General features: G+C 61.2%; 153 protein-coding genes, 1 tRNA gene and 3 pseudogenes (1 of these 157 running past the window's edge). 72 read left to right on the top strand and 85 right to left on the bottom strand.

Annotated elements, in window-relative coordinates:
- Nucleotides 1-18: 18 nt before the first annotated feature.
- Complete coding sequence (locus FJ979_RS13265) at nucleotides 19-387, bottom strand: four helix bundle protein (protein WP_140561378.1); 369 nt, start codon at nucleotides 385-387, stop codon at nucleotides 19-21.
- Between the two features lie 14 nt (nucleotides 388-401).
- Entirely contained in the window at nucleotides 402-1,838 is a 1,437-nt protein-coding gene (locus FJ979_RS13260; protein WP_181168616.1) for a glutamine synthetase family protein, read from the bottom strand.
- Between the two features lie 140 nt (nucleotides 1,839-1,978).
- On the opposite strand from FJ979_RS13260, the gene FJ979_RS13255 reads away from it, so the two are divergent.
- Entirely contained in the window at nucleotides 1,979-2,689 is a 711-nt protein-coding gene (locus FJ979_RS13255; protein WP_140561376.1) for an HAD family hydrolase, read from the top strand.
- 15 nt (nucleotides 2,690-2,704) lie between these two features.
- Here FJ979_RS13255 and FJ979_RS13250 read toward each other — a convergent pair whose 3' ends face one another.
- From FJ979_RS13250 to aceA, 3 genes are all read right to left on the bottom strand, one after another.
- Nucleotides 2,705-3,148 carry a response regulator gene (locus tag FJ979_RS13250; RefSeq protein ID WP_140581337.1) on the bottom strand — a complete coding sequence of 148 codons (444 nt, stop codon included), beginning with the start codon at nucleotides 3,146-3,148 and terminating at the stop codon, nucleotides 2,705-2,707.
- A 239-nt stretch (nucleotides 3,149-3,387) separates the two neighbouring features.
- Nucleotides 3,388-3,630, bottom strand: coding sequence for a hypothetical protein (locus FJ979_RS13245; RefSeq protein WP_140498529.1), 243 nt, complete (start codon nucleotides 3,628-3,630; stop codon nucleotides 3,388-3,390).
- A gap of 52 nt (nucleotides 3,631-3,682) precedes the next feature.
- Nucleotides 3,683-4,972, bottom strand: coding sequence for an isocitrate lyase (gene aceA / locus FJ979_RS13240; protein ID WP_140498528.1), 1,290 nt, complete (start codon nucleotides 4,970-4,972; stop codon nucleotides 3,683-3,685).
- 236 nt (nucleotides 4,973-5,208) lie between these two features.
- On the opposite strand from aceA, the gene FJ979_RS13235 reads away from it, so the two are divergent.
- The 6 genes from FJ979_RS13235 (at nucleotide 5,209) to FJ979_RS13210 (ending at nucleotide 12,194) form a co-directional block, all read left to right on the top strand.
- Nucleotides 5,209-6,654 (top strand): XRE family transcriptional regulator, encoded by a 1,446-nt coding sequence (locus FJ979_RS13235; protein ID WP_140561374.1) that lies wholly within the window; start codon nucleotides 5,209-5,211, stop codon nucleotides 6,652-6,654.
- Between the two features lie 140 nt (nucleotides 6,655-6,794).
- Entirely contained in the window at nucleotides 6,795-7,748 is a 954-nt protein-coding gene (locus tag FJ979_RS13230; protein WP_140525264.1) for a DMT family transporter, read from the top strand.
- Between the two features lie 338 nt (nucleotides 7,749-8,086).
- Nucleotides 8,087-9,184: a polyamine ABC transporter substrate-binding protein gene (locus FJ979_RS13225; RefSeq protein ID WP_140558069.1), complete on the top strand. Its 1,098-nt coding sequence runs from the start codon at nucleotides 8,087-8,089 to the stop codon at nucleotides 9,182-9,184.
- A 77-nt stretch (nucleotides 9,185-9,261) separates the two neighbouring features.
- Nucleotides 9,262-10,404, top strand: a complete 1,143-nt coding sequence (locus tag FJ979_RS13220) for an ABC transporter ATP-binding protein (RefSeq protein WP_140513400.1) — start codon at nucleotides 9,262-9,264, stop codon at nucleotides 10,402-10,404.
- 9 nt (nucleotides 10,405-10,413) lie between these two features.
- Nucleotides 10,414-11,379, top strand: coding sequence for an ABC transporter permease subunit (locus tag FJ979_RS13215; protein ID WP_140498523.1), 966 nt, complete (start codon nucleotides 10,414-10,416; stop codon nucleotides 11,377-11,379).
- Entirely contained in the window at nucleotides 11,376-12,194 is an 819-nt protein-coding gene (locus FJ979_RS13210) for an ABC transporter permease subunit (RefSeq protein ID WP_140513402.1), read from the top strand. Before FJ979_RS13215 ends, FJ979_RS13210 begins: the two co-directional genes overlap by 4 nt.
- A gap of 149 nt (nucleotides 12,195-12,343) precedes the next feature.
- On the opposite strand, the gene FJ979_RS13205 is transcribed toward FJ979_RS13210, so the two are convergent.
- Nucleotides 12,344-14,197, bottom strand: coding sequence for an AsmA family protein (locus FJ979_RS13205; protein ID WP_140498521.1), 1,854 nt, complete (start codon nucleotides 14,195-14,197; stop codon nucleotides 12,344-12,346).
- A gap of 239 nt (nucleotides 14,198-14,436) precedes the next feature.
- Between FJ979_RS13205 and FJ979_RS13200 the strand changes: the two genes are divergently transcribed.
- Nucleotides 14,437-16,407 (top strand): acetoacetate--CoA ligase, encoded by a 1,971-nt coding sequence (locus FJ979_RS13200; protein WP_140581335.1) that lies wholly within the window; start codon nucleotides 14,437-14,439, stop codon nucleotides 16,405-16,407.
- Between the two features lie 272 nt (nucleotides 16,408-16,679).
- Here FJ979_RS13200 and FJ979_RS13195 read toward each other — a convergent pair whose 3' ends face one another.
- The gene (locus FJ979_RS13195; protein WP_140581334.1) at nucleotides 16,680-20,468 is read right to left on the bottom strand and encodes a PAS domain S-box protein; all 3,789 of its coding nucleotides are present in this window, start codon (nucleotides 20,466-20,468) and stop codon (nucleotides 16,680-16,682) included.
- A 251-nt stretch (nucleotides 20,469-20,719) separates the two neighbouring features.
- Here FJ979_RS13195 and FJ979_RS13190 point away from each other — a divergent pair, with 251 nt between their 5' ends.
- Together FJ979_RS13190 and FJ979_RS13185 are read left to right on the top strand one after the other, a co-directional pair.
- Nucleotides 20,720-21,178 (top strand): phasin, encoded by a 459-nt coding sequence (locus tag FJ979_RS13190; RefSeq protein WP_140498518.1) that lies wholly within the window; start codon nucleotides 20,720-20,722, stop codon nucleotides 21,176-21,178.
- A 338-nt stretch (nucleotides 21,179-21,516) separates the two neighbouring features.
- Nucleotides 21,517-21,593 (top strand) — tRNA-His (locus FJ979_RS13185).
- A gap of 90 nt (nucleotides 21,594-21,683) precedes the next feature.
- On the opposite strand, the pseudogene FJ979_RS33325 reads toward FJ979_RS13185, so the two are convergent.
- Nucleotides 21,684-21,854 (bottom strand): annotated as a pseudogene (locus FJ979_RS33325) (MBL fold metallo-hydrolase); the annotation flags it as partial.
- 63 nt (nucleotides 21,855-21,917) lie between these two features.
- Complete coding sequence (locus FJ979_RS13175) at nucleotides 21,918-22,562, bottom strand: redoxin domain-containing protein (RefSeq protein WP_140498517.1); 645 nt, start codon at nucleotides 22,560-22,562, stop codon at nucleotides 21,918-21,920.
- Nucleotides 22,563-23,309: 747 nt separating this feature from the next.
- Here FJ979_RS13175 and FJ979_RS13165 point away from each other — a divergent pair.
- Nucleotides 23,310-25,256 (top strand): annotated as a pseudogene (locus tag FJ979_RS13165) (AI-2E family transporter); the annotation flags it as partial.
- A gap of 301 nt (nucleotides 25,257-25,557) precedes the next feature.
- On the opposite strand, the gene FJ979_RS13160 reads toward FJ979_RS13165, so the two are convergent.
- The 8 genes from FJ979_RS13160 to FJ979_RS13125 all read right to left on the bottom strand — a co-directional run bounded on the left by FJ979_RS13160 (nucleotide 25,558) and on the right by FJ979_RS13125 (nucleotide 33,256).
- Complete coding sequence (locus FJ979_RS13160; RefSeq protein WP_140498514.1) at nucleotides 25,558-26,238, bottom strand: HAD family phosphatase; 681 nt, start codon at nucleotides 26,236-26,238, stop codon at nucleotides 25,558-25,560.
- Between the two features lie 26 nt (nucleotides 26,239-26,264).
- Complete coding sequence (locus FJ979_RS13155) at nucleotides 26,265-27,050, bottom strand: inositol monophosphatase (RefSeq protein ID WP_140513412.1); 786 nt, start codon at nucleotides 27,048-27,050, stop codon at nucleotides 26,265-26,267.
- Nucleotides 27,047-27,880 carry a phosphodiesterase gene (locus FJ979_RS13150; protein WP_140513414.1) on the bottom strand — a complete coding sequence of 278 codons (834 nt, stop codon included), beginning with the start codon at nucleotides 27,878-27,880 and terminating at the stop codon, nucleotides 27,047-27,049. Before FJ979_RS13150 ends, FJ979_RS13155 begins: the two co-directional genes overlap by 4 nt.
- Nucleotides 27,881-27,991: 111 nt before the next feature.
- Complete coding sequence (locus FJ979_RS13145; protein WP_140513416.1) at nucleotides 27,992-29,266, bottom strand: ABC transporter substrate-binding protein; 1,275 nt, start codon at nucleotides 29,264-29,266, stop codon at nucleotides 27,992-27,994.
- Between the two features lie 120 nt (nucleotides 29,267-29,386).
- Entirely contained in the window at nucleotides 29,387-30,247 is an 861-nt protein-coding gene (locus tag FJ979_RS13140; protein ID WP_140498557.1) for a carbohydrate ABC transporter permease, read from the bottom strand.
- Between the two features lie 29 nt (nucleotides 30,248-30,276).
- Nucleotides 30,277-31,197 carry a sugar ABC transporter permease gene (locus FJ979_RS13135; RefSeq protein ID WP_140498510.1) on the bottom strand — a complete coding sequence of 307 codons (921 nt, stop codon included), beginning with the start codon at nucleotides 31,195-31,197 and terminating at the stop codon, nucleotides 30,277-30,279.
- Complete coding sequence (locus FJ979_RS13130; RefSeq protein WP_140525274.1) at nucleotides 31,194-32,399, bottom strand: ABC transporter ATP-binding protein; 1,206 nt, start codon at nucleotides 32,397-32,399, stop codon at nucleotides 31,194-31,196. The genes FJ979_RS13135 and FJ979_RS13130 overlap by 4 nt, the downstream gene beginning before the upstream one ends.
- 38 nt (nucleotides 32,400-32,437) lie before the next feature.
- The gene (locus FJ979_RS13125) at nucleotides 32,438-33,256 is read right to left on the bottom strand and encodes a metallophosphoesterase (protein WP_140513420.1); all 819 of its coding nucleotides are present in this window, start codon (nucleotides 33,254-33,256) and stop codon (nucleotides 32,438-32,440) included.
- Between the two features lie 346 nt (nucleotides 33,257-33,602).
- Between FJ979_RS13125 and FJ979_RS32980 the strand changes: the two are divergent.
- A pseudogene (locus FJ979_RS32980) lies at nucleotides 33,603-34,147 on the top strand (glycerol-3-phosphate dehydrogenase); the annotation flags it as partial.
- A 92-nt stretch (nucleotides 34,148-34,239) separates the two neighbouring features.
- On the opposite strand, the gene FJ979_RS13115 reads toward FJ979_RS32980, so the two are convergent.
- From FJ979_RS13115 to FJ979_RS32510, 4 genes are all read right to left on the bottom strand, one after another.
- Nucleotides 34,240-35,133 carry an alpha/beta hydrolase gene (locus tag FJ979_RS13115; RefSeq protein WP_181181778.1) on the bottom strand — a complete coding sequence of 298 codons (894 nt, stop codon included), beginning with the start codon at nucleotides 35,131-35,133 and terminating at the stop codon, nucleotides 34,240-34,242.
- A gap of 10 nt (nucleotides 35,134-35,143) precedes the next feature.
- Nucleotides 35,144-35,824, bottom strand: coding sequence for a GntR family transcriptional regulator (locus FJ979_RS13110; protein WP_140513426.1), 681 nt, complete (start codon nucleotides 35,822-35,824; stop codon nucleotides 35,144-35,146).
- An 81-nt stretch (nucleotides 35,825-35,905) separates the two neighbouring features.
- Nucleotides 35,906-36,886: an aldo/keto reductase gene (locus FJ979_RS13105; protein ID WP_140513428.1), complete on the bottom strand. Its 981-nt coding sequence runs from the start codon at nucleotides 36,884-36,886 to the stop codon at nucleotides 35,906-35,908.
- Entirely contained in the window at nucleotides 36,883-37,761 is an 879-nt protein-coding gene (locus FJ979_RS32510; RefSeq protein WP_224684663.1) for a GntR family transcriptional regulator, read from the bottom strand. The genes FJ979_RS13105 and FJ979_RS32510 overlap by 4 nt, the downstream gene beginning before the upstream one ends.
- Between FJ979_RS32510 and FJ979_RS13095 the strand changes: the two genes are divergently transcribed.
- The 15 genes from FJ979_RS13095 (at nucleotide 37,754) to FJ979_RS13025 (ending at nucleotide 55,051) form a co-directional block, all read left to right on the top strand.
- The gene (locus FJ979_RS13095) at nucleotides 37,754-38,533 is read left to right on the top strand and encodes an alpha/beta hydrolase (protein WP_181168613.1); all 780 of its coding nucleotides are present in this window, start codon (nucleotides 37,754-37,756) and stop codon (nucleotides 38,531-38,533) included. The genes FJ979_RS32510 and FJ979_RS13095 overlap by 8 nt on opposite strands.
- A 17-nt stretch (nucleotides 38,534-38,550) precedes the next feature.
- The gene (locus FJ979_RS13090) at nucleotides 38,551-38,943 is read left to right on the top strand and encodes a carboxymuconolactone decarboxylase family protein (protein WP_140498501.1); all 393 of its coding nucleotides are present in this window, start codon (nucleotides 38,551-38,553) and stop codon (nucleotides 38,941-38,943) included.
- On the top strand, nucleotides 38,940-39,563 hold the full coding sequence (locus FJ979_RS13085; protein ID WP_140498500.1) for an amino acid synthesis family protein: 624 nt from the start codon (nucleotides 38,940-38,942) through the stop codon (nucleotides 39,561-39,563). Before FJ979_RS13090 ends, FJ979_RS13085 begins: the two co-directional genes overlap by 4 nt.
- Before the next feature lie 101 nt (nucleotides 39,564-39,664).
- Nucleotides 39,665-41,176 (top strand): ABC transporter substrate-binding protein, encoded by a 1,512-nt coding sequence (locus FJ979_RS13080; RefSeq protein WP_181168612.1) that lies wholly within the window; start codon nucleotides 39,665-39,667, stop codon nucleotides 41,174-41,176.
- 195 nt (nucleotides 41,177-41,371) lie between these two features.
- On the top strand, nucleotides 41,372-42,313 hold the full coding sequence (locus tag FJ979_RS13075; protein WP_140513435.1) for an ABC transporter permease: 942 nt from the start codon (nucleotides 41,372-41,374) through the stop codon (nucleotides 42,311-42,313).
- 72 nt (nucleotides 42,314-42,385) lie between these two features.
- The gene (locus tag FJ979_RS13070; RefSeq protein ID WP_224619722.1) at nucleotides 42,386-43,126 is read left to right on the top strand and encodes an ABC transporter permease; all 741 of its coding nucleotides are present in this window, start codon (nucleotides 42,386-42,388) and stop codon (nucleotides 43,124-43,126) included.
- Nucleotides 43,127-43,139: 13 nt separating this feature from the next.
- Entirely contained in the window at nucleotides 43,140-44,897 is a 1,758-nt protein-coding gene (locus FJ979_RS13065) for a hypothetical protein (protein ID WP_140513437.1), read from the top strand.
- A gap of 8 nt (nucleotides 44,898-44,905) precedes the next feature.
- Entirely contained in the window at nucleotides 44,906-45,664 is a 759-nt protein-coding gene (locus FJ979_RS13060; protein ID WP_140525285.1) for a hypothetical protein, read from the top strand.
- The gene (locus FJ979_RS13055) at nucleotides 45,661-47,409 is read left to right on the top strand and encodes an ABC transporter ATP-binding protein (RefSeq protein WP_140513441.1); all 1,749 of its coding nucleotides are present in this window, start codon (nucleotides 45,661-45,663) and stop codon (nucleotides 47,407-47,409) included. Before FJ979_RS13060 ends, FJ979_RS13055 begins: the two co-directional genes overlap by 4 nt.
- An 81-nt stretch (nucleotides 47,410-47,490) precedes the next feature.
- The gene (locus FJ979_RS13050) at nucleotides 47,491-48,990 is read left to right on the top strand and encodes an aldehyde dehydrogenase family protein (RefSeq protein ID WP_140513567.1); all 1,500 of its coding nucleotides are present in this window, start codon (nucleotides 47,491-47,493) and stop codon (nucleotides 48,988-48,990) included.
- A gap of 88 nt (nucleotides 48,991-49,078) precedes the next feature.
- On the top strand, nucleotides 49,079-50,953 hold the full coding sequence (locus FJ979_RS13045; RefSeq protein WP_140498493.1) for a helix-turn-helix domain-containing protein: 1,875 nt from the start codon (nucleotides 49,079-49,081) through the stop codon (nucleotides 50,951-50,953).
- Between the two features lie 112 nt (nucleotides 50,954-51,065).
- Nucleotides 51,066-52,079 (top strand): flavin reductase, encoded by a 1,014-nt coding sequence (locus FJ979_RS13040; protein ID WP_140498492.1) that lies wholly within the window; start codon nucleotides 51,066-51,068, stop codon nucleotides 52,077-52,079.
- A 4-nt stretch (nucleotides 52,080-52,083) separates the two neighbouring features.
- Nucleotides 52,084-53,595, top strand: coding sequence for an aldehyde dehydrogenase (locus FJ979_RS13035; protein WP_140581327.1), 1,512 nt, complete (start codon nucleotides 52,084-52,086; stop codon nucleotides 53,593-53,595).
- 42 nt (nucleotides 53,596-53,637) lie between these two features.
- The gene (locus FJ979_RS13030) at nucleotides 53,638-54,720 is read left to right on the top strand and encodes an LLM class flavin-dependent oxidoreductase (protein WP_140498491.1); all 1,083 of its coding nucleotides are present in this window, start codon (nucleotides 53,638-53,640) and stop codon (nucleotides 54,718-54,720) included.
- A 16-nt stretch (nucleotides 54,721-54,736) separates the two neighbouring features.
- On the top strand, nucleotides 54,737-55,051 hold the full coding sequence (locus FJ979_RS13025) for an NIPSNAP family protein (RefSeq protein ID WP_140498490.1): 315 nt from the start codon (nucleotides 54,737-54,739) through the stop codon (nucleotides 55,049-55,051).
- On the opposite strand, the gene FJ979_RS13020 is transcribed toward FJ979_RS13025, so the two are convergent.
- Entirely contained in the window at nucleotides 55,037-55,699 is a 663-nt protein-coding gene (locus FJ979_RS13020) for a cysteine hydrolase (protein WP_140581325.1), read from the bottom strand. The genes FJ979_RS13025 and FJ979_RS13020 overlap by 15 nt on opposite strands.
- A gap of 221 nt (nucleotides 55,700-55,920) precedes the next feature.
- On the opposite strand from FJ979_RS13020, the gene FJ979_RS13015 reads away from it, so the two are divergent.
- Genes FJ979_RS13015 through proX form a run of 3 tightly spaced genes read left to right on the top strand, consistent with a single transcriptional unit; the run spans nucleotide 55,921 to nucleotide 59,164 of the window.
- Nucleotides 55,921-57,114 carry a glycine betaine/L-proline ABC transporter ATP-binding protein gene (locus tag FJ979_RS13015; RefSeq protein ID WP_140525291.1) on the top strand — a complete coding sequence of 398 codons (1,194 nt, stop codon included), beginning with the start codon at nucleotides 55,921-55,923 and terminating at the stop codon, nucleotides 57,112-57,114.
- A gap of 2 nt (nucleotides 57,115-57,116) precedes the next feature.
- Entirely contained in the window at nucleotides 57,117-58,055 is a 939-nt protein-coding gene (locus tag FJ979_RS13010; protein ID WP_140498487.1) for a proline/glycine betaine ABC transporter permease, read from the top strand.
- A gap of 56 nt (nucleotides 58,056-58,111) precedes the next feature.
- Entirely contained in the window at nucleotides 58,112-59,164 is a 1,053-nt protein-coding gene (proX, locus tag FJ979_RS13005) for a glycine betaine/L-proline ABC transporter substrate-binding protein ProX (RefSeq protein ID WP_224519139.1), read from the top strand.
- A gap of 285 nt (nucleotides 59,165-59,449) precedes the next feature.
- Here the strand turns inward: proX and FJ979_RS13000 are convergent, their stop codons facing one another.
- Both FJ979_RS13000 and FJ979_RS12995 read right to left on the bottom strand, forming a co-directional pair.
- Nucleotides 59,450-61,159 carry an alkaline phosphatase D family protein gene (locus tag FJ979_RS13000; RefSeq protein ID WP_140567233.1) on the bottom strand — a complete coding sequence of 570 codons (1,710 nt, stop codon included), beginning with the start codon at nucleotides 61,157-61,159 and terminating at the stop codon, nucleotides 59,450-59,452.
- A complete protein-coding gene (locus FJ979_RS12995) occupies nucleotides 61,156-65,283 on the bottom strand; it encodes a GMC oxidoreductase (protein WP_140581324.1) in 4,128 nt (1,375 codons plus the stop codon). Before FJ979_RS12995 ends, FJ979_RS13000 begins: the two co-directional genes overlap by 4 nt.
- 416 nt (nucleotides 65,284-65,699) lie before the next feature.
- On the opposite strand from FJ979_RS12995, the gene FJ979_RS12990 reads away from it, so the two are divergent.
- Nucleotides 65,700-69,452: an adenylate/guanylate cyclase domain-containing protein gene (locus FJ979_RS12990; RefSeq protein WP_181168611.1), complete on the top strand. Its 3,753-nt coding sequence runs from the start codon at nucleotides 65,700-65,702 to the stop codon at nucleotides 69,450-69,452.
- Between the two features lie 47 nt (nucleotides 69,453-69,499).
- A complete protein-coding gene (locus tag FJ979_RS12985; protein ID WP_140498483.1) occupies nucleotides 69,500-70,186 on the top strand; it encodes a Crp/Fnr family transcriptional regulator in 687 nt (228 codons plus the stop codon).
- A 264-nt stretch (nucleotides 70,187-70,450) separates the two neighbouring features.
- Here the strand turns inward: FJ979_RS12985 and FJ979_RS12980 are convergent, their stop codons facing one another.
- Both FJ979_RS12980 and FJ979_RS12975 read right to left on the bottom strand, forming a co-directional pair.
- Complete coding sequence (locus tag FJ979_RS12980) at nucleotides 70,451-70,723, bottom strand: hypothetical protein (protein ID WP_140498482.1); 273 nt, start codon at nucleotides 70,721-70,723, stop codon at nucleotides 70,451-70,453.
- A gap of 224 nt (nucleotides 70,724-70,947) precedes the next feature.
- The gene (locus FJ979_RS12975; protein WP_140498481.1) at nucleotides 70,948-71,685 is read right to left on the bottom strand and encodes a Crp/Fnr family transcriptional regulator; all 738 of its coding nucleotides are present in this window, start codon (nucleotides 71,683-71,685) and stop codon (nucleotides 70,948-70,950) included.
- 223 nt (nucleotides 71,686-71,908) lie between these two features.
- On the opposite strand from FJ979_RS12975, the gene FJ979_RS12970 reads away from it, so the two are divergent.
- The 6 genes from FJ979_RS12970 (at nucleotide 71,909) to FJ979_RS12945 (ending at nucleotide 77,743) form a co-directional block, all read left to right on the top strand.
- Complete coding sequence (locus FJ979_RS12970) at nucleotides 71,909-73,261, top strand: substrate-binding protein (RefSeq protein ID WP_140498480.1); 1,353 nt, start codon at nucleotides 71,909-71,911, stop codon at nucleotides 73,259-73,261.
- A gap of 185 nt (nucleotides 73,262-73,446) precedes the next feature.
- Nucleotides 73,447-74,322 (top strand): branched-chain amino acid ABC transporter permease, encoded by an 876-nt coding sequence (locus tag FJ979_RS12965; RefSeq protein WP_140498479.1) that lies wholly within the window; start codon nucleotides 73,447-73,449, stop codon nucleotides 74,320-74,322.
- Between the two features lie 11 nt (nucleotides 74,323-74,333).
- Nucleotides 74,334-76,169 (top strand): branched-chain amino acid ABC transporter ATP-binding protein/permease, encoded by a 1,836-nt coding sequence (locus FJ979_RS12960; protein ID WP_140581320.1) that lies wholly within the window; start codon nucleotides 74,334-74,336, stop codon nucleotides 76,167-76,169.
- Nucleotides 76,166-76,864 (top strand): ABC transporter ATP-binding protein, encoded by a 699-nt coding sequence (locus FJ979_RS12955; protein WP_140567251.1) that lies wholly within the window; start codon nucleotides 76,166-76,168, stop codon nucleotides 76,862-76,864. Before FJ979_RS12960 ends, FJ979_RS12955 begins: the two co-directional genes overlap by 4 nt.
- Nucleotides 76,865-76,947: 83 nt before the next feature.
- Nucleotides 76,948-77,226, top strand: a complete 279-nt coding sequence (locus FJ979_RS12950) for a hypothetical protein (RefSeq protein ID WP_140567254.1) — start codon at nucleotides 76,948-76,950, stop codon at nucleotides 77,224-77,226.
- A 64-nt stretch (nucleotides 77,227-77,290) separates the two neighbouring features.
- Nucleotides 77,291-77,743 carry a VOC family protein gene (locus FJ979_RS12945; protein WP_140581319.1) on the top strand — a complete coding sequence of 151 codons (453 nt, stop codon included), beginning with the start codon at nucleotides 77,291-77,293 and terminating at the stop codon, nucleotides 77,741-77,743.
- 201 nt (nucleotides 77,744-77,944) lie between these two features.
- On the opposite strand, the gene FJ979_RS12940 is transcribed toward FJ979_RS12945, so the two are convergent.
- On the bottom strand, nucleotides 77,945-79,186 hold the full coding sequence (locus FJ979_RS12940; protein ID WP_181165372.1) for an ROK family transcriptional regulator: 1,242 nt from the start codon (nucleotides 79,184-79,186) through the stop codon (nucleotides 77,945-77,947).
- A 111-nt stretch (nucleotides 79,187-79,297) separates the two neighbouring features.
- Between FJ979_RS12940 and FJ979_RS12935 the strand changes: the two genes are divergently transcribed.
- The 5 genes from FJ979_RS12935 (at nucleotide 79,298) to FJ979_RS12915 (ending at nucleotide 84,992) form a co-directional block, all read left to right on the top strand.
- Nucleotides 79,298-80,350 carry an N-acetylglucosamine-6-phosphate deacetylase gene (locus FJ979_RS12935; RefSeq protein WP_140498473.1) on the top strand — a complete coding sequence of 351 codons (1,053 nt, stop codon included), beginning with the start codon at nucleotides 79,298-79,300 and terminating at the stop codon, nucleotides 80,348-80,350.
- Entirely contained in the window at nucleotides 80,347-81,540 is a 1,194-nt protein-coding gene (locus FJ979_RS12930; protein ID WP_140581317.1) for an extracellular solute-binding protein, read from the top strand. Before FJ979_RS12935 ends, FJ979_RS12930 begins: the two co-directional genes overlap by 4 nt.
- Before the next feature lie 224 nt (nucleotides 81,541-81,764).
- Nucleotides 81,765-82,949, top strand: a complete 1,185-nt coding sequence (locus tag FJ979_RS12925) for an extracellular solute-binding protein (RefSeq protein ID WP_140513467.1) — start codon at nucleotides 81,765-81,767, stop codon at nucleotides 82,947-82,949.
- A gap of 7 nt (nucleotides 82,950-82,956) precedes the next feature.
- Entirely contained in the window at nucleotides 82,957-83,979 is a 1,023-nt protein-coding gene (locus tag FJ979_RS12920) for a Gfo/Idh/MocA family oxidoreductase (RefSeq protein WP_140558027.1), read from the top strand.
- A complete protein-coding gene (locus tag FJ979_RS12915) occupies nucleotides 83,976-84,992 on the top strand; it encodes a Gfo/Idh/MocA family oxidoreductase (protein WP_140581315.1) in 1,017 nt (338 codons plus the stop codon). The genes FJ979_RS12920 and FJ979_RS12915 overlap by 4 nt, the downstream gene beginning before the upstream one ends.
- 88 nt (nucleotides 84,993-85,080) lie before the next feature.
- Here FJ979_RS12915 and FJ979_RS12910 read toward each other — a convergent pair whose 3' ends face one another.
- The 6 genes from FJ979_RS12910 to uxaC form a co-directional block, all read right to left on the bottom strand.
- On the bottom strand, nucleotides 85,081-85,926 hold the full coding sequence (locus FJ979_RS12910) for an ABC transporter permease subunit (RefSeq protein WP_140581314.1): 846 nt from the start codon (nucleotides 85,924-85,926) through the stop codon (nucleotides 85,081-85,083).
- Between the two features lies 1 nt (nucleotide 85,927).
- Complete coding sequence (locus FJ979_RS12905; RefSeq protein WP_140581312.1) at nucleotides 85,928-86,824, bottom strand: sugar ABC transporter permease; 897 nt, start codon at nucleotides 86,822-86,824, stop codon at nucleotides 85,928-85,930.
- A gap of 8 nt (nucleotides 86,825-86,832) precedes the next feature.
- Nucleotides 86,833-87,900, bottom strand: coding sequence for an ABC transporter ATP-binding protein (locus tag FJ979_RS12900; protein WP_140581311.1), 1,068 nt, complete (start codon nucleotides 87,898-87,900; stop codon nucleotides 86,833-86,835).
- 77 nt (nucleotides 87,901-87,977) lie between these two features.
- Nucleotides 87,978-89,153 (bottom strand): extracellular solute-binding protein, encoded by a 1,176-nt coding sequence (locus tag FJ979_RS12895; RefSeq protein WP_140513571.1) that lies wholly within the window; start codon nucleotides 89,151-89,153, stop codon nucleotides 87,978-87,980.
- Nucleotides 89,154-89,272: 119 nt separating this feature from the next.
- Complete coding sequence (locus tag FJ979_RS12890; RefSeq protein WP_140561309.1) at nucleotides 89,273-89,488, bottom strand: hypothetical protein; 216 nt, start codon at nucleotides 89,486-89,488, stop codon at nucleotides 89,273-89,275.
- Nucleotides 89,489-89,490: 2 nt separating this feature from the next.
- Entirely contained in the window at nucleotides 89,491-90,891 is a 1,401-nt protein-coding gene (uxaC, locus tag FJ979_RS12885; protein ID WP_140581309.1) for a glucuronate isomerase, read from the bottom strand.
- Between the two features lie 229 nt (nucleotides 90,892-91,120).
- On the opposite strand from uxaC, the gene FJ979_RS12880 reads away from it, so the two are divergent.
- From FJ979_RS12880 to FJ979_RS12845, 8 genes are all read left to right on the top strand, one after another.
- On the top strand, nucleotides 91,121-91,795 hold the full coding sequence (locus FJ979_RS12880; protein ID WP_140513573.1) for a GntR family transcriptional regulator: 675 nt from the start codon (nucleotides 91,121-91,123) through the stop codon (nucleotides 91,793-91,795).
- A 35-nt stretch (nucleotides 91,796-91,830) separates the two neighbouring features.
- Nucleotides 91,831-93,015, top strand: a complete 1,185-nt coding sequence (gene uxuA / locus FJ979_RS12875) for a mannonate dehydratase (protein ID WP_140525307.1) — start codon at nucleotides 91,831-91,833, stop codon at nucleotides 93,013-93,015.
- Nucleotides 93,016-93,227: 212 nt separating this feature from the next.
- Nucleotides 93,228-94,280 (top strand): LacI family DNA-binding transcriptional regulator, encoded by a 1,053-nt coding sequence (locus FJ979_RS12870; protein ID WP_140581308.1) that lies wholly within the window; start codon nucleotides 93,228-93,230, stop codon nucleotides 94,278-94,280.
- Between the two features lie 2 nt (nucleotides 94,281-94,282).
- A complete protein-coding gene (locus FJ979_RS12865) occupies nucleotides 94,283-95,044 on the top strand; it encodes a glucosamine-6-phosphate deaminase (RefSeq protein WP_140581306.1) in 762 nt (253 codons plus the stop codon).
- Nucleotides 95,045-95,078: 34 nt separating this feature from the next.
- Nucleotides 95,079-96,266: an extracellular solute-binding protein gene (locus FJ979_RS12860; protein WP_140525310.1), complete on the top strand. Its 1,188-nt coding sequence runs from the start codon at nucleotides 95,079-95,081 to the stop codon at nucleotides 96,264-96,266.
- A gap of 455 nt (nucleotides 96,267-96,721) precedes the next feature.
- Nucleotides 96,722-97,807, top strand: coding sequence for a type III polyketide synthase (locus FJ979_RS12855; RefSeq protein WP_140581305.1), 1,086 nt, complete (start codon nucleotides 96,722-96,724; stop codon nucleotides 97,805-97,807).
- Nucleotides 97,808-98,530: a class I SAM-dependent methyltransferase gene (locus FJ979_RS12850; RefSeq protein WP_140581303.1), complete on the top strand. Its 723-nt coding sequence runs from the start codon at nucleotides 97,808-97,810 to the stop codon at nucleotides 98,528-98,530. It abuts the gene before it with no gap.
- On the top strand, nucleotides 98,527-99,711 hold the full coding sequence (locus FJ979_RS12845; protein WP_140581301.1) for an NAD(P)/FAD-dependent oxidoreductase: 1,185 nt from the start codon (nucleotides 98,527-98,529) through the stop codon (nucleotides 99,709-99,711). Before FJ979_RS12850 ends, FJ979_RS12845 begins: the two co-directional genes overlap by 4 nt.
- Before the next feature lie 133 nt (nucleotides 99,712-99,844).
- Here FJ979_RS12845 and FJ979_RS12840 read toward each other — a convergent pair whose 3' ends face one another.
- The 4 genes from FJ979_RS12840 to FJ979_RS12825 form a co-directional block, all read right to left on the bottom strand.
- Nucleotides 99,845-100,150 carry a hypothetical protein gene (locus tag FJ979_RS12840; RefSeq protein ID WP_140498458.1) on the bottom strand — a complete coding sequence of 102 codons (306 nt, stop codon included), beginning with the start codon at nucleotides 100,148-100,150 and terminating at the stop codon, nucleotides 99,845-99,847.
- A 178-nt stretch (nucleotides 100,151-100,328) separates the two neighbouring features.
- Nucleotides 100,329-100,829 (bottom strand): metallophosphoesterase family protein, encoded by a 501-nt coding sequence (locus tag FJ979_RS12835; protein ID WP_140498549.1) that lies wholly within the window; start codon nucleotides 100,827-100,829, stop codon nucleotides 100,329-100,331.
- Between the two features lie 79 nt (nucleotides 100,830-100,908).
- Nucleotides 100,909-101,238: a DUF768 domain-containing protein gene (locus FJ979_RS12830; RefSeq protein WP_140498457.1), complete on the bottom strand. Its 330-nt coding sequence runs from the start codon at nucleotides 101,236-101,238 to the stop codon at nucleotides 100,909-100,911.
- Between the two features lie 758 nt (nucleotides 101,239-101,996).
- Nucleotides 101,997-104,003: a DUF4838 domain-containing protein gene (locus tag FJ979_RS12825; protein ID WP_140498456.1), complete on the bottom strand. Its 2,007-nt coding sequence runs from the start codon at nucleotides 104,001-104,003 to the stop codon at nucleotides 101,997-101,999.
- Between the two features lie 688 nt (nucleotides 104,004-104,691).
- Here FJ979_RS12825 and FJ979_RS12820 point away from each other — a divergent pair.
- The 5 genes from FJ979_RS12820 to FJ979_RS12800 all read left to right on the top strand — a co-directional run bounded on the left by FJ979_RS12820 (nucleotide 104,692) and on the right by FJ979_RS12800 (nucleotide 109,761).
- Entirely contained in the window at nucleotides 104,692-104,886 is a 195-nt protein-coding gene (locus FJ979_RS12820) for a hypothetical protein (protein ID WP_140498455.1), read from the top strand.
- 485 nt (nucleotides 104,887-105,371) lie between these two features.
- A complete protein-coding gene (locus tag FJ979_RS12815; protein ID WP_318012505.1) occupies nucleotides 105,372-105,851 on the top strand; it encodes a MucR family transcriptional regulator in 480 nt (159 codons plus the stop codon).
- Between the two features lie 144 nt (nucleotides 105,852-105,995).
- Nucleotides 105,996-107,648 carry a GMC family oxidoreductase gene (locus FJ979_RS12810; RefSeq protein WP_140558006.1) on the top strand — a complete coding sequence of 551 codons (1,653 nt, stop codon included), beginning with the start codon at nucleotides 105,996-105,998 and terminating at the stop codon, nucleotides 107,646-107,648.
- A gap of 440 nt (nucleotides 107,649-108,088) precedes the next feature.
- Nucleotides 108,089-108,868 carry a response regulator transcription factor gene (locus FJ979_RS12805; protein WP_140498453.1) on the top strand — a complete coding sequence of 260 codons (780 nt, stop codon included), beginning with the start codon at nucleotides 108,089-108,091 and terminating at the stop codon, nucleotides 108,866-108,868.
- A gap of 131 nt (nucleotides 108,869-108,999) precedes the next feature.
- Nucleotides 109,000-109,761, top strand: coding sequence for a Crp/Fnr family transcriptional regulator (locus FJ979_RS12800; protein WP_140498452.1), 762 nt, complete (start codon nucleotides 109,000-109,002; stop codon nucleotides 109,759-109,761).
- A 161-nt stretch (nucleotides 109,762-109,922) separates the two neighbouring features.
- Here FJ979_RS12800 and FJ979_RS12795 read toward each other — a convergent pair whose 3' ends face one another.
- The 9 genes from FJ979_RS12795 to FJ979_RS12755 form a co-directional block, all read right to left on the bottom strand.
- Nucleotides 109,923-110,654 (bottom strand): cysteine hydrolase, encoded by a 732-nt coding sequence (locus tag FJ979_RS12795; protein WP_140558005.1) that lies wholly within the window; start codon nucleotides 110,652-110,654, stop codon nucleotides 109,923-109,925.
- A 97-nt stretch (nucleotides 110,655-110,751) separates the two neighbouring features.
- Nucleotides 110,752-111,936, bottom strand: a complete 1,185-nt coding sequence (locus FJ979_RS12790; RefSeq protein ID WP_140498450.1) for an acyltransferase — start codon at nucleotides 111,934-111,936, stop codon at nucleotides 110,752-110,754.
- A gap of 325 nt (nucleotides 111,937-112,261) precedes the next feature.
- Nucleotides 112,262-113,356, bottom strand: coding sequence for a NeuD/PglB/VioB family sugar acetyltransferase (locus FJ979_RS12785; RefSeq protein WP_140581300.1), 1,095 nt, complete (start codon nucleotides 113,354-113,356; stop codon nucleotides 112,262-112,264).
- Between the two features lie 6 nt (nucleotides 113,357-113,362).
- Complete coding sequence (locus FJ979_RS12780) at nucleotides 113,363-114,295, bottom strand: transketolase C-terminal domain-containing protein (RefSeq protein ID WP_140498448.1); 933 nt, start codon at nucleotides 114,293-114,295, stop codon at nucleotides 113,363-113,365.
- A gap of 3 nt (nucleotides 114,296-114,298) precedes the next feature.
- Nucleotides 114,299-115,309, bottom strand: a complete 1,011-nt coding sequence (locus tag FJ979_RS12775; RefSeq protein WP_140498447.1) for a thiamine pyrophosphate-dependent dehydrogenase E1 component subunit alpha — start codon at nucleotides 115,307-115,309, stop codon at nucleotides 114,299-114,301.
- Nucleotides 115,306-116,481, bottom strand: a complete 1,176-nt coding sequence (locus tag FJ979_RS12770) for a DegT/DnrJ/EryC1/StrS aminotransferase family protein (RefSeq protein WP_140498446.1) — start codon at nucleotides 116,479-116,481, stop codon at nucleotides 115,306-115,308. The genes FJ979_RS12775 and FJ979_RS12770 overlap by 4 nt, the downstream gene beginning before the upstream one ends.
- A 22-nt stretch (nucleotides 116,482-116,503) precedes the next feature.
- Nucleotides 116,504-117,181: a PIG-L deacetylase family protein gene (locus FJ979_RS12765; RefSeq protein ID WP_140498445.1), complete on the bottom strand. Its 678-nt coding sequence runs from the start codon at nucleotides 117,179-117,181 to the stop codon at nucleotides 116,504-116,506.
- Nucleotides 117,178-117,840 carry a sugar transferase gene (locus tag FJ979_RS12760; RefSeq protein ID WP_140558001.1) on the bottom strand — a complete coding sequence of 221 codons (663 nt, stop codon included), beginning with the start codon at nucleotides 117,838-117,840 and terminating at the stop codon, nucleotides 117,178-117,180. Before FJ979_RS12760 ends, FJ979_RS12765 begins: the two co-directional genes overlap by 4 nt.
- On the bottom strand, nucleotides 117,837-119,198 hold the full coding sequence (locus FJ979_RS12755) for a polysaccharide biosynthesis/export family protein (protein ID WP_140558000.1): 1,362 nt from the start codon (nucleotides 119,196-119,198) through the stop codon (nucleotides 117,837-117,839). Before FJ979_RS12755 ends, FJ979_RS12760 begins: the two co-directional genes overlap by 4 nt.
- 218 nt (nucleotides 119,199-119,416) lie before the next feature.
- On the opposite strand from FJ979_RS12755, the gene FJ979_RS12750 reads away from it, so the two are divergent.
- Together FJ979_RS12750 and FJ979_RS12745 are read left to right on the top strand one after the other, a co-directional pair.
- Entirely contained in the window at nucleotides 119,417-120,562 is a 1,146-nt protein-coding gene (locus FJ979_RS12750) for a glycosyltransferase (RefSeq protein WP_181181777.1), read from the top strand.
- Nucleotides 120,563-120,628: 66 nt separating this feature from the next.
- Nucleotides 120,629-121,759 carry a glycosyltransferase family 4 protein gene (locus FJ979_RS12745; RefSeq protein WP_140498441.1) on the top strand — a complete coding sequence of 377 codons (1,131 nt, stop codon included), beginning with the start codon at nucleotides 120,629-120,631 and terminating at the stop codon, nucleotides 121,757-121,759.
- Between the two features lie 36 nt (nucleotides 121,760-121,795).
- Here FJ979_RS12745 and FJ979_RS12740 read toward each other — a convergent pair whose 3' ends face one another.
- On the bottom strand, nucleotides 121,796-124,093 hold the full coding sequence (locus FJ979_RS12740) for a polysaccharide biosynthesis tyrosine autokinase (RefSeq protein WP_140581298.1): 2,298 nt from the start codon (nucleotides 124,091-124,093) through the stop codon (nucleotides 121,796-121,798).
- Between the two features lie 281 nt (nucleotides 124,094-124,374).
- Between FJ979_RS12740 and FJ979_RS12735 the strand changes: the two genes are divergently transcribed.
- On the top strand, nucleotides 124,375-125,715 hold the full coding sequence (locus tag FJ979_RS12735; RefSeq protein WP_181165376.1) for an O-antigen ligase family protein: 1,341 nt from the start codon (nucleotides 124,375-124,377) through the stop codon (nucleotides 125,713-125,715).
- A gap of 105 nt (nucleotides 125,716-125,820) precedes the next feature.
- On the opposite strand, the gene FJ979_RS12730 is transcribed toward FJ979_RS12735, so the two are convergent.
- Together FJ979_RS12730 and FJ979_RS12725 are read right to left on the bottom strand one after the other, a co-directional pair.
- Nucleotides 125,821-127,275, bottom strand: coding sequence for a pectate lyase (locus FJ979_RS12730; RefSeq protein ID WP_140581296.1), 1,455 nt, complete (start codon nucleotides 127,273-127,275; stop codon nucleotides 125,821-125,823).
- 20 nt (nucleotides 127,276-127,295) lie between these two features.
- Entirely contained in the window at nucleotides 127,296-129,452 is a 2,157-nt protein-coding gene (locus FJ979_RS12725) for a nucleoside-diphosphate sugar epimerase/dehydratase (protein ID WP_140581293.1), read from the bottom strand.
- Nucleotides 129,453-129,887: 435 nt separating this feature from the next.
- Here FJ979_RS12725 and FJ979_RS12720 point away from each other — a divergent pair, with 435 nt between their 5' ends.
- Nucleotides 129,888-130,766 carry a sulfotransferase domain-containing protein gene (locus FJ979_RS12720; protein ID WP_140581290.1) on the top strand — a complete coding sequence of 293 codons (879 nt, stop codon included), beginning with the start codon at nucleotides 129,888-129,890 and terminating at the stop codon, nucleotides 130,764-130,766.
- A gap of 98 nt (nucleotides 130,767-130,864) precedes the next feature.
- Here FJ979_RS12720 and FJ979_RS12715 read toward each other — a convergent pair whose 3' ends face one another.
- The 8 genes from FJ979_RS12715 to FJ979_RS12675 form a co-directional block, all read right to left on the bottom strand.
- Nucleotides 130,865-133,063 carry an acyltransferase family protein gene (locus tag FJ979_RS12715; RefSeq protein ID WP_140581287.1) on the bottom strand — a complete coding sequence of 733 codons (2,199 nt, stop codon included), beginning with the start codon at nucleotides 133,061-133,063 and terminating at the stop codon, nucleotides 130,865-130,867.
- 154 nt (nucleotides 133,064-133,217) lie between these two features.
- Nucleotides 133,218-134,435 carry a glycosyltransferase family 4 protein gene (locus FJ979_RS12705; protein ID WP_140498434.1) on the bottom strand — a complete coding sequence of 406 codons (1,218 nt, stop codon included), beginning with the start codon at nucleotides 134,433-134,435 and terminating at the stop codon, nucleotides 133,218-133,220.
- 6 nt (nucleotides 134,436-134,441) lie between these two features.
- Nucleotides 134,442-136,373, bottom strand: coding sequence for a sulfate adenylyltransferase subunit CysN (cysN, locus tag FJ979_RS12700; protein WP_140513523.1), 1,932 nt, complete (start codon nucleotides 136,371-136,373; stop codon nucleotides 134,442-134,444).
- Nucleotides 136,373-137,368 (bottom strand): sulfate adenylyltransferase subunit CysD, encoded by a 996-nt coding sequence (gene cysD / locus FJ979_RS12695; RefSeq protein ID WP_224519137.1) that lies wholly within the window; start codon nucleotides 137,366-137,368, stop codon nucleotides 136,373-136,375. The genes cysN and cysD overlap by 1 nt, the downstream gene beginning before the upstream one ends.
- Nucleotides 137,369-138,772, bottom strand: a complete 1,404-nt coding sequence (locus FJ979_RS12690; protein ID WP_224519136.1) for a lipopolysaccharide biosynthesis protein — start codon at nucleotides 138,770-138,772, stop codon at nucleotides 137,369-137,371.
- Between the two features lie 288 nt (nucleotides 138,773-139,060).
- A complete protein-coding gene (locus FJ979_RS33445; protein ID WP_140513525.1) occupies nucleotides 139,061-140,881 on the bottom strand; it encodes a sugar transferase in 1,821 nt (606 codons plus the stop codon).
- Between the two features lie 371 nt (nucleotides 140,882-141,252).
- Complete coding sequence (locus FJ979_RS12680) at nucleotides 141,253-142,356, bottom strand: glycosyltransferase family 4 protein (RefSeq protein ID WP_140525323.1); 1,104 nt, start codon at nucleotides 142,354-142,356, stop codon at nucleotides 141,253-141,255.
- 17 nt (nucleotides 142,357-142,373) lie between these two features.
- The gene (locus FJ979_RS12675) at nucleotides 142,374-143,357 is read right to left on the bottom strand and encodes a sulfotransferase domain-containing protein (RefSeq protein WP_140513529.1); all 984 of its coding nucleotides are present in this window, start codon (nucleotides 143,355-143,357) and stop codon (nucleotides 142,374-142,376) included.
- Nucleotides 143,358-143,790: 433 nt separating this feature from the next.
- Here FJ979_RS12675 and FJ979_RS12670 point away from each other — a divergent pair, with 433 nt between their 5' ends.
- The gene (locus FJ979_RS12670) at nucleotides 143,791-144,690 is read left to right on the top strand and encodes a formyltransferase family protein (RefSeq protein WP_140498428.1); all 900 of its coding nucleotides are present in this window, start codon (nucleotides 143,791-143,793) and stop codon (nucleotides 144,688-144,690) included.
- A 57-nt stretch (nucleotides 144,691-144,747) separates the two neighbouring features.
- Here FJ979_RS12670 and FJ979_RS12665 read toward each other — a convergent pair whose 3' ends face one another.
- From FJ979_RS12665 to FJ979_RS12655, 3 genes are all read right to left on the bottom strand, one after another.
- Nucleotides 144,748-145,776 carry an NAD-dependent epimerase/dehydratase family protein gene (locus FJ979_RS12665; RefSeq protein WP_140581285.1) on the bottom strand — a complete coding sequence of 343 codons (1,029 nt, stop codon included), beginning with the start codon at nucleotides 145,774-145,776 and terminating at the stop codon, nucleotides 144,748-144,750.
- Nucleotides 145,773-147,122 (bottom strand): UDP-glucose/GDP-mannose dehydrogenase family protein, encoded by a 1,350-nt coding sequence (locus FJ979_RS12660; protein ID WP_140581349.1) that lies wholly within the window; start codon nucleotides 147,120-147,122, stop codon nucleotides 145,773-145,775. The genes FJ979_RS12665 and FJ979_RS12660 overlap by 4 nt, the downstream gene beginning before the upstream one ends.
- A gap of 538 nt (nucleotides 147,123-147,660) precedes the next feature.
- A complete protein-coding gene (locus FJ979_RS12655) occupies nucleotides 147,661-148,335 on the bottom strand; it encodes a hypothetical protein (protein ID WP_140498426.1) in 675 nt (224 codons plus the stop codon).
- Nucleotides 148,336-148,941: 606 nt separating this feature from the next.
- On the opposite strand from FJ979_RS12655, the gene cysT reads away from it, so the two are divergent.
- Genes cysT through FJ979_RS12640 form a run of 3 tightly spaced genes read left to right on the top strand, consistent with a single transcriptional unit; the run spans nucleotide 148,942 to nucleotide 151,843 of the window.
- On the top strand, nucleotides 148,942-149,805 hold the full coding sequence (gene cysT / locus FJ979_RS12650; RefSeq protein ID WP_140581282.1) for a sulfate ABC transporter permease subunit CysT: 864 nt from the start codon (nucleotides 148,942-148,944) through the stop codon (nucleotides 149,803-149,805).
- On the top strand, nucleotides 149,798-150,682 hold the full coding sequence (gene cysW / locus FJ979_RS12645) for a sulfate ABC transporter permease subunit CysW (RefSeq protein ID WP_140552357.1): 885 nt from the start codon (nucleotides 149,798-149,800) through the stop codon (nucleotides 150,680-150,682). Before cysT ends, cysW begins: the two co-directional genes overlap by 8 nt.
- 12 nt (nucleotides 150,683-150,694) lie before the next feature.
- Nucleotides 150,695-151,843: a sulfate/molybdate ABC transporter ATP-binding protein gene (locus FJ979_RS12640; protein ID WP_140581280.1), complete on the top strand. Its 1,149-nt coding sequence runs from the start codon at nucleotides 150,695-150,697 to the stop codon at nucleotides 151,841-151,843.
- A 311-nt stretch (nucleotides 151,844-152,154) separates the two neighbouring features.
- Here the strand turns inward: FJ979_RS12640 and FJ979_RS12635 are convergent, their stop codons facing one another.
- The 10 genes from FJ979_RS12635 to FJ979_RS12590 all read right to left on the bottom strand — a co-directional run bounded on the left by FJ979_RS12635 (nucleotide 152,155) and on the right by FJ979_RS12590 (nucleotide 160,223).
- Nucleotides 152,155-153,390: a UxaA family hydrolase gene (locus FJ979_RS12635; protein ID WP_140581277.1), complete on the bottom strand. Its 1,236-nt coding sequence runs from the start codon at nucleotides 153,388-153,390 to the stop codon at nucleotides 152,155-152,157.
- A complete protein-coding gene (locus FJ979_RS12630) occupies nucleotides 153,387-153,683 on the bottom strand; it encodes a UxaA family hydrolase (RefSeq protein ID WP_140498421.1) in 297 nt (98 codons plus the stop codon). Before FJ979_RS12630 ends, FJ979_RS12635 begins: the two co-directional genes overlap by 4 nt.
- A gap of 7 nt (nucleotides 153,684-153,690) precedes the next feature.
- Nucleotides 153,691-154,380 (bottom strand): RraA family protein, encoded by a 690-nt coding sequence (locus FJ979_RS12625; protein WP_140581274.1) that lies wholly within the window; start codon nucleotides 154,378-154,380, stop codon nucleotides 153,691-153,693.
- Between the two features lie 28 nt (nucleotides 154,381-154,408).
- A complete protein-coding gene (locus FJ979_RS12620) occupies nucleotides 154,409-155,170 on the bottom strand; it encodes an SDR family oxidoreductase (RefSeq protein ID WP_140581271.1) in 762 nt (253 codons plus the stop codon).
- Nucleotides 155,167-156,201 (bottom strand): zinc-binding alcohol dehydrogenase family protein, encoded by a 1,035-nt coding sequence (locus FJ979_RS12615; RefSeq protein WP_140581268.1) that lies wholly within the window; start codon nucleotides 156,199-156,201, stop codon nucleotides 155,167-155,169. Before FJ979_RS12615 ends, FJ979_RS12620 begins: the two co-directional genes overlap by 4 nt.
- Nucleotides 156,202-156,206: 5 nt before the next feature.
- On the bottom strand, nucleotides 156,207-157,316 hold the full coding sequence (locus tag FJ979_RS12610) for an enolase C-terminal domain-like protein (RefSeq protein ID WP_140514980.1): 1,110 nt from the start codon (nucleotides 157,314-157,316) through the stop codon (nucleotides 156,207-156,209).
- A 69-nt stretch (nucleotides 157,317-157,385) separates the two neighbouring features.
- Entirely contained in the window at nucleotides 157,386-158,162 is a 777-nt protein-coding gene (locus FJ979_RS12605) for a transporter substrate-binding domain-containing protein (RefSeq protein WP_181165309.1), read from the bottom strand.
- A gap of 34 nt (nucleotides 158,163-158,196) precedes the next feature.
- Nucleotides 158,197-158,850, bottom strand: a complete 654-nt coding sequence (locus FJ979_RS12600) for an amino acid ABC transporter permease (RefSeq protein WP_140581266.1) — start codon at nucleotides 158,848-158,850, stop codon at nucleotides 158,197-158,199.
- Nucleotides 158,851-158,852: 2 nt separating this feature from the next.
- On the bottom strand, nucleotides 158,853-159,524 hold the full coding sequence (locus tag FJ979_RS12595; RefSeq protein ID WP_140581263.1) for an amino acid ABC transporter permease: 672 nt from the start codon (nucleotides 159,522-159,524) through the stop codon (nucleotides 158,853-158,855).
- A gap of 15 nt (nucleotides 159,525-159,539) precedes the next feature.
- Nucleotides 159,540-160,223, bottom strand: a complete 684-nt coding sequence (locus tag FJ979_RS12590) for a GntR family transcriptional regulator (protein ID WP_140581261.1) — start codon at nucleotides 160,221-160,223, stop codon at nucleotides 159,540-159,542.
- A 119-nt stretch (nucleotides 160,224-160,342) separates the two neighbouring features.
- Between FJ979_RS12590 and FJ979_RS12585 the strand changes: the two genes are divergently transcribed.
- Both FJ979_RS12585 and FJ979_RS12580 read left to right on the top strand, forming a co-directional pair.
- Entirely contained in the window at nucleotides 160,343-161,089 is a 747-nt protein-coding gene (locus tag FJ979_RS12585; protein ID WP_140581258.1) for an amino acid ABC transporter ATP-binding protein, read from the top strand.
- A gap of 27 nt (nucleotides 161,090-161,116) precedes the next feature.
- Nucleotides 161,117-162,235 (top strand): mandelate racemase/muconate lactonizing enzyme family protein, encoded by a 1,119-nt coding sequence (locus FJ979_RS12580; RefSeq protein ID WP_140524819.1) that lies wholly within the window; start codon nucleotides 161,117-161,119, stop codon nucleotides 162,233-162,235.
- Between the two features lie 38 nt (nucleotides 162,236-162,273).
- Here the strand turns inward: FJ979_RS12580 and FJ979_RS12575 are convergent, their stop codons facing one another.
- The 13 genes from FJ979_RS12575 to FJ979_RS12515 all read right to left on the bottom strand — a co-directional run bounded on the left by FJ979_RS12575 (nucleotide 162,274) and on the right by FJ979_RS12515 (nucleotide 176,991).
- The gene (locus FJ979_RS12575; protein WP_140581255.1) at nucleotides 162,274-163,167 is read right to left on the bottom strand and encodes a carbohydrate ABC transporter permease; all 894 of its coding nucleotides are present in this window, start codon (nucleotides 163,165-163,167) and stop codon (nucleotides 162,274-162,276) included.
- Nucleotide 163,168: 1 nt separating this feature from the next.
- A complete protein-coding gene (locus FJ979_RS12570; protein ID WP_140498409.1) occupies nucleotides 163,169-164,107 on the bottom strand; it encodes a sugar ABC transporter permease in 939 nt (312 codons plus the stop codon).
- Nucleotides 164,108-164,213: 106 nt separating this feature from the next.
- On the bottom strand, nucleotides 164,214-165,539 hold the full coding sequence (locus FJ979_RS12565; protein WP_140498408.1) for an ABC transporter substrate-binding protein: 1,326 nt from the start codon (nucleotides 165,537-165,539) through the stop codon (nucleotides 164,214-164,216).
- A gap of 36 nt (nucleotides 165,540-165,575) precedes the next feature.
- Nucleotides 165,576-166,658 (bottom strand): sn-glycerol-3-phosphate ABC transporter ATP-binding protein UgpC, encoded by a 1,083-nt coding sequence (ugpC, locus tag FJ979_RS12560; protein ID WP_140581252.1) that lies wholly within the window; start codon nucleotides 166,656-166,658, stop codon nucleotides 165,576-165,578.
- 231 nt (nucleotides 166,659-166,889) lie between these two features.
- Nucleotides 166,890-167,867: a branched-chain amino acid ABC transporter permease gene (locus tag FJ979_RS12555; protein WP_140566408.1), complete on the bottom strand. Its 978-nt coding sequence runs from the start codon at nucleotides 167,865-167,867 to the stop codon at nucleotides 166,890-166,892.
- 1 nt (nucleotide 167,868) lies between these two features.
- Nucleotides 167,869-168,756, bottom strand: coding sequence for a branched-chain amino acid ABC transporter permease (locus tag FJ979_RS12550; RefSeq protein ID WP_140581249.1), 888 nt, complete (start codon nucleotides 168,754-168,756; stop codon nucleotides 167,869-167,871).
- Between the two features lie 7 nt (nucleotides 168,757-168,763).
- Complete coding sequence (locus FJ979_RS12545; protein WP_140552372.1) at nucleotides 168,764-169,468, bottom strand: ABC transporter ATP-binding protein; 705 nt, start codon at nucleotides 169,466-169,468, stop codon at nucleotides 168,764-168,766.
- Nucleotides 169,461-170,261 carry an ABC transporter ATP-binding protein gene (locus FJ979_RS12540; protein WP_181167435.1) on the bottom strand — a complete coding sequence of 267 codons (801 nt, stop codon included), beginning with the start codon at nucleotides 170,259-170,261 and terminating at the stop codon, nucleotides 169,461-169,463. Before FJ979_RS12540 ends, FJ979_RS12545 begins: the two co-directional genes overlap by 8 nt.
- Entirely contained in the window at nucleotides 170,258-171,466 is a 1,209-nt protein-coding gene (locus FJ979_RS12535) for an ABC transporter substrate-binding protein (RefSeq protein WP_140498402.1), read from the bottom strand. Before FJ979_RS12535 ends, FJ979_RS12540 begins: the two co-directional genes overlap by 4 nt.
- Before the next feature lie 231 nt (nucleotides 171,467-171,697).
- Nucleotides 171,698-172,807, bottom strand: a complete 1,110-nt coding sequence (locus FJ979_RS12530; protein ID WP_140560386.1) for an ABC transporter ATP-binding protein — start codon at nucleotides 172,805-172,807, stop codon at nucleotides 171,698-171,700.
- Nucleotides 172,808-172,820: 13 nt separating this feature from the next.
- Nucleotides 172,821-175,031, bottom strand: a complete 2,211-nt coding sequence (locus tag FJ979_RS12525) for an iron ABC transporter permease (protein WP_224619160.1) — start codon at nucleotides 175,029-175,031, stop codon at nucleotides 172,821-172,823.
- 78 nt (nucleotides 175,032-175,109) lie between these two features.
- Nucleotides 175,110-176,156: an ABC transporter substrate-binding protein gene (locus tag FJ979_RS12520; protein WP_140581246.1), complete on the bottom strand. Its 1,047-nt coding sequence runs from the start codon at nucleotides 176,154-176,156 to the stop codon at nucleotides 175,110-175,112.
- Between the two features lie 34 nt (nucleotides 176,157-176,190).
- Complete coding sequence (locus tag FJ979_RS12515) at nucleotides 176,191-176,991, bottom strand: inositol monophosphatase family protein (protein WP_181172228.1); 801 nt, start codon at nucleotides 176,989-176,991, stop codon at nucleotides 176,191-176,193.
- A gap of 236 nt (nucleotides 176,992-177,227) precedes the next feature.
- Between FJ979_RS12515 and FJ979_RS12510 the strand changes: the two genes are divergently transcribed.
- On the top strand, nucleotides 177,228-178,253 hold the full coding sequence (locus FJ979_RS12510) for a substrate-binding domain-containing protein (RefSeq protein WP_140581243.1): 1,026 nt from the start codon (nucleotides 177,228-177,230) through the stop codon (nucleotides 178,251-178,253).
- Between the two features lie 42 nt (nucleotides 178,254-178,295).
- Here the strand turns inward: FJ979_RS12510 and FJ979_RS12505 are convergent, their stop codons facing one another.
- Complete coding sequence (locus FJ979_RS12505) at nucleotides 178,296-179,627, bottom strand: aspartate aminotransferase family protein (RefSeq protein WP_140581240.1); 1,332 nt, start codon at nucleotides 179,625-179,627, stop codon at nucleotides 178,296-178,298.
- Complete coding sequence (locus FJ979_RS12500) at nucleotides 179,624-180,508, bottom strand: MurR/RpiR family transcriptional regulator (protein ID WP_140581238.1); 885 nt, start codon at nucleotides 180,506-180,508, stop codon at nucleotides 179,624-179,626. Before FJ979_RS12500 ends, FJ979_RS12505 begins: the two co-directional genes overlap by 4 nt.
- Before the next feature lie 107 nt (nucleotides 180,509-180,615).
- On the opposite strand from FJ979_RS12500, the gene FJ979_RS12495 reads away from it, so the two are divergent.
- From FJ979_RS12495 to FJ979_RS12475, 5 genes are all read left to right on the top strand, one after another.
- Nucleotides 180,616-181,845: an ABC transporter substrate-binding protein gene (locus tag FJ979_RS12495; protein WP_140524814.1), complete on the top strand. Its 1,230-nt coding sequence runs from the start codon at nucleotides 180,616-180,618 to the stop codon at nucleotides 181,843-181,845.
- A 77-nt stretch (nucleotides 181,846-181,922) separates the two neighbouring features.
- Nucleotides 181,923-182,822: a branched-chain amino acid ABC transporter permease gene (locus tag FJ979_RS12490; RefSeq protein WP_140524813.1), complete on the top strand. Its 900-nt coding sequence runs from the start codon at nucleotides 181,923-181,925 to the stop codon at nucleotides 182,820-182,822.
- A gap of 10 nt (nucleotides 182,823-182,832) precedes the next feature.
- Nucleotides 182,833-183,813 carry a branched-chain amino acid ABC transporter permease gene (locus FJ979_RS12485; RefSeq protein ID WP_140566420.1) on the top strand — a complete coding sequence of 327 codons (981 nt, stop codon included), beginning with the start codon at nucleotides 182,833-182,835 and terminating at the stop codon, nucleotides 183,811-183,813.
- The gene (locus FJ979_RS12480) at nucleotides 183,803-184,558 is read left to right on the top strand and encodes an ATP-binding cassette domain-containing protein (protein WP_140498393.1); all 756 of its coding nucleotides are present in this window, start codon (nucleotides 183,803-183,805) and stop codon (nucleotides 184,556-184,558) included. Before FJ979_RS12485 ends, FJ979_RS12480 begins: the two co-directional genes overlap by 11 nt.
- Nucleotides 184,558-184,939, top strand: the 5' portion of a protein-coding gene (locus tag FJ979_RS12475) for an ABC transporter ATP-binding protein (protein WP_140498392.1). 377 nt of this gene lie beyond the right edge of the window; 382 of the gene's 759 nt are visible here — the first part of the coding sequence; it begins with the start codon at nucleotides 184,558-184,560; the stop codon falls past the right edge of the window. The genes FJ979_RS12480 and FJ979_RS12475 overlap by 1 nt, the downstream gene beginning before the upstream one ends.

The raw sequence follows: 184,939 nt of genomic DNA, 5'->3' as shown, positions 1-184,939 counted from the left end.
GTAGGGGAGTAGGGTAGGCTATTCCGGGGACAATTTGCGGATCAAAAGCCGCAAGAGCTTCCCCACACTTTCGGTGCTGGCCAACAACGACGCTGTCGCCGCCTGCGAGGCGATGCCAGTCCGCTCAGCGATCAGAAGTTGAGTTTCCAGCTCCTTCAATGATCCCTGGGCGATGCGAAGAAACTGTTGGTAGGATCCTCGAATTTCTCTACCATACCCCTCAGCTATATTTGCCGGCACCGAGCTTGCGGAACGGCGGACTTGGCTGGTCAATCCATAAAGTTCCTCCTTGGGCCATGATTTTGTGGAGCTGTAAACTGCCACAGCAAGATCCATTGCCTGCTGCCAAACAAGCAAGTCCTTGTAAGAGCCTGTCTTTTCGGCCATTCATCCCTACTCCCCTACACATTCAGCAACAAATACTCCCTCTCCCAAGGACTGATCACTTCCATGAACGTCTCGAATTCCGCCCGCTTGATCGCCGCATAGGTCGCGGCGAAGGACTTGCCCAAAAGCGCGCAGAGTTCCTCGTCGCCCTCGAACAGGTCGACGGCTTCGAGCAGGCTGCGCGGCAGGTCGATCTCGTCGGCATTGGCGGTGGTCAGCACCGGAGGTTCGGCCTTGATCTTGTTGGTGATGCCGATCAGCCCGCAGGCGAGCGAAGCGGCCATTGCCAGATAGGGATTGGCGTCGGAGGAGGGGATGCGGTTTTCGACGCGGCGCGCCGCCGGATCCGAGCGCGGCACGCGGAATGCCGTTGTGCGATTATCGTAGCCCCATTTGTTGTTGACCGGAGCCGAGGCGGACTGCGTCAGCCGGCGGTAGGAATTGACGTAGGGCGCAAACATGACCAGCGCGTTCGGCACATGCTTCTGCATGCCCCCGATGAAATGGAAGAAGTCCTCGGTTTCCGAGCCGTCCTCGGCCGAGAAGATGTTCTTGCCCGTCTTCTTGTCGATGATCGACTGATGGATGTGCATGGCGGAGCCCGGCTGACCCTGGATCGGCTTGGCCATGAAGGTGGCGTAGATTTCGTGTTTCAGCGCCGCCTCGCGAATAGTGCGCTTGAACATGAACACCTGGTCGGCGAGTTCGACGGGATCGCCGTGGCGCAAATTGATCTCGAGCTGGCCGGCGCCCTCTTCATGGATGAGCGTGTCGATCTCCAGGCCCTGGCTTTCGGAAAAATGATAGATGTCGTCGATCAGCTCGTCGAACTCGTTGACGCCGGCGATCGAATAACCGGCGCCGCCGCCGATCGCCCGCCCCGAACGGCCGACGGGCGGCGTCAGCGGATAATCCGGATCCGGGTTCTTGCGCACCAGATAGAACTCGATCTCGGGCGCCACCACCGGTTTCAGCCCGCGCCTGTCATAGGCGGCCAGAACACGCTTCAAGACGTTGCGCGGCGTGAATTCCACCGAGCGGCCATCCTGGTGGACGAGGTCGCAGATAACGGCGGCCGTCGGGTCTTCCTCCCAGGGCACCACCGTCAGCGTCGACAGGTCCGGCATGAGTTTGAGGTCGCCGTCGTCCTCGGGATAATGAAAGCCGTTGCCGTCCTCGGGATAGCCGCCTGAGATGGTGGTCATGAACACGGCTGAAGGCAGCGCCAGCGAGGTGTTGGAGGTGAATTTCTTCGACGGCATCATCTTGCCGCGGGCAACGCCGGCCTGGTCAGGCGTAATGCATTCGATGTCTTCGATGCCGCGCCATTGCAGCCATTCGCTGACTTCCTTCCAGTTCTTCACACCACGCAGGTTTTTCACGAAGGCAGGCGTGCGGGCGCGCCCTCCGCGGCTCGACGGACGGACTTCCTTTTTTGCAGGCGGCATCATTCACCAGATTGGGTTGCGGATTTGGGAGTATAGCTGTGCCCGGCGACCGAAGGGAAGGGGAGCAGCCGGCATTGGCCGTTGCGGTTGAAAATCGCGGCTGCGAGATTAGGTTCAGCCTCGTTCACATATGAGATGCGTCGATGCAGAAGACCGGCGAACTGACCACCATAGGCTTCGATGCCGACGATACGCTGTGGCAGAACGAACAGTTCTTCCGAATAACCGAGAAGCGCTTTGCCGCCATGCTTGCCGATCACGGCGAAGAGGAACATATCTCGGCACGGCTGCTGGAGGCGGAGAGACGCAATCTTGCCGTCTACGGTTTCGGCATCAAGGGCTTCACGCTGTCGATGATCGAGACGGCGATCGAGGTCACGCAAGCCCGCGTCCCGGCTTCGGTCATATCGGAGATCCTCGGCGCCGGCCGCGAGATGCTGAGCCACCCGATCGAGGTCTTGCCGCATGCGCGCGAGACGGTGGAACGGCTCGCCGGCGCCTATCGCCTCGTGCTGATCACCAAGGGTGATTTGTTCGACCAGGAACGCAAGCTGGCCGGGTCCGGCCTCGGCGATCTGTTCGACGCGATCGAGATCGTCAGCGACAAGAACGCGGCTACTTATGCGCGCGTTTTCAGTCGCCATGGCGACGGCCCGGCCAGGAGCATGATGGTCGGCAATTCGCTGAAGTCCGATGTGGTGCCGGCCATCGAGGCCGGCGGCTGGGGCGTTCATGTGCCGCATGAATTGACCTGGGTGCTTGAACATGTCGAAGCGCCCATTGCCGAACCGCGCTTCCGGCAGATCTCCGATCTCGGACAACTGCCCGAACTGATTGAAAGCCTCGCCGGATAGGCTTGCTTGCCGCCTTCAGCGGTTGACCAGCCGATCAATCACCGGCTGCAAGCGCTCGGGCGTAATCGGTTTGGCCACCACCGCGTCGACGACGTTTGAAAGGCCAAGGCTCTCCGGCGTGCCGTTCTTGGTTGAAAGCAGTACCACCGGAGGGAGCGATTTACCCGAAGCCCGCCGCAACATCTCGATGCCGGGCATCAGAGTGTCGCAGTCCCTGTTATCGGCGCCGCCGTCCAGGACAATCACGGCCAGGACCAGCAAGCGCAAGGTCTTCGCCGCCATCTCGGGTGATTCCGAGATCGGCTTGAGCCCGGACCGCTCGACGATCTTGGAAATCACCACCCGATTGATCGGGGACTTGCCGACAACGAGCACCTGCGAGGTCTGGCGGATCGTCTCCGTGGCTGAATCCCGGCTCACCAGATTCGGATGTCTCGCGCTTTCGTCGTCACGCTTCACTGGGCACCCAAGTCAGCCAAGAAACTCGTCCCATTTCAATGCAGAGTTGAAATCAGGCGACAATTGGCGTGAGATCGCGGTCCCTGTCAAGCCGAAATAAAAAGCTGGGGAAAGCATTCCCGCAGCAGTCAATTCAAGCAACAGTACTGTACTGCTCTGTCCATTCCCTGGTTGCATGAAAATAGAATTCACCTGCGCATACACGGCGCAGGTGAGAGGCGGGCCTGCGCGATCTTCGATCAGCCATGGCTTTGCTGCGTGACGATGACCGGGATCAACAGGTCCCCCCAATTGCCGTCGCCGCCATGGTGTCGTGCCGAGCGCACCAGCTCGACCGAGACGCCGGCTTCCACCGCCTTCATCACCGACTGGTTGAGCCGGTGCAGATCGTTGGCCAGCATGCGGATCGTCGCTTGCTGGTCGATGCTCATCGTGGTCGACTGCTCTTCGGCCCGTTCCTTGACGCGGCTTATCGATGCCATTGGTCTTCTCCTTGCTGTATGCCCTTGGGCGTTTGCCGAGATCCCTGGTTTGCTATTCCGCAGCCGGTTTGAACTGGGCGTGCTCGGTCGATTCATGCATGGCCGTGGTCGATGACCGTCCGCCGGTGATCGCCATCGACACGGCATCGAAATAGCCGGTGCCGACCTCGCGTTGGTGCTTGGTCGCGGTGTAGCCGTTGGCCTCCGCCGCGAACTCGGCTTCCTGCAACTCCGAATAGGCTGCCATCTGCCGCTCCTTGTAGCCGCGGGCGAGTTCGAACATGCCGTAATTGAGCTGGTGGAAACCGGCCAGCGTGATGAACTGGAACTTGTAGCCCATGGCGCCGAGCTCTTTCTGGAACCTGGCGATCGTGGCGTCGTCGAGGTTCTTCTTCCAGTTGAACGAAGGCGAGCAATTATAGGCCAGCAGCTTGCCGGGGTGATGCCTGTGCACGCCCTCGGCAAATCTCCTCGCCTGCGCCAGGTCGGGCTTCGAGGTTTCGCACCAGATCAGGTCGGCGTGGGGAGCGTAGGCGACGGCGCGCGCGATGCAGGGCTCGATACCGTTCCTCACCTGGTAGAAGCCTTCCACCGTGCGGCCGGCGTCGTAGTCGACGAAGGGCTGGTCGCGCTCGTCGATGTCGGAGGTGAGCAGCTTTGCCGCTTCCGCGTCCGTGCGCGCCACGACCAGGGTGGGCGTGCCCATCACGTCGGCTGCCAGGCGTGCGGCATTGAGGTTGCGGATGTGGGCCGCGGTAGGGATCAGCACCTTGCCGCCGAGATGGCCGCACTTCTTTTCCGACGCCAATTGATCCTCGTAATGGACGCCGGCGGCACCTGCCTCGATGAACGCCTTCATGATCTCGAAAGCGTTGAGCGGCCCACCGAAACCGGCTTCGGCATCGGCGACAACAGGCGCGAACCAGGTATCGACCGAAAGCCCCTTGCCTTCGGAGGTCTCGATCTGGTCGGCGCGCTGCAAGGTGCGGTTGATGCGCTTGACGAGTTCGGGCGCCGCATTGGCCGGGTAGAGCGACTGGTCCGGATACATCGCCGAGGCGGTGTTGGCGTCGGCGGCGACCTGCCAGCCAGACAGGTAGATCGCCTTCAGCCCGGCGCGCACCTGCTGCATGGCCTGGTTGCCGGACATGGCGCCGAGCGCGTTGACGAAGTCCTCCTCGTGGATGAGCTTCCACAGCCGGTTGGCGCCCATTTCCGCCAGGCTCTGGCGGATCTGCACCGAGCCGCGCAGTCGCGTCACATCCTCCGGCGAATAGGGGCGTTCGATGCCATCGAAGCGGCCCTCGGGGGCCGAGGGGACGAGGTTGTAAAAATCAGTCATGCTCTACTCCGGAGGATTGTTTCTTTGCGGCTCCACGGCATTCCTCGCCGCGTTCGAATGTGACTGAATTTACAGTGCGAGGCGAAAAGAACCATGGAAATCGAAGAATCAGGCCATCAATAAGGGAAAATCTGTATTGTGTTTGACAGATGGGCGAGGTAAATTTGTAATTGTTGTAAAAAAATCGCATGGAAGCGTAGCAGCGACGGCAATGTAAATTCCTGTTAAGGAGCCCTATGGCCGACCAGAAGATATTTGCCGGGCCGCGTATCCGCCGCATCCGCAACGCCAAGGGCCTGACCCAGACGGCAATGGCCGAAGGCCTCGGCATCTCGCCATCCTATCTCAACCTGATCGAGCGCAACCAGCGGCCGCTGACGGTGCAGTTGATCCTGAAGCTGGCGTCCGTCTACAAGGTCGATCCGCATGAGCTGCAGGGCGAAGCGGGCGGCTCTGTCGCGGCCTTGAGGGAAGTGTTTGCCGATCCGCTGCTGGCTGGCGAATTGCCGGGAGACCAGGAACTGATCGAGCTTGCCGAAGCCGCGCCCAATGCCTCCGCGGCCGTGATAAAACTGTTCCGTGCCTATCGCGAACAGGCCGAGCGCCTGTCCGATCTCAACGAGCTTCTTGCGCGCGAGGGGCGGGCGACGGCGCTTTCTAGCGCCCGCCTGCCGATCGACGAGGTGCATGAGATTTTCGAGCGTCGGCCGAACCATTTTGCGCATATCGAAGAAGAGGCGGAAGCATTCACTTCGGTGCTCGATCCCGGCGATGATTTGTCTGCTGCGCTGAAGGGCTGGCTGAAGCGCGAATACGGCATCGTCGTCAAGGTGCTGCCGGTCGCCACCATGCCGAACTGGCGCCGCCGCTACGATCGCCATTCGCAGCGCCTGTTCCTGTCCGAGCGCCTGTCGCCGTTCGACCAGTTACGCGAAACGGCGATGGAGGCATGCCTGATCCGCATGACCGTCGCGATAGCCGGCGAGATCCAGGCGTTGAAACTGTCCACAGATGAGGCCCGCCGCCTCGCCCGGTTCGAACTCGGGCGCTACGCGGCGCATGCGCTGATGATGCCTTACCAGGCTTTCCACGCGGCGGCCGTTCGTGCCCGCTACGATATCGACGTGCTGCGCTCGCGCTTCGGTGTTTCCTTCGAGCAGGCGGCCAACCGGCTGACCACGCTGCAGCGGCAAGGCGCCTCGGCCGTGCCGTTCTTCATGCTGGAGATCGACAATGCCGGCAATCGCTTCCGCAAAGCCGGCAGCCTGGGCTTTCCGCAAAGCCGCTTCGGTGGCGCTTGTCCCAAGCTTCCCGTGCACGTCGCCTTCAGCCAGCCCGGCCAGATTTTCGTGGAAGCGGTGGAAATGCCCGACGGCGCCGAGTTCCTCTGCATCGCCCGCACGCTGGAGGGGCCGCAAGGCGCGTTCTCCGAGCGGCCGCGCCGTACTGCGCTGCTGCTGGGGTGCGACATCGGCTTTCGCGACGACATCGTCTACGGTGCGGCACTTCCCGGCCCGACGGCCGGAAAAGGCGGAGCTGGCGCGGTAGCGGCGACGCCGGTCGGGCCCGCCTGCCGGCTTTGCGAGCGCGTCGGCTGCCTGACGCGCGCCGAGCCGCCGGTGACGCGCCCGCTTGGCCTCGACGAGATGGTGACAGGCCTGAGCGCCTTCGATTTCCAGTGACGCTTCGCAAGGCGGACTTGCCACAATCGCCGCCGGTCTCTGGATCACGCCGGACCCGCGCCTTTGCGTTACGCGAATAAGGTACGTTTTTGTCGTCCCCTGCGCATTGTGCCGTTCTCAAAACCTCGACAGTCGTACCCATGACCGACACAGCATCATCGCCGATCGCTCGTTCATCGACCGTCCCGCAGCGGGAGGAGCGCATCGGCTTCCTGCTCGTGTTCCTGTCGGCATTGATGTGGAGTTTCGGCGGCACGATCGCCCGCTTCATCACCGCCGGCGACAGCTGGACGGTGGTGTTCTGGCGTTCCGTGTGGGCGGCCGCCTTCCTGCTCTGCTTCATGGTCTGGCGTGACGGCTGGCGCGGCATGCTGAGGTCGTTTCGCGGCATGGGCCTGCCTGGCCTTGCCGTGGGCTTCTGCTTCGCCACCGCGTCGACCTCTTTTGTCGTGGCGCTTGCCTACACCACCGTCGCCAACATCCTGTTGATGCAGGCCGGCGTGCCGCTGCTTGCGGCGCTGTTTGCCTGGGCGCTCTTTCGCGAAAGAGTGGCGGTCGCGACCTGGCTGGCGATTGCCGCCGTCATCGCCGGTGTCGCCATCATGGTGTCGGAATCGCTCGATGGCGCCGTTTCGCCCATGGGCGACGGGCTGGCGCTGCTGATCGCCGTCATGTTCTCGATCGCCACGGTCATCACCCGGCGCTTCTCCAGCGTGCGCATGACGCCGGCGACCTGCCTCGGCACGATCCTGGCGGCGGGTTTTGCCGCCTCGCAGGCTTCGACCTTCGCCGTATCGGGCATCGACATGGGTTTTCTCTTCGTGTTCGGGGTGGTCAATCTGGGTCTTGGCCTCGCTTTCTTCGCCACCGGCGCGCGGCTGATCCCGGCCGCCGTTGCCGCGCTGCTAGGCACCTTTGAGCCGATCCTCGGGCCGATATGGGTGTGGCTGATCCACTCCGAGGTCCCGTCGGGCCGCACCATCGTCGGCGGCGCGGTGGTGGTCACGGCGCTGCTCGTCCATATCGGACTGGAGTTCAAGCGACAGACGCGGCCAGTCAGGGCAGGGGTCACCGGCGTGCCGTCGCCGAATTGATGCGGCGCCCTAGCTTTGCCATTGACAAGTTCGCTGCCGCGCGGGCAGGCTGGGACCACGGCAACAACAAGACAGGCTTATCTTGCCAAGTCTCCCCGGCGACCCGATCGAGACCGGATCATATTCCAGTATTTCTGCCTGCGCGGCGGCGAAAGCTTCTGACGATGCGGCGACTCCTTCCAGCCCAGGACAGTGGCGCGCGAGCATCGCTTGCGACAGCCGGCGGCGCGGCAATTGGCGCTTGTCGCCTCCTGGAAAGCTCAATAGTCTGAAGCAAATGCCCGGCCGCGCGGATACCGCGACGCGCCGGCGATGGAACACTCACAAAGGAGAATAACATGATCCGCAAAGCGCTCTGGCTTTCGGCGACTTCGGCATTTCTGGCGCTCTTTACGCTCGGCGGCCACGCCGAGGACCGCGTCGTCAATGTCTTCAACTGGTCGGACTATATCGACCCCTCGGTCATCGACGATTTCACCAAGCAGACCGGCATCAAGGTGGTCTACGACACGTTCGATTCCAATGAGATCCTGGAAACCAAATTGCTTGCCGGCGGCAGCGGCTATGACGTCGTCGTCCCGAGCGGCAATTTCCTTGCCCGCCAGATCCAGGCCGGCGTGTTCCAGAAGCTCGACAAGTCGAAACTGCCGAACCTCTCCAACATGTGGGACACGGTTTCGGAACGGACCGCCAAATACGATCCGGGCAATGAATATTCGATCAATTACATGTGGGGCACGGTCGGCCTCGGCTACAACATCAAGAAAGTGCAGGCAGCGCTCGGCACCGACAAGATCGACAGCTGGGACGTGTTCTTCAATCCGGAAAAGCTGGCCAAGCTGAAGGATTGCGGCGTCTATGTCCTGGATTCGCCGACCGACATCTTCCCGACCGCCTTCAAATATCTCGGCATCAATCCTGAGACCACGTCGCCGGACGATTTTGCCAAGGCCGAGGAATTGATGATGAAGATCAGGCCCTACATCAGGAAGTTCCATTCCTCCGAATACATCAACGCTCTGGCCAATGGCGATATCTGTCTGGCGGTTGGCTGGTCGGGCGACGTGTTCCAGGCGCGCAACCGCGCCGAGGAGGCCAAGCAGGGCGTCGAGATCGGCTACGCCGTGCCGAAGGAAGGCGCCGAAATGTGGTTCGACCAGATGGCAATCCCTGCCGATGCGCCGCATGTCGCCGAGGCGCATGAGTTCCTGAACTATATGATGAAGCCGGAGGTGATCGCCAAATCGTCGAACGCCGTGCTCTATGCCAACGGCAACAAGGCTTCCCAGCAATTCGTCGACAAGGCGCTTCTGGAGGATCCCGCTGTCTACCCGGACGCCGCGACCTTGCAGAAGCTCTTTACGATCTCGCCCTACGATCCCAAGACCCAGCGCGTCATCACGCGCACCTGGACCAAAATCGTCACCGGTCAGTAGTCAGTCCGAGGAGGCCCGGCAGTCACCCTGCCGGGTCTCCTTCTTTTCGATGGGGCAAAACAGCAGCGGAGTGGCACATGAAATCGCTTGGCAGCATCCGCAGGGATTTCGCGCCTTGGAACGATCCGAACGCCAAGCCATACATTCAGTTCGACAATGTCTCCAAGAAGTTCGGCGACTTCACCGCCGTGAACAATCTCTCGCTGACCATATTCGAGCGCGAGTTCTTCGCCCTGCTCGGCGCCTCCGGTTGCGGAAAATCGACGCTGCTCAGGATGCTCGCCGGCTTCGAGGAGCCGACGGCCGGCCGCATCCTGCTCGACGGCCAGGATCTGCGCGGCATCCCGCCTTATCGCCGGCCGGTCAACATGATGTTCCAGTCCTATGCCCTGTTTCCGCATATGACTGTGGAGAACAACATCGCCTTCGGCCTCAAGCAGGAAGGGATGGCCAAGCCAGACGTCGAAAAGCGCGTCGCCGAGATGCTCAAGCTGGTCAAGCTCGAGCAGTTCGCCAAGCGCAAGCCGCACCAGCTCTCCGGCGGCCAGCGCCAACGTGTCGCGCTCGCCCGTTCGGTCGCCAAGCGGCCGAAGGTGCTGCTGCTCGACGAGCCGCTCGGCGCGCTCGACAAGAAGCTGCGCGAGGAGACGCAGTTCGAACTGATGGACCTTCAGCAGGAACTCGGCCTCACCTTCGTCGTTGTCACCCACGACCAGGAAGAGGCCATGACCATGGCCGACCGTATCGCCATCATGGACAAGGGCGAGGTCATGCAGGTCGCGACGCCGGCGGAAGTCTACGAGGCCCCGGCGTCGCGCTTCGTCGCGCATTTCGTCGGCAACGTGAACATGTTCGAGGGCAAGGTTGCCGAACGGACGGACAAGACGGCGCGCATCACCGGAGCGACCGGCGCCCAGATCCTCGTCGAGAATGCCGGCAATGCCGCCGCCGCGGGCGCCGATATCGTCTTCGCGATTAGGCCGGAGAAGATCAAGGTGTCGTCCAAGAAGCCGGCCGATGGCGTCAATGCGCTGGAGGGCGAGGTTTACGACATCGCCTATCTCGGCGACATGACCGTCTATCACGTCCGGCTGGACGACGGGCAACTCGTGCGGGCAAGCGCCTTGAACGCGGCGCGCATCACCGAGGACCCGCTGACCTGGAACGACCGCGCCTGGGTCTCTTTTCGGCCGGATGCCGGCGTCGTACTGACGCGGTAGGGGGCTGACATGTCCGACATCGCCGCCACCGACGCCGCCCTACCGGCCGCGGCAAAACCGTTGCTGGCGCGGCTGGGCGCCGGCTTCGTCAACCGTCTCGTCATCTTCATTCCCTATCTCTGGCTGCTGTTCTTCTTCCTCGTCCCCTTCATCATCGTCTTCAAGATCTCGTTGTCGCAGACGGCGATCGCCATGCCGCCCTATACGCCGGTGCTTGATTTCAGCGATGGCGTCTCCGGCTTCTTCGCGGGCTTTCGCGATCTCAACTTCGACAACTATGCCTGGCTGACGCAGGACGCGCTCTACTTCAACGCCTATGTCACCAGCTTGATCATCGCGGCGATCTCGACCGTGCTGACGCTGATCGTCGGCTATCCCATAGCCTACGGCATGGCCCGCGCGCCGGCGACGATCCGCCCGACCTTGCTGATGCTGGTCATCCTGCCGTTCTGGACCTCGTTCCTGATCCGGGTCTATGCCTGGATCGGCATCCTGAAGCCCGAGGGGCTGCTCAATCAGTTGCTTCTGTCGCTGCATCTGATCAACCAGCCGCTGGTCATCCTCAACACCTATACGGCGATTTTCATCGGCATCGTCTACTCCTACCTGCCGTTCATGGTGCTGCCGCTCTATTCGTCGCTGGAAAAAATGGATTATTCGCTGATCGAGGCGGCCAAGGACCTTGGTTGTCCGCCGACCAGTGCATTCTGGAAGATCACGTTCCCGCTGTCATTGCCCGGCGTCATCGCCGGCTGCCTGCTGGTGTTCATTCCGGCGGTCGGCGAATTCGTTATTCCCGATCTGCTTGGCGGTTCGCAGACGCTGATGATCGGCAAGACGTTGTGGAACGAGTTCTTCGCCAATCGCGACTGGCCGGTCTCTTCAGCTGTCGCCGTCATCCTGCTGCTGTTGCTGACGGTCCCGATCATGATCTTCCAGCAGGCCCAGGCGAAGGCGCAGGAGCAGGACAAATGAACAGCAGCTGGAGCCGCTTCAACATCACCTCGATCGTGCTCGGTTTCGCCTTCCTCTATCTGCCGATCGTGCTGCTCATCGTGTTCTCCTTCAACGAATCCAAGCTGGTCACCGTCTGGGGCGGCTTTTCGACCAAATGGTACGTGTCGCTGTTCCACAATCAGGGCCTCATGGACGCCACCTGGGTGACGGCGCGCGTCGGCGTCATTTCGGCCACGGCGGCGACCGTGCTCGGCACGTTGGCGGCGCTGACGCTGACACGCTACACGCGTTTCCGGGGCAGGGTACTGTTCTCCGGCATGGTGTTCGCGCCTTTGGTCATGCCCGAAGTCATCACCGGCCTGTCGCTGTTGCTGCTCTTCGTCGCTGTCGGCCTCGACCGGGGCTTCCTCACCGTCACACTCGCACACACCACCTTGACGATGTGCTTCGTCGCCGTCGTCGTGCAGTCGCGCCTCGTATCTTTCGACCGCTCGCTCGAGGAGGCGGCGATGGATCTCGGCGCGCCGCCGGTCAAGACATTCTTCCAGATCACGCTGCCCGTCATCCTGCCCGCGATCGTGTCGGGGTGGATGCTTGCCTTCACGCTCTCGCTCGATGACCTGGTCATCGCCAGCTTCACCTCGGGGCCGGGTGCGACCACGCTGCCGATGAAGATCTACAGCCAGGTTCGTCTCGGCGTGACGCCGGAGATCAACGCCGCCTGCACCATTCTGATCGCGGTCGTCGCGGTCGGCGTCATCGTCGCTTCGCTTGCCAATAAGCGTCGCGAGGTCCAGCGCCAGCGCGACGAGCAGGCCGCCCAACGCGGCTGAGCATGATCCCGAAAAGTGGGCACCGGTTTTCGGGCGAGATCATGCCCGAATAGGCTGAGCATGATCCCGAAAAGTGGGAACCGGTTTTCGCGGACAAACGGTTCCGTTTGTCCAGAGATCATGCTTGAACAACGAGGCCGAAAGGCTGCTTATTCGCCCGACACGCCGCGGTTGATCGGCGAAATGAACGGCGTGCTCCATGTCCCCCCAACGAAGAAGGACGATTGCTTGGGGCCTTGTTGGCCGTTTGCCTGCGTGGCGACCTGGTCCGGCTGGATGACACCGCCTGACAGCGCCAGCCCCCGTCCGGCATAGGAGGCGATGCCGGAAAGCCAGATCTTGTACTTCGCCGAATTGGCTTCGGCCTTGTCCAGCCTCGCCACGCCTTTCGAGATGGTGGCCTTCAGTTCGGCGCCATCGATCGGCAGTGTCCCGTCCGAGACGTCGTCAAGTGCGAAGAAGCCGCCCTGTTCGGTATGCTTGAGAAAGGCCGGCAGGTTGAATTTGCTGAGCGCGCCTGGCCCGAAGGTCGCCGAAACCGAGCCGTCGGCGGTTTCGAAGATCGAGTCCCAGGTCCTGCCGGGCCCTTTGAGGATGACGGACACGGTCCCCGTGCCGACCGGCACCAGCCGCGTCATCCCGGCCGCCGTGCCGAAAGCGCCGCCATCGATATCGGAAGCCAGCAGCCGGATCTCGACCTGGCTGCCCTCGGGCTTGCGGTCGAAGCGAAGGCTGCTCTGGATGTTGCCGCCAAAGGCCGAGGCATCGGAAATGTCGAAAACGGACAGGCCATCCTTGACCTGCGCCGTGGCGGCGACGTCGGCAAGCTGGATGGAGCCTGCCGTGGCGTGCGCCGCCGACAGCCTGAGGTCGAGATTGACCCGGTCGGCGAAATTCGTGTCGACTTCGCTTGGACCTGCCCCGCTTGCCGGCCCGAGCGGCGTGAAGGCGGACAGGAACGACCTCAGATCGAGCGTGTCGAAGGCGAGCGTGCCGGAGATCACCGGCTGTGCGTCGCCAAGCGACAGGTCCAGCGCACCCATGCCTGGGTTATTGTCGAGGGAGAGTGCGGTGTTCTCGAATTTGACGCGCCCCGCCGTCGCGGTCACCTTGCTCGAGATGCTGACGGAGCCGATCGCGGCGCCCGGCGCGATATCGGCCTGCGACCATTCGAGCACACGCCGCAACGAGGGCGCTGAAAACTTGGCCTGGCCGTCGAAATAGGCGTTTTCGGACATGCTGGCCGTGCCGTCGAAGGAGAAGGTGGCGGGCGCCGCCTTGAACGACAGGGTGAGCGGCGCCATGCCGCCGGCAAACAACACCAGCGGCTTCGGCGATGCGGCATCCACGGCGACGCTTTCGCCGCGCCAGATGCCGGTCGCCGAGAGCGTCGCATTGCTGTTCATCGCCGCCCATGTCGCCTGGCCGCTCAGGCTACTCAGCACCTCTTCGTCCTTGCCGTTGACGGACGCCACCATGCGGCCGTCCCTGAACTCCACCGTGCCGAAAGTGTCGGCCGGTAGCTTGTCAAGATCGGGTTTGGCGGGGTCCGCACCGACCACGCCGCGCGCCACGTCGATGGCGCGTGCGATGCGGCCGCCGGTCGGAGCGGTGGGCAGGAACAGGCCGCTCGCCGTGCGCTGGACCCTGATCGTCGGCCGCACCAGCCGCGCCGTGGAAAACACCACGTCGCCGCGCAGCGCCGCCATGGCCGAGAGGTCGACCTCGACCCGTTCGGCCTCGACGACCGGCGGTGCGTCGACGTCGGTCCACTTCGAAAGCGTCACATCCGTCAGGATCGCCCGGAAGTTCGGCCAGACCTCGATGCGCGGCGAGCCTTCGATGGCAACCCGGAAACCGCTCCAGGCACTCAATTCCCAGGCGATACGATCGCGCACGATACGCGTCGAAGCGATCAGCGGCAGGGCGGCGACCACCAGCGCGATGACGATCACGGCAGCGCCGATCGCCCATGTTCCGCGTCGGATCAAAGATGATGGCATATCGCCCCGTATGCTTTCGTTCCGACAAAAATCGTCCGGCGGGTGTAAACCCGGTCGTCACCACGACTTCCAGTCGTCACTACGACTTCTAGTCGTCACTACGACTTAGGGTCGAGGCATTTCAAGTCTTTATGGCCCGGCGATGGCATTTGCGCACATCTGGACGCCTCGGCCGAACAAAATCTTGCTCTGCTGCGGCGCAATATGCATAAGCGGTGGCGATCCTGGGAGGACCCATCATGGCTGCCGAAGTACCACTCTGGACCCCGACGCAGGACCAGATTGACGCTGCGCCGCTGACCGCCTTCATGAAGGCCGCCGCTGCAAAAAGCGGCATGCCTCTGAGCTCCTATGCCGACCTTCACCGTTGGTCGGTGGCGGACCGCGAAGCGTTCTGGAGCCTGGTCTGGGATTTTTGCGGCATCGTCGGCGACAAGGCCAGCGCCGGAAGCGAGCGTGTGCTCGTCGATGGCGAGAAGATGCCGGGAGCGGCCTTCTTTCCCGACGCGATGGTGAATTTCGCCGAGAACCTCCTGAAGAAGACCGGAGCAGGAGAGGCGATCGTGTTTCGCGGCGAGGACAAGGTCGAGCGCCGGCTGTCCTGGAACGAATTGCATGCGCTCACCTCGTGCTTCCAGCAGCTCTTCCTGTCGCTCAAGGTCAAGAAGGGCGATCGTATCGCTGCGATGATGCCCAACATGCCGGAAACGGTCGCCGCCATGCTCGCGACCGCCTCTATCGGCGCGGTGTGGTCGTCCTGCTCACCGGATTTCGGCGAGCAGGGCGTTCTCGACCGGTTCGGGCAGATCGAACCCGTCGTCTTCATCGTCCCCGATGGTTACTGGTACAACGGCAAGGCGATCGAGGTCGCCGACAAGATCGCCGCGGTGGCCGCAAAGCTGGGCACTGTCCGCAAGGTGGTGGTCGTTGACTATCTCGGCACCTCGGCCGATGTCGCTGATACGATCGAAAAGGCCGTGGCGATGGAAGAGGCGCTGTCGCCCTTCGCGGTCAGGCAGGTCACCTTCGAGCGGCTGCCGTTCGCGCATCCGCTCTACATCCTGTTCTCGTCCGGAACGACCGGTATTCCCAAATGCATCGTCCATTCGGCCGGCGGAACGCTGATCCAGCACCTCAAGGAACATCGCCTGCACGCAGGCCTGCTCGACGGCGACCGCTTCTTCTACTTCACCACCTGCGGCTGGATGATGTGGAACTGGCTGGTGTCGGGCCTCGCTTCGGGCGCGACGCTGCTGCTCTATGACGGCTCGCCCTTCTACCCCAACGGCAATGCGCTGTTCGACTTCGCCGACGCCGAGAAGATGACCTTCTTCGGCACCTCGGCGAAATTCATCGATTCGGTACGCAAGGCCGGCCTCAAGCCGATCCAAAGCCATGATCTGTCAACCGTGCGCGCCATCTCCTCGACGGGCTCGCCGCTGTCGCCCGAGGATTTCCGCTTCGTCTACGACGGGATCAAGAAGAACGTGCATCTGGCATCGGTCTCCGGCGGCACCGACATCGTTTCCTGCTTCGTCCTCGGCGTCCCGACTGAACCGGTATGGACCGGCGAGATCCAGGGACCAGGCCTCGGCCTTGCTGTCGACGTCTGGGACGACGACGGCAAGCCGGTCAGGCAGGAGAAAGGCGAACTGGTCTGCACCAAGGCGTTCCCGGCAATGCCGATCGGCTTCTGGAACGACCCCGAGGGCAAGAAATACCGGGCTGCCTATTTCGAGCGTTTCGACAATGTCTGGTGCCATGGCGACTTCGCCGAGTGGACCGCTCATGGCGGCATGATCATCCATGGCCGCTCCGACGCGACGCTCAATCCGGGTGGTGTGCGCATTGGTACGGCGGAGATCTACAATCAGGTCGAGCAGATGCCGGAAATCCTGGAGGCGCTCTGTATCGGTCAGGATTTCGACAATGACGTGCGCGTGGTGCTGTTCGTGCGGCTGGCCGCCGGCGTTCAGCTCGACGAGGATCTGGAGAAGCGCATCCGGGCGAAAATCCGCGCCGGCGCCAGCCCGCGCCACGTGCCGGCCAGGATCATCGCCGTGTCAGACATTCCTCGCACCAAATCGGGCAAGATCACCGAGCTTGCGGTGCGCGACGTCGTGCATGGCCGCGCCATCAAGAACAAGGAGGCGCTTGCCAATCCCGAGGCGCTCGAGCTGTTCAGAAACCTGCCGCAATTGGCCGAGTGACCGCCCCGCCCGGCATGGTTAATCAAATCTGCCGCGCGAATTTACCTAGATTTCACGAGTGGTACACATTCGTAAATTTTTTCGGGACCTGGTAAGGACTTGTTAAGGCCCGGCGTCGATAGTCGCACGTAACTTGAGGGAGAAATCCCGTTCCTCAGCCCCCGGAGGATCTGAATTCGCTCAAGCCCCCGTTGTGACAGCAAATCCCATCTTTCAAGGCGTCCTGTTGGGCGCCTTTTCTTTTTCAGGCGGTTGGGTCGACGGGAGCTTGCCTATTCCGCAAGCACGCGCGTCGACGGGAACGCGATCTCGACCAGGGTTCCTTCGCCGGGCGTCGAGGTGATGATAAAACGGGCGCGGTTCGCTTCAACCATCGCCTTGGTCAACGGCAGGCCGAGACCGGTGCCGTCGCCGCGCCCCCGTTTCAATGCATTGATCTGTTTGAACGGCTTCAACGCCTGCTCGATCTCGGCTTGGCTCATACCGATGCCGGTGTCGCGCACGCGCATGACGACATCGCCTGATGTCTCATAGGCGGTCGAGACGATCACCTGGCCGCCGGCCTGGGTATAACGGATGGCGTTCGACAGGATGTTGAGGGCAATCTGGCGCACGCTGCGCAGGTCCGCCACCACTTCCGGCAGTCGCGACGCGAAGCTGGAGCGAATGATGACGCGCTCGCGGTTGGCCTGCGGCTGCATCATCGCCACCGTCTCGGCCAGTGTGTCGTTGAGCGACACCGCTTCATAGGCCATTTCCTGCTGGCCGGCCTCGATCTTGGAGATGTCGAGAAGGTCGTTGACGAGATCGAGCACATGATTGCCCGATCGGTTGATGTCGCGCAGGTAATCGCGGTAGCGGTCATTGGCCACCGGCCCGAATTTCTCGTCCACCATCAGTTCGGAAAAGCCGATGATGGCATTGAGCGGCGTGCGGATCTCGTGGCTGATGCGGGCGAGGAAATCCGTCTTCTGCGAGGAGGCGCGCTCGGCCACCGCACGCGCCTGGGTCAGGTCCTCCTCGGCCCGCTTCCACTGCGTGATGTCGCGCACCACCGCGCAAAAGCCGCTGTCGTTGGGCAGCCGGCCGATGGTCATGAACAGGGGAATGAAGCGGCCCTGCGCCTCGCGGCCGATGACTTCGCGGCCGTCGTTCAGGACGCTCGCCACGCCGGGCTCGGACAGGCCGTCGAGATAATCGCGCGCCGCGCGCTGGCTTTCGATGGCGAACAGCGAGGCGAACGGCTTGCCGGTCACGTCGTCGCTGTCGAAGCCGAACAGCGCCTCGGCTGGACGGCTTATGGAACGAATCGCGCCGTCACGGCCGATCAGCACGACGCCGTCGGTGGCGGTATCGATGATGGTGCGCATCTCGGCGATGCGCGCCTTGAGCTCGGAAATATCGGGCTGCGTCTGCTCGTCGCCGGCCGCATGCAGTGCCGCCGGTGCCTCATCCTCGCCCGAACGGCGCACCACCAGCATCAGCGCCTTGCCGTCGCGCCACGGAACCGAACGCAGGATAGCCTCGATTGGAAATTCCTGCCCGCCATGCGTCTTCAGCCGCAACGCCCGGTCCGCGCCCTCGGCGGCGCCGTCATGGCCATAGGGATCGGCAAACAGCGCGCCCAGCCCGCCGGCGTCCGCCAGTTCATCGAGCGTCTCATAGCCTGTCAGGACGAGAAACTCCTCGTTGGCGTAATGAAGTTCATCCCCGGAATGGATGAGCAGCGGCACGGGCAGCTTGCTCAGGAGCGAGGTGTCGGGAGCCTTGCTCTCGTCTCCGACCGCAAAGGCCGACGGCACGAACCCTTCGAGCTTGAGCGGAGGCACTTTGAGGCGTGGCCGCTCGACCGGAGCCTCCACCGCGTCGCTGGTGCCGGCGGCCCCCTCGGCGGTCGCGGCCTGCTCATCGGACGCGGACGCTTCCTCGTCCCCGACCCAGTCCTCACTGTCCTCGGCATCGCGAAAATCGGCCGATGTCATGCTCTCGTCGTCGGCAATGTCATCGTTGGTGCCGGCGACGGCCGGTTCGCCTGCCGCCGCGACGGGCTCTTCGCTCTCCCGTTCCGTCCGCGCCGCCGCCGGTTCGGAAGCCGGGGTCTCGTCATTGTTGTCGGCGATCGGCGCTGGTTCCTCGCTCCGCTCGGCATAGTCGAGCAGCGAACCCGTCACTCCGGCCACCGTGTCGGCGGGCTCCTCGTCAGCCGTTTTGTCCGGCCGTTCGCCATCAAGCCGGGCGAGATCCTCTGCATCCTCGGCATCGACATCGGTTTCGGACGGCTCAGCCGGTGCGGCTTCGCCCTTTGGCGCAAGGTTTTTGCGGGCGTCCGCTGGTTTCTCGGATGGCCCCGCCGGCGTTGCCGCCTCCGGTTGCCCGGCATCGTCCGGACCCGGTCTTTCGGCCTCCGGCTCGGCCGGGCTGCTTTCCTTCTTCAGCCGCTCGCCGATCTCGCGGAAGGCGCTGCGTTCCAGGGTCGACAGACCCTTGTCGTTAGCCGGCTGGCGATGTTCGGCCAGACGGATCACCTTGTCGGCAAAGCGGCGTTCAGGCTTCGGCACGATGGTCAGCGCCGGCACCTCGCCCCGGAACGGGTCCGATGGCTTCAACTCCTCGGTCTTCGGTTCCTCAGGTGCGGGTTCGACCGGTTCCGACGCCGGGGGTGCCTCGCTGTTGGGCACCAGCGCCATGCCGATCGCTTCAGGGTCGACGACGGCGTCGCCGGCGCGGGCGACGCCGAAACCGCGGAAGCCCTCGAAGGCACGGCTGCGGCCATAGACGGGCAGGGCCGCCAGGTCGACGGGGATCTTCAGGTCCGTGCCGACGACCGGCCACAGCACGGAACGGCCGGACCAGGTGTCGCGCCGCTCCAGGAGGCCGGCGATCTCGCCGGACGCATCGAGCCCGAAGGCCGCCGCGACGTCCCTGAAGCGCCTGCCGATGACGTCCGCTGCCGGCTTGCCGACGACGTCGGCGAATTCCGGCGACAGCGCGCTGAACCTGCCCTCGGCGTCGGTTCGCCAGACGAAACGCATCGGCGCCGCCGTGCGGTCCACGGTCCTGGCGGCCGGGGCTGCCGGAACAACTGGAGCCTGGGCATCGTGCTTCGCGTCCTCGGCTGGACCTTCGGCGGCAGCCGGCGAAAGTGCAGCTTCGGCGTCCGGCGCGGCTGGGCCGCGCGCATGCCTCCCGTCCTCGCCGGCATTGAAATACCAATGGTCGTGCTGTGCCCGCGTACCGTTTGCCGCCGGTTGTCCGGGTTCTGCCGCCGCCGGTTCCTGCACGGCCGCTTCGGCAGCGGCTTGTGCCTTCGGTTCCGAGATATCCTTGGCGACGGCCTGTGAGCGGTTACGTCCTTCCGAACGCTCGGCCGCTGGAGTCCCCTCCGCCAGCGCACGGTCGTCGAGCCTGTTTTCGTCGATCACCACCAGCAAATGTCGCTCAGGCGTCAGTCGGGCGAGGCCCGCCGGATAGGATGTGCCGCCGCCCGGAACCAGGCGCTTGACGATGCGGTCGCTCTCATTCGCGACGTCGGCCACCAGCGCGGCCAGCGTCGGGGGCTCGATGCCGAGCTGCGAAAAGCTCTCCGATGCCGCTTCGACATTGCCGCTGGCGTCGATGAAGGCGATGAAATGACCATCTTCCGTGAAGCCGCTGATGGCCCTGCCGGCGATTTCGGCCGCACTGCGCGAGCCGGTCTGGGCCGCCGGCACCGCCAGCATGATGGCGTTCTCGCCGTCGGGCAGCGTCACAGCGCTTGCAAGGAAGCCGATGGCGCGGCTGGTCATGCCGGTCGCCAGCCTGACCGTGATGCTTCGGTCGCTGCCGATGTCGGGAAATCCACTAGTTGCCATGATCTGGCGGCGGGCGATCAGCGGCAGCCGTGCCTCGGCGCCGATGATGCTTTCGATGTCGGGATAGCCGAACACTGCGGCACCCGGTCCATTGGCCCAGATCACTTGCTCCAGATTCGCCGACAGGATCGCGATCGCGTCGCCGGCGGCGAAGCGCTGGCGGACCGCGTCGAGCACGGCGACGTCAAGAAAGGAATATTCGGACGGCATGCGCTGGCGAAATCCTCATGCAGCGGGCATTTTTGCAGTTAACGCTTTGTTAATAAAAGCCGGCGGCGCGAAGGTCCACAAGCCAGAACGTGCATAGGCCTGAATTTCGGCTCTTGGTTAACGGCCGAGACGGGAATCTATGGTGCAGTGCAACAAAGATATTGCAATGCACAAAAATTGCCTTTATATTGCCATCATACATGAACGAGACGGCTTTCCGTCAAAGCCGCTACCGCTGAAAAGGATGGAAAATGTCCAGGACCAAGACTGCCGAGACCATCGAAAACGTTGAATTCCCGAGCTTTGACGCTTCCAAAGCCACCGACCAGATCCGCGCTTTCGCCGAGAAGGGCGTTGAGCAGTCGAAGGAGGCTTACGCCAAGCTCAAGACTGGCGCCGAGGAGACCCAGAAGGCCCTGGAATCCACATACGAGTCCGCCAAGACCGTTTCCAGCGACCTGTCGCTCAAGACCGTTGCCGCACTGCGCGCCAATGCCGAAGCGGGCTTTTCGCATCTCGAGGCGCTGATCGGCGCCAAATCGCTGTCGGAAGTCGTGGAGCTGCAGACCGCGTTCCTGCGCAAGCGCGTCGAAATGACCGTCGAGCAAGCCAAGGAGTTCCAGACCGTCGCCTCCAAGGCGGCCGAGGATGTCTCCAAGCCGATCAAGACCGTTTTCGAGAAGGCGATGAAGGACATCAAGGCCGCCTAATATTTGCGCATGATCAGAAGATGTAACAAAAGGTCGCATTTTCTTCGAAATGATCGTGTGTATGATGGCAGCCATCAACGAATACCCGGTCGGCGGAACCTCCTCCCTCCGCCTCCGGGGTGACCAGCCAGCACCTCCTCCCGCTGGCTCGTAACAGGAAAAGGCCGGCACCTCCTCCCGCCGGCCTTTTTCTTGTCGGCAGATCCGCTTCCATGTGGGCAAGTGACCTTTGCTTTGCAAAAGCCTTGAATTAAAATCCATAAGCCCGTAAGGACGCATCGCCGAACGACAGAGCACTCGAGGGGACTACGTTCCGCCGATCCCGCTCAGGCAAACGTGCCGTTGTAGCTCAGCTGGTTAGAGCGCCGGATTGTGGATCCGGAGGTCGCTGGTTCGATCCCAGCCAACGGTACCATCGGCTTTCCTCTAAACAACTGGTTTGCTCAATAAAATTTTGACTGTGGACTTCCGGGCTTGCTCTGTAAAGCGACAGCCTGCTCAGGCTGTCGAAACCGCCGAAGTGATCCATGTGCATATGCGTCACGAAGACGTGCGAGATTCGCAGGATTTCGCGCAGCGAAAGCGTCGAAAGCTCTCCGAGATAGAAAAGGATGGCCCTGTTGCGGAAGCGGAAATCCAGTAGCAGGCCCGGATCGGAAAAAGGTTCGTTTACCAAGCGCGGCTGGACAAAAAGCGTGACTGGGAGAAGACCGCCGCGAGCGATGCTGGCTTCCTCCGTTCAGCTTCTCTTTGCCCGACCGGCATATTGGTCGACCGCGCCGGCCATCTGGAGCATGAGTGTGTCCATGGAGATGGAATTCCCGCCATAGGGGTAGAAGTCGGATTTATCGCCTTTCTTCCATTTCTCCCGCAGCTCGGGTTCGGTGATGTCCCAGTCGCGATAGGTCCTTTGCGCCAGTTCGCGCAGTTCTGCGTGCAATTCGGCGGTGGAGGGGCGGCCCCAGTAATAGTAACCGTTGTAGACCTTGAAGACTTCGAGGTCCCGCCCGAGCACGATCGTGTGCGGGATCATCACGTCGTGCGTGGTGTCGGTGTATTCCTTGATGTCCAGGTCCTTCTGCACGAGCCGTTCCTCGTCATAAAGAAAGGGCCAGGGCGCGGAGGTCTGCTGGCGGTAATTGTTGGTCGTATGCCAATCATCCGTGGTGATCGTGACGAGCTGTGTGTAGCCGACGACCAATTGCGAGTGAAACCGCACCAGTTCGAGCATTTGCTGCCGGTCTTTCGGACAGAAGAACCCACGCGTCAGCATCACGATCATCAGCTGGTCGCCCTGCAGGTCCGACAGCCGCCGTGGTGTCTTGGTGTGGTCGGGAAGAACGTAGTCGGGGAACTTCGCGCCAGCCACAATGTCTTGTCTCATTTTCAGTCGCTCCCATCGATCCGGTTCTGTAACTCCCGAACAAAAGACTCCCCCCCATGTTCCTTTTTTCCAGGCAAGCCGATATGACGGCCGTCTGCCGTCGAACCGGCGACCCCATCGAGAGCGCATCCAAGTCGAGTTCGCCATCGACGATCGGCTTGCCGCCCTTTTCCAAACTCGAGCTTCGACCGGTTTTCGGTGCCTGCTTTTGAGTTCGTCAATCACTCCCTTGATCATCGCTAAACGGATTTCCGCGTAACCGCCGTGTAGTGCGTGATGGCACCCTCGTCGGGATCCTGAAAATGCACGGTAGCGTCGGCTGTGGCCGAGAATCCGCCGCTTTCAAAGTGTCGGCTCGGGAGAACGTGTTGTAGCCCGGCAAAACCGCAGCGCTGATCCGTTCAGCGAATTCCGCTGGCCAGTCACCTGGCCGAAATACGGACGCGCCGGTCACGCCATGCGTGATGACCTTGGTCATTGCCAGCCGGGTAGGAAGCACGCCGCCAAAGAAATCTTTTGGGCCTGCGAGGGACGCTGCGGATGTTCCGATGATCCACACCTTTGGGCTACATGCCCTGCAAAAGTTCGAGATCATCACACATGCGGTGTAACGAACCAGGTCATTGGCCAGAAGCTGAGGAGGTGCCAGTATATGGACCAGCGCACGCTTTGCGCGGTTAGGCCATGGCCGTCCTCTAAATCGCGAGATTGCAGATAGGTCCCATCATGCCCCCTGCTTTTATGACATCGAAGTTGGCAACCGTCGTGGCGATGATTGCTACCGTCGCCATTCTTTACGTCGCCAAGGAGGTCCTGCTGCCATTGGCAATAGCGGTCCTTCTCACATTTGCGTTGGCGCCGATTGTTTCTTTGCTCCGAAAGTTGAAGCTGCCGCGAATGATCGCTGTGCTTGGCGCGGTTGCATCGGCCTTCGTCCTCGTGTCGCTGTTCAGCCTGATCGTTGCCACGCAGGTGAGCCAGGTCGCGCAGGACATTCCGACATACCAATCCAACATCCTCGAGAAGATTCGGACTTTGAAAGAAACAGGATCCGAAGACGGCCTTATCAGCCGGCTCGGCAAGGTGTTCGAGCGCGTCAACACTGAGATAAACAAATCCCAATCCAGCGGGCAGGCAGATGTGGAGCAAACCACGAAGCAGCAGGATCCGCTTCTGGTTCAGATATTCTCGCCCCAGCGTCCGATAGAGACGCTGAGGAACATCATCGAGCCGCTGATCGGACCACTCGCCACGACCGGCCTTGTCATCATCGTGGTGATTTTCATGCTGCTCGAGCGTGAAGAATTGCGGGATCGATTCATCCGCCTTGTGGGCTACAGCGATCTCCATCGCACGACCCAGGCATTGCAGGATGCAGGCAGTCGCGTCGGACAATATCTGCTCATGCAATTGGTCGTGAACATCGTCTACGGCGTGCCCCTTGCGATAGGTCTTTGGTTTCTTGGCATTCCCAATGCCCTGCTATGGGGCATGTTGGCCGTTGTCTTGCGTTTCGTGCCCTTTATCGGTCCGGTTATCGCGGCGGTGATACCTTTGTTTCTTGCCTTCGCAGTGGCTCCCGGCTGGAGCTTACTGGTATGGACTGGCGCTCTCTTCATCTTGGCAGAGCTCGTAATCAGCAACATCGTCGAGCCCTGGCTTTACGGCTCGCACACGGGCCTCTCGCCGCTGGCGATCATCGTAGCCGCCGTTTTCTGGGCTTGGCTATGGGGCCCGGTCGGCTTGGTGCTGTCGACGCCGTTGACCGTCTGCCTTGTCGTGCTTGGACGGCACGTGCCCCAGTTCGAATTCCTGCAGATCCTGTTTGGCGATGAGCCGGTGCTTGACCCGAAGGAGCGTCTGTACCAGCGGCTTCTTGCCGACGATATCGACGAAGCCACCGACAACGCGGAAGAAATGCTCGAGGAGAAATACCTGATCGAGTTCCACAGCACGGTTGCGATTCCGGCGTTGCTGCTTGGTGAACAGGACCGGGCTCGGGGCGCACTGACGGCAAGTCAGTTGGCGAACCTTGCCGAAAACGCCCGCACCCTGGTGGCCAACCTCAACGAGATCGCCGCGGAGGAAGAAGAAGAGGAAGAAGACGAGCACGCGGAAAAAGAAGGCGCGAGCGCGGATCCGGGCGAAGAGGATGAGGATCAAGCCGAGTTTGCGCCTGATCTCCCGGATGGTGCTGGGAAGTCAGTGCTGTGTATCGGCGGGCGCGGAGACCTCGACGATGTGGCCGCTGCGATGCTCGCGCAGGTCATTTCGATCGAGGGTGCGGATTGCGTGGCCGCGAGCCACCGTGACCTCCTCCCCGCGCGGATCCGGAAACTTCCGCTTGAAGCTCGCGACGCAGTCGTCGTGGGCTTCCTCAACCGCGATTCGTTCAAACACGCGGTGTTCGTCGTGAGGCGCTTGAGGCGACTCGCACCGCGTGCACGCATCGGAATCGCGCTCTGGCACGACACCCATGACAAGCCCAGGGAGGATGCGGCGGGCCTCGCCGAGCAATTGGAAGCGGACTTTGTTGCGTTCAACGTGGTCGACTGCGTGACGGGTGCGCTTTCAAACGAAGAACCGCGTCAAGTGAAAAAGAGAAAGCAAAGAAATCTAAGGCGGCCTCGCGCTCGTCAGGGCGTGGCGGCGACGGTGCAATTGGACGATTCGTTGGCTCAGCCGGTGCGGTGATCGTCAACGGCACGGCCCCTTTTGGACCAACTTCGGCTACCTGATAATGATCATGTGAGCGGTACCTCTGGCACCGGCAGGTAGTTTCGAAAGTTCGCTGGCAATCGCGCATCCACAGCGAACATCCGGGTGTTCGCTCTCCGTTCGACCTTAAGCAGATTCTGAAACAGCTCTTGTTCCGGCCCCAATTACGGAATCCTACCTATCTGTTACATTCGGCGACGCGGCGCTTTCGACGGTGTTTGAGCAGGAAAGGGCGGTGCCGGATTATCTGCTGCCCGGCTTTCGCTGGGCCTGAAATCTACACGGAGACGGGTGCGATCAACTCCAGAGAAACGAGTTCGCGCGCGACTTCGTCCCAGTCGGCGCAGATGGTTCGGGCGCCGGCCACGCGCAGTTTCTCGGCATGCCCCGGATAGGTGTGGCCGCCGCCGATGAAGCCGATCGCCGTCATGCCGGCGGCGACTGCGCCCTGCACGCCGAAAGGCGAGTCCTCGACAACCGCGCAGTGCTTCGGTTCGATGCTCATCTGATCCGCGGCGAACAGGAAGATGTCGGGGGCGGGCTTCCCGCGCGCGACCATTGACGATGAGAATATGTTCTCGCCGAAGAATCTCGCGAGCCCTGTGACCGAAAGGCTGTGATGTATCCGCTCCAGCGAGGAGGATGAGGCGACGCAGCGGGGATTGGACAGCCGTTCAAGGAAGGGCTTCAGGCCCGCCATCGGCTGCAGACTTTCGGTGAAGAGCGCTTTCACCTCGTCCCACAAATCCGCGGTCTGGTGCTCCTCAAGGCGATGGCCGGTCGTGAGCCTGATGCGCTCCAGGATATCGGTCTGCTTCATGCCGACGCATTGCAGGACCGCCTGCGGGTCGAGTTCCATGCCGTGTTTCGAATAGACCCGCCCGTAGGCAAGCGCCGCCAGCGGTTCGCTGTCGACCAGCACGCCGTCGCAGTCGAATATGATCAATGTGTCTTGCATGCTCGCTCCGGTTTGCGCGCCAGGTGTCACAGGCCGCGTAGCGCTTCAAGAAGTTCGTCGTGAATGAGCCCGTTCGAGCCGACCTTCTGCGTGTCCTCGTCTGCGGAATCGGCACCTGAAAGCGTGGTGACCTTGCCTCCTGCTGCGCGTAGCAGCGGCATGGCAGCCGCGTAGGACACGACGTCGGCCTTGATCGAAACCGCCGCATCGAGCTGGCCGGCGGCGACCATCGAATGTTCAAAGGCCCCTGAGACGATAACGCGCACGCCGCGCGCGCCGACGCCGAGCCGCCGCACGATCTCTGCGGTGCGCGCCACCTCCTCGGCCGAAAAGTGCGACGTCAGCACGACGGCAATGACCGCATCGGCCAGTCTTGCAGTTGTCGACACATTGGCCGTCTTGCCGTTGACGGTCGCGATCCCCTCGCAGGTGTAGTGCGCCTCGAAGCCGGCGGCGGGCGCGACGGTCAGGCCGACCTTCGTCGCACCCTGCTCCTGATAGGCCATGGTGACGGAGAACCACGGCAGGCCGGACGCGTAGTTTATCGTGCCGTCGAGCGGGTCGACGATCCAGCGGCTTTCGCCCAAGATTCCCGTCGTGCCGGCTTCTTCCGACAGGATGGAAGCTTGCGGCGTAAGCGCGCGCAGCCCGTCGATGACAATGCGCTCCGAAGCGAGATCGGCGGCGGTGACAATGTCCAGCCCTTCCTTGCGAGTGACGTCGAGGCGCTCCTCGCGCATCGACATCAACGTCGCGGCTGCCTTGCGTGCGACGGCATCGGCGTCTTTCAGGATTTGACGGTAGTCGCTCATGTTTCGTTTTTCCCGGGGTAGTCGACATCGGTGATGAAATCGTGGGCGGGGCCAAAATCGCCGATCGGGACGACGTGCGAAACGATACCGGTCTGCGGCGACCAGGCGTGCAGGGCGAAAGCCGGCGGTTCGAAGATGAAGCGATTGGGCTCGCCCGGACGAAGATCGAGCGCGACCTGGTGCGCGACGCCCGGCGCGACGAAGCCGACCGTGCCGGCAAAGCGCGTGGTGATGGGTCGGTGATAGTGCCCGCAGGCCACACGCTCGATTTCGGCGTGGGACCTGATCATGTCGCGGAAGCCGTCGCCGACGACGCACATCATGATGTCCATGCCGTGCACGCCGACGGGAAAGGGCGGATGGTGCATGAAGACGAAGGTCGGGCGGCCGTCGCCCTCGGCGAGCCGCTCACCGAGCCAGGCTTCGCGCCGCTCGCAGATCGCACCACCGTCCTCTCCCGGCTGCACCGTGTCCAGCCCGATGAGGCGGACCGGAAGGTCCTCGATCGTATAATGCAGGAAATCCGGCGACTGGCTCAGATAGGGGAATTTCGGCGCCATCACCTCGCGCATTGTCTCACGCCGGTCGTGGTTGCCAGGGATGATGAAGACGGGCATGGGCAGGGCCGACAGCATGTCGGCGACCAGCGCATACTCTTCCGGGCGACCGCAATCGGCGAGATCGCCGCTGACGAGGACGCAATCGGGTGCCGGATCGAGCGCGGCGACGGTCGCGATGGCGCGACGAGTCATGGTGTTGGTCTCGAGACCCTCATAAGCCATCTGGCCATCGGGTCGGATGTGAAAATCGCTGATCTGTGCAATGAGCATCGGGAGGTCCGGCAGTGTGAAGGGAGGGCTGACACAAGAAGGGCGCCACATCGGCGCCACCTTAAAAAGGGCGCGCCAGCCGAAGCCGGCCGGCGCGCGTGGCATGGCGACTTATTTCATGAGTGCCTGTGTTTCGGAGACGAGGCTGTCGAGCCCGTCCTTGATGGATACGTCGCCGCTCATGACCTTGCTGATGATCTCGCGCTGGGTGCGCCAGATGCGGACCGTGTTGCCCGCCGAATAGCCGGGCCACGGGCGCGACAGTGCCATCTGCTTGGCAACGGTGGCGTAATTCGGGTTCGCTTCGTAGAACGGGCCGAGATAGTCGGTCCCGGTGGCGGCCTTGTTGGTCGGGAGGTAGCCGCTCATCTTCACGACCTGCTCCTGCGCCTTGGGGCCGGTGACGAATTTAAGGAATTCCCAGGCCGCCTTCTGCTTTGCCGGGTCGGAGGCAGTGATCACCGCCGCGTTGCCGCCTGTGGGCAGGCCACCCTTTTCCTTGTCGTCGACCGGGAAGACCGCGGTACGCAGCTTGAATCGGTCGCCGATCAGTTCGGTATCCTGGCTGAGACGGGCAGGCGTATCGAAGAAGATGCCAATCTGGCCGGCGATAAAGGCCTGGCGCGACTGATCCCAGTCGATCAACGGCATGCCGGCATCGGTGACGAAGCTGCGGAAATATTCCAGCGCCTTCAGGCCGTGCTCGTCGCCGAAGGCCACCTTGCCGTCCTTGGTCAGCTCGCCGCCGCCCTGCATCAACATGGCGTCCCAGAGCCATTCGTCGGGCCAGTCATGAATATTGTAGGCGAGGCCGGCGATGCCGGAACCGGTGGCCTTGATCTTCTTGGCGAGTTCCATGATGCCCGGCCAGTCGGTAGGCATGTTGTCGGGATCGCCACCGGCCTTTTTAACCAGGTCGGCATTGTAGAACATGATCGGCATGGAAGCGTTGAAGGCCAGTCCGTAGAGCTTGCCGTCCACCCGGCCGAGGTCGAGAATGTTGTCGGCGTAGTTGGCGTCGCGCCATTCCTTCGACTCGGCGTCCATCATCGTGCCGAGGTCCAATATCTGGTTGCGCGCCTTCAGCTTGCCGACCAATTCATGCAGGACGTGATAGCCCGAATAATAGACGTCGGGCAGGTTGTTGGTGATGGAGGCCCGCAGCATGGCCTGGTGGCCTTCGTCGTAGCTGGCCGCCGGCGCGCGGAACTGGATCTTGATGTCGGGATGTTCCTTCATGAATTCCGCGGCCAGCGGCTCATGGAACTTCGCGAAGGCCGGGAATGCGTAGTAGACGTCGAGCGTCACGGGAGACTGGGCCAGCGCTGTCGACGCCGCTCCCAGCAATACGGCCGAGGCCGCGATGATCTTTGACAGGAATTTCATTAAGGCTTTCCTCCGGTTATGCGATTTGCCCGATGCTCTTGAGGCGATGATGCCGCCTTGCCCCGCGAAAGGTGTGGGGGAACGGCGCGACCGGGCTTCTAGCCGCGCCAGTTGTCAGTTTTATTTCACGCCAGTCATCGTGACGCCCTCGATGAAGCGGCGGCGTGCGAACAGGAACGCGAGCAGCAGAGGCGCGGTCAGGATGGTCGCGGCGGCCGTCAGTGCGCCGTAGTTGGTGCCGGCTTCGGCGTCCGAGAAGAACATCATGCCGAGCGGCGGCGGCGCCAGGTTGACGTCGGATATGACGATTAGCGGCCAGTAGAGGTCGTTCCAGTGCGCGACGAAGGAAAACACCGCGAAGGCGGCGATCGCCGGCATGGCGCTGGGCGTGACGATGCGCCACACGATCTCGAACTCGCTCATCCCGTCGAGCCGCGCGGCATGAATGATGTCGTCGGGGAAGGAACGGAAAAACTGCCTGAACAGGAAGATCGCGAAGACTGAGAGGAAGAAGGGCACCATCATGGCGAAATAGGTATTCAGCAGGTCCATCTTCGCCAGCGCGATGTAGATCGGCAGCGCCGGCACCTGTTCGGGCACGCATAGGCCGAGCAGGACGAGGACGAAAAGCAGGTTGCGGCCCGGGAACTTCAGCTTGGCCAACGCGTAGGCGCATGGGATGGCGACCAGAAGCTGGATGATGAGGATGCCGCCGCACACTATGACGCCGTTGAGAGCGAAGCGCAGCAGCGGCGCGCTGGTCAGCGCCATCGCATAATTCTCGAAGCCGTAGAAATGCTTCGGCCAGATCCTGAGCTGGGCGTTGAACACCTCTTCCGGCGGCTTGATCGAGGTCACCAGCATCCACAGGAAAGGCAGGAGAATGAACGCCGCGCCGGTGATCAGGATGCCGTGAGTGATGAACAGAGAGGCGAAGCGTCGGCCGGCGGAGCCAGCTGGTGTGGTTGTTGTGCCCCCCATCGCGGGAGCGGTGATGGTTGTGTCGGTCATCAGTAATGCACCCTGCGGTCCATGACGACGGTCTGGAGGATCGAGAAGACCAGAATGAAAATGAGGAAGATGAAGGTGAGGACCGACGCATACGCCATGCGGAAGTACTGGAAGCCTTCGAGGTAGACTTTGTAGAGCAGGACCTCGGTCGATCCCACCGGACCGCCATGGGTCAGCACCGCCACCGTGTCGAACACCTTGAAGGCGGTGATCGAACTGGTGACGATGACGAACATAGTCGTCGGTCCCAGCAGCGGCCACGTGATCGTCAGGAAGCGGTCGATTTCGCCGCCGCAGCCGTCGATCTCGGCGGCTTCGTAGAGGTCCTTTGGAATGGTCGAGAGGCCGGCCAGAAACAGGATCATATTGAAGCCGACCAGTTGCCAGATGCCGATCACGGCAAGCGTCGGCAGCGCCAGCGAGGGATTGCTCAGGAAGGCGACCTCGCCGATGCCGAGCCAGCGCAGCACCGCGCTCACCGGGCCGAGGCTGGGGTGCAGCAGGAACTGCCACACCGTCGCCATGGCGATGAAGGTCGAGGTCACAGGCAGGAAGTAGATGATTTCGTAGAGCGAGCGGGTGCGCTTGCGGCGGTGAACGAGGACGGCGACGAGCAGCGACAGGATCACCGAGCCGGGCAGGACGATCGCGACGTAGACGAGCGTGTTCTTGAGTGCGCGGCGGAATTCCGGATCGGTCAGCGCGTCGGTGATGTTTTGCAGGCCGACATAATGGACATCGACCTCGCCGAGCTCGTAGTCGGTGAAACTGAGATAACCGAGCACGCCGAGCGGCACGAGAATCGTCAGCACCAGCAAAAGCAGGGCAGGCAGCGCGAAGCCGCCGGCGACCAGCCTCTCGATGAAGGCCTGCCGGGCACCGGGCCGGGCGGGCGGAGCGGGGACCGCGGTCAGGCTCATGATGCGCGCGCTCCCTCTGCGAGGCGCAGCTTTCCCTTGGCGGCGGTGGCCGCGTCTTGGGAAACTTGGGGTTCCACGCGGTTTCCGGCGGCATCGAAGACATGGCAGGCCGAGGGATGGAACAAGAGTTCGGTGTTCTCGACCTCACCGTCCGGCACGCCCGCGCCTATGCGCGAGGTCACCAAAATCCCAGGGAGCGAGGGAACATCGAAATGCAGGATCTTCTCGGAGCCGAGATGCTCGCTGCGCCGCAGCTTCGCCGGAAGCGGGACCTGGTCCGCCGACTGGCCCGAGACCGCGCCGGGCAGGATCATTTCCGGGCGGACGCCGATCGTCGCTTTCTCTCCGGCGGGGAGGGCGGTGCCGATCGGCAGAGGCTTTCCGAGCAATTCCAGCCGCCCACCGACCCCCACCGTCACGGGAATCAGGTTGATCGTCGGGCTGCCGATGAACTGGGCGACCTGGACGTTGGCCGGCCTGTCGTAGAGTTCGTCGGGCGTGCCGAGTTGAAGGATGTCTCCGCCTTCCATCATGGCGACCCGGCTTGACATGGTCATCGCCTCGACCTGGTCGTGCGTGACGTAGACGAATGTCGCGCCGAGTCTCTGGTGAAGCTCGGCCAGCTCGCTACGCATGTGGACGCGCAGCTTGGCGTCGAGGTTAGAAAGTGGCTCGTCCATCAGGAAAGCGGCGGGCTGGCGCACCATGGCGCGACCGAGCGCGACGCGCTGACGCTGGCCGCCGGAGAGCTGGGCGGGCTTGCGCTCTAAAAGAGGTTCAATCTGAAGTTGCGCCGCGATGCCCCTGACCTGCTTGCCGATCTCCTGCATCACCTTGCGGCGCCGGGACGAGAGTAGCCGGACGAGCGGCAGGCGCTCGTAGAGGCTAAGCCCGGTCATCGTCAGGGGCAGGGCCATGTTGTTGAAGACGGACATGTGCGGGTAGAGCGCGTAGCTCTGGAACACCATGGCGATGCGCCGCTCATGCGGCCTCAGATGATCGATCGGCGCGCCATCGACGAGGATCGAGCCCGAGGTTTGCGGCTCGAGGCCGGCGATGATGCGGATGAGCGTCGATTTTCCGCAGCCGGAGGGGCCGACAAGCGTCAGGAACTCGCCATCGTTGATGGACAGGTTGATGTCTTTGAGAACCCGGTGGGGCCCGAAGGACTTCGAAAGGTTCTTTATTTCCACTGCAGCCACTGGGGTTGCTCCGTTTCGCGAACAATTGGGTAGAGGCGCTATCTCGGTGGATAGACCTCATGCACGACATCACCGATGAAAAAGGGTGTGAGGCCCGGAATTTCATGAGGCCGCACGGTGAAATCGGACCCGGAAAAGTCGTAGACGAGCACGCCCAAGGTGGCTTCTCCGGCCATCCCTTCCGGCTGCAAGTGCGCCTCGACGAGGAAGCCGGACGACGGCCCCCACAGGTACCGGACGCCGCCGAGTTGACGATCGTAGAGTTTGTGCAGGTGGCCGCTGGCCACGAAGGCCACGTCGTAGCGGCGCACCATGTCGAGCAGTTGCGCGCGAGGCTCGGGAGTGGGCGCCCAGTATCCAACGTCGCCTTCGGTCGGCTCGCCGATGAAGAGCGGGCGATGGGTGAACCAGCCGATCCGGCGCCCGGACGCTTCGCGCATGGCGTTTTCCAGCCACGCGATCTGCTCCGTTTCGGCCGGCTCGTCGCTGCCGAACAGCATCGAATCGAGTCCGATCAGGCGCCAGCCCTCGATGTCGCGATGCCACCAGTCCGGCCCGAAATGACGTCGCCAGCGGGCCAGGCGTTCTGCGTTGACTGGCTGATAGAGATGCTTGGGCTCGCCCACGTCGTGATTGCCCGGCACGGCGAGATAGGGCAGTCCGATGGAGTCCATCATCTCGGCGCAATAGCGCATGTCCTCCTCGACATCGGCGCCATCCACGGTGACGTCGCCTGTATGGATAACGAGGTCGGCATCGCTTTCCTTCAGCCAGTCGAGGAGCGGCTGGCTGTTGGCATGGAAGTGTCGCTTGCCAGGGCTGAGATGGGTATCGGAAATCTGCACTATTCGCGTCATCGGACGTTCTGGAACCTTTGCCCCGTCTCGCGGCGTTGATCTCGTCGTTTTGAAAAAAGCGCCTGAAGCCGGATGCACTCTTTCCCCTGCCTGTGAAGGTGTGACGACGACGCCGGATTTTTAGGTCCAGGACGCGGCGTCTCCCGCAGGAAAGGCTCACTCGGTTGAAACGGCTTGGACCGGCATATTGAACCTCCCATCGTGTTCTCCGTCCGATGCCCATTGTCAGGGCATTCTGAGGTGCGGAAAACTTCCTCCAGCATTTAATTGAAAAAAATTTCACAGCTTGATAAAAATATCAAGACAAAAATCGCGACCGTAGCCGCACCTCGAACTGCGGCGCCTAGAGGGTGCTGCCGAAGCGGTGCAGATCGACCAGACCGAGATCGAATGTTTGAGCGCGGCCGTGAACCGCTACTTCAAAGAGAAGCTGCGCCCCCAGGACTTGCTGTATGCGTTCTGGGGCGTGCGGCTGTTGTTCGACGACGGCAATGGGAACCCTTCGGCGGTTACGCGCGACTACGTCTTCGACCTTGACGAGACCGGGGACACGCCACTGTTCAATCTCTTCGGCGGCAAGATCACGACCTTCCGGAAATTGGCCTAGCGCGGCCCATCGCCTCGAACATATCTTTCCGCAGATGGGGGGCGACTGGACCGCGAGTGTGCCGCTGCCGGGCGGCAACATGCCGAACGCGGACTTTGAGCCTTCCGTCAACGGATTATGCGAAACATGGCCGTGGATGCCGCGCGCCCTCGTTCATCATTACCGGCGGCTCTACGGCACGCGGTCAGGAGGTGGTGGGCGCCACGGCTGGCATGTCCGACCTCGGGCAGCACTATGGCGGGCTGCTCTACGACTCGGAAGCGCGTTACCTGGTGGCGAGGGAGTGAGGGCGCACGCCCGAGGACATCCTCCCGCGGCATGGCGGGCCCCTTGGGACGACTTGCTGTGGGTCATAAGCTGGACGGTTTGACCGGCGCTAGCTGCCAAGCCAGTCCCGGACAACTCCATTGAATTCGCGTGGGCGATCGATCATGACCATGTGAGCGGCATTGGCGAAAATGTGCATGTCGGCTTGCGGCGCGCGTTCCAGCAGCTTGATGCCGCGCGCCACCGGCACGGTTTCGTCGCAGCCTGACCAGGCTATGAACAGCTTGGCCTGCATGGTGGGCAAATGCGGAAGGAGATGGTCCTCCTGGATCTGGGTATATTCGGTGTCGTCCTTTTTCCGGGCAGCCTGCTTGAAGCGCTCCAACTGACCGGACTCGCAGGCCAGGCGGTAGTTCTTTTTTAGCAGCTCCACGAACTCCGGCGGATTCTTCGTGCTTAGCCTCGCATTGGTTCGCAGAAAGTCTTCCTCGGTGTCGCATCCCTCGAGCACATTATACGCTGCTGCCGCTGCTGCCTGCCAAGCGTGGTCCTCATTTCCGCCGAGGCGCGGGGAGGTCGCACCGCTGCTCACGACGACCACCTTATCGACCAGACCCGGCTTTTCAACGGCGAGCATTGCCGCGATGAAACCGCCTTCGGAATGGCCGACGAGCGCGCATCGGGTAATGCCGAGCGCTTCGATGAAGGCTGAAACGTGATGCCGCCTTTCGAGGCGGGGAACGTGTTTCCCGTCCACCGGCGCATCCGAGAGACCGAAGCCGACCAGATCGGGCGCCAGCACCCGGAAGTCATGCGCGAGTGCCGGGATGGTGTTGTGCCAGGTGGACCAGGCATCGATCGCCAGTGACGAGCCGTGCAGAAGGATCACGGCCGGTCCGCTGCCAGCTTCGAAATAGCGCGTACGGATGCCGCCCGCCACGACATAATTCTCCTTCACCGTCGCCGCGGGTAGCGGCGGACGGGCGGCGTCTCGCGCTTTCAAGCGCCGCCGATCAGCTGACGGATTGGTTTTCAAGCTGTTCGATCATCCCGAGCGCGAACTGGGCGGCTTTGCGTACATGCTTTTTTGCAAGCCGCTCGGCATCCGATGCCCTGCGATTCACAAGGGCGTCGAGCAGGGCTGCCAGCTCTTCCTGAGATGCCTTTCGCCGCTCTGCATCGGAAAGAGAAATCATGCGCAACTGTGAGGCCCGCATATGGATGCTGCGAAGCATCCGTTCCGCCTCGGAATTGTTCGCGCCCGCTACCAAGACGTCGTAGAATCTAGTCTTTGCAGCTATCATTTCGCGCGCCACACCGACGCGATAGGTTTCCATCAACTCGTCATACACGCCCCGACAACGCGTGATATGATCGTCAGTCGCATTCTCGCAAAACAACCTGCATACAAGCGCCTCCAGCGCCTCGCGAAGATCAAAAATGTCCTTCGCGATCTTGGGATCGACGACAGAGACGATAAGCCCCCGGTTGGGCAGGTTCGTGACAAGGCCCTCGTTCTCGAGCTCGCGCATCGCTTCCCTGAGCGACGTCCGCGAAACGCCCATGCGCTCGCAAAGCGTGCGCTCCACCAGCCGCTCTCCCGGCGCCAGTTCTCCGACGACGATGGCGTTGCGGATGGTATCGGCCACCTGCGTGTACAGGCGCGGCGGAGCATGGACTCGCAGATCATACACGGCGGATTTGCTCCTTTGAAACGTGCGCGAACGAGTGCAATTTCACAAGCATATCAGCTTACCGCAAGCATTGTGCTTCATTCAGTGGCCTGAGGCGTTCAGCGGCCGTGGCTCGTAGGCCCCGTCGATGCGGTCGATATGTTCGGAGGTAAGCACTATGTCCAATGCCGCGACTGCCTCGTCGACATGGTCTGTCGAGGTCGCTCCGAAGATGGGCGCGGTAATGCCGGGGCGCGCCAATGTCCAGGCGAGAGCCACCTGCGCCGGTGTCTTTCCGATGTCGGCGGCAACGGCAGCGACGGCTTCGCGCACGGCGTGGTCGCCGTCGCGGTGGTAATATTTCTGCGTATAGTCGTCGCTTTTCGTGCGCGCCGTCTGCTGGCCGGGATTGCGGCGATCCGCGGCAAGGAAGCCGCGCGCGATCGGGCTGAACGGTATCAGGGCAACATCATCGTGGCGGCAGTAGGCAAGCAGTTCCCGCTCGCACTCCCGGTGAGCGGGATTGTATTCGCATTGCATCGAGATGAATGCCGGAAGGTCGCGTGCGCTGGCAGCCGCACGGCATTTTGCGAGTGTCCAGCCGGGCATCGTCGTGACGCCTACATAGAGCGCCTTTCCGGCGCGCACGATATCCGCCATGGCATCGACCAGTTCGTCGAGGTCGGTGTCCTTGTCCCAGATATGCGTCTGGAAGAGGTCCACGTGATCGGTTCCAAGGCGGACCAACGAATCGTCGATTGCCTTGAACAGGTGCTTTCTGGAGTAGCCGCGGCCGTTGCAATGCGCGGCCATCGGGTTTCCCGCCTTGGTGGCGATGACGAAGCTGTCGCGCGGCTGCTTGAGAACGAGTATCTGGCCGAGAATGCGTTCACTCTCGCCAGCCGAATAGAAGTCGCAGGTGTCGAAGAAGTTGATGCCGTGGTCGAGGGCGCGCGCAACGATCGGCGCCGACGCCTTCTCATCGAGCACCCAGGCCCGCCATCCCGCGGATCCGAATCCCATCGCGCCGAGGCATAGCCGGGATACCTTCAGATTGCTCTTGCCGAGCCTGACATAGTTCATGTGTCGATCCGTTGCTTGCGTGATGAGGATTTGGCGTTCTGCCCAGAGTCCCGCAGCAGCGACAGCGCGAAAGCCGCGGATCTTTCGACATACCCGCGCGTGAGCTTTTCGGCGAGGTCGGCATCGCGCGCGCGCAGCGCGTCGAAAATGCCGTGGAGCAAGGCCATCGTATTCCTGCGCCGTTCAGCCGAGGCGACGCGGGTGGTGACGGTGCGCAGATAGGTGACGCGGCCATGCAGGAGAAAGGTCATTTGCCTGGTGATGTCGTTGCCTGCGCCTTGCATGATGATGTCCCACACCGCGTCGAGCTTCTCGGCATGCTGCCTGGCAAGCTCGGAGGTGTCGGTTTCGCCTGCTTCCGAAATACGCCGCGCCAATTCGTCCATTTGTTCCTGGCTGGCCCGTTCGACAAACAGGCGCGCCATGGCCGATTCCAGGATTGCGCGGGCCTCGTAGATCTGCCGGACTTCCCGTTCCGACAAGCGGGTCACGAACATGCCCTTGCCGGCTACCCGAGTCACAAGCCCTTCGGACTCAAGCTGGCTCAGCGCTTCCCGAATGCTTGTGCGGCTTACGCCGGTCTGCTCGGCAAGCTTCCGTTCCACCAGCTTGTCACCCGGCTTGAACACTTCGTTGAACAACGCCTCGCGCAGCGTGACAACGGTCTGCTCGCGCAATGTCGGCGAATCCGCAATCGACCAGTCCGTCCATTCATGCATCGCGGCGTCCTCTCCCGTCGTTCCTTCCATGACAGCTACGCGTTCGACTCTTTCATCACAAGTAGCCGATTCAAATACGGTTGACCATCTGCCTGTCTGTCGGTATACCAAAAAATCGAGTTCGAACGAGGGGCCTGGGATGGCGCCGATGCGCACCAAAGACGATCTCATCGCCTATGAGAGAAGCGGTAAGGGCCATCCTCTCGTGCTGGTGCACGGTGTCGGCGCTAACCTGCAAAGCTGGGAGGACGTCAGCCTCCAATTGGAGGGCAGCTTCGACATTATTCGCTCCGACCTGCGCGGTCATGGTCAGTCCGCGCACATCGATTCGGAATATTCCGTCGAGAAGTTTGCCGCCGATATCGTTCGGGTGATGGACGACGCCGGCGTGCCCAAAGCCCATCTGGTCGGCTTTTCATTGGGGGGCTTGATCGCGCAAGAACTGGCCTGTTCCTATTCGGACCGGTTTGAGCGCGTCGTGCTTCTTTCCGCAGTTGCGGGGCGCACCCCCGCCGAACGTGAGAAGGTTGTGGCGCGCCTGCAGATGATCCGCGACGGCGGTATGGACGCAGTCGTTGGTGCTGCGCACGACCGCTGGTTCACCAAGGAATTCGCCGAGCGCCATCCCGATGTGATCGAGCGGCGAATTGCCGAGCTCAAGGCTGTCCACGTGCCGTCTTACCTGGAGGCGTATCGGGTGTTCGGCCTTACCGAACTGGTGGATCGGCTTCCCGAGATCAGACAGCCAACGCTGGTGATGACGGGCGAATTCGATCAGGGGTCGAATGTCCGGATGGCCGAGACGATGCACCGGCTGATCCCCGATTCGGAATTACGCATTCTGGCCGGCCTGAAGCACAGCGTCCTGGTCGAGGCATCCAAGCTGGTGTCCGACCATGTCCGCGAGTTCCTTTTGCGTCCACGCTGAAAATGAAGGGAAGACGAATGAACGAGACGCTATTTGAGCGTGGGCTGGAGCGGCGCAAGGCGACGCTCGGCAGCGAATATGTTGAAAATTCGCTGAGCAAGGCAACCGAGTTTTCCAAGGGTTTTCAGTCATTTATCACAGAATATTGCTGGGGAACGGCCTGGGGTGACGACAGGCTGGATGCCAGGACCCGCAGCATGCTGAACATCGTCATGATTGCCGCGCTCAACCGCATGCATGAGTGGGAACTGCATTTTCGCGGCGCCCTTCGCAACGGGGTCACCCGTGACGAGCTGGACGCGTTGATAACCCATCTCACGATTTATTGCGGCGTTCCTGTCGGCGTCGAATGCCATCGCATCGCCAACCGCGTGCTTGCCGAACTCGCAGCCGGCGGAGTGGAAAAATGACTGGGGTCCTGATCCGCAAGATCGTCGATTTCGTCGAGGACACGCTTATCGAAGGGGGGCGCGTCGCGCCGGTTCCGCTTCGCATGGCCGCCTGCGCGGCGGTAATCCGTAATCCCTGGGCAGGATCGGCATTCGTCGAGGACCTGCAGCCGCACATCATGGAGCACGCCAAGGCTCTCACGGATGCCCTCGTGCCTCGCCTGGTGGCGATCATGGGCGGTCCGGACAGGATAGAAGCGTTTGGAAAGTGCGCGGTGACCGGGACGGACGGCGAAGTCGAACACGCGGCCGGCCTGATCCACACGCTGCATTTCGGCAATGTCTTCCGCATCGCCGCTGGTGGCGATTCCTTTCTCCCGTTCACGAACAAGCGTGCCGGCGCCGGCACCGCGCTCACCGTTCCCTTGACCCACAAGGACGCTGAGAAGAAGGGAAGCCGCGCTCATTTTCTGACCGTGGAATTCACCATTCCCGACGCGCCTGCGCATGACGAGATCGTCATCGCCTTGGGCGCCGCGAGCGGCGGGCGTCCGCACCATCGCATCGGCGATCGGTTCAACGACATGCGGATCATGGGAGTCGATCAGGCCGGCCGGCCGCTGCCAGCCGAGAGCAAATAACGCGCAAGCCTCCGGGTCCTTGCCCGGAGGCCAATAACGGCAATGCCGATAATATCGGGAACTGAACCAACGGAGGATTTGTCATGGATAGAAGGCAATTTATGGCCGCCGTCAGCGGCTTCGCAATCGTGGCCTCTTTGCCGGCGGTAGCGCTGGCTCAAGATACCCAGCCGGTCACCGGCGGCACGCTCAACGTCGGCTTCATCAGCGACGTCCGCACGCTCGACCCGCTTCAGTCGTCGCAATGGACCGAGCGGCAGATCCTTTTCCTGATATTCGATACGCTTCTCGAGACCGAGGCGGACTTCTCCCTGAAGCCTGCCCTGGCGAAAAGCTGGGAGTTTTCGGACGACGGCAAGCGCGTGGTCCTGAAGCTGCAGGAAGGCGTGAAGTTCCATGACGGCACACCGTTCAACGCCGAGGCCGTGAAATGGAACCTTGATGCACGTCTCGATCCGAAAGGCAACTCATCGCAGCTCAAGTTGCTGGAAGGCGTCAAGAATGTCGAAGTGCTGGACGAATTCACCGTCGCCATCGACATGAAGGAACCTTATCCGCCGCTGCTGGCGCTGTTTGCCGACCGCGCAGGGCTGATGGCTTCGCCAGCTGCGGCCAAGAAATACGGCAGCGACGTCGGTTCCAATCCTGTCGGGACCGGTCCGTTCGTTTTCGGCGAATGGGTCCGCGGGTCGCGCATCGCGCTCACCAAGAACGACAGCTATTGGCAGAAGGGAATGCCATATCTCGACGGCATTACCTTCCATGACATTCCGACGAACGTCGTCGGCATTCAGCGCATGGCCATCGGTGAACTGGATTTCATAAGCCAGCTTGATCCGTTGGATACGCGCCTTTCCAAGGCCAGCCCGGACATCGAGCTTGTGCCGTCGAAGGGTGGCGTCTGGTATTCCTACCAGTGGCGGTGGGACGCCGAGCCATATAACAAGCCGGAACTGCGCCAGGCCATCGCGCATGGCCTCAACCGCGACCGCATCAACCAGATCATATGGGCGGGGCAAGGCAAGATTTCCGACAGCTTCACGCCAGACGGCCTGTGGTGGACCCCAACCGATCTGGTGCACTACGAATACGATCCGGAAAAGGCGCGCAAGATCCTGGCTGATTCCGGCCTGAAGGGCACCACCATCAAGCTTGCGGCGCCAAGCGGCGATACGCTGCGACGCTTTGCCGAACTTGCCAAGGAAGACCTCGACGCGATCGGCCTCAACATTGAGCTCGAGCCGGTCCCCCAAAGCGACTACTACGCAAAGGCGGTCTCAGGCGAGATACGCTTCACGCCGATGCGCTGGACGCAACGGGCGGATCCCGACGGCCTGATCCACTATCTCTTCTCCAGCAAAGGCACCGCGAACTCCACGGGGTACAAGAATGACCAAGTGGACAAATGGATCGATGAAGCGCGGGTAATTTCCGATCAGGCGCGCCGCAAGGAATTGTACGAAAAGATCCAGCGTCAGATTTCTGCCGATCTGCCTTACATGCCCGTCGGGTTCAGCGTCGAATTCAACGCCATGCGCAACACCGTCAAAGGGTTCGCTCCGATGCCGGACGAGATCCCGCGGTTCCGTTACGTCTGGAAAACGCAGGCCTGATCTTCATGCTTTGCCGCGGCGCGGCGCGGCGCGCCGCGGCCTCTGGCGCGGGTGGGACCTGGTCCCGCCTGCAACCGGTAGAGGAACTTGATCGCCATTATGACCGCCGCCCATCGGATGTGCCCAACCGCCCGCTTTGCGGGACGGGCGCCCCGGAGGCGTTTCTTCAATCCTTCGCGATGAACTGAGGCCGGCATGCTTGCGCTTGTACTTTCCCGCATAGCGATCATGGTTCCGAACGTTATCGTTCTGACGTTTCTGCTGTTCACGTCGGTGACGTCCTTTCTGGGGACGCCGGCGGCGATCATGCTGGGCGAGAACGCATCCCCCCAATCGATCGCCGAACTCAACGCGAAGCTAGGCTTCGACCAGCCCATTCTGTCGCGTTACTGGAACTGGATCAGCGCCGCATTGTCGGGCGACCTGGGCCGGTCTTATTCCACCCAACAGCCTGTCGCGCAAATGATCGCGGATGCCCTTCCTCTAACGCTTGAGCTGGCATCCTGGGCAATCCTCATCGCTTTCCTGGGCGCCACGCTGATCAATTCGGCGACGTTCATGAAAAAGCTGGTGGACCGGCTCACCGCCGCCGTCAGCATCGTCGGCATCACCGTACCGAATTTCTTTCTCGGACTGCTGCTGATCTACCTGTTTTCGGTTCAACTCCGCTGGCTACCGACGACCGGATGGTCGCCGTGGTCACGGGGCGCCGGGCAGCATCTCATCCACATGATCTTGCCCGTCATCACGCTTACGACCTTTTATTTTAGCTCCTTCACGCTCGTCTACAAAGCCGAATACCAGTCGGTGAAAGGCAGCCTCTACATCCAGGCCGCGCGTTCGAAGGGGCTGTCCGAGGCGCGCATTTCCTACCGGCACATTCTGCCCAACAGCATATTGCCCTTGATCACCTATGCCGGTCTTTCGCTTGGACAACTGGTTGGCGGCGCGGTCGTCACCGAAACCGTCTTTTCGATGCCGGGCATGGGCCGGCTTCTGGTGGAAGCGATCTCGTCCCGGGATTTTCCTGTCATGCTGTCGGTTGGAATGGTGATCATCGTCGGCGTGATGATCCTCAACCTTGTGGCGGACGTGACCTACAGCCTCGTCAATCCGCTCGTGCGAACATCGGCTTAGCATCCAATGAGAAAACTTCCATTCCGATTGGTCCTTGGCCTGACGCTTCTGGTGATCATCACTTTGATCGCGGTGTTCGCGCCCTTGATCGCGCCCCTGCACCCGACCGCCACGACGGTAAACGTCCTCGGCCCGCCTTCGGCTGAAAACATCCTTGGCACGGATCAACTTGGCCGGGACGTGCTGTCGCGCGTCATCTACGGAACAAGGGTTTCACTGCAGGTGGGCGCTTCGGCGGCCATAGTGGCTGTGCTGATCGGCGCCCCCATTGGCCTGATCGCCGGATTTTTCCGTGGCTGGATCGATTTTGTCCTCGTCCAGATCATCGACATTTTCATCGCCTTGCCGGGACTCGTTCTCGCATTGATCATCACCGCGATGCTCGGGCCATCGGTGGTCAACCTGGCGGTCACGCTGGGTGTCGTCACCGCGCCGACGGTCGCCCGGCTGGTTCGTGGTCAGGTCTTCGTCGTCCGGGAAATGGTCTTCGTGGAAGCTGCGCGCGCCACGGGCGCAAGCTCTTTCTGGATCATCCGCCATCATATCATGCCAAACACGATGCGCGTGGTGTGGGCGCAGTTCGCAATCAATGTGGCCTTCGCGATCTTCACCTCCGCAAGCCTCAGCTTCCTGGGGCTGGGCGTTCCTCCGCCGGCTCCGGATTGGGGCGGCATGGTACGCGACGGTTCGATGTTCCTGCCGATCCTGCCGCTGCTCAGCCTGGGGCCGGGCGCTGCCGTCGCCCTTACAGTTTTCACATTTTATCTTGTCGGGTCGAGCATGAACGAGGCCGCGTCCCGCAATGATCGCTGATTGGAACAGGGAAATGACGTCTAACCAGATCGAGCCGCCGCTGCCGGCATTCATAGAACAACGCCTGCAGGAGTTTGCCGGCCGGGAAGGTGCCCTGAAAGCGCGGCGATGGATGCGGCCGGCGGATGTTCTGATGCGTGTGGAGAACCTTCGCTGCTTCAAGGCTTCGCGCGTCAGTTTTGCCGACATGTTGTTGCGCAGGATCGTTCGCGAACGCTGGCAGATAAGGATGATCTCGGCGGAATGCGGCGATGACGGCGCGGCGAGATTCGTCTACCGGATCGACGCGGAAGGCCATTCCTTCTCCTATATTGCCCGAGCATATCCATGGGACGGAATCGAAAAAGTCGGACGCCGCTCCGATGGCGCGGACCGTGACATGTTCGGCGCGCTCTTCGTCAATCTTGCCAGCCAACAGCGTATCGAGCGGGAATTTGAAACGTTCGACATCAAGGCTGAAGGCCAGATGCGTACGGATTCGGATGTGGTCGGCTGGACCCCGGCCAATCGCAGCAGCCGGCATTTCGACGCCGTAGTCGAAGCACTGTCCCGCGGCGAACAGCCCGCCCCCGAGCTGGGCATCGCCTATCTCATGCGGAACGGTGGCTTTCAAAGCAGCGGCCGGAATGGCACGGTTTCCTATCCGGGCATTCCCGAGGGGCATCCGCTGGCGCACCCGTTCTTTGCGGATATCTTCGCCATCTACCTGGTGCGGCTCGTCTCCATCGATCTCGTCAATGCCGTGGCGCGGCGGCGCAATCCGGACGCAGCGCAGCTCGACATTTCGATCGCGCGCGGGCTTGGAATAGGCAACTCCTCAGGCCAGGGCATGTGCGTTGCCCTCCAGCGCTGGCCGCATTGGGTCGCCACATGGGTGACCGTACGCGAGGCGGCTCTTGGCTACGCAAAAAGCCTGCCGGTCGATGCGGGAAGCATTTCAGTTGTCCGCGGCTCGATAGAGAGCACCATCCGCATCTATGCGCAGACCGACCCACAGACGCAGGACTACGTGGTGGCCAACGAAACCATCATCGAGAACCTGACACGCATATCGGCAAGCCTGCGCGAAGGACAGTTTCGGTGCTGGGGCGACGTTGCTGCGCACGTCGCAGAAGTCATGGATGGCGAGACCAGTGAGCAGTTCCACAGCGTACTTCTCGACGTGGTACCGGACTTTTGTGACGCCATCGCGCCCTATTTCCAGATCGGCGCAGCCCGCAAGCGGCAATTGCAGCCAGCAATGACGGTCGCTGAATTGCGCGAGATCCTGCGCAGGAACTACGTCTGGGCTCTCACCGCCGACCGCACGCTTGCCGAAACCCATCAGCACTTCTGGTACCATTCGATCGACAATGGCGAACAAAGGCGCGGCGAGCGGGTCATCGACCCGCACGAGCGTTTCGAATCCTTCATCGATCATATCGGATTGATCCAGAGGCTGGCGGCGGTGCTGGTCAGCCGTGGTGACAAGGAGCGCGCCGGCGACGTCGTCCTCGACCATCCGGACTTGCATTACGCCATTTCGCGGGTGCAATATCTGGATGGCCTGCTCTATGCGGAAATACGCGATCCGCTCGCGCATCGCGATTTCGTCCCCGCCGATCTCATACGGTTTTTCCTTGCGTCGCTGGGCATTCGCGGCTCGACGCCGCTCAGCATCCGCTATGTGCGGGGGACTTTCTTCCAAGACCAGCCGCTGCCTTCGGAATTCCTCGAGCCTGGCAGGCCGGGTTCCCGGGTTCGCAAGCATGAGAATGAGGTCGCCCTGTGAGCACGAGCATGTTTGTTGCCTATTCCGAACTGACTCGCGTCCTGCCGTGGTCGCTCAGGGCGCTGGGCTACGCGTTCGGAACCGCTGACCGGGGCGCTCATCTCGTTGCAACAGGTGCGGCGCTCGATCCGGCTATTCTGGATGAAATTCGCCAGGCGGGACCGCGGCCCTCCCATGGCTTCCGCTACCGGAAATCGAACGGGCTCACGATGCTGGACGCCGCCGGCGTTTCATTTCTGGAAACGGGACCTGCCGCGATCGATGCTCTCGCCGCGCATGCAGGCGGCGCCAAATGGGAAATGTGCCGGATATTGGCGGCGACCGAGCTGTCGCTTGTTCCGGCCACGCTGGTCGGTGCGATGGACTACAATCTCTCCTCTATCGGCATCATCGCCAGGGATGGAACCTTCGACTGGCTGTTGGCTGACCCCGACGCACGGGGTGTGCTTTATTCGGGCCGGGGCCGGGATGCCCTGGCGGCGCTCCTCGGTGAGGACACGGCGGTTCTGGGATCGATCGACGCCGCCGGGCTGACGCCGGGCTGCGCGCTTCTCATGGTCAGCGCCCGCAGGCCTGAACTGAAGGCGTCCGGGCACGTTGCCGTTCGGCCTCGGGAAAAGATCGCCATGGCGCACCAGAAGGGCATTCCCCTGTCGCGCGAGACGCTGGATGCGCTGTACGCGCTCGAAATGCTCACCTGGGCTCCAACTTCGGAGCGCTCTCGCTCGCAGGCGGGCTTCACTGTTGCACCGGCGCCAAACTCATGAGTGAACGGAAATCCGATCCAGTGGTCGAGGTAAAAGGCCTCAACGTCGCTTTCGGCAAGCATCAGGTGGTGCATGATGTCGATCTGGCCATCCATGCTGGCGAGACGCTGGCGCTTGTCGGCGAGTCGGGGTCCGGCAAGAGCGTCACCTCCATGACGATCATGGGACTGCTTTCCGGCAATACCCAAGTGACCGGTTCGGTCATCGTGGATGGCCAGCAAGTGGTGGGGGCGTCGACATCGACATTGCGGCGGGTGCGTGGCGGCATTGCCAGCATGATCTTCCAAGAACCGATGATGAGCCTGAACCCGGTTCTGCAGGTCAGCACCCAAATCAAGGAAATGCTGCGCCAGCATCGACCCTTAAGCGATGCCGAGGCGCGGGAGGAGGGCATCCGGCTTTTCGACCGCGTTCGCATTCCTGACGCGCGGCGGCGGTTCAATGACTATCCTCACATGTTCTCCGGGGGGATGCGGCAGCGGATCATGATCGCCATCGCATTGGCGTGCTCGCCGAAGCTGCTTATCGCCGACGAGCCGACAACAGCGCTCGACGTGACGATACAGGCGCAAATCCTCGATCTCCTGAACGAGGTCCAGCGCGATACCGGCACTGCGATCCTGTTCATCACGCATGACATGGGCGTAGTGGCCAACATCGCCGACCGCGTCATGGTCATGCACAAGGGACGCGTGGTGGAGACGGGAGCAGTAAAGGACGTTTTCGAGCGTCCGCGCGAGGACTATACGAGGATGCTGATCGACGCGGTCCCCCGCCTGGGGCAAGGCGTCGCCCGCTCCTACCGCGCGCCCGCCAAGGATGCTGTGCCGAAGCCGGTTTTGAGCGTGCGCAAGCTGGTGACCCGGTTCGACGTGCGTGGCGGGGCGATGCGTCGCAAGGTGGGGCGTCTCCATGCCGTCGAGGGTCTGAGCTTCGACATCATGCCTGGAGAAACGCTGTCGCTGGTTGGCGAATCCGGCTGCGGCAAGTCGACGACCGGACGCAGCATCCTGTTTCTCAATCCTCCGGATTCCGGCGAGGTGGTCTTCGACGGACGCACGGTGCGGCGCGACAACAGGTCCGATCTTTCGGATCTCCGGCGCAATGTGCAGATGATCTTCCAGGATCCTTTCAGTTCCCTGGACCCGAAGCAAAACGTCGGTGCGATCCTGGCGGAGCCCCTGCTATGCCATGGGTTGGCGACCAGGGCCAAGGCCCTGGACAAGGCGAAACATCTTCTGGAGCGTGTCGGCCTCGAACCGTCGATGATCACCCGTCTTCCGCACGAGTTTTCCGGCGGACAGCGTCAGCGAATCTGCATTGCGCGGACCCTGATGCTCGACCCGAAGGTCATTATAGCCGACGAGGCCGTCTCGGCGCTCGACGTTTCGGTAAAGGCGCAGGTGATCGACCTGCTGCTTGAGTTGCAGGAGGACCTGCGGTTGTCCTACCTCTTCATCAGTCACGACATGGCCATTGTCGAACGTGTCAGCCACCGCGTGGCGGTCATGTATCTTGGCGAGATCGTGGAGATCGGGCCCAGCCGCGAGGTGATAGGGAATCCGAAACATCCCTATACCCAGAAGCTGATGGCAGCGGTGCCGAACCCGGAGCCGGCCGCGGACAGGCACCGCTTGATCGGCAAGCCAGTGACGGAATTGCCGTCTCCCGTGCGGCCGCTCGATTTCATTCCGCCGAACCGGCAGCCTCGCGCGGTCGGACCCGACCACTTCGTGATCGAGTGACAAGCTTTAACGAGGGCGCTTCAGATGGACGCCCTTGAACGAATCCGGGCAAGGCGCTTCCCGATACCTATGGAGAATTCGATGAACACACATGCTGATCAGTTCCGAATTGGAGAGAAGGCGGCGTCCTTTTTACGCCAGGAGAAAAAACTCCTTATCGATGGAAAATGGGTGCCGGCTCAGTCCGGGAAGATTTTCGACACATATGATCCGGGCACGGGACGCATAATTGCACAGGTTCCGGAGGGCGACGCCGCCGATATCGACAATGCCGTCAAAGCTGCGCGGCAGGCCTTTGAAGAAGGCCCATGGAGCCGCATCACGCCCAGCGAACGTGGACGTCTCATCTGGAAACTGGCGGATCTGCTGGAACAGAACGCCGATGAACTGGCCGAACTGGAGGTTCTCAACAATGGCAAGCCGCTTGCCAATGCCCGGAATTCCGACGTCACGCTCAGCGTGGATATGTTCCGCTACATGGCGGGCTGGGCGACCAAGATCACAGGCGAAACCATTTCGATCTCTGCGCCGGACAAGTACCATGCCTTCACGGTGCGCGAGCCGGTCGGCGTCGTCGGGCAGATCATTCCGTGGAATGCGCCACTGCTCATGCTGGCCTGGAAGGTAGCTCCGGCGCTGGCCACCGGCTGCACGATCGTGCTCAAGCCGGCGGAGCAGACGCCGCTGACGGCGCTGCGCTTCGGTGAACTGGTCCAGGAGGCCGGCATTCCCGCCGGCGTGATCAATATCGTGACCGGTTTTGGACCTACGGCGGGCGCAGCGATAGCCTCGCACCCCCAGATCGACAAGGTTGCCTTTACGGGTTCCAGCGAGATCGGCCGCGTCATCGTCAAGGCTGCCGCGGGCAATTTGAAGAAAGTGTCGCTCGAATTGGGAGGGAAGTCGCCCGTCATCGTCTTTCCCGATGCTGACATGTCGGTTGCCATTCCCGGTGTCACGCAGGGCATTTTTGCCAATAGCGGCCAGGTCTGCACCGCAGGATCGCGGCTGTTCGCCCACAAGAAGGTGTTCGACCAGATCGTGGATGGGATCGGCCAGCGGGCGGGGAACATCCGCGTTGGTCATGGCCTCAGCGAAGGCGTCCAGATGGGGCCGGTCATTTCCCCGGTCCAGTGCGACCGCGTCATGAGCTATATCGAGCAGGGCAGGAGCGCCGGTGCAACGGTGGCGTTTGGCGGCACGCGGATAGGCAATGAAGGCAACTTCATTGCGCCGACGGTGCTGACCGATACCCGACCCGACATGGCGGTGGTGCAGGAAGAGATTTTCGGTCCTGTCCTGTGCGCCATGAGCTTCGATGACGACGACCTGGAACAGATCGCGCGGCAGGCGAATGACAGCATCTTCGGACTAGCTGGCAGCGTCTGGACGCGGGACCTAAGCGTCGCCCACAAGATGGTACGGCGAATTCGCGCGGGCCGGATCGGGGTCAACGTACACGGCTCGGTGGACGCGGCGATACCCACCGGCGGCTTCAAGCAATCCGGCTGGGGCAGGGAACGGGGACAGGAAGGGCTGAACCTTTATACGGAGACCAAGTCGGTCATCATGTCGCTTTGAAGGCCTGCCAAACCTTTCGCGAACAGCCGGCAAGGTCGATCCTATCCATGCCGGCCATATGGCGGCGGCATGACCCCCGGTAACGAATATGACTGTGGCGCGCCATCGACCAGGAAGGCTATGTAACGATCGAGTACCGGCAAGCAGCGAGGTTCTGTTGAGCGCTTTGGATCGCCCGCTGTCACGCGTCCTGCGCGACGTGACCAGCCTCATCAATTCCAGCGTCGACCTCGAGACAACGCTGCAGCACCTTGTCGATGCGGCATGCCAGCACGATGCCTGGTCGATGGCGGCGGTGATGAGCATCGATCAGGCGGATGGCAATGCTGTGGTCGTGACCCGGCATGATCCTAGCCAGTTGACGAAGTCCTATCGCAACCGCTGGACGCTGGCGACAAGTCCATCCCTCATCGCGTTGACCCGCAATGATCCGGTGATCATTCGCGATGCCCAGGAGAGCATCGAATTTCCGGGCTATCGGGAAGAGGCAATCCAGCGCGGTTATCGCACTGTCGTGGTTTTGCCTCTGGGCTGCCGGGACATGGAAGACCGCGCGATGGTCTTGTCGGTGCAGTCGCGCGACGTTGTCGATCTGTCAGCGGCCGATCTCGCATTCCTGCAGACGATCGTCCATCTGGGCGCCATAGCCGTGGACAAGGCCCACAGGCTAAGGGCGGAACATGCTGCCGCCGCGCAACTCCAAAACGCACTTGCCGCGCATTCCTCCCTGATGCACCAGGTCCTGTCGGACGGTTCCGTCGCATCCGCGGCTTCCATGGTCGAAACCTTCCTGCCGAACGCAATCGTCGTGGTGGATCTGACTGCCAACCTGGTCGTTGCCGGACGTTCGCCCAAGCCGGACCTCATCGACACCGACCGCTGGCGCGAGGAGATGGACGATTGCATGAGCCGCCAGTTTCTCCGTCTTGCTCGCGATATCTCGGACCAGGCCGGGCTTGAAATGCGCAAGCTGTACCTGAACTGCGGCGGCCATCACCTCAACCTGCCGGCGGCGGTGGAGCCGTTGGTCGTGGATGGCAAGACGGTAGGGGCGCTGATCGTGTTTTCGCTCGACGCCAATTTCGGCGACCTCGATCATCTTCTTCTTCAGAGCGCTCGGTTCGCGCTCAGCGTCCAGTTGATGCGCAGCCATTTACGGTTCCAGACGGAATCGCAGACTTCCAGCGAATTGTTCATGGAAATCGTTTCCGGCAACTGGCGCAACGTGGACGATTTGACGGCGCGGGCGCGCCGGCTCGGCATTGACGTAAACGCCACCGCCAGGCTGGTCGCGATCGGCCTCCCGGAAACTGTGCCGGAAAAGGGCAAGACCATACCCGAACTGCACCGCTCCATCATGCGGCTCGCCGGCCAATTGGCGCCGCAGGCGACCGCCGCCGCATTGGGCGAGATCATTCTGTGCCGCATTCCCGACGCGCCCCGCGACGCGGACACGGTGGTCAAGACGTTTGTGCGCAAGCTGATCGAGGAAACGCAGTGGCTGATCGGCACCAAGCCGATCATCGTGGCGGGTAAGACCTGTTCGAGCATTCACGACTATCCCCAGGCATGGCTTGAATGCGAGCGCATGATCCGTCTTGCCGTCCGCTTCAACCGTACCGGGTTGCTTGCGCCCCAGGACTTCGGTCCTTTTCCGCTGCTGCTTTCGGCGGCCGACAGCAAGGAAGTGAGGTCGTTCGTGGATATCGCCATTGGCGCGGTCGTGCGTCACGACGAGGCGCATGCAACGGACTATATCAGGACCCTGACCGTCTTTCTGGAGCACGGTTGCCGCAGCCAGGCCTGCGCGGACGCGATGGAATTGCATGTTACTACGCTTCGTTATCGCCTGAACCGTATCCAGGAACTGTTTGGCATCGAGATCGATTCACCCGAACGTCGGTTCGCGCTTGAACTGGCAATACGCCTCAACGAGACCATTGCCCGGGAGCAACCTGTCTGATGCGGTCTCTGCTTCGTGTCCTAGGAGTCTGACTGCCGCCTCTCCTGCGTAGAGCAGGAAGACCCTCTCTCACGTCCCTTTATCCTTCCACCCTCCTGGAGAGGCAGGACGCATGACGGACAAGAGGGAAAAAGAGCTGAGCACGATCGATCCAGTGGAACTGCGGCGAACGTTCGGCACCTTCGTCACGGGCATCACGGTGGTGACGACGCGGGACGAAGATGGTTCGCCGCGCGGCATGACTGCGAATTCCTTCACCTCAGTCTCCCTTGAGCCGCCGCTGCTGCTCGTCTGCATAGGAAAGAGCGCCAGCAGCTTTCCGGCATTCAACACGGCCGAAGGCTTCGCCGTCAACGTACTGCACGAGCGCCAGAAGGAGGTGGCGAGCCTCTTCGCCTCGAAGTCACTCTCCAAGTTCGAGACGATAGCCCATACTACCGTGCATACGGGCTCGCCGGTGCTCACCGACAGCCTTACCTGGTTCGACTGCACGGTGCATGACCGTATCGAGGCGGGAGACCATGTGATCCTGATCGGCCGGGTGCGTGCTTTCGGCACCAGCCCTGCCGCTCCGCTAGGGTTTTGCCGGGGGCGCTATGTCTGCGTGGAAGACCCGATGCCGCCTGGCTGGACGCCTTCCCATCGCATGATCATCGGCTACCTGGTCGAGCATGACGGCCGCATCCTGCTGCGCGACGATGGCGCCGGAGGCTGGGAACTGCCGACGGCAACGCACCGTAAGCCGGGCGACATGCTCAGCTTCGAAGGCGGCGGCGTGGTTGCGCCGCTCACCAGCGATGCGTTTCTCTATTCGGTCTTCGATGTGGCCGACCAGCAGCCCGGTTATGTCGTTTACCGTGGCGCGCTCGCGGGCCCGCCCGGCGAAATTCCGGATTTGTCGCCGTCGCTGAGGTTCTTTGCCCATGAAGAGCTGCCTTGGGACAGCATTCCGATCAGGCAGATACGCGCAACGCTGCGCCGTTACCTGCATGAGCGCGCGGACTCTCGCTTCGGGATCTACGTCGATTCCAGCGATGGCGGCCGGGTGGCGATGATAGACGGCGCCCCGCGTCCGTGGCGGTCGCTTAACGGCTTGGCCGGCGACCGAGAAACCGCGAAGGGATGAGATGATGGACCTGACGCTGAAAATGATCGAAGGATCGCGCCAGGATCTTTTGATTGCCGGGGAGCGCGTCGCGCCGCGGTCCGGCCGCTACATGCCGAGCTACGATCCGACGAACGCGGCGCCTTGGTATGAGGTTGCCGACGCCGGGGCGGATGATGTCGACGCCGCCGTGCAGGCAGCCAAAAGAGCGTTTCACGATCCGGCCTGGCGCAGGCTGACGCAGACGGATCGCGGCAAGCTGCTGCGCCGGTTGGCCGATCTCATCGCGGAACACGCCGATGAACTCGCGGCCATCGAGACGCGTGACAACGGCAAGCTTCTGAAAGAGATGCGTGTGCAACTGCGCGCGGCGCCGGACAGCTATCTCTATTTCGCCGGAATGGCCGACAAGCTGCATGGCGAGACCATACCGGTCAATAAGCTCGATATGCTGAACTTCACGCTGCGCGAGCCCATCGGCGTGGTGGGCATGATCTCGCCGTGGAATTCACCGCTGATGCTGCTGACCGGCACGCTCGCACCCTGCCTGGCAATTGGCAATACGGTCGTGGTCAAGCCATCAGAGCATACTTCCGCGTCCACCCTTGCCCTCGCCGAACTGATTGCAAAAGCGGGCTTCCCGGCTGGCGTTTTCAATGTCGTTACCGGCAAGGGCGCCACGGCGGGCGAAGCGCTGACCTTGCATCCCGATGTCGCCAAGATCGCCTTCACAGGCAGTACGGCAACCGGCCGCCGCATCGCCGCCAACGCTGCCAGCCGACTTGTTTCGTGTCAGATGGAACTGGGCGGCAAGTCGCCTCATGTCGTATTCGCCGATACCGACATCGAGCGCGCGGTGAACGGCGTGGTTGCCGGCGTGTTCGCCGCTGCCGGGCAGACCTGTATCGCAGGCTCGCGCTGTTTCGTCGAAAAATCCATCTATGCCGCATTCGTAGAAAAGCTGGCGGATCGTACCAGGCGCGTGCGTATCGGCCATCCGACCGATGAGGCCACGGAAATCGGTCCGCTGGCGCTCGCTGCCCAACTCGACAAGGTCGAGCAGTATGTGGACTACGGCGTCGCCGATGGCGCGCGGCTGGTTGCCGGAGGCCACCGGCCGCGGCGGGACGACCTCCCCGGCGGCTGGTATTACGAGCCCACGGTTCTGGCGGATGCGCGCAACGACATGCGCTTCATGCGCGACGAAATTTTCGGGCCCGTCGTGGGCGTCGTGTCGTTCGACAATGAAAGCGAGCTGATTGGGCTTGCCAACGACACCCAGTATGGGCTGGCGGCGGGTGTCTGGACCCGCGACATCGACCGGGCGCTGCGCTTTGCGCGCAACGTTGATGCCGGCACGGTCTGGGTCAATACGTATCGCTCTGCTGCTTACATGTCGCCCTCCGGCGGGTTCAAGGAGAGCGGTTACGGCAAGCGCGGGGGCTTCGAGGTTATGCGCGAGTTCTCCCGCCTGAAGAATGTCGTCATCGACTACTCCGGCGCCACGCAGGACCCGTTCGTAATCCGTTTGCGCTGACGCTCATCCGACGGTTCCCTAATATTCGAAAAGGTCATTGCCATGAAATTTTCCGTTTCCCTGAACATGGAGAGGTTCAGTCCCGACAAGGATATGCGCCAGGTGGCGGCTGAGACGCTGGAACTGGTCCGTATGGCCGATGCCGGCGGCTTCGAGACCGCCTGGTCGCCCGAGCATCACACGATTGAATTCACGATCGCGCCCGGCCCGTTCCAGTTGCTGGTCTGGTGGGGAGCTCATACCGAACAGATCCGGCTTGGCACCGCCACCATCGTCGCGCCGTACTGGACCCCGATCCGTCTCGCGGGAGAGGCCGCACTTTGCGATCACCTGACGGGAGGGCGGCTGGAATTCGGCATCGCCCGCGGCGCCTATCAGTATGAATTTGACCGTATGGCGGGAGGCATCCCGCAACAGGAAGGCGGCGCCTACATGCAGGAACTGCTGCCGGCAGTCCAGAAATTATGGGCAGGCGACTACGCCCACGAGGGTAAGTATTACCACTTCCCGCTGGCAACCTCGGTGCCGAAGCCCTTGCAGCAACCCAACCCGCCCATCTGGGTGGCGGCGCGTGACCCCGGCACATTCGATTGGGCGGTGCGCAATGGCCACAACATCCTCTCCACGCCGTTGTCGCGGCCGGTCGCGGAAATCGGCATTCTCGGCGACAAGTTCAAGAAGGCGGTCCAGGATCATCCCGAAGTGCCGAGACCGCGGTTCATGATGCTGCGCCGCACTTGCGTGTATGAACGTCCCGAGGACTGGGAACTGCCGGTTCGCTACAGCTATCAATATGGGCGCAGCTTCGAGAACCTGTTCCAGAACATCGGCACGGTGAAGAACGGCTTTCCTGAAGCGGTTTCTTACGACACCGTTGGCAACAGCGGCGACTACGATCCGCGGTCGATCCGCGACAATCTCCTTTTCGGCACCCCGGACGAGGTGGTCGAAAAGCTGATGGTCTATGAAGCGGCGGGCGTAGACCAGTTCTGCCTCGGCCTCGCCTTCGACCTGCCGTTTGAGGTGCAGAAGAAATCGCTGGCGCTGTTCATCAAGGAAGTGATGCCCGTATTTGCGATGCGCGAGAAGGAAGCGGGCAGGGAAAAGTCGCGGGTGATCGCCTGATGGGAGCTGTCACGCCATGATTGTCGAGGAACGCATCTACAAGATAAGGGCCGGCCGTCTCGCCAGGTACATGCAGCTTATCAGCGAGGAAGGCCTTGCCATCCAGCAGCCGATCTTGGGGAACCTGATCGGCTATTTCCGCACCGAGATCGGACCTCTCAACCATGTCGTGCATCTATGGGGCTATAGCGACCTGAACGACCGCGCCGAGCGGCGTCAGCGGCTGGCCGAAGATCCCGCGTGGCGGGCGTTTACCGTCAAGCTCACCGAGAATATCGAAACGATGGAAAACCGAATCCTGATCCCGACCGATTTTTCACCGCTGCGGTAGGTTCAAGACCTCGCTTCCCGCTTGCCCGACCGCGAAAGAATTCAGGAGCCGGTCCGTGGTCATGACCCAGCCGTAGTTGCGTGCGAAAGCATCGAGCATGGCCTGCCGGCTGGGCGGATGGTTGGAAGAAACAGCATCCTCCACCACAATCGTGGGATAACCGAAATGCACGGCGTGACGGCAGCTATCTTCGACGCACATCTCCGCTACCGTGCCGACGAATACCAGACCGTCCACCGCAAGCAGCTTGAGCGTCTTGGCAAGATCCGTGGCATGAAAGGCGCTGAAATAGACCTTGTCCAGCACGATATCGCCATCCTGTGGCGCAAGCTCGTCAATCACCTCCGCGGCATCCCGCATGCCCTCGACATCGCCGTAGGAGCGCATGAAGCCTGGTACGCACGCATGGGTCGGCGCATCGGTCAGCTTGATCCAGGTCAGCTTGCCGGCGAGGGCCTGATACAGGGAGTCGGCAACGTATCGCGTGAATACCACCGGCTTGCCGTTGCCGCGAAACGCCGCAATGAGTCTGCCGATCGAAGGTATGGTTTCGCGCGCGGATGCAACCTCCATCGGCGCATGCCTGCGCACGAAATCGTTCTGCATGTCCACGACCATGAGGGCAGGGTTTTTAAGCGAAGCCAGCACGCCGTTTCTCCATACGGGCGCCCCGGATTATACCTATCCGGGTAGCGGAGAGCCTATACCATCGAACCCGCGAGCCGTATGCTTTCCTTCGTAGCACTGGGCTACGCGGGTATCCTGCCGAACGGGGGAAGACGGCGGGTGCAGTTCTATCTTCATTAATCGGGATCGTGGCTCTGGAATGTGCTGACTATCGTCCGCCAGGCCAGGAGTGGAGGACAGGTGTGACGGATCGCATAACGGTCGAGGGCGTGTACAAGATTTTCGGCAGATCGCCGGAATCGGCTTTGGCCATGCTGAAGTCTGGCGAGACAAAGGAAGCTGTGCTCCAGAAGACCGGGCAGGTCGTCGGCTTGAGCGACGTGTCGCTGTCCGTTCCCGTCGGTTCGATTTACATGATCATGGGCTTGTCCGGCTCCGGTAAGTCGACGCTTGCGCGATGCATCAATCGCCTCATCGAGCCGAATGCAGGGCGCATCCTTATCGATGGCGAGGAGATCACCGGCGCCAGCGAAGCGCGGCTGCGCGAAATCCGCCGGACGCGTATCTCCATGGTGTTCCAGCACTTCGGCCTGTTGCCGAACAGAACTGTGTTGGAGAATGCCGAGTTCGGCCTGAAACTGCGCGGTGTGCCAGCCGCCGCGCGCAGGAAGAAGGTGATGGAGGTGCTGGAGGTCGTCGGGCTGGCTTCGTGGGCAAATCATCTTCCCGGTACGCTGAGCGGCGGCATGCGTCAGCGCGTCGGATTGGCCCGCGCACTCGCCACGGATGCCGATGTCCTGATCATGGACGAGGCTTTCAGCGCGCTGGACCCACTCATCCGCAGCGAAATGCAGGACGAACTGCTGCGCCTGCACAGGACTTTCCACAAGACCATCCTATTCATCACGCATGATTTCCAGGAGGCGCTGAAGCTCGGAAGCAGGGTCGCCATTATGGCGGATGGAATGGTGATGCGCGAAGGCGTTCCGCAGGACATCGTGACCAAGCCCGGCAATGACTACGTCGCAGCCTTCACCCGCGACGTCAACCGGGCCCATCTGTTCGATGCGAGTTCCGTGATGGTGGAAAGCAGCCCGCTCCGGCTAGACGGACGTGCGTCCGGCGGCCGCGATGCCGATGGCGAACCGGTGTTCATCGTCGACGATTCGATGCAGGTCGTGGGTGTCGTCGGACCACGCCAGTTGCCACGCCTCGCCGATGGTTCGGCGATCCAATCATTGATGAGCAAGGACTATGAGACGGTATGCGGCACGGAAAAGCTGTCGGTGGTGGCCAGCCTGTGCCATCGAGACCGGCCGATAGCCGTTGTTGACGAGGGCGGCCGATATTTGGGGCGTGTCGATCCACTCCAGATCCTGTCCCGCATTGGCGCTCCGGCGGCGGCTTCCTCGCAATCCCGGGGAGCGGAGGCCTGATCATGCTGGATGTCGATAATCTCTATGTCATCCCGCTGGACCAGTGGATCCAGGTCGGCGTCCGCTGGCTGGCAATGCATTTCCGGCCGCTTTTCCAGACCATCAAGTGGCCCGTCGAGACCCTTCTGACCGCGATCGACCATGGACTCCATGCCATTCCGTTTCCAATCCTGATCGGGATCTTTGCCCTCATCGCATGGCGCTCCGCATCGCGTGGCGTGGCTATATTCACGCTGCTTTCGCTGACCCTGATTGCCTTCATGGGCCTGTGGGCGGAAGCGATTACCACCCTGTCGCTCATCGCCACGGCAATCGTGGTGTGCGTCATTCTTGGCATTCCAATCGGAATCCTGTGCGCGCGCCACGATCGCGCCTGGACCATCGTGCGGCCGGTGCTCGATGTCATGCAGACGACGCCCAGCTTCGTCTACCTGGTCCCGGTGGTCATGCTGTTCGGCGTCGGAACGGTGCCTGGGGCAGTCGCGGTCATCGTGGCGGCGATATCGCCGCTGATCCGCTTCACCAATCTCGGGATTCGTCTTGTCGACAAGGAGATGGTCGAGGCGGGGCGGGCCTTCGGTGCCACCGATCGCCAACTTCTCTGGGAAGTCCAACTTCCATTGGCCTTGCCAACCATTCTGGGCGGCCTCAACCAGACAGTACTGATGGCTATGGTCATGTCGGTGATCGTATCCATGATCGGGGCCGAAGGGCTCGGACTTGTGGTCCTGCAGGGGCTGGGACGTCTCGATGTCGGCATGGCTGCCGTCGGCGGCATCGCCATCGTCCTGCTAGCCATGATCCTCGATCGCATCACGCAGGGCCTGGCCAACCAGGACAAGGCCGGACCAACCCGGGGCATCCGGGCCGCCCTGGCTCAGTTGCTGCGTCCCAGAAATGAGGAAGCGGGGAGTTTCGAAACGAACCACCAGCAGGTTTGAACACCGTCTCGATCAGGCGGAACGACGCAACAAATATCACAACAAGGGGAGAATACATGTCGGCGAATTATCGATACCGCAAAGGGCTGAGACTGGCCTGCGCCATGGCTGTTGCAGCAACCATGATGGGTGGGCAGAGTTTTGCGCAGGATAAGCCTGGCGAAGGCAAGACCATTCGTTTCACGTCCTCCGACAGCCTGGGCGCCAACTATATTCAGGACCAGGTCCTGATAGCGGGCCTCGAGAAACTCGGTTACGACGTAAAGTTGTCGACCATGAACATGTCGGCGATCCTGCAGGCCATTTCGCAGGACGACCTCGACATGACCGGCGACATCAACTGGCCGCAGGCCGAGCCCGCCATCGCACAGATCTCGGATACGGTCGAACTGATCAATGAAGGCACGATCGCGGGCGGCGGCATCAACGGCTACATGATCGACAAGAAGACAGCCGAAGCCAACAACATCACCAATGTCTCGCAACTGAAGGACCCGAAGATCGCCGCCTTGTTCGACACCGACGGTGACGGAAAAGCCAATCTGGTGAATTGCGATCCCGCTTGGAAGTGCGGTGACGTCGTCGATTTCCAGGTCAAGGAGTTCGGCTTGAGCGATACGGTGCGCTCCATCCGCGCCAAATACGAGCCGCTGATCGGCGAGGTCTTTGCACGGGCCGACCGAGGAGAGCCGATCCTTCTTTACACCTGGAGCCCATCCTGGATCGTCTATCGGCTGAAGCCCGGCAAGGACGTGGTGTGGCTGCCGATCCCGTATGACGCTCTTCCCGAGGGCGTATCGAAACCGAAGACGCACGAGGTCAAGGACGTGGTTGGCTGTGCGGGGGGGCAGAACCCATGCCGCATGGCGGTTGGCCCATGGAACTGGCGCACGCTCGCCAACAAGAAGTTCCTGGCTGACAATCCGGCGGCCAAGAAATTCATCGAACAAGCGAAATGGTCGCTGGACATCTGGAGCCAGTGGGAAGGCGATCTGGGGGCCGGCAACAAGACCGACGCCGAGATCAAGAAGATCGCCAACGACTGGATTGCCGCAAATCAGTCGGAGTTCGATGGCTGGGTAAAGAATGCGGCTGCCGCCGGGAAATAATCCGGGCAGGCCTCTATCGTGGCCTGTTATCACAATGGTGGCGGACCCTGTCCGCCACCATTGTCGATTGAGGAGACCGATTGCCGGCCAAGCGTTTTCGCTTCATGGCGACGTTTCCTTATGGGGAGCGGCTACACAGGCTCATGCAAAGGGCAGGCGATCGTTTGGACATGCGGCCTCAGAGACGATTATCTCGGGATAAATAGCTGCCGCCGCGCCTGATCGAGCGCGGGCCGCTTGGTATAGTGAGAAAAACTGAGTGAAGCCTTATTTCACGCGCAGCTATTACTCTAGGTCGCGCGTGAAGGTTCCGTTCTCCTTGAGCCCCCCGCTGTCGTGGAACTTGACATCCAGACGCCAATGCGAACGGCGGCGGCATGTCGTTACAAGCGCGAAACCGTCGCCAGGGGCGAAACTTGTCTGCACCTCGCAACAATACGGCCCCTGCTCAGGATCGGGATCGGGAAAGCAAAAAGTCTCATTGGCCTGGAAATTGTCGGCAGTTCCGTTCGCAAACGGATATGGCGCGTACAGCGCCGAACTGTGGATACAATGCAGGATGCTCTGCTTGCCGGTTTTGCTGTTTGTTACACGAGCGGTGACCAGGCTGCTCACGTGCTCGTCACCAGACAGGAATACCAGTCCCTTTATTTCCTTGTTGCACACGAACCTGAGCAGTTTATGTAAGGAAAACGGGTATCCATCCCACGCGTCCGAACGCAAGGCACAAGTGGGGGCCTCGGCCACCTCCCGCCGCCGCGGCAGCACTGCCGAGGATGTGAGAACAAATTTGGGCATTTCGGTGTGTTCAGGCTTGGTAAGCCATTCACAAAGTTTGGCGAATTGCGTTGAACCCATGATCCGCGCTTCGCACCAGTTCGAAACCGTCCGTCCTTGACGTTCGGTGCGCGTGTCGCAAAGGAAGAATGGCATACCGTTGTGGGTTAAATCGTCTCGCCAGATGTGTGCCGGCAGGCGCTTTTCCAGCACCTCGGTCTTGCCACGTTCGTACCTGAAGTAAGCCAGCTTCCCAGGCTTTATGACGATATCATTCTTGCGCATCGCCGGGTCGGGGTCTTTTGCCCAATTGTCGCGAATCTCATGATCGTCCAGCATCATTTCAACCGCCATGTCCAAGCGCTGCATCACCGCCTTCACACCGCGGCTCTGGCCCCGGCGTTCGTAGGGTATTCGGAATCGGTCGTTGACTACCTTAGGGTCGAAAAGCCCTGCCGTAGCGTCGATATATACCTGATCGCCGGCCAGCAGCAGCAACGTTGGGGCGCCGGGTTTGCCCAGTAGATCGCCGAGCGCGAGCAGAGACGCATCCGCGGGCCCTCGTGTCGCATGCTGACCGTCGGGCATGTGGTCGAGGAAATCACTGGGGTATTGGCAACTTGCGAGAGCGAATGAAAGGTTCGATACCGCGCGGGCATCGCTCTTGTGCCGATGGCTTCTGTGCGACCTTCCAGGCCTGCCGACGATCAGGCCACCTCGCAAATCATCCAATGTGTCAGTCTCGAGCGCATACCGAATAGCCTCGGCGGCCCTCTTCACCGCGTTCTTGGCATGCGAACCTGTGTCGAGGATTTCAGGTGGTGATCCCGCCGCGTCGGGCAGTTTCGGTAACCGAGCCAAGCCGCCAATACCCTGCGCCTGAACGTACAGGAGCAAGACCAGTACCTGCTGCGCTTCAGGCCACTCATGGAGCGGAACTTCAAATACGTAAGGAGATGCGGGTTGCTTAATATAGTAATGCGGAAGACTATTATAGAGGCTATCGTCCCTCTGTCCTTTCTCGTCGCCGCGGCTCGTAACCGGCGGACCGATCATGTGCAGGCGGTCGCCCTTTGCGTAGACGGGAACAATGAAAGCTGCATGAGGCAAGCCCCGCCCTCCGCTATCGGCCGCTTGCACCAGGATCTTGCCCGCCTCGACCTCTACGCGCACCCCGAAGGCGGGCGCCCTGGCTTCAGAGGGGAGAGAATGCGTCATGGCTTGTCCTCCAAGGGGCCCGGCATATCGGAGATATCCGGCATTCCGAGGTATTTCGCTATAACGCCGCAGATCGACGAGGCGTCTTTGCCGATCAGGCAATCCTGATGACCGTGGCCGGCAATGCACCAGGTCAGGTAGGACGGTTGGCCGAGCGCCAGGAACTGGCCGCTTTTGTCAATAAGATCCCTGATTTCTTCCTCCGATTGCACCGCCTCGACCGCATGCAGAGATGAGTTCAAATGCGGCACGCCGGCCCCTTTGAGCATATTTCGCATCAGTCTTAGCGTTGAGGGGGCGACCAAACCGTTTTCCGCTCCATGGATCGACATCATCGGGAACTTCAGTCGATCCCTCACCCGGTCCGGCAGCACATAGCGATTTATGCCGGCGCGATCGGTCACGGTGTTGAAGCCAGCAAAATGTATGACCTGCGAGACTGTCTCGACGCTGAGCGGGCCGAAGAAATCGTCGATGTGGTCGAGTACGAGGTCAGAGAGATTGTTGAGCGAGAAGGTGCGTGCATAGAGCGCGTCCATCCGATGTCTTGTGCCGACCCAAGGCGTCGCTTTGCCTGGGGGCCAGAGGGGATTCTCGCGCCGATACTCGTCGGACGGCAGCCACATTGCCGAGAGCGCTCTGTCGAGCAATTGACCGGCGAGCGAGATATCGCCATGCGGACTAAACACATAGTCTTCAAGTTGAAGAAAATAACGTACATATCGCATCACATATGCGGCGAGCACATTTGCCGAACTCAACAGCATTGCCGGGCCGACTTGCGAAAACACCACGCGCCCGATCTTATTGTGCAAATTCCTTCGATCATGCTCGCCAAGCACTGCCATGCTGAACATTGCCGCGCCCATGCAATGGCAGACGACATCGAGCCTTTCCTGCCCTGTCGCAGCCAGCACGTGTTGGACGGCGATCGGAATGTCATTCTCCGCCATCTCCTCAAAAGACCAACCGCCTGTGGCGGTAGTCAGGCCTGAACTCGATCGCATATCGAGCACCCAGACATCGCGCCCAGCATCACACAGCGATTGAGCGAGGTTGCCGGGTACGGCAGCATGAGCAAATGTGGTGCCGCTCGCACTGTAACCATGGATGAGCAAGACGGGGCGTTTCGGGACGCCCTTCTCGATACTGCCGTCATAGCGGGCCAGGCGAATGCGGATCGGCGGGCTGAGCTGACCTTTCAAGGTCAACCAGTCGATTTGGGGCGCAGGTAAGCCCGGCACCGCCCCGGGCAGCCGTTGTGGTTCACGCGCAGATGGCGGGTCGGGGCGGCGAAAACTCAGTGCATGTATCTGAAGCACGACGCGAAAACCGTAGAGTATGAAAGAGGCCAGATCTGCCAGTGCCGCGACACGGTCTTGCTGCCCCACTATCCGCAGCAGAGGCACCGATTGCCGCGCCAGGTATCGTTTGTTTAGCTCCAGCGACGGTAGCTTCTTGCTAATGACGGTCTTGCTCATCTGCGGGAAAACTTCGACCGACATCTCCATCAATTGCTGCCAAGGGCTGGCGCCGCGCGCATAGGTGAGGCGCTTAACCGCTCTGATTTTCTTCTGCGTGAACAGAGAGCTTTCGAACCTCGCGCCCGTGCCGAGATCTTCCGGCTCGACAACCTTGTCGATGTGCAAATCGTATTCGATCAGGCGGACCCCGCCCGCACGCGAGCACAGGTGCAGAATGTCGAGCAGTCTGAGATGGGATGCCCCTCCGCTAGGCGGCGTGAAACGCAACCATTCCTGGCCCTGGCGGACCAAGCGGTAAGCAAAGTCGCGCATCCCGCGGTTGAGCGCCCACGCAAGGATAGCGCGCAGCATTCGGGGCACGGGGCGCGATTTTTCCAGATCGAACAGGTGGAGCGATCCCGAGATCTCCGCCTCGAGCGCAACATGGCTTTCATAGGCCTGATCTGCAATGGGGTCGAACTCCTTTCCTGCACGCAGAATGCGCAGCCGACCATGGGCAATCGGCAAACACCGTCCACGGGGCGTTTGCAGCGCGTAGAGATCGGTGAGCACCACCGGCTTGGTGGTTAGCGTCAGTTCGACCATGTGTGGTTTCACACCGTTGCCGCGCATAGCCAGAGGGACCTTGCCGCGCACCTGTTCGGTCAGTTCGATGCTGGTAGGCGTAGGCGCAGGGTTCGTCCGCGGCGTGGAATATATCGGCCGCGTTTCGCCACGAGAGTTCCCAGGCAAGGGTGCATTGATCAAACGGCCGCCACTGAGTTGCCATTCCTCCTTGAGCTCGGTGATCGCTCGCAATGCCAGAACGGCTATGGTCAAGGCGGGATTGATGCCCAGCGACGTGGGCACGACCGAGCCATCGAGCACGATCAACCCTTCGTGAGTGCGTCTGAGGCCGACCGCGGCGGCATCGAACACGCGGCCGCAATGATCGGTCACGCCTTGGCGAACGTCGTCACCCATGGCGCAGCCCCCAAGGGGATGCACCGTCAGCAGCGGCCCGCGTTGGCGACCGAACACGGCTTCGAGCCTGTCGGACAAAGGTCGCCACAACAGGTTGTTCACCAGCCGTCCGCCCAATCCAGACTCTCGAAGCAACTTGCCAAGGCGCGCATGATGGTTCTCCAGCCGGGGGTCCAGTCGCAACTCCGGCCAGCGCACCGTGAGCATCCCGTCGGCGAGCATTTTTTCAGGATCGTCTTGCTTCTCATCGGCGCTGTTTTGCATCGAGGGCCCTAGCGCCAGTGCTCCCTCCGCGTCGTCGCGGCCGATCATAGCCAACACCAGGGAGTTGGTGATGGCGGCTGGATTGACGGCTGCATCGTCTGCCCGTGAAGGATTCGGCTCATGCTTCGCCCAGTCGCCATCGGCGACGCGATTGAGCACATCGAATGTGGTGGCGCTTTCCTCAAATAAGCGGCGCAGCGGTCCCGGTACGGCAAGATCCTGGATCACCAGGTCAGTAGCCGCGTTGCCGTCGCGCAGATCGATCATTGCGGTTATTGTCGGGCCGACCGCGCGACCGCAATCCTCGCTTTTGGTGTTTGGGGCCGGATCCTCGGTTTCATCAGCGACGCCATTCACCCTTGCCGCCAAATCATGGGCAACGACGAGCATGTCACCATTGGCGGAGAACTTGCCTCCCAGCTGATCGGAGAACTTTATCCCGCGGATTTGCGAGCGCATCAAAATTTCCGTCGAGCCGAATGTGCCTGCTGCAAGGATCACGCGCCTCGCCAGCAGCGCGAACGGGTTCCGCTGGTTGTCGCGTAGATGGCCATCGGTGTGATTGACGTCCAACTGCCATCCTTCGCCCGCGCGCAAAACGCGCAAGACGGTGGCGCCAGTGACGATTCGTACTCCGCTTTGTCGAGCCAGCCGCAACAAATTCAGGTCGAGGGATTCTTTGGCATTGTAGTTGCAACCAGTGGCGCAGTCGCCGCAACGGCGACATTCGCTCATCGCGACCCCGGCGTGGTTGGTGTGGCAATCGGAAGCGACGGTTATGTGAGCGGGTCGTGCTTTGCCACCAGCCAAATTTCTAATTGCTTCGGACTTGGCCAGGAAAGGCTTGGTGACACGTATCGGCTTGGCTCCCAGCCAATCGCCCAGCCGTTTAGCCGTCTCTGTGAGCGTCGTATCTCTGCGGATTTTGGTGGGCCAGCGTGCTTCCCGGAAAATCTCCGGCAGCGGCATCTCCATCACGCCGGCGTTGATTAATGAGCCTCCACCCAAGCCACACGCGACGAGAGCTACCGCGTCGTCGCTGCAGCGCAAGTCGTAAAGACCATCGAACACGCCGCGTTGGCGTTTCGCAAAGGGGGTGGCAAAGCGGACGTGGCCACCCAGATCGGCCAATCGCGAAGGGAACATTCCGGCCAGGTACTCCTTGCCGCGTTCCAGTACGCAGATTTTTAAAGATTGGCCTTGCACATCCTTGCAGGCGCTCAATTCGGCGGCAGCCACCGAGCCGCCATAGCCGCTGCCAACGATGGCAACATCAAAGTCATATCCGCCCTTGACGGTTGTCCTTTCCCTATCGGCGATCTGCGGAAAATCGTGGACCAATGTCTCGAGTCGGTGCGAGAGCCAAGCCGTCGCACGTGGCGGCTCCGGCGCTGCCTTGATGTGTACAGGCAATGCGTCCTCCCTAATTTAGATATCAATCATATACGAAATTTGGTGTAACGTCAGGAAGTCACGCAATCTATCGGGGCGATATTCATTCCCTTTAGGAAGTGCGCGGTCGGCGGTGCTTTTCTCTGCCCTGAAACCATGGGCACGGCTGCGGGAAGGAACCCATGGAGGGTACTTGCGAGCTACTTGAGAGTTTTCTGCCGCTGGAATTACTCGGTAGAATTCACGCACTTCGAGCGGATGGCCCAGTAGCCGTCGAATTCCCGGCTGCAGTGGTGTTTGTCGATGTGTCCAGATACACGGCCTTGGTCGAGCAACTAGCACGACGGGGGCAAGAAGGACTTGAAAGAATCCCGAGCCTGCTTAGTCACTCCTACGCGCGATGCGTGGAGCAAGTATACAATCGTGGAGGCGAGATTTTGTACCTCGCTGGCGACGAACTGCTAGCCTACTGGTCGGCGGATGTCCGCGGACTTGAAAGCGCGGTGCGAGCGGCGACAGCCTGTGCCAAGGCAATCTGCGGCGGCCAGAACGAGCGTTTGGAGAACGGAACAGCTGAAATCGCACCCGCGCTGCATGTTGGAGTAGGGGCGGGGCCCCTCTGGGCGGCGGCTTTGGGCGGCCAGCCGGTCTGGACGCTCTTTGCAGGGGGAGATGCCATCATGCAGGCCGCTCAGTCCCAAGCGGCTGCGCGCCGATGGGAATATGTACTTTCCGACAAAGCCAACTTGGCCCTTGCGCAGCCGTCTCAATCGCGGCGCAGTCGGCCTACGCTGGCTTCTCCGCCTCCGGACTGGCTGGCAAGGTTTTTGCCTTTGCAGCTCAGGGACCTGCTGTCCGAAGCCGACTTGCGCTCAGTTGCCGCGGACAGCGCCGTTGCCATCCGTTCCGAAGAAGATCGTCCAACGACCGCCCGCTTAGACGCCCTGGCGGAGATTAGGCCGATCACCGCCCTTTTCGCGCGAATTGCCGGACTTGACCATCGTCAACCTCAGGCGCTTGCGCGCTATCAATTGCTATGCGCGACCCTCCAGGAGGATCTGCGTTCGCGCGGTGGGCCGGCCGGCGAGTTGCTCTTCGACGACAAAGGTCTGATTTTCTTTGCGACGTTCGGAGCGCGAGGCAGTTTCCACCGCGACGATCCTTGCCGTGCCGTCGATGCTGCTCGCGCGATCCGTCTGACGGCCCAACGCTTGGGCCTCTCCGCGTCGATGGGCGTGGCTACCGGCGATGCGCTTTTTAGTGTTGTCGGAAGCGCACGCCGGCGCCAGCTGATGGTGATCGGCGCGCCCGTGAATCGGGCGGCGCGGCTTATGACGGCGGCATCGGCAAACGTTCTCTGCGATGCACCAACAGAGCGAGCCAGCCGGACGGCGTTTTGGTTCGAAGAACACGGCACGTTGCAACTGGACGGACTTGGGGACATGGCAACGGTATTTTGTCCCATGGATCCGCGCGCCCCGGTCCAACCTCTTAGTCCGCTGATTGGTCGGCAGAGCGAGCTGGAGTTCCTGAAACGTACGTTCGAGGAGACCCGCCGTGGAGGCAGGCGTTTGCTCGTTGTCTTGGGTGAGTCGGGCATTGGAAAAACCGCTTTGATCAGAGCTTTCACGGACGAACTGCGCTCAACCGCAATCGAGGTTTTGACCGCGCGCGCCGAACGTGACGATCGCCGGACATCGCTCCTGCCATGGCGGCGGGTGCTTGTGTCCCTTCTCGGCCTACCGTCCGACAGCGATGGATTTGCGGTGCTTGATGTCGTCACACAACGGGTTCAAGGCAACTCGCCGCTCGTTGGGCGACTGCCCTTGCTAGGTGATGTTCTGAGCATCGAAATTCCCCAAAACGACGGGACGCGACATCTGGAGGGACCTCATCGCGCTGATGCCACCATGCGTCTTTTGGGTGATCTCATGGATAACTTGGCACCGCGCCCGTTGGCATTGGTCCTGGAGGACAGTCAGTGGCTGGATTCGGCATCGTGGCGCCTCGTCGAGTGGGTTCTCTCATCTCTGTCCTCGTTGCTTCTGGTCCTGTGCGTACGCTCGGACGAAGTTCCGGAGGAGTTAAAAAACCTACGAAGGCGAGCCGAGGCCACAAGAAGGAATACATCCGGAACGGAACCTGACGATCCCGCGCGCCTGTGTCGTATCCTGGATCTTGAGGAACTCAGCGAGGCGTCGATTTGCGAACTGGTCGCCCGCACGCTCGGGGATGTGCCCCCACATGGCGAACTGGCGCGCCGGGTCTCGGCCTTAGCCGGTGGCAATCCGTTTTTCGCCGAGGAGATAGCGCTGACATTAAAGAGCCAGGGGCTCATCGCCATACGCGATGGTTTGTGGTGTCCGATCCGCCCGCTCGAGAGCCTTCGATATTTCGAAGGTGTCGATCGGGTCATTCGGGAGCGCGTTGATCGATTGGAGACCTCAGTCCAGCACGTTCTCAGGGCTGCGGCCGTGATCGGGCGTTCATTTACCGGCGAGGCCCTGGCGACGTTGCTCGAGGGCGAGTTGGATCACGACGGTGTGGGTGCAGCTGTCGAGTCGCTCGTGGCGGCGCATCTCGTGCGTCAGGGCACTGGATCAGGGAACTACGAGTTCCGTCATGATCAAATCCGAGACGTCGTTTATGGCTCAATTCCCAGTGAAGTGCGACAGCGACTTCATGCAGCTCTGGCCGCTTGGATCGAGTCGAGCCAGTCGGCCGCCATGGGCGCGGATGTCGCGGCCCTCGTTCAGCATTTTGAGGCCGCCGGAAACAATTTCAAGGCAGTTGGATATGCCAATTTGGCAGCAATCAAGGCGCTGCAGGTCGGTGCGTTTCGAGAGGTCGAGGCGTTTCTGGAAATCTGCTTGAGATACGAGTCGAAGCAGCCTTGGAGTGCTGAGCAAAGACTTCAGTCGGTGCGTTGGCGCAGGCAGCTCGGCGAGGCCCATTACAGTCGTGGCGACCTCCATGCTCAGGGCATTTCGGTGAGGCGCGCCCTCACCTTGGCGGGCACGCCGGTTCCACGTTCCTCGGCAGCCCTTTTGATGCGGCTGCTTGGGGGTGGAATGCGGCTCGCGTTCCAACAAGTGTTCCCTCCTTCGCTATGGTCAACTCAGGGTGGTGTGCTGGACTCCTGGGAGCGAGAACTAGCTCGCTGCTTTAACCAGGCGGCGGTCGTGGACTATTTCGAGCTTCGCTTTTCGCGAGCGTTTTCCCACACCGTCGCGGCTGTCGCCCATGCGGAGCGCACGGGGCTCACCATGGAGATGGTGATCGCGTCCGCCCAACTGGCATGCGGGCTGGGAATTCTGGGGCGCCGGCGCGCTTGCAACTACTTCATGGCAAGGGCAGAACGGGTGGTGACTGCGCTCGCCGATCCAGCGGTCCATGCCCACCTGTGTAATCTCGATGCGCTCTGGCGCATCGGCCGCTGCGACTGGCTGATGGTAGATCGTCGTCTGGATCAGTCTCAAGAGCTGTGTCTAAAGGCGGGCGATCAACTAAGTTGGTGCAACGCCCAGGCCATGCGCTTCTGGTCAATGTACTACCGCGGTGAATCGGGTGCGCTGGAGTACACCGCCCAAGCGCTGCTCTCCCGCGCACAGAACAGCGGAAACCTCCAGCAAGAGATTTGGGCGCTCCGATGCAAGTCGTTGTGTGTGCTCCACACGGATAGCCCCCGTGAAGCGGTCGACATCCTTCGGCTGACCACGTCCGCTATGGCCGGATCCGCTGATCTCGCCGACTTGGTCTCCGCCAAAGGGTCGCTTGCGCTCGCGCTTGCACGGGTCGGGCTCCATGCTGAGAGCCTTCGGGCTGTGGTCGAGACGCTACGCCTGCTGCGCGAGATGCGTCGGCCGACTGTGCACAGCACACTGCCCGGCATTGCCGGCGTGTGCGAAGTGCTTCTGCGCGGCAGGGAGGCAGGCCTCTCGCGCGAGTACGACCAGTGGCGCCACTGGGAGCGCCAAGCGCTGCATGAGCTCAAGCGCTACCGCCGCGCGTTTCCTGTCGGCACCGCCCAATATGGGCTGTGGGTCGGCGTGGCCCATTGGCTGGACGGACGCGGTGACCGCGCCGTCTCTACTTGGCGGCAAGCACTCGCGGCTGCGCGGCGCCTCTCGTTACGCAGGGATCAGTCGATCATTGCGGCCGAGCTGAGGCGCCGGCAAGACAAGACCTAAGATACTCTCCTGCGTTGGAGTTATCCGATCGGCAACTTGGGGGCGACATGGCTTTTGGCGGCGCGAACGAAAGAAATGATCTGCCGCGCCTTGCACGGATCGATCCGCGCCTGTTCGATCTTCTTTTCGGCGGCTGCAAGGTTGAACGCCACGCGGCGGGCCAGATTCTCTTCGTCCAGGAAGATCCATCCGATCGTATTTACGGGGTTATGAGCGGGACGGTGGAGATCTCGATGTATTCGCCGGGAGGCCGGAAGCTGGTGGCCAATATCGAGCTTTCGCACAGCTTGGTCGGAGAGATCGGCGCGCTCGACGGGCGCTCGCGCACCGCAACCGCTACTTGCCTGACCGTTTGCGATCTGGCCTCGCTCGGTCGGAAGCAGCTCTTCGATCGGATCGAAAAAACCCCACCTCTGGCACGCGCCATGATTGAGCTTTTGTGCGCACGGCTGCGTTGGGTCAGCGGCGAACTTGGCGATCAGGCTTTCTTCGGCATTGAGGCCAGGCTGGCAAAGCGACTGGCCTTTTTGGCCGGCGTTATGGCGGATGGCTCAGGTTGGATACCGATCTCCCAGTCCGAACTGGGGGAGTTCCTGGGCGCCACGCGCGAGTCCGTCAACAAGACGCTTAACGATTGGCGCAACCGTTCGATTATCGCAATCAAGCGTGGTGGCCTGCGCATAACGAATGCCGGTGCGCTTCGTCACATTGCCGAGTCACAGGACGATGACTGATGTCGCCATTCGCAATCGGCGCGCGCATCAGAGCCGCGAATCAGATTGCGCAACGAAGACCGGATCGGCATGAAGGGATAGTCCTCCACCTGTCGTGGTGACGAACTGGGAACCTCCGTTCAGCATCCTGACGCCGTCCCAGGCGATTGGACCTGCCACGGCTGTCGCGCGATCTATGGTGGGGCTTTTCTCAATAGTCCGTCGGTCAGTCGGTACCCGCTCAAGGAGGCAGAGCGGTGGCGCTAGCCACCGCTCTTATCTGGATCAATTCCGGCAGTCCGGGCTGACAGGATCGTACTGGTGTGGGCTGACCCCCATGCACTTGGAGTTCGAAGCGCCACCAGGCAATCCGATCGACCCGGTCGGGAAGCCATACACCGCTTCTTCTGAAGCCAATGAATGTTGACCCTTCAAGTCACCCGGGGCTTCGAAGTCACCATTGTCGGCTCGCAGACTGTGGACGAAGGTCGAGTCGATCGCGAACGAAGGCACCGTGAGGATGAAGAATGCAGACGCAGCTGTAATGATCTTATACATGTTTCTCTCCCTTTGGTTGATGGCATCACAAAATTCGTGATGAGAACGAAATTGGCTTAGTTTAAAAACCAACTTCCTCTTCGGGCTTGATCTTTGCTATTTTCTTTATGATCTGTCCGAAAGAGAGACTAAATTGCCTGCTCTGTCATCTCTTGTACGCCGCGGGTGAGATTTGTATGTGAAGGAATTCACGCAGGGTGCTAATATGATCGACGGGACGCTTTTCATTCCCGCTGCTTCAGCACCGGGATCGGAACGAGGGACATCGGCTGGTACTGAGCCAGTCTTCGAAGGCCCGCAAGATCAGTCAAGTCGATGAAGCGCGCGTTGCTGGTGATAAGCTGTTCGGCGCGCAATTGCTGAATGATGCGATTGAGATGGGGCACGCTCAACCCGAGCGCGTCCGCCATGATTTCCTGTGAAAACGGCAGATCGAAACTTGCTTCGTCGGCGCGTTCGACTTCCAGGAGACGCGCGTGAATCTCCAGCAAAAGGTGCGCCAACCTTTCAATCGGAGTGCGCCGACCTAGATTGACGATGTGTTCCGCATAAGTCGCTGCCTCTTGGGCGGCGAGCCAACTTAACACCAGACCGAATTGGGGCTGCTCGTAGCAGAGACGAATGTACGCGTCGAACGAGCAGACGGCGTAGGTCAGTTCGCTCACGGCAACGACCGAACAAGTGGATCGATCGAAAAAGCTGACCGGGAATCCAATGACATCACCGGGCAGGATGAGCTTCAGGATTTGCCGCCTGCCGCTGCGCAGCAACCTGTAGCGGATCGCGTAGCCGTCTTTAACAAAGCACAGGTTTCGGAACTCGGAGCCGTGAACGACGAGTTCCTCCCGTTTCCGAATGGTAAGATCGCGCTCGAAGATTGCCTCAAGACGTTTGATGTCTAGCGAATCCAGCTTCATTGCACGTGTCAGTCGGGTCACGATCGGGTGGCCGGTCAGCGGCATGCCATGCTCCAAATGTTCATGACCTTCAACGAAACTTTCCTATGCTTATTAATCCAGATCAATGAACAGAATTATCAAACGAAAGTTGTATTGACTGGCAGGCCTACGCCACTGCGAATGCCCATGCAAATAGTCCATTTTCAGCGTTTCGCTGGAAAAAACCGGTTTGCGGGAACAACAAATGAGAGCCGTCCGACGGCTCCACGCTAAGGAGGAACAGCTGATGCCGCTCGACGATCAAAATACTTCCAATATATCCCGCCGCACCATGCTGCACGCGGGCGCAGGTCTTCTCAGTAGTGCCGTTCTGCCCTTATCCAGCTTTGCGGCTTTTGCAGCCGACGACAAGCCCGCGATAGGCACCTGGCCGGCCGGGTCGGCGGGCGACACCGTCCACATCGGAGCCGCGGTGCCCCTTACCGGTGCCTATGCCGTGCAGGGTGCTGATGAACTTAAGGGCTGGCAGCTGGCGGTCGACCACATCAACAACGGCCATGAGTTGATGAAGGCGTTGGCGCCGAAAGTCGACAAGGGGTTGCTCGGCAAGAAGGTCGAGCTGTTGTCCGCCGACAGCGCGGCCAAGCCAAATCAGGCCGTCGAGCTCGAGCAGAATTTCATCCACCAAAACAACATCATCCTGATGACCGGCTCGACTTCATCAGCGGTCGCGGTTGCGCTCAACAAATTCGCGCAGCGCGAGAAGATCCTCTACGTCGCGGGCATCTCCGGCTCAAACGACACGACAGGCAAGGACTGTGTCCGCTACGGCTTCCGCCAGAACTTCTACGGCCAGACCGCAGCCAACGCGATCGGCCCGATCCTTCTGAAGACCTACGGAAAGGGAAAGAAGGCGGCATTCATGACGCCGGACTACACTTACGGTCACACCGTCACCAAGTCGGTGAACGACTACCTGACCTCTCAGGGCGGATGGGAGATGGTGACGGACCAGGTCTCGCCGTTGGGCACCCAGGATTTCAGCCAGTATCTCACCAACATCGCCAATTCAGGCGCCGAATTCATTGTCAACGTCAACTGGGGCCGCGACGCAGTGCTGTCGATCCAGCAGGCCAAGCAGTTCGGCCTGACTCCGAGCATGAAGATGGTCATCCCCTACCAGATACCCTTCCTTGCCAAGGAAGTGGGCCCCGAACTGACAGCCGGGGTTTTTGCCGCTACCGATTTCTGGTGGACCCTGCAGGACAAGTATCCGCTCGCCAAGCAGTTCGTGGACGCGTTCCAGCAAAAGTTCGGCTATCGGCCGGAATGGGGCGCCGAAAATGCCTATGTCAGCTTCGCTCATTGGGCCCGCATGGTGTCGCAGGCCGGTAGCTTCTATCCGCCGGACGTCATCAAGCAATACGAGAAGAGTGAGACCATCCCTTCACTCGTCGGCGACGTTCATTATCGGCCGGAAGACCATCAGTGCGTGCGACCGGTCGTACTCGTCCAGGGTAAGGACCCCAAGGACATGAAGAGCGACGACGACTACTGGAACGTGGTCGAGGTGGTCGATGGCGCGCCGCTGATGCAGAAGCCTGACGAGTTCGGCTGCAACCTGGGCAGCTACACCTGATATCCCGCAGCGCCTTCTCCGCCCGCCACGGGTGGAGAAGGCGCTCGCACCGGGACTGGCTCTGGCTGGACGCAGACGGTTCGTCTCCCGGCGGTCGGTGGAATGTCGATTGTTCGCGACTTATCAACCAAACCCTTGCTGGCGCGAGGGCAGGGCATATTTTTCATGATTAAGGTGGGCGCAGAGTGATCAACTGGGCAAATTTCATCTCGCAGTGCTTCAATGGGCTCGTGCTCGGCGCGCTTCTGGCGCTGATCTCCTCCGGGCTGACCATCATCTACGGGACGCTCGGCGTCCTGAACCTTGCCCATGGCGCGATGTTCATGCTCGGAGGCTATGCCGGCTGGCTCGCCTACACCTACACAGGTTCATTCCTCGCCGCGGTGGCGGCCGGATCGCTGTTCGTGATGATCGTCGGGGTGTTGATCGAGCGGCTGATCATTCGCCATTTCTACACGCGGCCGCTCGAGGACCAGCTTCTCGTCACGTTCGGGCTCGGCATCGTCTTCGTCGAGACGGTCCGCTTCTTCTTCGGCAGCCTCTCGCGCACGGTGCCGCCGCCCGCCTCGCTGGTCGGCATCACCCATCTGGGCTTCATGGTCTATCCCACCTACCGATTGGCGCTCCTCGGCATCGTCGCCCTGGCGCTGCTGATGCTCTATGTCGTGCTCTATCGCACCCGCATCGGGATGATCGTGCGAGCAGGCATCGAGGATTCGGTAATGGTCGATTCGCTTGGAATCGACGTCTACAAGATCTTCATGCTCGTCTTCGGCATCGGAGCCATGGCGGCCGGCTTCGCCGGCATTGTCAATGCACCCGTGGTGTCGATCGCGCCCGATGTCGGGGAAGCCATACTGGTCCAGACCTTCGTGGTCGTGGTGATCGGCGGCGTCGGTTCCTTTCCGGGCGCGATCCTCGGCGGCCTCATCGCCGGCGAAATCATCAGCATCACCTCGATGTTCAATCCCGGTTATTCCTATGTCATGCTGTTCGTGGCGATGACTCTGGTGCTGGTGCTTCGCCCGCACGGGCTGCTCGGCACGGCAGGGCGCGAGTAGATGCGGTCGCCATGAACATCAAACATCCCTTCCTTGTCGAGCTTCTGACGGCGCTGGCGCTCGTCCTGGCGCCGTTCGTGCTGCCCCATCTCGGCTTTTCGCCCAGCACGATCAATCGTATCCTTATATGGGGCCTGTTCGGGATCGGCTTCGACATCCTGTTCGGCTACACGGGATTGCTGTCCTTCGGCCAGTCGGCCTTCTACGGTACTGGCGGGATGTTCGCCGCCTATCTCCTGACTGAAACCGGCTTCTCCTATGTCATGGCTGCCATCGTCATGGGCGCCGTCGTGTCGGGTGTCGTCGGCTATGTGATCGGCCTGATCGCCCTGAGACGCACCGGCATCTATTTCGCCATGATCACGGTGGCGATCGCCGAAGTCTTCTTCTTTGTCGAGTTCAATCCGCTCTCGGCATTCACAGGCGGCGAGAACGGCTTGCCTGGCGTGCCAACCCCGGTCGTCAACCTCGGCTTCACGGTACTCGAATTCAACACCGACTGGACGATGTATACCTTCCTGGCGTTCTGGTATTTCGTGGGCATTGTCGTCGCACTTCGCATCGTACGCTCGCCGGTTGGCGCGATCCTTTCGGCAATCCGCGACAATCCGCTCCGCGCCGCGGCGCTCGGCCACGACATACACGGCTACAAGCTCACGGCCTTCGTGATTGCGGCGATCTATGCCGGCTTTGCCGGCGGCCTGTTGGGCGTCATGCAGGGCTTCATGCCGCCGGACGCTTTCATGTTCGACACGTCCGGCCAGGTCGTGATGCAGACGGCGATCGGCGGTGCCGGCACACTGTTCGGGCCGCTGGTGGGCGCGACGGTGTGGCTGTATCTGAGCGACTTTTTCCAGAACACATTGCATCTCGGCGCCACATGGAAGTTGGTGCTCGGCATCGTTTTCGTGCTGCTGGTCTGTTTCCTGCGGCGCGGCATCGTCGGTGCGATCGTCGATCTCTATGGGTTGACCGGCGGCCGCAAGCGCATCGAACGGGCCAATACTGCGGTCGAGAGTGCGCCGCACGTCGTGACCGTCGTCGAACCGATGCCGGCGCGCCGGCATGGCACTGCGCCAGCATCCGGACCGATCCTGCAGGTGCAGGGCCTAACCAAACGCTATGGCGGTATCACAGCCAACAGCGACATCGACTTCAGCGTCGATCATGGGGAGATACGGGGCATCATTGGACCCAACGGCGCGGGCAAGACGACGTTCTTCAAGATGCTCACCTGCGAGATCGCGCCGACCTCCGGCCGCATCATGCTGGCCGGCCGCGACATTACGGGCATGGGTGTGTCCGAGGTGTGCCAGCTCGGGCTCACCAAGAGCTACCAGATCAACCAGCTGTTCGACCGCCTGACGGTGCGGCGGAACCTGATGATTGCCGCGCTGGGCGAGGCGCGTGGAAAGTTCCGGCTTGACCTGTTCAAGAGTATCCACAGCGTTCCCGGTCTCAATGAGCAAGTCGAGCGAACGGCGGCGCTGGTGAACCTTACGGCGCGGCTCGATCGGCCCGTTTCGGAACTGCCTTATGGCGAGAAGCGGCGGCTGGAAATCGGGCTTGCGCTGGCGACGTCGCCGAGCCTGCTCCTGCTTGACGAGCCGCTTGCCGGCATGAGCCCGCGCGAGCGCGTCGAGACCGTGGCGCTGCTCAAGTCAATCGCGCGTGGACGCACGATGATCATCATCGACCACGACATGGATTCGCTCTTCGAGCTGGTCGAGAAAGTGACCGTCCTGCAGGAGGGCAGGGTACTGGTCGAAGGTATGCCCGGTGCGATCAAGACCAACGCAAAGGTGCAGGAAGCCTACCTCGGCGGGGTACATGGAGAGGTGGCATGAGCCTGCTCGAAGTCAGGGCGTTGAACAGCTATTATGGCGACAGTCACATTCTGTTCGACGTTGCATTGAGGGTCGAGAAAAACGAGGTCGTGGCGCTGCTCGGGCGCAACGGCGCGGGCAAGTCGACGACGCTGAAGAGCCTGATGGGCGTGGTGATACCCCGTGCCGGCTCGGTTGAGCTCGACGGAGTTGAGCTGGTGGGCAAGAAGGCGCACAGCATCGCTCGGGAAGGCATGCAGCTCGTGCACGAGAATCGGCGCATCTTCGGCAGCCTGAGCGTCGAGGAAAACATCATTCTGGCCGGATTGACCGCCGACGACCGGTGGCCGCTGGAACGCATCTACACGATGTTCCCACGGCTGAAGGAACGGCGCACCAGCCGTGGCACGGATCTCTCGGGTGGCGAACAGCAGATGTTGGCCATAGCCCGTGCATTGGTGCGCAACCCGAAGATCCTTCTGCTTGATGAACCCTTCGAAGGACTTGCTCCAGTCATTGTGCACGATCTGGTGCGCGCCTGCCGCGAACTGGCCCAGGCAGGGCAGACAATCGTGCTGGTGGAACAGAACATCGCCGCGACGCTGGCGCTCGCGAGCCGCGTTTATATCATCAATAACGGCCATATCGCCCACGAGGGCCCGGCCGCCGAGCTCAAGACACAGCCGGGGCTGCTGCAGCATCATCTCGGCGTCTAGGGGCGAGCAGCCGCGGATGGCGTTCGACTTCCGACCGCCTTCGGCCATCCGTGCTTCATGCCGGCGACTATCCAGGCCATCGCTTGCAGGACCGTATCGCCTTCTGGCGCCAGCCGCTGATCGCCGGAAATATCAGGACAGTCTCCAGGTTGGAGTCGGCCTGGATGATTGCCGACCTGCCATGTTGGAAAAGAGAGGTACCGTTCGATTTTCGAGGAATTTCAAGTCGAGCCGGCGGCGGCTTCGGCGGCAGTCGAGCAGATGATCGCGTGGAACCCGGAACGGATCGTGTCGACGCACGGTTGATGGTCTCCGGCGGTGCGGTGGCCGAACTGAGGCGGGCTTTCCGCCGGGTCCTGTAAAGAGCGTTTCGCCGGCTTGTGCACCGCAAGCGAGCGCTCTGATATTTGGCGCGAGGACACCGAGATGACTGAACGACCAGAGAGATATCGAAACGCGATTGTCCCTCACATCTATGTCAACGGGGCGTCGGATGGGATCGCGTTCTATGAGCGGGCATTCGGAGCGATGGAACTGTTCCGAATTGCCCACCCAGACGGCAAAATCATGCACGCCGAGATTTTGATCTGCGGAGCCGTGATCATGATCGGGGATCCGGACGAGAGACTATACGGCGAGCCGCGGACACTTGGTCGCTGCACAGCTGGCCTTCACATCTTCACTGATGATAACGCGACCTTGCTGCGGCGCGCGGTCAAGGCTGGCGCGGAAGAGATTCAGCCACCCACGAATATGTTCTATGGCGCCAGTTCCGCCACCGTGCGCGATCCCTTCGGCCACGTCTGGGTGCTCCTGTCGTGGAGGGAGGACCTCGATCCGGCAGAGATGGAACGGCGCGGGAATGCGCTCCTGGCCTAAAGAAGAAAACGCTGGCGACATGCTAAATGCGGCTGTTCGCTGTGCGGCTCGCTAGTGAGAACCGGCTCGAAAACCTCCGCGAGGCAGTGAGCTTCGCCCGAGCGGCGTCGCAGCATTCTCCACAGGACGTGAGAGGTGTGGGGCATCGAGATTGCTCCCGGATCTCTGAACCCGCAGCGTCAATCATTCAGATGCTTCGCGTCAGGGCATCGGCCTTTGCCGCTTTCCATTCCGCCGGCTCCGCCCTGCGCCATTCGGTTTCCCCTGCGGCGTGCCGAGCAGCACGCAAACGGCGATTTCATGAAGCGGTTGCGCGGCGCCTTGGACGACGTAGTCCAGGCTGGAGCGATCGGAGATCAGGGTCGGCAGGCGCAAGGTGCCGATCAATCCTTCCGCCTCGAAGCGGGAGCGTAGAAGTTCGTAGAGTCCGGCATTGCAGGTAAACGGGCCGGTGATGAACACCTTCTCGGGGAAAAGTAGCCTGCAGGCGTTCCCCAGCGCGCGCGCCATAAGATCGACGGCGACCCGGATTTCGGGAATATCCGTCAGCTCCATCGTCTCGATTTGGCTGGAGAGGAGTTCCTCCTCCCCTGAAGCCCACGGATATATCTCCCGTATGACCGGCAACAGGGCTGACAGCGAAGCTGCTGTTTCGAGACAGCCCCGGTTGCCGCATCCGCAGGGGCGATCCTTGAGCACGTTGAAACGCCAATGGCCGATTTCGCCGAAGGGACCGCCCTGGCGCATCGGCGCATCGTCGCTGCCGCGATAGGCCAGGCCGATGCCCCAACCCCAATGAAGAATGAAGGCGCCTTCCAGCCTTTCCATGCCCGGCACGGCGTATCGGGCGCTCAATTCGACATCCAGTTGGCGAAACAGGAACACGCGCGGCGTGATGCCGTCGAGCGCCTTGCCGACGTCGAAATCGCGAACGTTCGGCCATCGCGAGGTCAATATCCACGTCCGGGTCTTCACGTCCACGATGCCGGAAACGGCAACGGACGTTCCGACATGACGCATGCCAGACGGGCAGCTGCCGAGCAGACCGGCGACAAGGTCACGCATCGTCGCGGTCATGCGGGCCGAATCGGCGTCGGACGGAACATGGGCGGTTTGCCGGGCGAGGACACTTCCGCGGAAATCGACAAGGACGCCAACCAGTTCCTGGCTGGAAACAAGAAGGACGGTCGCGCCCGCGCAACCGGGGTTCAAAACGATTTGCGCCGGTGGGCGGCCACGGCCGCTCACCTGGCCGACGCTTTGCTCGATGATGCCCCTGCCGACGAGGTCGGCGATGGCGCGCGAGATCGCCATCGAGGTCATGTCCAACTCGGCGGCAAGTGCGGCGCGGGATTTGCCGCCGCCTTCGTGCAGGCTGGCGATGACGCGTGCGCAGTCGCGTTGGCGGGCGTCCTCGAAATCCGCGGTGTAGAGCGTCAACATGCCCGGATTCTTTTCCTTTCGCATTTCTGGATAACATTATTCAAAAATGGCTTGCAAGCGGTATCAAGCCGTGTACTCTCCGCGTAAGGAATCTTGGCGATCGGCCGCAACATGATTACTCCCGGTCTGGTCGACATGCAGGTCAATGGCTTCGCCGGCGTCGATTTCAACTCGGGGACCCTGACGGCGGCGGAACTCGACGAAGCGCTGGAGGCCCTCCTGGCGTGCGGCGTGACAGCGTGCCTGCCGACGATCATCACGGCAAGGCCGGACGAATTGTCGGCGCGGTTCAGCGCTCTCGACAAGGCTGTCTCCGAAAGCCGCCTCGGTCCCCTCATGTGCCCCGGCTATCATCTGGAAGGTCCGTTCCTCAATCCCGCCCCGGGTTATTCCGGATGCCATCCCGCCTCGGCGATGACCGCTGCGGATCCTGCGCTCATTGAGCGCCTGCAGTCGCTGCTCAAGCGCCCGATCCTTTTGACGACGCTGGCACCCGAAGTGGAAGGTGGCATTGCTTTCATTAGGGCCATGAACCGGCACAACATCCTTGTTTCGATCGGCCACTCGGCTTGCGGTTTTGAGCTCGTAGCGCAGGCCGCGGCGGCTGGCGCTGTCCTTTCCACCCATCTCGGCAACGGGCTGCCGCAAACCTTGCCGAAACTGGACAATACCCTGTTTGCCCAACTGGCCGAAGACCGTCTCGCCGCGACATTCATCGCCGACGGGATTCACGTTCCGCCAGGCGCGTTGAAATCGCTGGTCCGGGCAAAAGGGCTGGACCGGTCGGTCCTGGTTACCGATGCCGTTTCGGCGGCCGGTGCGCCGCACGGATCTTACGAATTTGCCGGAATGCGGGTCGAGAGCCGCGCCGATGGCTCGGTCCGCGTTCCTGGCGGCATCGGGCTCGCCGGGTCGGCGCTGCGACTGGACGACGCCGTGCGCAACCTGGTGCGCTGGGGCATTGCCGGTTTCGCACAGGCTGTCGATATGGCCTCGGCAAATGTGATGGCGCTGCTGCAGCCGGTGCTGGACGCGCATGGCCTTCGCGTGCCCGCCAGCGAGATCGAGTGGGCGCCGGACATGACCATCACCCGTGCGCGCGTCGGAGAAGAAGAACGCGAATACGACCGGCAAACGACAAAATGGGAAGGAAGACAACCATGACTGCTCGTGAACTCAAGGTGAATCGCCGCACCATCCTTGGCGGCATTGGCGGTACATTCCTCGCCGGCACGACGCGGGCCTGGGCGCAGTCACCCAAACTGCCGGCATCGCCGGTCGTCATTTCGGTGATGGACGTGGGCGGCGCGCTGGCGCTTTCGCAGCCGGCCTTCGAAAACTACGCCAAGAAATATCCCGAGCGCACCGAACGGATCGTCTTCACCAAGGCGCCGGTGACCGAGCTTGCCGGAAAGCTGCGCGCGCAGCAAGAAGCCAACCGCGTCGATATCGACATGGTGCTGACCGGCTCCGACGGTCTGGCGGCAGGCCTAGCCAACGGCACGTGGATCAAGATTCTGCCGGATTTCAACGACAAGTTCCCCAAAATCGAGGACAATTACGAACCCGCCGCACTGGCCCTGCACAAGAAGCAGGGCGCGGGATATGGCGTTGTCGTCAACTACTATCCTTCCGGCCCGCTGATCGAATACGCGCCTGAGCGGGTGAAGGAGGTTCCCGGCTCGGTCGAGGAGCTGCTAGCCTGGGCCAAGGCCAATCCGGGCCGCTTCATGTATGCGCGGCCCACCAATTCCGGCCCTGGCCGTACATTCGTGATGGGTCTCCCCTACCTGCTCGGCGACAAGGATCCGCAGGATCCCGTCGACGGCTGGGAGAAGACCTGGGCCTATCTGGCAGAGATCGGCCAGTATATCGACTATTATCCCGCGGGCACCGGCGTCACCATGAAGGAGTTCGGGGAAGGCAGCCGCGACATCATCATTTCGACCACGGGATGGGACATCAATCCGCGCGCCCTCGGCATCGTGCCGGAATCGGCAAGGATCGGCACGCTCAAGGGCTTCCATTGGGTTTCGGACGCCTTTTTCATGTGCGTTCCGAAAGGCATTTCCGACGACAAGCTCGCCGTGGTGCTTGATCTGATGGCATTTTTGCTTACGCCCGAAGCGCAGGCTTATTCCTACGATGAGGGCTATCTCTACCCCGGCCCGGCGGTGAAGAACGTGCCTGTCTCCATGGCGCCGCAGCACAGCCAGGACATCGTCAAACGTTTCGGCAGGGACGAGTATGCCAGCCTCATCGCCGATAACCCGATCGAACTGCCGCTGCCGCCGGAAAAGATGATCGCCGCCTTCCGAAAGTGGGACGAATTGGTCGGCGCAAAGAAATCCTGATGCTTCGCCAAAGGCCGGCCGCGTCGAGGGGCTGGCGCTAGGATAGTGCAGCATGCCAGGCGCGGCCTGACGCGGCCTGTCCGCGACGGGACCTTCAGCGCAGCGGGGCGTCATTTGCGTTGCATTCGATACTGATAGACTAATATATCATTCGTCTGGGAGAGCCGGGATGAAAGTGTGGAGATGCCGCTCTTTCAAGGAGATAAATGAGGAGGACGACGACGATGTTCACGATTTCACGCCGCCAGGCGCTCGGCGGATTGGCCGGGTTTGCAGCGCTGCCCTTTGGCAGGTCATTCGCCGACGAGCTTGCCCTGCCCACTTCGCCGGTGGCGCTCAACATCATTGATGTCGCGGGCAATCTGCAGCTTACCCAGGCGGCAATCGAGAAATTCGGCAAGGAAAATCCGGGGCTCGTCTCCAAGATCACGTTCTCGCGCGCGCCGTCCCCCGAACTGCCGGCCAAGCTCGCCGCGCAGCAGGCGGCCAACCGGGTCGACATCGACCTGGTGCTGACGGGGCCGGGTGCCATGTCGGACGGCATCACCCAGGGCCTGTGGATCGACGTGTGGACGAAATACCCCACTGTGCTGCCCAAGGCTGAGGACGTCTATCTCGACAGCGCCTTGATGATGCAGAAGAACTTCGGCCAGAACGAAGGCGTCGCCGTCGTCTATTCGCCGTCGGGCCCACTCTTCGAATATGCGCCGGACAGGGTCAAGACCATCCCCAGGAACACCGACGAACTGCTGGCGTGGGTGAAGGCCAATCCCGGCAAATTCTGCTATGCGCGGCCGGTCAATTCGGGACCGGGCTGGACCTTCCTGATGGCCATGCCCTACATCCTCGGCGACAAGAATCCTTCCGATCCCATCAATGGCTGGGAGAAGACCTGGGCCTATCTGAAGGCGCTGGATGAAGGCATCGATTACTATCCCTCCGGCACCACGGTGACGATGAAGGAGCTGGCCGAGGGCACCCGCGACATGATCGTTTCCACCTTCGGCTGGGACATCAACCCGCGTGTGTTGGGCATCGTGCCGAAGGAGATCGAGACGTTTGCGCTCGAAGGCACGCATTGGGTGCCCGATACGCAGTTCATGTGCATTCCCAAGGGCGTCGCGGAGGAAAAGGTCGCGGTTCTGGTCAAGCTCATGGCCTTCATGCTCGAACCCGCGCAGCAGGCCTATACCTACGACAAGGGCTATTTCTATCCCGGTCCAGCGGTCAAGGGGGTACCACTCAGCGCCGCGCCGCAGGAAAGCCAGGACGCCATCGCAGAGTTCGGCCGCCCACAATATGAAGAGCTGATCAGGAAGTTCCCGGTCGAAGCGCCGTTAAAGCCGGAAGCACTGGTCGCCGCCTTCGAGAAATGGGACCGCGAGGTCGGTGCCAACAAGATGAAATAGCGGACCAATGCGATTTGCCGTGATCGGCATCGATCATCGTCACGTCTATGACCTGATCGGTGGGCTTCTGGATGCCGGCGCCGAGTGCGCCGGCTACGATCCCGCGACGACCGATCCCAAGGTTGCCGCCGGCATCGCCGAGCGTTTTCCACGGATCGCGCCGGTCGAACGACGGCGCCTGATCGAGGATCCCGCCATCGACCTCGTCGTTACCGCGGCTGTCCCCTCCGACCGGGCCGCCATTGCCGTCGAGGCCATGCGGCATGGCAAGGACGTGCTTGCGGACAAGCCCGGCCTGACCACGTTCGAGCAGCTTGCCGCCGTGCGGCAGACCGTGCGTGAGACGGGACGCATCTTTTCGATCTGCTTTTCGGAGCGCCTCCTGACCCGAGCCTCGACGCTGGCGACGCAGCTGGCGATGGAGGGCGCCATCGGCGAAGTCATCCATGTGACGGGCCTGGGGCCGCACCGGCTCAACCGTGCGCTACGCCCGGCGTGGTTTTTCGATCCCGTGAATTACGGCGGCATCCTGGTCGATATCGCCTCGCACCAAATTGATCAGTTCCTGTTCTATACTGGCTGCGCCGACGCGAATGTCGTTTCAAGTGCGGTCGGCCATTTTGGCGCTCCTGACATTCCAGCATTCCAGGATTTCGGCGACATCCTCCTGCGGGGAGACAAAGCGAGCGGCTATATCCGCGTCGACTGGTTCACCGCCGACGGGCTGCCGACCTGGGGGGATGGACGGCTCATCCTGCTCGGCACCAAGGGCACGATCGAACTTAGGAAATATGTCGACATAGCCGGCAAACCTGGCACGGACCACGTATTCCTCGTCGATGGCCAGGGCACGCGCCATTTCGATGCGTCGGGCGAAAAGATATCCTATTTCGAGCGCCTGCTTGCCGACATGTGCGAGCGTACCGAAACGGCGATGACGCAGGAGCATGTCTTCACGGTCTGCCGGCTGGCGCTCGAGGCGCAGGCGGCGGCGGTCGTCGTGACGGGGCAGGAAAGGAACGCGCGATGAGCAGGCTACGTGTCGCCATGATCGGCTTGGGTCCGGCGGCGTTGCCGCATGCGAAGAGCCTCGTCGATCTTGCCGGCAGGATCGAGGTGAAATGGGCGGCCAGCCGCAGCCAGGCGACGGCAGAAGCCTTTGCCGACCAGTTTTCCTTTCCCGTGACGACCGATATTGCGGCCGCGATTGCCGATCCCGAAGTTCAGGCGGTGCTGGTGCTGACGCCGGCCAACGCACATCTGGCGGTGGCCGAGCTGGCCCTTGCCGCCGGCAAGCACGTGCTTGTCGAAAAGCCGCTCGAAACGACGCTGGCGCGCGCCGAGAAGCTGGTCACGCTGGCCCGCGGGGCCGGCCTGCGCCTCGGCGTCGTCCTGCAGCACCGTTTCCGGCCGGCCAGCCTGCGGCTGCGCCAGGTGCTGGCTTCCGGCGCCATCGGCACGGTGGAGGCGGCCAGCCTTCGGGTTCCGTGGTGGCGGCCGCAGGCCTACTACGACACCGGCGGCCGCGGCAGCTTCGCGCGGGACGGGGGCGGCGTGCTGTTGTCGCAGGCCATCCACGCCATCGACCTTTTCCGCTCTCTGCTGGGAGAGATCGAGGTGGTGGCTTCGCAGGTGCGGACGACCGGCCTGCACCGCATGGAGGCTGAGGATTACGTCACCGCCCTGATGCGGCTCGGCAACGGCTCGCCGGCCTCGCTGCTCGCCACGACGGCGGCCTATCCGGGCTCGCCTGAAACCATGGAGCTTGTCGGCTCGCTCGGCACGGCCACGCTGACTGGCGGTGCGCTGAGCGTCGGCTGGCTCGACGGGCGCGAAGAGCGCGTCGAGGCGGAGGGGAAGACAGGCAGCGGCGCAGCCATCATGGACTTCCCCCATGACGCGCATCGTGCGCTGATAGACGATTTCGCCGATGCGATTTCGCAAGACCGCGATCCGGTCGTGACGGGTGAGGAGGCGCTCCAGACACAGCGCTTGATCGCAGCTCTCATCCGTGCGGATCCGGCCAGCAACCAACCCGTATAAGAGCGCTTCCTTCGAACCTCGAACGCTCCAGGATTCCTGGAGAGAGTGGCTTTCCGCCGCCATCATGCGGCGGAAAGAAAAGCCTGTTTCAGGCGGAGGCGGGCTGCTGCTTTGCCCGCGCTACAATCTGCGTCGGATTGACGAAGCGCAATGCGATCAGCAGCCAGACCAGCGTCGTTATCATATACACCACCGCCATCGCGTCGATCGACTGCACCGCGCGAACGCCCGAGGCGAAGACCGAATAGTACAGCGCCACGACGAGCGTCTGGCTGGTCGGCCCGGCTGTCAGGAAGGTCAGTTCGAACATGCCGATGGTACGCACCAGCACCAGCAGCAGCGCCGCCAAGATGCCCGGCATCAGCATCGGCAGCAGAACATGGAGAAAGAGCTGGAACGTGTTGGCGCCGAAGACACGCGCGGCCGCCTCGATCTTGGGATCGATCTGCTCGATGAAGGGGATCATCACCAGGATGACGAAAGGAACCGTCGGCACGAGATTGGCCAGCACCACGCCCCAGAAGGTGCCACCGACCCCCGATTGGTAGAGCACGGTAGCCAGCGGAATGCCGAAGGTGATCGGCGGGACCAGAAGCGGCAGCAGGAACAGAAGCATGACCAGCTTCTTGCCGGGAAAATCGCGCCGCGCCAGCGCATAGGCCGCCGTCACGCCGAGCAGGCCTGAAAGCGCGACCACGGTGAAGGCGATCTGGAAGGTTACGATCAGGATATCGTGGAGCTGGAATTCCGCCCAGGCGGCGAAATACCAGCGGGTGGTGAAGCCGGCAGGAATCCATGTGCCCAGCCAGCGCGTGCCGAAGGACGACAGGATGACCGTGGCAATCATCGCCGCGAGGTTGAGTACGAAGAAACCCACCACCACCCAGATGGCGGTGGTCCAGAGCTTGGCGGCGATGGTTGTGTCGCGGATCATGTCAGCCCTTTCCGCCTGCGGTGCTGCCACGATAGAACAGGTTGCGCAGCATCAGGATGGCGACGACGATGACCAACTGCACACCGGCCATGATCATCGCGATTGCCGAGGCCATCGAGTAGTCATATTGCTCGAAGGCGGCCTGGTAGGCTGCAATCGAGATGACCCGGGTCGGCCCGGCCGGCGCACCGAGCAGAACCGCCGACGGAAAGACGGCGAAGGCCTGTACGAATGAAAGCAGGAAGGCGATGGCCAGGCCGGGGATCAGCAGCGGCAGGAACACATAGCGGAACCGCTGCCAGGAGCGCGCGCCGTGGGTCGCCGCTGCCTGTTCCAGTGCCGGATCGATGCCTGTCACATAGGAAAGCGTCAAAAGGAACGTGAACGGGAAACCGGTGATGATCAGCGACGCGAAAACACCCCAGTAATTGTTGGTGAGTTTCACGGGACTGCTGATGACGCCGAACAACATCAGCGTGCGGCTGAACCAGCCCTGCGGTCCCAGATAGTTGAGCAGGCCTTCCGCTACCAGCACCGTGCCGAGCGTTACCGGCAGCACGAGGATGGTGGTCAGCATGCGCTGGTGCGTCATCAGGCGAACGCGAAATGCGATGGGCAGCGCCAGCGCCAGGCTGATAACGGTGACCGGCACCGCCAGCCACAGCGTGGTGGCAATGGTGTTGTAGAGGAACGGGTCGGTGAAGAAACGCTGGTAGTTGGCGAGGAGCCCCCCTTCCTTCGGCTGGAAGGACAGGAGCAGGCCGTAGACAAAGGGATAGACGAAGATCGCCAGCGTAAACAAGGCGGCCGGAAGCACCAGAAGGGTGACGCCGTCGATCCCGTGCAAGGCCAGCCGCTGGCGCAGAGAAGGAGAGGGCGTATGATCGAGCGTCGACATCGCCATCCTCAGGCAGCGTAGATCAGGGCATGGGCAGAATCGATCGAGAGCGAAACCGTGTTCCCGACCGACGCGGCCTGGCTGGCATGGAAAATCAGCTCGAGGCCGCCCTCGGTGCGTGCCGTGCCGACGAATTCCCGGCCGCGATACTCGATGGTTTCGACCTTCGCATCGAGCGTCCCGACGCCCTTGTCGCTCACGGTGACATCGTCCGGCCTGGCGGCGATCACGGCGTGCGCGCCAACCGCGAGATCGTCGCGCACTCTGCCCGAAAGGCTGACGCCGCCGACTTCGACCGTGGCAATGTCGCCGTCGCGCCGGGTGACCTTGCCGGTTAGCCGGTTGCGGTAGCCCATGAATTCGGCGACGTCGAGATGGTCCGGGCTCTCATAGAGGTCCCGCGGAGCGCCGACCTGCCGGATTCGGCCATCGCGCAGCACGACTATGCGGTCGGCAAGCGACAAGGCCTCATCCTGGTCATGCGTCACATAAAGGGTGGTGGCCCCGAGCTGGTTGTGGATGCGCCGGATTTCCGCACGCATCTCGATGCGCAATTTCGCGTCGAGGTTGGAGAGCGGCTCGTCCATCAGCACCAGCGGCGGCTCGATGACGATGGCGCGGGCGATGGCGACCCGCTGCTGCTGACCGCCTGACAGTTGACCCGGCAGCTTGTGGCCCTGCGTTTCCAGCCGCACCAGTCCCAGCGCCTCGTCGACGCGTTGCGTGATCTCGGTCTTGGGCGTGCCGCGCATCTTCAGGCCGAAGCCGATATTGGCTTTGACGGTCATATGCGGGAACAGCGCATAGTTCTGGAAGACCATGCCGAAGCCGCGGTCTTCCGGCTTAAGCTGGTCGATACGCTTGTCGTCGAGATAGATGCTGCCGCCCGTGGTGGAAAGCAGTCCGGCGATGCAGTTCAGGGCGGTCGACTTGCCGCAGCCCGAAGGTCCGAGCAGGGCGATGAATTCCCCCTTGCGCACGGTCAGCGAAACGTCACTCAGCGCGCTCATACTGCCGAATTTTCGACTCATATGATCGAGGCGGAGTTCGTCGAATTTCGACGAGGCGAGCAGCATCCGTTCGTAGCCCCATTGTTGTAGGCGAACCGGGCGGCATGCCCGGTTCCTATTATGCGCTGAAACTCAAAGGTTTGTCATTTCGCGGCGGCGGCGACCTGTTCGTCCCAGGTTCGGAATGCCGTGACCATCGAAGCTGGCTCCAGCGGCAGTTCGATCGGATTGTTGGCGATCAGGTCGGCATATTCGGTGCGGCCGAATTCGGCGATCGCATCCTGGCTTTCCTGCGGCGCCATGTCGAGGGTGACATCCTTGACCGCCGGGCCCGGATAGAAATAGCCCTCGTCATAGGTATAGGCCTGCTGCTTAGGCGTCAGCAGGAATGCCATCAGGTCCTTGAGCACGGCCAGTTTTTCGTCGCTGACCCCTTTCGGCACGCACATGTAATGGGCGTCGGCGACCCAATGGAAGCCTTTCAGCGCCCCAACCTTGGCTTCCTTCGGCACGACGCCGAGAACGCGCGGGTTGATGTCCCAGCCAGTCGTCGACACAGTCATGTCGCGCGTGCCTTCGCCGAGTTCCTTCATCAGCGCACCGGTGCCGGTCGGATAATATTCGATGTATTTGTGCAGTTCCTTAAGATAGGCCCAGGTCTTGTCCCAGCCCTTGACCGGATCCTTCGGATCGCTGTCGCCGAGCAGATAGGGAAGACCCATCAGGAAGGTGCGGCCGGGGCCGGAATTGGCCGGGCGCGCATAGAGGAACCGGTTCGGGTTCTCCTTGGCCCACGCCAGAAGCTCCTCCGCCGTGGTCGGCACCGTCTTGACCTTGTCGGGCATGTATTCGAGCAGCGGCCCGGACGGGTAGTAGGTGACGACGACGCCGTGGTCCTTGGCCAGCGTCTGCATCCGCGCTGCCGGCTCCTGATAGATATCGGCCAGCTTCGGCAAGGCGCCCGAATCGTCAGGAAGCAGCTTGACCCACAGGTCCATCTCGAGGCCTGCCGACAGCGCATCCGTTCCGGTAAGCACGAGGTCGATATCGACGCGGTTCGCCGCTTGCTGCGCCTTGATCTTGCCCGGAAGCTCCGGGGCCGGCGCCTTGGTGAAGACGATGTTCGAGATCAGTTCCGGCTTGGCCGTCTTGTAATTCTCGATCGCCTTCTGGGTTAGCGCCAGATTGCCGGCGACATCGACGATATTGATGGTGACGGGCGCGGTCGGCAGCTTGGCGGTCTGGGCAAACGCGCGCGCAACCGGAAGCGCCGCCATGCCGGCTAGTCCGCCGACCGCCTGTCGCCGAGTGATCTTGATCATCTTCATCTCCTCCGCTGGGGTCCTGTCTTGTCCGGCAGGATTTCAATTTTGATATATTAATCTACCAGTCCTCAAAAACAACCGCTTTCTGCTTCGTGCGTGAACCGCTGCGCCAATCATGCCACGGTGGTTGCGGCGCCGTCGTTCAAAAGATCGGTCAATGCGGTTCCTAGCCTTGCGAGATGGGGGCTGGCCGAGAGATCGGTGCCGAGGACCTGCTTCAGCCGCAGGAAGACGGCGGCCAGTTCGGCAGCCGAGCCGACCTCTGCGGTCCGCGCGCCCGATCCCGGCCGGCAGGTCACCCAGGTCCGATTGGAAAGCCGCTGCGCCATGGTCAGAGCCTATAGGCTTTCTTGGCCAGGCGGTAGGCGAGATCGTGCGCCACTTCCTGCGCCTCGTCCTCGTCGAGCCGGTGGTCAGCCACCAATTCCGCGAGAAAATTGCAGTCGACGCGGCGCGCCATGTCGTGCCGCGCGGGGATCGAACAGAAGGCACGGGTGTCGTCGTTGAAGCCCACCGTGTTATAGAAGCCAGCTGTCTCCGTGGTAAGTTTGCGAAACCGGTACATGCCTTCGGGGCTGTCGAAAAACCACCAGGGCGGGCCGAGGCGCAGCGCCGGATAATGCCCGGCAAGCGGCGCAAGCTCGCGCCCATAGGCCGTCTCGTCCAGTGTGAACAGGATCAATGTCAGGCGCGTGTCGTTGCCGAACGCGTCGAGGAGCGGCTTGAGGTCGTGGACATAATCGGTGCCGGTGGGAATGTCTGCGCCCTTGTCGAAGCCGAACTCGGTGAAAATCTGCGGGTTGTGGTTGCGGAAAGAGCCGGGATGGATTTGCATGACCAGGCCGTCCTCGACGCTCATGCGCGCCATTTCGGTCAGCATTTGTGCGCGGAACAGGTCCGCATCCTCGGGCGAGACATCGGCCTTCAGCACCCGGTCGAACAGAGCCGTTGCTTCCGCCTTCGACAGGTCGGCGGTGCGGGCATTCGGATGGCCGTGGTCGGTGGACGTCGCGCCGCGCTGCTTGAAGTAGGCACGGCGGATGCGGTGCGCCTCAAGATAGCCGGGATAGCTGGTCGGCGTTCCGGCCAACGCCAGGAACCGCTCCACCTCGGCATGGAAACCCTTGCGCGAAGGGTCGACGACGGCGTCTGGCCGGTAGGCTGGCACAACCTGGCCGTCCCAGCCGGAAGCCTTGATCGCATCATGCGCGGCAAGCGCATCGGTGGCGGCGTCCGTCGTTGAGATGGCTTCGATGTTGAAACGCTTGTAGAGCGCGCGCGGGCGCATCTCCGGCCGTTCGAGCTGTTCGGCGATGCGATCATAAAGAAGGTCGGCATTCTTCGCGCCGAGCCGCTCTTCGATTCCGAAGACCGTTGCCAGCGAATGCTCGAACCACAGCCGTGTCGGCGTGCCGCGGAAAAGGGCGTAGTTCTCGGCGAAGCGGCGCCAGATCTTGCGGGGATCGGTTTCGATCGGGCCCCCATCCAGTCGTGGGACGCCGAAATCTTCCATGCGCATTCCCTGGGAATAGAACATGCGCAAAATGTAGTGGTCGGGCTTGACGAACAGCGTGGCCGGATCCGGGAACGGCAGGTCATACGCATACCAATCCGGCTCGGTATGGCCGTGCGGGGAGATGATCGGCAAGGCACGCACGCCTTCATAGAGGCGCCTGGCGATGGAACGGACGGTAGGATCAGGCGAAAAAAGCCTGTCGGGATGGAGCGGCATTGCAAAATCCTTGCGGTCGAGCCGCGAAAGCGGCGTTCGGAAGGGAGGGGCGATTGAATGCGCGCGATCATAATTTGGGATGAAGCGGCGTTCCGATATTGGCGAACAGTAAGGAATAATATATTAATATGTCAACTGATTGAAGATCGGGGATCGAGAAATGACATCAGCAAAGGCGCATGCGGGCATTGCGGGCTCCGACCGCGACGCCGTCTCCGTTCGAACGAAGATGCGTCGGCCGGGCATCGTGCGTACGACGGCTGCGTCCGCAGTGTACCGCGAACTGCACGAGGCGATCGTATCCATGCAGCTTAAGCCCGGCAACGCCTTGAATGAAAAGGTGCTGACCGAGCGTTTCGGTGTCAGCCGCACGCCGGTGCGCGAGGCGTTGATTCGCCTAGTCGAAGACGGGCTGGTCAATATCTATCCTCAGTCGGGAACCTTCGTCGCGCCGATACCGATCTCGCTCATTCCCGAAGCCGTCGTCATCCGTAAGGCGCTGGAAGGCGCCACGGTCGAAAAGGCCGCGCAATGCGCAAACGGCGACGATGTGGGAAAGCTCGACGACATATTGGCGCGGCAGCGGTTCCTTGCCGAACGACAGGACATGAACGGATTTCACGAGGCCGACGAGGCCTTTCACGAGGCGATTGCCCGAATAGCCAGCTATTCCGGCATCTGGAACTATCTGAAGCCGGTCAAGGTGCAGATCGACCGGGCGCGACGCATGACGCTGCCGGCGCTTGGCCGCATGGACCATGTGATCGGCGAGCATACGGTCATCCGCAACGCCATAGCGGCGCATGACGTGAAGGCTGCCTGTGAGGCCATGCGAATCCATCTGGGCGCTGTCATTCCCGATGTCGAGCAACTGCGCGACGCCTACCCCGACTGGTTTATTTGAGCCGACCAGCCCTGAAATAGTTGGAGAAATGACGAATGCGCGAGGCATGGAGATGGTTTGGGCCGGACGCGGGGGTTCCGCTTGATGCGGTGCGTCAGGCCGGCGCCACCGATATCGTATCGGCGTTGCACGAAGTCCCGATCGGGCGTGCCTGGACGAAGGCGGAGGTGGCGACGCGCAAGGCGACGATCGAGGATACGCCGTCCGACCGCTCGCCGCTTGTCTGGTCGGTCGTTGAAAGCATACCGGTCCCCGACGCTGTCAAGCGTCACGGGGGCGAGGCGAAAGTCGAGATCGAGGCCTGGATCGCCAGCATGGAAGCGGTTGCGGCCAACGGCATCCATATCATCTGTTTCAATTTCATGCCCCTGGTGGACTGGACCCGCACCGATCTCGATTACGAACTGCCAAGCGGCGCGACCGCGATGCGTTTCGACCAGGACCGGTTCGCAGCCTTCGACCTGCACATCCTGCAGCGCAGGGGAGCCGAAGCCGATTATTCGAACGAGGACCGCGAGCGGGCGAAAGCTGTTTTCGAGGCGATGAGCGAAGAGGAGGCCGCGACCCTCGTCGCCAACATCGCCAGTGCGCTGCCGGGCTCGACCACGGAGCCGTTGACGGTCCCGCAATTTCGCGACCGGCTGGAGCGTTATGCGGGCATCGATGCCGCCCGGCTGCGCCACCATCTCACCGAATTCCTGGCGGCGATCGCGCCCGCCGCAGAGAGCAGCGGCGTCCGGCTTGCGCTGCATCCGGACGATCCGCCCCGCTCGCTCTTTGGTCTGCCGCGGGTGGCCTCGACCGCCGCCGACTACAACGCGCTCTTCGAGGCAGTTCCGTCGCCGGCCGTCGGCATGTGCTTTTGCACCGGAAGCCTTGGCGTGCGCGCCGACAACGATCTTCCGGCGATGGCGAAGCACTTCGCGTCGCGCATCCCCTTCGCACATTTGCGGGCGACCAAGCGCGAAGGCGATGGCCGCACCTTCCATGAAGCGGCGCATCTGGACGGCGACGTGGACATGGTTGCGGTACTGCGCGAATTGTTGGCCGAAGACGGCAAACGGGAACCGCACGACACCATCGTCTTCCGCTCCGACCACGGCCACCGCATGCTGGATGATCTCACAAAAACGGTGAATCCGGGCTATCCGGCGATAGGTCGCCTGCGCGGTTTGGCGGAACTGCGCGGCGTGATCCACGCGCTCCAGTCGAAGGGTTGACAGCGCGGCAATGCCTACCGTGATCGGCGCGGCTTCGGTCGGCCTGCGCCGATTCTGCCCTATCCCTGACGTCGATCGGCATTAGGTCGGTTTCCGCCTGTGGAGGACTGCCTCGGGGGACAGTCCGATTATCCGACCTGTTCTAGGCCAATCAATCCTTGACACGACTTCGTGCAAGCGCTTTCATGCAAGCGCTTGCATTAGGGGCGCGCATGCCTGACCGAAGGCGGAACAATTCATCTTCAGCACCGACGCTGAGCGAGGTGGCGGACGCAGCCAACGTCTCTTCGGCTACGGTTTCGCGTGCTTTCAGCCGGCCGGAGCTTCTCAGTCGCGAGACGGTCGCGCGGGTTCACTCGGTCGCCGCAAGACTCGGCTATGTCCCCAACCATGCCGCGCGCGCACTAAGCACCGGCCGGATGGGCAATATCGCGCTGATCGTGCCCGACATCACCAACCCGTTCTTCGCGGCGTTGATGCGTGGGGGGCAGGCGACGGCCCGCGACTGTGGCTATGCGACGTTTATCGGCGATTCTGACGAGACGCCGGAAGTGGAAGACATTCTCCTGACCAAGCTGTCGGCGCAGGTAGAAGGTTTCATCATCGCCTCTTCGCGCCTGCACACGAAACAGATCCTTGAACATGCGCGGAGGCGGCCTTGCGTCCTCGTCAACCGCGACATTCCCGGCATGGTACGGCTTCTGGTCGATAGCGGGCCAAGCTATGGGCAGGCGCTGGAGCATCTGGTTTCGCTGGGCCATAGATCGATCGCCTATGTTTCCGGGCCGGCATTCTCCTGGTCGAACAGCCAGCGCTACGGCACCGTGACCAGGAGGGCCGCCGAGCTTGGGGTTGAGATTGTACGGGTTCCGACCTCGCGGCCAAGCTTCGAGGCCGGCCAGGCCTGCGTCGATGAACTCGTCCTGACGGCCGCGACCGCCGTACTCGCATTCGACGATGTCATGGCGCAAGGCATCATGGCCGGGCTTGCCGCGCGCGGCCTGTCGGTGCCGGGCGACTACAGCGTGATCGGCTGCGACGGCATACTGGCGCCGACCCTTTTCCCGCCCCTGACGTCCATCGCAACCCATTGCGCGGAGGCCGGCAGGCAGGCGGTCGAGCTTCTCGTCGCTATGCTGCAAGGCAAGCCGCTCGCTCACAAGCGCATCAATCTCGTCACCGAATTCGTCATCAGGGCGACAACCCAGGCCCCGTGCTCGCAGCGAGAAACGGCGGGGCTCGATCGACTTACAACCACGGAGTGATCATGCGAATTTACGTGAAACCGGACAAAAAGCTGCTGGGCGCCGCTGCCGCTGAACTGGGGGCGCAGTCGATCCGCGCCGCGATCGAGGCGCGCGGGGCGGCCAATATCGTCTTCGCCACCGGAGCCAGCCAGTTCGAGGTACTTGCCGCGCTGGTGGAGCGGGATGACATCGACTGGTCGCGCGTCACCGGCTTTCACCTCGATGAATATGTCGCCATGCCGGATACGCATCCGGCCAGTTTTCGGCGCTATCTCAAGGAGCGCTTCACCGCGTTGCTGCCGTCGCTCGGGGCCTTTCATTTCATCGACGGGGACGTGCCGGATCCAGGTGCCGAGGTGGCGCGCATCAATGCGTTGATTGAGCGTCACCCCATCGATGTGACATTCGCGGGCATTGGCGAGAACGGCCACCTCGCCTTCAACGATCCGCCCGCGGACTTCGAGACGACCGCACCGTTCCACCTGGTAACGCTGGACGACCGCTGCCGCCGCCAGCAGTTCGGCGAAGGCTGGTTTCCGACGCTGGAAGACGTTCCGCACAGGGCGATCTCCATGACCGTCAACCAGATCATGAAAAGCGGTCTGATCGTGCTGGCGGTGCCGGACCGCCGCAAGGCCGAGGCGGTGCGCGATACGGTCGAAGCGCCGATCTCGCCGATGGTGCCGGCCGGTATCTTGCGCAGGCATGCCGACTGCCACCTGTTTCTCGATCCGCAATCGGCTGCTCTGCTTCGCGAAGTGCCGGACACCGTGGGCGAATAACCGTCCACGCAACCTAGAAAGGGAGGAGACACCAATGACAACCCGACGCAATGCCCTTCTAACGATCCTGGGTGCTGGCGTTGCCGCGGCGGCAAGGCCGGTTTTCGTGCTTGCCAAGGAGTTCCCGAAGCCGAAGGAGCCGCTGGTCATCAATGTGGTCGACGTTGCCGGCGACCTGCAACTCAGCCAGCGGGCGCTTGAAAAGTTCGCCGAGACCCATCCGGAACTGATTTCGAAGTTCGTTTACACGCAGGCGCCCGCGCCCGAACTTGCCGCCAAGCTCAAGGCCCAGCAGGCGGCAGGCCGGTTGGACATCGATTTCGTGCTCACCGGTAACGACGCCCTTGCCGCGGGCATCGACCAGGGATTGTGGACCCAGATCCTGCCTGACTATGCCGATATGTTTCCCAAGCTCGACGAGCGCTACCTACCGGGCGCCTATGCCATGCAGCAGATGGCGAAGGGCCAAGCCTTCGTCGATAGCTGGTATCCGTCAGGCCCGCTCCTGGAATATGCGCCGGATCGGGTCAAGGACCTTCCTGGGACCGCTGAAGAGTTGCTTGCCTGGTGCAAGGCGCATCCGGGAAAGTTCATGTATGCGCGCCCGGCGAATTCCGGCCCCGGCCGAACCTTCGTCATGGGCCTTCCCTACCTGCTCGGCGACAAGGATCCGCTGGATCCTATCGACGGCTGGGAGAAGACCTGGGCCTATCTCAAGGAACTGAACGACTGCATCGACTATTATCCCTCCGGCACGACCGTCACCATGAAGGAACTGGGTGACGGCACGCGCGATATCATCGCCACGACCACCGGATGGGACATCAATCCGCGCTATCTCGGCATCGTTCCCGAAGACTACAAGATTGCGACCCTGAAGGGCTTCCACTGGGTCAGCGACGCCAACTATGTGGCTATCCCAAAGGGCGTTTCCGACGAAAAGCTCGGCGTTCTCCTGCAACTGATCGCCTTCATCCTTGAGCCCGAGCAGCAGGCATTCATGTACGATCACGGCTACATGTACCCCGGCCCGTCGATCAGGGACGTGCCGATAGAGATGGCGCCGCAGGACAGCCAGGACACGATCAAGCGTTTCGGCCGGCCCGAATATGCCGCGATGATCGCCGACAACCCGATCGAACCGCCGCTCGACGCCAAACCGCTGGTTGCCATGTTCGAGAAGTGGGACAAGGAGATCGGCGGGGCCAAAAACGCCAAATAGGGTATCTCCGCGCACGGCCATTCGACAGCGGTTTGTCCCCGCTGCCATGATAGCTAAGCCGCCTCGACAATACCCCTGGTGGTCCGGGGAACCGGCCGGTCCGACCGAGATCGCGGTCGACTGGCCAAGGCCTTGGCCAGTCAAGGAATGGATGACTCGTCTGGCTACATGGCGGCCGCGATGCCACCCATCCTGATGCGAATGCGGCATCCGTTGCGGTACGGTGCCACATTCGACGCTCGCCCGCCTGCGCCGCCGACAGCGAGGAGGCCTCCAATTGCGCTTGGTGCCGCCATTGGCCGGCACCTTGGAAATCGTCGAGGACGAGGGAAGCTTTCATCTGTCCCGAACGTTTATGAGAGTGTTTACCACCTCTCAGGGGCTGGTCCCGACCCGGTCGGGTTCGTAGTCACCGCCCGCGGTACACCAGCCTAAAGCTGTAGGCCGAGGAAAAGATGCCCGCTCAAGCTTTCATCAACCGGATTGCGGCAGCCGTTCCGGAGAATGGCGTTCACCGCTTCTTTCTTCAATTTGCCGGTTCCCAGTTGACGGCAGATCCCCGTCGCCGGGCGATCTTTGATCGCATGGCGGACAGATGCGGAATAGAGCATCGTTATTCGTGCTTTGCGCCCGCCGATGATCCTGAAGGCCCAAGTGTCGATTTGGAGGGTGTTTTCAAACGCGGCGCGTTTCCAGGCACGGCAAAGCGCATGGAGATGTTCGCGGCCACAGCGCCCGCTCTGGCTGAACAGGCCGTGGAGAAGCTCCTTCATGGTCAGGACAGGAGCCGTATCACACATTTGATCGTCACCACCTGCACGGGGTTTTCCGCCCCCGGCCTGGATCTGGAAATAATTGCCCGGTGCAACCTGCCGACCTCCATCGAGCGCACAATCCTCGGCTTCATGGGTTGCTATGCAGCGATCAACGCACTCAAGCAGGCACGACACATCATCCGGTCGGAACCCGAGGCCCGGGTTCTGGTGGTCAGCATCGAACTCTGTACGCTTCACCTCAAGGAGACCTCCGATCTTGAAAAGCTGCTCTCGTTCTGCCTGTGGGGCGATGGCTGCTCGGCTGCGTCGGTAAGCGCCAGTCCTTTTGGCATAGGACTGGATAGTTTTCACGCGCTCGTCGATGGCGGCAGCCGCGACCTCATGACCTGGAACATACATGACGACGGTTTCGACATGGTGTTGTCGGGAGAGGTTCCCGCCGCAATCCACCATGCACTCGGCACAGACATAGGCAGCATTCTGGGAAACAGGAGCGTTTCAGACGTCGACCTTTGGGCCGTCCACCCGGGCGGCCGCTCCGTTCTCGACGCAGTGGAGCGAGCGCTGAATCTCCGTTCCGATGCGTTGTCGACCTCCCGCGAGGTCCTTCGTGAAAACGGAAATATGTCCTCTGCTACCGTCATGTTCGTACTCGAGCGAATGCTGCGCGAGGCCACAAAGGAAGACCGTGTGGGTTGTGCCATGGCATTCGGACCTGGCCTGACGACCGAGACGATGATGTTCCACACAGCCGGCGATACCTGAATGGCCAATGATCTCGACCATCGTCGGATCGAGCGGGAACTGCTCGACAATTTGCCTCCCGACGATCCAAGGGCCGTCGGTTCGCGGCGTGATCTCGCCTGGATAAACGCACTGATGTTTCAGAGCGCGATCATGGCCAGCCTGTTGAAGGCAAGCGTGCGCAAAAGCCCGACCAGATTTTTGGAAATTGGTTCCGGCGATGGAGCATTCATGCTTTCCGTCGCAAAGCGCCTCGCCCGGCGCTGGACAGATGTCGACCTGGTCATGCTTGACCAGTTCAACCTCATTTCAGACAGGCGGTTCGCTGATTTCTACGCACTTGGTTGGCGGGTCGAAACCATCATCGATGATGTCTTCGAATGGATCGAAAGCCCCCGAGCAGGCGCCTTCGATGTGGTATCGGCCAACTTGTTTCTGCACCATTTTCCGGACGCAGCCCTGAAACGCCTGTTTTTGGCGATTCGCCCTCTGGCGCCAGTGTTTCTCGCCACCGAGCCGAGCCGAAACGCCATTGCCTTAAGAGCCTGTTCGCTTCTGCATGTCATCGGCGCGAACGAGGTGACTTTGCACGATGCGGCGGCAAGCGTCCGCGCGGGTTTTGCGGGTCATGAGCTTTCCAGCCTATGGCCCCCGGATTTCAGACGCCAGTGTGCAGAACGCAGAATTGGACCGTTTACCCACGCCTTCCTTGCCGTCGACCGCGCTTCGGAAGGTTTGCCATGATGTACGACGCCATCGTCATAGGCGCCGGGCCAAGTGGTTCTTCGGTGGCCTTGGCTTTGAGCGGCCAGGGGCGCGCTGTTGCCATCGTCGAGCGAAGTGAATTCCCGCGCCGCAAAGTTTGCGGGGAATTCATGTCCGCGGTCAATCTGGATCTGTTGGATAGATTGGGCGGAGGCGCCGCGGTTCGCGCCAAAGCCGGTCCGGAGGTCAAGCGGGTTGCACTTTTTGCATCGGGTCCCGGCACGGATGCGGGCATGCCGCGGGCCGCGGGAGATGCATTTGGACGCGCGCTCGGGCGCGACGTTCTGGATGGCATACTTTTGGATGCGGCTCGCGATGCCGGGGCCGACGTGTTCCAGCCTTGGCGGGCGGCGGAGATCAGCACCGATGGTGACAACGCTACGGTTCGGATCGAAAGCAAGCACGATCAGGGAGTTCTCGTTGCGCCGGTCGTGATTGCCGCGCATGGCTCATGGGAACAAGGAAAGCTTTCGACGAACCTGCCGAAAACCAACGCGCCGCACGATCTTTTCGGATTCAAGGCTCATTTCACCGGCGCTGAGCTCGACCGCGACCTCATGCCCCTGCTGGCATTTCCCGGCGGCTATGGCGGCATGGTCTGGGCCGACCGGAACAGGATGTCGCTGTCGTGCTGCATGCGCCGCGACGTCTTGATCAGGCTACGCGAAAAAGGCAACGTCTCGTCGGCAGCCCAAGCTGTTCATGCCCATATCCTTGCTTCGTGTCCCCGTGTCGCCTCCACGATCGTGAATGCCACGCTCGATGGCGAATGGCTCGCCGCAGGGCCCATACGGCCTGGCATTCGTTCACGTTTTGCCGACGACATATTTCGGGTGGGCAACCTCGCCGGTGAGTCCCATCCCATCATCGCTGAAGGCATTTCGATGGCCCTGCAGTCAGGCTGGTTGCTAGCCAACGAACTGGCCAGGTTCGGCCGTTGGGACCGGGCGGCGAGGATTGCTGTTGGCCGCCGCTATTCGAAGGTCTGGAACAGCCAATTTGCAACCCGCATTCGCGTGGCTGCCTTGTTGGCACGCCTTGCCTCCCATCCCATGTCCGCTGCCGCGATGAACACGTTCGTGAGCGGCTTCCCGAACAGCCTGACGCTGGGAGCCAGATTGACCGGCAAAACGAAACCGCTGCCGATCGGGTGCGACTGAGAGGCTCAAGACTTTGTGCTCCAAGACGCTATAGCGGTCATGCACTCCGTCTTTCGATAGCCCCAGCCTTGCGATTCGACATGATGTCTCAGGCCCGTCATCGCCAGGCCTGAGCTGAATTCTGCTGGCGGAACTATTTGTTACAATTTTGGGACGGCGAGGTGGCAGTGCCGCTGGCGGTATTGGTGTCGACGTCATTGCCCGCAGTGTCCTTGCAACGGTCATTCATGCCGTTTGGTGTTGTCGTGGTCGAGTTCGTCGCATTCGGATCAGTTGTGACGGTCCCCGTGGTGCTGCCGGAGCCGTTGACGCTCGTGCCGCTGTTGTTCATGCCGCCGCCTGCGGTACCGCCGGCATTGCCCGAGCCGCTCGTTTGGGCCAGGGCGGATGTGGCAAGCGCTAAGGACAGGGCGGATGCGACCAAGATCGTTTTCATCATAAGTGCCTCCATTGGTTAAATCGCTTGTTGCGATCACTTTCCCAACGGAGCGCCGTCCTTGTTGTTCCTGTAACGGAAAATCGTGATCGATCTTCATTCTTGTCCGGCTTTGATGCTGAGCGAAGCATATCCAGAACTGTATAAAGGACGACTGCCGGTCAGTGGCGACGGGCCACGCTCAGCCTGATCGACGGTTGTGCTTGCTGAGCAGGATCGGCAGGGAAACCGGCCGGAAATTCCACACGTCAACGCCGACATCACGCTGGCGAGTAAGCGGCTTCAGCTTGCCATGCGAATGGCCGTGCAAATTCACCGATCCCTTGCCCATCTGATTCCAGGTCCGAAACGGATAATGGCACAGGACGAGGAGGGTACCGTCCACCACCAGTTCCGCATAGTGCTGGATGCTGGCCCAGCCAGATGCGAGCGTTGCATCGCTTCCGTCATTGTTGCCGATGATCAGGTGCTTGCGCCCATTGAGCTGCGACAGGATGTTTTCGATGCCGGCCTTCGGGCGGGCAAAATCACCCAGATGCCAGATCTCGTCGTCCGAGCCGACGGTCTCGTTCCAGAGGCTCATCAGCGCCGCGTCATGCGTTGCCAGCGAGCCGAACGGCCGCCGGTCAATTCGCAGGATGCGTGGATCGTTGAAATGAGTATCGCTCGTGAAGAAGATCATCCTGTGCGCGACTTCCCTCGCTGATCGACCCAGCCCGATACGCCGGACTAACGATCCGGTATTCGGCTGTACGCGCTCGTCAGCTTCCTTCCTTACGGCCATCACCGGCGGCAGACGCTGAGTGTTCAGGCTCCGCAGCCTCAAGACCTTCGATAATCGGCGTAAGCGAGCCATCTTCCTCCGGAACTGGTTGCCGGCCGTTGGCTGCGTTCGCCTTGTCGAGGGCCTGCTGGATGGCGTCTTCTATGTTGCCGATATCTTCTTCGCGAACCTCGCGCCCGTATCCTGCGGCGTCCGCATCCTGCTCGAATTGCTGGGCCAACACCGCGACGCTGACTTGCGTGTCGGTCGCCAGGTTTCCGACATTCTCCTGCAGCCAGGTTCGAAAGAACTCGATCGTCGCGCTCATATTGCCTCCTGAACCGGACAACTGCTGCTGAGAGCGGTTGTTCCATGTTCCTGGCTACACTTTGCGGACTCTTGTGACGTTGACCTTGGGTACCGGGGATCCGATGAACGCGCCGGTTGAGCATGGCCATTGCCGCTGCCATCGGTGCCGCGGCCCTTGCCGTCGGCAACACACGGTATCCGAACGGAGTAGCCCCAAACTGTCAGCTTACAATTTGCAGTCATAGGTTACAGACTTCCCGTGTTCTATAAAGGGAGGTGGGAAGTACCTGGGCCTAACAATACTCTAGGGCGCGGTTGAAGGTTCGCCTTCGAATCGCGAAATGCCCAGGTGGTTCACAGCTCCCAAAACAATGGGAGGTGTCAGCCAAACAGGATGAAAATCGGGTTTCGGACCCTAGTCCCCTCGGTCCGATCCACCGGTTCAAGGGCAACGTTAACACAGCTCAAAGCCGACAGGAAAAATGCAGTCCGGCAAGTCTCGGCCTCACATCGGGAAACCAGAGCCAGGCACCGACTTCCGCGCAGCACGACGTGTCCTCTCCGGCGATTGAGGAAAAATTGCGAGGTGATTGTCGTGTCTGTCGCCTGTCTTGACGCAGTCCCCCCGTTCATGGACAGAAGCGCTCCCGCAACTGCACCGAGCACAGTCGGCAGTGCCTGGCACAACGCCGACCACCTCTCCCTAGCTGGCCAGGGCGCGATATCGCGCGGCTTGGCCAGCTAGCTTCCCGCAAATCTTCTTTCAAAATAGATGGATCATTCCGGATCAAGGTCCGGAGATTGAATCGCAAAGCCCGGCAGGATCCAACTCTGGCTCTCCACCCACGCGCAGTGATTCATGTTGGATATCCACATATGCTCATATGATCGCCGAAATTGCAGCAACGCTTCCAGTTCCGGCTTTCCGCGCTCATAGGCGGATTGCGGATCGCCGAGCGTGAGCTTGCTGGCCGCTCGCGAGCACAGCTTCGCATGCTGCAATCCCAGCTCAAGAAACTTCACCCGCATCGAGGCTTCCGGATCTTGGATTGCGGAGGCTGCCGCCCTGTCAAGCAAGGCTTCCGCCGGCGCGAAACTCTCCTCTGGATAGACAGCGTGCGCCGCCTTCGCCCAGCTTCGCCAACGAGATGCTCCAAGAGCCTCGAACCCCTCCCGCAGCTGGGCGCGAGCGTTCGAAGTATACGCCTGCCAATAATCAAAATAGCTTTTGACGTCGTCGGCCGCAGGTCCGAAGGCTGAATAATATTCCGACAACAATGACTCCACGGCAGTCTCAGGATGTGTCTGCAGGCGCATCAACAAATAGAGATTTGGACCTTGCGTCGCCCAATGGCCTGTCAGCGAGTCAAAATCGGTTCCGACCATCCCGTTTCGCGCCGCGTTCTGAAACTCGTCGGCGAACTGGCCGGCGAATATGTGCGGCATGCAGTAGCCATCCAGGAAATAGTTGGTGCGCATGAACACCTGGGCAGTCGTTGCCGCCCATCCGCGCCACTGGTCTTTTATCCAGTCCTGCTCTTCGCCGCTGCGTGGATAGTACCAGGCCGATGGGCAAAACCCGATCAGGATATTCGGGTTCAACTTGATTCCCGATGTCGGTGCCGCGAAGTAATTCATATAGGCGTATCCCACCACGACCGCGTTAGGGTCGTCTTTCGCGGCTATCCGCTGAATGGCTTGCCATGAACGCGCATAGCGGTCCGATACGAAAGGCTTGCTGGCGATCTTCGACTTCGACGGAATGAACTTTCGATAGTCAGGCGGCTCTGGGCCATCCAGCGCTTTGCATATTTCGCACTCGCACTGCCCCGGGATGTCGTTCTCGACCGCATTGACGAAAGTTGGCTGTCCCGCAGAGGCGCTCCGATGCTCACGCCATTGCGAGACGATCTCTTCTCGCAAGCCCGGATTGGAAATGCACATCGAGAAGCGAGCGCCCAGCCTCACCGGGCCCCGTTTGCCTCTGACCAATTGAAACCATTCGGGATGCTCGGTGCCATACCGCTGCCACCAGTCGACGAAAGCGTGACCGTAGTTCGTGGGTACTCTGCGGCCCATTCGGTGGCGACGCAGGAACGTGGCCTGGGCTTTCATATATTCTTTCGCCGCTGCTGCGGTGAAACCCATTTCGGGATGTTCTTCGCTCGTGAAGCCAGCCCCAGCGCGCACGCGACGCTGCATGAACCGGGGCGTAACGACGTAATCAAGCGCGGGGATCACCAAGGACTGTGCCTTTGGGACAAACGTTCCCAGTTCACCTGGCCATAGCCATCGGACACCGAAATAGCGATCAAGGAGCTCGTACACGCCGAAGAGGGTGCCCGCGGACGTGTTTTGGTCGAGTGCACTGCCGGGATGATCGAGGCCGGCGATGCACAGATGGTTGCCGACGGTTCGGATGATACAGGTTTCACGCGCCAATGCGCCGAATGTGATTCCGGCTGCCCGGGCGAACCGGGTGTCGCCCAGAAAAATATGGGCGGCGTTACGCAAGCCAGCCGGCGAGACATGGTTTTCAGTTGTGATGGTAGGTTGGATGCCGGTCGCTTTTTCTATGTGCCAGCCGAGTTCCGTGGCGGCGTAGTGAACAGAGCCACTCGGCTGATCCGAAATAACGAGCGTTGCCGCAGGTCTGCCGCCGGCGATAAGCGTTACGCCAGCTGAAGATTGAGTGGCCGCATTGCCAGGGTTGGTAAAGCCAAGCCAGTGTAACAGGCCCAGAACCGTTCCCTGTGCAAACGTCCTTCGCGATAACGGTCCCATGCCAAAGACCTCACTTATGCGCGCGCATCCAAGAATGTAGACCCTTTTTACGAGGACGGGCGTTCACAACAATTTGTATCAAGTAAGCTTTGCATGCTTCAGCCGTCACGTTTCCCTTGCCCGCATGCCGATCCATTGCTCGCCAGTCTGCAGTTCGGGGCCAAGGCGAAGATCAGTGTGTAAGGGTTCTCTTTGTATAGTAGGTACGTGCACACAGAGTCCTATCTCATTTAAAGGGTTCAAAGAATTAATCGAGATATCCGCGATTTTTCTCGAAAAAACTATCCATCTCCACGGGACAAGCAATGCCCTCTTTTGGAGGCTTATCATGATCGAACACATTCTTTTGACAGTCTCACTGAGTGCTTCAGTGGCTTCTTCATCTCGTCGTTTTGCCGATTCCGGACAAAGGTCGGGTCGTCCGAGGCCGGCCCGATCGGATGGCACCTGCGGATCTGGTGAAAAACCGCTGGCAAGTCTGGTGGGTGCGGAGAGGACGGCAAAGGCGGCCAAATAGCTCCAGCCTGGGGATATCGCCCAATTCAATACTCCGCTGGCGTAGCCAGCGGAGGCAGTTTTCACCGCTGTGCGACCCATTTGCGCAAACCAATGGTGAAGTCCTCACGATCTGGGAACTCTCATCCGCCATGTTCGTTACTGCTCCACATTATGGAGAGATGGGGGTCGGATGGATTTTTCGAGACGCAGGGACTGGGAAGCTCTAGCCAGCGCCCTCGACATCAACATCTATCAGCGTTCAAAGACAGTGTGGATTGCGGCTGGAAAGTACCGCGGCAAAGACATTGAAGTGAAAGGCCGCTCGCCAAGCATCGCACTCGCATTGTGGAAGGAAGCTGCGGGCTATACCGGCTCGGAGTGGTAGAAAGAGCGGTTCGTCAAGCCGCGCCGCTCAGGTCCAAGCGCACATGCGCAGTGCAAGGCGCAAGCATTGTTCAAGGCTTACGGGCTTGGAGATGTCTTGCGCTGTCCGCGTGGACAATCGTGACTTTAAGCGCGCCATGAAGCTCCAGACACGACAGCCTTGAACAAGTCGAGCCGTCGCGAACAAGTCGAGCCGTCGCAGCGAGGCGGCGCTGGATATCGATTTGACGGTCGATACCGGTACGCGACATGTGCGCGCCGGCATCGGATCAGTGCGGTCTTGCCGGCTTAGCTGTGCCGCCGGTGTTGCCGGTTTCGCCGCTGCCATCACGGGATCGGGATTGCCAAGCGGTACCACTTTTGGATGGATCGGCTGCCGCCAAGGGACAATTGACACAAACGGCACCTGGGGATGGCATTGGGCCATGCAAGGAGCGGGGCATCAGGAGCATTCTCCTGTGACGGTGGGCAATCCTTCAATGAGCGATGCAGAACGTGCTCCGCGCCTCGGCCACGGAAGATAGCCTTCTTCAGGCAATGAGCGGACTCATGGACTCTGACCCCGCCGACCACATTGAGCTAACCGCTGATATTGTTTCGGCCTATGTCAGGAAAAACCGGACGTCGCCTTCCGATCTGGTTGACCTGATCCAGAATGTCGGCCGTGCTTTGCAAAAGCTTGCCGTGGGCGATCACCAGCCCGAACCGAAACCTGTTCCAGCCGTGCCGATCCGCAAGTCGGTGACCCCTGACTTCATCGTCAACCTGGAGGACGGGCGCCGCATGAAATCCTTGAAGCGGTACCTTACATCCATCGGCATGACGCCAGCGCAATATCGCCAGAAATGGGGCTTGCCGCCGGATTATCCGATTGTGGCGCCAAATTTAACTGCGTTGCGCTCGGAGGCAGCCAAGAGGATCAGGCTTGGACAACGGAATGCCAGTGGCCGAACTTCCAGAGGCTAACCGAATGGAGCACAGGGCGAGGCTCCGGCAGTCCTCGCGCCGTTGCTCGTATCGTGACATTTGTTTTCTTCGGATCACAAATTTGACGTGCCCGCCCGATGCCAGCGGGACCAACAGCCAAATGGGGCTGGGGGCAAGGCGCAAATGGCCACGCTATTCTCACAGGCGTGCAATTGCTGGTCCCGATCGACATCATGCCCGATCGACGCCATGATTGAAGATTGCAACGCCTTTCCGCAAGGCATGCGCCTGGAGGCGGATGTGTGCATCGTGGGAGCGGGTGCCGCAGGCCTGGCGATAGCATCACAACTAGAAGGCACGCGGCATCGCATATGCGTCATCGAAAGCGGTGGCATGACGTACGAGCACTGGCGCCAACGGCTGTCGCGCGGGCTGTCCGTGGGCCAACCTTACGAAGCTCTTGACCTTTGCCGCCTCCGTCAGTTCGGCGGGAGCACAGGCAAGGCTGGTTGGGGCGGATGGTGCAAGATGTTGGATCATGGCGATTTCGAGCATCGGCCCTGGATACCCCTGAGTGGTTGGCCCGTCGACCATAAATCATTACTACCCCATTATGAGACCGCAGCCCGCCTGCTCGGAATCGACGACCTGCTGACCGATTGGCCGACTTCCGCGGTCATGCCTGAAAACGGGCCGCTCTTTTCGGAACGCTGCTTTCTCAGTCCCACTCCGGATCTCGGAGCAACGCTTCGCAAGAAGCTTAAGGACGCAAAAAACGTCCAGGTCGTGCTGCATGCCACGGCGCTGCGGCTCGACACCGACGACTGCGGAAGGCGGGTTCGCTCCATCGAGGTAGCGAGTACGCCGAACAAACGATTCCAGATTGGTGCGCGATTTTTCGTGCTGGCCTGCGGCGGTATCGAAAACGCGCGCCTGCTCCTTGTTTCAAACCGACAGGCGCCGAATGGCATAGGAAACCAGTATGACCTGGTTGGCCGCTATTTCATGGAGCATCCCCGGGTAAAATGGGGAAGCCTGCAAGTCAGCCAGCCCGACAACATGATAGACCTCCACGTGCCCTGGACCCGCACGACCGGATTGTCGCCTGAAAACCGCGGCACCAATGATGCATTCGGACTGGCGCTGCGGCCCGAAATACGTGCAAGCGAGCGCCTCCTCGATTCCCGCACATGGATCAAGCCTGGGCCTTGCGTCAATCACATGGATGGTTCCGAAGCTTTGCAGTATCTTGCCTTCTGGCTGCGGAGAGGCCGGCTGCATCGCGACCTTATCAAATGCGGCCGAACTATCCTGATGCATCCGGCGGGAGCAATATCGGCAGGTTTCGAACGGATCTGGCACTCACGTCGGCGTGCAAGGCATTTTCATTTTGACACGATACTGGAACAAGAACCGGATCCGGCAAGCCGCGTCACGCTCGATACAAGGCTCGACGAGTTCAGTCTGCCCCGTGTGAAGCTGCAATGGAACGTGGGGCCTCTCGTCCGACGGACGCTTGAGCGTGTCCAGGCGATCATCACTGAAGAGATGAAGCGGCTGGGGCATAGAAGCGCCATTCATCCAGGCCAGGACAAAAACCCGGCGGGGGAGCGAGACATTCCATATCACTGGGTTCGACACCACATGGGCACGACGAGGATGAGCGACGACCCGCGAACCGGCGTGGTCGATAGTTCGTGCCAGGTGCACGGCCTCGCAAATCTGTTCGTCGCCGGCAGCTCGGTCTTCCCGACCGGAGGCAACGACATGCCCACCCTCACCATTGTCGCGCTCGCTATCAGACTGGGCCAGCACTTGCGGCAAAGCCTCGAATAAGCTCGCCTCCACCTTCGCCAAAGCGGTCAATCGACGAGGAAAGGGAGCAGGCTGCGACGTCTCATGCCGCAGGTCCGCCATATGGAATATGCCGGCTCCTGAATGTAATTTTACGCTTTGCCGAGAAAGTGTGCGCGTTTTGAGCGAAGGTCTGACCAACGGCTCACATAGCCACCCCTGTTCAGCTCTTTGTCGTAACGATTCTGGATGACCGCTACTTCCGTAGCTACCCCCTATTGGTAAGCGCATGGACTTCGAAGCCAACTATAATACTGCAACCACGACTTTTTCACTTTGATTGCTTGGGGAAACCGAAATTTTGGCCGCGCTGTGCGTTTTGTCACACCACCACCTCCGGTCCACAAGCTATTACTAAAGTGTTAAGGTATGGGTTTAAAAGCGAAATCTCCGTTGGGGCGAGATTTGCGCGGGGGTGAGTCATGACAAGTTTTTTGCCTGCGAATGATCGGACGGACAAAACTGATCTTGATCAATATCCATCTATTCTCGACGTCAATCGTCTCTCACCGTCCTCGGGAGAGGGAATCGAGATTGCAATCATCGATGGCCGGCCTTTGATGTGTGACTGCTTCAGCAGAAGCCTCGAAATCATCGAGCCATCATTTCATATCCAGCATTACGCGTCGGTCGAAGCGTTCGACATGGCGGATCCCGAAGAAACGCAGAGAGTTTCGACGGTCCTGATGTGTGTGATGTGGTCGAACTCCCAGGCGGACTATCATCTTTCCCAGATAGGCCATCTGAAAGCGACCAGGCCCGAGGTAGGGGTGGTCATCCTATCGGATATCGAGAACTTTGAGGACATTCTCAAAGTGGTCGAAAACGGCGCGCGTGGCTATATTCCTACCAGCGTCAGGTTGCAGGTGGCCGCCAAGGCCATCCAGCTTGTCGCGGCGGGCGGAACTTTCGTCCCGCCCAGTGTTCTCTTTCATTCAGGACGCGCCGTCACCGACGGTCAGTCCGCGACCAAGCAGCAGCCGCACGGAGACAACACTTTTACCTCGCGTCAGATGTCTGTCATCGAGGCATTGCGTCGAGGAAAGGCGAACAAGGTCATCGCGTACGAGCTCAACATGTGTGAAAGTACGGTCAAGGTACACATTCGGAATGTCATGAAAAAACTTCGTGCGAGAAACCGTACCGAAGTCGCCTACATACTCAACACAACGCCGTATGAAGGGATTGCCATACGGAATTGAAATATGGGTGCCGCCTCACTCAACGAGTAATGGTTCTTGACGGACCGTTTTAGTAGATGTGATTTGCTTGAGTTTGGGGAGCAGCCGCAACGGAAGCGGCTGCGAACCTTTGCAAGGGGGCGCTACCCAGGATGAAACAACCGCCCGTTCGATATCCAGGCCCGCAGACTGACGGGGAGATCACCTCCGTAGCTGATGCCAACCATATGCACGGGCCGGATTTGAAAAATATCGAGCATTTCAGCAATGTTAAGTCGTCCACGCTGATCGAGATAGACCGCCGCTGTCGTTGGTTGCATCTCAATGAAGGGGACGTCCTGGTCCCGGCCGGCGAAAGTGTCGACCGGCTTTTTTTTCTGCTCGAGGGCGAGCTTCGAGCGCTCGTTTATACCCGCAATGGCAAGATTGTGTCGCTCCCCCCTGCGCATCGTGGCTCGCTTGTTAACGGAATTGCCTTGAGCGGCGACATCCAGATGCCATATTCGGTCGAAGCGGCGGGACCATGCACTATCGCTTCGATCGGCAGTCGTGCCTTTCTGGACATAGTCAAGCAGGATCCTGAAGCCCTGCATGCGGTTGTACAATTGTTGGTGGAACGTCAGCAGGTGCTTGTCGAGCACATCGTTGAGCTTTCGACGCTCAACGTTCGGTCCCGGGTGCATAAGGAGTTGCTGCGCTTATGCGCTGAAGACATCGGAGCCGACGGTTCGGCGAGGATTTCTCCTATCCCGACCCATACGGATCTGGCCCACCGCATTGGCACCCACCGCGAGGCGGTGGCACGCGAGCTGAGCTACCTGCAAAACATCGGACTCGTGCTGCGCCACGCCAAAGAGCTTTACGTGCCTGATGTATCCCGTATCGCCGATCTTGTGGCAAAGTCGGACGACTAAATCGTAGGCGATGCGTCGGGGCACCTTTCGAGAGTGGTCGCGATCTCTGAGATTGCTGGGTTGCATTGGGACCGGACGTCGGTTGTGTTTGGGCTTGATCTACGCTGGCCCTGAGCGGCAGCCGCGGTGCTCCAAGGTGACTGATAGGCAGCTTCGCCTGCTCATTCGGCTAGTTCAAGACGACCGTGAACTCGCTCTGCGACCGACTTCAGGAATTGGTCGGACGTCGATGTCCATCCAAAGAGTATCTGAACGAGCGTGATCGAGGCATCATGATTGCTCCTTGGGGCGTCCCAAGCGATGGGCTCGCTGGTGCAATCCGTCAGCAGTATGCAGCGATAGTCCCTGAAGAAGGCATCCCGAATTGTCGATTCCACACACACGCTGGTCGTGCATCCTGTCACGATGAGGTGTTTGACGCCTGCGGATTTCAGAACAGAATCGAGTTCGGTTTCGTAGAAACCGCTGAATCGCGTTTTATAGAGGACGAAATCCCCTGCCTGTGGCTTGAGGCCGTTGACGACCTCTGTTCCCCAGGTGTCGCGGATCAGAATCCGGCTCTCGCTGCCATCCGGGGCTGTCATGTTCGCGCCCACCCCGAAGATCTGGAGATGTCGAATACGGTTGGGGGCGTCCGACGTTCCAAGGTCCGAGAGGTCGCGATGATATCCCATCTTCAGGTAGACGATGGGCATGCTCAATTCGCGAGCGGCAGCTATTACGCTGGCAGTAGGGCCTACAGCCCGTTGAATCCCGGAGATATCGATTCCGGCTCTGTCGAACATTCCACCGTTGGAGCCGAAGTCATTCTGCATGTCCACGACGAGTACGGCGGCGTCAGCGGGATCAATTGAAATAGGTTGAGGCTTGGCGTCGATGACAAATGGATGCATTTCGTCCTCATCCCTGCTTGCAGCCTAACAACAGTGGTTACGACCAGTCTGCTATCTATCCGCCTCAAAAGCCGCAGGCCGCCGCGCAACGGCGATCCTACCCCCTTAGCCATGCCGCACGTTTGGCATTTGACGCCAGCCAAAGCCGCATCGCGCTTGGCTGCGAGGCCGAGCGATAGATCTTCTGATGATAGACAAACTCATAGGGCCACAGCTCAAGCGTTCGGTTCGCGAAATGCGTCAGCACCCAGGTGATCGCCGCCGCCGCCAAAATGAAGGCGCTCATCGATAGGACAACATTGCCGGAAAAAAGATGGGCGCGGGAAAACAGCGAGCGTGTCAGAAGATACGTGTAGGGATGCACCAGATACAGGCTGTAGCTCACCGTTCCGAAGTATCGAAGCAGCCGATTGCCAAGGAGTAGTGCCGTCAAGCTGTTCCGCGACACTGCAAGGCAGAAGTAGAGCCCCGTCGCGACCATGAGCAAGGGAAGCTCGGCATTTTGGAAATCGGACCAGTGATAGTCGTAATGGCCGCGGCTGGCGAGAAAGACGCAAGCTGCCAGCGCCCCGCTCTCGGCAAGCCGATGGCGGCCCCGGTTTACCCATTCAAATCGGTCGTAGGCAAGGCGGATCAGCCCGCCGGCAAGAAAATACAAGGCGATCGGGTACCGGGCGATAAAGAGCGCCGCGAGAAGACCGAGCGCAATTGTGCCGAGTCTGGTTGGGCGACGAACCGTCAGGAAAACGAACGCTGCCGTAAACACATAGAACCAGACCTCGAAGGTCAGGCTCCACGCGTTCGGCGTCAATTGCTCGGTATGGGTTGCAAGGTTCAGGAATGTCAGTCCTGCCAGAACCGCTGTGAGATTGTTGGTTTCGGGATAAAAGTTGGTGGTTGCGTTCAGCAAGATGAAAAGCAGGCTTAGCGCGAAAAACAGAGGGTAGAGGCGCAGGAACCGTCGGGCAGCAAACTGAGCGGGACTATAGCGTATCGCACTGGGCAGGATGACGAAGCCACTGATTACGAAGAAAAGGCAGACTCCGAAGGTGCCGAAATTCCAGAAGGGCGTAATGCGGTCGACATAGGCCGAATTGGAGGCGTAGACGTGCTCCGCCGTGCCGCCCAGGAGGTGAGCGAAGAAGACCATAAGAGAAGCAATGCCGCGCAACCCATGCGCGGCTACATTGAACGAATTGTCGCCAGCCGGCTTCGCTGACGCTTCGACGGGAAAATGCTGCGGACCCGATGAGTTCTGAGGATGGAGATGTGCAACGGTCATCTGAGCCTTCAAGTTGGATCCCGCAGACCATTTCACCGTACACCATCCCAGGTCTCGCAATGCTCGGGAATTCGAAGGACACCCCCGCCCAAAAGTAGTGGGCTGCCGCAGAAAAACTCCACCGGATGACTAACAGCCGCATTGCGGGACTGATTTAACCCAGGCCCGATGCTGATTGCGGGCGATCGCTGGACCGCAACCGAAGTACGGCTTGACTGACACCGATCGGAATTGGCGAACCCTCGGCCGCAGCCACGAGAGCCGCCCCGTCGAACGCCCCGCTATGTCGCTTTCTCGAGCCGGAGATCGCCTTGGGCGACATGCATTAGCGGAGATGGCGGCGGCCCTGCGCGTCGACGATGGTGTTGTCTGCGACATTGGCGCTGATGTGCGCGCCGTTGTGGATCAGGCAGTCGGCGCCGATCTGGACGCCCAGGAGCACCGTTGCGCCCATTCCCACGACGGTCAAGGCTCCGATGCCCACTCCGCCGGCTATGATAGCGCCTGGTGTCAGGTGCGCATTGTCCTGAACGACGCTGTCGTGGCAGACTATAGTCCCCTGATTGACGATGACGTTGTTACCGATCGTACAGCGCGGACCGATGCTCGCGCCGGCCAGAATATGGCAGCCATGTCCAATCCTGGTCGCCTTGGAGACGATCGCGGAAGGATGGATCACAGGCGGCAGAACGAAGCCCATTGCGGTGGCGCGTTCATACATTGCCCGCCTCACCTGGCTTGACTGGGCGCCTCCGATGCCGATGAAAGCATAGCGCGTGCCCTCGGCAAACAAACGCTCCAGGCAGTCTTCCGTGCCGATCACCGAAATACCGCCGCAGACGTGGTGGCCGGCGGGCAACGCTTGATCGGTGCAGCCCACGATATCGTATCCGGCACCATCGAGAGCATCGATCAAACAGGCGGCGTGGCCGCCGCCGCCGATGATGACGGCCCGCCTGGAGAAAGCGACGGAACTCGGCTCGCCCGGTTCGGCTCTCTTGGCGGCGGATCGGCGACCGGCAGCAGCGCGCACCTCGGCTTCGCCAATGCGGCCATTGGACGGAATGACGTCCGCAAGGTTGACCCCGAGCTCGGATGCGGCCTTGCGGGCTTTAGCCGTTATCGCGACTTCGCTGGCCCCGACATCGGCCGCGCTGGTCTCCCCGACAACGACATTCGAATTTTCGTCGATGATTTTGCAAAGCGTTGCGCCGACAGGAACGAAGTCACCGACCTTGATGTCCAGCAGGCCGACAGTTCCTGCCTCCGGAGCATCTACCTCGACTGCGGCCTTGGTGGTCTCAAGCACGAAAAGAATGGTGCCTTGTTCGACCCTTTCACCTTGTGCGACCCGAATCTCGATGAGCTGGAGATTGTCCTCGTTGGCGTTAACCCGCGGGGCTTCGACAAGCACGGTCATGTACGCTTAGCCTTTCTGGAACAGCTCGATGCAGGCCGCCTGGATGGCGTTCACACCCGGCAGCAGATCGTCCTCCCAGTCGCGGCTTGAGGGAATGGGGTGATCGGGCCCGGTCAATGCGCTGAAGTGCCTGACCCGGCCGATCAGCGCGCGCGCACACTCCGACGCGAAGCCCCAGCCGGGAGAGCCTTCCTCCACCGCGACCACACGCGTGCAGTTGCCGACCTGGCTTCGGACCTCATCGCCAGGGAAGGGCGACAGCTGTTCGACGGCCACCACGGTGGTCGCGATTTCCTCCTCTTGCGCGAGTTTCTTTGCGGCCGCGACAGCGTGCTCGACGCAACCCCCATATGTCAGGATCACGACATCTGCATCCGCCGGGCGTGGAAGCGCGTCGGGTCCGAGCACGGGCCTGGAATACATCACCTTGTTTTCGATGATCAGGTGAGGGGATCGCGACGCGAAGGCCCGATGCAGAAGCGTGCCAGGATCGGCATACTCGTGAGTGGCAAGCACCGTCAGCCCGGGCACGCCGCAAAAATGCTTTTCCAGACTTTGCGAGTGCGTCGGCCCATAGCCGCGCCGTCCGCCCATGGGAGCGCGGATGATGACGGGGACCTCAACCTGATCGTTGTACATCCAGCGGAACTTGGCGACGTGATTGATGATCTGGTCGGCAGCAAGGGCTATGAAGTCTCCGAACATGAGTTCGACGATCACAGGCCGGCCTTTGATGGCCATGCCTGCCGCCATGCCAACAATGCCGCCTTCGCTGATCGGCGTGGTCCAGACACGGTCCTTATAGGCTGACGAAAGACCCTTGGTGACTTTGAAGGCGCCACCGTAGGGGTCAAGAACATCCTCACCCAAAATCACCAGACGGAGATCGGCTCCCATGAGATCGTGTAGCGCGCGATTGATAGATTCGACGACACGCATGGATCAACCCCGCGCCAAGGCGGCCGCGGCGGCGGATTCGACCGCGCGGTCCACGACATTCAGGCAGTAGGCGTCGATCTCATCGGCGTTGGCAACGCGCCGGCGCATCGGGGGTATGGGATCTCTGGCTCGAGCTTGCTCAAGACGCTCCGCCGGCCTCGTATCATCTCCCTTGCTGTGGGGGCCGATCCGCTCGGTTCGCAAGTAGAGCCAGCAAGGGCGGGATTCGGCGCGTACATAGCCTACGGCTTCTTGGGCGAGCTCATATATCGCGATCGGATCGTTGCCGTCATAGGCGAATGTGCGGACGCCGAACGGCTCGGCCCTGGCGACGATCGAACCGGAGACGGTCAGATGCTTGGGCGTCGTCTGCGCGATCTCGTTGTCCTCGATCACAAAGACCACCGGGGCGGCGAAAACAGACGCAAGGTTCAGGCTCTCGTATACGGCTCCCTCGCCCATCGTGCCGTCGCCGAGGAACACCACTGCGACGGCGCCCTCGTCCTTTCGCGCCAGCGCACTACCAACTGCGACGGGTGCGATGCCTCCTTGGATGCCATTGGAGTGGAAGTTGCGGAAGCACAGGTGCTGGCTGCCGCCGCGTCCGCCGCAAATGCCGGTTACACGCCCCATGATCTCGGCTATCAGGCCCTCGACTTCGCCCGAATAGGCAATGAAATGACCGTGGCAGCGGTGGTTGCTCCAGACAATGTCGCGGTCCCGGTCAAGAGCGTTTATCACGCCAACCGCATTGGCTTCCTGTCCAATGGACGTGTGCGTCGTGCCGAACAGGAGACCTTGGGAAAAAAGATCGAGCAAGCGCTCCTCCACGAGCCGGATGAGCATCATCTGCTGATAAAATCGAACCGCGGCTGGCAGTTCGAATCCGAGCAAACCACGCTCTGTAGGGGCAAGGGTGAGGTTCCGCGCTGCTGACGACGTCACTATCTGCAGCTCTGCCAGAGAAGACGCTAGAACGGTTTCATCCTTCCTGATCGCGCGTTCCTTTGTCATGCTGCCTCGAGCTGGCGCGAAGCCGTAACAAGGATTGACCGCGCCGTCGACGCGGCAGCCATGGTCTCCTCGGTCGTCCAGGACGGGTCGACCAGAAAAGCCATACTCGTTTCACCGAGCTGCCGTGCGATCGGCAGACGTTCGGGCGGCGCTACCCCGGCGTCCGCGAAGGCATGTTCAAGATAGATCTCAGAGCAGCTTCCCGAGAAGCATGGGACGCCGGCCGCATTGATAGCCGCAATCAACTCGTCGCGCGACCATCCGGGGGACAGCATCTCGGGCTTGATATAGAAATAGCATCGGTACCAGGCATGCTTATGCTCCGAACCGAGCTGGGGCGCGTGCAGCATCGGCAATTCAGCAAGCGTCATCATCCAGATGCTGGCATTTCGCTCGCGTTGGCGAGTCCAGTCGGGTAGGCGCTCGAGCTGCCGCAAGCCAAGCACTGCCTGGATTGATGTCATGCGCCAGTTGGTGCCGATGCTGTCATGCAGCCAGCGAAACCCTGTCGCCCTATGGGGGGCAAAGACCAGATCGTAGTTCTTGCCGTGGTCCTTGAGGCTCCAGGCAGCGAGCCACAATTTCTTGTCGTCCATTGCGACAAGCCCACCTTCGCCGCCCGTCGTGATGATCTTGTCCTGGCAGAACGAGAACGCCGCTATGTCGCCGAAGGAGCCAATCGGTCGTCCGTTGTATTCGGCTCCATGCGCCTGGGCGCAATCTTCGATGACTTTTATGCCGCTGCGCTTTGCGAGTTCCATGATCGGCGCCATGTCGCACGGCCAGCCGGCAATATGCACGACGATCACTGCCTTTGTTCGAGCCGTTATCTTCGGCGCAATCGTCTCGGCGGAAAGGTTGCCCGAACTCGGGTCGACATCCGCGAAAACGGGCGTGGCGCCGGCAAACATGACGCAGGCGGCGGAGGCGACGAAACTGCGGGGCGTGACGATCACCTCGTCGCCGGCGCCGATGTGGAGAATCTTCATCGCAAGATCCAGCGCCAGCGAGCCGTTGGCCAGCGCCACCGCGTGACGTCGGCCGAGGCTGCGCGCATAGGCGCGTTCGAAGGTCTTCACATGGTCGCCGGTCCAGGCGTTCACCTGGCCGGATCGCAAAACCTCTACCACATCGGTTATTTGTTCTTCGTCGTAGATTGGCCAGCGTTTCATCGCAGAATACTCCAGCTAGAATTCAAATGACGTTTCGCAGAAGGACAAAGGCCTCGGCCGCCCTCAGATGGGCGGCGGTGCCCCTGACGATCGCAAGCGCCCGCAAGGTTTCGATCGAACGCTCATGCGGGAAATCTCTGATCTGTGAGGCGAACATCGACGCAGCTTCGAGTTTGCGGTCCAGCGTCGATGCGATGTCTATGAAGACGTTCGGCACGAAGCTCGGCGTCACATAGGGGGCATTCCAGTTCGTTTCGGAGACGGTCTCGTAAGCCATGATCGTCCGCGGATATTGAGATTGGGTCGGGCGAGCCGCTACCAGCGATGACAGGAAGATCAGCTGGTGGTCCATGTGCACATCACCGACGAAAGGGATGAGCAACGTATCCGGCACGACATCCCGCAACAGGGTCAGCAGCGCCCTGTTGAGCGTCGCGTGCGGCGTCTCGGCGATCTGCGCTGCCGGCAGATCAAGCCAATGCGTCTGTTGCACGCCCAAACAGGCATGCGCCGCCTTGGCCTCGCTGCGAACCCGTTCCGTCATCTCCTCTGTGAAGGCGGGCGGGCTGCCTCGCGTAACCACTGCGACATGAACTTCTGCGCCTTGGGCAGCCATCCGGGCTATCGTGCCGCCACACCCCAGGACCTCATCATCGGGATGCGGTGCGATCACCAGAAGTCGACCGAGTGCTGGGTTCATGGCCGGACCGTCCCGGCGGGCATAGCCTTCAAAGCATGGTCGACATGGCGGCGGTCGACACGTTCGCCCAACAGTGCCACTTGGACAGTCAGAACCAGTATGTGCAGATCGAGCCACAGGCTGCGGTTGCGCACATACCAGAGGTCGAGCGCCAGCTTTTCGCTGTTGGTGAGGCGGGTATTGCCGTTCACCTGTGCCCATCCGGACAGGCCGGGGCGGACCGTGCCACGAATACGCCCTAGCTCGCCGAATTCGGCGATGGTGGCCGGGAGCAACGGACGGGGCCCCATGAAGGCCATGTCCCCCCTGGCGATCGAGAGAAGCTGCGGCAGCTCATCGATGCGGACGGAGCGCATCAATCGCGTGGCCGGCGTCTCACGCAAAGCGTCGGGGAGCAGCATGCCATTCCCGTCTCGCCCTTCGTGCATCGTACGAAACTTGCAGATCACGAACGGGCGACCTTCCAGCCCGCTGCGAGACTGGCGGAAAAACAATGGACGGCCGACACTGGCCCAGACAATGGCAGCAGCCATGAGCCATAGCGGCAGGCTGAGAACCAAAAGGATCACCGCGGCGATACGGCTTGGTATGGCCCGGCCAAGCGGAACGCGCGCAGTCCAGCCGCCGGAACGTGCTGTTGGGGTGCTGAGGCCGATCATTGCGACGGTCCGACCTGGACGGAAGAGGTCGTCGCCAAGGTAGTGGCTGAACGGCTTGTCGTGTCCTGGGCGCTATCCAGGCGGTTTATTGACACAAGGATCGTATCTCCGGCCGCAACCGGATCGTCGAGGGTCGCCACCTTTGTGGCGGTCTGGCCATTTACCTTGCGGCGGATCTGGTAGGTGAACGTGATGGAGTTGTTGCTGCGTGTCTGCTCCGCGGCCAGCGAGCTCAACAGCAGGATCTGTTCCTCGGTCGATTCTCGAACCGCGATCAGGCGCTCGATTTCAGAGTTGTGGGCCTGGAGATCCGTCAACGCCGTGTGTGTCCAGGTCTGGGTGGCGTCATCCAGGTCGCGCTGCAACTGGCTCAATTCGCGGCGCACCGTTGATGCCTGATTGTAGATTTCAAGCAGATGGGATTGCTGCGTGGTCGCTTCGCGCTCGGCGTTCGAGAGGTCTGTGATTGTGACGAGACCTTTCTTGTTGAGGCCCCTGATGCGATCGAGATCCGCCTGTGCCGAAGCGATCACTGTCTTTTGTATGTCCGAAAGCTGTTGAACATTGGCGAGGGCAACATTTACTTCTTCGATCCCCGCCGAGAGCTGCTTGCGACGTGTCGTCAGCGCATGTTGATCTGCTTCAAGGATCCGCTGCTCGGTAGGAAGCAGCGTCGCGAGCAGGTTGGCGTTCATGAGGCCCTTGATCTTGGCAGGCAGATCCAGTTCCGAGATCTTGTCGCTGTTTGCCAATTGGGCCTTGATGCGCGCAGCGGCGACCGCCTCCTTGGCGATCTCCACCACGCTTTCATCAAGAGCTCCGCGCAACCGGGCGCGTGTTACGACGCGATCCTCCGCCGTGGCTCCCCCGGTCGACTGGCCGCCCGCAAGCGCCACCGCCTGCTCCACATTCAGTGCCGGCTGGTAAGGAAACGAGCCCGGCGCCTTTACATCCCCAAGGACGAAGATCGGGCGGAAGCTCACCACCGCAAGAGCTATATGCGGGTCATTGAAGAGTTCACGCTCGATGAATGCCTTACGGATACGACTCAAGGCGTCGGGCACCGTCAGGCCGCCGACTTCAAAGCTGCCGATCAGCGGAATGTTGATCGCGCCATCGCTGGCGACCGTGAGTTGTTCGGCGGGAAGCGCGTCGTCGATGAAGTCAAACGACACCACATCGCCGACCGAAACCTTGTAGTCATCGTCCGCCGCGGCCCAGGCATCAAGCTGGGAAATCAGAATCGCTGCAACCGCAAGGATCGCAATACTGGCGGATCCCAGTGCTTTCGCAAGGAATGTACTGGTCCACGCGCCTGTCGATCGCCTGCTCCGCGTCGCATTGCAATAAGATGCCATGGAAGCCCACCATAGAATTTTCCTGCAAAGACCCTAGCGACACCTGCGCGAGGACAATGAGTCATACCTTTGGTGGAGCGGTGACAACCTTCGGTCTGGTTCCCACCTAATTTGGCTAACTGGATGTCGACTGCAACCAACGTATGGTGCGGCTGCATACTGTCGGACGATTGAATGCTTCCTCAGGGCGGAGCGTTGCAGACAGCTGGGAAGCTTGCGTGCACACAAGTGTTCTTCACACCATTACCAGTCTCGACGTCGGCGGCGCTCAGGTCATGCTTGCCCGTTTTCTTGGCCAGGTCGACCAAAATCGCTTCTCGACTTCAGTTCTGTCCCTGCTTTCACCGGGTCCGGTGGCTGCAAACGTAGAATATACAAGATCGGGGCTCGTTTCGCTCGACATGACGGAACGGCCGCGACCGCGCGATGTCGTTCGGCTGACGCGGTCGATAAGACGGGCGGCCCCCGATCTTCTTCACGGATGGATGTATCACGGCAACGTCGCGGCAACGCTCGGCTCGATGCTAGGGCTCAATTTCTCGCCGGTCATCTGGAGCATCCATCACACGGTTCGAGATCTCGCCGACGAGAAACCATTGACGCGCCAATTGATACGGCTCTCGGCCCGCCTGTCGAGGCGCACCAGCGCGATCTCATATTGCTCGCGCGTCGCCGCCGATGATCACGAGCGCCTGGGCTTTGATCCGCGCCGGAGGGTGGTTATCCCGAACGGGACGGATTGCGATCAATTTTCCCCCTCGGCCGACGCCGGTGCGAAGCTGCGCCGCCTGTTCGGCTTGCCGCCCGGACGGCTGATGATCGGCCATGTGGCACGCTTCCATCCCATGAAGGACCAGGTTAGCCTGGTCCGCGCCATCAGCCGGCTCCTGGAACAGGGATACGACGTTCAGGGCATATTTATCGGGGAGGGACATGCCGACGGCCCGGTGCGGCGCACCGCCCGTGAGCTCGGCATAGACGACCGCATTACCACGCCGGGCATCCGCGCTGACATCGCCGACCTCATGCCGGGCTTCGACGTCTACGCGCTTTGCTCGGCTTGGGGCGAGGCATTTTCCCTTGCCGTAGGCGAGGCGATGGCCAGCGGCGTGCCGGCGGTGGTTACCGCGGTCGGCGACTCCGGCTGGCTGGTCGGCGACAGCGGCGTGGTCGTTCCACCGGGAGATAGTGAAGCTCTGGCCGCCGGATTGATCAGGCTTGTCAGCCTTGAACCGGCCGAGCGCCGCGCCTTGGGTCAACAAGCGCGTCGTCGCGTCATGGAGAACTTCTCGCTTTCCCTTTACGTCGGCAGGCACCTGGAACTCTACGAAGCAGCTCTAGGGCGTCGTCGCCATATCCGATAGGAGCGGCTGGTGGTTGCTGTGCACATGAATGGTCGAGATTCTCCTCGCGCCCCTGTGGACTATGCGATGCGCCGCAAGCGCATCGTCGTCATTGCGAGCCTGACGCGTTCGCTTGTCAACTTTCGTCTCGAATTGTTGAAGGCCATGGTCGCTGCGGGGCATGATGTCATTGCGCTCGCCCCCGATGAAGATGAGCGGGCGATCGCCGGTCTCAAGGCAATTGGCGTGACCTTCCGACAGATTCCGATGGCCAGGACGGGTACCAGTCCGCTGGCCGATTTGCGAACGCTCAAGGCGCTTTACAAGCTCATCCGCGGCTTGGCGCCCGAAATCGTCCTGGCGTATACGATGAAGCCGATCATCTATGGTGGATTGGCTGCCCGCCTTGCCCGTGTACCGCGCCGGTTTGCGCTCTTTACAGGCTTCGGCTTCATATTCAGCGGCAGCATGACGGGACTGCGCGCAACCATTTTGCGCCGGTTGAGTATTGGTCTCTACCGCTCGGCTCTGGTCGGCTGCGAAGCAGTTTTCGCTTACAATGACGCCGACGCTTCCGACATCCGGCGCCATGGGATGGTTTCTGCGACGACGCCAGTGATCATGATCCCAGGTTCAGGAGTGGACCTGACACTGTTTGCCGCAAGCCCCCCACCTTCAGGGCCTCCCGTCTTCCTTCTGATCGCTCGCTTGCTTCGCGAAAAGGGAATTGCCGAGTTTGCTGCCGCCGCGCGTATCCTGAAGACCAAGTACCGCGCTGCACGCTTTCAGATTCTCGGGCCCTTCGATCCCAGTCCCCTCTCCATCTCGAAAGCCGAAATGGACCAGTGGACCAAGGAAGGCGCCGTTGAATATCTCGGCGAAACACACGACGTCGGTCCCTATTTGACCGCGTCCACCGTGTTCGTGTTGCCGTCCTATTACAGGGAGGGCATTCCCCGCAGCGCGCTGGAAGCCTTGTCGACCGGTCGGCCGATAATCACGACCAACGCCCCTGGCTGTCAAGAAACGGTGATCGAGGGCGAGAACGGTTTCCGGGTCGAGCCGCGAGACGTGGAAGCTCTCGCCTCGGCGCAGCGGGCTTTTCTCGAGGATGAGGAACTCGCCGCAAAGATGGGCGCCAACTCAAGAAAGCTCGCGGAAGACCGGTTCGATGTTCACAAGGTGAACCAAACCCTGCTCGAGGCGATGGGGATATAGTCGGCCGCGCCTGATCGGCCGCGCGGCCGATGGCGGTCAAGCGGGAAAATAACGACGAATCTGCTGCCGTTTCAAATAGGCTTTCCGCAGGGCACCACGGGCCTGTCGGAAGGGGTCGACGCGGTTGAACACCCAGCCGATCGATGGACCGCCGGCGAACCGCAGGCGCTCGACAACCTGGGAGAGAGCCTCTTGCGTGGTGTTGTCGCACGCGGCCACGACCACGACGGTATCCACCGAGGCGGCAATCCTGATTGCGTCTTCGACGACGAGCACAGGCGGCGCGTCGATGATCACCACGTCGTATTCGAGCCGGAACGCCTCCAGCAATTTCGCGAATTGGCTGGAATTGAGGAATTCAGGCAAGGTCTGGTCGTCGGCAGATGGCGCCAGCACATCCAGTCGCGGAACTTCAGGAAGCGTCTGAACGATCTCTGCCAGGGTGCAACCACCATGTAGGTAGTCGTTGAGTGTCTTGTCGGCGGGCCCAAACTGCATGGCGCTATGGATGCTGCGGGTTCGCAAATCCAGATCAATCAGCGCTGTCAGGGCGCCGTCCATTCCAGCTGCCACGGCGAGGCCCATGGCCGTCGTTGTCTTGCCTTCCTGTGGTAGTCCTGAACTGACCAGGATCACCTGTTTGCTCCGGCCACCGTTCATCCGGGTGCAGGCCATGTACAGCGACCGGAAGGCATCGGAGAAGGCCGACCGTGGTTGCGACAACAAGGTTTCAAGAGGAGGCGTGGCGCGTTGCAGGAATTTCTTGGGCAGTTGCGGAATCGACGCCAGCAGTGGCGCACGGATAAGCTTCGATACCCGTTGTGACTCGCGTATTCTCACATCCATGCTTTCAAGCGTCAGCACAAGGATCAGGGCTAGGATCAGCGACGCGGCGAAACCGCCTGCCGTCATCAAACGAAGTTTGGGAAAGGAAGGGCTCGTCGGAATCTCGGCGGCGGAAACCGTCCGCACGCCGGGCTCGACCGCCTCGGAAAACGGATCGAGGCTGCCAAGCCTGCCTGATACGAGGTCGTAGAGCTTCTGCTCGGTCGACAATTGGTTGTTCAGTTCCCGAAGCTTCGCTTCCGCCAGGCTCCTTTGCCGCAGTTGCTCGTTGGACTCCTCCAAAGTCTTCGCGAGTTGGTTGACCCTGCCTTCGTTGACGCGGACGTCGTTTTCCAAGATTGCGATCGTACGCAGCATCTCCTGAGAGATCATCGCGCGGACGGCCGCTACTTTTGCATCCGCCTCCTGGACCAAGGGATGATTGCGCCCGTAGTTGCTGGCCAGTTGCGCGCGATCCCTCATCGCCGTCGCTTCGTCGTTGCGCAGGGACGTCAGGAAGTCCGATGAGAGCAGGGGATCGACGTTGGCGCCCGCGTCGCCGGTCTTGGCCGCCAGCCTGACCTGGGCGAGGCGCGCCTGCGCTTGCGTGTATTCACCTCTGGCGGTGCTGAGCTGCTCGTTGCTTTGCTGGATCGAGGCGCGCAGCAGATCATCGCGCGGATCGCTGGATACGCCGTGTTCTCGCGCATACTGGGCGATCTGGCCTTCTATGGCGGCTATCCGTGACGCAAGCTCCGTCGATTGCTGCCTCAGAAAGCTAACGGCGTCCTTGATGTCCTGCCGCTTGTTGTCCCGGGACCATTCCACGAACAGTTTGGCCGTCGCATTGGCTATCAGGGCCGCCCTCGACGCGTCGTCATTGAAAAAGGAGATCGTCATCGCCGAGCTCTCTCCGGACCGGTCAACCGAAACGCTCGACAGATACGATGAAATCGCCCGATCTTGCTGAACCCCCTTCGATGGCAGCGACGCGGGATCCTGCGGGTCGGCGCCGGCGACAAGGCTCCATAGCGCTCGCGGTATCGAGACGATCAAGCCGACGGCCTGTGACAGCAGTCCAGGGCCCGAATCCGAAGGGGAAGCTCGGCTCGCGGCTGGTTTCAGATAGGTGTTGAAGTCCGGGTCCTTGATGAGGTCCAGTCTGTCGACGACCAGGCTGGCAAAGACACGAGAGGTGATCAGATCCGCCTCGGTGTCCATTCGCGACTTGTCAGGCTGTTGGTTGGGCTGCGCTTGTGCGGTGTCGAGAGGATTGGGATCATCGGATTCGACAACGATCATCGAACGAGCGGTATATGTCTTGGGAAGTTCCACGGCCGTGATGAGTGCGAGAGCGGTGCCGGTAGTCACGACCGCAAGGATCAAGGGGAGGCGCCTTCGGAAAAGCGTGTAGAGCTCGCGCGGGCCGAAAGTGCGTTCCTTCGACGGCTCGATCGGCTCTTGAAGGAATGGTTCCAGACGGCTCCACACGCTGTTGTCGTCTATCAAGCTCACAGATCCCGCCCCCCTTTTTGTTTGTCTTCGACTGGTCCAAGCCGGCCCTGCCACATCGGACCTGGAGGCTACCCAACATCGAATTCGCGACTTACCGCGACGACAGTTTTAACATGGTTGCGCGGCCGCAATCGCGCTCAAGAGGCTTAGCCGCAAAGGCGACATCATCCAAAAGGATAGCGTAACCGGCCCGGGCCCTATCTTGGCAGATAGGCTGAACTGCAGGCCCAATGAGGGCTGGCGAAAAGGACTCTCAAGCAGATTCAGGAGTGAGGATGAACTACGCCAGGGCTCCTCGCCATTATTGGACAAGGCCCGGCCCCAAACCGGCCGTCACATCGTTGCCAGAGGTAGCCGGGAGACTCGGGCTCTGGTTCGCCGTGGCGTCCGTCTTTCTCACGCCCTTCAATATTCTTCGGTTTGATGCATTCTATTTTACCATCAGCGACGGCTTCGCTCTCGCGGCCGTATTCGCAGCCATACTCGGGAAATCCTTTTCGATCTCTCCCTTGGGCGCGGGGACGTTTCTATGGAACATCGGCATCGCCCTACTATGCGGGATGCTGCTGCTAAGCAGTCTGATCCACGGAGATCCGCAGCGAGGCTTCATCATCTCGGCGCAATATCTGTACGCCTACTTTCTCCTGGCCTTCATGATCGTGTCGAGGCCCTGGGCCGAAATCGTTCTCTTGATGAAATCATTTCTTTGCTCGATCGCCGTGATGTGTCTGCAGGGGATAGTGATAATCGACATCCTCAAGCAACGCGGCACCGTCTTTGTCAGCGGCAATGGTCGTTTTCAGGGTTGGGTGGAACGCGAGAATGAATGCGCAACGCTGATAGCGCTCTCTGTCCCGCTAATGTTGTGGCTGGTGGCGTCAGGTTGCATAAGGCCTCGCTGGCTTTGGGTCGGACTGCCGCTTTTTGGTTATGGCATTATTTTGACAGGATCCAATACCGGCCTGATCGGCCTTGTCTTTGCGGTCACCATCTTCGTAGTCGCGACGGGCTCGTGGCGCCGCATCATTTCTTTAGCGGTGACCTCGCTCGCCGCATTCTTCATTGCCGTTACCTGGGGCCGCGACTTCTTGCCCGAGGTCTTCCAACACCGCGTGCTGAATGCGCTGCAGAATGGTGACCTCGATGAGGCTGGCACGTTTGCAGACCGTATGCGGCTCATCCATGAGGCCATTGGCAAAGCGGACAATAATTCACTGCTTGGTATCGGTGCCGACCAGTATCGGCAGGTCAGCGAATTGCACGCCCCGGTCCACAACACCTACCTCCTCATATGGGTCGAGGCAGGGCTGCCCGGATTCATCGGTTTTCTGCTCCTGCTCGTGGCAGGCATCACCATCGCCATCCTTGCCGCTCGGAGTCGTGAAGGCAAGGTATCCGCCATTTGCACGGCGACGACAGTTCTCCTCTTCGCGGCGCTGGCAAATGCGCTACCACATCTTTACAGTCGTTTCTTTCTCGTGCCTCTGCTGCTTGGAATGGCGCCCAGTGTTGCGATTTTGCGCGACGGCCCAGCTTCAAGAACGGTCACGCGCTTTCTTCGCGGTACTCGCTCCAAGTACGGTCGTTCGCGGCCTTTCCTACGCAGGCCGATCTAAGGGGCCCACCAGCCGAGCTTTCCAGCTCCTACAAAGGCTAAAATCGGCGCACCCGGAAGATCTGGTCAGGGTCTCCCCATGGCAAGAGCGAGCGATATATAGAAGCTATTTCGCCGGCTCTGATGCTTGCGCGGAGATGAAACGAGCGAGGGCGAACACGCCCTCGACGAAGTCTTCTCCCTCGATAAACCGGCCCTCAACCCAGCGTCCCTGGGTATCCTGACTGTCGACGAGCTGACGCACCTTTAAATTCAGTTCGCCAGCACTCAACTCATCCGCGGCACTGATCCACAGTCGTTGACGTGAAACTCTCTGCCCCCGCGTTGCACTCTCGAGCCGAGCGAACACCGGCTCGATCTCTGCACCGGTTTTCATGCCGTAGTGTTTCAGGAGGTCCATGTCGTCGAACGTCACTTGGCCGCCCTCATCGATGTAAAGCGGCCGGTTGGTGTTGAGTTCGTAGAAACGTGCCCAACTGCCGTCGGACAGGCGCGCCGCCTGTAGCCAGGTGGCTGCAGTCGTCGCCGCGTGCAGCAACCGCGCATCCCTGTTTTGCTCGTTCAACTCGATCAGGTAATCGATGTTGCCGGCGGTTTCGCGCGAGACGACCGCTGGCGGCTCAAACCTGCGTCCCCAAACCGGCTGCATGGAACGATCGTAACCCTGAGCCCAGCCCTGTTGTGGCGCGGGCAACTGGGCTGCAAGGAGAAAATCACCGACCTTCTCCGCCGTCTTGAGATATGCGGGAACGTGATATGTGCGGTAGGCGTTGAGAAAGAGACGACCCATATCGCGGGGAAGATTGTCATTGATGATGAAATAGGGCGGACGATCAGGCTTCTGCCACTCGTGAGACCAACTGGCCGGAATACTCGCCTTGGCCGCAGCCTTTACATCCGCCCCAGGCGCGGCTCCCTTGAAGAAGACCGGGAAGGCCCCATTCGGGTATTGCACCCGCATCAATCGATGAAGCGCCCTGTCGATGCAGGAACGGACGTCCGGATCCGAACCGCCGCTCGCCAGGTCGAACCACATCAGAAAATTCAGCACGCTCTGTGTGTTGTTGTCATCGAGGACAGTCTCGTTGCGTTGCGGATTGTCCTTGATATCGCGACAGGTATTCCCGCCCAACTTCAGTGCGCGGTAGCACCATGTCGCCGCCTTTTGCGGGTCGGTCTCGATCTTGTAAAACCATCCGCCGGACTCCAGCTGAGTCTTGACCAGAGCGGTTGCCACGACCTGGGCAGACTGAAGCCATTGCTTGTCGCCGGTAACCTCGAAAATGCGCAGGAACGCAGCGCCGACAGCCGGCGTACCAGGCGGCTGCACCCAGCCAACGCTCGCGGGCACGGTACCGCCCTCGCCCACCCTCTTTTGGCCGTCGAGGGAATATTTCCATACATAAGTTCCCGCTACACCGAGATGATCGCGGAAATAGGCCCCGGCAGCCTCGACCGCCTTCCGTGCCTCGGCCACTGTCGGCTGAGGTTGAGGCGCCCCGGCCAGTGCAGTGCCGCACGACAGCGCGACAAACAGAGCCGAGGCAATATGCCTTAGCACGGCAGCGCTCCCGCTGGGCCTCAAGCGGCCGCCTCGTGTGGACGCGTGCTTGCCTTGGCTGAACCGAGGATCACATGAGGCACGAATGGCGCCGTCACCGCCGCCGCAGGCTTGGCTTCCTCTCTGCGGTAACTGGGAAGCATATCCGCAACAAGATTTAACACTCCCTCAGTGTCGCCGGCCCTCGCCAAGCGACGCAATTGCGAAAATCCCTTGCGAAGCGTGTCAAGCGGCATCGCGTTGGGCACGGCGCCCAAGACTCCGGAAATCGGAACGTCGACACGTCTTTCGCTTTCGTCGAAGAGTTCCTCGAACAGCTTTTCTCCCGGCCGGCAGCCGACAATCTTGATCTTGATGTCCTCATCCGGCCGAAATCCCGCGAGCTTGATCATGCGGCGCGCCATGTCGATGATCTTGATTGGCGCACCCATGTCGAGAACGAAGATTTCGCCCTGTCCGAGTTTTTTCTCCAGACCATGGGCCGATGCCTGCAAGGTCAGTTCAACCGCCTCGCGTATTGTCATGAAGAAGCGCTTCATCTCCATGTCGGTCACGGTCAGCGGACCGCCGTGGGCGAGTTGGCGCTTGAACAGCGGGATCAGCGACCCGCTTGAACCCAGAACATTGCCGAAACGAACGGTCATGAAGCGGACGGGGGTATCGCCGGCGGTGAAGGCGAGGTCCAGGGACTGGCAGTAGAGTTCCGCAAGGCGCTTGGTAGCGCCCATGACACTGGTCGTGTTCACAACCTTGTCGGTGGATATCTGGACCATTGCCTTGGCGCCGCAAAGGCGGGTCGCTTCTGCCACGTTCATAGTACCGATGACGTTGGTAAGAATGCCCTCACAGGGATTCAACTCGACCATCGGCACATGTTTGAGCGCCGCCGCGTGGAAGACCAGGTCGACGCGATGGCGTCGGAAAATCTCGCCCAGGCGAACAGGGTCGCGTACGTCGCAGATATATGGCTTCCGGCGCACATTAGGGAATTTCTCCGCCAATTCCAGATCGATGGCGTACAGATTGTACTCGCTGTTATCGATCAGGACCACTTCGGTGGGGCCGAGCGCGGCAATCTGCTGCGTGAGCTCTCCGCCGATCGAGCCTCCGGCGCCGGTGACGACGATGCGCCTGTTTTCGATCATTCGGGACAACGCATCTTTATCAAGAACCGCCTGCGGCCTCTCCAGAAGGTCGGTAAGTTCGATGGGGCGCAAGTCGAAGCGACTCTGATATTTAGGATTGCGCAGTTCCAGGACCGGGGCGGGGCGAGAGACAGCGATGCCCAGACGGTCGGCCCGGTCGATCAGCGCTTCAAGCATCGGGTCGACGAGGCCAGGCACCCTTTCGGTGAAAATCACGTGGCGGGGCTTGATGCCGCGACCTTCCAGATCGCCGATGACCATGTCGAAGTCTTCGATGCTGCCCAGAACCGGCACGCCGCGCAGGAAATAGCCCTCTGTCGTTGCGCCATTATCGAGCACGCCGACCGGCCAATGGCGTGCATTCGGATCCCGCTGCAGCGCGCGAATATAAAGATCGGCCGCATCGCCTGCACCGATCAGCAGCACAGGGACCACGTCGCGTCCGTTTTTCGCTCTGTTCGCAGTCGGACCAAAGCGGCTTAGCTCAACGAGCTTGGAGCGGATGCGAACTGAAATAAGCAGCGGTACGAGCAACAGAAACTGGATCACTATCACCGAGCGCGGGATCGAATCGAGCCGTGTAGCCACAAACATCAGGAACACGAAGGCCAGCGATGTGACGAATGCCGCGCGAACGATACCGAGCATGTCGCCGACAGAAGCATATCGCCAGTTGCGGGTGTAGAGGCAAGTCACCGGGAAGACCACGGCGCATGTAAGCAGGAAGCAAGGGAGTGCGAAGAGCAACGAAGCGTGGCTTTCCGGACCGGTGAATTCTCCATCAAGGCCCAATCGCATGAATGAAGCAAACGACAGTGCCGCCAGCGCCAGGGCCAGATCGATGATGTAGAGATGAAGGTTCTTGCCAACGGCCTTGGCGCGCCCGGTCACCCGCCGGCGCAAGTAAGACAGCACATGAACAATCGTCCGCGGTTTGCTGACGAGACGGCCGAGAGCGATCGCAGTGGCCAGCAAAAGGGATTGGCCTCCCAGTGGACTGATTGCCTCAAACGGCTGATCTGACTGGCTCATTCTAGACCTCGACAAAGCTTAGCCGCCGCGCCCCAAGAGAGCGCGTCAAGAGATGCGGCTGTTTGAACTCGCAGGCACAAATCCGTGCCTGCCAGTCCCTTGCTCAATCAAGAACAGGTTGGCCTGCAATCGTTCGGATTCGAGGCTACGATCTTATCGCTGCTATGGGGCGCTTTACCCGCTTTCTAAGCAACACATGCTTTTGTGCATGGGGGGCTATCGGAACTGCAAGCGGACTTTGCCGCGTTAATCCAAAGAGGTACTCCCATCAGTCCGGGCCAGCCAGCTAGCTAGGTCTCGCTGCACCGACGCAATGGCTTACAATGGCGGAGATTAAAATGGTCGCTTGAGTTTCGGTCCGGCGGTCCCGTCTTCGGGCACTTCATTGTTGACGCCGCCAATGCGCCAAACTCACGCTAGCAGAGGAAGCTTTCTATGCTCGGACAGTTGAAGAACAATCTTCGCGACGCTACCTTTTTCCTTGGCGAAGCCGTCGTTCCAAAGAAAATACGCTACTCGGGTCCCCTGGGAGCGTTGCGTCGCCAGATGATCTTTTGGTCGCGAGACTCCTTTGTGCTTTCATACCCGAAATGCGGTAGAACGTGGCTGCGCATCATGGTTGGCCGCGTCATCGACAAACACTACGGCCTTAACCTGCAGAATCCGATGGAAATCCAGCATTTCTGGAAGATCTCGTCGAACATCCCCTGCATTGGCTTTTCTCACGACGACAGCCCAAACCTTAAGCGTCCCAGCGAAATCCAGGCCGATAAGTCAAAATATTCAGGAAAAAAGATCCTATTTCTGGTTCGGGATCCGAGAGACGTGCTTGTTTCATATTATTTCGACGCAACGCACCGAATGAAGGTGTTTGACGGAACGATCAGTGAGTTTCTTGCCCAGGATGTCGGCAGCATTGATTCCATCATAGCGTTCTACAACGCTTGGGCGCACAACCGCGATAAGGTGAAGGCATTTCAAATGCTGTCCTACGAACATATGCGCCAAGCTCCAAAATCGGCGCTTCGCACGGCGCTAGATTTTCTGGGCATTCAGGGCGTGCCGGAGATGATCCTCGATGAGGCGACAACCTTTGGCTCTTTCGAGAATTTGCGAAAGATCGAAATGGCAGACGCTTTCGGCCACGAAAGAATGCGCCCGACGGACCAGTCGAATCCCGACAGTTTTAAGGTGCGCCGGGGTAAAATTGGCGGTTATGTCGACTATTTCAACAGAGACGAGATCGCTTACATGGATGAGAGAATTTCCAGCTCTTTGGACCCGTATTTCGAAATATACCACCGCAAGGCATAGCGTCGAGCTCTACTGCAAGGGGAAGCCTTGTCGCTTCCGTGCTGGGACGTCGCATAAGACTTCCCGGTCGAAAAAGTCCACGGCTCTTCCTTCGCCTGTCATCGGTCATTTCCCCACCGTGCTTTGATGGCGTCCATGATCAAAACGTTGAGCTTGGACGCGCCGGTCTCGCTGAGATGGTTATCGTCCCGATAAAAAATCTGAGAGCCTCGATTGGCGAAACAGCGCTGTTGATCGCAGAAGGCCTTCTCCGGATACACACGCACGAGATTTGGATCGGATCCGACATTATCGTATAATGCGTATGTCCGTTGCGTTCGCTGGCGGAAATCCCCGTAGGAAACCGAAATCGGGTCCGCCTGCATATAAGCTGCAGGATCGTTCTGGCGTCTGGCCCGCATGAGAAGCACCTGCGGGACGTTCCAACCCATCTCCGGGACAGGATAGACTAAGACAACTTTCACCCCGCGCTCCAGAAGTGTGTTTATGGTGCGGGAAATGGCCGTGGCGACTGCAGCCGGATCGGCGGGCCCGGTTTCACCCAGCTTGGCCAAATGCGGGTGATCGTCGCCCGGCTCGATTCCCCCCTCGCCATTGTTGTAACGGCTCTGCTCCACGAGAATGGGGAGACGCCACAAGAGCACGGCTATCGGTCGCTTCAGCCTGCCTACGTAGTCGAGCCTCTTGTCATTGTAGTCGCCTGGACAACCCGGTTGGTCCACGTCAACCCTTTGCAGACCGAGGAGAAATACGCAGCCGCCTCGATTGAGCGGTGTGAACGAGGCGATATCTCGGTAGTCATCGAGGCTGTCTCGCATCGGACCAAGCAGAGTGCGAGCGTGAGAGTCACCTAAACTAACAAGAGCATAGCCCTCGGGATTCGAGCCATGAAAGGTACAAGGGCCCTGTTCAGGCGCAAAGTTGAGACAGCTCTTCCCGTTCTGAAAGATCTGAGCCTCGCGAATATCGGATGCAGCGGCAATCGGGGCCAGGCCGTCCGCAAAACGGCTTGGCATGCCATTTTGGACATACCAGTAGTATCCGCCGCCGCTGAGTAACACGGCCCCCAGTGAGGCAATCAGCCATATAACGCGCTTGCTGGTTCGCTTTCTGCTGCGAGTCGGCATCTCAACGAAGCGGTAAGTCGCAGTGGCAAGTATGACAGACATCAAAATCCAACAAAATACCATCGTTCCATCGACAGAATTGGTCACACTCAATCTGCCGAAAGCAAATATCGGCTGGTGCCAAAGGTAGAGGGAATATGATATCAGGCCGACAAATACAAATGGCTGGGAGGAAAGCGCTCGTGTAATGGGATCGCCGTGCCCTGTATACCAGATAAGCAATGCCGTTCCTGCAACCGGGATCAACGTTACAAGTCCTGGGTGATGCCACTGCGGCCTCATCAGCGGCACCGAGCAGATCAGGAGCGCCAAACCGACCGCAGGCGCGACTCGCGAAGAGCGCATCGACACAAGCCGGCCGCCAGTCAATTCACGTCTTGCCAGAAACACCCCCAACCCTAGTTCCCAGATTCGGGTTGGCAGTAGAAAAAAAGATGCGTCCGGGAAATGCCGCGTCATCCACTCCGCAAGAATGAACGAAACGACGAGCCCAATGCACAGGATGGCGGTTAAAAATTTCCGAGAAAATTTCCACACCAGTAGAAGAAAGCAAGGGAAGATCACGTAGAACTGTTCTTCGACCCCCAAGCTCCAGGTGTGAATTAATGGACGAAAAAGATTGTCGGCTGCGTCATAGCTCGCAACATGCCAGAAATATAGATTGGAGGCTGAAAACACGGTTGCCAAAAGGCTCGCCGAATAGTCTCTAAAGGCACTCGGCAGCATATATAGCCAAGCGAAGGGGATCGTTACTGCTAAGACGGTATACAGCGCAGGTAGGATCCGTCTCGCGCGACGCTCGTAAAAATTGGCGAACGAGAAAGTCCCATCCATGACTTCCCGCTGTACAATCGAGCCAATCAGATAGCCGCTAATGACAAAAAAGACATCAACGCCAATAAAACCGCCCGCAAAGGGGTCAAGGCCCGCGACGCGAAGCCCTGAATGGTAGAGGATCACCAGAACGACTGCGATCGCCCTCAGGCCGTCAATTTCGCGGCGATATCCAACTTGACCGGCCGGGGTCGTGGCCACGATCCCACTCTGGGCAGCTCCCGTGTCTTGGTTCGCATTGCGAGCAGGATGATGGGCTTCGTACGGCAGACCTCGATCAATGCCGAGGGAACCATATGTCAATGGCGCAGCTGACTTTTCGTGAAACTCACTCATGTCAAAGGAGGCCCTTCCCTTGGATGCGTCTATCAGGATGCCGGCGTGCTGACGCTCGGATCGGCCTGAAGCTGCTGCTGCAGCCAGGTCGTTGTGCTTTTTGCGGCTCCGATGACAAGGAAATCGATGTGCTCACCCGCATTGCGAAAATCCTTTAACCGCCGATTTCGCTGGTTAGGTCGGTCGCCAAGCCGGCTTTGCGGGAGCAAAGCGCCCTGTCATAGATCTTCATGACATTTTCGACATGGCGGTGCGTGCTGTAGGAGAAGAAGGCGTGGTCGCGGGCTGCATCGCTGATCCGGGCCCAGAGCGGCGGATTGGACAGCAACCGCGATAGCGGCTCCATGAAGGCCCCGGCGTCTTCCGGTGTGACCAGAAATCCGGTCCGCCCGTTCTCGATAGCTTCCGGATTGCCGCCATGATCGGTTGCAACCACCGGCGTCCCAAGAAACATCGCCTCGATAAGGGTTCGGCCGAAGGGCTCTCCCATGGCGGGAACCACCAGAACATCCGTTGCCGCGAGGAAAGGTTCGATCGGGTTGCGAAAACCCATGAAGCGCACCGTTTGGCCGAGCCCGCGCTCGGCGCAGCGCACGCGGGCGGCCGCTTCAAGATCTTGCGAGCCCGCGGGTGAATTCCCGAACACGCAGCCGACGACCGGGATTTGCGGATGCTCCCGCACGAAACGATCAAGGATATCGATGAAGAGGAGCGGCCGCTTTCGTTCGATCAGCCCGCCGATGAAGCTCAGGACGCGTGTTCCTGGTGCAAGGCCTAGCTCGTCCAGAAGTGCGGCCTTGGCCGCGATCCTGTCAGGCACAGTCGACGGATGGTCGAAGGGACTATGGATGACGCTGAGCCGTCCCTTGAGGGATCTGATCGGATGCCGCGGTCGCGAAAATCGCGACACCGTCACCATGCGATGCGCGATGAGCGGCGCAAGCACGTTAGCGCCCTTGGCGTCGGGGTCGCCGCGATGATGCCAAACCAGCCGAGCACCTGCCAGCCTCGCCGCAATGCCCCAATTCACATGCGTCCTGCCGTCATTGGTGTGAACGATATCGAACTTCTGCTCCTTGATGAAACGCCGCATGCGCGGAAGCGTACTGGTCAGATAGGTCATGACATCGCCGGGGATTATTCCCTTTCCAGGCGAAGTCGTCGGCAGCGGAAAACCCGTGAAGGGCTGGCCCTCCATTTGCAGAAAGGCCGCCAGAGGCCCGGCCGTTTCCTGAAGCACCAGAATCGGAACGACCTTCGATGTATCGAGGTTCTGGATGAGCTTGAGCGCCGAGATGTGGCTTCCACCGACATCATCACCGATAAATGGAAAGCAAACTCGTATCGGCCCTTGGCTAGCTCCTCCAACCATCGCCTGTTACCCGGTCGCGGTTCCGAGGTAGCTGCCTCGTTCGAGGTAGCTGACGATCACTTCCGCGGCCTCCTCGGCGCTCAGATCCGGCGTAACCGTGATCTGTGGCGCTTCCGGGCGCTCATAGGGACTGCCGATGCCCGTGAAATTCTGGATCAACCCATTTCGGGCGCGTCGATAAAGGCCCTTCGGGTCGCGGCTTTCAGCGACCTCCAGTGGTGTGTCGATGAAGATCTCGATAAACTGCCCTGGGCCGAAGAGGTCGCGCGCCATCCGCCGCTCCGCCTGGAATGGCGAAATGAATGAAGTGAGCGCTATCAGCCCCGCGTCGACCATCAGCTTGGCGGCCTCGGCGACGCGACGAATGTTCTCCACGCGATCCGCGTCGGTAAAGCCGAGATCTCGATTCAAGCCATGGCGAACATTGTCGCCGTCCAGAAGGTAGGTGTGCCTGCCGATCGCATGGAGGCGCTTCTCCACGAGATTCGCGATCGTCGACTTTCCGGAGCCCGACAGGCCTGTGAACCACAGCACCACGGGCTTTTGACCTTTGGCGATCGCCCGCGCATTCATGTCGACATCCAGTGCTTGCCAATGGACGTTGTTCGCCCTGCGCAGACTGAAGTCGATCATTCCGGCACCGACCGTGTGGTTGTTGATCCGGTCGATGACGATGAACGCGCCGGTTTCGTGCACGTTGGAGAACGGGTCGAAGGCGAGCGGTGCCTGTGTCGTCAAGTTGACGAAGCCGACGTCGTTCTTCTCGAGGGTTTTTGCTGCCAGTTTTGCAAAATTATTGATGTCAACCCGGTGTTTTATCTGCGTAACGCTCGCACCCACCACGCTGGTGGCGAGCTTGATCAGATACGGGCGGCCGGGGATCAATGGATCCTCGTGCATCCAGAGCAGATGGGCCGCAAACTGGTCTGACACTTCCGGGCGCTCCGCCGCCCCCGCCAGGACGTCGCCGCGAGAAACGTCGATCTCGTCTTCGAGCGTCAGCGTGACAGCCTCGCCGGCCGCTGCCTCCGACAGGTCTCCGTCCTGGGTGACGATGCGCTTGACCAGGCTCGTCACGCCGGATCGTGCCACGACCACACGGTCTCCCGGCCGGATCACGCCGGCGGCGATGGTGCCGGCAAACCCGCGAAAGTCGAGGTTCGGGCGATTGACCCATTGCACCGGCATCCGGAAAGGCGCGCTACGGCGGTCTCGTTCCACCTCGACGGTTTCCAGATGCTCGATGAGCGTCGGGCCCCGATACCAGGGCAGGTTCTCGCCTTTCGAAAGAACATTGTCGCCATAACGCGCCGACAGCGGGATGGCATCCAGAGACGCGAAGCCAAGCGGTTCCGCGAAGCTTCGATAGGTCGCCTCGATCTCGTCGAATACCGTTTGCGAATAATCGACCAGGTCGATTTTGTTGACCGCAAGGACGACATGCCGGATTCCGAGCAGCGAAACGATGAAGGAATGTCGGCGTGTCTGGGTCAGAATGCCCTGCCGCGCATCGACAAGAATGATCGCCAGGTCGGCATTGGATGCGCCAGTAGCCATGTTGCGGGTGTATTGCTCATGGCCGGGCGTGTCGGCGACTATGAATTTGCGCCGTTCCGTGGCGAAGAAACGATAGGCCACGTCGATCGTAATGCCCTGTTCGCGCTCGCTGGCCAGACCGTCGACCAGAAGGGCGAAGTCGAGATCGCCGCCGGTTGTGCCGTGGCGTTGGGAATCGCGGGTAAGTGTGGCAAGCTGGTCTTCCATCAGCAGCTTCGTGTCGTAGAGCAGCCTGCCGATCAGCGTCGACTTGCCGTCGTCCACGCTGCCGCATGTCAAAAATCGCAGCAGGCTCTTCTTCTCGTGGACAGCAAGATATTGCGAAGTGATCTCGTCTATCGAAGAAGATTCGAGTTCCGCGGTTTGAGCAAAACCCAGCATCAGAAGTACCCCTCGCGCTTTTTCTTTTCCATCGAGGTTGCCTCGTCATGGTCGATCAGCCGACCTGATCGCTCGGAGGTCCTCACGACAAGCATTTCCTGGAGCACTTCGGGAACAGACGCGGCAGTGCTTTCAGTGGCCGCGGTGAGGGGATAGCAGCCAAGCGTGCGGAAGCGTACCGAGCGCATTTCGGGGGATTCGCCTGGGCGGAGCGGCAGACGATCGTCGTCCACCATGATCAACTGTCCGTCGCGCTCCACCACGGGGCGTTTGGCCGCGAAATACAGCGAGACGATGGGGATGTTCTCCCTCATGATGTACTGCCATATGTCGGTTTCGGTCCAGTTCGAGAGAGGAAAGACCCGGACGGACTCCCCTAGTTTCAGCCGGCCGTTGTAGAGGTTCCATAGTTCCGGGCGCTGGTTCTTTGGATCCCAGCCATGGCTATCGCTGCGCAGCGAAAACACCCGTTCTTTCGCGCGGCTCTTTTCCTCGTCGCGCCGCGCGCCGCCGAAAGCGGCGTCGAAGCCGAGCGAGGTCAGTGCCGATTTCAGCGCCTCCGTCTTCATGATCTGCGTGTAGGTCGACGAGCCATGTGTAAATGGCGTGATCCCTTCGGCCAGGCCGGCCTCGTTGCGACGCACCAGCAGCTTCAGGCCAAGCCGCGCGACAGTCTCGTCGCGGAAACGGATCATTTCTTTGAATTTCCACGTCGTGTCGATGTGGAGAAGGGGGAACGGCAGTTGCGACGGATAGAAGGCCTTCATCGCGAGATGGAGCATTACGGCCGAGTCCTTGCCCACCGAATACAACATCACCGGGTTGCGCAGTTCGGCGACGACCTCGCGAATGATATGGATTGATTCAGCCTCGAGTCGTTGCAGATGTGTGAGCCACGAAGGAGAGGAAGGCGAGCGCCGCTGCGCTGCAGGCAAAGTGACCAGGGCTTGAGGTGCCTGGGCTTGAGGCGCAAGAGCTTGAGGTGCAAGAGACATCTAGATCGCCTTTGAAGGGGCAAGACTTGCTTGGTTGAGAGCGTCCGCCGGCGGGGTTTGCCGGTCGGGATGATGGGCGGTCTTGAGCGCCTGTCGCAACGAAAGCGCCAGGCCGAAGGCCCACAGAATGCCCAGGACGATATGGGCAATATTGCCCCCCATCGCGCCGATCCGCGGGATGAGCAGGAGGGCCGTCACGTGGAAGGCGGCTGTGGCAACGACAACAATGCGCAACACCTCACGTTGCCGGCCCATGGCAAGCAGCGCCGAGCGGGCGGCTGAGCCCGAAAGCACGAACGTGACCGCCACCATCTGCACGATGACGAGGCTGGCTGCGCCTATGAACTCCGGTCCCGCGGTCCAGGCGAGCAGCGGCCGGATGAGCACCGCCACGACCAGGACGCAAATGACGCCAAAGCAGAGCAGCATGGCTTCGGTCTGAAAGATCACCCGCTTGAATTCCTCGATGCTGCCTTTTGCCCAAAGGCGGGCGACATCGGGATAGAGAACGTTTTGCACCTGCGGGCCTACTTGCTGGCCGACGCGGCCTATGCGCTTGGCGATCTGGTACAAGCCAGCCGAGGCCGGGTCGGCTAGCCATCCGACCAGCAGCGTATCGAGCTCTTGCGCGCTCGCGCGCAAGGTGAGTGAGATGTTCGACGACCACGCGAAATTCCAGATGCCAGGGAAGCGGCGTGTGATGCCGGCCAAAGGCGCGCCCAGGACATTGTGGACACCCTGCCTGTGTAGCGCGCGCATGGTCAGCGTCAGGAGCGCCAGGGAGCCGAGGATCTGCGTTCCGGCCCAAACGGCCGTGAAGTAAGCGAGATCGCCATTGAGCAGCACGCCGAGCAGACACAGCAATACGCGCAGAACGGCGTTGAGCAGCTGCCCATAGGCGAGGAGGCGGAAGTTGCCGGCCATGCGTTGGACAGCCACGGGGACGCCGGAAATCTGAAATAGCAGAACGCTGGAGTAGAGAACAAGAAGATGCACGATTTGCGTCGACCAACCGAAAACCGGCGCTATGAGAAGGGCCGCGCCAATGGCGACGACCCAGGCGCTGACAGCGGCGCCGACATCGATAAGCAGGCCGAACTTCATGAGGACGCGCAAATTCTCGTGGCCCTCGGATGCGTTCATGCCGGCTGCGTATTTGATAATTGGCTGCCACGATTGGAAGCTGACAACGCGCTCGACGACCCTTGTGAACGCGATGATCAATGCAAGCTCACCATAGTTCGTCACGCCAAGCGCTCGTGCTGAAAGCGTAAAGGCTACAAGCGCCAGCAATGAGCCAAGAAAATTGCCGGTCAGAAGGTGTGCGATATTGGCCAGGCGCGTGCGGCCCGCACTCTTGCGCCTGGCAGCTTGCAGCACCCGTCGAGCCAGTCTTCCGATCATCGCAACCGTAGCCAAAGTCGCCCCGCTCATTCTTGATCGGCAGTACGCGTCCCTTGGTCGTTCTCCGGGATTGTTTCTGCCGATGACATCCATCATCGGCAGAAACCAGAAAGCCGCCACGACCAAGTTTGGTCCTGTCGCAACCCCAATAAGCTAGGACCTGATCGCCGCTACGACCGATGGCCTACCCCATTAGCGGTAGCAGCTTCATGGCCGTTTGTCGCTAAATATATGCGGAACAAAAAAGTAGAACTATAAGACATACCGAACTAATAAAGAGAAAATTGCCTAGATATTTGGCTTTGTAAATTTAAATAAAAGCAAACGGCTCCATATCCTATTAATCTCCTCGGGATGAAGCACGACATATATGGTGCGCCTCTTTCGCTGTTGGTCGAGGATTGATCTAAGGTTGGATCCGGTAAGAGATATGCCGAAATCCGACGGGCCCGAATAGGCTTGGCCGAGCATGCGATCCAGCATCAACTCTCCCAAGGCCGGAGTGTAACGCGCAGAGCTCCAGTACCACCGCATCGTCTGATGACGATCGCCCGGATCCGGAATGTCTTCCATTGTAACGGAGTTATAGCCGCTAAAATCCCACAGTTTCACTTCAGACGTGGCTGTCTTGGATGCGTTGACCTGACTTACGGTATACGTCAGATCCACACGCCAGCGGTCGTAAACTGGGAGTAGCCCCATGGCCCTGAGTGCTTCCATCTGACGAGCATGTATCGGCGAAATGAAGAGCGTGACGTCTACTCCAGCGGCGGTGAGACGATCCAGCAGGTCATGCAACAGGCCGATTCTGGTGATGTCATAATCGAAGCTGCCGGGAGACGAAAACTCCGCCATCAACCGATTCAGCCTCTGGTCGGACACCTGTCTGTAGCTGTAATTATGTGCCAACATGATCTGGTGAAAACCGTCTTCCTTGTCGGTCTCCCGAAATCCAATGCTGTTGGCGTGCACCGTCCGCAAAGCGTCGATAAAGCTTTCGGGGGAGAACAGGGACCGCGCATAAACGATAGGCATTGGAACCCCGGCAAAGCCGGACTCCGGAAAATCTTGGGTTTCCGTTCGGTCCGCCTCAAACATGGAGAAATCGAGATTGACGATCATCCGGCGGGGTGCGCCGTGAGCCAGGGCGAACATGCCAATGTCATAGAGTTCGACCATGCTCGCATGCGGAACCGCGGCATTGTAGGCCTTCAGCCTAGCTAGGCTCGGTCCGGCGGGATCAAGCCCGACGCGCGCCCGCGAGCCGCCGAGGATCAAAGTGTCGTAGTCGGTGAGCCATAGACGTAGTGAGCGCTCGGCTGTCGTACCGATCGAAAGGCGATGTGTCTTTTCGGCATTGAAATCAGGAATCTCCAGATGATGGTTGATCCCATATGGATCGACAACAAAAACGAAAGCGGCAGTCCCAAGTTCTAGCAGAATACCGATGGCTGCAACCCTTGCGGCCAACCGTGGCAGGCGCGATCCAGACGTCCTCAACGGCCCGCCCGATTGCAAAACCTGCGAGCCCATGAACTCGGGCATGGTGGCGTGTCCCGCGGCGCTGATCCCCTCTCGGGTGAAGATCTTGTAAAAGGTCAGGCAGAGAATTTTCAGGTCAAGTGCGAAGGTCCGGTGATCGACATACCAGACGTCCAGGACGAAGCGGTTCTCCCAATCAAGTGCGTTGCGGCCGTTCACCTGCGCCAAACCTGTGATGCCGGGAATGACTTGGTGACGACGCGCCTGCTCAGGGCTATAGCGGGGGAGATACTCCATCAAGAGTGGACGAGGCCCGACGAGGCTCATCTCACCCCGCAATACGTTGATCAATTCGGGCAACTCATCAAGGCTGCTTGCGCGCAGAAAGCTGCCGAAGCCAGTCAGCCTGTCAGCATCGGGAAGCAGCCGGCCGTGACGATCCCGACGATCGGTCATCGTTCTGAACTTGATTATCTTGAATGGTTTCCCGTGCAGGCCGGGACGTTCCTGGCGGAAAAAAACAGGCCGCCCAAGAAGCAGCGCGACTGCTATTGAAAGCACCGCGATGAAGGGCGACATCAGCAGCAGAAGGCAGGCGGCACCGAGCAGGTCGAACGTGCGTTTCATGAGCGATGCTCCTTTCATCAGCATGCCTGCCGCGGCTCGCTGATACGTCCTCTGGCCAACCGCAAGGCTTCGTAGTGGTCAAAAGCCAGGCCACGCCACGGGACACAATCTCGAAAGTCTACATCTAGCCTTGTGTCTTGAGACCGATCCCAATCAGGGACGATGTGCGGGCATTGCCTTCGCGCGACAGGTCGCCGCTTTTAGTTACATTGGCTGTAAAGTGCGCCTATCAAAGATCATTCTCCGGATGAACATCAGGATATGTGCGCCAGATTTGAAAACGCTCGAGGTGTTCTTGTCCGGCATTGGATATTTTTCATTCGTAGATCGCGAACCTGAATAACTGAGTTCGTGATCGATTGCCTTCATTTTCAGAATTTCGTCAAAGCGGAGTCCCATTTTTCCGCAATCTGCTGCATTGAGAACCGATCGATCGTTTTCCGGGCCGATCTACCCATTTTGTGGCGAAGAGCATTATTTCGCATCAGGCATGCCATCGCGGATGCCAACTCGGCAACATCGTCGACTGGTACCAGCAGACCCGAAACGCCTGGTTCGATGATTTCGGATGGACCGAAATCGCAGTCCGTTGCGACGACGGGCAGGCCTGCCGCCATCGCCTCGATCAGCACGTTGGGAAAGCCTTCGTAGCGTGACGGCAGGACAAAGAGGGAGGCGTCGCGCGCCCATTCGCCCGGACGCTCGGTAATGCCGGCAAGCTTTACCCTGTCCTCCAAATCCAACGCATCGATCTGACGTTGAAGAAGAACCCGATCAGGTCCCTCGCCGAAGATTGTCAACGCCCATGCCGGAAATTCGCTGGCGACTTTAGCAAACGCCTTTATCAGCGTGTCGAAGCCTTTCTGTTCCACCAGGCGTCCGACGGCGACCAGGCGAAACATCTCATTGCCATGGTCTTTGTAGGCATCGGTCGCCTCGCACGGATTTCCGATGACCTCGCAAGGATTTCCGATAACGTGGGCTTTTTTTCTGAGCGTATCCGGAAGCGTCTTGACAATCGCATCAGTCTGCATGACGAGCCGATCCGCCTGTCGAAGTATGATGCCAGAAACGAGCCGCCAAGCGGCGTGTTTTTTCTGTGCTTTGGGATTGTTTCTTTCCGAGATAATAACCCGGATGCCAAGATTTTTCGCCGCCAGCAGGCAAAGAATATTAATCTTTGTTAGAAATGAAACGATCAGAGTGGGCTGAAGCTGCTTGAATTCCGCGCGCAACACGACCACGCGCCGCAAGCTGCGGACAAATCCGAGTTTCGAAAGCCGCGAAGCTCCATCCTCTACAAGTCTGTGGACGGTGACCTTCGGGTGCAGGGCAAAATAGCTCTTGTCTTGCTCTCCCACGAAAGCAAATAGATGGACTTCATCTCCGCGCCTGCATCGATCTGCGGCAAGCAGACTGACGACGCGCTCCGTCCCTCCTGCACCCAGGCCCGCCTGCACAATCGCAAGTCGCATTTACTCCCCTCTTAACGTCAGGACGTCGATGGATTATTTCCATACTTCTCGGCGATCTCCGCCAAGTTGCTGCATGGATTGGTGGAAAGGGATTCGACGACAGGAAGATCTCTCTTGATCGTCTCGCCTTGGCCGTGTTCATCCATGAATTGGCGGCGAAGTTCATACCAGCCGCATGCGAGCCGCGTTCCGCCACGGGCAAGCAGTTCGATCGCGGCTGGAGTTAGCCAGTCGATGCAGGTCTGCTCAATGAGTTCGGCTTGCGCATCACTAAGATGATCGGAAAAGCCGCCGACCTTGCCGGGACGCGCATGCTGGCTTTCGCCATCGTGGGCCGCTAGGCCGCCCGCCATCTCATGCTCACGCATTACATCGAAACGCGAGGCGTCGATAGAATCCTGAAGCGCGCGCACGGACGGTGTGTGGCCGAGAAATCTCAGGATACGCGTGCAGGCACCCATAGGGTCCTCCGTCAGTTCCCCATAGCCCAATACTGCACTTACGTGATGCTTTAGACCTCTACCCCAATCATTCAGATATACTATCAGAGCCGGCAGGCCTTGTTCGCGATCGGCAATGAACGCGTCCATGGTGCCTTCGAAGCAGCGTTTGTGACGTGTGGCATCGAAATAAGCTGACACGATTACGTCGCGCGGATCTCGAGTCATGAAGATGATGGGTCGGTTGAGAAAAAGCGAGCGTCTATAGGTGAGGTGCGAAACCAGGACGAGCGGCACACGATGGCGCTCATCTGTGTAACGAAAAGCCGGGATGCCCCTCGTCGGATCGAGATCGAAATCCGGAAGAACCTCGAACATTGGCGAAAGATGGACATTTTCGCCGTTGGCGTGGCGACGAAAGTATTCCGAAAGGATATGTCTAAGCTGGGTTGCTCCGGATTCGGGATAGGAGACAAGAAACGCGTCTGCGCCCGACGCAGCCCAGGTCATCCTGATCCGGGCGTCGATCTTATGCAATGTCAGACGGGTGGTCGTCAGCATGGTGACAGGTCTTCAGTCCTTGGGGATCGTAGCGCAGCATGTATGACGTCGCAGTCGAAGGACGCGATGGGCGGGCTGCCGGCCATGGCCTTGAGTGGTACCGCGCAATCTTCGTAGCGGGACGAAAGCACAAATGCGTCGGCGTCCAGAAAGCAGGATCGCCATGCGTAGCAGATCAGATCCGCCCTTCCCGACTGTAGTGGCGCTGCGATCCAGGAATGCCAAGCCGGCGAAGCTGTCCATCGCGTATTCCAATCCCGCTGTCGCAACCCCTAAATACCCAGCTTTCTTTGAAGGGACGAGTTGCACATAGGGATGCATCGCCGGCTGCCGTTTACCTCTAAAGGAGGACTTGGGCGCAGAAACGAAGCAGACAATAGAAGAGATCTGTGTCCATCTATCGCTCACGCCGGTGAGTTGGAGCCCTGAATTCATGCGCATAGCCTTTGTCGGTGCGGTGGAGGGATCTCGGGTCGCATTCGATGCCCTTGTCGAAGCTGGCATGACGCCTTCGCTGCTTGTCACCCTTGCGGGCGAAGCTTCCAAACGCCATTCCGATTTCGTCGATCTGGCGGGGCCGGCACGTCTGGCCGGGGCCGCGGTCCACCTGACCAAGGACATCAATGCGCCCGACACGATCGACAGGCTCGAAGCCGAGCGGCCCGATTTGACGATGGTGGTCGGCTGGTCGCAAATCTGCCGCGGCGAATTTCGCTCGGTCGCCCGATATGGCTCGATCGGCTTTCACCCGGCGCCGTTACCGCGTTTTCGGGGCAGGGCGGTGATCCCCTGGACGATCATTGCGAATGAAAAGGAGACGGGCTCGACTTTCTTCCGGCTCGACGAGGGTGTCGACAGTGGCCCTATCGTCCTCCAGAAGCTTTTTGCCGTGGCACCGGACGAGACCGCGCGCTCGCTCTACGACAAGCACAAGCAGGCACTGTTCGAGATGACGCCGCTTGTCGTTTCGGCGATAAGTCGTGACAAGGCCGTGGGCGTCGCGCAGGACGAATCCCTTGCCAGCTATTGCGCAAAGCGCACGGCCGATGACGGAATAATCGACTGGAGCGATGCTGCCGAGAATGTCCTTCGTTTCGTCCGCGCCATCGGCGATCCCTATCCGGGCGCCTTCACTTTCACTGCCGGTGCCAAGATCGTGATCGACAAGGCGCGCATGTTTGCCCCGCCTGGGCGCCATATCGGGCTGACCGGCCAGGTCCAAACTCATACCGACAGCGGCTTTACAGTGCTTTGTGGAGACGGAGCCGCCATTGAGGTGACATCCTGGCATGGCGAAAGGCCCAGGATACATGCCAAGCTGGCCTCGGCATGACCAACCTGTGTCGCGCCAAGGACCTAGGCGCGTGCACGGAGCACAGGTCTGCGCGCTTCAGGCGGCGATTGTCGGCCGCGACGGCCGTTCTTCCAGATACCAGCGTACGAAGGCGGTCACCCCGTCCTCGACGCTGGTGCAAGGGCGAAAGCCCGTAAGGGTCTCCAGCAGGCGGGGGTCGGCATAGGTTGCCCGCATGTCGCCAGCCTGCATCGGCAACATCTTGCGGATGGCGCGTTTGCCCAGGCAGTTCTCGATCGTCTTGATGAAAGGCAACAGCCCGACAGGCTCGCCGCCGCCTATGTTGACGACACGCCACGGCGCGACGGGTGACAGCGTGTCGACGACGCCGGGAGCGGACGCCGCGCGACCTGTCGCAGGCGTGCATTCGACGAGTCGGACGATGGCTTCGACGAGATCATCGATATAAGTGAAATCGCGCTTCATCAGGCCTTCGCCATACACTTCGATCGGACGGCCGTTCTCGATCGCGTCGACAAATTTGAAGAGCGCCATGTCGGGCCGGCCCCAGGGGCCATATACGGTGAAGAAGCGGAAACATGTGGTCGGCGTTCCGAAGATATGTGAATAGGAGTGCGCCATCGCCTCCATCGCCTTCTTCGTGGCCGCATAGAAGGTTAACGGCCAATCAGCCTTGTCGGTTTCGACGAATGGCATCTTGTCGTTCGCTCCATAGGCCGAGCTCGTGGACGCAAGGAGCAAATGCCGGGGCTTGAGATCACGCGCAAGCTCAAGGACGTTGAACGAGCCGACGAGATTGCTGTCCGTGTAACTTCGCGGATTGTCGATTGAGTAGCGGACACCGGCCTGCGCGGCCAGATGCACGATCACGTCGGGCCGGGCGGAGTCCGCGGCGCGGCGAAGGGCATCCAGGTCTTCCAGTTGGCCGATATGGGCGCGAAAGGCGTCGTATCTTTCAAGCAGGGCGTGTCGGGACTGCTTCAGGACGATGTCATAGTATGGCGTCATGCCGTCGAAGCCGGTGACGCGATGACCGTCGTCGAGCAGCCGGCGCGCCAGGTGAAAACCGATGAATCCTGCGGTGCCGGTGACCAGATACCTCATTCCGCGGCCGCGGCGAAAACTGCCTTGTCTCCGACCGCTCCCTCACCGATATTCACGTACTCGAAGCCGTGCTTGGAGATGTCTTCCCGCCGGTAAATGTTGCGCAGGTCGACCACCACCCGTTTCGACATCGTGCGGGACAGTCGTTCAAAATCCAGGGCGCGGAACTGATTCCACTCGGTCACGATGACCAGCGCGTCGGCGCCCTCGGCGCATTCATAGGCGCCTTCGGCATAGCTTACGCTTGTGCCGAGCACGATTTTCGCCTGTTCCATGCCTTCGGGGTCATACACTCGGACATTTGCTCCAAAATCGATCAAGGCCTGGATGATCGAGAGGGAAGGCGCTTCACGGACGTCATCGGTGTTGGGTTTGAAGGTAAGACCCAGCAAGGCCACTGTCTTTGCGCGGACATCTCCGCCGCAGGCAAATACGATCTTGCGCGCCATGGTGCGTTTTCGCTGGTCGTTCACGGCAACCGTCGTTTCGATCAGGCGCAATGGCGCGCCGCTGTCCTGCGCCGTCTTGACCAAAGCCAGCGTGTCTTTTGGAAAACAGGATCCTCCATAGCCCGGGCCGGCGTGCAGGAACTTTGAGCCGATGCGATTGTCGAGCCCGATGCCCCGCGCTACCTCGCGCACATTCGCGCCCACGCTCTCGCAGAGATCCGCGATCTCGTTGATGAACGTGATCTTGAGCGCCAGGAAGGCGTTGGCCGCATATTTGATCAGCTCGGACGTGCGGCGGCCGGTAAACAGGATGGGTGCCTGGTTGAGATAGAGCGGCCGATACACCTCCGCCATCACCTCCCGGCCACGCTCGTCCGACGGGAGGCCGATAACGATCCGGTCTGGTCGTTTGAAGTCGTCGATCGCGGCTCCTTCGCGCAGGAATTCCGGGTTGGAGACGACGGCCACATCGGCTAGGGGATTGCATTGGCGAATGATCCGTTCGACCTCATCCCCCGTGCCCACCGGCACCGTGGATTTGATTGCCACCACGGTGAACCCGTGAACAGCGGCCGCGATTTCCCGGGCCGCTTCGTAGACATAGGACAGATCGGCATGGCCGTCGCCTCGCCTCGAAGGCGTCCCGACGGCAATGAACACCACGTCCGCATCGGCGACTGCCGCTGTAAGCGTGCTGGTGAAGGTGAGCTGGCCGCTCGCGGAATTCTTGTCGACGAGGTCGTCGAGACCTGGCTCATAGATCGGCATTCTTCCGGCCTGGAGATCGGCAATCTTGGCCTCCGCCTTATCGACGCAGACGACTTGATGGCCGAAATCAGCCAGGCAAGCGCCCGATACAAGACCCACGTAACCCGAACCAACAATCGCGATGCGCATGTAACCGCCACTCTGATGATGACAACTGACGCGATTAAGCCAGCAGCGGCGAAGAAAATGGAGTGCGCAATCGGATAAGACATTACCACTTCCGAGACCTGGTATGGGCCCGGACGGTCGTCTGGCGCGGTTTGACAACGCTAAGTGCTGATGGCCATTGCAAATGGACGAGACGAGATGATCTGGCGCGCAGCCACGCTCGGCTGCAAGCCGGCTGACGGCGCTTCATTGGCGCGTCGATTGCTTGAGTTCATTTTCCGTCAAAATTCCGGTCGGCGGCCGTTTGGTCTTTTTGCCATGCTCTTAGAGGTAGTTCGGTTCTCGCTTCAACTTGCCGTCCGGGAGCCGAGTCAGGAAATTGCCCTCGAACAGCCTCGCCTGAGCATGATAGATCTTTGTCCGGGTGAGACTGCGCGCTGGAGTGTTCTGCCGTGACGAACAACGCTAGGCAGAGCACGCCGAGGCCGGCAGGGCGTTTTTCCGGTCCATGCAATGGAATTGTTGCGGGTTGCGCGCGGTCGCATTTGCCGGCGAACACTCAAAGAATGTAGCTGTGCGCCTCGCTTTCCGTCGCACTGTCAGCCGCGGAGACAGGCTTGGCGAAGAGGAAGGCACCATCTCGCGAGAACAGATCCGCCGGCATCATCTGGAACTCGCGCTGCGAATGCGGGACATCCAATTCACGATCGACAATATGCCAGAGGCTGTTGAAGAACGATCCGTCGGCTTGCCTCATGCTTTCCCCCCGAAGCGGCTTTCTCGATGAGAAAACCGTTGCTGGATTGGCCCACATGTCGGCAATGGCGATATCGTAATAGCCGGGATGCGCGGCATTGGGTTTGATAATCGCGAAGGGCGTGTTCTTTTCCGGCCAGCCTACGCGGCCCACGGTCAGGCACTCTTCCGGCTCGGGCAATCTTGCCTCCACAAGATAGGCCAGTGCCGCATCGATGCCGCCGATTTCCGAAACGACGCACGATGTCAGTCCCGCGCGGGCAAGCTGCATCAGCTTTCGAGCCTCTTGTTCATCCATATCGGCCCATCTCAGGAAAGCCATCCATTGCTGGTGCAGGCAGTCGTCCTTGGCCTGGCAAAGAAGTCGTCCTGCCTCCAAAGCGGATTCGACCCTCCTCCTGTCCGCCTCCGCGAAGGCTTCCCGCGCAGGGCGAATTCGGCCGGCAATTTCCATCAGGTCATTTGAGATGTTTTTCATATCCTCCTCCCCAGGCGGATTTCTAATCTGATTTATGCGCTCCATGATGCGTTGGTTTTGTATTGCGTAGAAGGCCATCACGGGAACGCGTGAGATATCTTAGTGGCGTGGCCAACCTATTCTTTTGAGCAAGGGTCCCACTTCCGACTGTCGGCTGATCCGCGCGCGATTGTGTTCGCTACTACTTGCTGCCATAGCTTCGCTTTCGTCATTGTCGGCGTCGCCTGGTCCACACGACGACGTCTGCAAATTCTGCCGTCCGATCCGCCGAACGCCGTCTGCCGGGCGGTATGCGCGCGGTGGATGCTCGGGACCCAACGCTGGTCGCGACATGCAAACTTCTGGCTTAATTTTTCGACGATTGAAGAATGCGCGTACCCTATCATTTCGGTGATGGTGCTCATCCAACCAGACCTGGAGACCTGCGCAGTAAGGAGTAGTCAGAAGAGCTGGAGAAAGCCCGAATGACGGCGAAGGAAGAAAATCCACACGCCTTTGGGCGAATGGAAGTAGGCGCCGTATCTTTCAACGAACTTGCACGCCCAAGGCTCTTGAAGTCATAGCGAAGGGCAATCTGGCTTGAAGAGTGGGGCGATCCAGAACTCCATGACAGCAGTGGCCATCACAGCACCCGCTCGGGCGGGTTGGCGGTTTCGACAGCCGAGCGTCATTCCGGGTTTCGGATTGACGCTCGGCTTCTCGCTTGCCTACCTGACCCTCATCATCCTCATTCCGCTGTCGGGGCTGATCTGGCGCTCCGCGGCGCTCGGCTGGACCGATTTCTGGGCGATCGCCACCGACCGGCGCACCATCAACGCGCTCCGCATCAGCTTCGGCACCGCCTTTGTCGCGGCCGCCGTCAATGTCGTCTTCGGCACGCTGGTCGCCTGGGTGCTGGTGCGCTACCGCTTTCCCGGCCGCCGCATCGTCGATGCCATGGTCGACCTGCCCTTCGCGCTGCCGACGGCGGTGGCCGGCATCGCGCTGACCACGCTCTACGCGCCCAATGGCTGGATCGGCAAGCTGTTGCTGCCGCTTGGGCTCAAGGTCGCCTACACCCCGCTCGGCATCGTCATCGCGCTGGTCTTCATCGGCCTGCCCTTCGTCGTGCGCACCGTGCAGCCGATCATGGAGGAGATCGACAAGGAGGTGGAGGAGGCCGCCGCCACGCTCGGCGCCAGCCGCTTCCAGATCGTCACCCGGGTGCTGTTCCCGGGCCTGGCGCCGGCCATCGTCACCGGTTTCGCGCTGGCCTTCGCGCGCGGCGTCGGCGAATACGGCTCGGTCATCTTCATCGCCGGCAACCTGCCCTACAAGTCCGAGATCGCGCCGCTTTTGATCGTCATCCGGCTGGAGGAATACAATTACCCGGCGGCGACCGCCATCGCCGCGATCATGCTGGCGCTGTCGTTCCTGATGCTGCTCATCGTCAACCTGGCGCAGACATGGAGCCGCAAGCGCTATGGCTGATCCGGAGATCAAATCCTACGAGCCGCATCACGACAGCCGCTCGGCGGCGGTGACCGAAAGCCGTCCGGCGCAGGCCGTGCTGATGGCGATCGCCTTCGCCTTCCTCGGCATCTTCCTGCTGTTGCCGCTGATCATCGTCTTCAACGAAGCCTTCGCCAAGGGCGTCGGCGCCTACACCGAAGCGCTTGCCCATCCCGACACGCGCTCGGCGATCCGGCTGACGCTGCTGGTGGCGGCGATCTCGGTGCCGCTCAATGTCGTCTTCGGCATCTCGGCCGCCTGGGCGATCGCCAAGTTCGAGTTCAAGGGCAAGGCCTTCCTGACCACGCTGATCGACCTGCCGTTCTCGGTCTCGCCGGTCATCTCGGGCCTGGTCTACGTGCTTCTGTTCGGCGCCCAGGGGCTGCTCGGCGCCTGGCTGAAGGCGCACGGCATCGTCATCCTGTTCGCCGTGCCCGGCATTGTGCTGGCCACCATCTTCGTCACCTTCCCCTTCGTGGCCCGCGAGCTGATCCCGCTGATGCAGGAACAGGGCAATGGCGACGAGGAGGCCGCGCTGTCGCTCGGCGCCAATGGCTGGCAGGCCTTCTGGTATGTGACGCTGCCCAACGTCAAATGGGGGCTGCTTTACGGCGTGCTCTTGTGCAATGCGCGCGCCATGGGCGAGTTCGGCGCGGTCTCGGTGGTGTCGGGCCATATACGCGGCCTGACCAACACCATGCCGCTGCATGTCGAAATCCTCTACAATGAATACAACGCCGTCGGCGCCTTTGCCGTCGCCTCGCTGCTGGCCGGCCTGGCGCTGGTGACGCTGGTCCTGAAGACACTGCTCGAGATGCGTTACGGCGCCGAGATCGCCGCCGCGCGTGGCCACTAGAAGGTTTTTTAGATGGAAGTTCGCGTTGCCAATGTGCGCAAGGAGTTCGAGCGGTTTCCCGCGCTCCATGACGTGTCGCTCGACATCAAGTCGGGCGAGCTGATCGCGTTGCTGGGGCCGTCGGGCTCGGGCAAGACGACGCTGCTGCGGCTGATTGCCGGGCTGGAGCGGCCGACGCGCGGCAAGATCTTCTTCGGCGACGAGGACGCCTCGCACAAATCGATCCAGGAGCGCAATGTCGGCTTCGTCTTCCAGCACTACGCGCTGTTCCGGCACATGACGGTCTCGGACAATATCGGCTTCGGCCTCAAGGTCCGGCAGGGCTCGACGCGGCCGCCGGCGCAGGAGATCCGCCGCCGCGCCTCCGAGCTGCTCGACCTGGTCCAGCTCTCGGGCCTGGAGAAGCGCTATCCGGCGCAGCTTTCCGGCGGCCAGCGCCAGCGCGTCGCGCTGGCGCGCGCCATGGCGATCGAACCCAAAGTGCTTCTGCTCGATGAGCCGTTCGGCGCGCTCGACGCGCAGGTGCGCCGGGAACTGCGCCGCTGGCTGCGCGACATCCATGACGCCACCGGCCACACCACCGTCTTCGTCACCCACGACCAGGAAGAGGCGCTGGAGCTTGCCGACCGCGTCGTGGTGATGAGCCAGGGCCGCATCGAGCAGGTCGGCACCGCCGACGACATCTATGACAGGCCGAACTCGCCTTTCGTCTATGGCTTCATCGGCGAATCGAGCTCGCTTCCCGTCAAGGTCGAGAATGGCGAGGTCTGGCTCGCCGATCGCCCGATCGGGCTGTCGGCGCCGGACGCCGCCAGCGGCAATGCCAGGCTGTACTTCCGCCCGCACGACGTCGAATTGCTGAGCGGCTGCTCTGGCTGCATCGCCGGCACGGTGGTCGCCAGCCGCCGCGTCGCCGGCACCCGCCGGGTGGAACTCGAGATCGGCGGCGAACGCCAGCGCGTCGAGATCGAGCTGCCCGTCGACCATCCCGCGGCGCAGAAGAGCCGGGTAGCGTTCCGCCCGGGCCGCTGGAAGCTGTTTTTTTCGGATCAGGCAGGCAGCTCATTCGCGCCGGCGGAACAGAACCCTCGCCAAAACGAGAAGACGCTTCCCCCAGATATCAGGAAGCGGCGTATGGCTTACGCAGGCCCGCTGATTTGAATTGTCCGCATGGGGGTGAGGCGGTTGCGAGCCGCCAGCCCAATGCTGGTTTGCCGCGACCCTTTTTTGCGCACCTCGTTTCCAATGCACGTTGCCCAAGCAACCTCGGTTCAAGTGTAGCGACATGCAAAACAAGACCTAAGCGGCTCGCATGAATCCGTTTCGGCGTGCCGCGCTTCAAACAAAACGAGTGAGCTTGTCGCCAGATTGTTCGGCCCGCCACGCATTGCTCTTACTCAGGGTCAAGGGATCGCGCAGCTTCAGCACAGACGCAAGCTACGCTCGCAAGCATGCGGCAAACGCCGGCAGCTTCAGCTTCGGTGACCAGCCTTTGGCTGTGCGCCCGGCAGACATGCGGGACCGATCGGTTCGAAAGTCTTGTAGGTCAGGATGAATTCGCGGTGCCCGAGTTGTTCGGATTTCGTCGCATGGCCATTGGCGACAGCAAGAACCAGATTGAAGATTTCGTCGCCGACATCCGACAAGATGGCGGCCCCTTCGAGGATACGTCCGGCATCGACGTCCATGTCGCCCGACAGGCGACGGTATGTTTCGGGATTGGCGCAGATCTTTATGACCGGTGCGACCGCCGACCCCGAGACCGAACCGCGGCCGGTGACGAAGAGCGTGAGGTGACAACCGGAAGCGATGAGCTCCACGATCTCGGCATTGTCCGAGATGTTGGGGAAGCCAAAACGCACGTCCCCGTCCGGCACGACATCCATCAGGTAGAGTCCGCCGCCAGGGGGAATGTCGCCCGGCTTGATGAGGCCCGAAATCGGCGACGAGCCCGATTTGGCATAGGCACCCATCGATTTCTCCTCGATGGTGGATAGGCCGCCATCGGCATTGCCCGGAGCGAAACTGCCATAGCCTAGCGTCGCGTAGTATTGCGCTGCCTTTGCCACGGAGGCGCGCAGCTCGACGCCGAGTTCAGGCGTCACGGCACGGCTCGCCATGATCTCTTCGCAGCCGATCAGCTCGCCGGTCTCCTCGAAAATACAGGCTGCTCCCGCACGGACCAGCCGATCGAAGGCAAGGCCGGCGGCGGGGTTGCCGGTCATGCCGCTGGTGCCGTCCGACCCGCCGCAGATCGTGCCGACAATAAGTTCACTCGCATCCATTGGCACTCTCGCGACCGCGCCCAGCTCTTGCAGGCGTTGCCCGACCCATTCGATGCCGTCGGAAATCGTCGACAAAGTACCGCCGTTTTCCTGGATCGTCAGCGTGGCCACCGGCCGTCCGCTTGCCTCGACGGTGCGGGCGAGCGAGAATTTGTTGAAGCTTTCGCATCCCAGTGACAGCAGCAGTACCGCGGCGACATTGGGATGCGTACACAGACGCTCCATCATCCGCTGCGCATAGGGATTGGGAAAGCAGCCTGGAAAGCCGATCAGATGCACGTCCCTGCCGCGGAAATGGGAGACAATTTCGCGACCGACATGATGCGCGCACTCTACCAGATAGGCCACGATCACAATGTTGCGGATGCCCTTGCGACCGTCCGGCCTGAGATAGCCGAGGATGGTGGACTGTTCGCCGGTCATGATCCGGTCTCCGCTATTACGTGCGTTTTGGTGTAGTCGCTCTTCAGATTGTGAATATGGACGTGCTCGCCGGGTCCGATCGACCGCGTCGCCGAGCCGATCGGGACGCCGTATTTGATGACCTTCATCCCCGGGGCGATCGGCAGCCGCGCCAGCTTGTGGCCGAGCTCCACGGCCTTGATCAGAATGCGCGACTCGCCGCCAACGATGATGGTCTCACCGGCTTCGATGCGCCGGCAGGCGACCAGCACATTGTCGTGATCGCAGAGCAGGAGCAGACGAGGATCGTCCATCGTCGGCTCACATGACGCCGAAGGTACGGAAGGCTTCGCAGGCGCTCATGCCGTCGCGGATCGCGGTTGCGACCTTGTTCTCTGTGCTGACCTTCTCGATCGCGCGCTCGATCGCTTCCTTTTCCGCCTCGCGCGGGATCACAAGCACGCCCTCGCGGTCGCCGAAGATCAGGTCGCCGGGCGTTACCAGGATGCCTTCGATCTCGATTGGGCAGCCATAGTCGATCACCTTGCCTCGCGGGCCCTGGTCCTGGGCATAGATGCCGCGCGAGAAGACCGAAAAGCCGAGCTCTTCGATTTCCCAGGAGTCGCGGATATAGCCGTTGAGGACGGCGCCGGCAGCCTTCAGCTTCTGGGCCCTGGTGGACATCAGCCCGCCCCACAGCGCGTAGCGGAAGGAGGAGCCGCTGGCGATGTAGACATCGTTCTCCGTCAGGCTGTCCAGCGCTTCCATCATGAGGCCGAACGGTTTGTTCGCGAGCGGACCGTGCGCATCCGGCGAACCGCCGGAAAACACGTCCGCCTCCAGCACCGGCATCGCGCGGCCGATGACTTTCATCTCCGGCTGCAACGGCACGATCCCGGCCGGCAGGAACTGCCGGCGGTGGCCCATTACATCGAGCACGTCGCCGACGACGGCCGTGAAGAGTTCCTTGCGGATGACTTCGAAGATCGCCTTGTCAGTATCGGTCGTCATCTGTTTTCTCCCTCGAAAAACTATGGTGTCAGAAGCCGTGCAGCGCGCCGCCGTCGACCACCAGTATATGGCCGGTCACATAGGCTGAGGCGCGTGAGGCGAGATAGGTCATGGCCCAGCCGATATCGGCGCCCTCGCCGAAACGACCCATGGGAATGCGGCTGTTGATCTTGCGCGCCCTTTCCGGATCGGCTGCGGTGGCCTGGCGTAGAAGCGCGGTGTCGATCCAGCCTGGTGCCACACCGTTGACGCGTATCCCGCTGGGCGCAAGTTCGGTCGCGAGCGCCCTCACCATGCCGACATAGGCGGCTTTCGCCGCCGAATAGCCGATCACGTTGGGAATGCCGAGGAAAGAGCTCATCGAGGCGGTGAAAAGAATGCTGCCCCTTGCTTCCGTCACCTGCGGCAGGAAGGCGCGCGAGAGGGCGAAGGCGCCGCCGACATGGACGTTCAGCACCGAATTGAAAGCCTCGACGCTCATCTCGCCGAGCGGCTTCTTGACCGTGTTGCCGGCATTGTTGACGAGGATCGAGACGCGTCCGGACTTTTTTTCCACCTCGCTGGCGAAACCCGTGGCACCGGCAGTGTCGGTCACGTCGAAGACATGGCTCGTGGCGGAAGGCCCCAGCGTCTCGCAGGCGGCAGCGAGCTTCGCGGCGTTGGTGCCGACGATCGTCACCTTGGCGCCGGCTTCGACGAAACAGGTGGCGATCGCAAGGCCGAGACCGCTTCCGCCGCCGGTCACCAGCGCATGCTGCCCCTCCAGCCCGAAGATATCCTTGATGCTCATGCGTCTTCCTTCGCTTCGATCCGGACGACGATCTTGGTGAAGCCTCCGGGGTTCTTGTCCCAGGCTTGCATGGCCGCACCGGCTTCCTCGATTGGCACGACGCGTGAGACGATGCGGTCGCCGGCGTCCCGATGTTGCTTCAGATAGCCGATAACATCGTGGAAATCGGCGATCTCGGAGCCGCGCGACCCGCGGATATCCATCTCCTTGAGCAGGAAGAACTTGGTGTCGTAAGCGATCTTGTTCTTGGCGTAGCCGACATAGACGACCCGGCCGCAGGACGCCACGAGATCGATCGCCTGCCGAAAGGTCGCATCCGCGCCGACCGCCTCGATGACGACCTGCGGACCGTCCCCACTGGTCAGTTCCAGGACATGCGCCAGGACATCTTCGCGCGACGCATCGATGGTGTCAGTGGCGCCGAGCACCTTGGCAACGGCGAGTTTGTCGGCGCTAAGGTCCACTGCGATCACGCGTGAGCCCCGCCTGACAGCGCCGAGCAAGGCGCCGAGCCCAATGACGCCGCAGCCAAGGATGACGACGGTTTCTCCAGCCGAAAGCTCGGAGCGGCGGACGGCATGGAAGCCGACGGCAAGCGGCTCGATCAGCGCGAGGTCCCGCTGGCGCATGTCCTCGACCGGAATGACCTTGCCCGCGGGAACGACGATGATCGAGGCCATCGCGCCCTCGCGCTGGACGCCCATCGTCCGGTTGTCCTTGCAGGCGTTCGGCCTGCCAAGGCGGCAGGCATGGCACCTGCCGCAATTGAAATAGGGAAGAATAGTCACGGACTGGCCGACCGCAAGCGCGCTGACGCCGTCGCCGAGCGCCGAGATGGTGCCGGAGATTTCATGGCCCAGGACGCGCGGGTAGGAGATCAGCGGATTGAGGCCGCGAAACGACGTCAGGTCGGAACCGCAATACCCCACATACTCCATCCGCACCGCCACTTCGCCCGGGCCCGGTTTTGGTTCGGGCGATTCGACCAGCGAGATCTTGCCGGGTTCCTCGAGGCAGACAGCTTTCATCATGGCGCTCAGGCCTCACAGATCGTGCTGTTGTCGATGGCATCCCAGTCGATCTCGACCCCGAGGCCGGGGGCTGACGGCGGCGCGGCGTAGCCGTCCTTGATCGGCAGCGGCTGCTTGAGGCCGAAGGCGAAGTTCTCCATTGGATAGAGCACTTCGAAGAAGTCGCAGTTCTTGATCGCCGCGGCGCAATGCAGGTTGACGATCTCCATCGGGTGGAAGATGGCGGTATGGATCTCGCAATTGACGCCGAAGGCTTCGGCGAGGCGGGCCGTCTTCATGACGCCCGTGACGCCGCCCGTCCAGGAAACGTCTGCCCGGACGCGATCGACGACACGCGTCGAGATGCATTCGGCGATGCTGTAAGGGTGCTTCGCAAGGACTTCTGTCCCGACGAGCGGGATTTCGAGGGTGCGGGCGAGCTCCCGCAGCGAATGAACGTCCTCGTCGTATAAAGGCTCTTCCAGCCAGTAGAAGTCGAGCCTTTCCAACTCGCGACCGAAGCGGATCGACTGCTCGAGATTGAACATCGAGACCGGATCCGACATCAGCGTGAAATCCGGCCCGACGGCGGCGCGGACCTGGCGATGGACGTCGATATCGTAGTCGAGATCGAGACCGGGTGTATGGAGCTTGTAGGCCCGCAACCCTTCGGCCCTGGCGCGCAGCGCCTCTTTCACATAGTCCTGCGGCCCCGACAGGATCATCGAGCTGCCATAGACCGGCACGCGTTCGCGGAAGGCGCCGAGATATTTGTAGAGAGGCTGCCCGGCGGCGGTGGCCGACAGCAGCCAGAGGCAGGTGTCGAATGGTCCGTAGGCATAGATCGGCAAGTGGCCCCACCAGCGGTCGGCCACCCGGAAATCGTGCCATGCCTTTTCCCGGTCGAGCGGGTCACGGCCGATGAAGAACGGACGCAGCGTGTCGGCAATCAGCCTGCCGGCGCCCGCCGCCGAACGACCGGCGAACCCGAAGGCGGTTGCCTCGAGCCCGGTGTCCGTCATCATGGTGACGGTGAGAAATTCGAACTTCGCGAAATCCCCGGTTCGAAACGCGCTGGCGGCAAAATCGCCTGGTTTGCGCTGGCAGCAGCGCACCTTCACATCCGTGATTTTCATGGAAAAACCTTCGATAAACCGATCGCAGCGGCATGTGTGGATCCGGGGGAGTCCCGGATCCAGTCATTCTCAGAAGCGGGGCAGGTCGACTTCGACACCCATCCATTTTTTCTGCAGGGCCTGCAGCTCACCTGTAGACTGGAGCATGAAGAGCTCCGTGTTCAGCCAGTGCAGGAAGTCCGGGTCGTTGCGGCGCAGGCCTATGCCCATCGGCGCCTGCGCCACGACGAACTGCTTCTTGAGGTTGGGATCGTGCTCCTCGACGGCGCGGGCAAGCGCTCCGCTGGTCACGATGCCTTCGACCTGACCTGCGAACAGCGCCTGGGACGTCGACGCGTCATCGTCATAGCGCTGGATCTGTGCGCCTTCGACGGCCTTTTTGGTCATGACGATGTCGTTCGTGCTGGCCCGCGTCACGCCGATCTTCCTGCCGGCCAGATCCTCGATCTTGGTGATCGGCTGGTCGGCGGGACCGACATAGACCTGCTGGTCGACATAGTAGGTGTTGGTGAACGCGATGGCCTTGGCGCGCTCGGCGGTGATCGAGAACGAATAGATCACGATGTCGAGCTTGCCCGAAGTCAGGTTCGGGATGCGGTTGGCTGCCGTCGTGTCGACGATGTTGACCTTGACGCCGAGATCGCGGGCGATTGCCTTTGCTACGGACACGTCATAGCCGTCGGGCTGCATGCTGCTGTCCATCAGGCCATAAGGCGGCGTTCCAAGGCCGACGCCGACATTGATGGTGCCGCGCTGCACGATGGCGTCCAGCGTGCTCTCGGCCTTTGCGGGCAATATCATCGCCAGCATCGCGGCGACCCCGACAGCAAGTCTCTTCAATAGCATGATACTTTCCTCCCTGGTGTGATGAACCGGATCTTCAGTTGGCTGCCTGCTGCAGGCGGCGCTCCAGGCGGCGGCTGGCATGGGACAGTATGGAGCAGATGCCGAAGTAGATGGCCGCGACCGTCAGATAGACGGGCAGCGGCTGGAACGTGGCGCTGGAGACGATCTGTCCTGCTCTCGTCAGTTCGATAAAGCCGACGACCGAAGCAAGCGCGGTGTTCTTGACGACCTGAACGGAGAAGCCGACCGTCGGAGGAATGGCGACGCGAAGCGCCTGCGGGATGATGACGTCGGTCATCGTGTGCCGCCAGTCAAGCGCCAGCACGAACGACGCTTCCCATTGCCCCTTGTTGATCGACTGGATCGACCCGCGCCAGATCTCGCCGAGGAACGCGCTGCTGTAGAGCGTAAATCCAAGGCCGGCCGCGTAGATCGCCGGAAGGTCATAGCCGAGATTGGCGACGCCGAAATAGGCGATGAAGAGAATGACGAGCAGAGGCGTTCCCTGGATGACATAGATATAGGCCTGTGCGATCCAGCGCATCCAGGCGAAGCGGGAGAGGCGCATGAGGGCGATAATCGATCCGCCGATGGCGCCGCCTGCAAGCGCAATTCCCGAGAGGACGACCGTCCACGTCGCACATTGCAGCAGAAACCCGACATGATGGAGGTTGAATGTCTGGAACATCGTCATCGCCCTGCAAAGCGGAAGGAGAAGAGGGCACGCTCAATCAGTGCGAAGACGCCTTTGAATGCAGCCGTCAGGACAAGGTAGATGGCCGCGACCACGAGATAGGCTTCCAGGCTTCGGAAGGTCAGGCCCTGCACATCATTGGCGACGCCGGTCAGTTCCGGGACGGAGATGACGGAAACGACGCTGGACGCCAGCATGATCAGGATGAACTGGCTGGTCAGTGCCGGGAAGATCGCTGAAATCGCCGGCAGCAGAACGACATAGCGGAAGGTGAGATACGGTGACATGCCAAGCGTGTGCGCCGCCTCTCGCTGTCCCTTGCCGATCGTCTGGATGCCGGCACGGACGATCTCGGTGATATAGGCGCCCGCGTAGAGCGTCAGGGAGAGGATGGCCGCCGTCACTTCCGAAATGCGGATGCCGACCGAGGGCAGGCCGAAATAGATGATATAGATCTGCACCAGAAACGGCGTGTTGCGGATGATCTCCACATAGGCGGCCGCGATTGAGGAGAGGATTTTCGAGCTCGAAAGTCTCATCAGGGCGCCGACGATGCCGACGCACATGCCCAGAGCCAGCGCGGCGGCCGACAGGCCGACAGTCAGCATGGCGGCGTGCACGAACAGGTCGCCGCGCGCGAATGTCCCGGAAAAATCTAGGTACCCCACACTCGTCCCCGGTCTTCAAACAAGGTTCGGTTCGATCGCTCGCGCAAGGACTTTTACCTGGCGCAAGGTGTTCTGCCGGCTTCTCTCGAGATGTCGCTGAAGCGCCGCGAGGATTTGGCTCTTCTTGCCGGCGACGATGGCATCGAGAATATCCTGGTGCTCCTCGACCGAGCGGCTGTAATCGCCTGGAATCGAGACGAAGACCGTATGCGTCTGGCCGACAATGCGGGAGTGGACCTCGGAGATCATCGGTATCCCCGCGGCGCCGACGAGCGAACTGTGGAAGGCCCGGTCATGGGAGAGCGCCTTCGCCAGATCGTCGAGCGACGACCCTTTGGCGAAGCGCCTGTGGTTTTCCAGGCTGTCTTGGAGCTTCGCCCGCAGCGCCTCATCGAGCCGTCCTGCGTCGAAGGCTGCTTCCACGGCCCCTTTCTCGAGCAGTGTCCTGGCCGCGTATAATTCCTCGACGGCTTCCTCGTTGAAGCTGCGGACCACCATGCCGCGCCGCGAGGAATTGACGAGAAGCCCGTCCGCCTCCAGCCGCAGGCAGGCTTCCTTGACAGGCGTGGGACTGATGCCCAGTTCCGCCGCCAATTCGTTAGGCAACAGGCGCTGCCCGCCTGCCAGCCTGCCGCCGACAATCCGCGAGCGCAGCTCCTGGTAGGCCTGCTCGGCCAATGTCGTCTTGATCATGCTCATGGGCCAAGCATCGGTCAGGTTCCGGTTCGGCGCAACAGAAAAATTAAAAATAGAAAATTTTTTATTTTCCGATTTCGGTCTTTCGGGTTACAAGCCAACCTCGCAACAAGGAGGAGTTCATGCACGCCAACGGCAGCGCCTTTGTGAAACTGCGCGATGCAGTGAAGATGTTCGGCGGGTTTCAGGCGCTCGATCACGTCAGCCTTGATGTGGCGAAGGGCGAAAAGATTGTCGTCTGCGGGCCGTCTGGCTCAGGCAAGTCGACCTTGATCCGCTGCATCAACGGCTTGGAAGACCTGCAGCAAGGCTCGGTGGAAATCGACGGCAAACCGCTGGTCGAGAAGTCCCACGGACGTATGGTTCCGCGCCGGGACATCGGCATGGTGTTCCAGCAGTTCAACCTCTTCCCGCATCTCAAGGTGATCGAGAACTGTACGCTGGCGCCCGTCCGCGTGCTCGGAAAATCCCGCAAGGACGCTTCGGAGAGAGCGCTGGAGATGTTGCACAAGGTACGGATCGCAGATCAGGCGGACAAGTATCCGTCCCAGCTTTCCGGCGGCCAGCAGCAGCGCGTCGCGATCGCCCGCGCGCTCTGCATGCAACCCAGGATCATGCTCTTCGATGAACCGACCTCGGCTCTCGATCCGGAAATGGTCAAGGAAGTGCTCGACACCATGGTCTCGCTGGCCTCCGAAGGCATGACGATGATCTGTGTGACGCATGAAATGGGCTTCGCCAGCCAGGTGGCCGACCGGGTCGTCTTCATGGACAAGGGCCGGATACTCGAGGAGGCCACGCCGAAGGACTTCTTCGCAGCCCCGAAGCATCAGCGTGCACGCGAATTCCTCTCGCAGCTCCTTCATTGACAAATTCATATCCGCCAAGGGTCATAGATGAAAATCGCCTCCGTCCGCCCGTTCATTCTCCATCTTCCACTCACCTCGGACTCCATTTCGGACTCGACCCACAGCATCACCCATTGGGGTGTCGTGGGTGCCAAGATCGTCACCACGGACGGGCTGGAAGGTTATGGCTTCACCGGCACGCATGCCCATCTGGCCGCCGACCGGCTGATAACGTCCTGCATCGGCGAGTGTTACGCGCCGCTTCTGGTAGGCGAAGACGCCTCGGATCATCAGCGCCTATGGACCAGGCTTGCGCGCCATCCTTCGCTTCAATGGGTCGGTCGGGCCGGCATCACGCATCTGGCGCTGGCTGCAATCGATATCGCGCTGTGGGATCTGAAGGCGAAATGGGCGGGCCTGCCGCTGTGGAGTTATCTCGGCGGCGCGCGCACCGATGCCCTGGAGGCTTACAATACCGATATCGGCTGGATTTCGTTCGACCTGGACACGTTGCTGCGCGGCTCCGCGAAAGCCGTCGAGGAGGATGGATTCACACGCATCAAGATCAAGGTCGGCCATGACGACCCAAATGTCGACGTCGAGCGCCTGGCGGCTGTGCGCAAACGTGTCGGATCAAGGATCCGGATCGCAATCGACGGCAACGGCAAGTGGGATCTTCCGACCTGCCAGCGGTTCTGCGCGCTGGCGCGCGACCTCGATATCTACTGGTTCGAGGAGCCGCTCTGGTATGACGATGTCGCCAGCCACGCGACGCTCGCGCGCAATACATCGATCCCGATCGCGCTCGGCGAGCAGCTCTACACCATCGACGCGTTCCGCTCCTTCGTCGATGCAGGAGCCGTCGCCTACGTCCAGCCGGACGTCACGCGGCTCGGAGGAATAACCGAATACATCCAGGTCGCGGACCTGGCACTGGCGCATCGGCTTCCCGTCGTTCCGCATGCAGGGGAGATGAGCCAGGTGCATGTGCATCTGAGCTACTGGCATCCTGCATCGACGATCCTCGAATACATCCCCTGGATCAAGGATCACTTCGAGGAGCCGATCCGCGTCGAAGGCGGCATCTACAAACGGCCCGAACGGGCCGGTGCGAGCACGACCGTCCTGGCCGAAAGCTTTGCCCGCTACGGCAAAAGCCTGGGCTAGGGCATTCCAGGAAAAGCGCCCGCGGCATCGGGGCGGCGCTATTCCTTCACCGCGCCGGTCATCGAGGAGACATAGTGCTCGACGAAGAACGAATAAAGCACGACGACCGGCAGGGATCCGATCAGCGCGCCCGCCATCAGGGCACCCCACTCATAGACGTCGGAGCGGACGAGTTCGGTGAGCACCCCGACCGGCACGGTCTTGTTTTCGGACGACTGGATGAACGTCAAGGCATAGATGAACTCGTTCCATGACAGGGTGAATGCGAATATGCCCGCCGAGATCAGGCCTGGCACCGACAGGGGCAGCACGATCTTGCTCAGGATCTGCCAGCGGCTTGCCCCGTCTATGAGCGCACATTCTTCCAGTTCGAACGGGATGGAGCGGAAGTAACCCATCAGCAGCCAGGTGCAGAAGGGGATCAGGAAGGTCGGGTAGGTGAGGATGAGCGCGAAGGGTGTGTCATAAAGCCCGAGGTTGAACACCATCACCGACAAGGGGATGAACAGTATCGAGGGCGGCACGAGATAGGCGAGGAACACCGCGAGGCCGACCTGCCGTGCCCCGGAGAACCGCAGCCGCTCGATCGCATAGGCCGCGAAAACCGACGCCAACAGCGACAGGAAAGTGGCGGCGGTCGAAATGATGATCGTGTTGAGCAGCCAGCCCGGATAGGACGTCTCGAAGAGAAGATAGCGGATGTGCTCCAATGTCGGATGCACGACCCAGAGCGGGTTGAAATTGGCATAGTCGGTCATTTCGACATTGGGCTTAACCGCTGTGATGGTCATCCAGTAGAACGGGAATAAGAGCACGATGACGAACACGAGCAGGGGGAGATAGACCGTCACCACACGGCGCGGCACGCTCTGCAAATAGCCCATGCCGCCTTCATCGAGCTGCGGCTGTTTTGTCTTCCTGGTCGCAGCCATGTCAGTCTCCGCCCCCCTGCTGCCATTTACGGCGTTGCAAGCCGAAATAACTGAACAGGATTGCGGCAAGGAGGAATGGGATCATGGCGACCGCGATCGCAGCGCCCTCGCCGAGCTGGCCGCCCGAAATGCCGCGCTGGAACGACAGCGTCGCCATCAGATGGGTGGCATTTACCGGTCCGCCGCGGGTCAGCACATAGATCAGCTGGAAATCCGTGAAGGTGAACAGCACCGAGAACGTCATCGTGATCGCGATGATAGGGGTGAGCAGCGGCAGCGTCACATGGCGAAACAATTGCCAGCGGCTGGCGCCGTCGAGCGTGGCGGCCTCGTAAAGCGATTGGGGGATTGTCTGCAAGCCGGCAAGCAGCGTGATGGCTACGAAAGGGATGCCGCGCCAGACATTGGCCGCGATCACCGAAGCACGCGCGTTCTCCGGATCGCCGAGGAAATTGATGCGATGGTCGATCAGGCCCATCTGCTGGAGCGCCCAGGACAGGATCGAGAACTGCGAATCGTAAATCCACCAGAAGGCGATTGCCGAGAGCACCGTCGGCACCACCCACGGCAGCAGGACAATCGCGCGGAAGAACGATTTGAAGGGAAGGTTCTGATTGAGGATAAGCGCCAGCCAAAGGCCAAGCGCGAATTTCAGGATCGAGGCGCTGACGGTGTAGAGCAGGGTATTGAAGACGGAGAGCCAGAAAACGGCGTCGCTCCACAGATATTCATAGTTCTCGATGCCGATGAAGATGCCGGGACGGCCGATGCGGGCATCGGTGAAGCCGAGCCAGACGCCGAGCCCAAGCGGATAGGTCAGGAAGACAAGCAGCAATGCCGCCGCCGGCAGCATGAAGCCGAAGCCAAGCGCGTTCCTGCTCTCGGCCAGGCGCGACAGCATCGAGGAACGCGGCTGAGCGGCGACGGACGGCACGGCCATGGGGCGGGCTCCTTGCAAGGGTCTCGTTGATCGGCCTGGCGGCCGCCCTGCGCTTCCGGAGGGTCGGATAGCGCGGGGCAGAGCCGCCAGGCTCAGCTGGCATGGATCAAACGCGATAATACCGGTTTGCGCGCTTTTCCGCCTCTTCCATTGCCTCCTGGGGCGTGGCCTGTCCCGTGACGGCCTTGGCGAACATGTCGACCAGGACATAGTCGGCCATGGTCGCCGCGGAGGCATAGCCAAGCGGCCCGGCATAGCCGTTGGGCCGTAGCGTCGCCGAAGCCTTGGCGTAAGCGGCATTGTTCGGATCGGCTGTCCACACCGGATTGTTGTCGAACGCCTTGAGCGTCTGGCAGCAGTAGCCCGCCGAGGAGGTGATCCAGTCCGGCATTTGCGGGTCCTCGAACATGAATTGCAGATAGGCTTTGGCCGCGTTGGGGTAGGGCGTGTAGTCGAAGATGACGGCTGTGGTCACCTGGAACAGTTCGACGGATTTGCCGACAGGACCGATCGGCAGGTTGGTGGTGCGTATGTCCTTGGCCATCTCCGCCAGCTTCGGATCATTGTCCTTGTTGATCTTGGCCGTGTTGTAGGCGGAAATGCCATTGGCGATCACACTGAGTTCGCCGGCCAGGAAGGCGCGATTGTTGTTGACGTCGAGCCAGCTTTCGGTGCCGGGAATAAAAGTCTTGTAGAGTTCCTGCGCGTATTCGATCGCCTTGAGGGTCTCGGGGCTGTTGATCGTCACCTTGCCGCTCTCGTCGACCATCTGGCCGCCATGGCTCCACAGCAGCCAGTGCGCATAGTTGTTGCCATCGCCGACACCATGGCCGTGCGTGAAGCCGGCCGGATGCCCCTTCGCCTGCAAGGCCTTGCAAAGTTCGAGGAAGCCTTTCGTGTCCTTGGGGAACTCCGAAAAGCCGGCCTCTTTTACCCAGCTTTCCCGATAGACGATGGCATTTCCGATGGTGGCGAGCGGCAGGCCGATGAATTTGCCTTCCCGGGTAGCATATTGCTTTGGTCCGTCGTGCCAGCCGCCGTATTTCGAGCCCAGATACTCGCCCAATTCCGTCACGTCGTGCAGCTTATCGGGATACTGATGCGGGTCGTCGAACCAGACGAACATCAGATCCGGACCTGAACCGACATTGGCGGCGACCGCTGCCTTGGGGCGAATGTCTTCCCAGCTTTCCTTGTCGACACGCACCTCCACGCCCGTCGCTTCGGTGAACCGCTTGGTGTTTTTCAGCCACTGGTCCTCGTCGCCCTGCACGAAAGGCGACCAGCGCAGCAGCCTGAGCTTCGCACCGTCCTCCGGCTTGTACTTCAGCCCCTCCTGGGCGAATGCCGGGGAGCCGGCGAAGCGGCTTCCCAAAACGCCGGCGGCAGCGCCGGCCGTCGTGCGGATCACGTCACGTCTGGTGAATTTCATGCTCGTTCCTCCTGTTTGTTTCTCTTGCTTTGGTCTCTACAGCTTGCTGCGCGTTTGAAGTCGCTGCCCGGTTTCGCCGTGGAAGAGATGAATGAGCCCGGGTTCGGCGGTGAGCCGGATGGTTTCGCCCGGCGTGAAGGAATGACGTTCCCGGAAGTTGGCCACGATCTCTTCACCGCCGGCTGTCCGGCCGATGAGCTGTACCTCCGACCCGGTCGGCTCGATGACCGCGATGGTGACCGCAATGCCTTGATCGGACAGCCGCAAATGCTCGGGCCGTATGCCCAGCACCACGGGCTCGCCGCCTTTGACGGACGATGCTGCGTCCAACGGCACGGAAATTCCGCCCGCGCCCCGAAAGGACGGCGATCCGTCCATCGCGATTTCGCCCCGCAGCAAATTCATGGCGGGGGAGCCGATGAAACTGGCGACGAAGAGATTGTCCGGCCTGTCGTAGAGTTCCAGCGGCGGCCCGATCTGCTCGACGATGCCGTCATGCATGACCACGATCTTGTCCGCCATGGTCATGGCTTCGATCTGGTCGTGGGTAACATAGACCGTCGTGGTTTTCAGGCGCTGGTGCAGTTCCTTGATCTCGGCGCGCATCTGCACCCTGAGCTTGGCGTCAAGATTGGACAGCGGTTCGTCGAACAGGAAAACCGCCGGATCGCGCACGATCGCCCGCCCCATGGCAACCCGCTGGCGCTGTCCGCCGGAAAGCTGGCGGGGATAGCGCGCCAACAGCGGCACCAGCCCCAGAATTTCCGCAGCGCGCTGAACGCCGGCGCCGCTCTCAGCCTTCGAAACGCCCTTGAGCATGAGCGAGAATGCCATGTTCTCGGCGACGGTCATATGCGGGTAGAGCGCATAGTTCTGGAAGACCATGGCGACGTCGCGTTCCTTCGGCGCAACGTTGTTGACGACACGTTCGCCAATCGCAATCTCGCCCCGCGAAATCTTTTCCAGGCCCGCGATCATCCTGAGCAGGGTTGATTTTCCGCAACCCGACGGCCCGACCAGCGTGACGAATTCGCCATCGTCGATGTCCACGCTGACGCCGTGCAGAACCTCGACGGTCCCGAATGATTTGTGAACCTCGCTAATCGCGACAGACGCCATCGATCCTCCTCCCGAACGATTCCCGCGACGTCTCTTCGAAGGAACCGCTGACCTCTCCCGGCGACGGCCCTCCAACCTTCATGTGGTCACGCGATACGGAGACGGTAGCGCTACCAAACCTGCCTGTAAAGCAGGCGCTTCGATAAACATCCAGGCTGCATTCCCGGTTGCTCACTGGACTGCCCACCACATGGCTGGAGACAGCAGGGGAGATCGGCCACGGGATGAATATCAACCACTTCCACCGTCCGCCGGCCTGGGCAGCCGCGCATGGAATTCGCCGACGATGCCGCGCCGGAAGACGAGCACGCAGACCATGAATATCAGGCCGGTGGCGATGGTCACCGGAAAGCCTGAGGTGGCGAGTGTGTTTTCAAGGCCGACGACGAAGCCGGCGCCGACGACCGGCCCGACCATGGTACCGATGCCGCCAAGCAGCGACATCAGGATCACCTCGCCCGACATCTGCCATGTCACGTCGGTGAGCGTCGCGAACTGGAACACGATTGCCTTGACCGCGCCGGCAAGCCCCGCAAGTGCGGCCGACATGACGAAAGCGGCGAGCTTATACCTGGCGACGGAATAGCCGAGCGAGATGGCGCGGTTCTCGTTCTCGCGGATCGAGCGCAGGATCATGCCGAAGGGCGAGTTGACGATCCGCCAAATGGCGAAGACGCCGATCAGGAAGATGGCCAATACGACATAGTACATGTTGACCGTAGCGTTCAAATCGATGATGCCGAAGAGGTTGCCGCGCGGAACGCCCTGGATGCCATCCTCGCCTTGCGTGAACGGTGCCTGCACGCAGAAGAAGAAGAACATCTGCGCCAGCGCCAGCGTGATCATGGCGAAATAGATGCCTTGCCGGCGGATGGCGAAGAAGCCCATGACGAGACCGAGCAGCGCCGCCCCGGCGGTACCCAGCAGAATGCCTGCCTCCGGCGGCCAGCCCCATACCTTGACGGCATGCGCGCAGAAATAGGCTGCGCCGCCGAAGAAGGTCGCGTGGCCGAAGGACAACAGGCCGGTGTAGCCGAGCAACAGGTTGAAGGCGCAGGCAAACAGCGCAAAGCACAGCATCTTCATGAGGAAGAACGGGTACACGAAGAACGGCGCGGCGATGAGCGCCAACACCGCCAGCGCCACCAGGGCCCGTTCCAGCCGCACGGAGGCCGCGGCGCGCTTTTCGTGAAGCGTCAGCTCGCTCATCTCACGCGTCCCTTCCGAACAGGCCGGCCGGCCGCAGCAGAAGCACGATCGCCATGATGACGAAGACGACAAGGTTCGACGCCTCGGGATAGAACACCTTGGTCAGGCCCTCGGCAAGGCCGAGCATGTAGCCGGTGACGATGGCGCCCAGGATCGAGCCCATGCCGCCGACCACGACGACGGCGAAGACGACGATGATCAGATCCGACCCCATCAGCGGACTGACCTGGTAGACGGGAGCCGCCAAGATCCCGGCAAGACCGGCAAGTGCCGCACCCAGTCCGTAGGTGAGTGTCAAAAGCAGTGGCACGTTGACGCCGAAAGCCTGGACCAGTTCTGGATTTTCGGTCGCGGCGCGCAGATAGGAGCCAAGCCTGGTCTTCTCGATCAAAAGCCATGTGCCCAGGCAGACGAGAAGCGATGCCAGCACCACCCAGCCGCGATAGTTGGGCAGGAACATGAAGCCGAGATTGGTGCCGCCCGCAAGTAGCGCCGGCACCGCATAGGGATTTCCCGAGACGCCGTAATAATAACGGAAGACGCCCTCGATGACCAAGGCCAGGCCGAAAGTGAAGAGCAGGCCGTAGAGAGGGTCGAGCTGGTAGAGCCGCGAGAGCGCTGCACGCTCGACCGCAATGCCGAACAGCCCGACGGAGAGCGGCACCAGGATCAGCGCCGGCCAATAGCCGATGCCGAGATGGACAAGCAGCAGATAACCGATGAAGGCGCCCAGCATGTAGAGCGCGCCGTGGGCGAAATTGATGATGCGCAGCAGGCCGAAGATGACGGCGAGGCCAAGGCTCAGCATCGCATAGAAGGAACCGTTGATCAGCCCGACCAGCAGCTGCCCGAGAAAGGCCTGGATGGGGATGCCGAAGATCATCGTCATGGCGCGATCATACTCCGAGCACCTCGTGAAGTTGAGCGTCGTGGGCGGCCAGTTCGCCGACCGGAAACCCGCTCAGCACCTTGCCGTGCTCCATCAGGTAGAAGCGGTCGGCAATGCGGGCGGCGAAACGGAAATTCTGCTCCACGAGCAGGATCGTCATGCCGCGCTTTTTCAACGTCGCAAGCAATTCGCCGATGCGCTGGACGATGACCGGCGCCAGGCCTTCGGTCGGCTCGTCGAGGAGCAGCATCCGGACACCCGTCCTCAGGATGCGGGCGATCGCCAGCATCTGCTGCTCGCCGCCGGATAGCCTGGTGCCCGGGCTGTTGCGGCGCTCCTTCAGGTTGGGAAAGAGCTCGAAGATCTCCTCGACGCTCATGCCGCCCTTGGCCACCACCGGCGGCAGGATCAGGTTCTCGTCGACTGTCAGCGTGGCGAAAATGCCGCGCTCCTCGGGAACGAAACCGATGCCTTGGTGGGCGACACGGTGCAAGGGCAGGCCGATCAAGTCGTTGCCGTTGAAGACGACACTGCCGGTGCGCTTGCGGATCAGCCCCATGATGGCGCGCAGCGTCGTGGTCTTGCCGACGCCGTTGCGGCCAAGCAGCGTCACGGTTTCGCCGCGGAACACATCGAGGTCGACGCCGTGCAGCGCGTGGCCCTCGCCGTACCAGGCATGGAGATCGCGCACGGCAAGCAGCGGCTCACTCATGCTCGGTTCCCATATAGGCTATCCGGACGCGTTCATCCTGGCTGACCGTCGGATAGTCGCCCGCGGCGAGCACCTTGCCGCGCTGCATCACGGTGATCCAGTCGCAAAGATCGGCAACGACGGTCAGATTGTGCTCCACCATGAGCACGGCCCGATCGCGGGCCAAGGCGCGGATGATCCCGGAGATCATGCTGACATCCTCGTGCCCCATGCCGGCCATCGGCTCGTCGAGCAGCAGCACCTTTGGATCGAGCGCCAGCGTGGTGGCGATCTCGAGCACGCGCTTGCGGCCATAGGAGAGATCGCCGGCGAGCCGGTGCGCCGCGTCGTCGAGGCCGACCGTGCCGAGAAGCTCGCGCGCCCGCGGCGTCAGTTGGTCGAGCGCCGAAAGCGGGCGCCAGAACTGGAAACCCAGCCCGCCTGGCCGCTGCAGTGCGACGCGCACATTGTCGAGCACGCTCAGATGCGGAAAGATCGCCGATATCTGGAACGAGCGCACGAGGCCCATCCGCGCCACCTTGGCCGGCGGTGTCCGGGTTATGTCGGTGCCGAGCAGTTCAATCGTGCCGCTGGTCGGCTGCAGGAACTTGGTCAAAAGATTGAAGATCGTGGTCTTGCCGGCGCCGTTGGGTCCGATCAAGGCGTGAATCCTGCCGTGATGAACGTCGAGATCGACATCCTTCACCGCAACGAACCCGGCGAAATCGCGCCTGAGGCCGCGGGCGGAAAGCACCACCCGCGGCACGGCTCCATCGCCGTCAGGCCTGACGGCCGCGGCGGTTGCCGTCGTCACTTGCTGACGAGCGGGCAGCCGCTATCCGTGGCCTTCATGAAGGCCTGGTCGCCCGGAATGGTTGCAAGATAGGTGTAGTAGTCCCAATCCTTCTTGCTCTCCTCGGGCTTCTTGACCTGATAGAGGTACATGTCGTGCACCATGGAGCCGTCGGCCTGCACCTTGCCGTTGGCGGTAAAGACGTCATTGACCGGCATCGAATGCAATTCCTTGGCCACCGCTTCGGTTTCGTCGGTGCCGGCCTTGTCGATGGCCTTGAGATACTGCGACACCGCCGAATACGTCCCGGCCTGGATCATGTTCGGCATCCTGCCGGTGCGTTTGAAGAAGCGGTTGGCGAACTCGCGGCTCTTGTCGTCGCGATCCCAGTAATAGCCTTCGGTCAGCACGACGCCCTGGGCCGCCTGCAAGCCAAGGCCATGCACTTCGGCCAGCGTGAACAGAAGTGCCGCGAGCCGCTGGCCGCCGGCGACGATGCCGAATTCGGCCGCCTGCTTGATCGAGTTGGAAGTGTCGAGACCGGCATTGGCAAGGCCGACGATCTTGGCGCCGGAGGATTGCGCCTGCAGCAGGAAGGATGAGTAGTCGGTCGAGCCGAGCGGATAGCGCACTTCACCAAGCACCTTGCCGCCGCGATCCTTGACGAGCTTGGCGGTCTGCTCCTCGAGCGAATAGCCGAAGGCGTAGTCGACGGTGATGAAATACCAGCTGTCGCCGCCTTGCTGCACCAGGGCACCGCCTGTGCCGACGGCCTGGGAATGGGTGTCGTAGGCCCAATGGAAACCATAGGGCGAGCACTGCTTGCCGGTCAGGTCGGTCGCAGCCGCGCCGGTGACGATGTCGATCTTCTTCTTTTCCTTGGAAAGTCCCTGCACGGCGAGCGCCACCGAGGAGGTGGTCAGTTCCATTATGGCATCGACCTGCTCGGTGTCGTACCACTGGCGCGCGATGTTGGAGGCGATGTCCGGCTTGTTCTGGTGGTCGGCACTGATGACCTCGATAGGCGCATTCTGGACCTTGCCGCCGAAATCCTCGACAGCCATCTTGGCCGCCTCGACGGACCATTTGCCGCCGAAATCGGCATAGACACCCGACTGGTCGTTGAGGATGCCGATCTTGACCTTGCCGTCGGAAATTTCGGCTGCCGCCGCTGGCATCGCGGTACCCACAAGCAGCGCGGCTGAGATGAGATAGGATGCTTTCACTGGTATTTCCTCCCTTGTGGCCACTGTCGAAAACGCCCATTGCGGCCCTGTGACGGCTTCGAGTGCACCGTCTGGTCCCGCGTGAAGAATACGTCCTGTGCTCGCCACAGTTCCAAAGTGCCAGGACACATGGTCACAAGCGCACATTCGGAATGCACAGAGATTCGTAACATCGACATGGAACGTCGAGAACCACTATTTTCGTATCAGGCGCACCGGTAGCGGTGTGCGCTAGGACTTGTCGCGCGCTATCAGCACGATCTTTGCCGGATCGAAATCGACCGCGACGACGCTGCCTTCCGGCAGGGCGGGTGTGACGACCGGCGACGTCGCAAACAGCTCGACCGCCGGATCGTTTATCGCGACGCGGTATTCCATGTGGTCGCCGAGATAAGAACTCTTGACCACGCGCCCTCTCATCCCGCCGGCTGCCGGCTGGCCGGCGACGAGGCGCACGGCATTCGGCCGGACGGCCAGCACCGCCGGCCCCGCCGCGATGCCGCGATGCCGCATGTCGAGCCGCAGCGGCCCGACCTTTACCTCGGCATTCGTCCCATTGCTGGCGAGAACCTCGACATCGAGCAGGTTGGCGTCGCCCATGAAATCGGCGATGAAAGAGTTCCTGGGTTCGTTGTAGAGGTCGCGCGGGGTTCCGTCCTGGGCGACGCGGGCAGCGTTCATGACGATGATGCGATCGGACACGGCCAGCGCCTCCTCCTGGTCATGCGTCACATAGACCACGGTCAGCGCGAGGTCCTGCTGAAGACCGCGGATCTCATCGCGCACGCGCCGGCGCAGCTTGGCATCGAGATTGGACAGCGGCTCGTCGAACAAAAGCACCTTCGGCTCCAGCACGATGGCGCGCGCCACGGCCACGCGCTGCTGCTGGCCGCCCGAAAGTTCGCTCGGCTGGCGCTTCTCGTAGCCGGACAGGCCGACCTGTGCCAGCTTCTCGGCGGCGCGCCCTGCTGCCTCAACCTTGCCGAGCCCCGTCGCCCGCAGGCCGTAGCTGACATTTTCCATGACGTTCATGTGCGGGAACAGCGCATAGGACTGGAAGACCATGCTGACGTCGCGCTCTGCGGCTGACAGCAAGGTGACGTCCTTGCCGTCGATTACGATGCGCCCGTGGCTTGCGTGCTCAAGCCCGGCAATCAGCCTGAGCGTCGTCGTCTTGCCGCAGCCGGAGGGTCCCAGCAGCGTCACCAGGCTGGCCGGTGCGATGTCGAAGCTGACATTGTCGACGGCAGTGACGGCGCCGTATTTCTTGGTGACGCCCTCGAAACGCACTGCCGGTCTGTCCACCACGCCGGGGGCAGCGTTCTTCGCCGTTTGATCCATACGCTTCTCCCGATCAGATTGGTGCCACCACGGCTTGCGCCTCGGCCCGGCGCCGGCCAAGCCGGCGTTCCCCGACCAGCAGCTGGATGGCGATCAGAATGATCATCATGACGACGATCAGCACCGCCGAATAGACGATGGCGATGCCGTATTCGCCGACATCGGCTCGCCCGACGATATAGACGGTGGCGAGATTGAAGCGGCCGGTCGCCAGGAAGATGACGGCGCTGACGGCGGTCACCGCACGCACGAAACTGTAGATCATCGCGGTCACGATCGCCGGCTTCAGGATCGGCAGGATCACCCGCCGCAAGGTGGCGAAGGAACGCGCGCCCAGTGTCAGCGATGCCTCGTCCAGGCTCTTGTCTATCTGCCCCAGATTGGCGAGGCCGGCGCGGATCGCCACCGGCATGTTGCGGAAGATGAACGAGATGACGATGATCAGTCCGGTGCCGGTCAGTTGCACCGGCGGCACGTTGAAGGCGAGGATATAGCTGACGCCGACGACCGTGCCGGGAATGGCAAAGCTCATCATGGCGAGGAATTCGAACATCGTGCGCCCGGCGAAATGCTGCCGGTCGAGCAGATAGGCGGTCAGGATGCCGAGCGCGGCGGTGAACGGCATCGCCACCAGCGCAAGGCCGATGGTCATCAGCAGCGACGGCCAGGCCGACCCGCTCAGGAACCAGCCATTGACGCCTTTCTCGACGGAGAAAGCGGTGAGGAAATATTCGAGCGTCGGCGTGTTGTCGCGGCCGATCGATTGCACGAAGCCGCCGCCCAGGATGATGCCATAGACCACGACGGTCAGAAGCAACCAGGGAACGACGGCGGCGTAGCAGCCGATGCGCAAGCCCTTGGGCAGCGTGGCCGGCACACCGCCATCGCCCTTGCCGGCGACGGTGACGTAGCTGCGGCTGCCGATCCAGCGGCGCTGGATGACGAAGGCGGCGAGCGTGAATCCCAGAAGCACGATCGCCAGCACCGCCGCACGGCCTTGATCATGCGCAGCGCCCACCACCGCAAAGAAGATGTCCGTCGACAGCACGTTGAAGTTGCCGCCCAGCACCAGCGGGTTGGCAAAGTCGGCCATGCTCTCGATGAACGAGATCAGGAAGGCGCTGGCCAGCCCCGGGCGGATCAGCGGCCAGGTGATTGTGCTGAAAGTGCGCCAACGGCTGGCGCGCAAGGTCTGCGAGGCCTCCTCCATGCTCGGGCTGACGCCCTGCAGCACGCCGGCCAGGACCAGGAAGGCGATCGGCGTGAAAGCCAGCACTTGCGCGATGGTGATGCCGGCCATGCCGTAGATCCAGCGGCTGCGCGGAATACCGAGATGTTCTGACAAAAGATTGGTGACGATGCCGGCCCGGCCGAACAACAGGATCAGCGCCAGGCCGATGACGAAAGGCGGCGTGATGATCGGCAGGATGGAGAGGCCGCGCAGCAGCCATTTGGCAGGCAGCCTGGTGCGCAACGCAATCAGCGCCAGCGCCAGGCCTAGCGCCGTGCAGAAGAATCCCACCATCACCGCGATCGCCACCGTATTCCACGCCACCCCGCAGGAACCGTCGCCGTAGAGGCAGCGCAGGCTCCAGATGTTGGCACTGAACAGCTTTTCGGCAAACAGAGCCGGCACGACATTGCCGTCATTGTCCTCGATGGCGGAAGCGAGGATCGACAACAGCGGATAAGCCACGAACAGGATCAGCGAAGCGATCACGATCAGCAGCGAGCCGACGACAAAACGGTCGCCCTTGCACCAGCCACGCGCGGCCAGCGCCTCGGCGATGAACATCAGCATCGCCACCGCGTACAGCACGGCACCCCAGCCGAGACCCGGCTGCACCGGCCCCGGCGTACTGGCGAGATGCCCAAGCCAGGCAAATCCCCAACCCGAATGGATGATGGAAAAACCCTCGACCGCCAGCCAGGCGAGACCGGCAGCGCCCGCCGCCGCCAGGCCGGGGAGGTTCCGGCGCGCGACGAGCCAGCTTGCCAGGAGAAGTGGCAGGACCAAGGGGAGCAGCCAGAGCCGGCCGTTCAGCGACAGCAGGATCGCTGGTGCCGCCTCCGCCGGACGCGCCAGCCAGTCAAAGGAAAGCAAGCCGCCTTCGACTTGGTACCATGGCAGCACAATGAAGCTCGCCCATGCCAGCGCCAGCCATCCGGCGGCACTGCGCCCCGGGAGGTCATTGGCCATGGGATAGGGCGAAGCCCGTGCCATTCGACATCTTCCTTTGGTATGGTCGGGGTTGCGCCGGCTGCCCCGCAGGCAGCCGGCGGATCGGCCGTACGGACCAGATCAGCCGCCGTTGCGGACCTCATCGGTGAATTTCTTCAACAGCCGCTTGCGCTCCGCTGACGATCCATATTTGGCGAAGTCATAGTCGATCAGCTTGATCTTGCTGAGGTCCGGCGCCTCGGGCGGCACCGGGGTGCCGGTGTTCGACGGGATCTGGTAGCTGCCGTTCGGAGCCGCAAGTTTCTGCGCGTCTGGCGTCAGCGCCCAGTCGTAGAATTTCCGAGCCTCGTCGATATGCTTGGCCCCGGCAACAATGCTCATCGACCCGATCTCGAAGCCGGTGCCTTCACAGGGCGAGACCACCTTGACGGCCGGATTCTGCTTGGCGGCGTTGATGACGTCGTGCTGGAAGGAAATGCCGACCAGCGTCTCGCCCTTGCCCACGGCGAGCGCAGGTGCGGCGCCCGCCTTGGTGTATTCGGCGATGTTCTTGTTGAGCTGCTTGAGATAGTCGAAAGCCTTGTCCTCGCCCATCAGCTGCACGATTGTCGCCAGCATCGTCCAGGCAGTACCCGAGGAATTGGGGTCGGCCATCTCGATCTCGCCCTGGAAATCGGGCTTGACCAGATCCGCCCAGCAGGCCGGCGCCGTCAGGCCGCGCTGTTTCAGGTCTTCCTCGTTGTAGCCGTAGCCAAGCGCGCCGAGATAGATGCCGACGGTGCGGTTCTTGGCGCGTTCAGCCTGCCTCAAAGCCCAGTCGCGCAGGTTCGTCAGCTGCGGCGACTTGTATTCCTGGGTGAGACCTTCTTCCGCCGCCTGAAGATGCGGGTCGCCGGTGCCGCCCCACCAGATATCGGCTTGCGGATTGTCCTTCTCGGCCCGCAGGCGCGCATAGATCTCGCCGGCGCTCATGCGGGTCATGTCGACGCTGACGCCGGTTTCCTTCTGGTAGGTCGTGGCCATGGCCCGGCACCAGGCTTCGTCGACGCCGCAATACATCACGAGGTTGCGATCCGCCGCATGGGTGCCGCCGGCCAGACCGAAAATGGCCAGCACCGCAAGGCCAAGCCACGTCCTGCCTTGTCTGCGATCAAATGGACCTTTCATCGATATTCCTCCCTTTCATGCTCTCTGGAATTGGTTATTCGTCGTCGAGCGGCACTCCGATCACCTGGGACAATCTCGCCGCCACACCCGGCGCCGCAGCAAGCACCGGATTGCCCTTCGCCATGCCGTCGCCGTCGAGAAAGCGGTTGACGCGCCCGCCGGCTTCCTCGACCAGCAGCAATCCGGCCAGGCAGTCCCATGCATTGATATGAAGCTCGGCATAGGCATCCGAGCGGCCGTCGGCCACATAGGCAAGGCCCAGCGCCCCCGAACCGGAGCGGCGCACATTGGCGCCCAGCGACCAGACCAGGGCCACCTTGTCCAGATAGTCGCGGTTGGGAATCCGCGGCGACCAGCCGAACTCCACGGAGGCGCGGTCGAAGGCCTGGGTGCGCGAAACATGGATCGCCGCGCCGTTGCGCGTCGCACCGTGCCCGCGGCGGGCAAAATAGACCTCCCCGATCGCCGGATTGGCGATCCCGCCGATCTCGCTGCGGCCGTTCTGAACGAAGACGATCGAAACGCAGAAATGCGGAATGCCGCGCATGAAATTCGCCGTACCGTCGATCGGGTCGACGACCCACATGCGATCAGAGCCGCCGCTGCCGCCGGTTTCCTCGCCCAAAAACCCGTCCTCGGGAAAGGCCGCGGCCAACGTCGTACGGATGTGATGCTCGACCTTGCCGTCGGTCTCGGTCAGGAAATCCTGCGGCCCCTTCATCTCCACAGGCTGCGCTGCGTCGATTTGGCTGTAGCCCTGCATCGCCATGTTTCCCGACGACAAGAGCAGTTGCCGGCAAACATCGGCGCGCCTGTCGAGTTCGGCTTCGGACATCCGGCTGGCTTTCGGCTGCACCGCCATGCTGTTCACGCTGTCCGTCCAGGCAATGGCAGCTCCGATGCGGTCTGCGAAGAAATGGGCAAGGTAGCCTCCGGCGCCGGCTTCATGCACGGCTGTGCAAAGCTGTTTCATTTACGCATGTGTGTCAAGGGCGGCGGTGACACCTGTGACCGGCTTGCGCTATGCTGCACGTGCGTGCAAGGAATCGGTAAACGGCAGTGGGAGTGTGCATGACGACGCCAAGAGGCCGTAATGGCTTTTCCAGTGCCCAGCAAGTCGCGGACCTTGCCGGCGTTTCGCGCTCGGCCGTGTCACGCACGTTCACGCCCGGCGCCAGCGTTTCGGAAGAAACCCGGGAGCGGGTGCTGCTGGCGGCCGAGCAGCTCGGCTATCACGTCAACCACCTGGCGCGCGGTCTGATGCGGGCATCGACGGGCATCGTCTGCCTTGTCGTCGCCGATGGCGACACGCCCTACCAAGCCCGTATCCTGCGGGCGCTGACACAGCATCTGAGGGATGCCGGCAAAGTGGCCATGGTTTTCAACACGTCGGGCCCCAGCCACCATGTCGACCAGGCGCTGCGCAACACGCTGAACTACCGTGCCGATGCGACGATCGTGCTGTCCGGCACGCCGCCGCAGGAGCTGATCCGAACCTGCCTCGAGAACGGGCAGCGCCTGATCCTGATCAATCGCGACGACCAGTTCGACGGGCCGCATAACATCGGCGTGGACAACGCCGCCGCCGCCGAGGCGGCACTTCACGCCTTTCTTCGTGCCGGTTGCACCAGGCCTGCCCTGGTGACGTCGGCAGCCGGCACGCCCAGTCTGGTGGCGCGCGAGACGGCGTTTCTTGCCGCGGCGCGGAAGGAACGGCTGGAGGTGATCCAGTGGCGCGAGGGCCGCACGGGTTATGCGACTGGGGCAGAAGGCGCAAGGCGCCTGCTGTCGGGCCGGCAGCGACCGGATGCGGCGTTCTGCGTGACCGACCTGATCGCCTGCGGTTTTCTGGACGCGGCGCGCCACGAGTTCGGCGTCGACGTCCCGCGCGATCTCTGCGTCGCCGGCTTCGACGACATCGAGCAGGCTGACTGGGCTTCCTACCGGCTGACGACCTTTGCGCCGCCGATTGAGGAGATTGCCACGCACGCCGTGCGACTGGCCGCCGGTTCGCGCGAGGAAGCAGGCGCCGGCAGTCGCCTGACCTGCCACGCGCCGATGGTCTGGCGCGGCACTGTGAGGCCAGGTCGGGGCTGATGCCGATCGGACTATAGTCCCGGTCGGTGAGCGTCTCGTGTGCTAGATCGCAATGCTGCCGATCGCGGCATCGACGGCGTCGCCCAAACGGTCGACGATAATATCGACCGTGCCGTCGTCGACGATGAATGGCGGTGCAAGCAGGACGTGATCGCCAGCCCGCCCATCGACGGTGCCGCCCATCGGATAAACCATCAACCCCCGCTGCATCGCTTCCGATTTTATCCGGGCATGGACCTTCAGGCGCGGATCGAACGGGGCCTTGGCCGAGCGATCCGCGACAAGTTCGATGCCCTGGAAAAGGCCGCGCCCGCGAATGTCCCCGACATGGTGATGGTTGCCGAAGCGCTCACGCAGCCGTCGTTCGAGCGTGGCGCCTCGCGCCGCGACATTGGCAATCAGACCATCACGCTCGATGACCCGCTGCACGGCGAGGCCGGCCGCACAGGCGAGCGGATGGCCGATATAGGTGTGACCGTGCTGGAAGTCGCTGCCTTGCGAAAAGGCATCGAATATCCGCTCGGACGCCAGCACCGCGCCGAGCGGGGCGTAGCCGCCGCCGAGTCCTTTGGCGACCACCATGATGTCGGGAGCGACGCCCTCCTGCTCGCAGGCATGCAGTGTTCCGGTGCGACCCATGCCGCACATGACTTCGTCGAGGATGAGCAGCACGCCGTGGCGATCGCAAATCTCGCGGATGCGCCTGAAATAACCGGGTGCGGGTGGCACGGCGCCGAGAGTCGCTCCAACCACGGTCTCTGCGACAAAAGCAATGACCGTTTCCGGCCCGAGTTCCTGCAGCTTCGTCTCAAGCGCATCGGCGGCGCGCAGCCCGTAGGCCTCGCTGCCTTCATCCGGCCGCTGATGCCGATAGGCATAGCATGGTTCGATATGATGGTTTTCGATCAGCATGGGCTCGAACGGCGCCTTGCGCCAGGCGTTGCCTCCCACCGAAAGCGCGCCCAGCGTATTGCCATGATAGCTCTGCTGACGGGCCACGAAGCGGCGGCGCTGCGGCTCGCCGCGCTCGACGAAATATTGCCGCGCCATCTTCAGGGCGGTCTCGATGCCTTCCGATCCGCCGGAGACGAAATAGACGTGATGAAGATCGCCCGGCGCGTGAGCGGCAAGTTCGTCCGCCAGTTCCTCCGCCGGCCGGGTGGTGAAGAAGCTGCTATGCGCATAGGCGAGCCGGTCGAGTTCGGCATGCATCGCGGCAAGAACAGCCGGATGCTGATGGCCAAGGCATGAGACGGCCGCGCCGCCGGAGGCGTCGATATAGCGGCGTCCCTTGCTGTCGATGACGGTGACGCCATCGCCGCCGACGGCAACGGGATAGTCGTGGTGGATCTGGCGATGGAGGATATGTGTCATGACCGTTGCCTGGTTTCGTAGATATGGGTGGAAAGGGTGTCGAACTGACGTTCGACGTCGCGCATGGCGGCCAGCGCGCGATCGCCGGCGGCGGCCGCCAGGATCGCGGCCAGCGTTTCGGCGATGGCAAAGGCCGGCGCCATGGTGTGGAAAAAGGACGGGCTCTCGGTTGGCACGATGATGACGGCGCCCGCCCGGTTGAAGAGCGGCGAGACCACGCTGTCGGTAATCGCCACGATTTCGAGCGCGCGGCTGCGTGCATAATCGACGAGTTCGACGGCGGCGCGCGTATAGGGCTTGACGCTGATCGCCAAAAGCACGTCGCCCGCTCCCGCTTCCCACAAAGGATCAGGTCCGGTTCCGCCGACGCCGTCAAGCAGACGCACCGCGCCGCCGGCGAGGCCATAGACGTAGGCGAAATGGCAGGCGACGGGGTAGCTCGACCGATAGCCCAGCGCATAGATGCGCTTGGCGCCTGCCAGCACCGAGGCTGCCCGGGTCACCGCCTCCAGCGTCGCCGGATCGCAAAGCTTCGCCATATGGCGCTCGAGCGTTTCGGCCAGCTCGAAGGCCAGCGCGCCGTCTCCTCCGCGCTTCCGCCGCGCCATCAATGCTTCGGCCTTGCCCAAGAACTCCTTCTCGCCGCGGCGAAGTTGCTCGGCGTAGAGGTCGCGCAGGCTATCGTAGCCGTCGAAGCCCATGCGCTGGGCAAGCCGCGTCATCGATGCCGGGGTCACCCCGGCGCGCTGCGCCTGGACGCGCATCGACAGGAGGGCAACGTCACGCGGATTGTCGAGCACCCATTGCGCCGCCGCGCGAAGCTGGCGCGGCATCGTCTCGAAACTCTCGAGCAGGCGCGAGCGGAAGGCGGGTTCCAACATGGCGCGAATTTACGCCGGCCGTTGACGAGCTGCAATGAATATTTCAATCTGCCAGAAATGAGCGTAGTGTTTCATTCAATCAGAAAACAAGAACAGGGGAAATTCGCATGAAACAGACCATATCCAGTCATTTGGGAGCGCTGGCGGCACTCGCGCTGGCTTCCTTGCCGTTCGCAGCCGCACCGGCTCTGGCCGAGGATCCAATCGCGCTAGGCTGGGTGGGGCCGCTGTCGCCGCCCGGCAACTATTCCGGCGGCCAGGAGATGCAATGGGCGGTGCAGCTCGGAGTTGACGAGGTCAACAAGGCCGGCGGCGTGCTCGGCCGTCAGCTGAAGGTGAGCTACGAGGACACCAAAGGGCAGCCGGCCGACGGCAGCGCGGCGGCGGTTCGGCTCATCACCAAGGACAACGTCGCCGCAATCTTCGGCGAATTCCATTCCTCGGTCGCCCTCGCCGAAATCGAGGAGGCGCACAAATACGGCGTCGCCTGGGTCGGTACAGACGTATGGGCGGATGCCATCACGGCCAAGCAGTATCCGGAAGTCTATCGTCTCGCTCCGGCCAACTCGCTCGTTTACGTCAAGGCGGCCGACTGGACGGTCGAGCAAGGTTTCAAGAACATCGCCATCATCGCCGAAAACACGGACTTCGGCCAGGGCGGGGCCAAGGTCATCGCCGATGAGCTGAAGGCCAAGAACGTCCCCTATACGCTGGCAACGATCGACCTGAACCAGCAGGATTTCACGCCCGCGCTGCTGCGCCTGATGAACCAGAGCCCGAAGCCTGATGCGATCCAGATGGTGATCGCCGGACAGGCGCAGTATCAGCTGGTCAAGCAGGCCTGCCAGCTCGGCCTCGCACCGACTGCCGAAACGGCCCTCATCGGCTCCTCGGGTCTGCTGCAGAAGGAAGTGTGGGAAGTCGACGGCGAATGCGCCAACAATCTTCTCATCGTCAACGTCGCGCAGCCCAAGTCGCAATGGAACGACAAGGCCAAAGCATTCGTGAAGGCGTTCACCGAACGCTACAACAGGGCACCGACCGGCGTGGCCATGGAGGCCTATGACACGTTCGGTGTCGTCGTCGAAGCGATCAAGAAGGCAGGCTCGGCTGACCGCGCGGCGATCGTGAAGGCACTGGAAGAGATCAAATATGAAGGGGTGAACGCCACCTACACCTTCCCGACCACCAAATCTCCCGACTGGGCTTTCCATCAGTTCGTCGACGTGCCGTTCACGATCATCCAATACACGGCCGTGAACCAGGCGCCGGAGGATGCTGCGATCGTCTATCCGAAGAAGTGGGCCACCACCGACAAGGTCATGCCCGGCAAATGAACGGCACGCCGGCGGCTCCATAGCCGCCGGCGGCCGCTTCACTGGACAGGCGGCCGACAACGAGGTGATGTGAACCCATGAGCTATTTCCTCCTCCTGGCCGTCAACGGCCTGGTCATCGGCCTCATTTTCGCGCTGACGGCGGCGGGGCTCACTTTGGTCTTCTCGGTGTTGAAGGTCGTCAATTTCGGCCATGGATCGCTCTATATGCTGGGCGGCTATGCGTCCTACTACATCATCGCCTGGTTCCATGCGCCGCCGCTTGTCGGTGTCGCCGGCGCGATGGTGGCCCTGTTCATCTTCGGCGTGCTCTTCGAGAGGCTCGTCATAGCGCCGATGTATACCGACAAGGTCGAGCGCAAGGACGAATACGCCATTATCGTCACCTTCGGCCTCACCATTCTGATCACCAATCTCGGCCTTGTCGTCTTCGGTCCCTTCGCCAAGGCGCCGCCGTCCTTCATGACGGGAGCGCTGATCCTCGGTCCGTTGATCCTGCCTTACGACCGGCTGATCGCTGCGGTCGCTGCCGTCGTCCTGCTTGTCGGTCTGACGCTTTTCCTGAAGCGCACCTCGCTTGGCCAGGCACTCGATGCGGTGAGCCAGAGCCGCGAGTCCGCCGCGGTCATCGGTATCGATCCACGCCGCATGTACACCATCGCTTTCGGCATCGGCTCGGCGCTTGCCGGCGGGGCAGGGGCGTTGATCGCGCCGATCTTCGCCCTGTCGCCGTCGATGGGTGAGTTGCCGGCCGTGCAGGCCTTCATCATCATCGTGCTCGGCGGCATGGGTTCCGTCGGCGGAAGCATTACCGGCGGCATCCTGCTCGGCCTGGTGCAAGGGCTGGGTGTCGGCTATCTGCCGGACCCCAATCGCGCGCTTGCCTATACGCAGGCGTTCGGAGCGCTGCTGCTCGTCATTGCGTTGCTCTTCCGGCCGACCGGCCTGTTCGGCCGCTCGCATCTGCGGCTGGAATAGGGGCACGGCAATGATCCGTCCAACATTCTCGCAATCGGCTCAGGCGATTCTGCTCGTGGTGGCGTTGCTGGTGCCGCTCGGCGTCGGACCATACTGGACCCACGTCGGCGCCATCGCCTGGTACTATGCGCTGCTTGCCGCGAGCTGGGCGCTGCTTGCCGGTTTCGCCGGTCAGTTCTCCTTCGCCCATGTGGCTTTTGCCGCGCTGGGCGGATATGCCTCGGCCTTGTTCGTTGGCCAGATCGGCATGCCGCTGCCGCTTGCCATTCTTGCCGCCATCGCTCTTGCCGTCGTGGCCGGCGCCCTGATCGGCGCGCTCGTCCTGAGGCTTTCCGGGCCTTATCTGGCCCTCTTCACGCTTGCCATTTCGGAAATCTTCCGCCTCGTGCTGGTCGCGGAGGAGGACATCACACGCGGCATGCTGGGCTTGCCGGTGCCCGGCCTCTTTTCCGGTCGATCGGACCTGCCTTATTACTATTTCGGCCTTGCGCTCGTCGTCCTGGCGGTATTGGGAATGAATGCCTTGTTGGCGACCCGCGTCGGTCTTTTTCTACGTGCCATCCGGGAAGACGAGGGCGCCGCGCGCGCCAGCGGGGTGGATACCACGCGCTACAAGATTCTCGTCTTCGTGGTAACCAGCGTGATCGCGGCGATAGCCGGCATTTATTACGGCCATTTCATCGGCATCCTGACGCCCAACATGGCTATCCTGCCGGAGATGGGTCTGGTTATCGCGATGGCGGTGATCGGCGGCATCGAAAGCCTGCCCGGCGCCGTGGTCGGTGCAGTCGTCGTCTTCCTGCTTTCCGAGACGCTGCGGTCCTACGGCGAATGGCGTTTCGTGCTGATGGGTCTGGCGCTTATCCTGGTGCAACGCTTCGCGCAGAACGGCCTGTATCCGATGGTCGAAAACTGGGCGCGCTTCCGCGCGCGGCCACGGGAACAAGCGCCTGTTCCAACTGCTACCACCGAGGAACCCCATGCCGGTTGAGAAGGACACCGCTTTTTTCTCGGTCAGTGGTCTTGCCAAGCATTTCGGCGGCATCCATGCCGTCGAAGGCTTATCCTTTGCCCTGGCCCGCGGCGAAATTGTCGGGTTGATCGGTCCCAACGGCTCGGGAAAGACGACCACCATCAACATGGTGACGGGCGCGCTCAAACCCGACGGCGGTGCCATCCTCGTCGAGGGCATCGACATGGCGCGCTCGCCGGCTAATCTTTTCGCGCGCCGCGGTGTTGCCCGTACTTTTCAGGTTCCCCGCCTGTTCCGCCGCATGACCGTGCTGGAAAACCTGATCGTGCCGGCACTTTCCGACCCGGCTGAGCGGCGCGCCGCGGCAGAGGAGCGCGCCCGTGGGGTCCTTGCTTTCCTGAGGCTCGACCATCTCGCCGACAGTTATGCAAGAGCGCTTTCCGGCGGCCAGCAGAAGCTGCTGGAACTCGGCCGGGCGCTGATGCTCAAACCGAGATTGCTGCTTCTGGACGAGCCCTTCGCCGGCGTCCACCCGCGCCTGCTGGAGGAGATCATCGAGCACATAAGGAGCCTCAATCGCGACGGTCACACCATCGTCGTTGTCGATCACAACCTCGAGGCTATCCAGTCGGTCGTAACGCGCGTCATGGTGATGGCGCGAGGGCGCAAGATCGCCGACGGCGCGGTCGCCGAGGTGCTGCGCAATCCCGAGGTCGTGCACGCCTATACGGGATCCCGCGCAACGCATCGGGAAGCACGATAATGGAAACCGCTTCCCTGCCATCGACCCCGCCGCTGATCGCCTGCGAGAACCTTGTCGCCGGCTATACGCGCGACATCGACATATTGCGCGACGTTTCGGTCAGGGCCTGGCCTGGCAGCATTTCCTGTGTGGTCGGGCCGAACGGCACCGGCAAGTCGACGCTTCTCAAGGCGTTGTTCGGCTTTCTGAAACCGAGTGCCGGCCGGGTGCTTCTGCGAGACGTGGACATCACCGGAAACCCGCCCTTCCGGATGCTGGGCCTTGGCCTGGCCTACCTGCCGCAGCGGCCGAGCCTCTTTCCTCATCTCTCGGTCGAATCGAACCTGAAACTCGGTCTCTGGCATGCCAGGCCGAAGAAGACGGTGCTGACCGAGAAACTGG

This window comes from Mesorhizobium sp. B1-1-6 (assembly GCF_006443035.1).
In the GTDB taxonomy this organism is placed as follows: domain Bacteria; phylum Pseudomonadota; class Alphaproteobacteria; order Rhizobiales; family Rhizobiaceae; genus Mesorhizobium.
The sequence above is the reverse complement of the archived record's forward strand: the minus strand, read 5'-3'. Positions and strand labels throughout refer to the sequence as shown.

Bases quoted from the DNA above. Each gene is read 5' to 3' on its own strand.
- FJ979_RS13105 (WP_140513428.1), bottom strand. From the start codon at position 36,886: ATGAACTATGTCAGGCTCGGCAAGAGCAATCTGAAGGTATCCCGGCTA.
- FJ979_RS12790 (WP_140498450.1), bottom strand. From the start codon at position 111,936: ATGACCGTTGCACATCTCCATCCTCAGAACTCATCGGGTCCGCAGCAT.
- cysD (WP_224519137.1), bottom strand. From the start codon at position 137,368: ATGTCTCTTGCACCTCAAGCTCTTGCGCCTCAAGCCCAGGCACCTCAA.
- FJ979_RS12855 (WP_140581305.1), top strand. From the start codon at position 96,722: ATGCCCGCTCAAGCTTTCATCAACCGGATTGCGGCAGCCGTTCCGGAG.
- FJ979_RS12530 (WP_140560386.1), bottom strand. From the start codon at position 172,807: ATGGATCAAACGGCGAAGAACGCTGCCCCCGGCGTGGTGGACAGACCG.
- FJ979_RS12985 (WP_140498483.1), top strand. From the start codon at position 69,500: ATGGCTTTTGGCGGCGCGAACGAAAGAAATGATCTGCCGCGCCTTGCA.
- FJ979_RS12485 (WP_140566420.1), top strand. From the start codon at position 182,833: ATGATCCGTCCAACATTCTCGCAATCGGCTCAGGCGATTCTGCTCGTG.
- uxaC (WP_140581309.1), bottom strand. From the start codon at position 90,891: ATGCCGCTCCATCCCGACAGGCTTTTTTCGCCTGATCCTACCGTCCGT.
- FJ979_RS12625 (WP_140581274.1), bottom strand. From the start codon at position 154,380: ATGACGACCGATACTGACAAGGCGATCTTCGAAGTCATCCGCAAGGAA.
- FJ979_RS12720 (WP_140581290.1), top strand. From the start codon at position 129,888: ATGCTCGGACAGTTGAAGAACAATCTTCGCGACGCTACCTTTTTCCTT.
- FJ979_RS12745 (WP_140498441.1), top strand. From the start codon at position 120,629: ATGCGCCGCAAGCGCATCGTCGTCATTGCGAGCCTGACGCGTTCGCTT.
- FJ979_RS12670 (WP_140498428.1), top strand. From the start codon at position 143,791: ATGCGCATAGCCTTTGTCGGTGCGGTGGAGGGATCTCGGGTCGCATTC.
- FJ979_RS12835 (WP_140498549.1), bottom strand. From the start codon at position 100,829: ATGATCTTCTTCACGAGCGATACTCATTTCAACGATCCACGCATCCTG.
- FJ979_RS13135 (WP_140498510.1), bottom strand. From the start codon at position 31,197: ATGAGCCTGACCGCGGTCCCCGCTCCGCCCGCCCGGCCCGGTGCCCGG.
- FJ979_RS12570 (WP_140498409.1), bottom strand. From the start codon at position 164,107: ATGGCCGTGCCGTCCGTCGCCGCTCAGCCGCGTTCCTCGATGCTGTCG.
- FJ979_RS12525 (WP_224619160.1), bottom strand. From the start codon at position 175,031: ATGGCACGGGCTTCGCCCTATCCCATGGCCAATGACCTCCCGGGGCGC.
- FJ979_RS13075 (WP_140513435.1), top strand. From the start codon at position 41,372: ATGCTTGCGCTTGTACTTTCCCGCATAGCGATCATGGTTCCGAACGTT.
- FJ979_RS12610 (WP_140514980.1), bottom strand. From the start codon at position 157,316: ATGAAAATCACGGATGTGAAGGTGCGCTGCTGCCAGCGCAAACCAGGC.
- FJ979_RS12870 (WP_140581308.1), top strand. From the start codon at position 93,228: ATGCCTGACCGAAGGCGGAACAATTCATCTTCAGCACCGACGCTGAGC.
- FJ979_RS13040 (WP_140498492.1), top strand. From the start codon at position 51,066: ATGACGGACAAGAGGGAAAAAGAGCTGAGCACGATCGATCCAGTGGAA.
- FJ979_RS13160 (WP_140498514.1), bottom strand. From the start codon at position 26,238: ATGCAAGACACATTGATCATATTCGACTGCGACGGCGTGCTGGTCGAC.
- FJ979_RS13225 (WP_140558069.1), top strand. From the start codon at position 8,087: ATGATCCGCAAAGCGCTCTGGCTTTCGGCGACTTCGGCATTTCTGGCG.
- FJ979_RS12640 (WP_140581280.1), top strand. From the start codon at position 150,695: ATGGAAGTTCGCGTTGCCAATGTGCGCAAGGAGTTCGAGCGGTTTCCC.
- aceA (WP_140498528.1), bottom strand. From the start codon at position 4,972: ATGACTGATTTTTACAACCTCGTCCCCTCGGCCCCCGAGGGCCGCTTC.
- FJ979_RS12930 (WP_140581317.1), top strand. From the start codon at position 80,347: ATGACTGCTCGTGAACTCAAGGTGAATCGCCGCACCATCCTTGGCGGC.
- FJ979_RS13190 (WP_140498518.1), top strand. From the start codon at position 20,720: ATGTCCAGGACCAAGACTGCCGAGACCATCGAAAACGTTGAATTCCCG.
- FJ979_RS12590 (WP_140581261.1), bottom strand. From the start codon at position 160,223: ATGAGCATGATCAAGACGACATTGGCCGAGCAGGCCTACCAGGAGCTG.
- FJ979_RS13265 (WP_140561378.1), bottom strand. From the start codon at position 387: ATGGCCGAAAAGACAGGCTCTTACAAGGACTTGCTTGTTTGGCAGCAG.
- FJ979_RS12515 (WP_181172228.1), bottom strand. From the start codon at position 176,991: ATGTCCGAAGCCGAACTCGACAGGCGCGCCGATGTTTGCCGGCAACTG.
- FJ979_RS13085 (WP_140498500.1), top strand. From the start codon at position 38,940: ATGACTGGGGTCCTGATCCGCAAGATCGTCGATTTCGTCGAGGACACG.
- FJ979_RS13050 (WP_140513567.1), top strand. From the start codon at position 47,491: ATGAACACACATGCTGATCAGTTCCGAATTGGAGAGAAGGCGGCGTCC.
- FJ979_RS12655 (WP_140498426.1), bottom strand. From the start codon at position 148,335: ATGAAAAACATCTCAAATGACCTGATGGAAATTGCCGGCCGAATTCGC.
- FJ979_RS12690 (WP_224519136.1), bottom strand. From the start codon at position 138,772: ATGATCGGAAGACTGGCTCGACGGGTGCTGCAAGCTGCCAGGCGCAAG.
- FJ979_RS12785 (WP_140581300.1), bottom strand. From the start codon at position 113,356: ATGACCGTGCTTGTCGAAGCCCCGCGGGTTAACGCCAACGAGGACAAT.
- FJ979_RS12620 (WP_140581271.1), bottom strand. From the start codon at position 155,170: ATGAGCATCAAGGATATCTTCGGGCTGGAGGGGCAGCATGCGCTGGTG.
- FJ979_RS13200 (WP_140581335.1), top strand. From the start codon at position 14,437: ATGGCTGCCGAAGTACCACTCTGGACCCCGACGCAGGACCAGATTGAC.
- FJ979_RS13220 (WP_140513400.1), top strand. From the start codon at position 9,262: ATGAAATCGCTTGGCAGCATCCGCAGGGATTTCGCGCCTTGGAACGAT.
- FJ979_RS12840 (WP_140498458.1), bottom strand. From the start codon at position 100,150: ATGATGAAAACGATCTTGGTCGCATCCGCCCTGTCCTTAGCGCTTGCC.
- FJ979_RS13255 (WP_140561376.1), top strand. From the start codon at position 1,979: ATGCAGAAGACCGGCGAACTGACCACCATAGGCTTCGATGCCGACGAT.
- FJ979_RS12565 (WP_140498408.1), bottom strand. From the start codon at position 165,539: ATGAAATTCACCAGACGTGACGTGATCCGCACGACGGCCGGCGCTGCC.
- cysW (WP_140552357.1), top strand. From the start codon at position 149,798: ATGGCTGATCCGGAGATCAAATCCTACGAGCCGCATCACGACAGCCGC.
- FJ979_RS12955 (WP_140567251.1), top strand. From the start codon at position 76,166: ATGAGCCTGCTCGAAGTCAGGGCGTTGAACAGCTATTATGGCGACAGT.
- FJ979_RS13245 (WP_140498529.1), bottom strand. From the start codon at position 3,630: ATGGCATCGATAAGCCGCGTCAAGGAACGGGCCGAAGAGCAGTCGACC.
- FJ979_RS12925 (WP_140513467.1), top strand. From the start codon at position 81,765: ATGTTCACGATTTCACGCCGCCAGGCGCTCGGCGGATTGGCCGGGTTT.
- FJ979_RS12810 (WP_140558006.1), top strand. From the start codon at position 105,996: ATGGCCACGCTATTCTCACAGGCGTGCAATTGCTGGTCCCGATCGACA.
- FJ979_RS12775 (WP_140498447.1), bottom strand. From the start codon at position 115,309: ATGACAAAGGAACGCGCGATCAGGAAGGATGAAACCGTTCTAGCGTCT.
- FJ979_RS12880 (WP_140513573.1), top strand. From the start codon at position 91,121: ATGCGTCGGCCGGGCATCGTGCGTACGACGGCTGCGTCCGCAGTGTAC.
- FJ979_RS13095 (WP_181168613.1), top strand. From the start codon at position 37,754: ATGCGCACCAAAGACGATCTCATCGCCTATGAGAGAAGCGGTAAGGGC.
- FJ979_RS12630 (WP_140498421.1), bottom strand. From the start codon at position 153,683: ATGGACGATCCTCGTCTGCTCCTGCTCTGCGATCACGACAATGTGCTG.
- FJ979_RS13150 (WP_140513414.1), bottom strand. From the start codon at position 27,880: ATGCTCATTGCACAGATCAGCGATTTTCACATCCGACCCGATGGCCAG.
- FJ979_RS12940 (WP_181165372.1), bottom strand. From the start codon at position 79,186: ATGTTGACGCTCTACACCGCGGATTTCGAGGACGCCCGCCAACGCGAC.
- FJ979_RS12975 (WP_140498481.1), bottom strand. From the start codon at position 71,685: ATGCCGCTGACCGGCCACCCGATCGTGACCCGACTGACACGTGCAATG.
- FJ979_RS12920 (WP_140558027.1), top strand. From the start codon at position 82,957: ATGCGATTTGCCGTGATCGGCATCGATCATCGTCACGTCTATGACCTG.
- FJ979_RS12480 (WP_140498393.1), top strand. From the start codon at position 183,803: ATGCCGGTTGAGAAGGACACCGCTTTTTTCTCGGTCAGTGGTCTTGCC.
- cysT (WP_140581282.1), top strand. From the start codon at position 148,942: ATGACAGCAGTGGCCATCACAGCACCCGCTCGGGCGGGTTGGCGGTTT.
- FJ979_RS12845 (WP_140581301.1), top strand. From the start codon at position 98,527: ATGATGTACGACGCCATCGTCATAGGCGCCGGGCCAAGTGGTTCTTCG.
- FJ979_RS12495 (WP_140524814.1), top strand. From the start codon at position 180,616: ATGAAACAGACCATATCCAGTCATTTGGGAGCGCTGGCGGCACTCGCG.
- proX (WP_224519139.1), top strand. From the start codon at position 58,112: ATGTCGGCGAATTATCGATACCGCAAAGGGCTGAGACTGGCCTGCGCC.
- FJ979_RS13215 (WP_140498523.1), top strand. From the start codon at position 10,414: ATGTCCGACATCGCCGCCACCGACGCCGCCCTACCGGCCGCGGCAAAA.
- FJ979_RS12860 (WP_140525310.1), top strand. From the start codon at position 95,079: ATGACAACCCGACGCAATGCCCTTCTAACGATCCTGGGTGCTGGCGTT.
- FJ979_RS12815 (WP_318012505.1), top strand. From the start codon at position 105,372: ATGCAGAACGTGCTCCGCGCCTCGGCCACGGAAGATAGCCTTCTTCAG.
- FJ979_RS33445 (WP_140513525.1), bottom strand. From the start codon at position 140,881: ATGAAACGCACGTTCGACCTGCTCGGTGCCGCCTGCCTTCTGCTGCTG.
- FJ979_RS12675 (WP_140513529.1), bottom strand. From the start codon at position 143,357: ATGCTGACGACCACCCGTCTGACATTGCATAAGATCGACGCCCGGATC.
- FJ979_RS12755 (WP_140558000.1), bottom strand. From the start codon at position 119,198: ATGGCATCTTATTGCAATGCGACGCGGAGCAGGCGATCGACAGGCGCG.
- FJ979_RS12770 (WP_140498446.1), bottom strand. From the start codon at position 116,481: ATGAAACGCTGGCCAATCTACGACGAAGAACAAATAACCGATGTGGTA.
- FJ979_RS12575 (WP_140581255.1), bottom strand. From the start codon at position 163,167: ATGGCTGCGACCAGGAAGACAAAACAGCCGCAGCTCGATGAAGGCGGC.
- FJ979_RS12665 (WP_140581285.1), bottom strand. From the start codon at position 145,776: ATGAGGTATCTGGTCACCGGCACCGCAGGATTCATCGGTTTTCACCTG.
- FJ979_RS12970 (WP_140498480.1), top strand. From the start codon at position 71,909: ATGCCGCTCGACGATCAAAATACTTCCAATATATCCCGCCGCACCATG.
- FJ979_RS13045 (WP_140498493.1), top strand. From the start codon at position 49,079: ATGACTGTGGCGCGCCATCGACCAGGAAGGCTATGTAACGATCGAGTA.
- FJ979_RS13125 (WP_140513420.1), bottom strand. From the start codon at position 33,256: ATGACGCGAATAGTGCAGATTTCCGATACCCATCTCAGCCCTGGCAAG.
- FJ979_RS12910 (WP_140581314.1), bottom strand. From the start codon at position 85,926: ATGATCCGCGACACAACCATCGCCGCCAAGCTCTGGACCACCGCCATC.
- cysN (WP_140513523.1), bottom strand. From the start codon at position 136,373: ATGCTGGGTTTTGCTCAAACCGCGGAACTCGAATCTTCTTCGATAGAC.
- FJ979_RS12680 (WP_140525323.1), bottom strand. From the start codon at position 142,356: ATGCGACTTGCGATTGTGCAGGCGGGCCTGGGTGCAGGAGGGACGGAG.
- FJ979_RS12580 (WP_140524819.1), top strand. From the start codon at position 161,117: ATGAAAATCGCCTCCGTCCGCCCGTTCATTCTCCATCTTCCACTCACC.
- FJ979_RS13175 (WP_140498517.1), bottom strand. From the start codon at position 22,562: ATGAGACAAGACATTGTGGCTGGCGCGAAGTTCCCCGACTACGTTCTT.
- FJ979_RS13140 (WP_140498557.1), bottom strand. From the start codon at position 30,247: ATGGGGGGCACAACAACCACACCAGCTGGCTCCGCCGGCCGACGCTTC.
- FJ979_RS13195 (WP_140581334.1), bottom strand. From the start codon at position 20,468: ATGCCGTCCGAATATTCCTTTCTTGACGTCGCCGTGCTCGACGCGGTC.
- FJ979_RS12800 (WP_140498452.1), top strand. From the start codon at position 109,000: ATGAAACAACCGCCCGTTCGATATCCAGGCCCGCAGACTGACGGGGAG.
- FJ979_RS13235 (WP_140561374.1), top strand. From the start codon at position 5,209: ATGGCCGACCAGAAGATATTTGCCGGGCCGCGTATCCGCCGCATCCGC.
- FJ979_RS12505 (WP_140581240.1), bottom strand. From the start codon at position 179,627: ATGACACATATCCTCCATCGCCAGATCCACCACGACTATCCCGTTGCC.
- FJ979_RS12935 (WP_140498473.1), top strand. From the start codon at position 79,298: ATGATTACTCCCGGTCTGGTCGACATGCAGGTCAATGGCTTCGCCGGC.
- FJ979_RS12765 (WP_140498445.1), bottom strand. From the start codon at position 117,181: ATGAACCCAGCACTCGGTCGACTTCTGGTGATCGCACCGCATCCCGAT.
- FJ979_RS12820 (WP_140498455.1), top strand. From the start codon at position 104,692: ATGGATTTTTCGAGACGCAGGGACTGGGAAGCTCTAGCCAGCGCCCTC.
- FJ979_RS12615 (WP_140581268.1), bottom strand. From the start codon at position 156,201: ATGATGAAAGCTGTCTGCCTCGAGGAACCCGGCAAGATCTCGCTGGTC.
- FJ979_RS12735 (WP_181165376.1), top strand. From the start codon at position 124,375: ATGAACTACGCCAGGGCTCCTCGCCATTATTGGACAAGGCCCGGCCCC.
- FJ979_RS12905 (WP_140581312.1), bottom strand. From the start codon at position 86,824: ATGTCGACGCTCGATCATACGCCCTCTCCTTCTCTGCGCCAGCGGCTG.
- FJ979_RS12805 (WP_140498453.1), top strand. From the start codon at position 108,089: ATGACAAGTTTTTTGCCTGCGAATGATCGGACGGACAAAACTGATCTT.
- FJ979_RS12915 (WP_140581315.1), top strand. From the start codon at position 83,976: ATGAGCAGGCTACGTGTCGCCATGATCGGCTTGGGTCCGGCGGCGTTG.
- FJ979_RS12890 (WP_140561309.1), bottom strand. From the start codon at position 89,488: ATGGCGCAGCGGCTTTCCAATCGGACCTGGGTGACCTGCCGGCCGGGA.
- FJ979_RS12605 (WP_181165309.1), bottom strand. From the start codon at position 158,162: ATGCTATTGAAGAGACTTGCTGTCGGGGTCGCCGCGATGCTGGCGATG.
- FJ979_RS12545 (WP_140552372.1), bottom strand. From the start codon at position 169,468: ATGAGTGAGCCGCTGCTTGCCGTGCGCGATCTCCATGCCTGGTACGGC.
- FJ979_RS12725 (WP_140581293.1), bottom strand. From the start codon at position 129,452: ATGAGCCAGTCAGATCAGCCGTTTGAGGCAATCAGTCCACTGGGAGGC.
- FJ979_RS12550 (WP_140581249.1), bottom strand. From the start codon at position 168,756: ATGACGATGATCTTCGGCATCCCCATCCAGGCCTTTCTCGGGCAGCTG.
- FJ979_RS12980 (WP_140498482.1), bottom strand. From the start codon at position 70,723: ATGTATAAGATCATTACAGCTGCGTCTGCATTCTTCATCCTCACGGTG.
- FJ979_RS13000 (WP_140567233.1), bottom strand. From the start codon at position 61,159: ATGACGCATTCTCTCCCCTCTGAAGCCAGGGCGCCCGCCTTCGGGGTG.
- FJ979_RS12795 (WP_140558005.1), bottom strand. From the start codon at position 110,654: ATGCATCCATTTGTCATCGACGCCAAGCCTCAACCTATTTCAATTGAT.
- FJ979_RS12865 (WP_140581306.1), top strand. From the start codon at position 94,283: ATGCGAATTTACGTGAAACCGGACAAAAAGCTGCTGGGCGCCGCTGCC.
- FJ979_RS13080 (WP_181168612.1), top strand. From the start codon at position 39,665: ATGGCCGCCGTCAGCGGCTTCGCAATCGTGGCCTCTTTGCCGGCGGTA.
- FJ979_RS12490 (WP_140524813.1), top strand. From the start codon at position 181,923: ATGAGCTATTTCCTCCTCCTGGCCGTCAACGGCCTGGTCATCGGCCTC.
- FJ979_RS13205 (WP_140498521.1), bottom strand. From the start codon at position 14,197: ATGCCATCATCTTTGATCCGACGCGGAACATGGGCGATCGGCGCTGCC.
- FJ979_RS12945 (WP_140581319.1), top strand. From the start codon at position 77,291: ATGACTGAACGACCAGAGAGATATCGAAACGCGATTGTCCCTCACATC.
- FJ979_RS12960 (WP_140581320.1), top strand. From the start codon at position 74,334: ATGAACATCAAACATCCCTTCCTTGTCGAGCTTCTGACGGCGCTGGCG.
- FJ979_RS13030 (WP_140498491.1), top strand. From the start codon at position 53,638: ATGAAATTTTCCGTTTCCCTGAACATGGAGAGGTTCAGTCCCGACAAG.
- FJ979_RS13035 (WP_140581327.1), top strand. From the start codon at position 52,084: ATGGACCTGACGCTGAAAATGATCGAAGGATCGCGCCAGGATCTTTTG.
- FJ979_RS13010 (WP_140498487.1), top strand. From the start codon at position 57,117: ATGCTGGATGTCGATAATCTCTATGTCATCCCGCTGGACCAGTGGATC.
- FJ979_RS12635 (WP_140581277.1), bottom strand. From the start codon at position 153,390: ATGACCGGCGAACAGTCCACCATCCTCGGCTATCTCAGGCCGGACGGT.
- FJ979_RS12715 (WP_140581287.1), bottom strand. From the start codon at position 133,063: ATGAGTGAGTTTCACGAAAAGTCAGCTGCGCCATTGACATATGGTTCC.
- FJ979_RS12760 (WP_140558001.1), bottom strand. From the start codon at position 117,840: ATGATCGGCCTCAGCACCCCAACAGCACGTTCCGGCGGCTGGACTGCG.
- FJ979_RS12780 (WP_140498448.1), bottom strand. From the start codon at position 114,295: ATGCGTGTCGTCGAATCTATCAATCGCGCGCTACACGATCTCATGGGA.
- FJ979_RS12900 (WP_140581311.1), bottom strand. From the start codon at position 87,900: ATGCTGCTCGCCTCGTCGAAATTCGACGAACTCCGCCTCGATCATATG.
- FJ979_RS13060 (WP_140525285.1), top strand. From the start codon at position 44,906: ATGTTTGTTGCCTATTCCGAACTGACTCGCGTCCTGCCGTGGTCGCTC.
- FJ979_RS13260 (WP_181168616.1), bottom strand. From the start codon at position 1,838: ATGATGCCGCCTGCAAAAAAGGAAGTCCGTCCGTCGAGCCGCGGAGGG.
- FJ979_RS12830 (WP_140498457.1), bottom strand. From the start codon at position 101,238: ATGAGCGCGACGATCGAGTTCTTTCGAACCTGGCTGCAGGAGAATGTC.
- ugpC (WP_140581252.1), bottom strand. From the start codon at position 166,658: ATGGCGTCTGTCGCGATTAGCGAGGTTCACAAATCATTCGGGACCGTC.
- FJ979_RS12705 (WP_140498434.1), bottom strand. From the start codon at position 134,435: ATGGTTGGAGGAGCTAGCCAAGGGCCGATACGAGTTTGCTTTCCATTT.
- FJ979_RS12585 (WP_140581258.1), top strand. From the start codon at position 160,343: ATGCACGCCAACGGCAGCGCCTTTGTGAAACTGCGCGATGCAGTGAAG.
- FJ979_RS13055 (WP_140513441.1), top strand. From the start codon at position 45,661: ATGAGTGAACGGAAATCCGATCCAGTGGTCGAGGTAAAAGGCCTCAAC.
- uxuA (WP_140525307.1), top strand. From the start codon at position 91,831: ATGCGCGAGGCATGGAGATGGTTTGGGCCGGACGCGGGGGTTCCGCTT.
- FJ979_RS13145 (WP_140513416.1), bottom strand. From the start codon at position 29,266: ATGAAATTCCTGTCAAAGATCATCGCGGCCTCGGCCGTATTGCTGGGA.
- FJ979_RS13090 (WP_140498501.1), top strand. From the start codon at position 38,551: ATGAACGAGACGCTATTTGAGCGTGGGCTGGAGCGGCGCAAGGCGACG.
- FJ979_RS13230 (WP_140525264.1), top strand. From the start codon at position 6,795: ATGACCGACACAGCATCATCGCCGATCGCTCGTTCATCGACCGTCCCG.
- FJ979_RS12510 (WP_140581243.1), top strand. From the start codon at position 177,228: ATGACGACGCCAAGAGGCCGTAATGGCTTTTCCAGTGCCCAGCAAGTC.
- FJ979_RS12555 (WP_140566408.1), bottom strand. From the start codon at position 167,867: ATGAGCGAGCTGACGCTTCACGAAAAGCGCGCCGCGGCCTCCGTGCGG.
- FJ979_RS13025 (WP_140498490.1), top strand. From the start codon at position 54,737: ATGATTGTCGAGGAACGCATCTACAAGATAAGGGCCGGCCGTCTCGCC.
- FJ979_RS12500 (WP_140581238.1), bottom strand. From the start codon at position 180,508: ATGTTGGAACCCGCCTTCCGCTCGCGCCTGCTCGAGAGTTTCGAGACG.
- FJ979_RS13210 (WP_140513402.1), top strand. From the start codon at position 11,376: ATGAACAGCAGCTGGAGCCGCTTCAACATCACCTCGATCGTGCTCGGT.
- FJ979_RS13155 (WP_140513412.1), bottom strand. From the start codon at position 27,050: ATGAGCGACTACCGTCAAATCCTGAAAGACGCCGATGCCGTCGCACGC.
- FJ979_RS12850 (WP_140581303.1), top strand. From the start codon at position 97,808: ATGGCCAATGATCTCGACCATCGTCGGATCGAGCGGGAACTGCTCGAC.
- FJ979_RS13065 (WP_140513437.1), top strand. From the start codon at position 43,140: ATGACGTCTAACCAGATCGAGCCGCCGCTGCCGGCATTCATAGAACAA.
- FJ979_RS12600 (WP_140581266.1), bottom strand. From the start codon at position 158,850: ATGTTCCAGACATTCAACCTCCATCATGTCGGGTTTCTGCTGCAATGT.
- FJ979_RS12660 (WP_140581349.1), bottom strand. From the start codon at position 147,122: ATGCGCATCGCGATTGTTGGTTCGGGTTACGTGGGTCTTGTATCGGGC.
- FJ979_RS12520 (WP_140581246.1), bottom strand. From the start codon at position 176,156: ATGAAAGGTCCATTTGATCGCAGACAAGGCAGGACGTGGCTTGGCCTT.
- FJ979_RS12825 (WP_140498456.1), bottom strand. From the start codon at position 104,003: ATGGGACCGTTATCGCGAAGGACGTTTGCACAGGGAACGGTTCTGGGC.